General features: G+C 69.8%; 207 protein-coding genes, 4 tRNA genes, 3 rRNA genes and 2 pseudogenes (2 of these 216 only partly in view). 62 read left to right on the top strand and 154 right to left on the bottom strand.

What is annotated here, in order from left to right; genetic code table 11:
* A protein-coding gene (locus ACWA15_RS04280; protein ID WP_464058201.1) for a nucleoside/nucleotide kinase family protein crosses the window boundary here: on the bottom strand, positions 1–118 show its 5' portion. Its footprint begins 536 nt before the window's first position; the window shows 118 of its 654 coding nt (coding positions 1–118); the start codon lies at positions 116–118; its stop codon lies beyond the left edge, outside the window.
* Positions 115–1836, bottom strand: coding sequence for a bifunctional ADP-dependent NAD(P)H-hydrate dehydratase/NAD(P)H-hydrate epimerase (locus ACWA15_RS04275; RefSeq protein ID WP_464058200.1), 1722 nt, complete (start codon positions 1834–1836; stop codon positions 115–117). Before ACWA15_RS04275 ends, ACWA15_RS04280 begins: the two co-directional genes overlap by 4 nt.
* A gap of 111 nt (positions 1837–1947) precedes the next feature.
* Here ACWA15_RS04275 and ACWA15_RS04270 point away from each other — a divergent pair, with 111 nt between their 5' ends.
* Positions 1948–2934, top strand: coding sequence for an LLM class F420-dependent oxidoreductase (locus ACWA15_RS04270; protein WP_464058199.1), 987 nt, complete (start codon positions 1948–1950; stop codon positions 2932–2934).
* Positions 2935–2980: 46 nt separating this feature from the next.
* Here the strand turns inward: ACWA15_RS04270 and ACWA15_RS04265 are convergent, their stop codons facing one another.
* From ACWA15_RS04265 to glmS, 3 genes are read right to left on the bottom strand one after another with little or no spacing between them, the layout of a single operon-like run.
* Positions 2981–3826: a M15 family metallopeptidase gene (locus ACWA15_RS04265; RefSeq protein WP_464058198.1), complete on the bottom strand. Its 846-nt coding sequence runs from the start codon at positions 3824–3826 to the stop codon at positions 2981–2983.
* A complete protein-coding gene (locus ACWA15_RS04260; RefSeq protein WP_464058197.1) occupies positions 3823–4185 on the bottom strand; it encodes a holo-ACP synthase in 363 nt (120 codons plus the stop codon). Before ACWA15_RS04260 ends, ACWA15_RS04265 begins: the two co-directional genes overlap by 4 nt.
* A complete protein-coding gene (gene glmS / locus ACWA15_RS04255; RefSeq protein ID WP_464058196.1) occupies positions 4182–6044 on the bottom strand; it encodes a glutamine--fructose-6-phosphate transaminase (isomerizing) in 1863 nt (620 codons plus the stop codon). Before glmS ends, ACWA15_RS04260 begins: the two co-directional genes overlap by 4 nt.
* A 53-nt stretch (positions 6045–6097) precedes the next feature.
* Here glmS and coaA point away from each other — a divergent pair, with 53 nt between their 5' ends.
* Positions 6098–7048 carry a type I pantothenate kinase gene (gene coaA / locus ACWA15_RS04250; protein WP_464058195.1) on the top strand — a complete coding sequence of 317 codons (951 nt, stop codon included), beginning with the start codon at positions 6098–6100 and terminating at the stop codon, positions 7046–7048.
* Here coaA and ACWA15_RS04245 read toward each other — a convergent pair.
* The 7 genes from ACWA15_RS04245 to ACWA15_RS04215 form a co-directional block, all read right to left on the bottom strand.
* Entirely contained in the window at positions 6996–7673 is a 678-nt protein-coding gene (locus tag ACWA15_RS04245) for a DedA family protein (protein WP_464058194.1), read from the bottom strand. The two genes, coaA and ACWA15_RS04245, sit on opposite strands and share 53 nt — an antisense overlap.
* Positions 7674–7875: 202 nt before the next feature.
* Positions 7876–8517, bottom strand: a complete 642-nt coding sequence (locus tag ACWA15_RS04240) for a peptide deformylase (protein WP_464058193.1) — start codon at positions 8515–8517, stop codon at positions 7876–7878.
* 1 nt (position 8518) lies between these two features.
* Positions 8519–9865, bottom strand: a complete 1347-nt coding sequence (gene glmM / locus ACWA15_RS04235) for a phosphoglucosamine mutase (RefSeq protein WP_464058192.1) — start codon at positions 9863–9865, stop codon at positions 8519–8521.
* A gap of 96 nt (positions 9866–9961) precedes the next feature.
* On the bottom strand, positions 9962–10450 hold the full coding sequence (gene rpsI / locus ACWA15_RS04230) for a 30S ribosomal protein S9 (protein ID WP_464058191.1): 489 nt from the start codon (positions 10448–10450) through the stop codon (positions 9962–9964).
* A 44-nt stretch (positions 10451–10494) separates the two neighbouring features.
* Positions 10495–10938: a 50S ribosomal protein L13 gene (gene rplM / locus ACWA15_RS04225; RefSeq protein WP_464058190.1), complete on the bottom strand. Its 444-nt coding sequence runs from the start codon at positions 10936–10938 to the stop codon at positions 10495–10497.
* Between the two features lie 300 nt (positions 10939–11238).
* Positions 11239–12129, bottom strand: coding sequence for an oxygen-dependent tRNA uridine(34) hydroxylase TrhO (trhO, locus tag ACWA15_RS04220; protein WP_464058189.1), 891 nt, complete (start codon positions 12127–12129; stop codon positions 11239–11241).
* A 9-nt stretch (positions 12130–12138) separates the two neighbouring features.
* A complete protein-coding gene (locus ACWA15_RS04215) occupies positions 12139–13179 on the bottom strand; it encodes a LacI family DNA-binding transcriptional regulator (RefSeq protein ID WP_464059409.1) in 1041 nt (346 codons plus the stop codon).
* Positions 13180–13370: 191 nt separating this feature from the next.
* Between ACWA15_RS04215 and ACWA15_RS04210 the strand changes: the two genes are divergently transcribed.
* The 3 genes from ACWA15_RS04210 to ACWA15_RS04200 all read left to right on the top strand — a co-directional run bounded on the left by ACWA15_RS04210 (position 13371) and on the right by ACWA15_RS04200 (position 17957).
* Positions 13371–14900: an alpha-N-arabinofuranosidase gene (locus ACWA15_RS04210; protein WP_464058188.1), complete on the top strand. Its 1530-nt coding sequence runs from the start codon at positions 13371–13373 to the stop codon at positions 14898–14900.
* Positions 14897–17212 (top strand): alpha-L-arabinofuranosidase C-terminal domain-containing protein, encoded by a 2316-nt coding sequence (locus tag ACWA15_RS04205; RefSeq protein ID WP_464058187.1) that lies wholly within the window; start codon positions 14897–14899, stop codon positions 17210–17212. Before ACWA15_RS04210 ends, ACWA15_RS04205 begins: the two co-directional genes overlap by 4 nt.
* An 88-nt stretch (positions 17213–17300) precedes the next feature.
* Positions 17301–17957: a histidine phosphatase family protein gene (locus ACWA15_RS04200; RefSeq protein ID WP_464058186.1), complete on the top strand. Its 657-nt coding sequence runs from the start codon at positions 17301–17303 to the stop codon at positions 17955–17957.
* Positions 17958–17961: 4 nt separating this feature from the next.
* On the opposite strand, the gene ACWA15_RS04195 is transcribed toward ACWA15_RS04200, so the two are convergent.
* Positions 17962–19662, bottom strand: a complete 1701-nt coding sequence (locus tag ACWA15_RS04195; RefSeq protein WP_464058185.1) for an ABC-F family ATP-binding cassette domain-containing protein — start codon at positions 19660–19662, stop codon at positions 17962–17964.
* Between the two features lie 101 nt (positions 19663–19763).
* Here ACWA15_RS04195 and ACWA15_RS04190 point away from each other — a divergent pair, with 101 nt between their 5' ends.
* Positions 19764–20165 (top strand): DUF5709 domain-containing protein, encoded by a 402-nt coding sequence (locus ACWA15_RS04190; RefSeq protein ID WP_464058184.1) that lies wholly within the window; start codon positions 19764–19766, stop codon positions 20163–20165.
* 33 nt (positions 20166–20198) lie between these two features.
* Here the strand turns inward: ACWA15_RS04190 and ACWA15_RS04185 are convergent, their stop codons facing one another.
* A complete protein-coding gene (locus tag ACWA15_RS04185) occupies positions 20199–21086 on the bottom strand; it encodes a tRNA pseudouridine synthase A (RefSeq protein WP_464059408.1) in 888 nt (295 codons plus the stop codon).
* A 41-nt stretch (positions 21087–21127) separates the two neighbouring features.
* On the opposite strand from ACWA15_RS04185, the gene ACWA15_RS04180 reads away from it, so the two are divergent.
* Entirely contained in the window at positions 21128–21892 is a 765-nt protein-coding gene (locus ACWA15_RS04180) for an ROK family protein (RefSeq protein ID WP_464058183.1), read from the top strand.
* Here ACWA15_RS04180 and ACWA15_RS04175 read toward each other — a convergent pair.
* From ACWA15_RS04175 to ACWA15_RS03950, 46 genes are all read right to left on the bottom strand, one after another.
* A complete protein-coding gene (locus tag ACWA15_RS04175; RefSeq protein WP_464058182.1) occupies positions 21845–22639 on the bottom strand; it encodes an alpha/beta fold hydrolase in 795 nt (264 codons plus the stop codon). The two genes, ACWA15_RS04180 and ACWA15_RS04175, sit on opposite strands and share 48 nt — an antisense overlap.
* 44 nt (positions 22640–22683) lie before the next feature.
* Entirely contained in the window at positions 22684–24705 is a 2022-nt protein-coding gene (locus ACWA15_RS04170) for a DUF6541 family protein (protein WP_464058181.1), read from the bottom strand.
* Between the two features lie 136 nt (positions 24706–24841).
* A complete protein-coding gene (rplQ, locus tag ACWA15_RS04165) occupies positions 24842–25399 on the bottom strand; it encodes a 50S ribosomal protein L17 (RefSeq protein WP_464058180.1) in 558 nt (185 codons plus the stop codon).
* Between the two features lie 56 nt (positions 25400–25455).
* Positions 25456–26460: a DNA-directed RNA polymerase subunit alpha gene (locus tag ACWA15_RS04160; protein ID WP_464058179.1), complete on the bottom strand. Its 1005-nt coding sequence runs from the start codon at positions 26458–26460 to the stop codon at positions 25456–25458.
* A 165-nt stretch (positions 26461–26625) separates the two neighbouring features.
* The gene (rpsK, locus tag ACWA15_RS04155) at positions 26626–27033 is read right to left on the bottom strand and encodes a 30S ribosomal protein S11 (protein ID WP_066464631.1); all 408 of its coding nucleotides are present in this window, start codon (positions 27031–27033) and stop codon (positions 26626–26628) included.
* Between the two features lie 96 nt (positions 27034–27129).
* Positions 27130–27504 carry a 30S ribosomal protein S13 gene (gene rpsM / locus ACWA15_RS04150; RefSeq protein ID WP_464058178.1) on the bottom strand — a complete coding sequence of 125 codons (375 nt, stop codon included), beginning with the start codon at positions 27502–27504 and terminating at the stop codon, positions 27130–27132.
* Positions 27505–27701: 197 nt separating this feature from the next.
* Complete coding sequence (gene rpmJ, locus ACWA15_RS04145) at positions 27702–27815, bottom strand: 50S ribosomal protein L36 (protein WP_018682809.1); 114 nt, start codon at positions 27813–27815, stop codon at positions 27702–27704.
* 80 nt (positions 27816–27895) lie between these two features.
* Positions 27896–28117 (bottom strand): translation initiation factor IF-1, encoded by a 222-nt coding sequence (gene infA, locus ACWA15_RS04140; protein WP_024286981.1) that lies wholly within the window; start codon positions 28115–28117, stop codon positions 27896–27898.
* Positions 28118–28293: 176 nt separating this feature from the next.
* Positions 28294–30936, bottom strand: coding sequence for a helix-turn-helix transcriptional regulator (locus tag ACWA15_RS04135; protein WP_464058177.1), 2643 nt, complete (start codon positions 30934–30936; stop codon positions 28294–28296).
* 137 nt (positions 30937–31073) lie between these two features.
* Complete coding sequence (gene map, locus ACWA15_RS04130; RefSeq protein WP_464058176.1) at positions 31074–31904, bottom strand: type I methionyl aminopeptidase; 831 nt, start codon at positions 31902–31904, stop codon at positions 31074–31076.
* An 8-nt stretch (positions 31905–31912) separates the two neighbouring features.
* A complete protein-coding gene (locus tag ACWA15_RS04125) occupies positions 31913–32497 on the bottom strand; it encodes an adenylate kinase (protein ID WP_464058175.1) in 585 nt (194 codons plus the stop codon).
* Positions 32494–33783, bottom strand: coding sequence for a preprotein translocase subunit SecY (secY, locus tag ACWA15_RS04120; RefSeq protein WP_464058174.1), 1290 nt, complete (start codon positions 33781–33783; stop codon positions 32494–32496). Before secY ends, ACWA15_RS04125 begins: the two co-directional genes overlap by 4 nt.
* Before the next feature lie 201 nt (positions 33784–33984).
* Positions 33985–34587 carry a 50S ribosomal protein L15 gene (gene rplO / locus ACWA15_RS04115; protein ID WP_464058173.1) on the bottom strand — a complete coding sequence of 201 codons (603 nt, stop codon included), beginning with the start codon at positions 34585–34587 and terminating at the stop codon, positions 33985–33987.
* Positions 34588–34589: 2 nt separating this feature from the next.
* A complete protein-coding gene (gene rpmD, locus ACWA15_RS04110) occupies positions 34590–34772 on the bottom strand; it encodes a 50S ribosomal protein L30 (protein ID WP_464059406.1) in 183 nt (60 codons plus the stop codon).
* Positions 34772–35431 carry a 30S ribosomal protein S5 gene (gene rpsE / locus ACWA15_RS04105; protein ID WP_093182146.1) on the bottom strand — a complete coding sequence of 220 codons (660 nt, stop codon included), beginning with the start codon at positions 35429–35431 and terminating at the stop codon, positions 34772–34774. The genes rpmD and rpsE overlap by 1 nt, the downstream gene beginning before the upstream one ends.
* A 37-nt stretch (positions 35432–35468) precedes the next feature.
* Entirely contained in the window at positions 35469–35840 is a 372-nt protein-coding gene (rplR, locus tag ACWA15_RS04100; protein ID WP_464058172.1) for a 50S ribosomal protein L18, read from the bottom strand.
* Positions 35841–35842: 2 nt separating this feature from the next.
* The gene (gene rplF, locus ACWA15_RS04095) at positions 35843–36382 is read right to left on the bottom strand and encodes a 50S ribosomal protein L6 (protein WP_464058171.1); all 540 of its coding nucleotides are present in this window, start codon (positions 36380–36382) and stop codon (positions 35843–35845) included.
* A gap of 24 nt (positions 36383–36406) precedes the next feature.
* Positions 36407–36805: a 30S ribosomal protein S8 gene (gene rpsH, locus ACWA15_RS04090; protein WP_464058170.1), complete on the bottom strand. Its 399-nt coding sequence runs from the start codon at positions 36803–36805 to the stop codon at positions 36407–36409.
* A gap of 76 nt (positions 36806–36881) precedes the next feature.
* On the bottom strand, positions 36882–37067 hold the full coding sequence (locus ACWA15_RS04085) for a type Z 30S ribosomal protein S14 (RefSeq protein WP_012867931.1): 186 nt from the start codon (positions 37065–37067) through the stop codon (positions 36882–36884).
* 1 nt (position 37068) lies between these two features.
* Entirely contained in the window at positions 37069–37638 is a 570-nt protein-coding gene (rplE, locus tag ACWA15_RS04080; RefSeq protein ID WP_464058169.1) for a 50S ribosomal protein L5, read from the bottom strand.
* Positions 37638–37988, bottom strand: coding sequence for a 50S ribosomal protein L24 (gene rplX / locus ACWA15_RS04075; RefSeq protein ID WP_464058168.1), 351 nt, complete (start codon positions 37986–37988; stop codon positions 37638–37640). Before rplX ends, rplE begins: the two co-directional genes overlap by 1 nt.
* Before the next feature lie 2 nt (positions 37989–37990).
* Complete coding sequence (rplN, locus tag ACWA15_RS04070) at positions 37991–38359, bottom strand: 50S ribosomal protein L14 (protein ID WP_066464661.1); 369 nt, start codon at positions 38357–38359, stop codon at positions 37991–37993.
* A 186-nt stretch (positions 38360–38545) separates the two neighbouring features.
* On the bottom strand, positions 38546–38848 hold the full coding sequence (rpsQ, locus tag ACWA15_RS04065; RefSeq protein WP_464058167.1) for a 30S ribosomal protein S17: 303 nt from the start codon (positions 38846–38848) through the stop codon (positions 38546–38548).
* Positions 38849–38855: 7 nt separating this feature from the next.
* Complete coding sequence (rpmC, locus tag ACWA15_RS04060; protein ID WP_464058166.1) at positions 38856–39095, bottom strand: 50S ribosomal protein L29; 240 nt, start codon at positions 39093–39095, stop codon at positions 38856–38858.
* On the bottom strand, positions 39095–39514 hold the full coding sequence (gene rplP, locus ACWA15_RS04055) for a 50S ribosomal protein L16 (protein ID WP_464058165.1): 420 nt from the start codon (positions 39512–39514) through the stop codon (positions 39095–39097). The genes rpmC and rplP overlap by 1 nt, the downstream gene beginning before the upstream one ends.
* A gap of 3 nt (positions 39515–39517) precedes the next feature.
* Positions 39518–40348: a 30S ribosomal protein S3 gene (rpsC, locus tag ACWA15_RS04050; protein WP_464058164.1), complete on the bottom strand. Its 831-nt coding sequence runs from the start codon at positions 40346–40348 to the stop codon at positions 39518–39520.
* On the bottom strand, positions 40348–40719 hold the full coding sequence (gene rplV, locus ACWA15_RS04045; RefSeq protein WP_093182129.1) for a 50S ribosomal protein L22: 372 nt from the start codon (positions 40717–40719) through the stop codon (positions 40348–40350). The genes rpsC and rplV overlap by 1 nt, the downstream gene beginning before the upstream one ends.
* Positions 40720–40781: 62 nt before the next feature.
* The gene (rpsS, locus tag ACWA15_RS04040; RefSeq protein ID WP_066464673.1) at positions 40782–41063 is read right to left on the bottom strand and encodes a 30S ribosomal protein S19; all 282 of its coding nucleotides are present in this window, start codon (positions 41061–41063) and stop codon (positions 40782–40784) included.
* Positions 41064–41075: 12 nt separating this feature from the next.
* Positions 41076–41915, bottom strand: coding sequence for a 50S ribosomal protein L2 (gene rplB, locus ACWA15_RS04035; RefSeq protein ID WP_464058163.1), 840 nt, complete (start codon positions 41913–41915; stop codon positions 41076–41078).
* A 32-nt stretch (positions 41916–41947) separates the two neighbouring features.
* A complete protein-coding gene (rplW, locus tag ACWA15_RS04030; protein ID WP_464058162.1) occupies positions 41948–42271 on the bottom strand; it encodes a 50S ribosomal protein L23 in 324 nt (107 codons plus the stop codon).
* Positions 42268–42972 carry a 50S ribosomal protein L4 gene (gene rplD / locus ACWA15_RS04025; RefSeq protein ID WP_464058161.1) on the bottom strand — a complete coding sequence of 235 codons (705 nt, stop codon included), beginning with the start codon at positions 42970–42972 and terminating at the stop codon, positions 42268–42270. Before rplD ends, rplW begins: the two co-directional genes overlap by 4 nt.
* Positions 42973–42976: 4 nt before the next feature.
* The gene (gene rplC, locus ACWA15_RS04020) at positions 42977–43636 is read right to left on the bottom strand and encodes a 50S ribosomal protein L3 (RefSeq protein ID WP_464058160.1); all 660 of its coding nucleotides are present in this window, start codon (positions 43634–43636) and stop codon (positions 42977–42979) included.
* A gap of 20 nt (positions 43637–43656) precedes the next feature.
* Positions 43657–43965, bottom strand: a complete 309-nt coding sequence (rpsJ, locus tag ACWA15_RS04015) for a 30S ribosomal protein S10 (protein WP_012867945.1) — start codon at positions 43963–43965, stop codon at positions 43657–43659.
* Between the two features lie 544 nt (positions 43966–44509).
* Positions 44510–45700, bottom strand: a complete 1191-nt coding sequence (gene tuf / locus ACWA15_RS04010) for an elongation factor Tu (protein WP_464058159.1) — start codon at positions 45698–45700, stop codon at positions 44510–44512.
* 132 nt (positions 45701–45832) lie between these two features.
* Positions 45833–47935, bottom strand: a complete 2103-nt coding sequence (gene fusA, locus ACWA15_RS04005; RefSeq protein ID WP_464058158.1) for an elongation factor G — start codon at positions 47933–47935, stop codon at positions 45833–45835.
* Positions 47936–48051: 116 nt separating this feature from the next.
* On the bottom strand, positions 48052–48522 hold the full coding sequence (gene rpsG / locus ACWA15_RS04000) for a 30S ribosomal protein S7 (RefSeq protein ID WP_464058157.1): 471 nt from the start codon (positions 48520–48522) through the stop codon (positions 48052–48054).
* Between the two features lies 1 nt (position 48523).
* On the bottom strand, positions 48524–48898 hold the full coding sequence (rpsL, locus tag ACWA15_RS03995) for a 30S ribosomal protein S12 (protein WP_012867951.1): 375 nt from the start codon (positions 48896–48898) through the stop codon (positions 48524–48526).
* Positions 48899–49427: 529 nt separating this feature from the next.
* Positions 49428–53309 carry a DNA-directed RNA polymerase subunit beta' gene (locus tag ACWA15_RS03990; RefSeq protein ID WP_464058156.1) on the bottom strand — a complete coding sequence of 1294 codons (3882 nt, stop codon included), beginning with the start codon at positions 53307–53309 and terminating at the stop codon, positions 49428–49430.
* A 129-nt stretch (positions 53310–53438) separates the two neighbouring features.
* Complete coding sequence (gene rpoB, locus ACWA15_RS03985) at positions 53439–56951, bottom strand: DNA-directed RNA polymerase subunit beta (protein ID WP_464058155.1); 3513 nt, start codon at positions 56949–56951, stop codon at positions 53439–53441.
* A 489-nt stretch (positions 56952–57440) separates the two neighbouring features.
* Complete coding sequence (rplL, locus tag ACWA15_RS03980; RefSeq protein WP_464058154.1) at positions 57441–57824, bottom strand: 50S ribosomal protein L7/L12; 384 nt, start codon at positions 57822–57824, stop codon at positions 57441–57443.
* 79 nt (positions 57825–57903) lie between these two features.
* Positions 57904–58434 carry a 50S ribosomal protein L10 gene (rplJ, locus tag ACWA15_RS03975; RefSeq protein WP_464058153.1) on the bottom strand — a complete coding sequence of 177 codons (531 nt, stop codon included), beginning with the start codon at positions 58432–58434 and terminating at the stop codon, positions 57904–57906.
* Between the two features lie 334 nt (positions 58435–58768).
* Positions 58769–59485, bottom strand: a complete 717-nt coding sequence (gene rplA / locus ACWA15_RS03970) for a 50S ribosomal protein L1 (protein WP_464058152.1) — start codon at positions 59483–59485, stop codon at positions 58769–58771.
* A gap of 105 nt (positions 59486–59590) precedes the next feature.
* Positions 59591–60025, bottom strand: coding sequence for a 50S ribosomal protein L11 (gene rplK / locus ACWA15_RS03965; protein ID WP_464058151.1), 435 nt, complete (start codon positions 60023–60025; stop codon positions 59591–59593).
* Between the two features lie 66 nt (positions 60026–60091).
* The gene (nusG, locus tag ACWA15_RS03960) at positions 60092–60868 is read right to left on the bottom strand and encodes a transcription termination/antitermination protein NusG (RefSeq protein WP_464058150.1); all 777 of its coding nucleotides are present in this window, start codon (positions 60866–60868) and stop codon (positions 60092–60094) included.
* A gap of 150 nt (positions 60869–61018) precedes the next feature.
* Positions 61019–61294, bottom strand: coding sequence for a preprotein translocase subunit SecE (secE, locus tag ACWA15_RS03955; protein ID WP_464058149.1), 276 nt, complete (start codon positions 61292–61294; stop codon positions 61019–61021).
* 115 nt (positions 61295–61409) lie between these two features.
* A tRNA-Trp gene (locus tag ACWA15_RS03950) sits at positions 61410–61482 on the bottom strand.
* A gap of 265 nt (positions 61483–61747) precedes the next feature.
* Here ACWA15_RS03950 and ACWA15_RS03945 point away from each other — a divergent pair.
* From ACWA15_RS03945 to ACWA15_RS03930, 4 genes are read left to right on the top strand one after another with little or no spacing between them, the layout of a single operon-like run.
* Complete coding sequence (locus ACWA15_RS03945) at positions 61748–62695, top strand: ABC transporter ATP-binding protein (RefSeq protein WP_464058148.1); 948 nt, start codon at positions 61748–61750, stop codon at positions 62693–62695.
* A complete protein-coding gene (locus ACWA15_RS03940) occupies positions 62692–63561 on the top strand; it encodes an ABC transporter permease (RefSeq protein ID WP_464058147.1) in 870 nt (289 codons plus the stop codon). The genes ACWA15_RS03945 and ACWA15_RS03940 overlap by 4 nt, the downstream gene beginning before the upstream one ends.
* Positions 63548–64807: a sensor histidine kinase gene (locus tag ACWA15_RS03935; protein WP_464058146.1), complete on the top strand. Its 1260-nt coding sequence runs from the start codon at positions 63548–63550 to the stop codon at positions 64805–64807. Before ACWA15_RS03940 ends, ACWA15_RS03935 begins: the two co-directional genes overlap by 14 nt.
* Positions 64804–65451 (top strand): response regulator, encoded by a 648-nt coding sequence (locus tag ACWA15_RS03930; protein WP_464058145.1) that lies wholly within the window; start codon positions 64804–64806, stop codon positions 65449–65451. Before ACWA15_RS03935 ends, ACWA15_RS03930 begins: the two co-directional genes overlap by 4 nt.
* 66 nt (positions 65452–65517) lie before the next feature.
* Here ACWA15_RS03930 and ACWA15_RS03925 read toward each other — a convergent pair whose 3' ends face one another.
* The gene (locus ACWA15_RS03925) at positions 65518–66024 is read right to left on the bottom strand and encodes a flavodoxin domain-containing protein (RefSeq protein ID WP_464058144.1); all 507 of its coding nucleotides are present in this window, start codon (positions 66022–66024) and stop codon (positions 65518–65520) included.
* Between the two features lie 139 nt (positions 66025–66163).
* Here ACWA15_RS03925 and ACWA15_RS03920 point away from each other — a divergent pair, with 139 nt between their 5' ends.
* The 3 genes from ACWA15_RS03920 (at position 66164) to ACWA15_RS03910 (ending at position 69327) form a co-directional block, all read left to right on the top strand.
* Positions 66164–67228 (top strand): adenosine deaminase, encoded by a 1065-nt coding sequence (locus ACWA15_RS03920; RefSeq protein ID WP_464058143.1) that lies wholly within the window; start codon positions 66164–66166, stop codon positions 67226–67228.
* Complete coding sequence (locus ACWA15_RS03915) at positions 67225–67995, top strand: uracil-DNA glycosylase (RefSeq protein WP_464058142.1); 771 nt, start codon at positions 67225–67227, stop codon at positions 67993–67995. Before ACWA15_RS03920 ends, ACWA15_RS03915 begins: the two co-directional genes overlap by 4 nt.
* 138 nt (positions 67996–68133) lie before the next feature.
* Positions 68134–69327 (top strand): TerC family protein, encoded by a 1194-nt coding sequence (locus tag ACWA15_RS03910; RefSeq protein WP_464058141.1) that lies wholly within the window; start codon positions 68134–68136, stop codon positions 69325–69327.
* Positions 69328–69407: 80 nt separating this feature from the next.
* Here ACWA15_RS03910 and ACWA15_RS03905 read toward each other — a convergent pair whose 3' ends face one another.
* Positions 69408–70277 (bottom strand): MYG1 family protein, encoded by an 870-nt coding sequence (locus ACWA15_RS03905; protein WP_464058140.1) that lies wholly within the window; start codon positions 70275–70277, stop codon positions 69408–69410.
* A 144-nt stretch (positions 70278–70421) separates the two neighbouring features.
* Between ACWA15_RS03905 and ACWA15_RS03900 the strand changes: the two genes are divergently transcribed.
* Positions 70422–73043, top strand: coding sequence for a phosphoenolpyruvate carboxylase (locus ACWA15_RS03900; protein ID WP_464059404.1), 2622 nt, complete (start codon positions 70422–70424; stop codon positions 73041–73043).
* On the opposite strand, the gene ACWA15_RS03895 is transcribed toward ACWA15_RS03900, so the two are convergent.
* Both ACWA15_RS03895 and ACWA15_RS03890 read right to left on the bottom strand, forming a co-directional pair.
* Positions 73006–73473, bottom strand: coding sequence for a ribosomal maturation YjgA family protein (locus ACWA15_RS03895; protein WP_464058139.1), 468 nt, complete (start codon positions 73471–73473; stop codon positions 73006–73008). The two genes, ACWA15_RS03900 and ACWA15_RS03895, sit on opposite strands and share 38 nt — an antisense overlap.
* Positions 73466–74596, bottom strand: coding sequence for a threonine aldolase family protein (locus tag ACWA15_RS03890; RefSeq protein ID WP_464058138.1), 1131 nt, complete (start codon positions 74594–74596; stop codon positions 73466–73468). The genes ACWA15_RS03895 and ACWA15_RS03890 overlap by 8 nt, the downstream gene beginning before the upstream one ends.
* Between ACWA15_RS03890 and ACWA15_RS03885 the strand changes: the two genes are divergently transcribed.
* Together ACWA15_RS03885 and ACWA15_RS03880 are read left to right on the top strand one after the other, a co-directional pair.
* A complete protein-coding gene (locus ACWA15_RS03885; protein WP_464058137.1) occupies positions 74595–74837 on the top strand; it encodes a hypothetical protein in 243 nt (80 codons plus the stop codon). The two genes, ACWA15_RS03890 and ACWA15_RS03885, sit on opposite strands and share 2 nt — an antisense overlap.
* Positions 74834–75754, top strand: a complete 921-nt coding sequence (locus ACWA15_RS03880; RefSeq protein WP_464058136.1) for an AEC family transporter — start codon at positions 74834–74836, stop codon at positions 75752–75754. Before ACWA15_RS03885 ends, ACWA15_RS03880 begins: the two co-directional genes overlap by 4 nt.
* A 3-nt stretch (positions 75755–75757) precedes the next feature.
* On the opposite strand, the gene mgtE is transcribed toward ACWA15_RS03880, so the two are convergent.
* The 5 genes from mgtE to ACWA15_RS03855 all read right to left on the bottom strand — a co-directional run bounded on the left by mgtE (position 75758) and on the right by ACWA15_RS03855 (position 85486).
* Complete coding sequence (gene mgtE, locus ACWA15_RS03875; RefSeq protein WP_464058135.1) at positions 75758–77125, bottom strand: magnesium transporter; 1368 nt, start codon at positions 77123–77125, stop codon at positions 75758–75760.
* Positions 77126–77211: 86 nt separating this feature from the next.
* Positions 77212–78876 (bottom strand): carbohydrate-binding domain-containing protein, encoded by a 1665-nt coding sequence (locus ACWA15_RS03870; protein WP_464058134.1) that lies wholly within the window; start codon positions 78874–78876, stop codon positions 77212–77214.
* Positions 78877–79635: 759 nt separating this feature from the next.
* On the bottom strand, positions 79636–81282 hold the full coding sequence (locus tag ACWA15_RS03865) for an HNH endonuclease signature motif containing protein (RefSeq protein WP_464058133.1): 1647 nt from the start codon (positions 81280–81282) through the stop codon (positions 79636–79638).
* A gap of 259 nt (positions 81283–81541) precedes the next feature.
* Positions 81542–85075, bottom strand: coding sequence for a DEAD/DEAH box helicase (locus ACWA15_RS03860; RefSeq protein WP_464058132.1), 3534 nt, complete (start codon positions 85073–85075; stop codon positions 81542–81544).
* 96 nt (positions 85076–85171) lie between these two features.
* The gene (locus tag ACWA15_RS03855) at positions 85172–85486 is read right to left on the bottom strand and encodes a hypothetical protein (RefSeq protein ID WP_464058131.1); all 315 of its coding nucleotides are present in this window, start codon (positions 85484–85486) and stop codon (positions 85172–85174) included.
* A gap of 242 nt (positions 85487–85728) precedes the next feature.
* Between ACWA15_RS03855 and ACWA15_RS03850 the strand changes: the two genes are divergently transcribed.
* Genes ACWA15_RS03850 through ACWA15_RS03840 form a run of 3 tightly spaced genes read left to right on the top strand, consistent with a single transcriptional unit; the run spans position 85729 to position 88429 of the window.
* Complete coding sequence (locus ACWA15_RS03850; RefSeq protein ID WP_464058130.1) at positions 85729–86637, top strand: ABC transporter substrate-binding protein; 909 nt, start codon at positions 85729–85731, stop codon at positions 86635–86637.
* An 8-nt stretch (positions 86638–86645) separates the two neighbouring features.
* The gene (locus tag ACWA15_RS03845; protein WP_464058129.1) at positions 86646–87656 is read left to right on the top strand and encodes an amino acid ABC transporter permease; all 1011 of its coding nucleotides are present in this window, start codon (positions 86646–86648) and stop codon (positions 87654–87656) included.
* An 8-nt stretch (positions 87657–87664) separates the two neighbouring features.
* Positions 87665–88429, top strand: coding sequence for an amino acid ABC transporter ATP-binding protein (locus ACWA15_RS03840; RefSeq protein ID WP_464059403.1), 765 nt, complete (start codon positions 87665–87667; stop codon positions 88427–88429).
* Here the strand turns inward: ACWA15_RS03840 and ACWA15_RS03835 are convergent.
* The 4 genes from ACWA15_RS03835 to ACWA15_RS03820 form a co-directional block, all read right to left on the bottom strand.
* Complete coding sequence (locus ACWA15_RS03835; protein WP_464058128.1) at positions 88382–90310, bottom strand: DNA/RNA helicase domain-containing protein; 1929 nt, start codon at positions 90308–90310, stop codon at positions 88382–88384. The genes ACWA15_RS03840 and ACWA15_RS03835 overlap by 48 nt on opposite strands.
* A gap of 210 nt (positions 90311–90520) precedes the next feature.
* Positions 90521–91399, bottom strand: a complete 879-nt coding sequence (locus tag ACWA15_RS03830; protein WP_464058127.1) for a PKD domain-containing protein — start codon at positions 91397–91399, stop codon at positions 90521–90523.
* Positions 91400–91422: 23 nt separating this feature from the next.
* Positions 91423–92064 carry a DUF6318 family protein gene (locus ACWA15_RS03825; protein ID WP_464058126.1) on the bottom strand — a complete coding sequence of 214 codons (642 nt, stop codon included), beginning with the start codon at positions 92062–92064 and terminating at the stop codon, positions 91423–91425.
* Positions 92065–92212: 148 nt separating this feature from the next.
* Complete coding sequence (locus ACWA15_RS03820) at positions 92213–92440, bottom strand: PLD nuclease N-terminal domain-containing protein (protein ID WP_464058125.1); 228 nt, start codon at positions 92438–92440, stop codon at positions 92213–92215.
* Positions 92441–92715: 275 nt separating this feature from the next.
* On the opposite strand from ACWA15_RS03820, the gene ACWA15_RS03815 reads away from it, so the two are divergent.
* A complete protein-coding gene (locus ACWA15_RS03815; RefSeq protein ID WP_464058124.1) occupies positions 92716–93597 on the top strand; it encodes an HNH endonuclease in 882 nt (293 codons plus the stop codon).
* Between the two features lie 381 nt (positions 93598–93978).
* On the opposite strand, the gene rrf is transcribed toward ACWA15_RS03815, so the two are convergent.
* The 4 genes from rrf to ACWA15_RS03795 form a co-directional block, all read right to left on the bottom strand.
* Positions 93979–94095: ribosomal RNA gene (rrf, locus tag ACWA15_RS03810) — 5S ribosomal RNA — on the bottom strand.
* A gap of 81 nt (positions 94096–94176) precedes the next feature.
* Positions 94177–97286 (bottom strand): 23S ribosomal RNA (locus ACWA15_RS03805).
* Positions 97287–97722: 436 nt separating this feature from the next.
* Positions 97723–99246 (bottom strand): 16S ribosomal RNA (locus tag ACWA15_RS03800).
* Together the 16S, 23S and 5S rRNA genes form the textbook arrangement of a ribosomal RNA operon.
* Before the next feature lie 515 nt (positions 99247–99761).
* Positions 99762–100427: a GOLPH3/VPS74 family protein gene (locus tag ACWA15_RS03795; protein WP_464058123.1), complete on the bottom strand. Its 666-nt coding sequence runs from the start codon at positions 100425–100427 to the stop codon at positions 99762–99764.
* A 189-nt stretch (positions 100428–100616) separates the two neighbouring features.
* Here ACWA15_RS03795 and ACWA15_RS03790 point away from each other — a divergent pair, with 189 nt between their 5' ends.
* From ACWA15_RS03790 to ACWA15_RS03770, 5 genes are read left to right on the top strand one after another with little or no spacing between them, the layout of a single operon-like run.
* Positions 100617–102068, top strand: coding sequence for a DUF3375 domain-containing protein (locus ACWA15_RS03790; protein ID WP_464058122.1), 1452 nt, complete (start codon positions 100617–100619; stop codon positions 102066–102068).
* On the top strand, positions 102065–102802 hold the full coding sequence (locus ACWA15_RS03785; RefSeq protein WP_464058121.1) for a DUF4194 domain-containing protein: 738 nt from the start codon (positions 102065–102067) through the stop codon (positions 102800–102802). Before ACWA15_RS03790 ends, ACWA15_RS03785 begins: the two co-directional genes overlap by 4 nt.
* The gene (locus ACWA15_RS03780) at positions 102799–106224 is read left to right on the top strand and encodes an ATP-binding protein (protein ID WP_464058120.1); all 3426 of its coding nucleotides are present in this window, start codon (positions 102799–102801) and stop codon (positions 106222–106224) included. The genes ACWA15_RS03785 and ACWA15_RS03780 overlap by 4 nt, the downstream gene beginning before the upstream one ends.
* A 3-nt stretch (positions 106225–106227) precedes the next feature.
* Positions 106228–107421 carry a Wadjet anti-phage system protein JetD domain-containing protein gene (locus tag ACWA15_RS03775; protein WP_464058119.1) on the top strand — a complete coding sequence of 398 codons (1194 nt, stop codon included), beginning with the start codon at positions 106228–106230 and terminating at the stop codon, positions 107419–107421.
* 4 nt (positions 107422–107425) lie between these two features.
* A complete protein-coding gene (locus ACWA15_RS03770; protein ID WP_464058118.1) occupies positions 107426–108337 on the top strand; it encodes an alpha/beta fold hydrolase in 912 nt (303 codons plus the stop codon).
* A gap of 75 nt (positions 108338–108412) precedes the next feature.
* Here ACWA15_RS03770 and ACWA15_RS03765 read toward each other — a convergent pair whose 3' ends face one another.
* Positions 108413–108700, bottom strand: coding sequence for a hypothetical protein (locus tag ACWA15_RS03765; protein WP_464058117.1), 288 nt, complete (start codon positions 108698–108700; stop codon positions 108413–108415).
* Between the two features lie 102 nt (positions 108701–108802).
* Here ACWA15_RS03765 and ACWA15_RS03760 point away from each other — a divergent pair, with 102 nt between their 5' ends.
* Positions 108803–109876 (top strand): helix-turn-helix transcriptional regulator, encoded by a 1074-nt coding sequence (locus ACWA15_RS03760; RefSeq protein WP_464058116.1) that lies wholly within the window; start codon positions 108803–108805, stop codon positions 109874–109876.
* A gap of 75 nt (positions 109877–109951) precedes the next feature.
* Here the strand turns inward: ACWA15_RS03760 and ACWA15_RS03755 are convergent, their stop codons facing one another.
* The 3 genes from ACWA15_RS03755 to recQ all read right to left on the bottom strand — a co-directional run bounded on the left by ACWA15_RS03755 (position 109952) and on the right by recQ (position 112860).
* Complete coding sequence (locus ACWA15_RS03755; RefSeq protein ID WP_464058115.1) at positions 109952–110215, bottom strand: GlsB/YeaQ/YmgE family stress response membrane protein; 264 nt, start codon at positions 110213–110215, stop codon at positions 109952–109954.
* Positions 110216–110317: 102 nt separating this feature from the next.
* On the bottom strand, positions 110318–110884 hold the full coding sequence (locus ACWA15_RS03750) for a hypothetical protein (RefSeq protein ID WP_464058114.1): 567 nt from the start codon (positions 110882–110884) through the stop codon (positions 110318–110320).
* Between the two features lie 104 nt (positions 110885–110988).
* Positions 110989–112860 carry a DNA helicase RecQ gene (gene recQ / locus ACWA15_RS03745; protein WP_464058113.1) on the bottom strand — a complete coding sequence of 624 codons (1872 nt, stop codon included), beginning with the start codon at positions 112858–112860 and terminating at the stop codon, positions 110989–110991.
* Between the two features lie 115 nt (positions 112861–112975).
* Here recQ and ACWA15_RS03740 point away from each other — a divergent pair, with 115 nt between their 5' ends.
* The 4 genes from ACWA15_RS03740 (at position 112976) to ACWA15_RS03725 (ending at position 116399) form a co-directional block, all read left to right on the top strand.
* Positions 112976–113665 (top strand): GntR family transcriptional regulator, encoded by a 690-nt coding sequence (locus tag ACWA15_RS03740; RefSeq protein ID WP_464058112.1) that lies wholly within the window; start codon positions 112976–112978, stop codon positions 113663–113665.
* Entirely contained in the window at positions 113662–114960 is a 1299-nt protein-coding gene (locus ACWA15_RS03735; protein WP_464058111.1) for an MFS transporter, read from the top strand. Before ACWA15_RS03740 ends, ACWA15_RS03735 begins: the two co-directional genes overlap by 4 nt.
* Positions 114961–115072: 112 nt before the next feature.
* Positions 115073–115648: an ECF RNA polymerase sigma factor SigK gene (sigK, locus tag ACWA15_RS03730; protein ID WP_464058110.1), complete on the top strand. Its 576-nt coding sequence runs from the start codon at positions 115073–115075 to the stop codon at positions 115646–115648.
* On the top strand, positions 115641–116399 hold the full coding sequence (locus tag ACWA15_RS03725; protein WP_464058109.1) for an anti-sigma factor: 759 nt from the start codon (positions 115641–115643) through the stop codon (positions 116397–116399). The genes sigK and ACWA15_RS03725 overlap by 8 nt, the downstream gene beginning before the upstream one ends.
* A 131-nt stretch (positions 116400–116530) precedes the next feature.
* Here the strand turns inward: ACWA15_RS03725 and ACWA15_RS03720 are convergent, their stop codons facing one another.
* Together ACWA15_RS03720 and ACWA15_RS03715 are read right to left on the bottom strand one after the other, a co-directional pair.
* The gene (locus tag ACWA15_RS03720; RefSeq protein WP_464058108.1) at positions 116531–117214 is read right to left on the bottom strand and encodes a fasciclin domain-containing protein; all 684 of its coding nucleotides are present in this window, start codon (positions 117212–117214) and stop codon (positions 116531–116533) included.
* Between the two features lie 105 nt (positions 117215–117319).
* On the bottom strand, positions 117320–118936 hold the full coding sequence (locus tag ACWA15_RS03715; RefSeq protein ID WP_464058107.1) for a methyl-accepting chemotaxis protein: 1617 nt from the start codon (positions 118934–118936) through the stop codon (positions 117320–117322).
* A 214-nt stretch (positions 118937–119150) separates the two neighbouring features.
* On the opposite strand from ACWA15_RS03715, the gene ACWA15_RS03710 reads away from it, so the two are divergent.
* The 5 genes from ACWA15_RS03710 to ACWA15_RS03690 all read left to right on the top strand — a co-directional run bounded on the left by ACWA15_RS03710 (position 119151) and on the right by ACWA15_RS03690 (position 124680).
* Entirely contained in the window at positions 119151–121076 is a 1926-nt protein-coding gene (locus ACWA15_RS03710; protein WP_464058106.1) for a cytochrome c biogenesis protein CcdA, read from the top strand.
* A 51-nt stretch (positions 121077–121127) separates the two neighbouring features.
* Positions 121128–122222: an S-(hydroxymethyl)mycothiol dehydrogenase gene (locus tag ACWA15_RS03705; RefSeq protein WP_464058105.1), complete on the top strand. Its 1095-nt coding sequence runs from the start codon at positions 121128–121130 to the stop codon at positions 122220–122222.
* Positions 122219–122848: an MBL fold metallo-hydrolase gene (locus ACWA15_RS03700; protein ID WP_464058104.1), complete on the top strand. Its 630-nt coding sequence runs from the start codon at positions 122219–122221 to the stop codon at positions 122846–122848. Before ACWA15_RS03705 ends, ACWA15_RS03700 begins: the two co-directional genes overlap by 4 nt.
* 126 nt (positions 122849–122974) lie before the next feature.
* Complete coding sequence (locus tag ACWA15_RS03695) at positions 122975–124009, top strand: NAD(P)H-dependent amine dehydrogenase family protein (RefSeq protein ID WP_464058103.1); 1035 nt, start codon at positions 122975–122977, stop codon at positions 124007–124009.
* Positions 124009–124680, top strand: coding sequence for a histidine phosphatase family protein (locus ACWA15_RS03690; RefSeq protein ID WP_464058102.1), 672 nt, complete (start codon positions 124009–124011; stop codon positions 124678–124680). The genes ACWA15_RS03695 and ACWA15_RS03690 overlap by 1 nt, the downstream gene beginning before the upstream one ends.
* A 4-nt stretch (positions 124681–124684) precedes the next feature.
* On the opposite strand, the gene ACWA15_RS03685 is transcribed toward ACWA15_RS03690, so the two are convergent.
* On the bottom strand, positions 124685–125617 hold the full coding sequence (locus ACWA15_RS03685; protein ID WP_464058101.1) for an alpha/beta fold hydrolase: 933 nt from the start codon (positions 125615–125617) through the stop codon (positions 124685–124687).
* A gap of 172 nt (positions 125618–125789) precedes the next feature.
* On the opposite strand from ACWA15_RS03685, the gene ACWA15_RS03680 reads away from it, so the two are divergent.
* Together ACWA15_RS03680 and ACWA15_RS03675 are read left to right on the top strand one after the other, a co-directional pair.
* On the top strand, positions 125790–126746 hold the full coding sequence (locus ACWA15_RS03680; RefSeq protein ID WP_464058100.1) for a hypothetical protein: 957 nt from the start codon (positions 125790–125792) through the stop codon (positions 126744–126746).
* Complete coding sequence (locus ACWA15_RS03675) at positions 126734–127123, top strand: GntR family transcriptional regulator (RefSeq protein ID WP_464058099.1); 390 nt, start codon at positions 126734–126736, stop codon at positions 127121–127123. Before ACWA15_RS03680 ends, ACWA15_RS03675 begins: the two co-directional genes overlap by 13 nt.
* Here ACWA15_RS03675 and ACWA15_RS03670 read toward each other — a convergent pair.
* Positions 127104–128165: an alpha/beta hydrolase gene (locus tag ACWA15_RS03670; RefSeq protein ID WP_464058098.1), complete on the bottom strand. Its 1062-nt coding sequence runs from the start codon at positions 128163–128165 to the stop codon at positions 127104–127106. The two genes, ACWA15_RS03675 and ACWA15_RS03670, sit on opposite strands and share 20 nt — an antisense overlap.
* 93 nt (positions 128166–128258) lie before the next feature.
* Between ACWA15_RS03670 and ACWA15_RS03665 the strand changes: the two are divergent.
* Positions 128259–128792, top strand: a pseudogene (locus ACWA15_RS03665) (dihydrofolate reductase family protein); the annotation flags it as partial.
* Between the two features lie 159 nt (positions 128793–128951).
* Here the strand turns inward: ACWA15_RS03665 and ACWA15_RS03660 are convergent.
* Genes ACWA15_RS03660 through ACWA15_RS03645 form a run of 4 tightly spaced genes read right to left on the bottom strand, consistent with a single transcriptional unit; the run spans position 128952 to position 134298 of the window.
* On the bottom strand, positions 128952–130391 hold the full coding sequence (locus tag ACWA15_RS03660; protein ID WP_464058097.1) for an MFS transporter: 1440 nt from the start codon (positions 130389–130391) through the stop codon (positions 128952–128954).
* Positions 130392–130430: 39 nt separating this feature from the next.
* Complete coding sequence (locus ACWA15_RS03655) at positions 130431–131615, bottom strand: UDP-N-acetylmuramate dehydrogenase (protein WP_464058096.1); 1185 nt, start codon at positions 131613–131615, stop codon at positions 130431–130433.
* Positions 131612–132898, bottom strand: coding sequence for an MFS transporter (locus tag ACWA15_RS03650; RefSeq protein ID WP_464058095.1), 1287 nt, complete (start codon positions 132896–132898; stop codon positions 131612–131614). The genes ACWA15_RS03655 and ACWA15_RS03650 overlap by 4 nt, the downstream gene beginning before the upstream one ends.
* Positions 132895–134298: an MFS transporter gene (locus ACWA15_RS03645; protein WP_464058094.1), complete on the bottom strand. Its 1404-nt coding sequence runs from the start codon at positions 134296–134298 to the stop codon at positions 132895–132897. The genes ACWA15_RS03650 and ACWA15_RS03645 overlap by 4 nt, the downstream gene beginning before the upstream one ends.
* A gap of 181 nt (positions 134299–134479) precedes the next feature.
* On the opposite strand from ACWA15_RS03645, the gene ACWA15_RS03640 reads away from it, so the two are divergent.
* On the top strand, positions 134480–135553 hold the full coding sequence (locus ACWA15_RS03640; RefSeq protein WP_464058093.1) for a LacI family DNA-binding transcriptional regulator: 1074 nt from the start codon (positions 134480–134482) through the stop codon (positions 135551–135553).
* 83 nt (positions 135554–135636) lie between these two features.
* On the opposite strand, the gene ACWA15_RS03635 is transcribed toward ACWA15_RS03640, so the two are convergent.
* From ACWA15_RS03635 to ACWA15_RS03610, 6 genes are all read right to left on the bottom strand, one after another.
* Positions 135637–136068: a MaoC family dehydratase gene (locus ACWA15_RS03635; RefSeq protein ID WP_464058092.1), complete on the bottom strand. Its 432-nt coding sequence runs from the start codon at positions 136066–136068 to the stop codon at positions 135637–135639.
* On the bottom strand, positions 136065–136559 hold the full coding sequence (locus ACWA15_RS03630) for an FAS1-like dehydratase domain-containing protein (RefSeq protein WP_464058091.1): 495 nt from the start codon (positions 136557–136559) through the stop codon (positions 136065–136067). Before ACWA15_RS03630 ends, ACWA15_RS03635 begins: the two co-directional genes overlap by 4 nt.
* Before the next feature lie 25 nt (positions 136560–136584).
* Complete coding sequence (gene rpmG, locus ACWA15_RS03625) at positions 136585–136752, bottom strand: 50S ribosomal protein L33 (protein WP_464058090.1); 168 nt, start codon at positions 136750–136752, stop codon at positions 136585–136587.
* An 84-nt stretch (positions 136753–136836) separates the two neighbouring features.
* Positions 136837–136913, bottom strand: a tRNA-Met gene (locus ACWA15_RS03620).
* Between the two features lie 64 nt (positions 136914–136977).
* Positions 136978–137049: transfer RNA gene (locus ACWA15_RS03615), tRNA-Thr, on the bottom strand.
* 412 nt (positions 137050–137461) lie between these two features.
* Positions 137462–137543, bottom strand: a tRNA-Tyr gene (locus tag ACWA15_RS03610).
* Between the two features lie 179 nt (positions 137544–137722).
* Here ACWA15_RS03610 and rarD point away from each other — a divergent pair.
* The 3 genes from rarD (at position 137723) to ACWA15_RS03595 (ending at position 140091) form a co-directional block, all read left to right on the top strand.
* A complete protein-coding gene (gene rarD, locus ACWA15_RS03605; protein WP_464059401.1) occupies positions 137723–138637 on the top strand; it encodes an EamA family transporter RarD in 915 nt (304 codons plus the stop codon).
* A 162-nt stretch (positions 138638–138799) separates the two neighbouring features.
* Positions 138800–139294 carry a YajQ family cyclic di-GMP-binding protein gene (locus ACWA15_RS03600; protein ID WP_464058089.1) on the top strand — a complete coding sequence of 165 codons (495 nt, stop codon included), beginning with the start codon at positions 138800–138802 and terminating at the stop codon, positions 139292–139294.
* A gap of 2 nt (positions 139295–139296) precedes the next feature.
* Entirely contained in the window at positions 139297–140091 is a 795-nt protein-coding gene (locus ACWA15_RS03595; RefSeq protein ID WP_464058088.1) for an HAD family hydrolase, read from the top strand.
* A gap of 42 nt (positions 140092–140133) precedes the next feature.
* Here ACWA15_RS03595 and ACWA15_RS03590 read toward each other — a convergent pair whose 3' ends face one another.
* The 25 genes from ACWA15_RS03590 to ACWA15_RS03470 form a co-directional block, all read right to left on the bottom strand.
* Positions 140134–142578: an ABC transporter permease gene (locus ACWA15_RS03590; protein ID WP_464058087.1), complete on the bottom strand. Its 2445-nt coding sequence runs from the start codon at positions 142576–142578 to the stop codon at positions 140134–140136.
* Between the two features lie 6 nt (positions 142579–142584).
* Entirely contained in the window at positions 142585–143349 is a 765-nt protein-coding gene (locus ACWA15_RS03585) for an ABC transporter ATP-binding protein (RefSeq protein WP_464058086.1), read from the bottom strand.
* An 81-nt stretch (positions 143350–143430) separates the two neighbouring features.
* The gene (gene htpX, locus ACWA15_RS03580) at positions 143431–144306 is read right to left on the bottom strand and encodes a zinc metalloprotease HtpX (RefSeq protein WP_464058085.1); all 876 of its coding nucleotides are present in this window, start codon (positions 144304–144306) and stop codon (positions 143431–143433) included.
* 102 nt (positions 144307–144408) lie between these two features.
* Positions 144409–145794 carry an FAD-dependent oxidoreductase gene (locus ACWA15_RS03575; protein ID WP_464058084.1) on the bottom strand — a complete coding sequence of 462 codons (1386 nt, stop codon included), beginning with the start codon at positions 145792–145794 and terminating at the stop codon, positions 144409–144411.
* A 163-nt stretch (positions 145795–145957) separates the two neighbouring features.
* Positions 145958–146434, bottom strand: coding sequence for a hypothetical protein (locus ACWA15_RS03570; RefSeq protein ID WP_464058083.1), 477 nt, complete (start codon positions 146432–146434; stop codon positions 145958–145960).
* Positions 146434–147129, bottom strand: a complete 696-nt coding sequence (locus tag ACWA15_RS03565) for a hypothetical protein (protein WP_464058082.1) — start codon at positions 147127–147129, stop codon at positions 146434–146436. The genes ACWA15_RS03570 and ACWA15_RS03565 overlap by 1 nt, the downstream gene beginning before the upstream one ends.
* A gap of 108 nt (positions 147130–147237) precedes the next feature.
* Positions 147238–148941: a serine/threonine-protein kinase gene (locus tag ACWA15_RS03560; protein ID WP_464058081.1), complete on the bottom strand. Its 1704-nt coding sequence runs from the start codon at positions 148939–148941 to the stop codon at positions 147238–147240.
* Positions 148938–150866 carry an FHA domain-containing protein gene (locus tag ACWA15_RS03555; protein ID WP_464058080.1) on the bottom strand — a complete coding sequence of 643 codons (1929 nt, stop codon included), beginning with the start codon at positions 150864–150866 and terminating at the stop codon, positions 148938–148940. Before ACWA15_RS03555 ends, ACWA15_RS03560 begins: the two co-directional genes overlap by 4 nt.
* Positions 150867–150921: 55 nt before the next feature.
* Complete coding sequence (locus tag ACWA15_RS03550) at positions 150922–151746, bottom strand: PP2C family protein-serine/threonine phosphatase (RefSeq protein WP_464058079.1); 825 nt, start codon at positions 151744–151746, stop codon at positions 150922–150924.
* A gap of 106 nt (positions 151747–151852) precedes the next feature.
* The gene (locus ACWA15_RS03545; RefSeq protein WP_464058078.1) at positions 151853–152866 is read right to left on the bottom strand and encodes a polyprenyl synthetase family protein; all 1014 of its coding nucleotides are present in this window, start codon (positions 152864–152866) and stop codon (positions 151853–151855) included.
* A gap of 44 nt (positions 152867–152910) precedes the next feature.
* Complete coding sequence (gene nuoN, locus ACWA15_RS03540; RefSeq protein WP_464058077.1) at positions 152911–154671, bottom strand: NADH-quinone oxidoreductase subunit NuoN; 1761 nt, start codon at positions 154669–154671, stop codon at positions 152911–152913.
* Positions 154668–156263 carry an NADH-quinone oxidoreductase subunit M gene (locus ACWA15_RS03535; protein ID WP_464058076.1) on the bottom strand — a complete coding sequence of 532 codons (1596 nt, stop codon included), beginning with the start codon at positions 156261–156263 and terminating at the stop codon, positions 154668–154670. The genes nuoN and ACWA15_RS03535 overlap by 4 nt, the downstream gene beginning before the upstream one ends.
* Positions 156264–156276: 13 nt before the next feature.
* Positions 156277–158196 carry an NADH-quinone oxidoreductase subunit L gene (nuoL, locus tag ACWA15_RS03530; RefSeq protein WP_464058075.1) on the bottom strand — a complete coding sequence of 640 codons (1920 nt, stop codon included), beginning with the start codon at positions 158194–158196 and terminating at the stop codon, positions 156277–156279.
* A 28-nt stretch (positions 158197–158224) separates the two neighbouring features.
* The gene (nuoK, locus tag ACWA15_RS03525; RefSeq protein ID WP_464058074.1) at positions 158225–158524 is read right to left on the bottom strand and encodes an NADH-quinone oxidoreductase subunit NuoK; all 300 of its coding nucleotides are present in this window, start codon (positions 158522–158524) and stop codon (positions 158225–158227) included.
* 1 nt (position 158525) lies between these two features.
* Positions 158526–159356, bottom strand: a complete 831-nt coding sequence (locus ACWA15_RS03520) for an NADH-quinone oxidoreductase subunit J (RefSeq protein WP_464058073.1) — start codon at positions 159354–159356, stop codon at positions 158526–158528.
* Entirely contained in the window at positions 159356–160060 is a 705-nt protein-coding gene (nuoI, locus tag ACWA15_RS03515; protein ID WP_464058072.1) for an NADH-quinone oxidoreductase subunit NuoI, read from the bottom strand. The genes ACWA15_RS03520 and nuoI overlap by 1 nt, the downstream gene beginning before the upstream one ends.
* Positions 160053–161396 carry an NADH-quinone oxidoreductase subunit NuoH gene (gene nuoH, locus ACWA15_RS03510; protein ID WP_464058071.1) on the bottom strand — a complete coding sequence of 448 codons (1344 nt, stop codon included), beginning with the start codon at positions 161394–161396 and terminating at the stop codon, positions 160053–160055. Before nuoH ends, nuoI begins: the two co-directional genes overlap by 8 nt.
* Complete coding sequence (locus ACWA15_RS03505) at positions 161396–164104, bottom strand: NADH-quinone oxidoreductase subunit G (protein WP_464058070.1); 2709 nt, start codon at positions 164102–164104, stop codon at positions 161396–161398. The genes nuoH and ACWA15_RS03505 overlap by 1 nt, the downstream gene beginning before the upstream one ends.
* The gene (nuoF, locus tag ACWA15_RS03500) at positions 164104–165492 is read right to left on the bottom strand and encodes an NADH-quinone oxidoreductase subunit NuoF (protein WP_464058069.1); all 1389 of its coding nucleotides are present in this window, start codon (positions 165490–165492) and stop codon (positions 164104–164106) included. Before nuoF ends, ACWA15_RS03505 begins: the two co-directional genes overlap by 1 nt.
* Positions 165489–166349: an NADH-quinone oxidoreductase subunit NuoE gene (gene nuoE / locus ACWA15_RS03495; protein ID WP_464058068.1), complete on the bottom strand. Its 861-nt coding sequence runs from the start codon at positions 166347–166349 to the stop codon at positions 165489–165491. Before nuoE ends, nuoF begins: the two co-directional genes overlap by 4 nt.
* Positions 166346–167695 (bottom strand): NADH-quinone oxidoreductase subunit D, encoded by a 1350-nt coding sequence (locus ACWA15_RS03490; protein ID WP_464058067.1) that lies wholly within the window; start codon positions 167693–167695, stop codon positions 166346–166348. Before ACWA15_RS03490 ends, nuoE begins: the two co-directional genes overlap by 4 nt.
* Complete coding sequence (locus ACWA15_RS03485; RefSeq protein WP_464058066.1) at positions 167692–168447, bottom strand: NADH-quinone oxidoreductase subunit C; 756 nt, start codon at positions 168445–168447, stop codon at positions 167692–167694. The genes ACWA15_RS03490 and ACWA15_RS03485 overlap by 4 nt, the downstream gene beginning before the upstream one ends.
* A complete protein-coding gene (locus tag ACWA15_RS03480) occupies positions 168444–168995 on the bottom strand; it encodes a NuoB/complex I 20 kDa subunit family protein (RefSeq protein WP_464058065.1) in 552 nt (183 codons plus the stop codon). The genes ACWA15_RS03485 and ACWA15_RS03480 overlap by 4 nt, the downstream gene beginning before the upstream one ends.
* A 47-nt stretch (positions 168996–169042) precedes the next feature.
* On the bottom strand, positions 169043–169405 hold the full coding sequence (locus ACWA15_RS03475) for an NADH-quinone oxidoreductase subunit A (protein ID WP_464058064.1): 363 nt from the start codon (positions 169403–169405) through the stop codon (positions 169043–169045).
* Positions 169402–170697 (bottom strand): geranylgeranyl reductase family protein, encoded by a 1296-nt coding sequence (locus ACWA15_RS03470; RefSeq protein ID WP_464058063.1) that lies wholly within the window; start codon positions 170695–170697, stop codon positions 169402–169404. The genes ACWA15_RS03475 and ACWA15_RS03470 overlap by 4 nt, the downstream gene beginning before the upstream one ends.
* Before the next feature lie 304 nt (positions 170698–171001).
* Between ACWA15_RS03470 and ACWA15_RS03465 the strand changes: the two genes are divergently transcribed.
* Together ACWA15_RS03465 and ACWA15_RS03460 are read left to right on the top strand one after the other, a co-directional pair.
* Positions 171002–172441 carry a glycoside hydrolase family 6 protein gene (locus ACWA15_RS03465; protein WP_464058062.1) on the top strand — a complete coding sequence of 480 codons (1440 nt, stop codon included), beginning with the start codon at positions 171002–171004 and terminating at the stop codon, positions 172439–172441.
* A gap of 110 nt (positions 172442–172551) precedes the next feature.
* On the top strand, positions 172552–173958 hold the full coding sequence (locus ACWA15_RS03460) for a glycoside hydrolase family 6 protein (protein WP_464058061.1): 1407 nt from the start codon (positions 172552–172554) through the stop codon (positions 173956–173958).
* A gap of 19 nt (positions 173959–173977) precedes the next feature.
* Here ACWA15_RS03460 and ACWA15_RS03455 read toward each other — a convergent pair whose 3' ends face one another.
* Positions 173978–174673: a demethylmenaquinone methyltransferase gene (locus tag ACWA15_RS03455; RefSeq protein ID WP_464058060.1), complete on the bottom strand. Its 696-nt coding sequence runs from the start codon at positions 174671–174673 to the stop codon at positions 173978–173980.
* 82 nt (positions 174674–174755) lie between these two features.
* Here ACWA15_RS03455 and ACWA15_RS03450 point away from each other — a divergent pair, with 82 nt between their 5' ends.
* The gene (locus tag ACWA15_RS03450; RefSeq protein WP_464058059.1) at positions 174756–176096 is read left to right on the top strand and encodes an isochorismate synthase; all 1341 of its coding nucleotides are present in this window, start codon (positions 174756–174758) and stop codon (positions 176094–176096) included.
* Positions 176097–176139: 43 nt separating this feature from the next.
* On the opposite strand, the gene ACWA15_RS03445 is transcribed toward ACWA15_RS03450, so the two are convergent.
* From ACWA15_RS03445 to ACWA15_RS03425, 5 genes are all read right to left on the bottom strand, one after another.
* Complete coding sequence (locus ACWA15_RS03445; protein ID WP_464058058.1) at positions 176140–177696, bottom strand: S1C family serine protease; 1557 nt, start codon at positions 177694–177696, stop codon at positions 176140–176142.
* 308 nt (positions 177697–178004) lie between these two features.
* Entirely contained in the window at positions 178005–179879 is a 1875-nt protein-coding gene (menD, locus tag ACWA15_RS03440; protein ID WP_464058057.1) for a 2-succinyl-5-enolpyruvyl-6-hydroxy-3-cyclohexene-1-carboxylic-acid synthase, read from the bottom strand.
* Entirely contained in the window at positions 179876–180862 is a 987-nt protein-coding gene (locus tag ACWA15_RS03435; protein ID WP_464058056.1) for an o-succinylbenzoate synthase, read from the bottom strand. The genes menD and ACWA15_RS03435 overlap by 4 nt, the downstream gene beginning before the upstream one ends.
* A 102-nt stretch (positions 180863–180964) precedes the next feature.
* The gene (locus ACWA15_RS03430; RefSeq protein ID WP_464058055.1) at positions 180965–182518 is read right to left on the bottom strand and encodes a hypothetical protein; all 1554 of its coding nucleotides are present in this window, start codon (positions 182516–182518) and stop codon (positions 180965–180967) included.
* A gap of 72 nt (positions 182519–182590) precedes the next feature.
* Entirely contained in the window at positions 182591–182992 is a 402-nt protein-coding gene (locus ACWA15_RS03425; protein WP_464058054.1) for a hypothetical protein, read from the bottom strand.
* Between the two features lie 211 nt (positions 182993–183203).
* On the opposite strand from ACWA15_RS03425, the gene ACWA15_RS03420 reads away from it, so the two are divergent.
* Together ACWA15_RS03420 and ACWA15_RS03415 are read left to right on the top strand one after the other, a co-directional pair.
* Positions 183204–183956: a hypothetical protein gene (locus tag ACWA15_RS03420; protein ID WP_464058053.1), complete on the top strand. Its 753-nt coding sequence runs from the start codon at positions 183204–183206 to the stop codon at positions 183954–183956.
* 94 nt (positions 183957–184050) lie between these two features.
* Positions 184051–184803, top strand: a complete 753-nt coding sequence (locus tag ACWA15_RS03415; RefSeq protein WP_464058052.1) for a hypothetical protein — start codon at positions 184051–184053, stop codon at positions 184801–184803.
* Positions 184804–184831: 28 nt separating this feature from the next.
* Here ACWA15_RS03415 and ACWA15_RS03410 read toward each other — a convergent pair whose 3' ends face one another.
* Positions 184832–185434 carry a TetR/AcrR family transcriptional regulator gene (locus ACWA15_RS03410; protein ID WP_464058051.1) on the bottom strand — a complete coding sequence of 201 codons (603 nt, stop codon included), beginning with the start codon at positions 185432–185434 and terminating at the stop codon, positions 184832–184834.
* Positions 185435–185903: 469 nt separating this feature from the next.
* Here ACWA15_RS03410 and ACWA15_RS03405 point away from each other — a divergent pair, with 469 nt between their 5' ends.
* Together ACWA15_RS03405 and ACWA15_RS03400 are read left to right on the top strand one after the other, a co-directional pair.
* The gene (locus ACWA15_RS03405) at positions 185904–186299 is read left to right on the top strand and encodes an LppA family lipoprotein (RefSeq protein ID WP_464058050.1); all 396 of its coding nucleotides are present in this window, start codon (positions 185904–185906) and stop codon (positions 186297–186299) included.
* Between the two features lie 9 nt (positions 186300–186308).
* The gene (locus ACWA15_RS03400) at positions 186309–187274 is read left to right on the top strand and encodes a 1,4-dihydroxy-2-naphthoyl-CoA synthase (protein WP_464058049.1); all 966 of its coding nucleotides are present in this window, start codon (positions 186309–186311) and stop codon (positions 187272–187274) included.
* Positions 187275–187290: 16 nt separating this feature from the next.
* On the opposite strand, the gene ACWA15_RS03395 is transcribed toward ACWA15_RS03400, so the two are convergent.
* The gene (locus ACWA15_RS03395; RefSeq protein WP_464058048.1) at positions 187291–187464 is read right to left on the bottom strand and encodes a hypothetical protein; all 174 of its coding nucleotides are present in this window, start codon (positions 187462–187464) and stop codon (positions 187291–187293) included.
* A 151-nt stretch (positions 187465–187615) separates the two neighbouring features.
* On the bottom strand, positions 187616–188725 hold the full coding sequence (locus ACWA15_RS03390) for a DUF3048 domain-containing protein (RefSeq protein ID WP_464058047.1): 1110 nt from the start codon (positions 188723–188725) through the stop codon (positions 187616–187618).
* Positions 188726–188827: 102 nt separating this feature from the next.
* On the opposite strand from ACWA15_RS03390, the gene ACWA15_RS03385 reads away from it, so the two are divergent.
* Both ACWA15_RS03385 and ACWA15_RS03380 read left to right on the top strand, forming a co-directional pair.
* The gene (locus ACWA15_RS03385) at positions 188828–190021 is read left to right on the top strand and encodes an AMP-binding protein (protein ID WP_464058046.1); all 1194 of its coding nucleotides are present in this window, start codon (positions 188828–188830) and stop codon (positions 190019–190021) included.
* Between the two features lie 10 nt (positions 190022–190031).
* Positions 190032–190901, top strand: a complete 870-nt coding sequence (locus ACWA15_RS03380; protein ID WP_464058045.1) for a 1,4-dihydroxy-2-naphthoate polyprenyltransferase — start codon at positions 190032–190034, stop codon at positions 190899–190901.
* A gap of 33 nt (positions 190902–190934) precedes the next feature.
* On the opposite strand, the gene ACWA15_RS03375 is transcribed toward ACWA15_RS03380, so the two are convergent.
* A complete protein-coding gene (locus tag ACWA15_RS03375; RefSeq protein WP_464058044.1) occupies positions 190935–191282 on the bottom strand; it encodes a DUF4229 domain-containing protein in 348 nt (115 codons plus the stop codon).
* Between the two features lie 30 nt (positions 191283–191312).
* On the opposite strand from ACWA15_RS03375, the gene ACWA15_RS03370 reads away from it, so the two are divergent.
* Complete coding sequence (locus ACWA15_RS03370; RefSeq protein ID WP_464058043.1) at positions 191313–191825, top strand: PLD nuclease N-terminal domain-containing protein; 513 nt, start codon at positions 191313–191315, stop codon at positions 191823–191825.
* Between the two features lie 183 nt (positions 191826–192008).
* Here ACWA15_RS03370 and ccsB read toward each other — a convergent pair whose 3' ends face one another.
* The 6 genes from ccsB to ACWA15_RS03340 all read right to left on the bottom strand — a co-directional run bounded on the left by ccsB (position 192009) and on the right by ACWA15_RS03340 (position 197607).
* Entirely contained in the window at positions 192009–193067 is a 1059-nt protein-coding gene (gene ccsB, locus ACWA15_RS03365) for a c-type cytochrome biogenesis protein CcsB (RefSeq protein WP_464058042.1), read from the bottom strand.
* On the bottom strand, positions 193054–194856 hold the full coding sequence (gene resB / locus ACWA15_RS03360) for a cytochrome c biogenesis protein ResB (RefSeq protein WP_464058041.1): 1803 nt from the start codon (positions 194854–194856) through the stop codon (positions 193054–193056). Before resB ends, ccsB begins: the two co-directional genes overlap by 14 nt.
* A complete protein-coding gene (locus ACWA15_RS03355; protein ID WP_464059399.1) occupies positions 194856–195611 on the bottom strand; it encodes a cytochrome c biogenesis CcdA family protein in 756 nt (251 codons plus the stop codon). Before ACWA15_RS03355 ends, resB begins: the two co-directional genes overlap by 1 nt.
* A 94-nt stretch (positions 195612–195705) precedes the next feature.
* On the bottom strand, positions 195706–196371 hold the full coding sequence (locus tag ACWA15_RS03350) for a TlpA family protein disulfide reductase (RefSeq protein WP_464058040.1): 666 nt from the start codon (positions 196369–196371) through the stop codon (positions 195706–195708).
* A gap of 80 nt (positions 196372–196451) precedes the next feature.
* A complete protein-coding gene (locus ACWA15_RS03345; protein ID WP_464058039.1) occupies positions 196452–197096 on the bottom strand; it encodes a histidine phosphatase family protein in 645 nt (214 codons plus the stop codon).
* A gap of 43 nt (positions 197097–197139) precedes the next feature.
* A complete protein-coding gene (locus ACWA15_RS03340; protein ID WP_464058038.1) occupies positions 197140–197607 on the bottom strand; it encodes a MarR family winged helix-turn-helix transcriptional regulator in 468 nt (155 codons plus the stop codon).
* Positions 197608–197853: 246 nt separating this feature from the next.
* Between ACWA15_RS03340 and ACWA15_RS03335 the strand changes: the two genes are divergently transcribed.
* Positions 197854–198414: a YceI family protein gene (locus tag ACWA15_RS03335; RefSeq protein ID WP_464058037.1), complete on the top strand. Its 561-nt coding sequence runs from the start codon at positions 197854–197856 to the stop codon at positions 198412–198414.
* A 127-nt stretch (positions 198415–198541) separates the two neighbouring features.
* On the opposite strand, the gene ACWA15_RS03330 is transcribed toward ACWA15_RS03335, so the two are convergent.
* Positions 198542–199213, bottom strand: coding sequence for a redox-sensing transcriptional repressor Rex (locus tag ACWA15_RS03330; RefSeq protein WP_464058036.1), 672 nt, complete (start codon positions 199211–199213; stop codon positions 198542–198544).
* The gene (locus ACWA15_RS03325; RefSeq protein ID WP_464058035.1) at positions 199210–199467 is read right to left on the bottom strand and encodes a glutaredoxin family protein; all 258 of its coding nucleotides are present in this window, start codon (positions 199465–199467) and stop codon (positions 199210–199212) included. The genes ACWA15_RS03330 and ACWA15_RS03325 overlap by 4 nt, the downstream gene beginning before the upstream one ends.
* 35 nt (positions 199468–199502) lie before the next feature.
* Between ACWA15_RS03325 and ACWA15_RS03320 the strand changes: the two genes are divergently transcribed.
* Positions 199503–200393 carry an HAD family hydrolase gene (locus ACWA15_RS03320; protein ID WP_464058034.1) on the top strand — a complete coding sequence of 297 codons (891 nt, stop codon included), beginning with the start codon at positions 199503–199505 and terminating at the stop codon, positions 200391–200393.
* 33 nt (positions 200394–200426) lie between these two features.
* Here the strand turns inward: ACWA15_RS03320 and ACWA15_RS03315 are convergent, their stop codons facing one another.
* The 3 genes from ACWA15_RS03315 to arfA form a co-directional block, all read right to left on the bottom strand.
* Positions 200427–201119 (bottom strand): MIP/aquaporin family protein, encoded by a 693-nt coding sequence (locus tag ACWA15_RS03315; RefSeq protein WP_464059397.1) that lies wholly within the window; start codon positions 201117–201119, stop codon positions 200427–200429.
* Positions 201120–201295: 176 nt separating this feature from the next.
* A complete protein-coding gene (locus tag ACWA15_RS03310; RefSeq protein WP_464058033.1) occupies positions 201296–202414 on the bottom strand; it encodes an arabinan endo-1,5-alpha-L-arabinosidase in 1119 nt (372 codons plus the stop codon).
* A 79-nt stretch (positions 202415–202493) separates the two neighbouring features.
* Complete coding sequence (arfA, locus tag ACWA15_RS03305; protein ID WP_464058032.1) at positions 202494–204014, bottom strand: arabinosylfuranosidase ArfA; 1521 nt, start codon at positions 204012–204014, stop codon at positions 202494–202496.
* A 373-nt stretch (positions 204015–204387) separates the two neighbouring features.
* Here arfA and ACWA15_RS03300 point away from each other — a divergent pair, with 373 nt between their 5' ends.
* The 5 genes from ACWA15_RS03300 (at position 204388) to ACWA15_RS03280 (ending at position 209964) form a co-directional block, all read left to right on the top strand.
* Complete coding sequence (locus ACWA15_RS03300; protein ID WP_464058031.1) at positions 204388–205737, top strand: ABC transporter substrate-binding protein; 1350 nt, start codon at positions 204388–204390, stop codon at positions 205735–205737.
* Between the two features lie 107 nt (positions 205738–205844).
* Entirely contained in the window at positions 205845–206867 is a 1023-nt protein-coding gene (locus tag ACWA15_RS03295; RefSeq protein WP_464058030.1) for a carbohydrate ABC transporter permease, read from the top strand.
* 18 nt (positions 206868–206885) lie between these two features.
* A complete protein-coding gene (locus tag ACWA15_RS03290) occupies positions 206886–207830 on the top strand; it encodes a carbohydrate ABC transporter permease (protein WP_464058029.1) in 945 nt (314 codons plus the stop codon).
* Positions 207831–207832: 2 nt separating this feature from the next.
* The gene (locus tag ACWA15_RS03285) at positions 207833–209263 is read left to right on the top strand and encodes an arabinan endo-1,5-alpha-L-arabinosidase (RefSeq protein WP_464058028.1); all 1431 of its coding nucleotides are present in this window, start codon (positions 207833–207835) and stop codon (positions 209261–209263) included.
* A 14-nt stretch (positions 209264–209277) separates the two neighbouring features.
* Entirely contained in the window at positions 209278–209964 is a 687-nt protein-coding gene (locus ACWA15_RS03280; protein WP_464058027.1) for a YesL family protein, read from the top strand.
* Positions 209965–210000: 36 nt separating this feature from the next.
* Here ACWA15_RS03280 and ACWA15_RS03275 read toward each other — a convergent pair whose 3' ends face one another.
* From ACWA15_RS03275 to ACWA15_RS03220, 12 genes and pseudogenes are all read right to left on the bottom strand, one after another.
* Complete coding sequence (locus ACWA15_RS03275; RefSeq protein ID WP_464058026.1) at positions 210001–210264, bottom strand: hypothetical protein; 264 nt, start codon at positions 210262–210264, stop codon at positions 210001–210003.
* A pseudogene (locus ACWA15_RS03270) lies at positions 210224–210494 on the bottom strand (hypothetical protein); the annotation flags it as partial. The gene ACWA15_RS03275 and the pseudogene ACWA15_RS03270, both read right to left, overlap by 41 nt.
* Positions 210469–212448, bottom strand: a complete 1980-nt coding sequence (locus ACWA15_RS03265; protein ID WP_464058025.1) for an HNH endonuclease signature motif containing protein — start codon at positions 212446–212448, stop codon at positions 210469–210471. The pseudogene ACWA15_RS03270 and the gene ACWA15_RS03265, both read right to left, overlap by 26 nt.
* A 223-nt stretch (positions 212449–212671) precedes the next feature.
* The gene (locus tag ACWA15_RS03260) at positions 212672–213697 is read right to left on the bottom strand and encodes a LacI family DNA-binding transcriptional regulator (RefSeq protein WP_464058024.1); all 1026 of its coding nucleotides are present in this window, start codon (positions 213695–213697) and stop codon (positions 212672–212674) included.
* A gap of 136 nt (positions 213698–213833) precedes the next feature.
* Positions 213834–213932, bottom strand: coding sequence for a 30S ribosomal protein bS22 (locus ACWA15_RS03255; protein ID WP_003792170.1), 99 nt, complete (start codon positions 213930–213932; stop codon positions 213834–213836).
* A gap of 166 nt (positions 213933–214098) precedes the next feature.
* Positions 214099–214305 carry a helix-turn-helix domain-containing protein gene (locus ACWA15_RS03250; RefSeq protein ID WP_464058023.1) on the bottom strand — a complete coding sequence of 69 codons (207 nt, stop codon included), beginning with the start codon at positions 214303–214305 and terminating at the stop codon, positions 214099–214101.
* Between the two features lie 111 nt (positions 214306–214416).
* Positions 214417–215604 carry an acetoin utilization protein AcuC gene (locus ACWA15_RS03245; protein WP_464058022.1) on the bottom strand — a complete coding sequence of 396 codons (1188 nt, stop codon included), beginning with the start codon at positions 215602–215604 and terminating at the stop codon, positions 214417–214419.
* A 64-nt stretch (positions 215605–215668) separates the two neighbouring features.
* Positions 215669–216448 (bottom strand): carbohydrate ABC transporter permease, encoded by a 780-nt coding sequence (locus ACWA15_RS03240; protein ID WP_464058021.1) that lies wholly within the window; start codon positions 216446–216448, stop codon positions 215669–215671.
* A gap of 131 nt (positions 216449–216579) precedes the next feature.
* Complete coding sequence (locus ACWA15_RS03235) at positions 216580–217452, bottom strand: carbohydrate ABC transporter permease (protein WP_464058020.1); 873 nt, start codon at positions 217450–217452, stop codon at positions 216580–216582.
* Positions 217453–217562: 110 nt separating this feature from the next.
* Positions 217563–218876 carry an ABC transporter substrate-binding protein gene (locus tag ACWA15_RS03230; protein WP_464058019.1) on the bottom strand — a complete coding sequence of 438 codons (1314 nt, stop codon included), beginning with the start codon at positions 218874–218876 and terminating at the stop codon, positions 217563–217565.
* A 78-nt stretch (positions 218877–218954) separates the two neighbouring features.
* Complete coding sequence (locus ACWA15_RS03225; RefSeq protein WP_464058018.1) at positions 218955–221339, bottom strand: alpha-galactosidase; 2385 nt, start codon at positions 221337–221339, stop codon at positions 218955–218957.
* Positions 221340–221983: 644 nt separating this feature from the next.
* The gene (locus ACWA15_RS03220; protein ID WP_464058017.1) at positions 221984–223003 is read right to left on the bottom strand and encodes a LacI family DNA-binding transcriptional regulator; all 1020 of its coding nucleotides are present in this window, start codon (positions 223001–223003) and stop codon (positions 221984–221986) included.
* Between the two features lie 122 nt (positions 223004–223125).
* Here ACWA15_RS03220 and ACWA15_RS03215 point away from each other — a divergent pair, with 122 nt between their 5' ends.
* Together ACWA15_RS03215 and ACWA15_RS03210 are read left to right on the top strand one after the other, a co-directional pair.
* The gene (locus ACWA15_RS03215; RefSeq protein ID WP_464058016.1) at positions 223126–224502 is read left to right on the top strand and encodes a TrkH family potassium uptake protein; all 1377 of its coding nucleotides are present in this window, start codon (positions 223126–223128) and stop codon (positions 224500–224502) included.
* Positions 224495–225196 (top strand): potassium channel family protein, encoded by a 702-nt coding sequence (locus tag ACWA15_RS03210; protein ID WP_464058015.1) that lies wholly within the window; start codon positions 224495–224497, stop codon positions 225194–225196. Before ACWA15_RS03215 ends, ACWA15_RS03210 begins: the two co-directional genes overlap by 8 nt.
* Before the next feature lie 307 nt (positions 225197–225503).
* On the opposite strand, the gene ACWA15_RS03205 is transcribed toward ACWA15_RS03210, so the two are convergent.
* Positions 225504–228432 carry the 3' portion of an alpha-L-arabinofuranosidase C-terminal domain-containing protein gene (locus ACWA15_RS03205; protein ID WP_464058014.1) on the bottom strand. It continues 911 nt past the right edge of the window, so the window shows 2929 of its 3840 coding nt (coding positions 912–3840); the start codon falls outside the window, past its right edge — the gene reads right to left on this strand; its stop codon occupies positions 225504–225506.

Raw genomic sequence — 228432 nt, 5'->3', positions numbered from 1 at the left:
CGGGTGGGCCGGTGATGCCCACGAGGACCCGCGCTGCGGGCTGGGACCGGCGGGCCGCGGCCAGCAGCGCCCGGACCCGGCGCGGGAGGTCGTCCGGGGCGTAGACGGGAGCGGTCATGGACGCCCGTCACCTCCGGCGAGCCCGTCACCTCCGGCGAGCCCGTCCCCTCCGGCCAGCCCGTCCCCTCCGGCCAGCACCGCGGCGATCGTCGCGGGGAGCGCGCCGGCGACGTCGAGGGCCGCGACCGGCCCGCCCGGGTTCGCGCGACGGGCCGCGAGCCCGTGCAGCAGCGCGGCCGACGCCGCGAGCAGGGCGGGCATCCCCGGGTCCCGGACCGCAGGGGCGCTGTGAGCGGCGAGCAGCGAGCCGAGCAGCCCGGTGAGCACGTCACCGGCGCCCGCGGTCGCCAGCCACGGCGGACCGTCGGCCTGGGCGTAGGTCACCCCCGGCCCGACCACGACGGTCGTGGCCCCTTTGAGCAGGACGGTCGCGCCGGTGAGGTCGCGCGCCCGGCGGGCCCAGGCCAGCGGGCTGGCCTCGACCTCGGACCGTTCCACCCGCATCCCTCGGGACCGCAGCAGCTCGGCGAGCTCACCGGCGTGCGGGGTGATGACGAGCCACGGCGGGCACTCCAGGGGCAGCAGCGCGATCGCGCCGGCGTCGACCACCGCCGGGACCTGGTCCCCGGTGACGTCCGAGGCGAGCAACCCTGTGACCTGCGCGAGCGCGTGGCGGATACGTCCCTGCTGGGCGCGGGCCGCCTCGTCGGTGGCCGGAGGGGCGGCGGACACCCCCGGCCCCAGGGCCCAGGCCTGCACCCGCCCGCCCGCCGGGACGGCCTCGGGGCGGGCCGCGAGCACCGCGGCGGTGACCTCCCGCGCGCCGAGGTAGCGCACCATTCCGACGCCGGCCCGGATCGCCCCGCTCACCGTGAGCACCGCTGCCCCGGGGAACTGCTGGGTGCCGGCCACGACGCCGAGCACCCCGCGGGTGTACTTGTGCGCGCCGGTGGCCGGCGGGGCGAGGACGCCGCGGGCGAGCAGGTCGGCGGCGGTGAGCCGGCGCACGGTCGAGGCGGCTCGCCCGGGCAGGTCGAGCCCGAGGTCCACGACCTCGATCCGGCCGGCGAGCTCCGAAGCCGGCGGGAGCAGCAGCCCGGGCTTGATCGCCCCGAAGGTGACGGTCAGGTCCGCGGTGAGGACGGGGGCGCCCACGTCGCGGCTGCCGTCGTCGACCCCGATCCCGCTCGGCACGTCGACGGCCACGACCACCGGTCGCGACCCGGGCGGGCGCATGCTCAGGGCGGCATCCACCGCGCGGACGACGTCGCCTGCCGCGCCGCGCAGCCCGCCCCGGGCGCCGATCCCCAGCAGGCCGTCGAGGACGATGTCGGCGTCGGCCACGAGGGCGACGACCTCGTCGGTCGCGGCGGTCGCAGCGGTCACAGCGGTCACGGCGGAAGTCGCAGCGTCACCCGCGCGCACGACCGTCCCGCCGGCCGCTCGCAGAGCCGCGAGCGCGGCGTCGTGCACGTGGTCGCCGGTCAGCACGGCGCAGATGCGGACCCCGCGCGCGGCGAGGTTCGCGCCGGCGAAGAGGGTGTCCCCGCCGTTGTTCCCCGGCCCCACGAGCAGCACCGCTCGGGTGCTGCTCAGCCCGCGGCGCCCGGTCCGGCTCACCCCGCGGTGGGGTGCCCGGACCCGCGGGTGGGCGCGCAGCTCGCGGACCGCCGCGGCCGCGAGCGCGAACGCCGCCCGGTCCATGAGCGGGACGCCCACCGCGAGGAGCGGAGCCTCAGCGGCACGGACGGCGGACGACTCGTAGGCCTCGATCATCTGGCCATCATGCCGCGAACAGGGACAATGCGCAGGGAGGGCACCTCACGAGCACCACAGGGGCGTGGGAAAACGTGATCCGGAGCACCCTCGGGTGCGTAGTGTGGGCTCATGCGATTCGGACTCTTCATCCCACAGGGCTGGCGCCAAGACCTCACAGGCATCGCGCCGGCCGACCACTGGACCACCATGAACGGCCTCGCCCAGCACGCGGACGCCGGCACCGTCTTCGACTCGGTCTGGGTCTACGACCACTTCCACACCGTGCCCGAGCCGACCACGGAGGCCACCCACGAGGCGTGGTCGCTCATGGCCGCCTTCGCCGCGTCGACCTCCCGGGTCAAGCTCGGCCAGATGTGCACCTGCATGGCCTACCGCAACCCCGCCTACCTCGCCAAGGCCGCCACCACGGTCGACGTGATCAGCGGTGGTCGCGCGCAGATGGGTATCGGCGCCGGGTGGTACGAGCACGAGTGGCGTGCCTACGGCTACGGCTTCCCGGGCGCAGGGAAGCGCCTGGACGCCCTCGACGAGGGCGTGCAGATCATGAAGCAGATGTGGACACAGGGGTCCGCGACCTTCACCGGCAAGCACTTCCAGGTCGACGGCGCGCTCAACTACCCGCTGCCGCTCCAGGACGGCGGGCTGCCGCTGTGGATCGCGGGCGGCGGGGAGAAGAAGACCCTGCGGATCGCGGCCCAGCACGCGGACTACACGAACTTCGACGGGACGCTCGAGGGCTTCGCCCACAAGTCGGCCGTCCTCGCCAAGCACTGCGCCGAGCAGGGGCGCGACTTCGCCGACATCACGCGGTCGGCGAACTACAACGTCGTCATCGGGGAGACCGAGAAGGACGTCGTGGACCGCCTCGCCTGGATCGGGGAGCACTACGCCAAGACCGTTCCGACGAAGGCCGCCAGCACGGTCGAGGACTTCCGGTCCGGTCCGCTCGTGGGAACCCCCGAGCAGATCGCCGAGACCCTCACCGGCCTCAAGGCGCTGGGCATGACGTACGCGATCACGTACTTCGCCGAGGCCGCCTACGACCGGTCCGGCATCGAGCTCTTCGAGTCCCAGGTCGCCCCGGCCCTCGCCTGAGCCCCCGAGACCACCACCGAGTCCACCTCGGCGGGCGAGCGAGCGGCTACGGCTGGCTCTCGCTCGTCCGCCACAGGTGCTCACGCAGGGTGATCCCGCTCGCGTGCATCTGCCCGGCCGACTCCCGGCCCACGTAGCGGAAGTGCCACGACTCGTACTCGTAGCAGGTGAACGCGCTCTGCCCGGCCGGGTAGCTGAGCACGAACCCGTACCGCCAGGAGTTCTCCCGCAGCCACGCCCCGGCCGCGGTCAGTCCCCAGTCCGGGTAGTCCCACGCCGGCACCACGGAGTCCGCGCTGCGCAGGTCGAGGGCGGTGCCGAGCTGGTGCTCGGAGTGCCCGGGGCGCGCGCTCTCCCCGAGCGCGCCCGCCTCGCCGAGCCTGGCCACCCACTGCGCGAAGCTGTCCTGCTGGGTCGCGTAGTCACGGAAGGCGGAGCGGACCGCGAAGGCGGCCCCGGCCGCCCGGGAGTCGGCGTCCATCGCGCGCAGGTCCTCGATGACGAGGCCGCGGACCTCACCCCACCCCTCCACGCCGGCCGTGGCGACGGGCACGAGGTCGTCGGGACGATAGTCCGCGGGGAGCACGAGGTTGGTGTCCAGCATCGTCCGTGCCCAGTCCTGCACCTGCCCGTACCGGGTGGGTTCGTCGACGTAGGCGCAGGCCGGGAGCGGCGCCACGACGGGCGCGGCGGGCACGGGCACGGGCTCCGGCTCCGGCTCCGGCTCGACCGGCGTCGGCTCCGCCGAGGGAGCCTCGACCTCCGCTGCGGGCGGGGACGAGTCGCCGGACCCGCCAGCCGGAGCGCACGCCGCGAGGACCCCCGCGACGACGCCCGCCAGCAGCCCCACGACCACCGGACCGGCGACCGGGGCCGCCGGACGGGGTGTCACGGTCGGCCCGGACCCTCGACGACCACCATCGCGGTCGCGATCCCGCCGTCGTGCGACAGCGACAGATGCAGGCTCGTCACGCCGAGGTCGGCCGCGCGGGCGGCGACGGTCCCCCGCATCTCGAGCACCGGTGGCCCACCCGGCACGCGCGGGACCGTCGCGTCGTGCCAGTGCAGGTTGCCGGGGGCACCCAGGGCCTTGGCCAGGGCCTCCTTCGCCGCGAAGCGGGCGGCCAACGAGGACGGGGCGAGGTCACGCTCGACCGGAGTGAAGAGCCGCTCCCGCAGCCTCGGCGCGCGCGCCAGCGCGTCCATGAAGCGCGCGATGTCGACGACGTCGACCCCGACCCCGAGGATCACTCGACCGTGACGGACTTTGCGAGGTTGCGCGGCTGGTCCACGTCCAGGCCACGGGCGGTCGCCAGCTCGCAGGCGAAGATCTGCAGCGGCACGACGGTGAGCAGCGGGGCGAGCAGCGTGGGGCACTGCGGAACCCAGAACACCTCGTCGGCGAAGGGCAGCACCGCGTCGTCGCCGTCCTCGGCGATGACGAGCGTGCGGGCGCCGCGGGCCCGGATCTCCTGGATGTTGGAGATCACCTTGGAGTGCAAGGAGTCACGCCCGCGCGGGGACGGCACCACGACGAACACCGGCTGACCAGGCTCGATGAGCGCGATCGGGCCGTGCTTGAGCTCGCCGGCTGCGAAGCCCTCGGCGTGGATGTAGGCGAGCTCCTTGAGCTTGAGCGCCCCTTCCATCGCGACCGGGAAGCCGACGTGGCGTCCCAGGAACAGGACCGAGGAGGTGTCGGCCATCCAGCGCGCGATCTCCCGGACCCGGCCACCGCGGTCGATGACCTCCTGGATCTTGGCGGGCATGGCCTTGAGGTCCTCGAGGATCTCGGCGATCTCGTCGGGGAACTTGTTGCCGCGCAGCTGGGCGAGGTACAGCCCGAGCAGGTACGCCGCGGTGATCTGGGACAGGAACGCCTTGGTCGAGGCGACCGCGATCTCCGGGCCGGCGTGGGTGTACAGGACGGCGTCGGACTCGCGCGGGATCGTCGAGCCGTGGGTGTTGACGATGGAGATGACCTTGGCGCCCTGCTCGCGGGCGTGCCGGACGGCCATGAGGGTGTCCATGGTCTCCCCGGACTGGGTCACCGCGACCACGAGGGTCTTCTCGTTGACGACCGGGTCCCGGTAGCGGAACTCGTGGGCGAGCTCGACCTCGACCGGGATGCGGCACCAGTGCTCGATCGCGTACTTGGCGACGTGACCGGCGTAGGCCGCGGTCCCGCAGGCGATGACGACGATCTTGTCGATGCTGCGTAGCACGGCCTCGTCGATGCGCAGGTCGTCCAGGGTCAGCCGGCCGTTGATGTCGGTGCGGCCCAGCAGGGTGTCGCCGACCGCCTGCGGCTGGTCGTGGATCTCCTTGTCCATGAAGGACGCGAAGCCGCCCTTCTCTGCGGCGGCCGCGTCCCAGTCGACCGTGAAGCGGCGCGGCTCGACGGCCAGGCCGGCGAAGTCGATCACGGCGACGGCGTCGGGGGTGATCGTGACGATCTGGTCCTGGCCGAGCTCGAGCGCCTCGCGGGTGTAGGCGATGAAGGCGGCGACGTCGGAGCCGAGGAAGTTCTCGCCGTCCCCCAGACCGACGACGAGCGGGGAGTCGTGGCGGGCGCCGACGACCGTGTCGGGGAAGTCGGCGTGCACGGCGAGCAGGGTGAAGGTGCCGTCCAGGCGGAGGGCGACCCGGCGCATGGCCTCGGTGAGGTCACCGGCGGCCGCCAGCTCCTTCGCGAGCAGGTGCGCGGCCACCTCGGTGTCGGTCTCGGAGAGGAACGTCACCCCGTCGGCGAGCAGCTCCTGCTTGAGCACCGCGAAGTTCTCGACGATCCCGTTGTGGATCAGCGCGAGCTTGCCGTCGGCGGACAGGTGCGGGTGGGCGTTGAGGTCGTTGGGGGCGCCGTGGGTGGCCCACCGGGTGTGCCCGATCGCCGCGGTCGCCGCGGCGAGCGGTCGTTCTTCGAGCTCAGCGACGAGATTGGCGAGCTTCCCGGCCTTCTTCATCGACGTGAGCGCCTCTCCGGGTGCGACCAGCGCCACACCCGCAGAGTCGTAGCCGCGGTACTCCAAGCGCCGCAGGCCGCTGATCACGACCTCCTGCGCACGGTCGGAAGCGGTCTGCGAGCCTACATAACCAACGATTCCACACATGGGTGCGAGTGTAATCGACGCGCCCACCCTCTTCGATCAGGCAGAATCATCAGGTGGTAGCCCCCAACCTCGTCCCAGCGACGCCGTACGTCGATCTTGATCGCGCGGCCTGGTACCGACTCTCGGAGTCGACCCCGCTCCCGCTGACCGACGACGACGTCGCCCGGCTGCGCGGCCTGGGCGACCCGATCGACCTGGCCGAGGTGGACACGGTCTACCGGCCGCTCTCCCGGTTGCTCAACCTCTACGTCGGGACGGCAGCGAGCCTGACCCGCGCGACGTCGACGTTCCTGCGCGAAGAGTCCGGAGGCACTCCCTACGTCATCGGCGTGGCCGGGTCCGTCGCGGTGGGCAAGTCGACGACGTCCCGGGTGCTGCGCGAGATGATGGCCCGCTGGCCGGACACCCCGCGGGTCGAGCTCATCACGACCGACGGCTTCCTCTATCCCAACGCCGAGCTCGAGCGGCGCGGGCTGATGGACCGCAAGGGATTCCCCGAGTCCTACGACCGGCGCGCCCTGCTGCGTTTCCTCACCAAGGTCAAGGCCGGACGCCCGGAGGTCCGTGCCCCGGTCTACGACCACCTGACCTACGACATCGTGCCGGGCAAGGAGGTCGTCATCCGCCGACCCGACGTGCTCATCGTGGAGGGCCTCAACGTCCTCCAGCCGGGCCGGACCACCGAGAGCGGATCCACCCTCGCGGTGAGCGACTTCTTCGACTTCTCGATCTACGTCGACGCCCGCACCTCCGACGTGCGCCAGTGGTACGTCGACCGCTTCCTCTCGCTGCGCGGCACCGCTTTCGCCCGCCCCGAGTCCTACTTCCACCGCTACGCGACGCTGTCCGACGACGAGGCGGTCGCCAAGGCGGAGGGGATCTGGGACTCGATCAACGAGCCGAACCTCGTGGCGAACATCCAGCCGACCCGGTCCCGGGCCACCCTGGTGCTCACCAAGGGCCCGGACCACTCCGTCCAGCGGGTGCGGCTGCGCAAGATCTGAGGTCGGCGTCGGTCACGGCCGGCTCGGGGCGCACCCGGAGCGCCCGGCCCAGCACCCAGTCGATGCCGAAGCCGATCGTGATCCCGCCCGCCACACCGGCCACGACCGCCAGCACGGGGTTGCCGTGCAGCCACGCCCCGGCGCCCACCCCGATGAGGGTCGAGTACCCCGCCCAGGTGATCGCCGCGATCGCCGACAGCGGCAGGAACCGGCGCAGCGGGTACCGCAGGGTCCCGGCCGTCATGTTCACCGCCACCCGGCCCACCGGGATGTAGCGTGCCGCGATGATCAGCGGGGCGGGGCGGTGCGTGAGGGCACGGTCCGCCCAGGCGAAGGCGGACTGCATCCGGTGGGAGCGCATGAGCGGCAGCCGCTGGATCGGCAGCCGCGCACCGATCCAGTACGCGATGAGGTCACCGGTGAAGGCGCCCACCGCAGCGGCCGCGACGAGCAGCCCGGTGTCGGGTCCGCCCGCGGCAGACCCGATCGCGGCCACCGCGATGATCAGCGACTCGCTCGGGACCGGTGGGAAGAACGCGTCGATGATGACGAAGGCGACCACCACCGCCAGGACCCACGGCGACGCCGCGAGGTTCGCGGCCCAGAGTTCAAGTCCGTCGAGCATGGCAGGCCTTCCGTCGACGAGCGGGTCCCTGCCAGCCTAGGCAGCACGGGATCGAAGGGCATCAGGGGTCTCCCCCATCTCTCCCCTGAGATCCCATCATGGGACGACCCGCCGCGGCATCAGCCGATCGGAGGACATGCCCGGCAGAACGGCCAGGGTCCGCCTCCTCCTCCCGGAGGAGGTCAGGTCAGGTCAGGTCAGCTCAGCTCAGCGGGAAGCCCAGCACCCGCGCCGCCTCGGCCGGGTCCGGGGTGTCCGCCCAGAACCGCGAGAGGTTCTCGTTGGTGCACAGCGACCGCAGCTCGGCGTGATCGAGGTAGAGCTGGCCGCGCAGGTGGTCGGTCTCGTGCTGGATGATCCGTGCCGGCCATCCGGTGAGGACCTCGTCGAGCTCACGCCCGGTCTCGTCCTGGCCGGTGAGGCGGACGGAGCGGTGCCGGGACACGACAGCCTGGTAGCCGTCGACGCTCAGGCATCCCTCGAAGAACGCCCGGCGCTCGACTCCCACCCCGGCGTAGGACGGGTTGACGAGCGTGCGGTGCTCGACGGGTGTGCGTTCCCGAGGGTCGCTCGCGGCGACCTCGCCGACTCCTGGGTCCCACACGACCGCGATCGCGAGCCCGACGCCGATCTGCGGCGCGGCGAGCCCCACGCCTGGGGCGTCGAGCATCGTCAGCCGCATCGCGTGCAGGAAGTCCTCGAACAGGTCGCCGAGCTGACCGTCGTAGACGGCCGCCGGTGCGCGCAGCACCGGGTGGCCGGCCTGGACGATCGGCAGGACCCCGCGGTCGTGGGCGTCGAGGAAGCCCTCGACGGCCGCCCGGAACCCAGGATCGGTCGCCATCTCAGAGGGAGAGCCGCGCGCGCACGACGTCGGCCAGGGAGTGGGCGATCTCGTCGGCCTGCCCCTGGGTCTCGGCCTCGACCATGACCCGCACGAGCGCTTCCGTCCCGGAGGGGCGCAGCAGCACCCGGCCGGTCTCGCCCAGGACGGCCTCGGCGGCGGCCACGGCGCTGAGCACCTCCGCGTCCGTGCGCGCGGCGGCCTTGTCCACCCCCGTGACGTTCACCATCGTCTGCGGCAGGCGCCCGATGACCGCGGCGAGCTCGGACATGGTGCCCTTGGACTCTGCGAGCCGGGACAGCAGGTGCAGCGCGGTCAGGGTGCCGTCGCCGGTGGTCGCGTAGTCGGTGAGCAGCACGTGCCCGGACTGCTCGCCGCCGACCGAGAACCCGCCTCGGCGCATCTCCTCGAGGACGTAGCGGTCTCCGACGTTCGTCTCGACCGTGCGGATGCCCGCCCGTGCCATCGCGATCTTCAGGCCGAGGTTGGACATGACCGTGGTGACCAGGGTGCCGTTGGTCAGGGTGCCGCGCTCGGCGTGCGCCTGGGCGAGGATGCCCATGATCTGGTCGCCGTCGACGATGTTGCCGTCCTCGTCCGCGGCGATGCAGCGGTCGGCGTCGCCGTCGAAGGAGACGCCCGCGTGCGCCCAGTGCCCGACGGTGGCGGCCGCCATGCGGCGCGGGTGCGTCGCCCCGTAGCCGCTGTTGATGTTCTCCCCGTCGGGGTAGGAGCCGATGACGACGACCTCGGCGCCCGCGCGGCGCAGCGCCTCGGGACCGACCTCGCTCGCGGAACCGTTGGCGCTGTCGACGACGACCTTGAGGCCGTCGAGGCGGTACGGCACGGTCCCCACGATGTAGTCGACGTAGCGCCACACCGCCGCGAAGTCCTGGGTCATCCGGCCGACGGCGGGGCCGATCGGGCGCTCCCAGTGCTCACCGAGGCGGGTCTCGATCTGGTCCTCGACCTCGTCGGCGAGCTTGTAGCCCGAGCGGTCGAAGAACTTGATCCCGTTGTCCTCCATCGAGTTGTGCGAGGCGGAGATCATCACACCGAGGTCGTAGTCCATGTTCCCGGCCAGGTAGGCCACGGCGGGGGTGGGCACCACGCCGACGTCGACGACGTCGATCCCGGCGCTGGCCAGGCCGGCGCAGACGGCTGCGGAGAGGAACTCCCCCGAGGCCCGCGGGTCGCGCCCGACGACGGCCTTGGGTCGGTGCCCGGAGAACACTCCGCGCTGACCGAGCACGTGCGCCGCGGCCACCGCGAGGTCCAGGGCCAGCTCCGCAGTGACGTCACGGTTCGCCAAGCCCCGCACGCCGTCTGTTCCGAAAAGTCGACCCATGTCCGCCACGCCCTGCCTTGAGAGAAAGTCTTGCCTGGTTGCCAGAAAGCGACGGCCCCGATGGAGAACCATCGGGGCCGCCGCGAGAGCGCAGGATCAGCGCTTGGAGTACTGAGGTGCCTTACGGGCCTTCTTGAGTCCGGCCTTCTTGCGCTCGACGACGCGGGCGTCGCGAGTGAGGAAGCCGGCCTTCTTCAGCGCGGGGCGGTTGTTCTCTTCATCGACCTCGTTGAGTGCACGGGAGATGCCGAGACGCAGCGCGCCGGCCTGGCCGGAGGTGCCACCACCGTTGATGCGTGCGACGACGTCGAAACGTCCCTCGACGTCGACGAGCTTGAACGGTGAGTTCACGAGCTGCTGGTGGACCTTGTTCGGGAAGTAACCCTCGAGCGTGCGCCCGTTGATCTTCCACTGTCCGGTGCCGGGGACGATGCGCACGCGGGCGATCGCCTCCTTGCGACGTCCCAGAGCCTGGGCCGGCGCGGTGTTGCTCTGGCCACGGCCCGCGGGGGCTGCAGTCTCAGAGGTGTAGGTGCTGGGAGCTTCTTCGTCCAGCGTGTCGGTGTCAACGGTGGTTTCAGCCACAGCGGTGTCCTCGTGTCCTTGTATGTCGGCTCAGCAGGCGGGGCCTACTGGGCGACCTGGGTGATCTCGAAGGGCTTCGGCTGCTGTGCAGCGTGGGGGTGCTCAGCGTCGCGGTAGACCTTGAGCTTGCCCAGCTGGTTGCGGCCGAGGGTGGTCTTGGGGAGCATGCCGCGGACGGCCTTCTCCACTGCGCGCTCGGGGTGCTTCTCCAGAAGATCGGAGTACACAACTGCACGCAGACCACCCGGGTAACCGGAGTGGGTGTATGCAAGCTTCTGCTCGCGCTTCTTGCCGGTCAGGGCAACCTTGCCGGCGTTGATGACGATGACGAAGTCACCGCCGTCGGCGTGCGGAGCGAAGGTGGCTTTGTGCTTGCCTCGGAGCAAGGTAGCAACGTGGGTAGCGAGGCGGCCCAGGACGACATCGGTCGCGTCGATGACGTACCAGTCACTCTGGACATCGCCGGGCTTCGGGGTGTACGTGCGCACGGTCGTAGCCTTCGTTTCATGTTCGTGTGTCTTCTCCGACGCAGGATTCTGCGGCCGGCGAGGTCGGTGAGCGCTTCGGTGGTAGACCTCGCGAGTGGGCGCACCGGTCACGTATGGAAGCACAACGACTAGTCACGATATCCGCTCTAGGGGCAGCCGGTCAAAACCGGATGCGTCACAGTGGTGAACCCCGCCAGGAGCTGGTGAGGAACAGGCCACCGTTCTTAGAAGCAAGAGCAGAAATGACAAGTCGATTCCACATACTACCCGAGCGTCGGCGGTGGCACAGCCGCGCCCGTCTCAGACGGCGACGGGAGTGCACGCGGGGCACACCTGCGCGGTCGCCGCAGGGACGCAGTCCGCGCACACCACCTGCAGCGTCGTGCACGACGCCGACGCGCAGTTCTCGTAGTTCGACGTGGTGGCCCGGCAGAGGACGCACCGCCCGAGGGAGCGGGTCTGGTCGTCGAACTCGAGGTGCATCCGCTGGTCGAAGACGTAGAGGGAGCCTTCCCACAGACTCTGGGAGCCGAAGGTCTCCCCGTACCGGACGATGCCGCCGTCGAGCTGGTAGACCTCACCGAAGCCCCGGGCCGTCATGAGCGAGGAGAGCACCTCGCAGCGCACCCCGCCCGTGCAGTACGTCACCACCGGGCGTCCTTTGAGGTCGTCGTACTTCCCCGAGTCGAGCTCGGCCACGAAGTCGTGCGTGGTGCGCACGTCGGGGACGATCGCACCCTTGAACCGGCCGATCTCCGCCTCGAAGGCGTTGCGTCCGTCGAAGAACACGACCTCCTCCCCCCGGGCGGCCACGAGGTCGTCGACCTCCTGGGGGCTGAGGTGCACCCCTCCCCCCACGACGCCACCGGCATCGACCGTGAGCTCCTGGGGGGCGCCGAAGCTCACGAGCTCGGGGCGCACCCGCACGCTCAGCCGCGGGAAGTCCGTGCCGGTCCCCGCCGACCACTTGACGTCCATGTCCGCGAACCCGGGGTACTGACGGGTCGTGCGGACGTAGCGCTTGAGGTTCTCCACCGTGCCTCCGAGGGTGGCGTTGATCCCGTGCTCGGAGATGATCACCCGACCGGTGAGGTCCCACTGCTGCGCGAGGGCCCTCTGCCAGAGCTTGACCGCGAGCGGGTCGGCGAGCGGGGTGAAGGCGTAGAAGAGGACGATCTTGTGGACAGCCATGCCCCAAGCCTAGGTGTCATCGCCGAGGGGTCGCTGCCGGGTGGACTCCCGCAGCACGAGACGCACAGGTCCCACGACGTGCTCGGGGACCACCGGCTCCGGGCCCGCGGCGATCCTGCGGTCGAGGAGGCGCAGCGCCTCGCTCACCATGGCGTCGTGGCCAGGGTCGATCGTGGACAGGGCCGGCACCATGACCTCCGCGAGGCTGACGTTGTCGAAGCCGATCACCTGGACGTCTCCGGGGACGTCCAGCCCGGCTGCCGCGAGACCTGCCAGCACCCCCATCGCGGCGGAGTCGGTCACCGCGAACACCCCGTCGAAGGGCAGCCCGGAGGCCACGAGCTCACCGATCGCGCGCCGCGCCTGCGCGCCCGTCTGCTGGGCGAGCTCGACGATCAGGCGCGGGTCCCCCTCGCGGCCCAGCTCGTGGTGGGCCGCGCGCCAACCGGAGGTACGCATCTGGGACATGCCGCTCTCCACCCGATCGCGATCCGACACCGCCGAGCGCGATCCGCCGACGATGGCGACGGATCGCGATCCGGTGGAGAGCAGGTGGGCGGTGGCCAGGCGCGCACCCTCGACGTTGCCCATGGCCACGTGGTCGAAGCGCGCGGGGAGCGTGCGTTCGCCCAGCAGGACGATCGGGGTCGCGGCCCGCAGGCGGTCGACGTCGGCGCTGTCGAGCCCGATCACGCTGAGCAGCACGCCGTCGTACATCCTCAGCCGGGCGAGCGAGAGGGCGGCGAGCTCGCCCTCGCGGCTCGCCCCTCCCTGCTCGACGACGAGGTGGCGCCCGCTCGCCTCGAGCGAGCGCGCCAGGCGCGCGGCAAGGTCGCCGAAGTACACGTGGTCGAAGCCGGGCACGATGAGAGCGATGGTGTCGGTGCGGCCGGCGCGCAGGCGTCGCGCGTTGAGGTTGACCTCGTAGCCGAGGTCCGCGATGACGTCGAGGACCCGCAGCCGTGTCTCGGCGCTCACCCGGGGCCGTCCGTTGACGACGTTGGACACCGTCATCACCGAGACGCCGGCCAGGCGAGCCACGTCGCTCATGGTGGTCACGGTCGTTCCTCTCACGCGCTGGTCGCGCCCTGCTCACGCACTGCTCACGCGAGGTTGACGTCCTCGGTGGGAGATGCCAGAGTCGTCATCACCACCTGAGTGTATCGATATACCTCCTCGACGACGAGCAGCAGTCGGCAGTGCAGCCGACCCATCCCGCACACACCCTCTGGAGCATCCCCATGTCTGCCACCACGACCGCCGTCATCAACCTCGACGTCCCCGGCGCCACCATCTCGCGCCACATCTACGGCCACTTCGCCGAGCACCTGGGCCGCTGCATCTATGGCGGGTTCTGGGTGGGTGAGGACTCCGACATCCCGAACGAGGCCGGGATCCGCCTCGACGTGGTCGAGGCGCTCCGGGCGCTGAGCATCCCGAACCTGCGCTGGCCCGGCGGGTGCTTCGCCGACGACTACCACTGGCGCGACGGCGTCGGCCCCCGGGACGACCGCCCGCGCATGGTCAACTCCCACTGGGGCGACGTCGTGGAGGACAACTCCTTCGGCACGCACGAGTTCATGAAGCTGTGCGAGCTGCTCGGCGCCCAGCCCTACGTCAACGGCAACGTCGGCTCCGGGACGGTGCGGGAGATGAGCGAGTGGGTCGAGTACCTCACCCGCGGCGACGACTCCCCGATGGCGAGCCTGCGCCGCGAGCACGGGCAGGACGAGCCGTGGTCGGTGCCGTTCTTCGGGATCGGCAACGAGGCCTGGGGGTGCGGGGGGAACATGGACGCCCAGCACTACGCGAGCCTCGCGCGCCAGTACGGCACCTACGTCCGCAACCACGGCGACAACCAGGTCTACAAGATCGCCGCCGGAGCGAACGTCGACGACTACACCTGGACCGAGACCCTCATGAAGGCGCTCTCCTGCCTGGGCTGCACGCGGTCGCCCAACAACTTCTTCCAGGGCCTCTCCCTGCACTACTACACCCACACCGGTCCGTGGGAGGACAAGGGCGACGCCACCTCCTTCACCCAGGACGAGTACTACCTGACGATGAAGCGGGCACGCCGCATCGAGGAGCTCGTGCGCGGGCACGCCGCGATCATGGACTGCTACGACCCGGAGCGCACCGTCGGCCTGATCGTCGACGAGTGGGGCACCTGGTGGAACGTCGAGGAGGGCACCAACCCCGGGTTCCTGTACCAGCAGAACACCCTGCGCGACGCGCTCGTGGCGACCGTGCACTTCGACGTCTTCCACGCCTTCGCCGACCGCGTGGCGATGGCGAACATCGCTCAGACCGTCAACGTGCTGCAAGCCATGATCCTCACCGACCCGGACTCCGGCGCCCTCGTCCTCACCCCGACGTACCACGTCTTCGAGATGAACACCGGGCACCACGACGCCCGCCAGCTCACCGTGCACCTCAAGGGCGACCAGCCCACCCGCGAGGTGGAGGGGACCGAGCTCGACCTGCTCTCCACCTCGGCGTCCATCAAGGGCGACACCGCCCTGATCTCCTTGTCCAACCTGGACGCGGAGGCCTCCCGCACGGTCGTGCTGGACCTGCGCGGGCGCGCGGTGAGCGGGTTCTCGGCGCGCCTGCTCGGCGCGAGCAACCTCCAGGCGCACAACACCCCCGAGGCGCCCGACGCCGTCGCACCGGTCCCGCACGCGGGTGTGCGCACGCACGCCCTCGGCCTCGAGGTGGACCTGCCGGCCCACTCCTACGTCACCGTCTCCCTCGAGCTGGCCCCGTGACCTCCGCGAGCGCACCGCTGCTCATCGAGGTCGGCGACCCGACCGGGGTCCAGATCTCCCCCGACCTGTGGGGACTGTTCATCGAGGACCTCAACGACGCCCTCGACGGCGGGCTGAACGCCGAGCTCGTCCGCAACGGCGACTTCGAGTTCTCCCCCGCCGACCACGACGGCTGGGGCCCGCTCACCGGCTGGCGCAGCGCGGGCGCGGGCTCCGTCGAGATCCGCACCGAGGACCCGGTCCACCCCAACAACGGCACCTACGTCCGGCTCACCGGGCCCCTCACCCTGACCAACGAGGGCTTCGACGGCGTCGGTGTCGCCGTGGGCGACCGCCTGCGGCTGACCTTCGCGTCGTGGGTCGTGAGCGGCTGCAGCGACGTGCGCTGCGAGGTGCGAGGCGCCGACGCGGTGCTCGCCTCCGCCGTCGTGCGCCCGGTCTCCGGGGGCTGGGCGTGGAACGAGGTCGACCTCGTGGCGCACACCGCCGGGCGCGGCGCGCTGGTCCTGGAGGTGCCGGACGGCCTCACCCTCGAGGTCGACGTCGTGTCCCTGCGGCCGGTCGGGCCGGACGGCGCGGCGCTCACCTTCCGCCCCGACCTGCTCGCGGCCCTGCAGGACCTGCACCCCTCCTTCATCCGTTTCCCCGGCGGGTGCGTCGCGCACGGGCTGGGCCTGGGGAACATGTATCACTGGAAGCCGAGCATCGGCCCGCGGCACACCCGCGAGCAGACCTTCAACCTGTGGGGCTACCACCAGTCGCGCCAGATCGGGTACCTGGAGTACTTCGAGCTGTGCGAGGCGACGGGCGCCACGCCGCTGCCCGTCGTGGCTGCGGGCGTCTGCTGCCAGAACCTGCGGGGGCGGGCCGCGGCGATCCCCGAGGCGGACCTGCCCGCCTACATCGCCGATGTGTGCGACCTCGTCGAGTTCGCCAACGGGGGCCCCGAGACCACCTGGGGCGCCCGTCGGATCGAGCTGGGCCATCCGGAGCCGTTCGGCCTGCGGTACCTCGGCCTGGGCAACGAGGACGAGATCACCGACGACTTCCGCACGCGCTACGCGGCGATCTCGGACGCGGTGGCTGCCGCCCACCCCGAGATCGTCATCATCGGGACGGTCGGTCCGCAGCCCTTCGGCGAGGACTTCGAGCAGGGCTGGGACTTCGCCCGCGAGCGCGGCATCGCGATGGTCGACGAGCACGCCTACCGCACCCCGCGCTGGTTCCACCAGAACCTCGGGCGCTACGACGACTACGCCCGGGAGGAGTCCGGGGTGTACTTCGGGGAGTACGCCGCGCGCACCAACCGGGTGCGGTCGGCGCTCGCCGAGGCCGCGTTCATGATCTCGATGGAACGCAACGCCGACGTCGTGCGGCTCGCGTCCTACGCGCCGCTGCTCGCGCGCGTGGGGCACACCCAGTGGACACCCGACCTCATCTACTTCGACGCCGAGCGGGTGCTGCCGAGCGCGTCGTACTACGTCCAGCAGGCCTTCGGGGCCCACCGCGGGGTGGACGTGCGCCACGTCGCCGTCACCGGCGCGGACCCCGTGCCCGTCACGCTGCCCGAGACGGGATCGGTCCGCCTGCGCTCCCCCGGCGCCGCGGTGACCTTCACCCAGGTCGTGCTGGACGGTGTCGCCCTGCCCGGGACGGGTACCTCGGTCGAGGGCGACGCGGTGACCGTCGGGGAGATCTGCCCGTCGGCGGCGGAGCTGTCGTTCACGGCGCTGCGCACGGGCGGGACCGAGGGGTTCGTCGTCGAGCTCGGCCCGCCCGCCGGCTCGGGGAGCTCCCTCGAGGCGGTCCTGGGCGGGTGGCAGAACAAGGCCACCGTGGTGCTCCGGTGGGACGACGGGATCAGCAACGACGTCCACGGACCCACCGGGTGGTCCGGCGTGGTGACCGGTGAGCCGGTCGAGGTCCGGATCGTGCTCGACGGGCCGCGGGCCCAGGTCTGGGTCGACGACGAGCTGCGCCACGACTACGTCCAGGACCTGCGTCCCGAGCACCGCGTCGTGGCAGGAGCGGCCTCCCGCCAGGTCACGGACGCCGTCTCCGGGGCCGCGACGACCGAGCACGTGGTCCGGGTCGTCAACGCCACCGCCACCGGGCGGGTCACCCGGATCACCCTGCCCGCCGAGGTCGGTGCGGCGAGCGGGACCCTGACACTGCTCGCCGGGGCGGGACCGGACGAGGGCGAGGCCTTCGAGGCCTCGCCGGTGACCCCGGTCGTCAGCGCGGTGTCCGGGAACGGTGGCATCGACGTCGTCCTGCCGCCGTGGTCCTTCGCCGTGGCCGTGCTGCGCTGACAGGGGCGCGTGGCGCCCCGGTGAGAGTTCACCCGGGCGCCATGCCGGCGTCACCCGAGACGGGGTCCTGTTGCCTAGCGTGGGTCTCATGGACACCGCACAGGTCGCATCGACGACGACCCTCACCCTGGTCCGCCACGGGCAGACCCACCTCAACGCGCTCCGCATGCTGCAGGGCAGCTGCGACTCCCCGCTCACCCCCGCCGGTCACGCCGGCGTGCGGGTGACCGCTCAGCACCTGTCTACCGCAACCTTCCACGCCGCCTACACCTCACCCCAGGGCCGCGCGGTCACCACGGCGCAGGAACTCCTGCGCCACCACCCCCACCTCGCCGTGCGCCCCGACGCCGACCTGCGCGAGTTCACCTTCGGCAGCTACGAACGCCGCCCCGAGCACGAGCTCGACGCCGTGCAGCCCTGGCCCCAGCTCATCGCCGCGGTGCTCGGCGGGACACATCCCGGGCTGCCCGGCGGGGAGTCCGGGGCCCACTTCATGGGCCGGGTCCGGTCCGTCTTCGACCGGATCCTGGCCGCCCACGAGGGCCACCACGTGCTCGTCGTCGGGCACGGGCTCACCCTCGGGGCCTACCTCGCCCTCATCGACCCTGCCGGGCTGGTCGCCCTGCCGAACGCCTCCGTCTCGACGGTCCAGGTCCGCGGTGGCGCGGCGCGGATCGTGGCCGCCGGGGTGGACGTGGCCGGGCACGGGTCGGTGGCCGCACGCCCGGCCCCCGTCCCCGCCTGAGGCCTCAGCGCTCGCGCCGGACCCGCTCCACGTCCCACACCGGCTCGTCGGTCAGCTGCACCCGGCCGTCGCTGCCGAAGACGAGGAACCGGTCGAAGCCGCGCGCGAACCACCGGTCATGGGTGACGGCCACGACCGTGCCCTCGAACTGCGCCAACCCGGCCTCGAGCGCCTCGGCCGAGTGCAGGTCGAGGTTGTCGGTCGGTTCGTCGAGCAGCAGCAGGGTCGCGCCCCCGAGCTCGAGCAGCAGGATCTGGAAACGGGCTTGCTGCCCGCCGGAGAGCGTCTCGAAGCGCTGCTCGGCCTGCCCGGCGAGCTCGTAACGGTCCAGGGCCTTGCTCGCGGGCTCCCGGCTCATCCCGTCCCGCGCGCCCTCCCCGCGGTGCAGGATGTCCAGCAGCGTCGTGCCGTCGAACTCGGGGTGGGCGTGGTTCTGCGCGAACCAGCCCGGGCGCACCCGTGAGCCGAGGGCGACCGACCCGGTGTGCGCGACCGGCCCGCCGTGCACCGGGACACCGCCCGAGACGGGGGCGTGGTCGGCGTCGGCCGGGTCCGGGTTGGACCCGCCCGCGGCGAGCAGCCGCATGAAGTGCGACTTGCCCGACCCGTTCGAGCCCAGCACCGCGACCCGGTCACCGAACCAGATCTCGGCGTCGAAGGGCTCCATGAGGCCGGTCAGCTCGAGGGCCTCGGCGACGACGGCGCGCTTGGCGGTGCGCCCACCGGTCAGACGGACCCGGACGTTCTGCTCGCGGACGACGACCTCGGGCGGGCCGGCGTCCTCGAAGCGACGCAGCCGGCTCTGGGCGGCCTGGTACCGGCTGGCCAGCCCGTCGTTGAAGGCCGACTTGTTCTTGAGCGCGTTCACCAGGTCCTTGAGCTTGGCGTGCTCCTCGTCCCAGCGTCGGCGCATCTCCTCCAGCCGGTTCATCCGGTCGTCCCGGGCGGCGCCGTAGGTGGCGAAGCCGCCACCGTGGACCCAGATCGACCCGCCGGACGGGTTCGGCTCGAGCGAGGCGACCTGGGTCGCGGTCCGTGACAGCAGCTCCCGGTCGTGGCTGATGAACAGGACGGTCTTGGCGGTCGCGGCGAGCTGGCTCTCCAACCAGCGCTTGGTGGGCACGTCGAGGTAGTTGTCCGGCTCGTCGAGGAGCAGCACCTCGTCCGGGCCGCGCAGCAGCGAGGTCAGGACCAGGCGCTTCTGCTCCCCGCCGGAGAGGGTGCGCACCTCGCGCCACTGGGCCCGCTCGAAGGGCAGGGACAGGACCTCGTCGGTGACGTGGTCCCAGTCGTTCTCGGCCTCGTAGCCGCGGGCGTCGGCCCAGTCCGCGATCGCCTGCGCGTAGCGCATCTGCGTGGGCTCGTCCTCGGCCGTCATCATCGCCAGTTCGGCGGCGGCCAGCTCGGTCCCGGCCTCCCGCACCGCGGACGGGGCGAGGTCGGTGAGCAGGTCCCGGATGGTGCGGTCGTCGTCGATCCGGCCGACGAACTGGCGCATGATCCCGAGCCCGCCGCTGCGGGTCACCCGGCCGCCGTGCGGGGTGAGGTCGTCGGCGACGATCCGCATGAGCGTCGTCTTGCCGGCCCCGTTGGGGCCGACCAGGGCGACCTTGGCGCCGTCGCCGACCCGGAGGTTCACCCCGGAGAGCAGCGGCCGCCCGTCGGGGAGGAAGTAGCTGATGTCGTTGATGTCGATATGGCCCACGGACCAAGTGTGCGGCCTGCGGGCCGCGAGGGACGAACCCTTTTCCTCCCCAGACACCAGCCCGACATGCATTCCGCCTGGCCCGGTGCGAGTGTGGGGGGATGAGCAACGACACACCGCAGACCCGCCCGGACCCCGAGCTCGGCTCCGAGGGCGACTCCGACCAGCTGTCCAAGGAGGACACCCTCCTCGACCGCGGCGTCGAGGACCTGCTCGACGAGGGCTACTCCCCTCCCGAGCGCGACCGCACCAACCACTTCGGTGAGACCGCGCTGGAAGAGAGCACCGGGGAGTCGCTCGAGCAGCGCCTCGCCGAGGAGGAGCCTGATGTCTGGGACCGCCCCGACATCGGCGGCCGGGAGCCCGACCGCGCGGGCCGGCTGGTGGCCGACGCCGACGCCCTGGACGGGCGGGAGAACGACACCTACGCCCTCGAGACGGGTGTGGCCGGTGGGGCTGCGAGCGCCGAGGAGGCGGCCGTGCACGTCATCGAGGAGCCCTGACGCGCCCCTGACCCTCTCCTGCCCCCACGCGCCCTACGGCTCGCCCGGCACCCAGAGATGCTCGTCCATCCGACGCGCCCGGTTCTGCTCGGCGCGCACCGCCAGCTCGGCGTCCGGGGGGTAGAGCACCTCCTCGAGCACCAGCCCGTGGGCGGCCACGACGCCAGCCCGCGGGTCGCGCTCCCCGGCGGCGAGGACCTGGGCGGGCCAGTCGACCTCCTGGCGCCCCTCCCCCACCGCGAGGGAGGCCCCCACGAGCGCCCGCACCATGTTGTGGCAGAACGCGTCGGCCTGGATCCGCCCGACGACCAGTCCGGCGTCGGGGCCGTGCGCGGGGCGTTCCCAGGTGAACTCCTGCAGGTGCCGGATCGTCGTGGCGCCCGGACGGGGGCGGCAGAAGGCGGCGAAGTCCCGCACGCCCAGGAGCGGCTGGAGGGCGGCGTGCATGGCCTCCACGTCGAGGCCGCGCTTGGTCCACATCACCCAGTCACGGGTCAGCGGGTCGTGCAGCTCGGGGGCGTCGGCGATCCGGAAGGTGTAGCGGCGCAGCAAGGCCCCGAACCGCGCCTCGAAGCCGGGCGGAGCCTCGCGCACCGCGTGCACCCGCAGGTCGCCGGGCAGCACGCCGTTGAGCCGGGACAGCAGGGCCTGCGCCGGTGTGCGGCGGGCCTCCCCCGGTCGTCCGGCGACCCGGTCCCACACCGCCGGGGCGAGGTCGAGGTGGGCCACCTGCCCGCGGGAGTGGACTCCGGCGTCCGTGCGCCCGGCGACGGTGACCCGGGGTGCGGGCACCCGCAGGACCATGGTCAGCGCGGCGTCGAGGGTGCCCTCCACGGTCCGCAGGCCGGGCTGGGTGGCCCACCCGGCGAAATCGGTGCCACGGTAGGAGAAGTCGAGCCGGATGCGGATCACGCCGTACATCATCGCCTACCGCCACCTCCGCGTGCCACTACTGTGAACCCATGCCGCACTCACCTGGGATCCTCACGCTGTCGGTGGACTGCGGAGGCGGCGGGATCAAGGCGGCTGTCCTCGACTCTGCCGGGACCGCGCACGCTCCCCCCTCCCGTGTCCCCACCCCGTACCCGCTCCCCCCGTCGCTGCTGGTCGAGACGATCGCCGCGCTGGCCGCCGACCTCCCCCGCGCGCACCGGCTCAGCGTCGGCATGCCGGGGATGATCAGGCACGGCGTGGTCATCCATACCCCGCACTACATCACCCGGTCCGGTCCCCGGTCCCGGGTCGACCCCGACCTGCACGCGCAGTGGACCGGGTTCGACATCTGCGCCGCCCTCACCGAGCGGCTCGCGATGCCGACCCTCGTGCTCAACGACGCCGAGCTGCACGGCGCCGGGGTGATCGCCGGGACCGGCCTCGAGCTCGTGCTCACCCTGGGCACCGGTCTCGGGTCGGCGCACTTCGACGGCGGAGTCATCGCACCCCACCTGGAGCTCTCGCGCGCCCCCGTGCGCCGCGGGACCACCTACGACGAGTACATCGGGGAGATCGAGCGGCGGCGCCTCGGCGACGGCCTGTGGTCGCGCCGGGTCGCGCGGATGGTCGCCGGGCTGCGCCCGGTCTTCTGGTGGGACCGGCTCTACCTCGGGGGCGGCAACTCCCGCCGGCTCACCCAGCCGGTCCTGGACCAGCTCGGCGACGACGTCGTCGTCGTGACGAACTCAGCCGCGCTGGTCGGCGGGTCGAGGGCCTGGGACCTGCTGACCTGAGACCTCGTCGAGTGCCTCGAGGATGATCCGGGTGAAGGCGACCGGGGCGTCGAGGCTCACCAGGTGCCGTGCGTGCGGGACGACGACGTGGTGGACCGGCTGCCCGCTGCTGCGGGCGGCTCGCAGCATGCGCGCCTCCTGGGTCCGGAAGTGGTCGAACCGGCCGTTGACCACCCACACCGGGCAGCCCAGTGCGGCGAGGTCCACCTCCGGGTCGAGCTCGGCGACCTCGCGGAGCGCCTGCGACATGACCGACAGCGCGAAGCCTCCCGCACCGATGTCGAGCGCGGCCTGGGGCGAGAGGAAGGTCCGCACGACGAGGGAGTTGAGCTGGGCCCCCGAGCCGGGGGTCCGCTCGATCCAGCGTGCCATCTCGGCCCACCCGGCCCGCAGCCGCACCTGTGGGCTGGTGCTGCACGCGGCAGCGACGAGCCCGCCGACCTGGTCCGGGTGACGGGCCGCGTAGTCGACGGCCAAGAGCCCCCCGAGGGACAGCCCGACCAGGAGCACCCTGCCTCCCAGGCGGTCGATGCCGTCCGCGATCACCTCGCGTGCGGCCGCGACGGTGAACGGTTCACCCAGTCGCGTCCCGTGGCCCGGCAGGTCCACGGCGAGCGTCGTCACCCCGTCCGCGGTCAACGCCTCGACCTGCGCCCTCCACATGGTCGACGACGTCCGGATGCCGTGCACGAGCAGGACCGGGAGCACCGGGGGCTGGTCGTCGACGGTCGCAGCGGAGATACCCATGTGCGGATCGTCTCCGATCTGGGGACGCGGGGCAACCGCCGGCGTCACCCGCATCCGGTGATCCGGTAGAGCCGGGCTGCCCCTTCGGTCGCGAGGAGCTCAAAGCCGGAGGAGGTGTCCACCTCGCGCAGCGGACGGGTGGCGAGGTTGCTCGTCGGCCACGTCCGGTCGCCGCGGTCGGAGCTGAGGTAGAAGTACTCCACACCGAGCCGCCCCAGCGCCTCGCAGATCGCCGGGTCGGCGGCGATGTCGTCGAAGTGCAGGGCGAGGAGAAGCTGGTCGGGGCTGAGCCAGTCCGCGCCGATCCGGTAGTACACCGGTGTGCGGGACCCGTAGGAGAAGGCCAGCACCGACCCGGCGTTGGGGTCCCCGAGGACGACTGCGTCGGCGGGCAGGAGGTCGGGCATGCGGTCGAGCAGCGTCCGGTCGTCGGCCGAGACGAGCAGCCGCGCGCCCAGCTCGTCGGGGTCGTACACCCCGGCCGACCGGGCGGCCATGGCGGGGACCCCGAGGAGGACGGTCGAGGCCAGGGCCGCGGCGACGACGGTGGCGCCCGCCCGGCCCGGTGTGCTCACGAGCCGGCCCGCCCCGCGCGGCGCCCGGTCGACCGCTCGCACCGACCAGCGCGCGTGCAGCCGGTTCGCCCACCACGAGGCCCCGACCACTGCGAGCAGCACCGCGGTCACCGGGTAGAGCGCCTCGAGCCGGAACACGTGCTTGTACCAGACCCCGGTGAGCCCGCGCAGCCCGTTCTCGGGCCCGCCGGCCAGCACCGCGAGCAGGATCGTCAGGGCCCAGGCGCACACCACCCAGCGCAGCCGTCTCCCCCGGACCAGGACCACCACACCGGTCAGCACGAGCACGGAGAGCACCACGTTGCCCGGGATCGAGGTCAGGGTCGTGTCCGCGAGCAGGCGGGAGGCCGTGAAGGGGTAGGACCGCTCGGGCAGGATCTGCTGGTAGCTCATGACGTCGCGCAGGACCTGGTCGAGACCGCTGACCCGGGCCGCCACGACGACCAGCGCGGTGCCGGTGGCGGCCGCGGCGACGACCGCGCCCACCGTCCGGGCAGACCGCGGGCGAGCCCGCCACGCCCGCCAGGCGACGGCCAGCAGGAACGGGCCGGCGAACACGAGATAGGAGAACACCGTGTTGGGGTGGACCAGCGTCATCCCGGCCACCACGCCCGCGAGCACGGCGGCTCCGCTGAGTGCGCGGCGCCGGCGCACCGCCCGCGTGAGAGCGCCGTCGTGCCAGCTGCGCGCCCACAGCACGGTCGCGGCGAGGACCGCCGGGATCATGGCTGTCCCCAGGCCGTTCGGCCACTGCGCCGAGAGCACGAGCTGGGAGTAGGGGAAGAAGGAGAAGGACGTGCTGAGCGCCGCGGCCGCGACGACGGCCCACGGCTGGGCGGGGAGCACCGCACGGGTGAAGGCGACCACGGACAGCGGCCACAGCACGGACCCGACGGCGAGCATCGCGGCGGTCGAGACCACCCCGGGGGACCCGAAGGGCACGAGGGCGAGCGCTGCGTGCCACAGGGTCGGGTAGAAGGCCCCCGACCCGGCGCTGCTGACCACCAGGTCCAGGGCCCCGAACATCGAGGCGCTCCGCTCCTGGCGCACCATCTCGAGACCGTTGAGGTGCACGACGGCGTCGCGCACCTGGAGCGGGGCGTCGAGGTCGGGCATCCCGGCGAGGACCCCGACGAGGAGCAGCACCCCGGCGAGCACACCCGCGCCCCAGGCGGCGCGCACCACCACGGAGGGCAGCGGCGCGGTCGCCAGCACTGGATCGTGGCGCCTCCACCGGCCCAGCAGCGCGGCGACCAGCACGGCTGGCACGGCGGCCAGCAGCAGCGCCGGTACACCCCAGGGCAGCCCCACCTGGTCGAGCGCGACCGCCGCGCCGGCGTAGAGCAGCGCGGACAGGGCGGGGCCCAACGCCCAGGCCAGCAGCCCGCGGACCCGGGCGAGCCAGAGCAGCCCAGCCCCGGGGAGCACGTAGAGCGCCACCACGCAGACGAAGGCGCCCACGAAGGCTGGCGCCTGCTCGGTCCACGTCACCTGGATCTGCCTTCGTCGTCTGCCACCTGATCAGGGATGACGGTAGTGCATGTGGAGCTCGGGATGCACGAGGGCCCGGACCGAGTGAACGGTCCGGGCCCTCGTGGTGCGGGCGTCGGCCTGGGCCGACTGCTCGTCAGTCCTTCGTGGCGGACTCCTCGGCTGCGACCTCGGTCGCGGCCTCGGTCGCGGCCTCGTCGGCGGGTGCCTCGACGGGCGCCTCGACAGCAGCGGCCTTCTTCGGCGCGCTCTTCTTCGCGGCCTTCTCGGCCTCGCGCACGACAGCCTGCTTGGGGCTGACCGGCTCGAGCACGAGCTCGATGACAGCCATGGGGGCGTTGTCGCCCTTGCGGTTGCCGACCTTGGTGATGCGCGTGTAGCCACCCTGGCGGTCAGCCATGGCAGGTGCGATCTCCGTGATCAGACGGTGCAGGATGGTGTTTGCGTCACCCGGCTCGTCGGGACGGCGAGGCGTCTTGTTGTGCACCGTCTTGGCGATCTGACGGATGTTGTGCAGGTCTCCGCGCTTGGCCTTGGAGATCAGGCGCTCGGCCACGGGCTGCAGGCGCTTGGCCCGAGTCTGGGTGGTCGTGATGCGTCCGTGCTCGAAGAGGCTCGTCGCGAGGTTCTTGAGGATGAGGCTCTCGTGCGCCGGGCTACCACCGAGCCGTGCACCCTTGGTGGGGGTAGGCATGTTCTTGCTCCTTCAATGATTGGTCGAGCTGTCCGGCGTGCCGGTCAACCCTGAAGTCAGGTGTACTGCTCGTCTTCCGACTCTTCGCCGTCGTAGTAGTCGGCGGTCGAGGGATCGAAGTCCAGAGGCGAGTCCTTGAGGGACAGACCGAGCTCAGCGAGCTTGTCCTTGACCTCGTTGATCGACTTCGCACCGAAGTTGCGGATGTCGAGCAGATCCGCCTCGCTGCGTGCGACGAGCTCGCCCACGGCGTGGATGCCCTCACGCTTGAGGCAGTTGTACGAACGGATCGTCAGCTGCAGGTCCTCGATCGGCAGAGCGAGGTCAGCAGCCAGTGCGGCATCGGTCGGCGACGGGCCGATCTCGATACCCTCAGCCTCGACGTTGAGCTCACGAGCCAGACCGAACAGCTCAACCAGCGTCTTGCCCGCTGATGCGAGGGCGTCACGCGGGCTGATGGCCTGCTTGGTCTCGACGTCGACGATGAGCTTGTCGAAGTCGGTGCGCTGCTCGACTCGGGTCGCCTCGACCTTGTAGGTCACCTTGAGGACCGGAGAGTAGATCGAGTCGACCGGAACGCGACCGATCTCAGCATCGAACGACTTGTTCTGCTGGGCGGAGACGTAGCCACGTCCACGCTCGACAGTGAGCTCGATCTCCAGCTTGCCCTTGTCGTTCAGGGTGGCGATGTGCAGGTCAGGGTTGTGCACCTCGACGCCGGCCGGGGGAACGATGTCCGCGGCCGTGACCACTCCGGAACCCTGCTTGCGCAGGTACATCACGACGGGCTCGTCGTTCTCCGAGGAGACGACGAGGTTCTTGACGTTGAGGATGATCTCCGTGACGTCTTCCTTGACACCCGGCACGGTGGTGAACTCGTGGAGCACACCGTCGATGCGGATGGACGTGACTGCGGCGCCGGGGATCGAGGAGAGCAGGGTGCGACGCATCGAGTTGCCGAGCGTGTAGCCGAAGCCGGGCTCGAGGGGCTCGATGGAGAAGCGTGAGCGGCTCTCCGAGATGACCTCTTCGGTCAGAGTGGGGCGCTGTGCGATGAGCACTGGTGATGTCCTTTCAGCGTGCGTCCGCTATATGACGCATCGTATGACCGGCACGATGAACCCTCGTGCCGGGACCTGCAGCAGCACACCCGCTGAGCGGGGCCGTGCCCACCCCGCGCGGGCGCGGGGTGGGCAGTACCCGGTCGAGCAGGCGTTGCGTGGATGTCAGACGCGGCGGCGCTTGGGCTGGCGGCAGCCGTTGTGCGCCTGAGGGGTGACGTCCTGGATCGAACCGACCTCGAGGCCAGCGGCCTGGAGGGAGCGGATCGCGGTCTCGCGGCCGGAGCCGGGGCCCTTGACGAAGACGTCGACCTTCTTCATGCCGTGCTCCTGGGCGCGGCGAGCGGCGGCCTCAGCGGCGAGCTGCGCCGCGAACGGGGTCGACTTGCGCGAACCCTTGAAGCCGACCTGGCCGGAGGAGGCCCAGGAGATCACGGCGCCGGACGGATCCGTGATCGAGACGATGGTGTTGTTGAACGTGCTCTTGATGTGCGCCTGGCCGACGGCAATGTTCTTCTTGTCTTTGCGGCGAGGCTTGCGTGCGCCTTGCGCGCCGCGAGTCTTGGGAGGCATGTGCTGTTTTTCTCCTGGTGTGAGGTCTTCGGATCGCGGGATGCCCGCTCTGTCGCGCCGTGGGCGCTGGGGAGGGTTCCCGGCGAACTACTGCTGCTAGCGGGCCTTCTTCTTGCCGGCCACTGTGCGCTTCGGGCCCTTGCGGGTGCGAGCGTTGGTCTTGGTGCGCTGTCCGCGGACGGGGAGGCCCTTGCGGTGGCGCAGACCCTCGTAGCAGCCGATCTCAACCTTGCGGCGGATGTCAGCAGCAACCTCACGGCGAAGGTCACCCTCGAGCTTGTAGTTGCCCTCGAGGTAGTCACGCAGCGCGACGAGCTCGGTGTCACCGAGGTCCTTCACGCGAACGTCCGGGCTGATCCCGGTGGCGTCCAGAGTCTTCTGGGCGCGGGTACGGCCAACGCCGTAGATGTAGGTGAGTGCAACCTCAAGCCGCTTGTCGCGGGGGAGGTCGACACCGATAAGACGTGCCATGTGGCGTCCGGCTCCTGTAGTGCCTTCGGAGGTCTGCCGCATCATCTCTCGCTGTCTGCGAGCCCCGGCCTCCGAGCCGAGGGTTCACACGCCGACTTTCGTCACCGTGGTGATGGTGCGCTGGTCGTGCTCACCGAGACCGTGGTCTCAGCGGGCACTGATCATGCTGGTCGAGCTGCGCAGAGCGCTGGGGCAGTTCAGCCCTGGCGCTGCTTGTGACGCAGGTTCTCGCAGATGACCATGACGCGACCGTGCCGGCGAATCACCTTGCACTTGTCGCAGATCTTCTTGACGCTGGGGTTGACCTTCATCGTGGTTCCTCCGCCGCCGCATGACGGGACCCCGGACGGTTCTGTCCGGAGCGCGCTAGGCAGCGTTGATCGAGTGGTGGTTACTTGTAGCGGTAGACAATCCGGCCACGGGACAAGTCGTACGGGCTCAGCTCAACAACCACCCGGTCCTCTGGGAGGATTCGGATGTAGTGCTGACGCATCTTGCCCGAGATGTGAGCGAGCACCCGGTGACCGTTGGCCAGCTCCACGCGAAACATCGCGTTCGGCAGTGCCTCGACCACGCTGCCCTCGATCTCGATGACACCGTCCTTCTTCGCCATATCCTCCGCTAACTCTCGTGACGAACGACTGCCCACGGGCACTCAGAACTGCCTCGGCCGGAGCCTGCAGATCTGAGCTTTCCGTGGATGGGTGGTGACAGTGCGTGAGCACTAGACACCCAACGAAGCATCTTACGGCATCCAGGAGCGAAGAGAAACCCAGCGCCGCGGCGCCCTCACTCCGGGCGGGAGATGAGACCCAGCTCCCAGGCCCGCTCGACCGTCTCCACGCTCGAGTGCGTGCCCAGCTTCCGGTAGATGCTCCGCAGATGGGTCTTGACGGTGTTCGAGGAGAGGTAGAGCGACCGCGCCACCCCGGCCAGCGAGGAGTTCGCAGCGAGGCTCTCGAGCACCTCCCGTTCACGCTCGCTCAGCTGGGCGCTGGCAGTCGGCGCAGGGAAGAGCTCGGCCGTCCTGACGAGACTCTCCCGGTCGAGGATCCCTGTGATCCGCGGGACCTCGGTCGACAGGTCCCGCAGCGTCGCCCGCGGGACCTTGAGGAAGGCCCGGAGCAGGCCGGTCGCCAACGAGATCGCGACGGCCTCCTCGAGCGCGACCGCCGCCTCGTAGCGCCTCCCCCGGGCGTGCTCGGCACCGGCCAGGATGAGCAGGAGGTCCAGGCGGTGGGCCGGGGAGTAGATCCGTGTCCTGAGCCACCTGGTGGCGACGTCGACGGCACGGGCGAACTCTCCGGAGAAGTACTCCGTGCGGGCCCGGGCGAGCCCGGTGATGACGTAGTTCTGGGGCAGCCCAGCGACCGCCGCGCGGGCCCGGGAGAAGTGCCCGATCGCGAGGTTGAGGTCGACCAGCGCTGCGACGAGCAGCGCCTCGCGCACCCCCTCCACCCTCCCCTCGACGCGGACGGCCTCGATCTCCCCCAGCATCCGGAAGTGGGAGCCGTCGAACAGCGCCACCTGCGCCCTGATCATCGCGGCGAGCGCCCAGAACTCCCCGGTCTCCTCCGGCACGTCGAATCCGGCCGCGCCGGCCATCGACCCGACGTCGATCCGCTCGAGCGCGACGATCCCGCGCACGGTGGCGACGATCTTGTCGGCGGTCGGGTCCTGGTCAAAGCCCACCGGGGCCTGGTCTGCCGCGGCGAGCCAGGCCTCAGCAGGTTCGAGGTAGCCGAGCATGGCGCAGGCCAGCGCCGCACCCACGGACGCCTCGCGGACGATCGCCGGGTGGTGGTGCTCGCCTGCCAGCTCGGCGGCCTCCCGAAAGGCGGTCAGGGCTCCGGGCATGTCCGCGGCCAGGAGCCGGGTGACCGCCCATTCGTGCAGGACCGGCGCCAGCTCGTCGCGGACCTCGTTGCGCATGTCGTCGACCTGGACGAGCACGGCGTCGTGGGCGTGGCCGTGGTGCTCGCGCTCCGCGGCCTCCCGGGCCGCCACGGAGTCGCCGGTCATCCTCAGGATCGCGATCTGGGCCAGGCTCTGCTCCATCGCCTCGGCGACCCCGGGCAGCGCGAAGAGCTCCGCACGACCTCCGCTGCCGGGCCCCACGGCCGCGGTGTCCAGCATGTTGCCGGGTGCGGGCTCGGCGACCTCCCGCGCCGGGTGATGACGCGGCAGCAGGTGGTCACGAGCGATCACCAGACGCGCGTGCCGCTGCAGGACGTCGTTGGGCATGGCCGCGACCGCCGCCGCGATCTCGTCGGGTGACTCCGCGACGAGATCGACCCAGTACGCGTCGACGAGCTGAGCGACGTCCTCCCACAGGGCTGCGCGGGTCAGGAGTGTCAGCGCCGCGGCGCTGCTGCCGGCGGCTGTCCGGGTCTGCGCGGCACGGCGTGAGGCGACGCGGAACTGGCGAGGGTCATGGCGCTGCAGAGCCTGCAGGCAGGCCTGGCGGACCGCCGGGGCGTAGCGGTAGACGACCGAGTCCTGGGTCCGCTCCCCCAAGAGCATGCCGGACCCGAGGAGAACCTGGAGCGCGGCGCCGACGTCGCGCAGCCCAGAGCAGTACTGGGCGGACGCGGCGGTGAACTCGTCGAGGAACGCTGTCCGCACGATGAGGCGCTTCACGCGCCAGTCGGTCAGCTCCGACCAGACCGACTGCAGGAAGGGTCCACCGGCCTGCAGATCGATGGCCATCCCGCTGCGACCGGGGTGGGGCCCTGTGCCGTTGGTGAGGATCGCCCGGACCAGCGCCGGCCATCCGGCGGTCTCCATGTGGAGTGCGCGCGCGTCGTCCTCGGACAGGGGAACACCGAGCCGCCCGGCGAGCTCACGGGTCTCCCCGACGTCCAGCAGCAGGTCCACCGGGCGGATCACGACCGAGTCGATGGTCGCCGCCAGCACCGTCTCCACGCTCCCCACCTCCCGCATGCAGAGCACGATCGAGAGCCCCGGGGACCGTCGGAGGAGACCGAAGAGGTCCGACTCGGCGCGCGGGTCGCCGACCCGGTCGAAGTCGTCGATCACGAGGCAGATCTCCTGTTGGGAGGCGCCGAGGACGCGGAGGACGTCGGCGCGTCCTGCGGGCCCGTGCGCGGGAGGATCCAGAAGGCCTGCGGCCACCATGGCCTCACCGACGAGCTCCCACAAGGGCGGCCCCGGGCTCCCGTCGTCGTCGTGGGCGGCGCGACCGGCGACCCACACCACGCTCACCGTCTCGGGGAGGGTGCGCACCCAGTGACTCACCAGGCTCGAGGTCCCGTAGCCCCGCGGCCCCCGCACGATCGTCAGCGGCTCGCGCTGGTCGAGCTGGGCGATCAGATCGGCCTTGACCACGAAGACGGACGAGGTACGCGGCCAGCGGGACGCACGCGTGCGCTGGAGCGTCACCAGCCCCTCACCGGTCGAATCCTGTGCCATCGCGTCAGCCCCGCCCAACGTCTGTACGTCCCCCGTCGATCGCGCCTCACGGGCGAACGATCCCAAGAATTGGTACGTTACGCGAGATTGAGTAGTTCCGTAGGGTGAAAACTGGCTGCTTGTCAAGTACCTGCCAGCTAGGCCGGCGCAATCGGGACACCCAGCGCCGCCAACCGAGCCGCTCCGCCGTCCGACGCGGTGAGCACCCAGATGCCGGACTCGCTGATCGCCACGGTGTGCTCCCAGTGCGCAGCGCGTGACCCGTCGCTCGTCACGACCGTCCAGTCGTCCTCGCACACCTGGGTGATCTGCTCCCCGCGGGTGATCATCGGCTCGACGGCCAGGCACATGCCCGGTCGCAGCCGCGCACCCCGCTCACGGGTGCGGTAGTTCAGCACGTCGGGTGGCTGGTGCATCTGGGATCCGATGCCGTGACCCACATAGTCTTCAACGATCCCGTACTGCGTCCCGTGGGCGGCTCCTGACGCCGCGATGGACTCCTCGACGGCCTCCGCGACGGCCGAGACCCGGGAACCGGTCGCCAGCGCCGCGATCCCGGCCCAGAGGGCGTCCTCGGTCGCCCGGACCAGGTCGGCGTCCTGCGGGGAGCCACCCGCCAGGACGAAGGAGAGCGCGGCGTCCCCGTGCCAGCCGTCGACGATCGCGCCGCAGTCGATCGAGACGACGTCCCCCTCCCCCAGCTCCCGGTCTCCCGGGATGCCGTGGATCACCTCGTCGTTGACGGAGATGCAGACGGTGGCCGGGAAGCCCTCATAGCCCAGGAAGGAGGGGGCGGCCCCCGCATCGGCGATCACCTGCGCCGCGAGACGGTCCAGGGCGGCGGTCGTGACCCCGGGGCGCGCGGCCTCCTCGAGGGAGGACAGCGCCTGAGCCACCACGAGCCCCGCCCGGCGCATGAGCAGCACCTGCTCCGCCGTCTTGTACTCGATCCGCTCGCGTCCGAACATCGCGGAGGTCAGGCGGTCAGGGAGGCCAGTGCCGCGACGAGACGAGCGGTGACGTCGGCGACCTCACCGATCCCGTCGACCTCGACCAGGGTCCCGCGAGCGGCGTAGAGGCCGGAGATCGGGGCGGTCTGCTCGGCGTAGACGGAGAGGCGGTGGCGGATGACCGGCTCCGTGTCGTCGACGCGACCCTCGATCTCGGCCCGCTTGAGCAGTCGCTCGGTCACGATGTCGGCGTCCGCAGTGATCTCCAGGGCGCCGTCCAGGGCCAGCCCCAGGTCGGCGAGGATCGCGTCGAGCTCAGCGACCTGGGCGACGTTGCGCGGGTACCCGTCGAGGATGAACCCGACCTCACCGGCGGCGGACTTGGCCGTCAGCTTGTCCCGCACCATGGCGTTGGTGACCTCGTCGGGCACGAGCTCGCCCTTGGCGGTGTACTCCTGGGCGAGCTTGCCCAGCTCGGTCTCACCCTTGATGTTCGCGCGGAAGATGTCGCCGGTCGAGATGGCCTCGACGCCGAGGGTCTCGGCCAGGCGCGAGGCCTGCGTGCCTTTGCCGGCCCCGGGGGGGCCCAGGAGGACCAGACGCATGCTCATCGGAGGAACCCTTCGTAGTGGCGCTGCTGCAGCTGAGAGTCGATCTGCTTCACCGTCTCGAGACCGACACCGACGATGATGAGGATCGAGGTCCCACCGAACGGGATGTTCTGACCGACGTCCATGGCGATGAAGGTGATCGTGGGGATCAGCGCGACGAGCGCGAGGTAGACAGAACCGGCCGACGTGATCCGGGTGATCACGTAGTCGAGGTACTCGGCCGTGGGGCGGCCGGCCCGGATGCCGGGCACGAATCCGCCGTACTTCTTCATGTTGTCGGCGACCTCGTCCGGGTTGAACGTGATGGCGGTGTAGAAGAAGCAGAAGAAGAGGATGAGCAGGACGTAGATGACCAGGTGCAGGGGTGCGCTCGTGGTCACGAGGTTGCGCTGGACCCAGGCCACCCACGCGGACTCGGGGCTGGCGAACTGGGCGATCAGTCCCGGGACGGCGAGCAGGGAGGAGGCGAAGATCACCGGGATCACGCCGGCCATGTTGATCTTGATCGGGATGTACGTGGTCGAGCCGCCATACATCTTGCGGCCGACCATGCGCTTGGCGTACTGGACCGGGATCCGACGCTGGGACTGCTCGACGAAGACGACGAGGGCCACCACGAGCAGCGTCACGAGGACGACGATGGTGAACTTCTGCGGGCCGCCGGCGCCGCCGGCGATCGACCACAGGGCGGGCGGGAAGCTCGCCGCGATCGAGGTGAAGATGAGCAGGGACATACCGTTGCCGATGCCGCGCTCGCTGATGAGCTCACCGAGCCACATGATGAGGCCGGATCCCGCGGTCATCGTGATGACGATGATCAGCGAGGTCATGATGCTCGAGTTCGGGATGACGTCGCACCCGGGCAGCAGCTGTCCGCTGCGCGCCATGGTCACGTACGTCGTCGCCTGCAGCACGGCCAGACCGATCGTCAGGTACCGGGTGTACTGCGTGAGCTTGGCGGTTCCGGACTGGCCTTCCTTGTGCAGCGCCTCGAAGTGCGGGATGACCACGCGCAGGAGCTGGACGATGATGGAGGCCGTGATGTACGGCATGATGCCGAGCGCGAAGATCGACAGCTGAAGCAGCGCACCGCCGCTGAACAGGTTGACCAGGCCGAGGATGTCGCTCTGGCTCCCGTTGGTCAGGCACTGCTGCACGTTTCCGTAGTCCACACCTGGTGACGGCACGAAGGACCCGACGCGGAAGATCGCCATGATCGAGATCGTGAACAGCAGCTTTCGCCGCAGGTCGGGCGTACGGAACGCCCTTGCGAATGCGCTGAGCACCTAGTCCTCCTGGTCCGCCGGAGCGGGATGTTGATACCGGTTCACCGGCCGCTGAAGATGGTGTCGGTTCACCGACGCCCACCGAACCCTATCTGCTGTGGTCCAGTTCACGATAATCCGAACGAAAGCCGGTTCACAAACGTGTCCACAGACGCCGACAGGGCCGGTCGCGCGATGCGCGACCGGCCCTGCGGTGGTGTGTCAGTCCTGCGAGACGGAACCACCAGCAGCAAGGATCTTGTCCTTGGCGCTGCTGGAGACCTTGTCCACGGTCACGTCGAGCTTGACCGTGATCTCGCCGGTGCCGAGCACCTTGACGAGCTCGCCCTTGCGGACGGCGCCCTTCGCGACGAGACCGTCGACCGTGACCGATCCACCCTCGGGGAACAGGGCGGACAGCTTCTCCAGGTTGACGACCTGGTACTCGGTGCGGAACGGGTTCTTGAACCCACGGAGCTTCGGAAGCCGCATGTGCATCGGCGTCTGTCCACCCTCGAAGCGCTCAGGAACCTGGTACCGGGCCTTCTGGCCCTTGGTTCCACGTCCGGCGGTCTTACCCTTGGATGCCTCACCACGACCCACACGGGTCTTGGCGGTCTTGGCACCCGGGGCGGGACGCAGGTGGTGGACCTTGACGAGTCCACCGGCTCCGACGTCAGCAGGCTGAGCCTTTGCCGTCTTCACCTTCGGTGCTGCCTCGGCAGCCGGAGCTGCCTTCTTGGCCGGAGCCTTCTTGGCAGCAACCTTCTTCACGGGAGCGTCCACCTTGGCGGCGACGTCCTTCTTCTCTGACTTCTCAGCCATGATCACTCGACCTCCTCAACGGTAACGAGGTGTGTCACCGTTGCGACCATCCCGCGGATCTCCGGGCGGTCTTCCTTCACGGCGGTGTCGCCGATCCGCTTGAGGCCAAGAGTGCGCAGGGTGTCGCGCTGGTTCTGCTTGCCGCCGATGCCGGACTTGATCTGGGTCACCTTGAGACGGGCCATCATGCACCTGCCCCTGCTGCTGCGGCCCGACCGGCGGCCTGTGCACGGAGCAGCGCCGCCGGAGCGACGTGCTCGAGCGGCAGGCCACGACGAGCTGCAACTGCCTCAGGCAGCTCCAGTCCGCGCAGTGCTGCCACCGTGGCGTGCACGATGTTGATCGCGTTGGTGGAACCAAGCGACTTCGACAGGACGTCGTGGATACCTGCGCACTCGAGCACTGCGCGAACCGGACCACCGGCGATGACGCCGGTACCGGGTGCCGCAGGGCGCAGGAACACGACGCCGGCTGCTGCTTCACCAGTGATGGGGTGCGGGATGGTGCCCTGGATGCGAGGAACCTTGAAGAAGCTCTTCTTGGCCTCCTCGACACCCTTGGCGATCGCCGCAGGAACTTCCTTCGCCTTGCCGTAGCCGACGCCGACAGTTCCGTCGCCGTCTCCGACCACGACGAGCGCGGTGAAGCTGAAGCGACGGCCGCCCTTGACGACCTTGGACACACGGTTGATCGTCACGACACGCTCGACGAAGGCACTCTTCTCAGGTGCCTCGCGTCGACCGTCTCCGCGGCCTCCGCCGCGACGGTCGTTACGACGATCGTTCTGCTCGGTGGTGGCGCCGCCCGTAGGGGCGCCGGTGGTGCTGCGCTGCCCTGCAGCCATCAGAGAGTCCTTTGCTTCGATGCGGAAGTGGTTCGCGTCACAGGGAAAGACCGCCTTCGCGGGCTCCGTCAGCGACTGCTGCCACTCGGCCGTGGTACTTGTTGCCCCCGCGGTCGAACACGACTGCCGAGACGCCGACTGCCTTCGCACGTTCTGCAACGAGCTCGCCAATCTTGCGGGCCTTGGCAGACTTGTCACCGTCGAATGCACGCAGGTCGGCCTCGAGGGTCGACGCTGATGCGATGGTCTGGCCGATGGTGTCATCGACGACCTGTGCGGTCATGTGGCGAGCGGAACGCGTAACCACCAGGCGCGGCTGGACAGGCGTGCCTGAGACCTTCTTGCGCAGGCGAAGGTGACGACGCTTGCGCGCGACAGCCTTTCCCTTGCCCATGATCTTGAGAGCCATGGTTACTTACCAGCCTTTCCGGCCTTGCGGCGGACGATCTCGCCGGCGTAACGCACGCCCTTGCCCTTGTAAGGCTCAGGCTTGCGGATCTTGCGGATGTTCGCAGCAACCTCGCCCACCTGCTGCTTGTCGATGCCACTGACCGAGAACTTGGTCGGTGCTTCGACAGCAAAGGTGATGCCCTCGGGTGCCGGGATGACAACCGGGTGGCTGAAGCCGAGCGCGAACTCCAGCTGGGAGCCCTTCGCCGTGACGCGGTAACCGGTACCGACGATCTCGAGCTTCTTCTCGTAGCCGTCGACAACACCGATGATCATGTTGGCGAGCAGCGTCCGAGTGAGGCCGTGCAGGGCGCGTGAGGTGCGCTCATCGTTGGGGCGGGTGACTACAAGAGCACCATCCTCAGCGCGAGCAACCTCGATAGGGGCGGGGATGACGTGCTCGAGAGACCCCTTGGGGCCCTTGACCGTCACCAACGCTCCGCTGATGGTGATGTCCACTCCGGAGGGAACCGGGACGGGGACTTTGCCGATACGGGACATGGCTATCTCCTCTCCGTCTTCCGATTACCAGACGTAGGCGAGGACTTCCCCACCTACGCCCTTCTTTGCGGCCTGCCGGTCGGTCAGGAGGCCTGAGGACGTGGACAAGATGGCCACTCCCAGTCCGCCGAGAACCTTGGGCAAGTTCGTGGACTTTGCGTATACACGCAGGCCAGGCTTGGAGATACGGCGGATGCCGGCGAGCGAACGCTCGCGGTCCTGGCCGAACTTCAGCTGGAGGGTGAGGTACTGGCCCACGGGGGCGTCCTCAACGGTCCAGCCGGAGATGTATCCCTCAGCCTGCAAAATCTCAGCAATGTGCGACTTCAGCTTCGAGAACGGCATGGTCACCGTCTCGTGGTAAGCCGAGTTCGCGTTACGCAGACGCGTAAGCATGTCTGCGATCGGGTCGGTCATCGTCATTGGGCTTTTGCCCTTCCTCGACGGGGTATCCAGCTCGTGTCGTCAGACGACACGGTCGGGACCTTCGACGTAGTTGTTACCAGCTGCTCTTGGTGACGCCGGGAAGCTCGCCGCGGTGTGCCATCTCGCGCACACAGATACGGCAGAGTCCGAACTTGCGGTACACAGAGTGCGGGCGACCGCACTTCTGGCACCGGGTGTAGGCACGGACCGCGAACTTGGGCTTCGCGGCTGCCTTGTTGACCAGGGCCTTCTTCGCCATGTCAGTTCTCCTTGAAGGGGAAGCCGAGACGCTTCAGAAGCGAACGGCCCTCAGCGTCGGTGGTAGCGGAAGTCACAACAGTGATGTCCATACCACGAACGCGGTCAACCTTGTCGGGGTCGATCTCGTGGAACATCGCCTGCTCGGTCAGACCGAACGTGTAGTTGCCGTGTCCATCGAACTGCTTGGGCGAGAGCCCGCGGAAGTCACGGATACGCGGCAGAGCGATCGACAGGAGCCGGTCCGCGAACTCCCACATGCGGTCGCCACGCAGCGTGACGTGGGCGCCGATGGGCATACCCTCACGCAGCTTGAACTGGGCGATCGACTTGCGGGCCTTCGTGACCTGCGGCTTCTGACCGGTGATCGCGGTGAGGTCGCGGATGGCGCCCTCGATCAGCTTGGAGTCCTTGGCTGCATCACCAACACCCATGTTGACCACGATCTTGGTCAGGCCGGCCACCTGGTTGATGTTCTCGTGAGAGAACTCTTCGCGCAGGCCGGGGAGGATCTCCTCGGCGTAGCGGGCCTTGAGGCGAGGCTGTGCCTTCGCGTACGTCTCAGTGCTCATCAGATGTCCTTCTCGGCGTCGCCGTGTCCACGGGTCACGCGCACGCGAACCGCACGGGTGCGGCCGTCACGCTCGACCTGCTCGGTGCGGACACCGAGACGCTTCGCGCGCTTGGACTCAGCGTCGTAGAACGCCACGTTGCTGACGTGGATCGCGGCCTCAACGGTCTCGATCCCGCCCGTGGTGGTCCCCCGCTGGGTCTGACCGACCTTGACGTGCTTGGTGACGCGCTGGACGCCCTCGACGATGACACGGTCAGAGTCCGTGAGCACCGACAGGACGCGGCCCGTCTTTCCCTTGTCGCGACCGGCGATCACAATCACCGTGTCGCCCTTCTTGATCTTCGCCATGGTCAGAGCACCTCCATCGCCAACGAGATGATCTTCATGAACTTCTTGTCGCGCAGCTCGCGGCCAACCGGGCCGAAGATGCGGGTTCCACGAGGCTCGCCGTCATTCTTGAGAATGACCGCTGCGTTCTCGTCGAACTTGATGTAGGAACCGTCGGGACGACGGCGCTCCTTGGTTGTCCGGACGATGACGGCCTTGACCACATCGCCCTTCTTCACGTTACCGCCGGGGATCGCGTCCTTGACTGTTGCGACAATGACGTCGCCGATTCCGGCGTAGCGACGGCCCGACCCACCGAGAACGCGGATGCAGAGAATTTCCTTGGCACCCGTGTTGTCGGCGACCCGAAGTCGCGACTCCTGCTGGATCATGTAATGAACTCCTGTCGTCGAGCCGGTTCTCGCCTGTGCGAGCCTTGCCGAACGGATGGCTGTCAAGCACTGTAGTAGCTGCCCTCACCCCTGTGGGGCGGGCCGTGTCACCACGGTCCGCCCCTCAAGGTCGTGCGGGCTCTACTTCCAAGTGCAGTGCTGCTTGGATGGTGCGGCCTTCGTGAACTACTTGGCCTTCTCGAGGATCTCGACCAGTCGCCACCGCTTGGTGGCGGACAGCGGCCGAGTCTCCATGATGAGGACGAGGTCGCCGATACCAGCAGAGTTCTGCTCGTCGTGCGCCTTGACCTTGCTCGTACGTCGGATCACCTTACCGTAGAGCGGGTGCTTGACCCGATCTTCGACCTCGATGACGATCGTCTTGTTCATCTTGTCACTGACAACATAGCCGCGCCGCGTCTTGCGGTTCGCCCGGTTGGCGGTGACGTCCTGCTCTGCAGCTGCCTCAGCAGTTGTCTTGTCGCTCATGTCAGCCTCACTCACTCACGCTCGGTGCGGTACGGATGCCGAGCTCGCGCTCACGCAGGATCGTGTAGATCCGCGCGATGTCACGACGAACAGCCTTGAGCCGACCGTGGCTCTCCAGCTGGCCGGTGGCCGACTGGAAGCGGAGGTTGAAGAGCTCCTTCTTCGCCTTCTCGAGTTCCGCAACGAGCTTCTCGTTGTCGAACCCGTCCAACTCGCTAGGAGCCAGATCCTTGGTTCCGAAAGCCATCAGCTGCCACCACCCTCGCGCACCACGAAACGGCACTTCATCGGGAGCTTGTGGATTGCGCGACGCATAGCCTCCCGAGCCAGGGGCTCCGGGACACCGGCGAGCTCGAAGACGATTCGACCGGGCTTGACGTTGGCGATCCACCACTCGGGGGAACCCTTACCTGAACCCATTCGGGTCTCCGCCGGCTTCTTGGTCAGCGGACGGTCGGGGTAGATGTTGATCCAGACCTTGCCACCACGCTTGATGTGGCGGGTCATGGCGATACGAGCAGCCTCGATCTGACGGTTCGTCACGTATGCAGGCTCAAGAGCCTGGATACCGAACTCACCGAACGCGATCGTTGTACCACCCGTTGCAGCGCCGGAGCGCCCGGGGTGGTGCTGCTTGCGGTGCTTGAGCCTGCGCGGGATAAGCATCGCTCAGGCCTCCGTTCCGGACTCAGCGGCCGGTGCGGCTTCTGCAGCTGCAGGAGCCTGCTCGGCCTGGGCGGGCGCCTCGGCGGAAGCCGGACGCTCGTTGCGACGACCACCGCGAGCCGGACGCTCGCCACCACGCGGGGCTCCGCGGGGCGCACGGGGCGCCTGCGTCGCCTGCTGAGCAGCGAACTCCTTCTCGGTCATGTCGCCCTTGTAGATCCACACCTTGACGCCGATACGGCCGAACGAGGTGCGGGCCTCGAAGAACCCATAGTCGATGTTCGCGCGGAGCGTGTGCAGTGGCACACGGCCTTCGCGGTAGAACTCGCTACGGCTCATCTCAGCGCCGCCGAGACGACCGGAGCACTGGACACGGATGCCCTTGGCTCCGGCGCGCTGAGCGGACTGCATGCCCTTGCGCATGGCGCGTCGGAAGGACACGCGGCTGGCAAGCTGCTCGGCGATCCCCTGGGCCACGAGCTGAGCATCGATCTCAGCGTTCTTGACCTCGAGGATGTTGAGCTGAACCTGCTTGCCGGTGAGCTTCTCCAGCTCGCCGCGGATGCGGTCTGCCTCGGCGCCACGACGACCGATCACGATGCCCGGACGGGCCGTGTGGATGTCGACGCGGACGCGGTCGCGGGTGCGCTCGATCTCAACCTTCGAGATTCCAGCGCGCTCGAGGCCTGTGCCCATGAGCTTGCGGATCTGGACGTCCTCGCGGACGTAGTCACGGTAGCGCTGACCGGGCTTGGTGCTGTCGGCGAACCAACGTGACCGGTGGTCGGTGGTGATCCCGAGACGGTACCCGTGCGGGTGAACCTTCTGTCCCACTATCGGGCCCTTCCCTTCGTGTCTTCGCGCGGAGCGACGACCACAGTGATGTGGCTCGTCCGCTTGAGGATCTGGCTGGCTCGCCCCTGCGCACGGGGACGGAACCTCTTGAGGGTTGGTCCCTCGTCGATGAACGCCTCAGAGATGAAGAGCTGGTGCTCGTCAAATGCGACACTCGCGCGGTCTGCCTTGACCCGTGCGTTCGCGATCGCGCTCTGCACGACCTTGAGGATCGGCTCACTGGCCGTTTGCGGTGCGAACTTCAGCACCGCGACAGCCTCAGTAGCCTGCTTGCCACGGATAAGATCCACGACGCGCCGGGCCTTCTGAGGCGTGACACGGACGAACCGTGCCTGCGCCTTGGCTTCCATTGCTGTCCTGCCTTCTTGTCTGGTCATGACCAAGAGGTCCTGTCGCTACTGACCCGCGGGGGTCAGCGGCGACGACCCTTCTTGTCGTCTTTCACGTGGCCACGGAAGGTGCGCGTCGGCGAGAACTCGCCGAGCTTGTGTCCGACCATCGATTCGGTGACGAACACCGGGGTGTGCTTGCGACCGTCGTGCACGGCGAAAGTGTGACCGAGGAAGTCGGGCGTGATGACCGACCGGCGGGACCATGTCTTGATGACGTTCTTGGTCCCCTTCTCGTTCTGGACGTCCACCTTCTTCTGGAGGTGTCCATCGACGAAGGGGCCCTTCTTCAGGCTGCGTGGCATGTCAGGCTCCTATCAACGCTTCTTGTTGCCGGTACGACGGCGACGGACGATCAGCTTGTCGCTCGCCTTGTTGGGACGACGGGTACGGCCTTCGGCCTGTCCCCACGGGCTGACGGGGTGACGTCCACCGGACGTCTTACCCTCACCACCACCGTGCGGGTGGTCGACCGGGTTCATGGCGACACCACGGACGGTCGGGCGCTTGCCCTTCCACCTCATGCGGCCGGCCTTGCCCCAGTTGATGTTGGACTGCTCGGCGTTGCCCACCTCGCCGACCGTGGCGCGGCAGCGCAGGTCGACGTTGCGGATCTCACCGGACGGCATACGCAGCTGGGCGAATGTTCCGTCCTTGGCGACGAGCTGAACAGAGACACCGGCCGAACGTGCGATCTTCGCGCCGCCACCGGGCTTGAGCTCGATGGCGTGGATGACCGTACCGGTCGGGATGTTCCGAAGAGGCAGGTTGTTGCCGGGCTTGATGTCAGCACCGGCACCGTTCTCGATCGGGTCACCCTGGCGCAGCTTGTTCGGGGCGATGATGTAGCGCTTCTCGCCGTCTGCATAGTGCAGCAGCGCGATGCGGGCGGTCCGGTTCGGGTCGTACTCGATGTGAGCGACCTTGGCGGGCACGCCGTCCTTGTCGTGGCGACGGAAGTCGATGACGCGGTACGCACGCTTGTGGCCACCACCCTTGTGACGGGTGGTGATCCGACCGGAGCTGTTACGGCCACCGGTCTTGTGGAGCGGGCGGATCAGCGACTTCTCCGGCTCCGAGCGCGTGATCTCGACGAAGTCGGCCACGCTGGCGCCGCGGCGTCCGGGCGTAGTCGGCTTGTACTTACGGATTCCCATGGGGATCTGTCCTCAATCTGCTCTCGGCCGGCTCAGCCGACTGGTCCACCGAACATGTCAATCGAACCCTCACGGAGGGAGACGATTGCACGCTTGGTGTCCTTGCGCTTGCCGATACCGAAACGGGTCCGCCTGGTCTTACCCTTGCGGTTGATCGTGTTGACGGAGGCGACCTTGACGTCGAAGATCTTCTCGACCGCGATCTTGATCTCTGTCTTGTTCGCCCGCGGGTCGACGAGGAAGGTGTACTTTCCCTCGTCGAGCAGGCCGTAGCTCTTCTCAGAGAGAACCGGTGCGATCACGATGTCGCGAGGGTTCTTCTGAACAGTTGGCGTCGAAGTCACTGGAGCAGTCACTTGGCGTCCTCCTTCACGAGCTCAGCCGACTCGGACTCGGTCGCCACGGCCTTGGCCGATGCACCCTTGGGGGGGCCCGCGAGGAATGCAGCAAGTGCACCCTGCGTGAAGACCACGTCGTCGGAGACGAGCACGTCGTAGGTGTTGAGCTGGTCGGCAACCAGAAGGTGAACCTGCTCAGCGTTCTGCAGGGACTTCACCGTCACGTCGTCGCCGCGCTCGAGGATGACGAGCACGTGCTTGCGCGGTGACAGGTTCGCGAGCGAGTTGATCGCCTGCTTGGTCGACGGCGAACCGTCGATCCCGAATCCCGTCACGACGTGGATGCGGCCGGCGCGTGCCCGGTCAGAGAGGGCACCGCGCAGGGCGGCAACCTTCATCTTCTTGGGGGTGCGCTGGCTGTAGTCACGCGGCTTGGGGCCGTGGACGACGCCACCACCGGCGAACTGAGGTGCACGGATCGAGCCCTGACGAGCCCGGCCGGTGCCCTTCTGCTTGTACGGCTTGCGTCCACCACCGCGGACTTCACCGCGGGTCTTGGTGCTGTGCGTACCCTGACGGGCTGCAGCGAGCTGCGCGACAACGACCTGGTGGATCAATGGAATGTTCGTCTGGACGTCGAACACCTCGGCGGGAAGCTCGGCGGTGCCGGCCTTCTTGCCTGTGGCGTCGATGACGTCGACGGTCAGCGTTTCAGACATGCTGTCACGCACCCTTCGCGGCACTACGCACGAGGACGACGCCACCCCTGGGGCCAGGAACGGCGCCCTTGACGAGCAGCAGTCCCTTCGCGGCGTCGACCGCGTAAACGGTTAGGTTCTGGGTGGTCTGACGGTCAACGCCCATCCGACCGGCCATCCGCATGCCCTTGAACACGCGCGACGGGGTTGAAGCCCCACCGATCGAGCCAGGCTTGCGGTGGTTCTTGTGCGCACCGTGGGAAGCTCCGACGCCGTGGAAGCCGTGACGCTTCATCACACCGGCGAAACCCTTACCCTTGGTCGTTCCGATGACGTCCACGACACTGCCGGCCTCGAAGGCGTCGGCGGTGATCTCCTGGCCGAGCGCGAACTCGCCAGCGTTGGACGTACGGATTTCGGTCACGTGACGGCGCGGGGTGACCCCGGCCTTCTCGAAGTGACCCTTCAGAGGCTGCGTCACCTTGCGCGGGTCGATCTGGCCGTACGCGAGCTGGACGGCTGCGTAGCCGTCGACCTCTGCGGAACGGACCTGGGTCACCACGTTGGTGCCGACCTCGACCACGGTCACGGGAACGAGAAGTCCTGCTTCGTTCCAGACCTGAGTCATACCGAGCTTGGTTCCGAGTACGGCCGTGACGGGCCGCTCGTTCTGCTGGGTAGCCATGTGTATGTCCTCCCCCAGTCTCAGAGCTTGATCTCGATGTTCACGTCCGCGGGCAGGTCGAGACGCATGAGCGAATCGACCGCCTTCGGCGTGGGATCGATGATGTCGATGAGCCGCTTGTGCGTGCGCATTTCAAAGTGCTCGCGGCTGTCCTTGTACTTGTGAGGCGACCGGATAACGCAGAATACGTTCTTCTCCGTCGGCAACGGCACCGGGCCCACGACCGTCGCACCAGCGCGTGTCACCGTGTCGACGATCTTGCGCGCCGAGCTGTCGATGACCTCGTGGTCGTAGGACTTGAGCCGGATGCGGATCTTCTGTCCCGCCATGGCGTCGTCTGACTCTTTCTCTCGAACTGTCCGACCCCCGCGCTCGGGCGTGTCGCTATGCGTGACACGCCGTTGCGCAGCACCACTCTGTGGTGCGGGCCGTTGGATATGTGATGCGAACCGCGTTCGTGGGCCTAAGTGCCCGACGACGCAGTACAACACCACAACGTCTTCTCGCCTGTGCTGAACCGATGGTTCCGCGGTGCCTCGATCTGATCTCACCCAGAGAGCTCAACACACGGAACAACCCCCCTCGAGGGGCCCGATGTTCAACACACTGTTCGAGATGAGAAGGAGCGCGCCTGCAACAGGCAACCTGGATAGTCTGCCACGCGTCGGTGAGAAAAGCCAGCCGCACGTGGATGAGGTCTCCGGTGACCTAGGTTACCGCATCCTGGCCGGATGGTGAACAACCGGGTGGCGACCACGGGGCTGCTCCGGCCGGCGCGGGGCGGCCCGGAACGACGCAGGACGCACGAAGGCCCGGTGACCGTGAGGTCACCGGGCCGACGCGTTGCCAGCTGGATCAGCTAGTCAGAGAAGATCACTTGACGATCTTCGTGACCTGACCCGATCCGACGGTGCGGCCACCCTCGCGGATGGCGAAGCCGAGGCCCTCTTCCATGGCGATCGGCTGGATGAGCTCGACCGACATCTCGGTGTTGTCGCCAGGCATGACCATCTCGGTGCCCTCAGGCAGCGTGATGACGCCGGTGACGTCCGTGGTGCGGAAGTAGAACTGCGGGCGGTAGTTGGAGTAGAACGGGTTGTGACGCCCGCCCTCGTCCTTGCCCAGGATGTAGACGCGAGCCTCGAAGTTCGTGTGAGGCGTGATCGAGCCGGGCTTGACGACAACCTGGCCGCGCTCGACGTCTTCGCGCTTGATGCCACGAAGAAGAAGTCCGGTGTTGTCGCCGGCCTGCGCCTCGTCCATGGACTTGTGAAAGGTCTCGATGCCGGTGACGGTCGTCTTCTGCGCGGGGCGGATTCCGACGATCTCGACCTCGGAGTTGATCGCGAGACGTCCACGGTCGACCTTGCCGGTGACGACGGTTCCACGACCGGTGATCGTGAAGACGTCCTCGATCGGCATGAGGAAGGGCTTGTCGAGGTCACGGACGGGGTCCGGGACGTGCTCGTCGACAGCGTCCATGAGGTCGGCGACGGACTGGGTCCAGGCCGGGTCGCCCTCAAGAGCCTTGAGGCCGGAGACACGCATGACGGGAGCGTTGTCGCCGTCGAAGCCCTGTGCGGAGAGAAGCTCGCGCACCTCCATCTCGACGAGCTCGAGGATCTCCTCGTCGTCGACCATGTCGGCCTTGTTCAGCGCGACCATCAGGTAGGGGACACCAACCTGGCGGGCGAGCAGGACGTGCTCACGGGTCTGAGCCATCGGACCATCGGTCGCGGCGACGACGAGGATGGCGCCGTCCATCTGCGCTGCACCGGTGATCATGTTCTTGATGTAGTCAGCGTGGCCGGGAGCGTCGACGTGCGCGTAGTGGCGCTTCTCGGTCTCGTACTCGATGTGCGCGATGTTGATGGTGATACCGCGCTGCTTCTCTTCGGGCGCCTTGTCGATCTCGTCGAACTTGAACTCAGGGTTCACGTCCGGGTACTTGTCGTGCAGCACCTTCGAGATCGCCGCGGTCAGCGTCGTCTTGCCGTGGTCAACGTGACCGATGGTGCCGATGTTGACGTGGGGCTTGTTCCGCTCAAACTTGGCCTTAGCCACTGGGGTCCTCCTGGGACTTTGGGTAGTTGTGCCGAACGATGCAGCTCCTCCCTCTCGCGAGAGAGGAGCTGCGGGGCGTGCGGGTCGCTACAGGTTGATGGTCTTGATACTACAGTTCGACCTGTTGGGGACTCACTCGCCCCGGGTCTTCTTGATGATCTCTTCGGCAACGTTCCGAGGAACCTCGGAGTAGCTGTCGAACTGCATCGAGTACACAGCACGGCCCTGGGTCTTGGACCGCAGGTCGCCGATGTACCCGAACATCTCGGAAAGAGGCACGAGTGCCTGGATGACCTTCACGCCGGTCGCGTCTTCCATCGCCTGGATCATGCCACGGCGTGAGTTGATGTCGCCGATGACGTCGCCCATGTATTCCTCAGGGGTACGCACCTCGACGGCCATGACCGGCTCGAGCAGAACCGGGTCCGCCTGCCTGACGCCCTCTTTGAGGATCATCGAGCCGGCAATCTTGAACGCCATCTCCGAGGAGTCGACGTCGTGGTACGCGCCGTCGAGGAGGATGGCCTTGATCCCGACCAGCGGGTAGCCGGCGAGGACACCGAGCTGCATCGCGGACTGGATACCGGCGTCGACGCTCGGGATGTACTCGCGAGGGATACGTCCACCCGAGACCTTGTTCTCGAAGATGTAGAGCTCTGAACCCGAGGGGTCGAGAGGCTCGAACGACATCTGCACCTTGGCGAACTGGCCGGATCCACCGGTCTGCTTCTTGTGCGTGTAGTCGATCTTCGGGACGATGCGGCGGATCGTCTCACGGTAGGCGACCTGGGGCTTGCCCACGTTCGCCTCGACGTGGAACTCACGACGCATGCGGTCGACAAGGATGTCGAGGTGCAGCTCGCCCATGCCGGCGATGACCGTCTGGCCGGTGTCCTCGTTGAGGGAGACCTGGAAGGTCGGGTCCTCGTCGGAGAGCTTCTGGATGGCCGTGGAGAGCTTCTCCTGGTCACCCTTCGTCTTCGGCTCGATGGCGACCGAGATGACGGGCTCGGGGAAGGTCATCGATTCCAGGACCAGCGGGTTCTGGAGGTCGCAGAGGGTGTCACCGGTCGTGACGTCCTTGAGACCGATGAAGGCGTAGATGTGGCCCGCGGTAGCGCTCTCGACCGGGTTCTCCTTGTTGGAGTGCATCTGGAAGAGCTTTCCGATGCGCTCCTTCTTGCCCTTCGTCGCGTTGAGCACCTGGGCGCCCTGGGTGACGCGGCCGGAGTACACGCGGACGTAGGTCAGGCGACCGAAGAACGGGTGCGTGGCGACCTTGAACGCCAGAGCGGAGAAGGGCTCGTCAGCGCTGGGGTGGCGGATGATGATCTTCTCTTCGTCGCGAACGTCGTGGCCCTCCATGGCGGGCACGTCGAGCGGCGTCGGCAGGTAGTCGATGACGGCGTCGAGCATGGGCTGGACGCCCTTGTTCTTGAACGCCGAGCCGCACAGGACCGGGTAGGCCTCGGAACGGATCGTCAGCTCGCGGATGCCGGCCTTGAGCTCGGCGACCGTGAGCTCCTCGCCGGAGAGGTACTTCTCCATGAGCTCGTCGTTCGCCTCGGCGACGGCCTCGATGAGGTCCGCGCGGTACTGCGCGGCCTTCTCGGCGAGGTCCTCAGGGATCTCCTCGGTCGCGTAGGCCTCGCCCAGCGCGGTCTCCCCACGCCAGAAGAGAGCCTTCTGCTCGACGAGGTCGATGACACCGATGAAGTCGCTCTCGGAGCCGATGGGCAGCTGGATGACGAGCGGCTTGGCCTTGAGGCGGTTGACGATCGTCGAGACGGTGAAGTAGAAGTCCGCGCCGAGCTTGTCCATCTTGTTGACGAAGCAGATGCGGGGGACGTCGTACTTGTCGGCCTGGCGCCAGACGGTCTCGGACTGAGGCTCGACACCTTCCTTGCCGTCGAAGACGGCGACAGCGCCGTCGAGGACGCGCAGGGAACGCTCGACCTCGACCGTGAAGTCCACGTGGCCGGGGGTGTCGATGATGTTGATCTGGTTGTCGTGCCAGTAACAGGTCGTCGCAGCCGACGTGATCGTGATGCCGCGCTCCTGCTCCTGCTCCATCCAGTCCATCGTTGACGCGCCGTCGTGCGTCTCACCGATCTTGTAGTTGACCCCGGTGTAGAACAGGATCCGCTCGGTGGTGGTCGTCTTGCCGGCATCGATGTGGGCCATGATGCCGATGTTGCGGACCTTGTTCAGGTCGGTCAGCACGTCAAGTGCCACGGTGGTTTACCTCTTACTGATGGGGGATGGAGCACGAAGAACAGCAGTGACGCAAGCCGTGCGTCGGGAGATGGGGAGGTGCCCCGGGGACAGGTCCCCGGGGCACGCTGCCTTCACTACCAGCGGTAGTGAGCGAATGCCTTGTTCGACTCGGCCATCTTGTGGATGTCCTCGCGACGCTTGACCGCGGCACCGAGGCCGTTGCTCGCGTCGAGGATCTCGTTCATGAGGCGCTCGGTCATCGTCTTCTCGCGACGTGCGCGCGAGTAGTCGGTGAGCCAGCGCAGCGCGAGCGTCGTGGAACGCGTGGGGCGAACCTCGACGGGCACCTGGTAGGTCGCTCCACCAACACGGCGTGAACGGACCTCGAGGGCGGGGCGGACGTTCTCCAGCGCGCGCTTGAGGACGACGACGGGGTCACCGGCGGTCTTCTCGCGAACGCCTTCGAGGGCACCGTAGACGATCGCTTCCGCGGTCGACTTCTTGCCGTCGAGGAGAACCTTGTTGATCAGTTGCGTGACGACCGGCGATCCGTAGACCGGGTCGATGATAAGTGGCCGCTTCGGGGCCGGACCCTTACGAGGCATCTCAGCTCTTCTCCTTCTTCGCGCCATAACGGCTGCGAGCCTGCTTGCGGTTCTTGACACCCTGGGTGTCGAGAGCGCCGCGGATGACCTTGTAACGCACACCGGGGAGGTCCTTCACACGACCGCCGCGAACGAGCACGATGGAGTGCTCCTGGAGGTTGTGGCCGACGCCGGGAATGTACGCCGTGACCTCAACGCCGCTGGAGAGCTTGACGCGGGCGACCTTGCGGAGCGCGGAGTTCGGCTTCTTCGGGGTGGTGGTGTAAACGCGGGTGCACACACCGCGACGCTGAGGGGAGCCCTTGAGGGCCGGCGTCTTGGACTTCGAGACCTTTGATGTCCGCCCCTTGCGGACGAGCTGCTGAATCGTGGGCACTGCGTCTCCGTGTCTACTCGAGCCGACCGAAAATCGGTCGTGGCTGTTGGTCTGTATTGCTTGTCTGTGTCCGGGCTGGGTGCACGAAGGCACCGCAGCTTCGCTGCAATACGCCACGTACCACCGGCTCGATGGTCCAGCTCGCGCTTCGAGGCGTCGAACCAGAGAAGCCCGCCAGCATGCGGGGCCCTCGTCTGGCGACCGGAGCGATCCGGTCCCTGTCCGTGCACCCACCACCATCGAGCCAGAGCGACATGCACTCGGCGACCGGTGGCCGGCAGCTGGTAAGACAGACGAAAGCCCGACAGCACGGGCACGGTTGCCAACCCTACTCGGATTCGGCGTCGAGGTCAAAGTTGCTGCCCACCGAGGTGGGCTGGGTACCGACGCGTCACCCCACACCGGTACCGACGACTGCGGGGCGGTCCCCGGAAGGGAACCGCCCCGCAGTCGTCGCGCTGATCCAACGTCAAGCGTCAAGCATCAAGCATCAAGCCCTGTCAGGCTCGTCGCCTCCGGTGGACTCCGCTCAGCGGAAGTCCGGACCGAAGTCGATGTCCTCGAGCGGGATCGCTTCGCCGGAGCCCATACCGAGCGGCGGGAAGTCGATCTCGTCGTACCCGAAGCTCGGGTACAGCTCGGCCTTGGCCTCTTCGGTCGGCTCCACCGTGACGTTGCCGTAGCGGGGAAGACCGGTTCCGGCCGGGATGAGCTTACCGAGGATGACGTTCTCCTTGAGGCCCAGCAGCGGGTCCCGGCGACCGCTCATGGCGGCCTCCGTGAGCACGCGGGTGGTCTCCTGGAACGACGCCGCGGACAGCCACGAGTCGGTCGCGAGCGACGCCTTCGTGATACCCATGAGCTCGGGACGGCCGGAGGCCGGCTGGCCACCTTCCGCCACGGCCCGACGGTTGGCGTCCTCGAATCGGCCACGCGCAGCCAGCTCACCGGGGAGCAGGATGGAGTCACCCGAGTCGAGCACGGTCACGCGACGCAGCATCTGCCGCACGATGACCTCGATGTGCTTGTCGTGGATGTCCACACCCTGGGAGCGGTAGACGTCCTGGACCTCGTCCACCAGGTGCTTCTGGGTGGCGCGGGGGCCGAGGATGCGCAGGACCTTCTTGGGGTCGACCGCACCCTGGACGAGCTGGGTGCCGACGACGACCTCCTGGCCGTCCTCGACGAGCAGTCGCGACCGCTTGGTGACCGGGTACGCGATCTCCTCGGAGCCGTCCTCAGGGGTGAGGACGATCCGACGGGTGCGCTCGGAGTCGTCGATCGTGATGCGTCCGGTGTACTCCGCGATGGGCGCCTCACCCTTGGGGGTGCGGGCCTCGAAGAGCTCGGTCACACGGGGCAGACCCTGCGTGATGTCGTCAGCCGAGGCCACACCACCGGTGTGGAAGGTACGCATGGTCAGCTGCGTGCCGGGCTCACCGATCGACTGGGCCGCGATGATGCCGACGGCCTCACCGATGTCGACGAGCTTGCCGGTGGCCAGCGAACGGCCGTAGCACTTGGCACAGGTGCCGACGTGCGACTCGCAGGTGAGCACGGAACGCACCTTGAGCTGGGTGACCCCGGCCGCGAGCAGGGCGTCGATGAGCACGTCGCCGACGTCGTCACCAGCCGCACCGAGCACCTTGCCGTCGACCTCGACCGAGGAGGCGAGGGTACGGGTGTAGATGCTCTGCTCCACCTTGTCGTGGCGGACGAGACGCCCGTCTCCGAGGTCCTCCCCCACCGGCAGGGTCAGGCCGCGCTCGGTCCCGCAGTCGTCCTCGCGGACGATGACGTCCTGCGACACGTCCACCAGACGACGGGTCAGGTACCCCGAGTCGGCGGTGCGCAGCGCGGTGTCGGCCAGTCCCTTACGGGCACCGTGGGTCGCGATGAAGTACTCGAGGACCGAGAGGCCCTCGCGGTAGTTCGACTTGATCGGACGCGGGATGATCTCACCCTTGGGGTTTGCCACCAGCCCACGCATACCGGCGATCTGGCGGACCTGCATCCAGTTACCACGAGCACCCGAGCCGACCATGCGGAAGACCGTGTTGCGGGCCGGGAAGTTCTCCTGCATCGCCTTGGCGACCTTGTCCGTGGCCTGCGTCCAGATCTCGATGAGCTCCTGGCGGCGCTCGTCGTCGGTGATCAGACCCTTCTCGTACTGCTGCTGGACCTTGAGCGCCCGGGCCTCGTGAGCCTCGAGGATCTCAGCCTTCTCGTGCGCCGGCGTCGCGACGTCGGAGATCGCGATCGTGATGCCGGAGCGGGTCGCCCAGCGGAAGCCGGCGGCCTTGAGCGCGTCGAGCGACTCGGCGACCTCGACCTTGGGGTAGGTCTCGGCCAGCTCGTTGACGATCTGGGAGAGGACCTTCTTGTCCACGACCTTGTTCACGTACGGGTAGTCCACGGGCAGCAGCTCGTTGAACAGCGCCCGCCCGAGGGTCGTCGGGAAGAGGATCGGCTGACCCGCCGCCCAGTCCTCGGGTGCGGTGAAGTCGGTCGTCGGAGGAACGAGGTCCTCCATGCGGATGACCACTTCGGCGTTGAGGTCGAGGACCCCAGCGTCGAAGGCCATGATCGCCTCGGACACGGAGCTGAACTTGCGTCCGGCCCCGATCGGGTCGTCCTTCTCGCTCGTCAGGTGGAACAGGCCGATGATCATGTCCTGTGAGGGCATGGTGACCGGACGTCCGTCGGACGGCTTGAGGATGTTGTTGCTGGAGAGCATGAGGATGCGGGCCTCGGCCTGCGCCTCGGCCGACAGCGGCAGGTGCACAGCCATCTGGTCACCGTCGAAGTCGGCGTTGAACGCCGCACAGACGAGCGGGTGCAGGTGGATGGCCTTGCCCTCGACGAGCATCGGCTCGAAGGCCTGGATGCCGAGACGGTGCAGCGTGGGTGCGCGGTTGAGCAGCACCGGGTGCTCGGTGATGACCTCTTCGAGGACGTCCCACACAGCCGGCTTCGCCCGCTCCACCATCCGCTTGGCGCTCTTGATGTTCTGGGCGTGGTTGAGGTCGACCAGACGCTTCATGACGAAGGGCTTGAAGAGCTCGAGCGCCATCTGCTTGGGCAGGCCGCACTGGTGCAGCTTGAGCTGCGGGCCGACGACGATGACCGAACGGCCCGAGTAGTCGACGCGCTTTCCGAGCAGGTTCTGACGGAAACGCCCCTGCTTGCCCTTGAGCATGTCGGAGATCGACTTGAGCGGGCGGTTGCCCGGTCCGGTGACCGGACGGCCACGACGACCGTTGTCGAAGAGGGAGTCGACAGCTTCTTGAAGCATGCGCTTCTCGTTGTTGACGATGATCTCCGGAGCGCCCAGGTCGAGCAGGCGCTTGAGACGGTTGTTGCGGTTGATCACGCGGCGGTACAGGTCGTTGAGGTCGGACGTCGCGAAACGTCCACCGTCGAGCTGGACCATCGGACGCAGGTCCGGCGGGATGACCGGGACGGCGTCCAGGACCATGCCCGTGGGCGAGTTGGTCGTGGTGAGGAAGGCGTTGACGACCTTGAGGCGCTTGAGCGCCCGGGTCTTGCGCTGTCCCTTGCCGGTCTTGATGATCTCGCGCAGGCTGGTCGCTTCGCCCTCGAGGTCGTAGTCCTGGAGGCGCTTCTGGATCGCCGCAGCGCCCATCGAGCCCTCGAAGTAGTTGCCGTACCGGTCCTGGAGGGCGCGGTAGAGCATCTCGTCGCCCTCGAGGTCAGCGACCTTGAGGCTCTTGAACTTGTCCCAGACCTGGTCCAGGCGCTCGAGCTCGGCGTCGCTGCGCTTGCGGATCTGCGCCATCTCGCGCTCGGCGGAGTCGCGCACCTTGCGGCGGGCGTCGGCGCGAGCGCCCTCGGCCTCGAGCTCGGCGAGGTCGGCTTCCAGGCGCTGTGCCCGGTTCTCGATCTCGTTGTCGCGGCGGTCCGTGATCTCCTTCTTCTCCAGGTCGATCTCGTTCTGGAGGTTGGGGAGGTCTTCCTGGCGACCGTCCACGTCGACCGACGTGATCATGTACGCGGCGAAGTAGATGACCTTCTCGAGGTCCTTCGGCGCGAGGTCGAGCAGGTAGCCCAGGCGTGAGGGCACACCCTTGAAGAACCAGATGTGGGTGACGGGTGCGGCGAGCTCGATGTGGCCCATCCGTTCGCGGCGCACCTTGGAACGGGTGACCTCGACGCCACACCGCTCACAGATGATGCCCTTGAAGCGGACGCGCTTGTACTTGCCGCAGTAGCACTCCCAGTCCCGGGTCGGGCCGAAGATCTTCTCGCAGAAGAGTCCGTCCTTCTCAGGCTTGAGCGTGCGGTAGTTGATGGTCTCAGGCTTCTTGACCTCGCCATGCGACCAGGTGCGGATGTCGTCAGCCGTGGCCAGTCCGATGCGCAGCTCGTCGAAGACATTGACGTCGAGCAAGGTGGTCCTACTTCCTTCGTCTGCCGGCCTGTCCGGGAGTCTTCCCGGCCGGCGCGGTGGAGGTGCTACAGGGTGTCGGAGGGTGAGGGGGCGCCGCGCTCGCGCGGGGCGCCCCCGTCACTTCCGAGATCAGATCTCGTCGATGCTGGATGCTGCGTTGGGGCGACGTGAGAGGTCGATCCCGAGCTCTTCGGCGGCGCGGTACACGTCGTCGTCGGACTCGCGCATCTCGATGGAGACACCGTCGCTGGAGAGCACCTCGACGTTCAGGCACAGCGACTGCATCTCCTTGAGGAGCACCTTGAAGGACTCCGGGATGCCCGAGTCGGGGATGTTCTCGCCCTTGACGATCGCCTCGTAGACCTTCACACGTCCGGGGACGTCGTCGGACTTGATCGTCAGCAGCTCCTGGAGGGTGTAGGCGGCTCCGTATGCCTCGAGCGCCCACACCTCCATCTCGCCGAAGCGCTGTCCACCGAACTGCGCCTTACCACCGAGCGGCTGCTGCGTGATCATCGAGTACGGACCCGTGGAACGAGCGTGGATCTTGTCGTCGACCAGGTGGTGGAGCTTGAGGATGTACATGTAGCCCACCGCGACGGCCTCGGGGAACGGCTCGCCGGAGCGCCCGTCGAAGAGACGCGCCTTGCCGTCGGGCTGGACCATGCGCTGGCCGTCCCGGTTCGGCAGGGTGGACTGCAGCAGACCGCTCAGCGCGTTCTCCTGGAGACCGTCGAAGACCGGTGTCGCCACCGGGTTGCCGGGCTGGGAGGTCGCCGCGATCGCGGGGACGTTCTCCTTCCAGGAGAGGTCGCCCTCGGTCGCCAGCTCGATGTTCCAGCCCTGTGCGGCGATCCACCCGAGGTGGACCTCGAGCACCTGACCGACGTTCATACGACCCGGGACACCCATCGGGTTGAGGATGATGTCGACGGGCGTGCCGTCCTCGAGGAACGGCATGTCCTCGATCGGAAGGATCGTGGAGATGACACCCTTGTTGCCGTGACGACCGGCGAGCTTGTCACCCGCGGTGATCTTGCGTCGCTGGGCGATGTACACCCGGACCAGCTCGTTCACGCCGGCGGGCAGCTCGTCGCCGTCCTCACGGTTGAAGGTGCGGACCTCGATGACCGTGCCGGACTCCCCGTGGGGAACCTTGAGAGACGTGTCGCGGACCTCGCGGGCCTTCTCGCCGAAGATGGCGCGGAGCAGACGCTCCTCCGGGGTGAGCTCGGTCTCGCCCTTGGGCGTGACCTTGCCGACCAGCACGTCGCCCGAGGAGACCTCGGCGCCGATCCGGATGATGCCACGCTCGTCGAGGTCGGCCAGGACGTCCTCGGAGACGTTCGGGATGTCCCGGGTGATCTCCTCAGGGCCGAGCTTGGTGTCGCGGGCGTCGACCTCGTGCTCCTCGATGTGGATCGAGGAGAGGACGTCGTCCTGCACCAGACGCTGGCTGAGGATGATCGCGTCCTCGTAGTTGTGGCCTTCCCATGACATGAATGCCACGAGCAGGTTGCGGCCGAGGGCAAGCTCTCCCTCGTCCGTGGCGGGACCGTCGGCCAGGACCGAGCCGACCTCGACCCGGGCGCCCTCGTCGACCAGCACGCGCTGGTTGTAGGAGGTGCCCTGGTTCGAGCGGCGGAACTTGGCTGCGCGGTAGCTCGTGGTGGTCGCGTCGTCGTTGGCGACGACGATGAGGTCTGCGGAGACCTCGGTGACCACACCGGGCTTGGTGGCGACGATGACGTCACCGGCGTCGATCGCGGCACGACGCTCCATGCCGGTTCCCACGTACGGAGCCTCGGAACGAACCAGCGGCACCGCCTGACGCTGCATGTTGGCACCCATGAGTGCGCGGTTCGCGTCGTCGTGCTCGAGGAACGGGATGAGCGCCGTCGCGACGGAGACCATCTGGCGCGGGGAGACGTCCATGTAGTCGACTGCCGTGCCCAGCACGTCGTCGGTCTCGCCACCCTTGAGGCGGACGAGGACACGCTCCTGCTGGAACGAGCCGTCGACGTTGAGCTCGGTATTGGCCTGGGCGATGACGAAGCGGTCCTCGTCGTCGGCCGTGAGGTAGACGACCTCGTCGGAGACGGTGCCGTTCTCGACCTTGCGGTACGGCGTCTCGATGAACCCGAAGGGGTTGATCCGGCCGAAGGAGGCCAGCGAGCCGATCAGACCGATGTTCGGGCCTTCAGGGGTCTCGATGGGGCACATGCGTCCGTAGTGCGAGGGGTGGACGTCACGGACCTCCATGCCGGCGCGGTCGCGGGACAGACCACCCGGGCCCAGCGCGGACAGACGACGCTTGTGCGTCAGGCCGGCGAGCGGGTTGTTCTGGTCCATGAACTGCGAGAGCTGGGACGTTCCGAAGAACTCCTTGATCGACGCCACGACGGGGCGGATGTTGATCAGGGTCTGCGGGGCGATGGCCTCGACGTCCTGGGTGGTCATGCGCTCACGCACGACACGCTCCATGCGGGACAGGCCCGTGCGGACCTGGTTCTGGATGAGCTCACCCACGGCGCGGATGCGACGGTTGCCGAAGTGGTCGATGTCGTCGGTCTCGACGCGGACCTCGATGGCCTCACCGTTCTTCTTGCCCGGGATGGTCGGGGCGTCGCCGTGCAGCGCGGCGAGGTACTTGATCGTCGCGACGATGTCGGAGACGGTCAGGACCGAGTCGGCCAGCGGCGCGTCGATACCGAGCTTCTTGTTGACCTTGTAGCGGCCGACCTTCGCGAGGTCGTAGCGCTTGGGGTTGAAGTAGAAGTTCTCCAGGAGCGAGCGTCCCGCCTCGACCGTGGGCGGCTCGCCCGGACGGATCTTGCGGTAGAGGTCGACGAGCGCCTCTTCCTCGGTGGTGACGTGGTCCTTCTCGAGGGTGTCCAGGATCGAGGGGAAGTCCGCGAACTCCTCGCGGATCTCCGACTCGGTCACGCCGAGCGCCTTGAGGAGCACGGTCACCGACTGCTTGCGCTTGCGGTCGACGCGCACGCCGACGGCGTCGCGCTTGTCGATCTCGAACTCGAGCCAGGCTCCACGAGAGGGGATGATCTTCGCGGAGAAGATGTCCTTGTCGCTCGTCTTGTCGGCGGTCCGCTCGAAGTAGACGCCCGGGGAACGGACGAGCTGCGACACGACGACGCGCTCAGTGCCGTTGATGATGAAGGTGCCACGCTCGGTCATGAGCGGGAAGTCGCCCATGAAGACCGTCTGGCTCTTGATCTCACCGGTGTTGTAGTTGAAGAACTCCGCTGTGACGAACAGCGGTGCTGCGAAGGTGAAGTCCTTCTCCTTGCACTCTTCAGCCGTGTGCTTCGGTGGTTCGAAGCGGTGGTTGGAGAACGAGAGGGACATCGAGGAGCCGAAGTCTTCAATCGGCGAAATCTCTTCGAAGATCTCTTCCAGACCGGACGTCTCGGGGACGTCCTGACGGCCGAACTCCTTGGCAGCTGCGACGCGAGCGCGCCACTTGTCGTTGCCCAGGAGCCAGTCGAAGCTGTCAGTCTGGAGGCCAAGGAGGTCGGGGACCTCGAGTGGCTCAAAGATCTTGGCGAAGGAGACGCGCCGAGAAGCGGTGCGGTTCGCGATTGCGTCGGCGGACGGAGCAGAAGGGGTGCGCGAGGCAGCCAAGAGGGGTCCTTCCCTGCGGATCGAGTGCACGCTGTTGCGCTTTGTGGCTAGCTCGGCCACCCTTGTGGTGTCATCGACACCCCGGGACCTCGGATCCGCCGTCAGAGACGGACTTCACTTCGGTCACGACGTCGTCAGGCCGCTGGTCTCAACCTGCTCGGAGGTCGCCCCGAGAGTTCAGACCATCAAGCCGCACGACACCATGGATGGGTTTTGCAGGCACACGCCAGCGCAAAGCGATAGCATATCCGACCGAGTCAAGAAAGCGCAACCCCGGTCGTCGTGCATGTGCGGGCCGCACCCAGGCGAGGTCGCCGGGCGGGCATTCCGCCGGAGGGCTCCGCACGGCTGGCCGGCGGAGCTGCTCAGAGGGGAGACGATGAGGCCCGCACCCCTGTGACAGGGTGCGGGCCTCATCGCACTGATGTGGACCGTCGGTCTCGATCGCGGGCGATCGATGCCGGACGGACCGAGCCCAGAGGGCTCAGATCACTTGACGGTGACGGTCGCGCCGGCGCCTTCGAGGGCAGCCTTGGCCTTCTCGGCCGTCTCCTTGTTTGCAGCCTCGAGGACCGCCTTCGGAGCGGCGTCAACGAGGTCCTTGGCCTCCTTCAGGCCGAGGCTCGTGAGGGCACGCACCTCCTTGATGACCTGGATCTTCTTCTCGCCAGCCGACTCGAGAATGACGTCGAACTCGTCCTTCTCTTCCTCGACCTCAGCGGCAGCGGCTGCCGGACCGGCAACTGCGACAGCGGCGGGGGCGGCCGCGGTGACCTCGAAGGTCTCCTCGAATGCCTTGACGAACTCGGAGAGCTCGATGAGGGTCAGGTCCTTGAAAGCTGCAATGAGCTCTTCGGTGCTGAGCTTCGCCATGGTCGGCGTTCCTTCCTATAGTCCTGCGTGAAGCAGAGAGTGGTGTGAGTGCAGTGCCCGTGTCTTCCCGGAGGAAGACTCAGGCAGCGTCTTCCTGCGATGCCTGCTTCTCGCGCAGGGCCTCGATGGTGCGCACAGCCTTGGATGCGGGGGCCGTGAACAGGTACGCCGCCTGGTAGAGCGACGCCTTGAAAACGCCAGCTGCCTGGGCCAGCAGAACCTCGCGGGACTCGAGGTCCGCGAGCTTCGTGATGTCCTCGGCCGTCAGCGGGCGTCCGTCGAGGACACCAGCCTTGATGACGAGCTGGGGGTTCGCCTTGGCGAAGTCACGCAGACCCTTGGCAGCCTCAACCGGGTCCCCGGTGATGAAGGCAATTGCCGACGGCCCAGAGAGCGCGTCGTCAAGTCCCTCGACGCCGGCCTCCTTGGCCGCGATTGCGGTCAGCGTGTTCTTCACCACTGCGAAGGTTGCGTTGCCGCTGAGCGACCGACGCAGCTGCTTGAGCTGCGCAACGGTGAGCCCGCGGTACTCGGTCAGCACGGCAGCGTTGGACTCGCGGAACAGGTCCGAGAGCTCTGCGACTGCGGCTGCCTTGTCCGGCCTCGCCATGGCAATCCTTCCGATGGTGGTACCGCTCGTCATTCCCGAGAGAGCCGAGCCAGCACAAAGAAAAAGAGCCCCGCACAGGTGCGGAGCTCAAGTCGCTGCGGGCTGGGCCCGCATGTCATTTCACTCACCTGCGCTGGTCCCCGTCGATGCGGAGCTTCGGCTGACCGACCACCCGAGGGCAGCGGCCAACGACCTGCGGTCTTTGGTAACAACGGTTACTGTACGCCATGTTCGCCGTGCGGCCAACTCGCACCCGTCCCGGAGACGACTCGAGCCGGACCCCTGACGGGATCCGGCTCGACTCATGCGGTGCGCTGTGCGGGACGAGCGACGATCAGGACTCGTCTTCGCCGAGCAGCTTCGTCGTCTTGGACGGGTCCACGGGAACGCCGGGGCCCATCGTGGTCGCGACGGTCGCCTTGCTGATGTAGCGCCCCTTGGAAGCGGACGGCTTCAGGCGGAGGACCTCTTCGATCGCAGCGGCGTAGTTCTCCACGAGCGAGGTCTCGGTGAAGGACGTCTTGCCGATGATGAAGTGGAGGTTGGAGTGCTTGTCCACGCGGAACTCGATCTTTCCGCCCTTGATCTCGGACACGGCCTTGGCCACGTCCATGGTCACGGTTCCGGTCTTCGGGTTCGGCATGAGGCCACGGGGACCGAGGACCTTACCGAGGCGACCGACCTTGCCCATGAGGTCAGGGGTTGCGACGGCGGAGTCGAAGTCGGTGAAGCCAGCGGCCACCTTCTCGATGAGCTCGTCGCCACCGACGATGTCGGCGCCGGCCGCGCGGGCCTGCTCGGCACGCTCACCGGTCGCGAACACGAGGACGCGGGCGGTCTTGCCGGTTCCGTGCGGGAGGATCACCGTTCCGCGGACCATCTGGTCCGCCTTGCGGGGGTCGACGCCCAGACGGAAGGCGACCTCGACGGTCGCGTCCCACTTGGTGACCGAGGTCTCCTTGGCGAGGCGGACGGCCTCGAGCGGGGTGTACAGGTTGTCGCGGTCGATCTTCTCGGCCGCCGTGCGATATGCCTTGCTGCGCGTTGCCATCTGCTTGTTCTCCTTAGAGCAGTCGTGGTCTACGGGTCCGCGCGGACCCTGCCACTGCCTGACAGGGCGGACCTGTCAGCGAAATGATGAACGGATGGAGCTGGATCAGCCCTTGACCGTGATGCCCATGGAACGAGCGGTGCCCGCGATGATCTTCGACGCTGCGTCGAGGTCGTTCGCGTTGAGGTCTTCGAGCTTCGCCTGGGCGATGGTCCGGACCTGGTCGGCGGTCAGCGTAGCGACCTTGACCGTGTGCGGGGTGGGCGAACCCTTGTCCACGCCTGCAGCCTGCTTGATCATCTCTGCTGCCGGCGGGGTCTTGGTGATGAAGGTGAAGGAACGGTCTTCGTAGACCGTGATCTCCACCGGGACGACACTGCCACGCTGCGACTCGGTCGCCGCGTTGTAGGCCTTGCAGAACTCCATGATGTTGACGCCGTGCTGACCGAGCGCGGGGCCGATCGGGGGTGCCGGCGTGGCAGCGCCGGCCTTGATCTGGAGCTTGATAAGCCCAGATACCTTCTTCTTCTTGGGAGGCATATCGGGTCCTTCGTGTTCTGACTCAGTGACTGACGACGCCCTCTGACGCCGTCGGCTCGCTCAGGATCAGATCTTGGCGACCTGGCTGAACGACAACTCAACCGGGGTCTCCCGGCCGAAGATTGATACGAGCACCTTGAGCTTCTGGCTCTCGGCGTTGATCTCGGAGATCGTGGCGGGCAACGTGTCGAACGGCCCGTCGGTCACCGTGACCGACTCGCCGATCTGGTAGTCGACCTCGATGACGGGCGCCGCGGCGCCGCCCTTCGCGCCGGCTTCTGCCTTGGGGGCGATCAGCGGCGCGAGCATTCCGAAGACCTCGTTCTGCGTGAGCGGAACGGGCTGGTGGGTGTGGCCGACGAAGCCGGTGACACCAGGGGTGTGGCGGACCGCACCCCAGGACTCGTCGGTCAGGTCCATGCGGACGAGGACGTACCCGGGGATCCGGACGCGGCGCACGATCTTGCGCTGCGCGTTCTTGATCTCGGTGACCTCTTCCATCGGGACCTCGATCTGGAAGATGAAGTCCTCCATGTTCAGGCTCTGGATGCGGTTCTCGAGGTTCGCCTTGACGCGGTTCTCGTAGCCGGCGTAGGAGTGGATCACGAACCAGTCGCCGGGCTTGCTGCGCAGCTCACGCTTGAACGCCTCGACGGGGTCCTCGTCCTCCTCTTCGGAGTCGGTCTCCTCGGAGTCGTCGGTCGCCCCGTCCACCTCGTCGGCTTCCACCTCAGCCTCGGCGTCGGCCGGCAGGTTCTCTGCTGCGGTCGGCGCTTCCGTCTCGGCGTCGCCTTCGACGGCGTCGACGATCTCCTCCGTCGGTTCGAACGACTCCTGAGACACGGGCCAACCTGCTTTCTCCTGGCTTTCCGGGCGAGCCCGGGCTACTACTTGAATGGATGCTCGATCCCAGGCCTGCGGCCGGTGCCGAGCTGTTGCGCATGGGGCCTACGGCACGTACCGAAGCGGTGATCCGGCTCCGGCGACCAGGCGTCAGCCGAAGAGCGCGCCTACGCCCTTGCCGATGAAGAAGTCGAGCACGAGCACGAACGCCATGGCGACGAGGACGAAGACGATGACGACCACGACGTAGTTGATGAGCTCAGGACGGGTCGGGACGACGACCTTCTTCAGCTCAGAGACGACCTGACGCACGAACAGAGCAACCCGGGCGAAGAAGTTGGCCTTCTTCTCGGCCTTCTTCCCGCTCTTCCCGCCACTGACGCTGACGCCCTCGGCGCTGGCGGCACCTGATGCGGAATCGCTCACTGTTCGTCCCTACGTCGTGGCTGGCCTTCTCGTGTGCCTATGACCGATCACCTGACTGATCACCCTCGTGACCGAGGAAACACCTTCGTCGACTCGCGTCGACGCCGGCGCCTTGCAGGGCAGACAGGACTCGAACCTGCAACCTGCGGTTTTGGAGACCGCTGCGCTACCAATTGCGCCACTACCCTTCGGAGCCAAGCCTCCCTGACCGGTCCGCATCCTGCTGGCGCGATCCGATCCGGGTGGACGTCAACCACCGAATGAGTACTCTACGCGACGTGAGTCGCTGGGTCTAACCGGCATGTCCTGGGCACACGAAGGGCAGACGCAGGGCCGACGCGGGGCCGGTGCTGGACCCCCGTCGGCCGACCGCCGGTGTCCACCGATCGGTGGACACGCCGTCCGACCGGTCCACCAGTTACCAGAACCTCCCATTCGCGCCATGCTTGACCCATGAGCTCACCCCTCGCCGGCTCCCCCGGCGCCCCGCCAGCGATCTCCGTCACCGGCCTGCGCAAGACCTACGCGGGCCGCGCCGCCGTGGACTCCCTCGACCTGCAGGTCGAGACCGGCGAGATCTTCGCGATCCTCGGACCCAACGGCGCCGGGAAGACCACGACCGTGGAGATCCTCGAAGGCTTCCGCACCCCCGACTCCGGGTCGGTCCGGGTGCTGGGTGAGGACCCGGCCGCGGCCGGGCGCGACTGGCGCAGCCGGATCGGCGTCGTCATGCAGGACTCCCGCGATCAGCCGGAGCTGAGCGTCACCGAGCTGGTGCACCACCACGCCACCTTCTACCCCGGCTCGCGCGACGCGGACGAGGTGATCGACGTCGTCGGGCTGCGGGAGAAGGCGAACACGCGGGGCCGCCAGCTCTCCGGTGGGCAACGGCGCCGCCTCGACGTGGCCCTGGGCATCGTGGGGAACCCCGAGCTGCTCTTCCTCGACGAGCCGACGACCGGGTTCGACCCGCAGGCCCGGCGCAGCTTCTGGGAGCTCGTGCTGTCGCTGCGGGAGGGCGGCACGACGATCCTGCTCACCACCCACTACCTCGACGAGGCCGCCTACCTGGCCGACCGGGTCGCCGTCGTGCAGGACGGCCGGGTGGTCGCCCAGGGCGCGCCGGGCACGCTCGGCGGGACCCAGGCGCGCCTGCCGGTCGTGCACTGGGAGGTCGAGGGACAACGGTTCAGCGAGCGGACCGCGCACCCGACCGCCCTGGTCGCCCGGCTCGCCGGCGAGGTGTCGCCGGCCGGCGGGGAGGTGCCGGGGCTGCGGGTGGAGCGCCCCAGCCTGGAGGACGTCTACCTCTCGCTCATCGCCGGGGCCGGCCACACCGATCACAGCGATCACAGCGATCACAGCGCCCAGACTCAGCCGACGCAGGAGACGAACCGATGAGCGCACAGATCACCCGGGCCACGCGGCCGGCTCCCGGCGGGCCGCTGCCCGGCGCCCTGCGCCTCGGCGTCGAGCGCGCCGGGGTCGAGCTGAAGATGTTCTTCCGCGAGCGGGACGCGGTGATCTTCATCTTCGCCTACCCGATCATCATGCTCGCGATCTTCGCGACCGTGTTCGGCCAGGACGGGGCGACCGTGGGCGGGGACGCCAACGGGGACGGCGGCATCCCGTTCGCGCAGTACTTCCTGCCCGGGATGCTCGCCACCGGGATCATGCTCACGAGCTTCCAGTCGCTGGCGATCACGATCGCCGTGGAGCGCGACGAGGGCTCGCTCAAGCGCCTGCGTGCCACGCCGCTGCCCTCGGTGAGCTACTTCGCCGGGAAGATCTTCCAGACGCTCCTGGTGTCCATCGTGCAGATCGCGCTGCTGCTCGTCGTCGCCGCGCTGCTCTTCGACATCGACATGCCGACCACCTCCGCGGCCTGGCTCACCTTCACCTGGGTGTTCCTGCTGGGGACGGCGACCGGGACGGTCTGCGGCATCGGCTTCTCCTCGCTGCCGCGCACCGGGAAGTCGGCCAGCGCCGTGGTGACCCCGGTCGTGCTGGTGCTGCAGTTCATCTCCGGGGTGTTCTTCGTCTTCACCGAGCTGCCCACATGGATGCAGCGGGTGGCCGAGGTCTTCCCGCTGAAGTGGATGGCCCAGGGCATGCGGTCGGTGTTCCTGCCGCCCGAGGCCGCCGCCTGGGAGGCGTCGGGGTCCTGGCAGCACGGCGCTACGGTGGCCATCCTCGGCGCCTGGTTCATCGTGGGTCTGTTCATCGGGGTCAAGACCTTCCGGTGGCGTCGTCGTGACGACGGCTGACCACGACGAGATCGCCCGGGACCAGGTGTCCTGGGAGCGCATCCTGCGGGTCTGGCACCTGGCGTTCTACCTGCTGGTGGCGATCACCGCGGGGGCCCTCGTGGCGGAACGGACCGAGCTGGTCGCCGACGGTGACCCCGCCGCGGTCGCCGCGCTGGGCGCCCTCGCCGCCCTCGCCCTCGCGTACACGGTGCTCGGACGGCGGGCGGCGGCGCGCCACACCGAGGGCCTCGGCGTCGCCGGGATCGTGTACCTGACGATCCTGTTCCTGGCCACGGCGTTCGTCACGGCCATCGACCCGCTCGGCACCATGCTGCTCTTCGTCGCGTTCTCCCAGATCTGGTTGCTCGCGCCGGACCGACGGACGGGGGTCTGGCAGTCCGTCCTGCTCACCGTCGTGGTGACCGCGGCACTGCTCTTCCAGCTCCGGGGCACCGGGGTGAACCCCCTGGTCATCTCCTTCCAGCTAGCTCTGGGCCTGGTCTTCAGCCTGCTCATGGGCCTGTGGCTGCGCACGATCATCGAGCAGGGGACGGAGCGGGTGCGTCTGCTGAGCGACCTCCAGGCCGCTCAGCAGGCGCTAGGACGCACCCAGCACGCGGCCGGCGTCGTCGCCGAGCGGGAACGGGTGGCCCGCGAGATCCACGACACCCTGGCCCAGGGCTTCACGAGCGTGGTCATGCTCGCCCAGACCGCGAGCGCCGACCTGGAACGCGGCAGGACCCAGGCGCTGGCCTCCCGGCTCGCGCTGATCGAGACCACCGCACGGGACAACCTCGCGGAGGCGCGAGCGCTCGTGGCTGCCTTCTCCCCCGCCCCCCTGCACGACTCCACCCTCCCGCAGGCGCTCGAGCGCCTCGCGTCCTCGTTCACCGCCGAGACCGGCGTGCTGCTCACCACCGAGATCGACTCGGCCGCGCTCGACGACGACGCGCTCGAGTCGGCCGCCGAGGTCGTCCTGCTCCGCGCGGCGCAGGAGGCCCTGTCCAACGTGCGCCGGCACTCCCGGGCCACCACGGCGCGCCTCAGCCTCGCGCTGAGCGCCACCGCGGCGAGCCTCACCGTCCGCGACGACGGCGTCGGGCTGGGCGCGGGCCCGGTGGAGGGCTTCGGGCTGCGGGGCATGCGCGAACGGGTGACCGCCTACGGTGGGACCGTGACGCTCGCAGACCATGACCACACTGACCCCGGCACCACCCTCACCGTCGTCGTGCCGGTGCGCGAACCGCTCGCGGGGCAGGCATGAGCGACCCGGAGCGGAGGGTGATCGTCCGGGTGGTCATCGCCGACGACCACCCGGTGGTCCGGGCCGGGATCGCCGGGATGCTCGGGGTCGAGGACGACATCGAGGTGGTCGGGGAGGCCGAGAACGGCCAGCAGGCCGTCGACCTGGCGCGCGACCTGTCCCCCGACGTCGTGCTGACCGATCTGCGGATGCCGGTCATGGACGGGGTGGAGGCCACACGAGCCATCACCCGGCTGCCCGGGACGACCCGCGTCGTCGTGCTGACCACCTACGAGACCGACGGGGAGATCCTCCGGGCGGTCGAGGCCGGCGCGACCGGATACCTGCTCAAGGACACCCCGCGCGCCGAGCTCGTCGCGGGGATCCGCGCCGCTGCGCGGGGCCAGACGGTGCTGACGCCGTCGGTGGCGACCCGGCTGGTCACCCAGATGAGCTCGGGGGCCGAGCGGCTCACCGCGCGCGAGCTGGAGGTCCTGGCCGCGGTCGGGCGGGGGCTGAGCAACCCGGCGATCGGGCGGGAGCTCTTCATCTCCGAGGCGACCGTGAAGACCCATCTGCTGCGGGTCTTCGTCAAGCTCGACGTCGATGACCGCACCCGAGCGGTGACGGTCGCGATGGCGCGAGGGATCCTGCAGGCGCCGTAGCTCCCAGGCACCGTGACACCCGGGGTCGCCGGGTGTCACGGCACCAGGAGGGTGGAGCCGAGCACCTCAGACGGTGCGCGCCGGCTCCTGCGCCAGGGCCGCAGCGATCTGCTCGGCCCATGCCTTGACCGCGTCCATGTCGCGGCTGTCGCCGTACTTGCCGCGCGCGGCAAGGATCGCGGCACGCTCGGCGAGGTTGAGCTGGAGGACGTCGAGCTTGCCGGAGAAGTGCCGGTGCCCCTTGGCCTGCAGCGCGGCCATCCGCGCGGCCGTGGCCGGGGTGGCGTTGGCGTCCTTGCTGGGAGCCTCGGCCAGGCCGGAGGAGAACAACCACACGGGGACGTCCTGGATCTGGGAGGAGATCCGCTCGACGAGGTCGCGGGCCTCGGGGAGCCACTGCCCCAGGTACACGGCCGACCCGATCACCACGGCGTCGTAGTGGCCGGCGTTGGCGATGTCGGCGGGCTCGATGTGGTCGCAGTCGATGCCGGCGTGGCTGAGCGTCGCCGCGATCAGCGCCGCGATCTCTCTCGTTGCTCCGTGCTTGGACGCGGCACTCACTAAGACGCGCATCTGGCCGCCCTCCTCGATGTTGTCACAGCAGTTCGACGTCGGAGCATGAATGTCCGACTTCTCCATCCTCGCCTGCAACTCCGCGGAACCCGTAGGTCAGAGGTCCCTCGGCGGACGTGGTCCCTGGCACAATCAGGCGATGCATGACGAGAGAGGCAGGGACCTCAGCCTGCTCCCCAAAGCCCACCTGCACCTGCACTTCACCGGGTCGATGCGGCAGGAGACCCTGGCTGACCTCGCCGCCGAGCACGGTGTCCGGCTGCCCGGCGCCCTGCTCGACGCCGACCCGCTGCGGGTGCCCGCCGACGAGCGCGGGTGGTTCCGGTTCCAGCGCCTCTACGACGCCGCGCGGGCGTGCGTGCGGAGCGAGGACGACATGCGCCGGATCGTCCGCGAGGCCGCCGAGGACGACGCCGCGGAGGGGTCCGGGCGGCTGGAGATCCAGGTCGACCCGACGTCCTACGCCCCCTTCGTCGGCGGCATCACCCCGGCGCTGGAGATCGTGCTCGACGAGGCCAGGGCCGCGAGCGCAGCGACCGGGACGGAGGTCGCCGTGGTCGTCGCGTCCTCCCGGATCCGCCACCCCCTCGAGGCACGCACCCTCGCCCGGCTCGCCGCTCAGCACGCCGGGGACGGCGCGGGCCAGGTCGTGGGCTTCGGCCTGAGCAACGACGAACGCCGCGGTGACACCCCGACCTTCGCGGCGGCCTTCGCGATCGCCCGCAAGGCCGGCCTGGCGTCCCTCCCCCACGGCGGGGAGCTGCTCGGGCCCGCTCACATCCGCGACGTCCTCGAGGCCCTGCACCCGGACCGGCTCGGCCACGGCGTGCGTGCCAGCGAGGACCCGCGCCTGCTCGACCACCTGGTCGCCCAGGACGTCGCCCTCGAGGTGTGCCCCGCCTCGAACGTCTCCCTCGGGGTGTATGCCGAGGACGCCCACGTCCCGCTGCGCACCCTGGTCGAGGCCGGCGCGCGGGTCGCGCTCGGCGCCGACGACCCGCTGCTCTTCCGGTCCCGCCTCGTCGCCCAGTACACGAGCGCCCGGCAGGTGCACGGCTTCAGCGACACCGAGCTGGCCGACCTCGCCCGCGGGTCGATCCGGGCGAGCCTGGCGCCCCCGAGCACCAAGGCCCGGCTGCTCGCCGGGGTCGACCGGTGGCTCGAGCAGCCCGTCCCGGCCGAGCCGGTGGACGCCGGACGGTGACCCACCCCGGCAGCGACCCCTGCAGCGATCCCCGCAGCGACCCCCGGTGGCCCCTGGGTGTCGCGTCCGCCGCGACCCTGGTCGAGGTCGACGCCCGCGTCGTCGGGTGCTTCGCGTGCCCGCGTCTGGTCGCCTGGCGGGAGGAGGTCGGCCGGGGCCGCCGCGCGGCCTTCGCCGACGAGACGTACTGGGCGCGCGCGGTCCCCAGCTTCGGCGACGAGAGCGCCCGCGTGCTCGTCGTCGGGCTCGCCCCGGCCGCGCACGGCGGCAACCGCACGGGACGGATGTTCACGGGCGACCCCAGCGGAGACTTCCTCGTCGCGGCGCTGCACCGGGCCGGGTTCGCCTCGCAGCCGGTGTCGGTGCGGGCCGGCGACGGTCTGGTCCTGCGGGACGTGCGCATGCTGGCCCCGGTGCACTGCGCTCCCCCGGACAACAAGCCGACCCCCGCGGAACGTCACCGGTGCGCTCCGTTCCTGGGCCGGGAGCTCGAGCTGCTGGCTCCGACCGCTCGGGTCGCGGTCGTGCTGGGGGGCTTCGGCTGGCTCGCCCTGCTCGGGACCCTCGCCGACCAGGGCTGGGCGATCCCCCGCCCTCGGCCGCGGTTCGCCCACGGCGGCGAGCTGGAGCTGACCCATCCCGACGGTCGGCACCTCACCCTGCTCGGGTGCTTCCACGTGAGCCACCGCAACACGAACACCGGCCGGCTGACGTCCACCATGCTCGACGCCGTGCTCGCGCGGGCGGGTGAGCTCGCCCGGGTGTGACGTGGTCGATCCGTTCTCCGGGAACCACAGGGGCCCGCCCGACGTTGACCCGACATACACCCTGCTTCCGATGATCATCGGCAGCACCGCCACCGGCCCCGGGCATCCCGCGCGGCCGGCGACAGCTGGAGGACATGCATGGAGGTCTCAGGATTCGTCTGGGCACTGACGATCGTGGGGATCGGGGCGCTGCTGGCGTTCGACTTCTTCTTCCACGTCCGCAAGGCCCACACCCCCACGTTGCGCGAGGCCGCGATCTGGTCGTCGATCTACGTCGGCCTGGCGCTCGTCTTCGGCGTCGGCGTGCTCGTCTTCGGCGGCACGACGATGGGCTCGGAGTACTTCGCCGGGTACATCACGGAGAAGGCGTTGTCCGTGGACAACCTCTTCGTCTTCCTCATCATCATGGCGAGCTTCAAGGTCCCGCGCGCGGACCAGCAGAAGGTGCTGCTCTTCGGCATCGTCTTCTCGCTGATCGCCCGCACGGCGTTCATCTTCGTCGGCGTCGCGCTGATCAACCAGTTCTCCGCGCTGTTCTACGTCTTCGGGCTGATCCTGCTGATCACCGCGGGGAACATGCTCAAGCCGGAGAGCGAGGAAGAGCACACCGCCGACAACTTCATCATCCGGATCGCGAAGCGGTTCCTGCACACCACCGACCACTACGACGGTGACAAGCTCTTCACGATCCAGAACGGCAAGCGGGCGCTGACCCCCATGCTGCTGGTCATGGTCGCCATCGGTGGCACCGACATCCTCTTCGCCCTCGACTCGATCCCGGCGATCTTCGGCCTCACGCAGAACGTGTACATCGTCTTCACGGCGACGGCGTTCTCGCTCATGGGGCTGCGCCAGCTGTACTTCCTCGTCGACGGCCTGCTCGACCGCCTCATCTACCTCTCCTACGGCCTGGCCACCATCCTCGCCTTCATCGGCGTCAAGCTCGTGCTGCACGCCCTGCACGAGAACAACCTGCCGTTCATCAACGGCGGCGACGCCGTTCCGGTCGTGGAGATCAGCACCACCCTCTCCCTCTCGGTGATCGTCGGGGTGCTCGCGGTGACGGTCATCGCGTCGCTGGTCAGCCCGCGCGGCAAGGCCCAGAACGTCATCTCGGAGGCCCGCCACAGCGCGGCCCACTACCTCGACACCGACTACACCGACGACCCGTCCGAGCGGCACCGTCTGTACGCCCACATGCTCATCAACGAGAAGGCCCTGCACGGGCTGGAGCCCAAGTTCACCACCTCGGTCGACGACGAGCTCGCCGAGCTCCTGCAGCGCGCGCACGCCGAGCACGCCGAGCACGGCGACCGCGTCGAGCGCACATAGGCAGCGCACCGCCGGACGACGAACGCACCGGACGCCCTTGGGCGTCCGGTGCGTTCGTGTGTGCGGGGGTGGGTGTGCGGCTACGCGCTGGCCAGGGCCTGCTTGAGCATCTCCAGGGCGCCGTCGCGGGACTCCGCGGCGGCGATGAAGCCCGCCTTGTGGCAGAACACCGCGTCCGGCACGCCGGTCACCTCGGCCAGCTCGGCTCCGTTCAGGCCGCGCCACGCCTCGGGGAAGGGCTTGCGTGAGCCGAACTGTGAGCTCTCGGGGCGGACGGTCTGCAGCGTCCAGTGACCCGTCGCCCCGGGGAACACTGTGAACAGCAGCTTGGACTGCTTGGTGGCGATGCCGCCGTGCGGGATGAACTTCTCGAGCACGACGTAGGTCTTGCTCGGGCTGGCCTTGTAGGCCGCGAGGAAGTCGCGCTCGGCGGCGAGGGACGTCTGGTACTTGCGCCGCAGCCGGGCCAGCAGCTGCCCGGCCAGGGCGACCGCGACACCGAACTGGGAGTCGAAGTCCTCGTCGTCGCCGATCGGGTTGAACAGCCCCAGCACCTCGGAGATGTCGAAGGGCACGGCGCCCAGCGCGGTGAGGCTGTAGAGGTCCTGCCCGTTGTCGACGGCGTCGATCGCCTGCACCAGGCGGGAGTCGATGCGCTGCCAGACGGCGTCGTCGCCCTCGCAGTAGTCCTTGCCGTAGTGCTGCCACAGCAGGCCGAAGGCGGAGTAGAGGATCCCGTTGTCGCGGGCGCCCGAGCTCAGCTGGTGGTGGTCGAAGCGCTTGGCCGGGGCGTCGTAGACGCCACCGACGTCGAGCACGATGTCCGCGCCGGCGAGCCGCTCAGGATCCCGGGTCCGGATCACCTCGGCGTCGGGGAACAGGTGGGTCAGGAGGGCCACGCCGAAGACGTCGTCGGCGTGGAACTTGCCGTTGTGGGTTGCGATGATCACCGGCCAACCCTACGTGGCTCCAGAACGTGAGCACGAAACACGCGGGCTACATCCGCCGGATAACCTGGACGCGTGACTGAACACGTGAACACACCGGAGCAGCCCACCGCGCCCGATCGTCTGCGGGACGGCGCCCGCGAGGAGATGCCCGAGCAGCTGCGCGCCGACGTCCGACTCCTGGGGGATCTGCTCGGCCAGATCCTCAGCGAGGCCGGCGGCGCCGACCTGCTCGAGGACGTCGAGTGCCTGCGCGCGCTCGTCATCCACGCGGCCACCTCCCCCGAGTCCACCGCCCTGGAGGAGGCCGAGACCCTCGTCGACTCCTTCACCCCCCAGCGTGCCGAGGACGTGGCCCGCGCCTTCAGCAGCTATTTCCACCTCGTCAACCTTGCCGAGGAGCACCACCGGGTGCGGGTGCTGCGCCAGCGCGAGTCAGCGCTCACGCCCACCCAGTCCCACCCCGAGGACTCTCTGCCGAGCGCGCTGCGCGTGCTCGAGGACGAGGTCGGCGCCGACGACGCCCGCGCCCGCCTGGCCGGTCTGGAGTTCCGCCCCGTCCTCACCGCGCACCCCACCGAGGCCCGACGCCGGGCGATCGCCTCCGCGATCCGCCGGATCACCGTGCTGCTCGCCGCCCGCGGTGACCAGCACCTGGGCGGCGTCTCGCTGCGGGAGAACACCGAGCAGCTGCTCGCCGAGATCGAAGGACTGTGGCGCACCTCCCCGCTGCGGACGACCAAGCCGTCGCCCCTCGACGAGGTCCGCACCGCCATGGGTGTCTTCGACGAGACCCTCTTCACCGTGCTCCCGGACGTCTACCGGCGGCTGGAGAACTGGGTCAACGTCGACGGCGCCGGCCTGACCGCGCCCCTCGCACCCGCCTTCGTGCGGCTCGGGACGTGGATCGGCGGGGACCGTGACGGCAACCCGAATGTCACCCCCGCGATCACCCGTCAGGCTGCTGCGATCGCGAACGAGCACGTGCTGCGTGCGCTGGAGAACGTGGCCCTGCGGGTCGGGCGGACGATGACCCTGGACGCCTCGACCACTCCGGCCTCCCCCGCCCTGGACCAGCTCTGGCTGAGCCAGCGCCAGCTCGCCCCCGAGCTCACCGCGGAGATCGCCACCCGATCCCCCAACGAACCGCACCGCCGGTCGCTGCTCGTCGTCGCCAAGCGCATCGAGGCGACCCGCCTGCGCGACGCCGACCTCGCCTACCCGGGGGCCGACGAGCTGTTCGGAGACCTCACGGTCATCCAGGACTCCCTCATCGCCGCCGGGGCCAAGCGCGTCGCCTACGCCGACCTGCAGCAGTTCCTCTGGCAGGTGCAGACCTTCGGCTTCCACCTCGCCGAGATGGAGATGCGCCAGCACTCCCAGGTGCACCGCGAGGCCCTCGCCGAGATCGCCGAGCACGGCGCCGACAGCCCAGCGCTGAGCGAGCGCACCGTAGAGGTCCTCGACACCTTCCGGGCGATGGCCGCGATCCAGCAGCGCTACGGGACACCCGCGGCACGCCGGTTCATCGTCTCCTTCACCCAGTGCGCGGACGACCTCGCCAACGTCTACACCCTGGCCGAGCACGCCCTCGGTGCCGAGAGCCTCCTCGTGCTCGACGTCGTCCCGCTCTTCGAGACCTTCGCCGACCTGCAGGCCGCGACGGCGATCCTCACCGAGATCGTCGACCACCCGCGGGTCGTCGCCCGTCTGGCCGAGACCGACCGGCGGATGGAGGTCATGCTCGGTTACTCCGACTCCTCCAAGGACGTCGGTCCGGTCTCGGCGACGCTGGCCCTGTACGACGCCCAGAGCCGGATCGCCCAGTGGGCGCAGGACCACGACATCACGCTGACCCTGTTCCACGGCCGCGGCGGTGCGCTCGGACGCGGCGGCGGCCCCGCCAACCGCGCGGTGCTCGCCCAACCGCCGGGCTCGGTCGACGGCCGGTTCAAGCTCACGGAGCAGGGCGAGGTCATCGCGGCCCGCTACGGCGACCCGGTGATCGCCACCCGGCACATCGAGCAGGTCGCCGCGGCGACCCTGCTGCAGTCGTTGCCCTCGGTCGGGAAGCACAACGCCGAGGCGGCCGAGCGCTTCTCCGGGGTGGCCGCGACGCTGGACGCCGTCTCCCGGGAACGCTTCTTCGAGCTCGTGCACGCCGAGGGCTTCCCCAAGTGGTTCGCCCAGGTGACCCCGCAGGAGGAGATCGGGCTGCTGCCCCTGGGCTCCCGCCCGGCCAAGCGGGGCCTGTCCGTCAACTCCCTCGACGACCTGCGCGCCATCCCCTGGGTGTTCGCGTGGACCCAGGCCCGGATCAACCTCACCGGCTGGTTCGGCCTCGGCACAGCCCTGGCCGCCGTGGGCGACATCGACGAGCTGCAGACGGCCTACCGCGGCTGGCCGCTGTTCTCCACGATGATCGACAACGTCGAGATGTCGCTGGCCAAGACGGACGAACGGATCGCCGAGCGGTACCTCGCCCTCGGTGACCGGGACGACCTCGCCGCTCTCGTGCTCGCCGAGATGGCCCTCACCAAGGAGTGGGTGCTCAAGGTGACCGGCAAGACGCGGATGCTCGCGGACCTGCGCGTGCTCGGCCGGGCCGTGCAGCTGCGCAGCCCCTACGTCGACGCGTTGTCCCTCATCCAGCTGCGGGCGCTGCGCGCGCTGCGCCGCGGGGCTCCCGCCGAGGAGATCCCCGAGCTGCAGCGCCTGCTGCTGCTCTCCGTCAACGGGGTGGCGGCCGGCCTGCAGAACACGGGGTGATCTCGGGCGGGGTGATCTCGGGCGGGGTGATCTCGGGCGCGGTGACCTCAGGGGTCAGCGCCGTGTGGAGGGCGGCGCCGGCCGCGGCGCCGCCCGCGTAGGCCACCAGGTCGACGGCATTGAACGTGGTGCCGAGCAGGTAGCGCGCCGGGCCCCACAGCTCGACGAGCGCAGCCGGACCGCCGGTCAGCTGGGCCAGCTCGATGAGCGCGCAGACCCCGAACGCGACGGCGGCCAGCACCGCCCGGCGCTGGCCGGGCGCCCAGAACACCAGCACCAGGTAGACGAGGACGGCGTAGAGCGCGTCGCCGGCCGCGTCGGCGATCGCGCCGCTGCCGAGGGCCGCCACGGTGAGGCCGGCGGCCGTCACGACCGCGGCCGCCAGCGCGATGGGCGTCCGCCCGGCCCGTGGCCGGGCGGCGTCAGGCACCGCGCGGGTCCAGCTCGTCGCCGACCGCGGCGACGAAGGCGTCGACGTCACGCTCGGTCGTGTCGAAGGAGCACATCCAGCGGACCTCCCCGCGGGAGGCGTTCCAGTCGTAGAAGCTGAACCGGTCACGCAGGGGTTCCACCGCGGCGCGCGGCAGGACCGCGAAGACGCCGTTCGCCTGGGTCTCCTGGGTGAAGGCGAGGCCCGGGGCCCGGCCGGCGGCGATGAGCTCCTCGAGCCCGGACCGCAGCCGCGAGGCCATGGCGTTGGCATGCGAGGCGGACCGCAGCCACAGATCGTCGTCGAGCAGCGCGAGGAGCTGGGCGGAGACGAACCGCATCTTCGAGGACAGCTGCATGGTCATCTTGCGGACGTAGTCGATGCCCTCGACCGCGGCGGGGTCCAGGGCGATCACCGCCTCCCCGAACACGAGGCCGTTCTTGGTGCCGCCGAAGGACAGCACGTCGACGCCGACGTCGGTGGTGATCGCGGCCAGGGGCACCCCGAGGTAGGCGGCCGCGTTGGCCAGCCGGGCGCCGTCCATGTGCACACGCATGCCCAGGGCGTGCGCGTGGTCGGTGATCGCCCGCACCTCCGCGGGTGAGTACACGGTGCCGAGCTCGGTCGACTGGGTGATCGAGACGACGAGCGGCTGCGCCCGGTGCTGGTCGCCCCAGCCCCAGGCGTGCTCGTCGATCGCCGCCGGGGTGAGCTTGCCGTCGGGGGCGTCCACGGTGAGCAGCTTCATGCCGCCGACCCGCTCCGGCGCACCGTTCTCGTCGTTGTGGATGTGGGCGTAGCGGCTCGTGATCACCGCTCCCCAGCGCGGCAGCATGGACGTCAGCGCGACGACGTTCGCGCCGGTCCCGTTGAACACCGGGGTCGCGGTCGCCTGGTCGCCGAAGTGCGTCTTGATCACGTCCTGCAGGCGGTGGGTCCACTGGTCGGCACCGTAGGCGCGGGCGTGTCCGGTGTTCGCCGCCGCGAGGGCCACGAGGACCTCGGGGTGGGCACCGGCGTAGTTGTCTGAGGCAAAGGAGTGGTGAGACACAAGAATGAGCCTAGTCCGACGGCGTCGTGCCTGGCGCGAGGTGCCGGTCGGCTCGTGTTGGATGGGGTCCATGCCCGCCTACCGTGCCCACATCACCGTCCGCGACGACCTCGACGACGACCAGGTCACCGGGATGGCCGACGCCCTCGGCGCGATCGGGGAACCGCAGGTCCACGCGGGCGCGATCGTCTTCGTGGTACCCGGTGAGGCACCGGACGCAGGGACCGCGGAGATCGCCGCGTCCCAGCACGCCGCGGAGCTGCTCGACGGGTACATGTACGACGTGGAGGTCACCGAGGTCCACTCGTCGTGACCGGGGTCCTCACCGGGTTCGCGATCATCGCGACCATCATCGGGGTCGGGTACGTCGTCGGCCGGGTGAACCTGCTGGGCCCCGACGCACGCCAGGTCATCGCTCGCCTGGTCTTCTTCGTCCTGGCGCCCAGCCTCCTGTTCACGATCCTCGCCGACGCCGAGGTCGCCCTGCTCTTCTCCCCGCTCATGGTCGTCTCCTTGATCGCGGCGTCGGTGACCTTCGCCGTCTACCTCCTCGTGGCGCGGGTGCTGTGGCACCGGGACGCCTCCGAGGCGGTGATCGGCGCGCTGTCCGCGGGGTACGTCAACGCGAACAACATCGGCATCCCGGTCGCGGTCTACGTGCTCGGCGACGCCGCGTACTCCGCCCCGGTGATCCTCGTCCAGCTGCTGCTCTTCGCCCCGCTCGGCCTCGCCGTGCTCGACGTCCAGCAGCAGGGCCACGCGTCGCTGGGTCGCCTGATCAGCCAGCCGCTGCGCAACCCCATCATCATCGGCTCCGCCCTCGGCCTCGTGGTCGCGCTCACCGGGGTGGCCGTGCCGGACGCGGTGATGGAGCCGTTCCGGATCGTCGGCGCCGCCGCGGTGCCGCTCATGCTCATCGCCTACGGCATCTCCCTGCACGGCCAGAAGGTCCTCGAGCCCGGCCTGGAGCGGCGCGACGCGCTCGTCGCCTCGGCGCTCAAGCTGTGGTTCATGCCGCTCGTGGCATGGCTGTGCGGGCGGTTCGTCTTCGGTCTCACCGGCCATGACCTGTTCGTCGTCGTCGCCCTCGCCGCCCTGCCCACCGCCCAGAACGTCTTCAACTACGCCCAGCGCTACCGGCGCGGGGAGACGCTGGCCCGGGACGCGATCTTCGTCACGACCATCGGGGCGATCCCGGTGCTCGTCGTCGTCGCGGCGCTGCTGCGGTAGCGGCTACCCGAGCTGGGTGATGACCAGGCGCGCGACGGTGAAGTAGATGATCAGCCCGGTCCCGTCGACCAGGGTCGTGATCATCGGTGCGGAGACCACCGCCGGGTCGACGCCGAAGCGCTTGAGCAGCAGCGGCAGCGCCGAGGCGATGAGGGAGGTCCACACCACGATCACGACGATCGAGATGGCGACCGTGAGGGCCACCTCCGTCCCCACCCCGAGGGTCACGGCGCGCACCCACGCGAGGCCCGCGATCGTCGCGGCGATGAGCAGCCCGGTCGCGACCTCCTTGCGCACCACCCGCAGGATGCTGCGCAGGCCGACCTGGCCCATCGCCATGGCGCGGACCAGCGTCGTGGTGATCTGCGTGCCGGTGTTGCCGCCGGTGCCGATGAGCAGCGGGATGAAGAAGGTCAGCGCGACGACGGTGGTCAGGTCCTCCTCGAACATCCGCAGCACGGTTCCGGTGTACATCTCGGCGATGAAGAGGACGAGCAGCCAGATGATCCGCTTGCGCCACAGCAGGAACGGGGACGCACGCAGGTACGGGATCTCGAGCGGCTCCGACCCTCCCTGGCGTTCGGCGTCCTCGGTGTTCTCGGCCTCGAGGATGTCGAGGACGTCGTCGGCGGAGATGATGCCCAGCAGCGCGCCGTCGTGCACGACGGGGACGGCGGAGAGGTCGTGGTCGGCGAGCAGGCGGGCCGCGACCTCCTGGTCCTCGAGGGCACTGACGCTCACGACGTCCGGGTCCATGATCGTGGCGATGAGGGTGTGCGGCTGGGACAGGACGAGGTCGAGGTAGGAGACGACGCCGACCAGGCGGTGGTCGGGCGCGGCGGTGACCAGGACGTCGCCTTCGTCGAGCGTCGTGGTGGCGGCCCGGGCGCGGATCGTGTCGATCGCCTCGGAGACCGTCATCGCCCCGCTGACCGACGCGACGTCGGGGTTCATCCGGGACCCGGCGCTGTCCTGGGGCCAGGACAGCAGCCCGCGCAGCGTCGCCGAGCGCACCGCGCCGGTTCCCTCGAGCACCCGCTGGCGGTGGTCGTCGTCGAGCCCGCGCAGGATCTCCGCGGAGCGGTCGTCGTCGAGGGCGTCGAGCAGCCCCGCGGCGACGGCGGGCGGCAGCACCTCCAGGACGCCGACGACGGCCGCGGTGTCGATCGAGTCGAAGAGCTCGCGGGCGGTCTGCGGGGTGAGCAGCGCCACCAGCCGGCGGATCTCGGCGTCGGTGAGGTCGTCGACCTGTTCCGAACGCCGCCACGAGCCGGGGACCTCACGCAGCCAGCGCTCGACGGCGGTGAGGGTCCCGGCCGCGATGACGTCGCGCAGGTCGAGCTTGGGGTTGGTGGGCAGGTTCTGGCGCATGGCGCTCCCTCGGGTGGGGACGGATCAGGCGCCGGTGCCGGGCAGGGTGCCCTGCACGAGCAGGGCTCCACTGCCCAACTATAGGCTCACGCGGTCACCGAGCCGGCCTCGCGGCTGCCGGTCGAGTCCCCGTTGACGGAAAGACCGCCGACGACGTCACCGGTGACGGCTCCGTCCACGGTGATGGTGTAGGTCTGGCCGCTGACGACCAGCGGGGTGGACACGACGATCGTCTGGAAGGCCTTGGACGACTCGACGGACGCGACCGTGGTGCCGTCCGCGGTGACCAGGTGGACGATCGTCCCCGCGCTCTGCACGGAGTCGAAGCTCACCAGGACCGAGGCCTGCGGCGAGGTGGCGGCCGGTGAGACGGCCATCCCGGCGCTGCCCGCGGCCACGAGCACCCCACCGGACATGAGCACACCGCCGTCGGAGTCGATCGCGCCGTTCCCGTTGTCGGTGGGGCCCGCGACGACGACGGTGCCGCCGGCGATCTCGATCGACCCGTTCGCGTCGAGGCCGTCACCTGCCGCGTCGACGACGATCGTGCCGCCGGTGATGATGAGGAAGTAGTCGGCGTCGGCGGTGAAGGTGTCGTCGCCGCTCATGCCACCGGGGGCGCCTCCGCCGCCACCCTGCCCACCGGCGGCCGGGCCGCCCATCCCGGAGGCGTCGGTCCCGCCGGCGACGTTGATGCCGTCGTCGGAAGCGGTCACCGTGATGTTGCCGGCGTCGATGGTGATCTGCGCAGCCTCGAGACCTTCGTAGGACTCGGTGACGTCGATCGTCCCGCCGGTGATGGTCAGGGCGGCGTCGGCGTGCACGCCGTCGTCGCCCGCCGCGAGGGACAGCGTCCCGCCGGAGATGGTCACGTCGGTCTGGGCCTGGATCCCGTCGTCGCCCGAGGTGACGGTCACCTCGCCGGCACCGATGAAGACGTAGCCCTTGGTGGTGTCCTCCTCGTTGTCGGACTTGAGGCCGTCGCCGGTGGCGGTCACGGTGATCTGGGGGGCGGACTCGCGCTCCGTGATGACGAGGTAGTCCTTGCCGCGGATGCCGTCGTCGGCTGCCGTGACGGTGATCGCCCCACCGGAGATGACCAGGCCGTCCTTGCTCGCGATGGCGTCGTTGGCGTTGCCGGCGACCGTGAGCGCACCGGGGCCGGTGATCGTGAGGTCGGCAGCGGAGAAGATCGCGGCGTTCGGCTCGTCCGTCTCGGCGTCGGGGTAGACATAGGTGCTCGCGTCCGAGACGGTGTTCGTCGTGCCGTCAGCCAGGACGATCATCGCCTTCTCGGCGTTGGTCACCACGACCGGGGCGGTGGTCGAGCTGGACAGGTCGACGCCGTCGAAGATCAGCCGGACGATGCCGTCGCCAGCGGAGTCGACGACGACCTGACCGTCGGTGAGCGTGCCGGAGACGCGGTACGTGCCGGCCGCGGTGATCGTCACGGTCGAGCCGTCGATCGTCACGGAGCCGGAGTCAGCGCCGGCGCCGGAGGTGGCGGAGTCGCCGGTCAGGGTGATGGCCACCTCCTCAGAGGCGTCCCAGACGTAGTCGGCGTCCTCGTCGTGGGAGGCAGCGTTGTCGGAGCTCGCGTCGGTGGCGGTGACGGTCTCGGCCGTCTCGCTCGTCTCGCCCGTCTGGGTCGTAGACGGGGTGCTGGTTCCGGTCTCCTGGGAGGCGCAGCCTGCCAGGAGAGCGAGAGCGAGGACCGGGGCCAGGAAGGCGGTGCGGGTGGGACGACGCATGGTGTGCTCCAGAGGTCGGTGACTGTATGGGTCAGGTCTACGTGGGGCGGCTATGCGTGAGATCGCCGTTGCTTGTGCGTCACCTGTGAGGCGGGGACGGTCGGCGCCGTGATGACGAGCGTGCGCTGGAGGCGGCGGCTCGCGACGACGAGGAGACCCGAGTGACCTCCCTCCCAGCTGATGTGCACCGACAGGTCAGGCGGTCACCGAGCCGTCCCCGGCGGGCGTCGGTCGAGTCCCCGGTGGGGTCCTTCGCCGCTGCGCCCCCAGGTTCGGTGAGAACATCGATGTGAAGCCAAGCTGCTGCGGTGACGGAGGGTGGACATGAAGCCTCAGGACTACTCCGCCCGCACGGCCTACCGTCCGCCAGCTGCCTGGTATCGCCGCCTCAACTGGCTCGGTGTGCTGCTGACATCGCTCGGCCTGGCTCCGCGAGACGCCGTCGCAGAGCCCAACACGTCAACCTTGAGGAACTCGCGTCGACCGAGCGCGCAGAGATCATCGCGGAGTACCTGCGGGCTGGCAGACAACGCAGCGGCGAGAAGGCCAATTCCGACCAAGCTCGCTTCTACTTCGGACTCGACCCTGAGCCGTCCATCGACGACATCCAGGCAATCGCCGAGAACTACCCGGTGTTTCGCATCTTCTACGAGGGGGATGGCTCGCGGTAAGGCAGAAGGGTGAAGGACGGCGCAATCCCTTGACGGCCGTCTCCGTGGCGCAAGCGCGCGCGAAGCCCTTGGTTGCGAAACCTGGAGCTCAGGCTCGGTAGGTGCCTGGGACGTCGATGTGCCAGGTGCCACCGGTGTGGGTCATGGCGATGTGCTCGCCGTCGACGCGGTGGTGGTGGTGCCTGCAGAGCAGGGCCCCGTTGGAGGGTGTGGTGTCGCCGCCATCGGCCCAGTGGCGTAGGGCGTGGTGGATCTCGCAGATGCGGGGTGGCGCGTCGCAGCCCGGCCAGACGCAGGTGGTGTCGCGGGCGATGATGGCGCGGCGATGCTCTTTGGTGAAGGTGCGTCTGGTGCGGGAGATGTTGAGGATCTGGGAGTCGGGTCCGAAGATGATCCGGGTCATCTCCCCGTCGCACGCGATGCGTCTCAGGACCGCGTCGGGGATGGGGCCGGTGCCGTCCTCCCAGGTCGCGTACCCGGCCTTGAGGCGGGCCTCGAAGGTTCTCGGGGACCAGGATCGGGAACCGGTGCCGTCTGAGGCAGTGCTGCTCGCTCCGCCGGCCAGTTCACCAGCCGCGCCGGTGCCATCTGACTCACCGTCAGTGCTGTCAGCGTCGTCATCACCGTCACTGTGGGTGGCTTCGAAGACCCGGGTGAACTCCTCCCAGGACACGTGCACCGACAGGTGCGGGCGCACGTTCGCCCCCTTGCCCGCGATCCCGGCGTCCAGGTACTGCTCGCACAGGTCCACCAGGGCGTCGACCTTGCGCAGGTCCGCCGGGTGCAGGGTCTCTTCGGCGGAGGGCACACCGGCCACCGCCCGCAACGCTGTGGTGATGAGCTGGGCGTGCTCGGTGGTGACGAACCCGCTGATCTGGGATCCGCCCAGGGTCGGGGACACCTGCAAGAACTCCCGCTCGGCGGCGTCCTTGAACGCCTTCTCCTGCGCCACAGGGTCGGCGGAGAGCGTGAAGGTCTTGACGACCTGGTTGAACTTCTCCAACCGCCACATCGCGCACCCCAGGAGGTTCTCCTCCCACGTGCACACCGGGGTGCCGTCGGTCGCCGGGCTGTCCTCGATCACGGGGCTGGCCAGGGCCTCGCACAACTCCTGCGTCTTGGTCGCCTTGACCATGATCGCCACGTGCTCACCGGTGATCGTCCCAGCCCGCGCCGCAGCACCCGTGGCCGGCAGGTGCTGGCTCACTGCCCGGGCTGCCGCGACGGTGCGTTGGGCCAATCCCTTCGAGAGGTTCTCCGCCTTCTCCAACCACGACGTGAAGGAGTGCATCGTCTCCTGGTGCCACGACCCCTCGGTCTCGGTGCGGGCGATGCACCCCAACCGCTGCGCCTCCAGGCGCCCGACCGCAGCGTTGATCCGCTGGGACACCTCAGCAGCCACCGCACCCGGGAGCGACGCCGGGTCGATCGCCGTGATCGTCTCGACCAACGACTCCATCTGGTCCAGCAGCGCCAACACGCTCACCGGCACGTCCGCCGGATCCATGAGCACACCGTCGTCGGCGGCGACTGCCTGCACGCAGGTTTCCCCACGCGCCGCCCGCCCGCTTGGCGCAGGAGCCTCTGACTCCGGTGCCGGCTCCACCAAGACCACCTCGTCGCCCGCCGCCGGCCAGCCCGCGCGGATCAGCTCCTCGAACGCCGACTCGATGCAGTCCTCGACCATCGAGGGCGCCGGTCCGGCCACCACGTCGACCCACACACCGGGGGTCAATTCGCGACGTTCGGGGGCAGGTGTCAGATCGCGGCGGAATGAATTCATCGACCCCACGAGACACCTCCCGCATTCACGAATGCTGCGCGACTACCTATTCCTTATTCTATCGACCGACACCCTATTGCGCAACAGTTATGAGCCGTCGACGAAGCAATCCGACGGCTGATTCGCTGAGTGCGGGATTGCGCTCGCCACGCGCATTGTGGATAGTCCACAATTCCACAACCCACAACCCACAACCCACAGATCCAAAGATCTACGTCAGCAATTCCCGAACATCGGTCGCCGTCAGCCCGGCGCCGCCGGCCGCGCCGCCGTCGAGCACGCTCGCGAAGAGCTTGGACTTGGACGCCTTGAGCGCCATGACCTTCTCCTCGATCGTGTCGGTCGAGACCATGCGGTAGACCATGACGTTGCGCTTCTGACCGATGCGGTGCGCGCGGTCCACGGCTTGCGCCTCGGCAGCGGGGTTCCACCACGGGTCGAGGAGGATGCAGTAGTCCGCCGCGGTGAGGTTGAGCCCGAACCCGCCCGCCTTGAGGCTGATGAGGAAGACGTTCGTCTCCCCCGACGTGAACCGCTCGATCGTCTCGGTGCGGCGACGGGTCGACCCGTCGAGGTAGGAGTAGTCGACGGCCAGCTTGTCCAGGTGCGTGCGCACCCGGCCGAGGAACTGGGTGAACTGGCTGAAGATCAGCACGCTGTGCCCCTCAGCGAGGATGTCCTCGAGCATCTCGTAGAGGACCTCGAGCTTGGAGGAGGGCACGCCCGCGTGCTCGTCGTCGACCAGGCTCACGTCGAGGCTCGCCTGGCGCAGCACGGTCAGCGACCGGAACACCTCGAAACGGTGCTCGCCGAACTCCTCCACCAGCCCGAGCACCTTGGTGCGCTCACGCTGGAGGTACTTGTCGTAGAGCTTGCGGTGGCGGGAGTTGAGGACCACGTCGACGACCTGCTCCTGCTTGGCCGGCAGGTCCTTGGCCACGACCTCCTTGGTGCGGCGCAGCATGAACGGCGCGACCCGGCGGCGCAGCTTGTCGAGACGCTCCTCGGCGTGGTCGTTCTCGATCGGGCGGGCGTAGTACTCCTTGAACCGGGTCGGGCTCGGGAACAGCCCCGGGCTGACCACGGAGAGGATGGACCACAGCTCCATGAGGTTGTTCTCGAGCGGCGTCCCGGTCAGCGCCAGCTTGACCGGCGCGACGAGCCGACGGGCGCACTGGTAGGCGACCGACTGGTGGTTCTTGATGAACTGCGCCTCGTCGAGGATGAGCCCGTCCCAGGTCAGTGCGTCGTACTCCTCGAAGTCGAGGCGGAAGAGCGCGTAGGAGGTGACGACGATGTCCGCCCCGGCGACCACCTCAGCCAGCGGGACGCGGCGTCGGGCATGGGTCTCGTGGATGGTGACCGTCGTCAGGCCCGGGGTGAAGTGGCGCGTCTCCGCGGCCCAGTTGCCCACCACGGAGGTGGGCGCGACGACGAGGAACGGTCGCCGCGGGGCGTCGCTGGCCACGCGGGAGTTGCGGTCGTGCTGGATGAGCGCGAGCGCCTGGAGGGTCTTGCCGAGCCCCATGTCGTCGGCGAGCACACCACCCAGGCCGTGCTGGCGCAGGAACGCGAGCCACTCGAAGCCCTCCTGCTGGTAGCTGCGCATGTGCGCGACGAGGCCCTCGGGCGGCTCGACGTGCTCGGGCTTCGCGCCGCCGGCGAGCGCGCCGAGCGAGGCGCGCCAGCTCTCCGCCTGCGCGCCGACCAGCCCGTACCGCTCGAGCTCCTCGAACAGCCCCGCCTGGAACCGGTTGATCCGCAACGGTCCGCCCATCGTGTCCTGGAGCGCGCGGGCCTCGGCGATGAGGTCGCGCAGCGCGAGGAATCGGTCGTCGTCGAGGGTGAAGTGCAGCCCGTCCACGAGCAGGATGTGCGACTTGCCCTCGGCGAGCGCCTTGAACACGTCGGCGAAGGGCACGAACTGCTGACCTGCGCGGATGATGACGCCGAGGTCGAACCAGTCCCGCTGGTCGGGCAGCTGGGAGGTGGTGACGGTGACGTCGATGTCGTCGGTCAGGCGGTAGTCGACGCCTGCGGCGTCGGAGTGGATCTGGACGCTGAAGTCCGGCTCGGCGTCGGCCAGGTCGTACAGCGCCGGCAGCTCCTCGGTGAAGAACAGCGCGGTGTCCATCCCCCGCAGCTCCACCTGCCCGACGCCGGCCCGCGCGCCATGGGCGTCGGCCTGCGGATCTGCGAGGGGCAGCCGCGGGGCGCGCCCCGCGAGCCGCTCGAGGATCGCCGTCTCGGCGGCGAGGTCGCGCACCACCGGGTCGGGGACCGCGCCGAGCGGGACGGTGACCACGGTCGGAGCGCCGGTGTCGTCCTGGGTCGCGTAGCGCCACTGCCAGGCGAGGTCCGCGCCGTGGTCGGGGCGGTGGGTGACGTCGAGCCACAGGGTCGGGCGGGCACGCTCGGGCAGGGTGATCTGCGGATCGAGGTGGACACCGTCGAAGCGGTCCTGCAGGGCCGGGAACACCCGGGTGAGGAACCGGCGCTCGTCGGCCTGCGGGACGGCGAGCGGCTCGGGGCGGCGCACGAGCGCGACCGTCGTCGCGTCGAGCGGGGACTCGAACCGCGCCAGCAGGATCCGGCTCTCCTTGCCCAGCGCGCCGCGCGCAGGCCAGGTGAACAGTCCGGCGGGCGGGCTGCCCAGCAGCGTGACGTTGCGCGGTCCGCGGGTGACCAGGACCGGCTCGGGGGCGGCGTCGGGCAGCGGGGCGGACTGGGGGGCCTCGTCCGGCAGCAAGGCCGGGGCCTGAGCGGGCTCGGCGACCGGACCCGTGAGGTCGAGCGCCTGCTGGGCCGGGGGGTCGTAGACGACGACCTCGGCGCGGAGCGCGAGGCCTTTCTCGGTGCGGGTCACCGTGAGGTCCGTGGTCGCCGGGCGCGGGGAGAACGGCAGCGGGGACTGTGCTTTGTCCGACTGCAGCAGCGGCAGCCCGGCGCGGCGGGCGGCGTCGAGCATCGCCCAGAGGCCCGAGCTGGGCAGCGCATCGGCGTAGAGCCAGGACGGGGCGGCGAAGTAGCCGACCTCGGAGACCGACTTGGACAGGCCGTACAGCGACCGCAGGATGTCCACGTGCCCCTCGGGGAAACCGCCGTCGCGGGCGTCGATGAGCCGCAGCTCGCTCCACGAGATGCCGGTGCGGGTCCAGCGTCCACCGTCGCGGCGGATGACCGGGCGCATGCCCAGCCGCGGCTCCGGGGAGGCCGCGCGGGAGGACGCGCCGTAGCGCAGCGGCTTGGACGGCGCGTCGACGATGAGCTCGAGCTGCAGGCCGATCTCGGCCGCGGCGCTGCGGTCCCACGGCTTGAGGCGACGCGCCGAGGCGGCGGTGGTCTCGGCCGCGCCGACCGGGGCGAGCAGCTCGGCGAAGGTCCGTTCCCACTCGGTCGTCTTGCGGGGGTGCGCACCCGAGAACGCCGCGCTCTGGGTGACCGGCGGCGGGGCGGTGGGGTTCTGCTTGTCGAGGAAGGCCAGCAGCACCGCGGCGGTGTGCTTGCAGTTGAGCTTGACCGGGCAGGAGCACTTCCCGTACCGCGGGGTCGCCTGGTCGCCGGCGCTCGAGAGCTCCACGACCGTCACGTACTGCTTGTTCGCCGAACCGCGCACCTGCCCGACGATCGTGTCCCCCGCGCCGCTGCGGGCCACCGCGATGACGTGTCCGGTCTGGAAGTACTGCTCACCGCGAGACATCGCGTCGGTACCGACGAGCCGGGAGATGTCTGCAGGTGTGAACACGGAGGCCATTCTCTCACCTGAGGCTGACAGCAGGTGCCTCGGTGGGCATGGGGGTGGTCACATGACCGGCGATCGGGACAGTCGGCGTCGGGCGGGTCAGGCGTCCTCGTCCACGTCGGCGGCGGCTTCGACGGTGCGTTCGGCGACGTAGTCGGCGAGGTAGGCGAGCATGTCCGGGGACGGGTCCGGGCCGAGCTTGAACTCGGCGATGAGCTGCTCCCGCGACGGGCCGGCGGTCTCGTCCGGCTCCGGGGTCGCCTCGCCCGGGGTGCCCTCATCCGCGGTGGCGACCTTGAGCGCGTGCAGCAACCATGCGACGTCGGCCGGGTCGACCGGGGTGCCCGCGGCGAGCTTGGCCTCGATGGAGGCGACGGAGATGGGTCCGCCCGCGTGGTCTGTGGTGTCTGCCATGACGATGGTCCCCCTGTGGTGCTCGCGCCGAGACTCGTGCCCGGTCCGGTGACCGGCTCGTGCGTGGCGAGCCTAGCCGAGCGGGCTCAGCCGCCCTATCCTGGTGCGTGGCTTACCCGCCGGACACACACTGGAAACACTGCACCCCTAGGGTGCGGTACAACTGACACCCTCGCGGACCCGGCAGACCCCGGTGACCGCCAGGGACCAGCACCAGCCGTTTGCAGTCCTTGGAGGACACGATGCGCAGATTCCCCCTCATCGCGGTAGCCGCGACCGTGACGCTCCTGCTCGCCGGGTGCGGCGGCGACGACACCCCCGACGCGGACTCCACCGGCGACGGAGCTGCCTCCTTCGACGCGGCGTCGATCGCTGAGGACACGACCCTCTCCGCCCTCGTGCCGGAGTCCGTGGCCAGCACCGGCAAGCTCGTCGTCGGGTCGGACACGACCTACGCGCCGGCGGAGTACATCGGTGAGGACGGGCAGACCCCGGAGGGCTACGACGTCGACCTCGCCAAGGCGATCGGTGCGGTGCTCGGGCTCGAGACCGACGTGCAGACGGCCAGCTTCACCGGGATCATCCCCGCGATCGGCTCGAAGTACGACATCGGCATCTCCTCGTTCACCATCACCCCCGAGCGCCAGGCCGAGGTGAACATGATCCAGTACTTCACGGCCGGTGAGGCGTACGCGGTCGCCAAGGGCAACCCGAAGAACGTCGACAGCGCGGACCTGTGCGGGCTGACCGTGGGTGTGCAGACCGGGACGGTCGAGGACGAGGCGCTCGACGGCCTCATCGCTCAGTGCGAAGCCGACGGCAAGGACCCGATCACCCCGCTCAAGTACGACAAGCAGACCGACGTGACCACCGCCGTCGTCGGCGGCAAGGCGGACATCATGTACGCCGACTCCCCGATCGTCGCCTACGCCGTGACCCAGACCGACGGCCAGGTCGAACAGCTCGGCGAGGTCTTCGCGACCTCCCCCCAGGGGATCGTCGTCTCCAAGGACGACGCCGAGCTCACCGAGGCCGTCCAGAAGGCCCTGCAGAAGCTCATCGACTCCGGCGACTACGACAAGATCCTCGCCGCCTGGGGCAACGAGACCGGCGCTGTGACCACCGCCGAGCTCAACCCGAGCGTCAGCTGAGGTCGACGGTGTCCACGCCCGACGCCGGCCGGGCGACCCCGCCCGACCAGGTCCCCGACCGCATCCACGCCGTCCCGGTGCGCTACCCCGGCCGGTGGATCTCAGGCGGGGTCGTGGTGGTCGTCGCGGCCATGGCGCTGCACGGCCTGGTGACCAACGAGAAGTTCGCGTGGGGCACGGTCGCGGAGTACCTGTTCAGCACCCCGGTGCTGCGCGGAGTGGCGTGGACGCTGTGGCTCACCGTCGCCGCGATGCTCATCGCGATCATCCTGTCGGTCCTGCTCGCGACGATGCGCGGTTCGGCGAACCCGGTCATGCGCTGGGTCGCGTGGACCTACATCTGGATCTTCCGCGGCACCCCGATCTACACCCAGCTGATCTTCTGGGGCCTCATCTCGGTGCTCTACCCGCGGCTGAGCCTGGGCATCCCCTTCGGCCCCGAGTTCGTCGACTTCAGCACGACCGACCTCATCACCGCCTCCCGCGCGGCGATCATCGGGCTGGCCCTCAACGAGGCGGCCTACCTCGCCGAGATCGTGCGGGCCGGGCTGCAGAGCGTCGACCCCGGCCAGTCCGAGGCCGCCCGGGCGCTGGGGATGAAGAACACCCGGATCATGACCCGCATCGTCCTCCCCCAGGCCATGCGCGTCATCGTCCCGCCGACCGGCAACGAGACGATCTCCATGCTCAAGACCACGTCGCTGGTGCTCGCGGTGCCGTTCACCCTCGACCTCCAGTTCGCCACGAACGCCGTCGCCAACCGGATCTTCCAGCCGATCCCGATGCTCATGGTCGCGGCCATCTGGTACCTGGCGATCACCAGCGTGCTCATGGTCGGCCAGCACTTCCTCGAGAAGTACTACGGAAAGGGCTTCGACGTGCACCACGCTCCAGGCGGCGGCGGGGGCGGCGGCGGCGGTGGCCGACGGCGTGCCTCGCAGCGGCGGTCACGTCAGGCCGCGATCAACGCGGCTGGGACCACCGCTGAACCGGGTCCGCTGACGGAGGTCACCCCGTGACCGCGCCCATGGTCGAGGTCGTCGACCTGCACAAGGAGTTCGGCGACGCGCACGTGCTGCGCGGGGTGAACCTCACGGTCCCCACCGGGTCGGTGTGCGTGGTCCTCGGCCCCTCCGGGTCCGGGAAGTCCACCGCGCTGCGGTGCATCAACCAGCTCGAGACCATCACCGCCGGACGCATCTACGTCGACGGCGAGCTCGTGGGTTTCCGCGAGGGGACCCACCGCGGCCACCCGGCGCTGTTCGCGCTGCACCCCAAGGAGATCGCCCGCCAGCGCGCGCGGATCGGCATGGTGTTCCAGCGCTTCAACCTCTTCCCGCACATGACCGCCCTGGGAAACGTCGTCGAGGCGCAGGTCCAGGTGCTCGGTCGGAGCAAGACCCAGGCCCGCGCGCGTGCCACCGAGCTGCTCGAGCAGGTCGGGCTGACCGACCACCGCGACCACTACCCCGCCCAGCTCTCCGGCGGTCAGCAGCAGCGTGTCGCGATCGCCCGCGCCCTGGCGATGGACCCCGAGATCATGCTCTTCGACGAGCCGACGTCGGCCCTCGACCCCGAGCTCGTCGGTGAGGTCCTCACGGTCATGCGGTCCCTCGCCGAGTCTGGCATGACGATGATCGTCGTCACCCACGAGATCGGCTTCGCCCGGGAGGTCGCCGACCAGGTGGTCTTCATGGCCGACGGGGTCGTGGTGGAGCAGGGGACGCCAGAGCAGGTGCTCACGTCACCGCGGGAGGCTCGGACGCAGGACTTCTTGGCTCGGGTGCTGTGACGGGGCTGGGCGCTGTGACGGGGCAGCGCCGACTGCAGACCTGAGCATCGCCTGGGTCTCTGGGTCGGTCGAGTACAGCAGCGTCCCGACCATCCCGCGGGTGAGCAGCACCTTGTACACGTGGCGGACCAGGCGGTCGAAGGTCGCGTCGTCGACCTTGGTCCGCGACCGGAAGTCGGGGTCCTTGTTGTGCTCGCGGCGCGCGACCCAGCCGCCCGCTCCCCCGCGCGCCTGGGCGCGCCAGACGAGGTCCGGGCCGAAGATCACGCCGTTCCACGCGTACTCGAACCCCTGCGCGGTGTAGACGCAGCCGACCTGCTCGAACCCGCCTGGCTCGCTCGCCCACAGCGCCGACGGCGGTGCGTCACCGATCCGCCGCTCGCCGTAGACGTTCCACGGCTTGGCCCAGTCCCCGATCCTCACGTCGTCGACGAGCTGGGCGTCCGGGGCGGACTTCGACCAGGGCCAGCAGTACCCGGCCGTCATCCTCGCGTTCGAGCCGGCGTCGCGGTAGGCGCGCAGCCGCGCCTCCATCTCCCGGGGGGAGTCGACGACGTCGACCGCGAAGGTGGCCTCGTCCCGCCAGGGTTCCAGCGCGCCGTCGCGCAGACCCAGCAGGGTCTGCACCCAGGTGAGGTACGTGTCGGAGCCGCCCGAGCGGTACTGCGCCTGGAGGTCGACCTGGTCGACGGGGAGGCCGCGCAGGGCGGCGTGCGCGCGGATGTCGGCGACCGTGCCCATCTCCCCGGGGCGGACCACCTGGTGCTCGTCGAGGAGGAAGACGGGCACGCGCGCGGCGTCGAGCAGCTCGGTGATCTGCGGGCGGGCGCGCTCCCGGACCGCCTTGACCGTGTAGCGGTTGACGGACTGCTCGCGGATCCGGTGCGCCTCGTCGAGGATGACGACGTCGAGGCCGTTCGGCTCAGCGTCGATGAAGGAGTTGAAGTACTTGAACAGCGACTTCGTGCGGGTTGAGCCCTTCCCCGCGACGTGCCGCATGGTCGTGGTGAAGCTCTTGGACCCGGTCGCGTGCAGCACGGTCCGCCCCTGCCGCGCGAGCTCGCCGAGGAGGGACAGCGCGATGACGGACTTGCCCGATCCGGGCCCACCGGTGACGATGACCGCGGTCTTGGTGTCGGCCTTGCGGGCCTTCTCCACGGCGCGCAGGACCAGCTCGTAGGCCACGCGCTGCTCGTCGAGGAGCACGAACTGCTCGCGCTCCTGGATCTCCTTCGCCGCGACGGTGAGCAGCTGCTTGGACGGCGCGATCGCCGACCCGAGGAAGTGGTCGGCGGCGTGCACGCCGGGCTCCCCCGGTGCGAGCCGGGTGCGCAGGAAGTCGTGGAGTTTGCCGCGGGTCTGCCCGGTGAACATCGGGGCCTGGGTGAGCGCCGGGTTGTCCCAGAGGTCGGCGACCATCCCGTCGGAGGCATTGTGGAGGTAGGCCGTGGCTGCCATCGCCTCGGGGGCCTCGGCGAAGATGCGGACGAAGTCACGCAGGTACTCTGCGTAGCCGGCGACCTGGATGCTGGGGTGCAGCACCGGGCGGTAGGGCGCGCCGTCGACATCGACGAGCGTCGCGGAGTCCTCCCAGCGCCGGGCGTGGCTCCACTGCTTGAGCTCGACGACCACGTACGACGGCGCCCCGGTGCGCGGGTGGGTCCCGGCGAGGATGACGTCGGCCCGCTTGGAGGACAGCGGCAGCCGGTGCTCGAGGATGACCTCGACCTTGTCCAGCCCGGCGTCGCACAGGTCGCGGGCGAGGGTGGGGATGGAGCTGCGCCACGAGCGCACCTCGCTCTCCCCGGCGCGCCCGAGCCCCTGGGCTGCGAGCTGGGACGCGAGATGACGCTCGACGGTCGAGGAATCCTGAGCAGTCATGGTCACCAACGAGCCGGCACTGAAACGGACAGCAGACAACGGAACACTTCCCCCGGGCAGCACGAATAGTCGTGCGGAGGGGGCATGTCCGGCGCGGTCGGGCCAGGCGTGGAGCGTTGGGCCTGGCGCGAGAGCGGGGGAAGTCCGTCGGTACCGCTGGGAGGAGGGTATCGCGTGGTGCGGGGCGGGGGCGGGAGGCGGGGCTGGGTGTCAGCCGAGGGGGTCTTCGACGAGGTGGGAGCGGAGCTCGGTGACGGTCAGGGGTGGGGCGGTGCTGGTGGTGGTGGCGGTGCCGGTGATCGGGGTGTAGGTGGTGCCGCCGTCGAGGGAGTACTCCCCGGTCCAGGTGGTGGTCATGGTGACGGTGTAGTCCCCGGTGCGGGGGTAGGTGTAGGCGACGGTGTGGTCGGGCCAGGGGGCGCCGGGGTCGGTCGTGGTGGTGGGGGTGGAGCCGTCGGCCCAGTCCCAGGCGTAGTCGCGGGGGGTGGCGCGGACGGTGACGGGCTGGCCGAGCAGGGTCGTGGTGAGGACCTGGGGTTGGGGGTCGGTGTAGACGACGGTGATCATGTTCACCGGGACCCAGCCCTGAGAGGGGCCGACCACGATGGCTGAGGGGGTCAGGGGCAGGTTGCGGAAGTCGGCCTGGGTGACGACGAGGGGCGCCGCCGCCGGCGCCTGGTTGCAGACCAGGACCGAGTTCAGTCGCGGTTCGGAGTAGGTACCGTCGGGTTGCAGGGTCTGGATGCTGGTGGGGCTGACGTCGAAGCCGAGGTCGGGATCGCAGTTCTGCAGGTCAAGGCCCGCCTGCCCGACGCAGGCAGCCGCGATGCCAGAAGTCCCGTAGATCGTCGTCGGTACGCATGCGTCGGTGCTTGTGATGAGGGTCTGCGGCGGTCCGGCGGAAGAGTCCCCCTTGCCCTGGGAACGGCAGCCGGTGCTTGTCTGGATCGTGGACGTCTGTATTTCTAGGAAATCGCCGCTCGCCTTCGCTGAGTTGTCACGGTGCGATTCCGGACCGCAGGGGACGCCGGGAGTCGCTGCGTGCGGGGTCCCTGTGGCCGCCCAAAGGGGCAGGGAAAGGATGGTCACAGCCGTGACGACGAGTCTATGCGTCATGATGGCCGCACGACCCCAGCTTCGGCACCTCTAACGATCCACTGGCCACCTGTCATGTGCTGGATTGCCACCGCAAAGTCCAGGTCATCGTCACCTTGGGACGCAAATATCTCCTTGCCGCCCGAGTCGAACGCAACGAATGATGTCCTGTCGAGGTTGCCCCACACGACATAGAAGGGGTGCTCACCGGGTGAATCCACCGTGGCAGTCGTGAACGTGGAGGCCCCACCGATCGTGTAGTTGCCAACAGCGATGTCCGTCTGGACTTCGTCGATCACCGCTGAGCAGTAGATGCTCTCAGGGTCACAGAGGTTGGTGAAGTCCGTAAGGTCTTGGCTCCTCACGGCGTACCCGGAGAGTTCCACGAAGTACTCCGCCGCCGCCTGCGCCCCGGCCTCGTCGTCGTTGTCCATCGCCGCCGGCCGCTCGGGCGGCACGAGGGGCTCCCCCGCCCGGTCCGTTGCCACCGGCGTCGGCTCGACCGTCGGGTCCGGCGTGGGCTCAACAGTCGGCGCCGGAGACGTGGTGGCCGGCGTCGTCGGCGCGGCCGACGACCCCTCCCCGCAGGCCCCCAGCACCAGGACACCGCACACCACGACCACGGCCCAGCACCGGCGTCGCATCCGCTCAGGAGTCATGCCCCCGACACTACGTCCGACCCGAGCACTTCAGCACGTTATGCGCCGCCCTGTGGACAACCACCCGCCACCCCCGCTGAGTGCAGCCGAACGGCTGCCTCGTGTCCGGTTTGGGCAGCCGGATGGCCGCACTCAGCGGGAGACGGGGTTAGGCCTTGCGGCCCTTGGCGAAGTAGGTGAGCGGGCCGATCCAGTTGACCAGGAGGGCAATGCCCCAGGCGAGCTTGGTGCCCTCGATCTCGTCCGCGGGGCGCTTGGCGAGGTCTCGGTAGGCGGCTGCGGTGAGCGCCACCTGCGCGAGGCCGACGATGACCATCCCGGTCTTGCGCTTGCCGCTGAGGTCTTTCCAGTGCGTCTTGTGAGACATGTGAGTCATGGTGATCTCCCGTCGTGTGGGCCGGTTTGTCGACCCTGGTTCCGACGCTACTCGCTCAGGACCCGAGCCCGCATGGGCTGGATGGGATCGGCCTGCCGTCTGACCGGATCCGCCGGCGCCCAAGTAGCCCCGGATCCATCCGATCCCAAGGCTGTTTGCGCTGCTCACCTCACATACGGGATCCTGATCACCACACAACAGAAGAGCACCGCGGAACGACAGGCTTCCACCTCTGGGACATGCCTCCACCCGCCCCGAATGGGACGAGGCATGTCATGACGAGTTGGGTACTGTCTATCGACGCGGAACACCCCCACCACTGGGACTTCGCCAAGCGTGAGCTGATCTGGGACCTCCGTACCCGACGGAAGATCGAGCGCGGAGACACCGTCTACTTCTGGGTGGCGCAACGCGGGCTCGCGGGGCGTGGAGTAGTCACTGCCGACGTCGCGGACTCTCCATCGACTGGGCTTCCGTGGGATGACGCTCACGAGACCCGGTACAGGGGACGCATCAACTTCTCCAGTCTCGAGGACTACGACGGAGAGAATCTGACGTGGACGGAGCTTCGCGCTGCAACAGGCCTCTCCGGCGGAGCGAACTTTGCACCGAGAACCTCTGACAGTGTCGTCGAGGCGAACCTTGCGGCCCTTTTCGTGAACGAGTCACAAGGCGTGAACAGCAGCAGCCAGACGGTGGAAGAGGCTCTCGCGGTTCTCAACCATCCCGACGCCGAATCGCTCAGCGAGGATCGACGTGAGCTGGCATTGGCCCAGATCCGTCTACGACAAGGACAACCAGCCTTCCGCAACAAGCTGCTCAAGGCATATCGCCAGTCATGCGCAGTCACCGGAACCACCACGGACGCCGTCCTGGAGGCGGCGCACATCTTGCCCTACCGCGGCGCGCACACCAACACCTTGTCGAACGGTCTCCTGCTCCGCGCCGACGTCCACACCCTGTTCGACAGGCTGCTGCTGACGATCACTCCGCGGTGGAACGGGACCCTGGTTACCCGGACCTCGCCCGCACTCGGAGGGCCCTACGCCAGCTTGAACAACCAGACGCTAGCCGTCGTGCCGTTGCTCAGAGCAGACCTACCCTCGCATGCCTACCTCGACGCGCACGCCACGCAATGTGCATGGCTGGAACGCTGACGGACCTGAGCCAAGCTAGAAGAGCCGGTCGATCCAGGTGACTTGCTCGCGCTGGTCCCATGCGCTCCTCGGGCGGTACACACCGCTGCGCCAATAGATGCGGCGGGTCAGCGTTTCGACCGCGAGCCACCGCACTGACCACAGGCGTCTCACGGTTCTCACTCGGCGGCAGCGGTACAGCCGCTGGTGAAGCGTTTGTGTCAAGCAGGTCACTCAGCCTCTTGCGCTTCCCGCTGAGTGCTGGGTTGTGCACGGAAGACGTCACCGGAAGCGTGGAGGAACCAGCACTCAGCGAAGGACGGCGGGTGGGGCCAGCGGAGTGAGCGTTTCCGGGGACGACGAAAGCCCACCCCCGAAGGGGTGGGCTTTCGTTGAAAGGTTGTCCGGCAGCGACCTACTCTCCCACACAGTCACCCGTGCAGTACCATCGGCGCAGTGAGGCTTAGCTTCCGGGTTCGGAATGGGACCGGGCGTTTCCCTCACGCTATGACTGCCGTAACTCTATTAGGTTATCAGCCGGGAACTCACGGCCGTACCCTAAGAACTGCACAGTGGACGCGTAGCACACAAAATTTGAGTGTTATCAAGTTATCGGCTTATTAGTACCGGTCAGCTCCGAAGGTCTTTCGTCCCTTCTTCCACATCCGGCCTATCTACCCAGTGGTCTTCTGGGAGCCTCTCGGGACGAATCCCGTGGAAACCTCATCTTGAAGCAAGCTTCCCGCTTAGATGCTTTCAGCGGTTATCTCTTCCGAACGTAGCCAACCAGCCGTGCTCCTGGCGGAACAACTGGCACACCAGAGGTTCGTCCGTCCCGGTCCTCTCGTACTAGGGACAGCCCTTCTCAAGTTTCCTGCGCGCGCAGCGGATAGGGACCGAACTGTCTCACGACGTTCTAAACCCAGCTCGCGTACCGCTTTAATGGGCGAACAGCCCAACCCTTGGGACCTACTCCAGCCCCAGGATGCGACGAGCCGACATCGAGGTGCCAAACCATGCCGTCGATATGGACTCTTGGGCAAGATCAGCCTGTTATCCCCGGGGTACCTTTTATCCGTTGAGCGACGGCGCTTCCACAAGCCACCGCCGGATCACTAGTTCCGACTTTCGTCCCTGCTCGACTTGTCAGTCTCACAGTCAAGCTCCCTTGTGCACTTGCACTCGACACCTGATTGCCAACCAGGCTGAGGGAACCTTTGAGCGCCTCCGTTACATTTTAGGAGGCAACCGCCCCAGTTAAACTACCCATCAGGCACTGTCCCTGATCCGGATTACGGACCGAGGTTAGATATCCAGAGCGACCAGAGTGGTATTTCAACGTTGACTCCACACACACTGGCGTGCATGCTTCATAGTCTCCCACCTATCCTACACAAGCCGCACCGAACACCAATACCAAACTATAGTAAAGGTCCCGGGGTCTTTCCGTCCTGCTGCGCGTAACGAGCATCTTTACTCGTAGTGCAATTTCGCCGAGTTCACGGTTGAGACAGCGGAGAAGTCGTTACGCCATTCGTGCAGGTCGGAACTTACCCGACAAGGAATTTCGCTACCTTAGGATGGTTATAGTTACCACCGCCGTTTACTGGGGCTTAAATTCTGAGCTTCGCACAAGTGCTAACCCGTCCTCTTAACCTTCCAGCACCGGGCAGGCGTCAGTCCGTATACATCGTCTTGCGACTTCGCACGGACCTGTGTTTTTAGTAAACAGTCGCTTCTCCCTGGTCTCTGCGGCCCTTGCACGCTTCCCCAGCAAGTGGGTACACGCTCCGGGCCCCCCTTCTCCCGAAGTTACGGGGGCATTTTGCCGAGTTCCTTAACCATGATTCTCTCGATCGCCTTAGTATTCTCTACCTGATCACCTGAGTCGGTTTAGGGTACGGGCGGCTAGAACCTCGCGCCGAGGCTTTTCTTGGCAGCATAGGATCACCCAATCATCGTCCATACGGACTCACCATCAGTTCTCAGGATATGTGAACAGCGGATTTGCCTACTGTTCTCCCTACAACCTTGGACGTGGACAACCATCGCCACGCTGGGCTACCTTCCTGCGTCACCCCTGTTAATGCGCTTACCTACTACCAGCTCGGGTCGTGCGCTCCCCTGAGTCCTCGGCCCCGAAGGGCGTGCGGACCAGGCTTGGGCACTTAGCATCACCAGATTCGGTATGGGCGGTTCTTCGCCGGTAGGAGAATATCAACTCCTTGTCCATCGACTACGCCTGTCGGCCTCGCCTTAGGTCCCGACTTACCCAGGGCGGATTAGCCTGGCCCTGGAACCCTTGATCATTCGGCGGACGGGTTTCTCACCCGTCATTCGCTACTCATGCCTGCATTCTCACTCGTGTAGCCTCCACCGCTGGGTTCCCCCGCGACTTCACTGGCCACACGACGCTCCCCTACCCATCCACACACCTGGACCACGAAGGCCTGGTTATTATGTGAATGCCACAGCTTCGGCGGTATACTTGAGCCCCGCTACATTGTCGGCGCGGAATCACTTGACCAGTGAGCTATTACGCACTCTTTCAAGGGTGGCTGCTTCTAAGCCAACCTCCTGGTTGTCTGTGCAACTCCACATCCTTTCCCACTTAGCATACGCTTAGGGGCCTTAGCTGGTGGTCTGGGCTGTTTCCCTCTCGACTATGGAGCTTATCCCCCACAGTCTCACTGCCACGCTCTCACTTACCGGCATTCGGAGTTTGGCTGGCGTCAGTAACCTTTTGGGGCCCATCGGCCATCCAGTAGCTCTACCTCCGGCAAGAAACACGTGACGCTGCACCTAAATGCATTTCGGGGAGAACCAGCTATCACGAAGTTTGATTGGCCTTTCACCCCTACCCACAGGTCATCCCCCCAGTTTTCAACCTAGGTGGGTTCGGTCCTCCACGCGGTCTTACCCGCGCTTCAACCTGCCCATGGGTAGATCACTTCGCTTCGGGTCTAGACCCAGCGACTCATTCGCCCTATTAAGACTCGCTTTCGCTACGGCTTCCCCACACGGGTTAACCTCGCCACTGAGCACTAACTCGCAGGCTCATTCTTCAAAAGGCACGCTGTCACCCCTGCTAGGGAGGCTCCAACGGATTGTAGGCACACGGTTTCAGGTACTATTTCACTCCCCTCCCGGGGTACTTTTCACCTTTCCCTCACGGTACTTGTCCGCTATCGGTCACTAGGTAGTATTTAGGCTTATGAAGTGGTCTTCACGGATTCACACGGGATTTCTCGGGCCCCGTGCTACTTGGGATCCCCTTCGGGAGGCCACGTCATTTCGTCTACGGGGGTCACACCCTCTACGCCGGGCCTTTCAATGCCCTTCGACTATAACGCGGCTTTCTGACTCCCTGAAAGTTCGGCAGAACAATCTGAAAGGTCCCACAACCCCGCCCATGCAACCCCTGCCGGGTATCACACATGAACGGTTTGGCCTCATCCGCTTTCGCTCGCCACTACTCACGGAATATCTCTTCCTGTCGGTACTGAGATGTTTCACTTCCCGACGTTCCCTCCACACACCCTATATATTCAGATGCGGGTAACTGGACATAACTCCAGCTGGGTTTCCCCATTCGGAAATCCTCGGATCACGGTTCGTTTGCCAACTCCCCGAGGCTTATCGCAGGCTACTACGTCCTTCATCGGCTCCTAGTGCCAAGGCATCCACCCTGTGCCCTTAAAAACTTAATATCACTAAATTGCAGAACAAAGACTCGTAAGTCCTTGATCGCAAAGATGCTCGCGTCCACTGTGCAGTTCTCAAGCTACGGACGATCCCACCGAACACCACCGCCTACACACCCCAGGGGCATGCGGTTCGGATGGATCACGGTGACCCGCGTGCAGCAACCCCGGTCGATGAGACCAGGGCTGCCTGAAGTTCGTTCGCCTTTCGGCGCCCGTACCTTCAGGACCCAACAGTGTGCTTGCGTCCACCCACCTCACTGGCCACAGGTTCCACCCGCTCCCCGAAGGGGGCGACGTACTTCCATGACCGGCGCTGCCGGCATCCATAGTCAATGTTCCACCCGTGAGCAACCACCCACCCCCTCATTCGGAGAGTGGACGTGGCCACCTGACCACTTTCGGGGTAGTCCCCGAACAGCGCCAGCATGTAGCTCCTTAGAAAGGAGGTGATCCAGCCGCACCTTCCGGTACGGCTACCTTGTTACGACTTAGTCCCAATCGCCAATCCCACCTTCGACGGCTCCATCCCACAAGGGGTTAGGCCACCGGCTTCGGGTGTTACCGACTTTCGTGACTTGACGGGCGGTGTGTACAAGGCCCGGGAACGTATTCACCGCAGCGTTGCTGATCTGCGATTACTAGCGACTCCGACTTCATGGGGTCGAGTTGCAGACCCCAATCCGAACTGAGACCGGCTTTTTGGGATTCGCTCCACCTCGCGGTATCGCAGCCCTTTGTACCGGCCATTGTAGCATGCGTGAAGCCCAAGACATAAGGGGCATGATGATTTGACGTCATCCCCACCTTCCTCCGAGTTGACCCCGGCAGTCTCCTATGAGTCCCCACCATAACGTGCTGGCAACATAGGACGAGGGTTGCGCTCGTTGCGGGACTTAACCCAACATCTCACGACACGAGCTGACGACAACCATGCACCACCTGTACACCAGTCCGAAGACGCACACATCTCTGCATGATTCCGGTGTATGTCAAGCCTTGGTAAGGTTCTTCGCGTTGCATCGAATTAATCCGCATGCTCCGCCGCTTGTGCGGGCCCCCGTCAATTCCTTTGAGTTTTAGCCTTGCGGCCGTACTCCCCAGGCGGGGCACTTAATGCGTTAGCTGCGGCGCGGAACTCGTGGAATGAGCCCCACACCTAGTGCCCAACGTTTACGGCATGGACTACCAGGGTATCTAATCCTGTTCGCTCCCCATGCTTTCGCTCCTCAGCGTCAGTAGTGGCCCAGTGACCTGCCTTCGCCATCGGTGTTCCTCCTGATATCTGCGCATTCCACCGCTACACCAGGAATTCCAGTCACCCCTACCACACTCTAGTCTGCCCGTACCCGATGCAAGCTCAAGGTTGAGCCTTGAGTTTTCACACCAGACGCGACAAACCGCCTACGAGCTCTTTACGCCCAATAATTCCGGACAACGCTTGCACCCTACGTATTACCGCGGCTGCTGGCACGTAGTTAGCCGGTGCTTCTTCTGCAGGTACCGTCACTTTCGCTTCTTCCCTACTGAAAGAGGTTTACAACCCGAAGGCCTTCATCCCTCACGCGGCGTCGCTGCATCAGGCTTTCGCCCATTGTGCAATATTCCCCACTGCTGCCTCCCGTAGGAGTCTGGGCCGTGTCTCAGTCCCAGTGTGGCCGGTCGCCCTCTCAGGCCGGCTACCCGTCGACGCCTTGGTGAGCCATTACCTCACCAACAAGCTGATAGGCCGCGAGTCCATCCTTGACCGAAAAACTTTCCAGACACAGACCATGCGGTCGCATCTCATATCCGGTATTAGACGTCGTTTCCAACGCTTATCCCAGAGTCAAGGGCAGGTTACTCACGTGTTACTCACCCGTTCGCCACTGATCAAGAAGAGCAAGCTCCCCCATCACCGTTCGACTTGCATGTGTTAAGCACGCCGCCAGCGTTCGTCCTGAGCCAGGATCAAACTCTCCGTAAATGTTTGATATCAACCCCTCCGAAGAGAAGTTAACAACCATACGAAGCAAGCACCCCTGCAAAGAGGCACCTGATTAATCAAGGCTACAAACCGAAAACTTGCGTTTTCAATTCATACCAAATAAACCTTGCTGCGAATCAGCCACCAGATCGAAGACCCGGCAACCAACACCAGACAAGGGGTCTTGGCATTGACTATTTAAGCACACTGTTGAGTTCTCAAGGAGCGGACGCGCACCACTTCCAGACCATTCGGTCTTTCTCTTGGGGCAACCGTTCAAACTTACCCGACTCCGCTCGCCCTGTCCAATCCGCCGTTCCCGGCGCACCACAACAACACAAACTGAAAAGCTAGGATTTTCAACCCTCGGGACCAGCCACTTCGCGGCGGCTCTCACGAGCTTCGCAGTGGTGTCTGTGTCTCCCTGTCGGGCTGACTTCGTAGACACTACGTTACGCAGAGGTGTCTTGACCAATCGCTCCCCCGTGACCGCCGTCACGGGGGAGCGTCTGCCCTCAGCTGCCCGCGCTGGTCGCGGTCATCGTCACGAGCATCGCCGTGTTCATCGCCTCGACCGCTCGCCGGACGGCCTCGTCGGCGATCCCGCCAGACAGTGCTTTCGCCCGGCGTCGCAGTTCTCGCGCCGTCACCTCAGCGGTACCGAGCACCTTGGGTACCTGGTCGATGGCGTGCAGCATGGAGATGATCGCGACCTCTCGCTCGACCGGGGTGCGGCCGAGGACGAGCACCTCGCGCAGGCTGGTCCTGATCTGCGCCTCGTACCTGGAGTCGACGGCCGTCCACCGCTGGGAGGAGAAGAGGCCCAGGGTCCTCACCTCCTCGCGCCGGAGGATCCCGCGTTCGACGAGGCGCCCGTAGAGCGCAAGCCGGAGGCCCTTCCTCAGCTTCGGCAGGACGACGTCGGGCTTCGTGGGACCGGCTGCGGCGATCAGGGTGAGGGCGTGGTCAAGGAAGGGATCGCCGGCCGGCCGCGGGTCCCGAACCACGAGGCGCCCGGCCTTGACTGGTTCGCCGGGTGCCGTGACGCCGACCCGCGCGAGCACGGCCAGGTCCAGCAGGAGCGACCCGGCCAGGACCAGGTCGAGCCGCGTAGTGTCCACCAGCGGCTTTCCCAGGCCATCGTCGGTCAGGAGCAGGAGGATCTCTTCGGCGAGGATCATGGCGCCAACGGTAGCCCCAAAGATGTCTCGACGGAGGGGACCGCGATCCCGTGGTCGCACCCACGGAGAGCGGAGCTGACCTGCTGGAACGGTGCTTTCCGGGGATCGACGGCCTCAGAGTCACACTGCCCCGAGCCGTCCGTGGTCGACGCACCGGTCCTGTCAGTCCCCTTCGCTAGGGTTCCATCCGTGAGCACCCTCCGAACGGCACTTGCGGCGCGGCGCCTGGCCACCGGCAGCCCGGCCTGGGCGTTGCTGCGCGCCCGCAACGCCGCCGCCGCCGTCGCCGTCCTGGGCGCGCACCTGGGCGGGGAGGAGAAACGCCTCACCGCACCGGTGCTCTTCGAGCGGATCGAGGAGGACCTCGTCGTGCTGCGCGAGCACAACTTCGACCTGCCGCAGACCGCCCAGGCCTACTGCACCTCGTGGCGCGAGGACGGCATCCTCATCCGGCGGGTCTCCGAGGGCTCGCGAGAAGAGACCTTCGAGCTCTCCGAGGGCGCGCTCGTCGCGATCCGCTTCGTCGACCAGCTGGCAGATCCGCGTCAGTCCGTTACCGAGTCCCGCCTGACCACCATCCTCGAGCAGGTCCGCCTGCTCGCTCTCGAGACCGACCCCGACGCGACGTCGCGCCTCGCGGCCCTGCACAACGAGCGCGACCGCATCGACGCCGAGATCGCCCGCGTCGACACCGGAGACTTCACTGTCCTGTCCGCGGACCGCGCCATGGAGCGCGCCGTCGACATCCTCGGACTGTCGAGCGAGATCCCGGCGGACTTCGCCCGGGTCCGCGCGGAGATGGAGAACATCAACCGGGCGCTGCGGGAGCGCCTCGTGGAGCAGGACGGCTCGCGCGGCACGGTCCTGGACGAGGTGTTCCGCGGCGTCGACCACTTGGCCGAGTCCGACGCCGGACGGAGCTTCTCGGGGTTCTATGCGCTCATCCTGGATCCCGAGCGCAGCGCCGAGTTCGAGGACAACGTCACCGACCTGCTCGGCCGAACCTTTGCCACCGGCCTCCCACCGGCCCGGTCCCGGACCCTGCGCCGGCTGCTCCCCTCCCTCCAGGACGCCAGCTCGGAGATCCACGAGGCGACGACACGGTTCAGCCGGAGCCTGCGGCGGTTCGTGCAGAGTCAAGAGCTCCAGTCCGAGCGCGTGATCAGCGCGCTGCTGCGCCAGACCCTGCAGGACGCCCTCGCGGTCGGCGCGAAGGTCGCCCCGTTCCACAAGACGGACCTGGAGCTGGCGCTCACCTCCGTCCCCCTGGACTCCGTCGCCACCTTGCGTCTGCACAACCCGGCCGACTCCGAGACCGTGCGCGACGTCGTCACCCACGACGCTCCTCCCGTCGACGTCTCGGCGCTGCGGGAGCTGTCCCGGGCCAGCGAGATCGACCTCCGCGAGCTCACCGCCAACATCAACGCCGTGCTGGCGGCCACCGGATCCGCAACCATCGGGGAGGTCCTCGATGCCCACCCGGCCACCCAGGGTGTCGCCTCTGTCGTCGGACTGCTGCTCCTCGCCGAGCAGCACGCTTCCCCGCTCGACGACGCCGAGACGGTCCGCTGGACCTCCACCACCGCGGTCCCCCGGCACGGCACTGTTCCTCGCTACCTGTTCAAGGAGACGATCCGATGACCGACCTCACCCCGGGGATCCCGTTCAGCAGCGGTGCGGTTGCCGACGAGGGCACCGATCCCACTGCGTCCGGTCAGGCACTGTGGCCCTCGGACACCGGGACCCTGCGCGAGTCCTCGCGGCGCGCGCTGGTCCAGCTGCTACGCGGGCCGTACCTGTCGGCGGCGCGGCACGGCAAGCTGTGGAACGCGCTGCTCAACGACGAGCAGGAGATCCGCTCCCGGCTCGCGGACATGTTCCTTGAGCTCGTGACCGACCAGGCAGGGCAGGTCGCCTTCGTCCGCAACGCCGAGTCCTCCCGCGTCGACGTCCCCAAGGTCATGCGAACAGCGACCCTGACGTTCTTGGACACCGCCCTGCTGCTGCACCTGCGCCAGCTGCTGCTCCGCGCGGACGTCGGCGAAGTGACGATCGTCGGACAGGACGAGATCGCCGACCAGCTGCAGGTCTACAGCGGCCGTGACGGCGGGGACGCCGCAGGGTTCGCCCGCCGCGTCAACGCGTCCTGGGTCAAGCTCACCCGGTACGGCCTCCTCGCCTCCACCTCGACCGAGGGGCGCTCGGTCATCTCCCCGGTGCTCCGGCTCGTCTTCGACGCGCAGGAGATCACCGCGGTCCAGGCCGAGTACGCGCGCCTGGCCGCCGGAGCGACCGAGCCCGACGACGGCCAGCCTGGCACCGAGCACCCCGGCACCGACGGCACCATCGACGACTTCTCCCAGGAGGACGCATGACCGCCGCGACGCTCTTCGACGACGGCACGGACTGGGCCGGCGATGCTGGTGAGGTGAGCGGTTCTTCCACGCCGCCAGCCGTACCCCACCCGGGACAGTGGCGCCTTGCCCGGATCGAGGTCGTCAACTGGGGAACCTTCCAGGGTCACCACCTCATCGACGTCGCCCGGCAGGGGTTTCTGCTCACCGGACACTCCGGATCCGGCAAGTCCTCCCTCGTCGACGCCGTCGCCGCGGTGCTCACCCCGCGCGGGAAGCTCCGGTTCAACGCAGCAGCGGCCGACGCCACGACCCGTGGAGAGGACCGCACCACCGCGAGCTACATCCGCGGTGCGTGGCGCCGCCACGCCGACGCCACAACTGGTGAGGTGGTCAGCGACTACCTGCGTCCCGGCGCGACGTGGAGCGGGATCTTGCTGCGCTACAGCGACGGGACCGGCACAGAGCCCATCACGCTGGTGAAGCTGTTCCACCTCAACCGCGGCGCCACCAAGGCGGCCGACGCGTCCGAGCTGCACATCATCGCCCAGGAACCGGTGGGCCTTCTCGACTTCCAGGAGTACGCCCGCAGCGGCATCGAGACCCGCCGGATCAAGGCTCGCTGGCCGGCGGCGACGGTCACCGACAAGCACTCGGCCTTCTCGGCCCGGTTCACCCGGATGCTCGGGATCTCCGGGGAGAACGCCCTGCTGCTCCTCCACAAGACCCAGTCCGCCAAGAGCCTGGGCAACCTCGACGACCTCTTCCGCACGTTCATGCTCGACGAGCCGCGCACCTACGCCCAGGCCGAGACCGCGATCACCCAGTTCGGGGACCTGGCCGCGGCGCACGCGCTGGTCATCGAGGCCCGGAACCAGGTGGAGCACCTGCGCACCCTCGTCCCGCACGGGGACCACCACCAGGTGCACAGCACGCTCGCCGAGCACGCCCTCGAGCTGCGCGCCGCGCTGGGTCCTTTCAAGGACACCTGGAAGCACACCCTCGCGGTCCAGGAACGCGGCGCCGCCGAGGCTGCTCTGCGCACAGCCGAGAACGACCTCGAGCTCGCGACAGAGCGGGCACTGGAGGCCGCGAGCGCCCTGGGCCTAGCGAAGGCGCAGGTCGAGGAGCGCGGTGGAGCCGCGATCAGCGCCCAGGAGGAGTGGGTTGCCCTCTCCGAGGCGACCGCACACGAGCGACGGGCCCGGCGGGCCCGGGTCGCGGCCGAGCTGGCCGCCGTCGACGTCGTCTTCCCGGCCTCCTTCGAGGAGTTCGAGGAGCTTCAGGCCACCGCGCGCCGCGACCGTGACGCCCTGGAGGTGGCCCACGCCCAGGAGCGCGAGCGCCTGCTCACCGCCCATGAGCGCCGGTCGGAGATCGCCGGGCGGCTGCGCACGATCCAGGAGGACCTCACCGCGCTCAAGGGCCAGCGGTCAAACCTGGACCGGGGGCTGCTCGAGGCCCGCGCACTCGTGTGCCGTCAGACGGGCATCCCGGCGGCCTCGCTCCCTTTCGCCGGAGAGCTGCTCCAGGTCAGGGGTGAGTTCGCGGAGTGGACCGGCGCGATCGAACGGGTGCTGCGCCCGCTCTCGACCCTCCTGCTCGTCCCGGCCGCCCACCTCGATGCGGTGTCCCAGGCCGTCGAGGCGACGTTCCTGGGGACCCGGCTGGTCTTCGAGGCGGTTCCGGTGCGGGTCGACCCGCCCCGGTCGTTGCGCAGCGACCGCTCGCTCGCCGCGCGCGTGGACATCAAGCCCGGCGCCATGGAGGAGTGGCTGGGCTGGACACTGTCGCGCCTCTACGACTACGACTGCGTCGACCACCCGCGCGAGCTGCACGCCAGCGAGCAGGCGGTGACCGTGGCCGGCCAGGTCAAGCGCGGGGCCGTCCGGTTCGAGAAGGACGACCGCGCCGAGGTCACCGACCGCCGGCGCTGGGTGCTGGGGTTCGACAACGCCGAGAAGGTGGAGCACCTGCTCACCCTCCAGCGCGCCACCACCGCGGAGCTCGCGACAGCCGACGGCGCCCTCGAACGCGCCGACGCGGCCCGGGAACAGTCCCGGCAGCGGATGAACGTGCTCGCGACGCTCGCCACCCGGGAGTGGAAGGACCTCGACGTCGAGGCCGCCGAGCAGACCGTGGTCCGGCACAGGCGCACGCTCAACACCCTCCTCGCCGGCAACCGGGACCTGCGCCTGGCCCAGCAGCAAGAACGCGAGGCGGCCGGCATCGAGCAGGAGGCCCGCGAGGGTGTCTCGCAGGCGATGCAGGCCCAGGCCGGTGCCCGGAGCCTGCTGGAGACCCTGCGCGCAGTGGTCGCGGAGCTGGAGAGCGTCGTGGCCGGCTACGGGCCAATCCCCTTCCAGGGTGAGCTCGAGGAACGCTTCCTGCGGGTGCGCCGCTCGATCACCGGGTCGGTGATCGACGCCGTGACCGTCACGGTCATCAACGCCCTCGACGCCGAGAAGGACGCAGCCCAGCGGGCGGCGGCGGCCGCCGAACGGGCCTACGCCTCGATCGCCGTGGAGCTCCGACGGCGCTGGCCTGCGATCGCGGGAGACCTCGCCGCCGACGTCGCCGACCACGGCGGGTACCTGGAGATCCTCGGGCGCCTGACCGCGGACCGGCTGCCCGACTTCGAGGAGAAGTTCTTCGACCTGCTCGAGAGCCAGTCCCGGCGCAACGTCGGCCAGCTCGCGGTGGAGATCCGCCGGGCCCGGTCGCAGATCGAGGAGCGGATCGACCCGGTCAACCGGTCCTTGGGCCGGTCGAACTTCGACGCCGGGCGCTTCCTGCAGATCCGGGTGGACGACAACCGGTCCACGGCCGCCCGCGAGTTCCTCGCCGACCTCCAGACGATCTCCACCGACACCTGGAACGGGCAGGACCGGACCGAGGCAGAGACACGGTTCGCTGTGATGGACCGGCTGATGAAGCGACTGACCTCCTCCGAGGCCGGTGACAGGGCCTGGCGCGAGCTGTGCCTGGACACCCGCAAGCACGTGCGGTTCACCGGGGTGGAGCAGGACGGTGCCGGGGTCACGCTCAACATCCACGACTCCAGCGCCGGGCTCTCCGGCGGGCAGCGCCAGAAGCTGGTCATCTTCTGCCTCGCCGCGGCCCTGCGCTACCAGCTCGCCACGGACGACGCCGACGTCCCCACCTTCGGCACCGTCATCCTCGACGAGGCCTTCGACAAGGCCGACTCCGCCTTCACCCAGATGGCGATGGACATCTTCCTCGAGTTCGGCTTCCACATGATCCTGGCCACCCCGCTCAAGCTGTTGCAGACCCTCGAGGAGTACGTGGGGGCCATCGCGCTGGCCGACTGCCGGGACTTCCGCGACTCGACGGTGGCGGTCGTGCCGATCACCGACGACCTGCTCGTCGGTGCGCTCGCCAGCGACGCCGCACACGGCTCCGTGACCCCTGTGGAGGGATGACCGATGCTCAGCGTCAGCGCGGCACGCGAGATGATCCGCAAGAAGTACGACGCGAACTTCGCGCGGTGGGCACTCGCGCAGGCGGGCGCGGCACCGACCGCCCCGCCCTCAGCAACGTCAGAGCCTCCAGTGCCCGATGCCGCGAGCGCTCACCTGGAGCTCCCGCTCCACCTGCCCACCGAGCGCGAGGTGATCGCCGACCGACAGCGCGCACTGGCTTGGAACGACGACTGGCGCAGCGCCGCAGTCCCCCACCTCGTCCGGGTCCGACGCCAGTGGGCGAGCGAGGGGTCCCAGGAGGTACCCGAACGCCTCCGCTTCGAGACGGCGGCCGACGTCGCGCAGTTCGCCAGCAAGTCGCAGCACTGGCGGCTAGTCTCCACGCGGGTGGCCGCCCTGCTCGGAGAGTGGGGATCCTCCGAGCCGATGCTCGCCGCGGTCCGCCGCCACGCCCGGGCGCTCGCCGAGCTGGATCCCATTGACGCCGCCCGCCTCGACGGCGTGCTGCGCTGGCTCGCCGCGCATCCCGACTCCGGGCTGTACATCCGTCAGCTGCCCATCCGCGGGGTGGACACCAAGTGGGTCAAGGCGCACCGGGGGCTCGTCGCCGGTCTGTTCACCGCGATCTCCGGACGCGAGGCCCTGGGCCTGATCGAGCCACCCGAGCTGGTCCGGATGCGGGTCCTTGACCCGACGCTGCTCCCAACGACCCTCACCGACTTCTCCGCTCCGGTGGCCGAGCTGGCGGAACTGACCATCCACCCTCGGACCGTCTTCGTCTTCGAGAACCTCGAATCGGTCCTGGCGATGGAAGCGGTGCCGGGGGCCATCGTCGTGCACGGGTCGGGGTATGCAGTGAAGAAGCTGGGTGACATCCCCTGGATCCGCGACGCCCGCATCGTGTACTGGGGCGACCTGGACAGCCACGGGTTCTTGATCCTGCATCGGATCCGCAGCTACTGCCCGGACGTGACGTCGGTGCTCATGGACACCGTGACCCTGGAGATGTACCGGGATCTGTGGGTCACCGAACCGACGCCGTTCACCGGCGCTATCAGCTCCCTGACGGCGGGCGAGCTCGCTGCGCTCGAGGCGGTGCGGTCCCTCGGGAACGTGCGGATGGAGCAGGAGCGCATCGTGTGGTCGGCCGCGATGGCGGCGCTGCGAGAGGCTGCGGGACCGGCAGGTCTAGCCTGAAACCATGACGGATCCTGGCCTCCGGACCAATCCCTTCGCCAGCGATGGCGCAGAACCACCACGCACCGGCTGGCACGACGTCAACGGCTGCCGGCTCTATGCGGAGGTCCGGGGACACGGCCCGGGGCTCCTCCTCATCGGCGCCTCCAGCGACGACGCGGAGATGTTCCGTCCGATCGCCGAACGGCTGACCGGTGCCACGGTCGTCACCTACGACCGTCGGGGAACCCTGCGCAGCTCTCGCGACAGCTGGCCCTGCGATGCAGCACAGCATGCAGACGACGCGGCGGGCCTGCTCAGCGTGCTCGGCTTGACCGGTGCCGATGTGTTCGGGGCGTCCGCGGGCGGGATCGTGGCGGTCCAGCTCGCTCTGCGCCATCCGACCCTCGTGCGGCGGGTGCTCGTCTTCGAGCCTGGGTACTTCGCCCACTCCGCGTCCGGCCGTGCGCTGCGCACACTGGCCACAGAGGCGGTCGAGGGGCACCTGGGCAAACATCCCGGCGACTGGGTAGGTGCGATGGCCGCCGCATCCGCATCCGCGGCCACGACCGCGACCACGACCACCGGCTCACGGGAAGACCTGGCTCCGCCCGGGTTGCTGGAACCTCCCGTCGGGCTCCAGTGGTACGCCGCGAGGGCTGACGCTCTCGCCGAGAACTTCGTCCGGGACGACATCCCGGCCACCGAGGAGACAGTCGACCTCGACGCCCTCGCAGCCTCGGGCGTCGACCTGCGCTTCTCCTATGGCGCCGAGTCCCATCCCGCCTTCCGGGAGATCGTGGACGAGTTGGCGCGGGGCGCCGCCGTCAATCGCACCGGGGGATCGGCGGGTCCCGACCGGATCCAGGGCGCCGGCCACGTCGCCTGCTACGCGCCGGACGTCATCGCGGCCTACATCCGCCGCCAGACCGGCTGAGCGCGAGAACACCGGGGCAGAACACAACACGACCACCGAGATGAGCCAGCGCATCCAGTCGATTCCACCTGCCCCTCACGGACCCACCTCGACCGACTCCGTCACGCGCACCTGCGGCGCGCCGGCGAGCACGGTCGCCGCGGTCGAGGTCCCCCACACCCCGCGCATCGTGACGAGGAAGGCTTCGGCGTCGGCGCGGGAGTCGAAGTCGAGCCCGACGAGGACGTAGCGCGGATCATCCGTGGGGCGCGAGACGTCGTACCGGCGGACCCGGTGACGCGTGCGCAGGTCGGTGAAGCCGTCGAAGACGACCTTCCATCGGTCGAAGTCCTGGACGGGATGCTCGATGTGGACGGTGAACATGGTGACCTCCTTGCTCGATGTCTCCACGCTAGGAGGATGCAGCGCTCCCGCCCATCCCAGGTTCCTGGGATCTTCCCCGATGCCCGGGCGTAGCCTCAGAGCATGGTCACCGCGACCGCCAGGACGAGGGCCCGCGAGCACATCGCGGCTCTGTGCCGTGCAGCGGCGGACGTACCGACGGAGCCAGCGGCCCTGCGCGTCGCGATCCTCGACGACCTGCGCGATGCGATCGGCTTCGACGCCCACGTATGGGTCATGACCGACCCGGTCACCTGCGTCGGCTCCGCACCGGTCGCACAGATCCCGACGCTGCGCGACCTGCCCCGCACCATCCGGGCGAAGTACCTGACGACGATCAACCGCTGGACGGCCTTGGTCTCTGCATCGTCGTTGGGTGAGCAGCGCGCCCGGAGCCCGCTGTGGACCGAGGTGCTGTCCGGCGCCGACGTCGGCGATGTCGCCTCGAGCGTGTTTGCGGACCGGTTCGGCTGCTGGGCTTTACTCGACCTGTGGCGGCTGGAACCCTCTGGGCGGTTCGACGCCACGGACTGTACGTTCCTCGACTCCATCGCCGAACCCGTGACGACCGCGTTGCGGCGCTGCGTCTCGGCCACCTTCCTCGCCCCCGCTGTCGCTCGTCCCAGAACCCTCGGACCGCTCGTGCTGATCCTGGACAACGCGCTCACCGTGGTGAGCCAGACCGTGGCGAGCGAGGAATGGCTCACCGCTCTGCTCCCTGCGGCACCGGGCCGGTCTCCCATCCCGGCGATCGCCTACAACGTCGCAGGGCAGCTGCTCGCCCAGGAGACGGGCGTCGACGGGCATCGACCGATGGCGCGCGTGCACCTGGGCGAAGGGTTCTGGGTCACCGTGCGGGCCGCGCGGATCAGCGGGTCGTCCATCGCCGTGACGCTCGAAGAGTCGTCTCCGGCGGACCGGCTCGATCTGTACGCACGGTCGTGCGGGCTCAGCGCCAGGGAGACCGAGCTGCTCAACCATCTCGCCTGCGGGCGCGACACCCGCCAGATCGCCGAGCGCATGTCGGTCTCGGTCAACACCGTGCAAGACCACCTCAAGTCCGTGTTCTCCAAGACGGGGACCCGGAGCCGGACGATGCTGCTGGGCACGGCGGTGGGATTCGCCGACGCGGCGCAGCGCAGCGTGCACGACGGCTGACGGACACCGAAAACACAAGACGTGCAGCGCCACCAGGGCGCTGCACGTCTCAAGGTCACACGGTCAAGCAGTCGATCAGCGCCTCTTGTTGCCAGCGGCCCCGACGTAGATCGAGATGAAGACGACCGCCACGACGATCGAGATGAGCCAGCGGATCCAGTCGATCCCGTCGGTCTCGTTGACGCCGAGCAGGCCGGAGAGCCAGTAGCCGACGAGGGCTCCGAGTGCGCCGAGGATGATCGTCCACAGCACCCCGATGGGCTGCGAGCCCTTCATGAACAGGCGCGCCAGCGCTCCGATCACACCGCCAAAGATCACCAGGCCAATGATTTCACCCATGTCGCTACCTCCAAGTTTGCGGTCGCACAGCTGCGACGTCGCGCGTGACGATCTTGGCAGCGGTCATCGTTGCGCGCATGTCGAGAGCTCGTGGTCTTGATCTCACTCACCCTGGGCTTCTCGCCGGGGCCGGGCCTCCTCGGGCGCGGGGACGAGGAGCACCGGCTTGCCGCGGGCGAAGGCCTCGGCCGCCGCAGCGATCGAGCGCTGGCCCACCAGGATGGCCCGCTCGGCGTGAGAGTCCTCGGCCAGTCTCATCACCCGGGCGATGAGGTCAGGGGTGATCGACACCGCGGTCCCGACGAGCGTCACGAGGTACCGGCCGCCGATGACGGGCCGCGGGTCGAGGAAGATCCAGTACCGGATCCGGTTCGGTCCCGAGGGGCCCACCGCCACCGGGCCGCTGACCAGCGTCAACCCGGCCTCGGACGTCACGGTTGCCAGCGCCGGCGGCAGCCCGGCCTTGGCGGGCGAGCCGGTGCTGGTCGTCCCCCGGCCGCCGGAGTCGGCGGCTGGCACGGCGACCGGGGCGGTGCGTCCACGCGCCAGGGCCTGATCGCTCACGTAGGCCCCGTCGACGAGCCGCACGCCGGGAAGGTCTGCGAGGAACTGTCGGAACTCGTCCTCCGTGCGCTCACGAGCCCATGGCGCGGATTCGACGGCAGCCATCAGCGCAGGAAGGGTGTGTGGCCCTCTCCCGAGCGCAGCGGTCAGAAGGTATCGAGAATATGCCGGAAGCGTCACATTAGTAGACACTACCGCCTTTGGGCGGTCTATGCGCCGCTTCCTACCCCCACCGCATCAAGCACACCCGCACCGAACTTCTCCAGCTTCGCCGTACCGACCCCGCTGACCGTCCCAAGCTCGTCGAGGGTGGACGGTCGCAGCACGGCGATGTCCCGCAGCGTCGCATCGTGGAAGACGACGTAGGCGGGCACTCCGGACTCCTTCGCGGTCGCGCCACGCCAGGTGCGCAGACGCTCGAAGACCGCGGCGGCGGTGCCGTCCAGGTCGACGGCCACCTTCGCCCCGCGGCCGCTCGACCGCGGCGTGCGTGCGGCCTTCGCCGCTTTGGGCGCCTCTCGGCGCAGCATGACCGGCCGGTCCCCGGCAAGCACCTCGGCGCTGGCCGGCGTGAGCTCGAGGGTGCCGTACCCCTCGCTGTCCACCCCGAGCAGCCCGCGGGCCAGCAGCTGGCGGACGACGCCGCGCCACTCGCCGTCAGACAGGTCGGACCCGATGCCGAAGGTGCTCAGGGTCGTGTGGCCGAGCTGGGTGACCCGCGGGGTCTCCTTGCCGAGCAGGATGTCGACCAGGTGGCCGGCGCCGTAGCGCTGCCCGCGGTCCCGCTCCAGGCGCACGACCGTGGACAGGAACTTCTGCGCGGCGACCGTCCCGTCCCAGGTCTCGGGCGGGGCCAGGCAGGTGTCGCAGTTGCCGCAGGGCCCGCTGGTCTGACCGAAGTAGGCGAGGAGCTGCACCCGGCGGCACTCGACCGTCTCGCAGAGCCCGAGCATGGCGTCCAGGTGCGCGGAGAGCTTGCGCCGGTGCGCGGCGTCGCCCTCGGAGGTGTCGATCATGCGGCGCTGCTGGACGACGTCGGCCAGGCCGTAGGCGAGCCACGCGGTCGACGGCGCGCCGTCGCGGCCGGCGCGGCCGGTCTCCTGGTAGTACCCCTCGACCGACTTGGGCAGGTCGAGGTGGGCCACGAAGCGCACGTCGGGCTTGTCGATCCCCATCCCGAAGGCGATGGTCGCGACCATGACGAGGCCGTCCTCGCGCAGGAAGCGGGACTGGTTGGCCGCGCGCACCTGCGCGCCGAGGCCCGCGTGGTAGGGCAGTGCCGGGATCCCCTGGGCGACGAGGTACTCCGCGGTCTGCTCCACGGACTTGCGGGAGAGGCAGTACACGATCCCGGCGTCGCCGGGGTGCTCGGTGCGCAGCAGGTCCAGCAGCTGCGCCTTGGGGTTGTTCTTGGCCGCGATGCGGTACTGGATGTTGGGACGGTCGAAGCTCGCCACGAAGTGGCGCGCCTCCTCGAGCTGGAGCCGGCGGGCGATCTCGGCGTGCGTGGTCCCGGTGGCCGTCGCGGTGAGCGCGACGCGGGGAACCTGCGGCCAGCGCTCGTGCAGCACGGACAGCTGGAGGTAGTCCGGTCGAAAGTCGTGGCCCCACTGGGAGACGCAGTGCGCCTCGTCGATCGCGAAGAGGGAGACCTGCCCGCGGTCGAGCAGTGCGAGGGTCTCGGGCACACGCAGCCGCTCGGGCGCGAGGTAGAGCAGGTCGAGGGTCCCGCTCGTGAAGGCCTCCTCGACGGCGCGGCGCTCGTGCGGCATCTGGGTGGAGTTGAGGAAGCCGGCGCGCACCCCGAGCGCGGAGAGCGCGTCGACCTGGTCCTGCATGAGCGCGATGAGCGGGGAGACGACGACGCCGACGCCGGGCCGCACGAGAGCCGGCACCTGGTAGCACAGGGACTTCCCACCACCGGTGGGCATGAGCACGAGGGCGTCCCCGCCGTCGATCACGGTGGAGATGATCTCCGCCTGGTCGCCGCGGAAGGCGTCGTAGCCGAAGACCGAGCGCAGCACCTCGAGGGCGCGGACGTGGGTGTCGGTGGGCGGCGGGGTCAGATCGAGCGAAGTCACCCGCCCACTGTAGGCGGCGCCACTGACGCCCCACCGCGATCCACAGCGACCCACCGCCAGCAAGGCCTAAGATACAACTTGTATCTATGATGCGACCGGAAGAAGCCTCCCGTATGTGCCCGGACAGACCGCTGTGACCAGCGACCCCACGACCACCCCCGCGCCGCCGACCCCCCGGTCCGCCGCGGACCGCGCCCACGCGGTCCTGCACGAGCGGATCCTCGACGGGACCCTCCCGGGAGGCACCCTCATCAGCGAGGGGCAGATCGCCGACGAGCTCGGCGTCAGCCGCACGCCCGTCCGGGAGGCCTTCCTCCGGCTGCAGGCCGAGGGGTGGATGGAGCTCTTCCCCAAGCGCGGCGCCCTCGTGCGCCCCGTCCAGCCCGGTGAGATCGCCGAGGTCATCGAGGCCCGCCAGGTGATCGAGTCCGCCGCCGTCCACAAGGCCACCCGCGACGCCCGCTCGGCCGGGCTGCTCGCCGCGCGGCTCGGGGAGGTCGTCGCGCGCCAGGTCGCCGCCGCGGCGGCCGGCGACCTCACCGCCTTCGCCCAGGCCGACGTCGACTTCCACCAGGAGATCGTCGAGGCCGAGGAGAACTCGATCCTGTGCGACTTCTATCGGACCCTGCGGGACCGCCAGCAGCGGATGACCGCCCGGTCGGTGCGGGCGCGCGCCGGGGCGCTCGAGGCGATCGTCGCCCAGCACACCGAGCTCGCCCGGCTCATCGCCGACCAGGACGCCGACGGTTTCGCCCGGGCGCTGGGAGACCACATGCACACCATCCACCAGGACCTCCTGCGATGACCGGGCCCACCGCGCCGCGGGCGGCTCAGGCGAGCCGGACGGGTCGCCCCTGGCTGCGCGCCTGCGGGGCACTGTTCGCGGTCGCCTGGGGCGGCAACGAGTTCACCCCGCTGCTCGTCATGTACCGCCATGAGGGCCTCGGCGCGGTGGCCGTGAACCTCCTGCTCGGGGCGTACGTGTTCGGGATCGTCCCGGCGCTGCTCATCGGCGGTCCGCTCTCCGACCGGTACGGGCGCCGCCCGCTCATGCTGCCCGCTCCCCTGCTCTGCGTCGTCGGCAGCGCCCTGCTGGCGATGGGCACCCACGCGGAGGCCCTCCTCTATGCCGGGCGGGTGCTGTCCGGCATGGCCCTCGGCCTCGTCATGGCCGTGGGGACCAGCTGGGTCAAGGAGCTCTCCCAACCGCCCTTCGAGGCCTCCGCCGACGAGGGCCTCGGTGCCCGCCGCGCCTCCCTGGCCCTGACCGCCGGTTTTGGGCTCGGTGCCGCCGTCGCGGCCGCCCTCGCCCAGTTCGCCCCCGCCCCCACGGTCCTGCCCTACGCGGTCAACATCGCCGTCACCCTCGGCCTGTCGGTCCTCGTGCTCACCATCCCCGAGACCCACCACCGCCCGGTGAGCCCCGGCCGGCTGCGCGACGACCTGCGGGTCCCGGCCGCCCGGCACCGTCGCTTCCTCTTCGTCGTGCTGCCCTCCGCACCGTGGGTGTTCGGCGTGGCTGCGAGCGCCTACGCGATCCTCCCCGTGCTGGTCGCAGACCAGGTCCCCGGGTACGAGACCGGCTTCTCCGGGCTGCTCTGCTTCATCGGCCTGGGCAGCGGGTTCCTCACCCAGCAGCTCGCCAAGACGGTGGACACACCGCGCAACGCCCGGGCGGTCGCCGTCGGGCTCGCGGTCACCGTGGTCGGGATGGTGCTCGCCGTGTGGGCCTCCTCCGCGCTGACCGTCGTCTCCGCGATGGTCGCCGCCGCGGTGCTCGGGTCGGCCTATGGGCTGCTGCTCGTCTCCGGGCTCCAGGAGGCCCAACGCATCGCCGGGCCGGACGGCCTCGCCGGGGTCATCGCCGTCTACTACTCCCTCGCCTACGTCGGCTTCTTCATCCCGGTGCTGCTCGCCTCTCTCGCCGGCACACTCACCTACCCGCAGATGTTCGCCGGGGGCGCGGTCATCGCGCTCGGGTGCTTCGCCGTCGTCGTCTCCTGCTGGCGCCGGCACCTGCCGGCGCACCTGCCCGACGCCGCCGGCGACGCCCTCGCCCGCACCGCACCGGGCGTTCTGGTGGACGCGGCCGCCCGGTGACCCACCGCCGGGACCCATCCGTGGGCGCCGCGGCGCCGAACCACTGATGTCCCCCGGCACCCGCCGGGGGTGCAGACCGCACCCGGCTCCGACCTGAGGCAGACTTGTCCGCGTGCCAACCGCCAGGACCAGCGAACCCGACGCCCTCGACGCAGCGCTCGTCGCCTGCGCCGCCGGTGGCACGGACACGTTTGCTCACGTCTACGACGCGTTGTCACCCGCCGCCTACGGCACCGCCCTGGGCGTGCTGCGCGACCCGGACCACGCGGCGGAGGTGACCCAGGAAGTGATGATCGAGCTCTGGCAGACCGCCGCGCGCTTCGACCCCGCCCGCGGCTCCGCGCGCACCTGGGTCGTCACCCTCGCCCGACGGCGCGCCGTCGACCGGGTGCGCTCGGAGCAGGCCCGCCGCCACCGCGACCAGCGGGACGTGGACCAGGCCGGCGCCGCGGCGGAGTACGACGTCGTCGTCGAGCACGTCGAGCAGCGGCTCGAGGCCGCCGTCGTGCGGCGGTGCCTGGGATCCTTGACGGACACCCAGCGCGAGGCGGTGCTGCGCGCGTACTACGGCGACCGCACCTACCGCGAGGTCGCCGACGACCTCGGGGCGTCCCTGCCCACCGTCAAGAGCCGCATCCGCGACGGGCTCATCCGGCTTCGCAACTGTCTGGGGGTTGACCATGGCTGACCACCACGACACACCGCGTGCGCAGGCCTACGAGCTGCTCGCCGCCTACGCGATGGACGCCGTCGACGACCTCGAACGACGCGCCGTCGAACGTCTCCTCGCCACCGACCCTGACGCGCGCCGCGAGCTCGACGAGTACCGGGAGGTCGTCGCGGCCTTCACGGTCGACGAGCGACCACCGGCCGCGCTGCGTGACCAGGTGCTCGCCCGGGTCGCGGGTGAGCCGTCCGCGCCGTCGTCCGCGCCGTCGTCCGCACAGTCGTCGTCCGTACCGGTCCGCACCGCCCACCGCCCGGCCGCACGCCCGCTCCGGCGGCGCCTGGCCGCGCTCGGTGTGGCCGCGGCCGTGGTGGCCGCCGTCGCGGTGCCCACCACGATCGCGATCCAGTCCCACACCGCCCAGCGCGAGCTCCAGGCGGAGTCCGACATGATGGCCGAGATGCTCGCCGACCCCGACGCCCGCATCCTCACCGCCGACATGAGCGGCGGGGGTGAGGTGAGCGCTCTGGTCTCCGCCGGGCACGTCATGCTCTCCGCCTCCGGGATGAGCGACCCGGGCCAGGACCAGGACTACCAGCTGTGGGCCATCAGCGGGGACACCATCACCTCCGCCGGCCTCATCCGGCCGCAGGACGGCTCGGCGTCGGCCCTCGTCGAGGCCACCCCGGGCACGATGCTCGCGGTGACCCTCGAGCCGGCCGGCGGCTCCGACCAGCCCACGACCGACCCGCTGGTCGCGGTGCAGACCTGACCTGGTCCTGAGTCTGGTCCTGCCACACCGGTGTGCCACACCTGTCTGACCGCTCTGCCCTCGCGGCTGCCTCCGGGCACAACTCAGGCCCGCTCCCCGAAGGGAGCGGGCCTGTGCCCGGGGGGTCTCTGTCACATCATCGGCATGAGAACCGTGTCGATGAGGTAAACGGTCGCGTTGGCCGTCACGACGCCGCCGCAGACGACCATGGAGTCGTTGACCATGAGCTCGTCACCGGAGCCGGCGACCGTGACGGTCCCGCCCTGGACGGTCGTGTGCTCGCCGACGATCTGGTCAGGGGTGAGCTGACCGGGGACCACGTGGTACGTGAGGATCGAGGACAGCGTGTCCGTGTCCGTCTTGAGCCCCTCGATGGTCGCGGCGTCGATCTTCGCGAACGCGTCGTCAACCGGCGCGAACACCGTGAACTCGGCGCCGTTGAGGGTGTCGACGAGGTTGACGTCGGGGTTGAGCTCGCCGCTCACGGCCGCGGTCAGGGTGGTGAGCATGGGGTTGTTCGAGGCAGCGACGGCGACGGGGTCGGTCGACATGCCGGTGATCGAGCCTGCGCCGTCGGGAACGGCGGCCGCGTAGGCGGCGCAGTCAGGACCGACGAGGTTCGCGGCCGGGTCGGCCATCATCGCGTCGTCCGTGGGATCCATCGTCGAGTCCTCGGTCATCGCGGGCGCCTCGGTGGTGCTCCCGGCTGCGGGCGTCTCGCTCGCGGTGTCGTCGGTGCTGCAGGCCGACAGCCCGAGCAGGGTGAGGACGGCGGCGCTGGTGATCATGTACGTGGTGCGGTTGCGAACGTTCATCGGAGACTCCTCGGCTTGTCGCCCCACGGCCTGCGGGGCGTCTCACACCAAGGTTCGGAGACGGGGTGGGGGGTGGATGGGTCCGGATGGGAAGGAGTTCTCTTCCTAGTACGTGAATGCCGAGATGCGCTTCCGCAGGTCGGCGGACATCCGGGCGAGCTCATTGACGGAGCCGCCCATCTGGGCCAAGACCTCGCTCGACGTGGCGGCGCCGGACGCGACCCCGGCGATGTTGTCCGCAATCTCCCCGGACCCGGTGGCTGCCTCGGTGACCGACCGGGACATCTCGTTGGTGGTGGCGGTCTGCTCCTCGACGGCGCTGGCGATGGTGAGCTGGTAGTCGTTGATGGAGGCGATGATCGCGCTGATCTCGCCGATCGCGACGATGGCACCGGTGGTGTCCGCCTGGATGGCTTCGACGCGGCGGGTGATCTCCTCGGTGGCGCGGGCGGTCTCGCTGGCGAGCTCCTTCACCTCACCGGCCACGACGGCGAAGCCCTTGCCTGCCTCCCCTGCCCGAGCAGCCTCGATGGTGGCGTTCAGAGCGAGCAGATTGGTCTGCTCGGCGATGGACGTGATCGCCTTGACGACGTTGCCGATCTCCCCGGTGGACACTCCGAGCTGGGTGACCATGTCGTTCGTGGAGGCGGCCACCCCGGTGGCGTGGGTGGCGACCTTGGCGGCCTCGTTGGCGTTCTGGGCGATCTCCCGGATCGAGGCGCCCATCTGCTCGGCGCCCGCTGCGACGGTCTGCACGTTGCGGGAGACTTCCTCGGCGGCAGCCGCAACGACCGCGGCGCGTGCGCTGGTCTCCTCCGACCCGGCGGTCACCTGCGTGTTCGCGGCCGAGAGCTCCTCGGCTGCGGCGGCCACCGTCTGAGCTGTCTCCCCGACCCCGGCCAGGGTGGCGCACAGCGACGCCTGCGCTCGGGCGAGCGAACGAGCCATGTCACCCACCTCGTCGCGGTTCGGGATGTCGGTGGTGACCGTGAGGTCGCCGTCGGCCATCGCGGTGAGCGCGGTGTTGCACTGCCGGAGCGGGCGCACGATCGACCGCGTGATGCCGGTGCCGAGGCCGACGGCGATCAGGACCGCGAGCGCACCGGCGAGGATCACCTGCAGGCGCGAGCCGGACGCGGCGGCGACGGCCTCGGCGTCCAAGGCGGAGATTCGGGAGTCAACGCTCACTTGAAGGTCGGTGGTGGTGGTGAGCAGGTCGCTCCAGGAGGTGTCGAGGCCCCCGACCAGGATCCCGTGGGCGGCGTCGAGAGACTGCTCGGTGCCCTCGGAGATCAGGTCCAGCATCGAGTCGGTGAGGGCGAAGTAGTCAGCCCACTGGGTCGCCAGGGAACCCACGAAGGCTTGCTCGGAGTCGGTCAGGGGATGGGCCGCGAGCGCTGTCAGGAGTGCGTCGCCCGCCACCCGCGACTCGTTCAGTCCCAGGATGGTCGAGTTGTCGGCTGCGACCGCCGCGGCAGGTCCCTCGACGAGCGCATCGACGAACAGGTAGCCCTGCCACCCGCTCACGTCGGCGTCGAGGTAGCGCAGCTCCAGCACATCGGTCCGCAGCGCATGCAGCGCGGTGGTCTGCTGTGCCACCTCACGCTGGCGGATCGAGCCGTTGAGCCCCGCGGCGGCGACGACGACGAGGAGCACGCACAGCACGGTGAACGCCGCGGCGAGCCTGCGGCCGAGGGACAGGTAGGTCAGTGGATTGCGCACGCGAAGCTCATTTCGTCGACCTCGGCACAGCGCCGTTGGTGATGGCCGGACCATTCGGTCCGGACTCGAGGGTGGCCTTGCGGCGGCCCTGTCACAGGCCCTATCGACCGACCGGCGTCCCTTCGTACCCAGACGGGCCGCCGAGATGATGTGACCTTGGCTGCTCGCGGTCACCCGGACCCATCCGACCAGGCCACCGCCCCGAACCTGTGCCATGGAAACCCTCATTCTCATCGGGCTCATCGGTGGCCTCATCACCGGTATCTCACCGTGCATCCTGCCGATGCTCCCGGTGATCTTCTTCGCCGGCGGGGTCGAGGGCGCTCGCCCCTCCACGGCAGCCTCCGGAACGGCGCCGGCCTCTGCTCCGACCTCGGCGCTGTTCGCGGGCCTGCCCACGGCAGTGCGCGTGGACGCCAAGGGCAAGGTCGCCGTGGCCGAGCGCCCCGCACCCACGGACCGCCCGGCGACCCGGAGAGGCAACCGCGCACCGGCTGCCGACAACCAGGCCACCTCCCAGCGCGCCCGTTCCTGGCGTCCCTACCTCGTCATCTCCGGGCTCGTCGTGAGCTTCAGCTTCTTCACGCTGCTCGGCTCGCTCATCCTCGGTGCGCTCGGCCTCCCCCAGGACCTGCTGCGCTGGGTGGGACTTGTGCTGCTCGCCCTCATCGGCCTCGGCATGATCATCCCCCAGCTCGAGGAGATCATCGAGAAGCCCTTCCAGCGGATCGCCGCGATCGGTGCCCGCCGCAGCTCGGGCAGCAAGGACCGCGGTGCCTTCATCCTCGGCCTGGGCCTGGGAGTCCTCTACGTCCCGTGCGCCGGCCCCGTCCTCGCCGCGATCACCGTCGCCGGGGCCACCGGGAACATCGGCCCCGGGACGGTGGCCCTCACCGTGTCCTTCGCGATCGGTGCAGCCATCCCGCTGCTCGTCTTCGCCCTCGCCGGGCGCCGGGTCGCCGAGCGGGTCGGCGCCTTCCAGAAGCACACCCGTGGCATCCGGATCGCGGGCGGGGTGGTCATGATCGCCCTCGCCGTCGCTCTCGCCTTCAACCTCCCCGCCTACCTCCAGCGAGCGCTGCCCGACTACACCGGCGCCCTCCAGGAGCAGGTCGACGCCTCCGGCACGGTCCGGGAGGCCCTCGACCTGGGCGGGATCGTCACCGACGAGAACCGTCAGCTGTCCAACTGCTCCAACGGCGCGGACGTGCTCGAGAGCTGCGGCCCGGCCCCCGCCCTGTCCGGCATCACCACCTGGCTCAACACCGAGGAGAACGCCCCGCTCACCCTCGAGGAGCTCCAAGGCGACGGCAAGGTCGTGCTCATCGACTTCTGGACCTACTCCTGCATCAACTGCCAGCGCGCCATCCCGCACGTCAACGCCTGGTACGACACGTACAAGGACGTCGGCAAGGGCTTCGAGGTCATCGGTGTGCACACCCCCGAGTTCGCCTTCGAGCGGGAGACCCGCAACGTCATCGCCGGCGCCGAGAGCCTCGGCGTGACCTACCCGATCGCCCAGGACAACAGCTACTCGACCTGGACCACATACCGCAACCGCTACTGGCCGGCGCAGTACCTCGTCGACTCCGACGGCACCGTGCGGCACATCCGCTTCGGCGAGGGTGGCTACGAGACCACCGAGGCGCTCGTGCGTGAGCTCCTCACCGCCGCCAACCCCGGCGTGACCCTGCCCGAGCCGACCACCGTCATCGACTCCACCCCGCAGGCCACGACGACTCCGGAGACGTACTTCTCCGTCAACAAGATCGTCAACTACTCCGGCGCGCCGTCGTACGCCGCCGGCGAGGGCGTCTACACCGCGAGCGCCGACCAGCCCGCGGACACCTTCTCCCTCGACGGCACCTGGACCGTCGACTTCCAGGGCGCCACAGCAGTGTCCGACGACGCCCGCATCCAGCTCGCGTACAGCGGCACCGACGTCTTCGCCGTCCTGGGCGGGGAAGGCACGGTGACGGCGACCGTGCGCGGGGCCGACGGCACGACCGAGACTCGCGAGATCGAGGTGACCGGCAACCCCACCCTCTACCCGATCCTCGAGGGAGAGTCAGCAACCACGGGCATCATCGACCTCGAGCTGCCCCCGGGCGTGCAGGCCTTCACCTTCACCTTCGGGTGAGCGCGGATCCGACGTAGCCTGGGACCAGCCCCCCACCACCCGAGGAGAACCATGCCCTGGACCGTCAACGCCGTCGTCGCGCTCGCCAAGGGCGAGCCCGTCTCGACCGTGCAGATCATCGTCCCCGACCCCGGGGCCGGCGAGGTCGTCGTCGACATCGCCGCCTGCGGCGTCTGCCACACCGACCTGCACTACCGCGAGGGCGGGATCACCGACGACTACCCGTTCCTGCTCGGCCACGAGGCCGCCGGGACGGTCGCGGCGATCGGGGAGGGCGTCGAGAACGTCGTCGTCGGGGACACGGTCGTGCTCAACTGGCGCGCGGTGTGCGGGCAGTGCCGGGCCTGCCGTCGCGGCCGCCCGCAGTACTGCTTCGACACGCACAACGCGACCCAGAAGATGACGCTGCTCGACGGCACGCCGCTGAGCCCCGCGCTGGGCATCGGGGCTTTCGCCGAGAAGACCCTCGTGGCCGCCGGCCAGGCGACCAAGGTCGACCCGGGCGTCGACCCCGCGGTCGCCGGGCTGCTCGGCTGCGGCGTGATGGCCGGGCTGGGGGCTGCGGTCAACACCGCGCCCGTCCAGCGCGGGGACACGGTCGCGGTGATCGGCTGCGGCGGCGTCGGCTGCGCGGCCGTGGCCGGAGCGGACCTCGCCGGGGCCCGCCGGATCATCGCGATCGACCTCGACGACTCCAAGCTCGAGTGGGCCCGGACCCTCGGGGCGACCCACACGATCAACTCTTCCGGCCTCGACACCGACGGGGTCGTCGCGGCGATCGCCGAGCTCACCGACGGCTTCGGCGCAGACGTGGTGATCGACGCCGTCGGGCGCCCCGAGACGTGGAAGCAGGCCTTCTACGGCCGCGACCTCGCCGGGACGGTCGTCCTCGTGGGTGTCCCCACGCCCGAGATGATGCTCGAGATCCCGCTCGCCGACGTGTTCGGTCGCGGCGGCGCGCTCAAGTCCTCCTGGTACGGGGACTGCCTGCCCGAGCGGGACTTCCCGGCGCTGCTGGAGATGTACTCCCAGGGCCGGCTCCCGCTCGACGCCTTCGTCTCCGAGCGGATCGGGCTGGGCGACGTCGAGCAGGCCTTCGCCACGATGACGTCCGGCACCGTGCTGCGCTCGGTCGTGGTCCTTTGACCGCGCGCGTGGAGCACCTGGTCACCTCGGGGACCTTCTCCCTCGACGGGCAGACCTTCGACGTCGACAACAACGTGTGGATCCTCGGGGACGACTCCGAGGTCGTCGTCATCGACGCCCCGCACGACGTCGAGGCGATCGTCGCCGCGGTCGCCGGGCGCACAGTGGTCGCGGTCCTGGCCACCCACGCCCACGACGACCACGTCCGCCAGGCCCCCGAGCTCGCGGAACGGCTGGGCGCGCCGATCTGGCTGCACCCGGCCGACCGGGAGCTGTGGGCCCTCACCCACCCGGGCGAGGCACCCACCCACGACCTCGCCGACGGCCAGGTGATCACCGTCGCCGGGACACCCGTGCACGTCCTGCACACCCCCGGTCACAGTCCCGGGTCCGTGTCCTTCTCCGTGCCCGACCTCGCCGTCGTGTTCACCGGCGACACGCTCTTCGCCGGCGGGCCGGGGGCGACCGGACGCAGCTTCAGCGACTTCCCCACGATCGTCGAGTCGATCCGGACCCGGCTGCTCACCCTGCCGGCCGAGACGGTCGTGCACACCGGGCACGGCGACTCCACGACGATCGGGGCCGAGGCCCCGCACCTGGCGGAGTGGATCGCCCGCGGGCACTGACCTCGAGCCTGCACGAGGACCGGTCACGCCTGCGTGTGCGACCGGTCCTCCCCGGCAGGACCGCGCTGCCGTGCCTATGCTCGAGTCAACGGTCACCGTCGACGCGTGCCCGGTCAGGAGGCAATGATGTCTGCTCGTCCAGTGCGAGTCGTGGTGTACGGCTGCGGGAACATGGCCCGGGTGATCGTGGGATACCTGGTGGAGAAGGGTGCGGAGGTGGTCGGGGCGATCGACACCGACCCCGCGCTCGTGGGGCGGGACCTCGGTGAGGTCGCCGGGCTCCCGGAGCCCCTCGGGGTGACGATCTCCGACAACGCCGACGGCGTGCTCGACGCGACCATGCCCGACATCGTGGTGCTCACCCTGCTCTCCCTCATGGGCGACATGGAGCTGCCTTTCGAGGCGTGCGCCTCGCGCGGCATCAACGCGGTGTCCACCTGCGAGGAGGCGTTCTTCCCGTGGAACACCTCCCCCGAGATCACCGCCCGGCTCGACGAGCTCGCCCGGCGCAACGACTGCACCCTGCTGGGCACCGGCTACCAGGACGTCTTCTGGGGCAGCCTGGTCACCGCGGCGGCCGGCGCGACCCACCGCATCGACGCGATCCGCGGGTACTCGACCTACAACGTGGACGACTACGGCATCGCCCTCGCCCAGGTGCACGGGGTCGGGCTGGACCCTGCCGCCTTCGAGGAGCAGATCCGCGCCGCAAACGTGCCCTCCTTCGCCCTCAACGTCCCACCCTGGCTGGCCGGCGCGCTGGGCCTGGACGTCACCGGGATCGTCCAGGAGCTCGAGCCGATCCTGTCCAGCACCCCTCTCACCTCCGCCACCCTGGGCCGGGAGATCCCGGCGGGCGAGGTGATCGGCATGCTGGCGCGGGCCACCGCGACGACCGAGCAGGGCGCGACCCTGGTCATGGAGGTCGTCGGGAAGGTCTACGGCCCGCGCGACGTCGACCACAACGACTGGATCATCGAGGGTGAGCCGCGGATCGATCTCGTGGTCACCGAGCCGCGGACGGTCGAGCTCACCTGCGCGACGACGGTCAACCGGATCCCGCAGGTGATCGACGCCCCGGCCGGCTTCGCGACCGGCGACCAGCTCGGACCGGTCGCCTACGTCCCGGGGCTGCTCACCACGACCCTCGGCATCGACTGATGCCGCTCGAGCCAGACCCGACCCCACGGCTGGTGCTGCTGCGCCACGGGGAGACCCAGTGGAGCCGCGACGGTCGCCACACCGGGCGCACCGACCTGCCGCTGACCAGCGACGGCGAGGCGCAGGCGGTGGCCGCCGGCTACTTCCTCGCCCTGACCTCCGCGGCGCGCAAGCGGCACTTCGGGCAGGTGCGCACGAGCCCGCTGCTGCGGGCCTCGCACACGACCGAGCTGGCCGGGTTCCCCGACGCCGTCGTCGACCCCAACCTCATGGAGTGGGACTACGGCCAGGTCGAGGGGCGCACCTCCGACGAGGTGAGCGACGACGTCGGGCACCGGTGGGACATCTTCCAGGACGGGGTGCACGACGGCGCGGCCCCGCGGTCGGGCGCCTCGCCACCGCCCGGGGTGTCCGAGGGGGAGACGCTCGCCGACGTGGCCCGGCGGGCCACCCGCGTCATCGAGGACGTCACCGGCGTCCTCGCCGCCGGCGAGGACGTGCTGCTCGTGGCGCACGGGCACCTGCTCCGGGTGCTCGGCGCCCTCTGGCTCGACCTCGACCCCACGCAGGGTGCTCGGTTCAAGCTGGGCACCGCCGCGACCTGCTTCCTCGGCCTCGAGCACGGCGTGCGCACCATCGAGTCCTGGAACCTCGTCTCCTGGGAGCAGTGAGGGGTCAGCGGCTCAGTCGCCGGTCCCAGAACTCGTGCAGCAGGTCCGCGGTCGCCGGCGGGTTCTCCTCAGCCGGGCAGTGCCCGGCGTCGGGGATGACCCGGTAGGGGGCAGCGAGCACGTCGGCCATCTCCTTCTGCCAGTCCTGGGGCCAGGCGTCGTCGGTCGCGCCGTGCGCGACGAGCACGGACAGCCCCGTGTCCCGCAGGTCGGCGGTCCGGTCGGCCGGGTCCCACAAGGCGTCGATGGTCCCGCGGAGGCTGTCCGGCGACGTCGCGGCGGCGCGCTCCTTGCGGAAGGCGTCGACCGGCTCGAGGGCGTCGGTGGGCAGCTCGGCGAGCTCAGGGTTCCCGTTCGCCCACAGCCCGAGCGACCCGCCCGCGTCGAGGACCGAGCGCAGGTCGCCCTGGCCCGAGCCGAAGCCGCGCGGCCCCGAGCACAGCAGCACCACGTCGAGGAAGGCCTGCGGCGCGCGCAGCGCGGCGGCCCGGGCGACCAGCCCACCGAAGCTGTGCCCGAGCAGGTGCACGGGCTCCCCGACCCCGACGATGTCGGCGACCTCGCAGACGTCGGCGGCGAAGTCGTCGAGGCGGTAGGAGTCCGGCCCGTCCGGCGCTGCGGAGTCGGCCTGGCCCCGCTGGCTGTAGGCCCAGGCGTCCCAGCCGTGCGCGGCGAGGAGGGGCAGCAGCACGGAGAAGTCCTCCTTGGACCCGGTGAACCCGGGCACGAGGAGGACGGTGCCGCGTGCGGGGGCGGCCGGCTCCGCGCGCAGACCGGTGAGCTCACCCACGGACGTCCTGATGGTGACCGGTGCGACGCCGTCGGGCAGCGGGATAGGTCCGAAGGCCGCGCCCGGGCGGACCAGCACGCCGGGGTCGGGGTTGACGGGAGGCGCTGCTGCGAGCGGCACGGGAGCTGGGGGGGCGTTCGTGGTCATGGTTGACGACCCTACGGTGTGCGGCACCGGCCCGTCCTGCCCAACGGTCCCGGATGGGGACCTCTCCACCTGTGATCATGCGCACGCGGGCGGTTGACACGGGCTCCCGATCCTGTCATTGTACTAATGTATTGATTCATTGTCCGTCGGTGTCGACGTCAGGAGCATCACCTTGCGCGCTTTCATCTGGATGTACGTGATGCTGGCTGTGATGATCGGCGGGCTCGTGCTCATCGTGGTCGCGATCACCGTCGCTTCCTCCTCCCGGCGCCTCCGCGCCGCCGATCCCGAGCGGCCCTCGCTGGCGGAGGCCGCCCGCAGCCACGCCCTCCGGATCCACGTCGCCGCCTGGTGCGCCCTCCTCGCAGCCGCCGTCGCCGTGCTGGCCGTCGGCTCCGCGGCGGACGGCCTGGAGGCCGGCCGGATCACCGGCCTGGTGCTGGCCGCCGGGGGCCTGGCCTTTCTCACCGTCTCCGCCCTGGGAGAGGTCACCTGGCCCCGGCCCAGCGGCGCGGTCCGCACCGCGACACTGACCCGCCGGTCCGTCACCGACGTGACGCCCCGTCCCGCCGCCCTGCTCCTGACCACCGCAACCACGCTCCTCGTCGCCGCCCTGCTGGTCGGCGGGCTCACCGCGAGCGCCGACGGGCGCAGCTACGGCCGGTCGCAGACCGCGTCCGACGGCGCCGTGACGACGTGGTCCTCCGGCCCCTACCCGGGCTGGTTCTACGCCGTGCCCTTGCTCCTGGCCGCCGGCGCGATCCTCGTCGCGGGCATCGGCTGCCTGGTCCTCATCGCCCGGCGCCCGGCGATCTCGGACGCGTCACCGGCCTGGGACCTGGCCCTTCGTCGCCTGAGCGCGCAGCGTGCGCTCCGCGGTGCGACGCTCGTCCTCGGCGGGACCGCCGCCCCGGTCTACGGCCTCCTGGCGCTGGCGTTCTTCCGGGAGGGGCCGATGGTCGTGGCGGTCGTCTTCCTCCTCGGGGTCCTCGCCTCGATCGGTGTCGCGGCGACGGCGATCGCCCTGCCCGGGGCGTTGGTGCCCGCCGCGGCCGCGCGCCCGGACACGACGCCGGGCACCGCCGGCTCCGCGACCACCGTCGCGCGCAGCACCCGGTGGACCACGTGACGGGCGACCTGCAGATCACGATCGACCTCGAGTCCGGCGTGCCACCCTACGAGCAGATCCGCGCCCAGATCATGGGGCACGTCTCGGCGGAGAACCTCCGTGCCGGCGACCGGCTGCCACCGATCCGTGCGCTCGCGACCGACCTGGGCCTCGCCGCGGGCACCGTCGCCCGCGCCTACCGCGAGCTGGAGCTCGCCGGGGTGGTGACCACGCGGCGTCGGGCCGGGACGGTCATCGCCGACGGCGCCGTGGCCGCGGACGTGCTGGTCCAGCAGGCCGCGCGGGCCTTCGTCGACCAGGTGCGCGCCACCGGGCTGCCCGACGACGCGATCCTCGACGCCGTGCGCGGCGCGCTGCTCAGCCCGCCGCCGCCCTGACGTCGGATTCGCCCTGGCCCAGGGCCGGCTCGAGCCACCCGAAGACCGCGCCGAAGAACGCGCTGCGGGCCGGCTCCGCGGACAGGGCCAGGTCGTGGATGCCTCCGTCGACCTGGACGACCGTGACCTGGTCGCCCAGCGCGGGGGCGCGGGCGAGGATCTGGGCGACGTCGAGGACCGCGTCGACCCGGTGCAGGTCGGGGTTGTCGGCGCGGTTGTGCCCGCTGCGCAGGGAGGTGCACACGAGCACCGGGCAGTCGAGGTCGAGCCCGCGGGCCAGCCGCGCCTGCCCCGCGCGGATCGCCCGGAGCCAGCCGGCGAGCACCGCGAAACCCTCCGGCGGCTTAAGCCGGCGGTCGTACTCCCACTCCCCGCCCGTCTCCCGGTGCAAGGACCGCGAGTACTCCGACGGTCCGTGCTGCACGACGACGTACCGCGCCCGGCCCCCGACCATGTCGAGCAGCGCCGTGCCGATCACCCGGTCGAACCACGGCCGGTTGAGGTCGAACCAGGGGCTGTTGAGGACGAGCGCGTCGACGGTCGCCCGCCCGGTCGCGCTGTGCGCCCACAGCGCCGCGAGCAGCCCACCGGTCGAGTGCCCCATGAGCACGAGCCGGTCGTAGCCGAGCTCACCGCGGATGACCTGCGTCGCCGCGGCCAGCTCCTCGCCGTACTCCCGCAGGTCCGTGCAGAAGTTCGGGGTCTGGTGGGGCAGCAGCGAGCGCCCGTAGCCGCGCAGGTCGATCGCGAAGAAGTCGATCCCGTGGTCGGCGAACTGGCCGGCCAGATGGGTCTGGAAGAAGTAGTCGACGAAGCCGTGGACGTAGAGCACCGCGGTGCGCGGGGTCTCGGGCGCGGTCTGGGGCGCGGTTCGGGGCGCGGTTCGGGGCGCGGTCTCCGGGCCGTCGAGGGTCGCCTGCCGGGTGATGAGCGTCGCGACGACCTCACCCTCGGCGTTGGACCGCAGCGGCAGACTCCGCGCCAGCCAGTCCCCACCGAGTGCGTCCGGGTGCCACAGGACCGGCGGGTGCGTGTTCGTCATGGGCATCAGTCAACCACCGCCGCGCGGTGGCGTCCCGCCACCACGGTGCCACGATGGGAGGACCATGACCATCGCGATCGCCAGGTGACCGACATGTCGCAGCTCCGCGCGCACAACCTCTCGATGTCCCTCGACGGCTTCCTGGCTGGTCCCGACCAGAGCCTCGACGACCCGCTCGGGGTCGGTGGCCTGCGCCTGCACGAGTGGGCTCTCGCCACGCGCGTCCTCCGTGAGGGGCAGGGACTCACCGGTGGGTCGACCGGCCTCGACAACACCATCGCCGCCCGCGGGGAGACCGGCATCGGCGCGACGATCATGGGGCGGAACATGTTCGGCCCGGTCCGCGGTGAGTGGCAGTCGTGGACGGACACGCACGGCGGTGAGGCGTGGACCGGCTGGTGGGGCGAGCACCCCCCGTTCCACCACCCGGTGTTCGTGCTCACCCATCACCCGCGCCCACCGCTGGTCATGGCCGGCGGCACGACCTTCCACTTCGTCGACGGCGTCGGCGACGCCTACGCCCGGGCCATCGACGCCGCCGGGGACCTCGACGTGCGCCTGGGCGGCGGGGCGTCCACGATCCAACAGTTCCTGGCCGCGGGCCTGGTCGACGAGATCCACGTGGCCCTCGTCCCGATCCTGCTCGGCTCGGGCGAGCGGCTCTTCGGCGATCTCGGCCCGGAGGCCGGTGACTTCGCCTGCGTCGAGATGGTGTCCTCCCCCGCGGTCACCCACATCCTCCTCGTCCGCCGCCGGGTGACCCGCCTGGGGCCCACCGATGACGACTCATCCTCGCAGGTCGCCGAGCTTGACCGGGAGCAGCAGCGCCAGGCCCGCAGCGAGCACCACGAGCAGTCCGAGGATGCCCCAGTGCTGGCCGTCGAAGACCGTGATGGCGACCGCGAAGGCGGCGGGGGCGAGGAAGCTCGCCGCCCGGCCGGTGGTGGCGTAGAGCCCGAACATCTCGCCCTCGCGACCGGGCGGGGTGAGCCGGGCGAGGAGCGCCCGGCTCGCGGACTGCGCCGGTCCGACGAAGACGCACAGCGCGAGGCCGAAGGTCCAGAACACGGTGGCACCGCCGTCATGCGCGGCGAGCACGACTGAGCCGGCCACGAGCATGCCGACGAGGGCAGCGACGATGACAGCCTTGGCACCGACCCGGTCCTCGGCGTACCCGGCGGCGATCGTGGCGAGGCCGGCCACGACGTTGGCAGCGATCGCGAACATGATGACGTCGCTCGCGGTAAAGCCGAAGCTCACCGAAGCGATGATGCCGCCGAAGGTGAACACCCCGGCCAGCCCGTCGCGGAACACCGCGCTCGCGAGCAGGAACCACACGGTGCGACGGTCCGCCCGCCACAGCGCCGCGACGTCGGCCGCGAGCCTGCGGTAGGACGCCGCGATGCTCAGCCTCGTGCGGGGTCCCTCGGCGGGCACCTCGGGGACGGCCCGCAGCACGGGGATGGCGAAGGCACCGAACCAGAGCGCGGAGAGCAGGACCGCGACGCGGATGTTCATTCCGCCCTCCCCGGTCACCCCGAACCAGCCGACGTCGGGGTTGATGAAGCCCGTGAACAGCACGAGCAGGAGCACGATGCCGCCGAGGTAGCCAGCACCCCACCCCAGGCCGCTGACCTTGCCCACGGTCGCCGGGGTGGACACCTGGCTGAGCATCGCGTTGTAGCTGACCGAGGCCAGCTCGAAGAAAATGTTGCCGAGGGCGAGCAGCACGATGCCGAGCACGATGTTCTGCTCGAGCGCGGCGGGGTCGGGGGTGATGAGGAACATCGCGGCCATGAGGACCACCACGACGGCAGTGTTGATGCCGAGCCAGAGCTTGCGCCGCCCTGAGCGGTCCGACCGTGACCCCAGGACCGGGGCGAGCAGCGCGATGAACAGCCCCGCGGCGGCCACACCCCAGCCGAGCCACGTCGAGTGCTGGGCGAGCACGGAGTCGAGGACCGCCTGGGCGGGTGAGTTCTCTCCCCCGACCTCGGCGGCGCTGACCACGTCCGCGTCGACGAAGGCACTGCTGGTGATCCACCGGGTGAACACGAAGGTCGTGACGACGGCGTTGAAGGCGGCCGAGCCCCAGTCCCACAGCGACCACGCGACCACGGCCCTGCGGCCGAGCCGCTGGGCGGAGACTGGCTGGTGGGGCGGGAGGGCGGGGGCGAGGTCGGTCGCTCGGGTCGCGTCCGGAGCCGGGTCGGTGCCAAGAGTCATGGGCGCACCGTAGCGGATCCAGGTGACTGCCCAGCGCCGCTAGAGTGTCACGCCCACCAGCACGGGCTCGGCGTCCAGCTCGATCCCGAAGGTCGCCGCGACGCCGTCGCGCACCGTGCGGGCGAGGCGGACCACGTCCGCTGCGGTGGCCGACCCCCGGTTCGTGATCGCGAGGGTGTGCTTGGTGGAAAGGGTCGCCGGGCTGTTGGGCCCGTCCACCCCGTAGCCACGGCCGAAGCCCGCGTGCTCGATGAGCCACGCCGCGGACGTCTTGATCACCGAGGCGTCGATCTGGCCCAGGCTCGGGCCGGTCGTGGTGATCGGGGTCGCCGAGCGGACCGGGAAGACCGGCGCGCCCTCGGGCAGGTCGCCCGCGAGCTCGGCCGGCAGGATCGGGTTGGTGAAGAAGGATCCGGCGCTCCACCGGTCGTGGTCGACGGCGCTGCCTGCGTCGCTGCCGGCGTCGAGCAGCATGCCCTTGCTGCCGCGCAGCTCCAGGACGGCCTCGCGGACGGCGCTGCTCTCGGTGCGCTCGCCGACGGCGACGTCGAGGCGGCGGGCGAGCTCGGGGTAGGCGACCGGGGTCGAGAGGGAGCCGAGGCGGAGCTGGAAGGTCACGTCGAGGACGACGTACCGCGGGCTCGGGTACCACGGAGCGAGCGGGTCGGTAGGCTCCCCCGGCGCCAGCTGGGTCGAGCGCTTGAGCATGGACGTGCGGTAGCCGAAGCCGAGGTCCGTCAGGGCGAGGGTGCGCACCCGGCCCTGGCCGCGGTCCCAGACCCGCACGCTGGCCACCGTCCCGGAGACCTCCTGGCCGTAGGCGCCGATGTTCTGCACCGGCGCCGCGCCGACGGTCCCGGGGATGCCGGAGAGCGCCTCGACCCCCACCCACTCGTTCGCGACCGCCTCGGCGACGAGGGCGTCCCAGGTGTGGCCGGCCGGGACGGTGATGCTCGCCCCGCCGCACGTGTCGGAGCTGTCCACGGTGATGCCGCTGCGGGAGTCCCGCAGCACCACGCCGGAGAATCCTTCGTCCGCTACGAGCAGGTTGGACCCTCCGCCGATGACGAGCAGCGGCTCGCCGGCGTCGTCGGCCGCGCGGACCACGTCGATGAGCTCGGCCTCGGTGGAGGCGGTGACGTAGGCGTCGATGACTCCTCCCACGCGCAGCGTGGTGAGGTCGGCGAAGGTGGGCTCGGACAGGGTGGGGAGGTCGACGGTCACTTCACCAGACTAGTTCGGCCCGGCACCCGCCGTCGCTCCCGTTCCTCGGGCGTGGCCACGACCGAGGACACGAGCAGACCGAGCAGCACGGGGATCGCGATCGAGAGCAGGGAGTAGCGGAAACCGATGTGGTCGGCCAGCTCCCCGAGGATCGGCGGGCCGGCGAAGAACGCCGTGTAGCCGATCGTGGACACGACGCTCAGCCGGCCCGCCGCACGGGCGGGGTCGTCGCTCGCGGCGCTCATGCCGACCGGGAAGCCGAGCGCGGCGCCCATCCCCCAGGCGACGATGCCGACGAGGGCGAGCGGCAGCCACGGGGAGAGGCCGAAGATCGCGAGGCCGACCAGCGCCAGGACCGCGGACAGCCGCAGCACGTACACCCGGCCGCGGGAGTCGAGCAGGGCGGTGCCCAGCAGGCGCATCCCGGTCATCGCGGCGAGGAACACGAACAGCGCCATCGCCCCGACGGCGTGCCGGTCCTGGTACCCGTCGAAGCCGTCGACGACGGAGATGCTCAGCCAGTCGTTGGCGGCGCCCTCGGTGAGCGCGGCCGCGAGGACCACGAGACCGATCAACAGGGTGCGCCGCTCGAGCCACGCAGCGAAGGGGTTGTCCTTGGCCGGTGGAACGACTGGAACCACGGGGATGGCTGGGTCCACGCCGTCGAGGTCGGGCTGGGCGCCGACGGGAGCGACGGTCTCGGCGTCGGGCAGCAGGTGACGGACGCTGACCAGGACGAGCACGAGGGAGACCAGCACCGCGACGGTGATGTGGGTGAACAGCGGCAGGTCGAGCCAGGAGGCCAGCGCGCCCATCCCGGCGCCGGCCATCGTGCCGAAGGAGAAGCTCGCGTGGAACCGCGGCATGATCGCCCGTCCCATGCGCTGCTCGACGGCGGCGCCCTCGAGGTTCATCGCCGCGTCCCACACGCCCATCCCCACCCCGGACAGGAACAGTCCCGTCAGAGCCAGGAACAGCGCGCCGTGGCTCACGCCCCAGGCCGCGAGGACGAAGCCGGTGACGTTGATCGCAGCGAAGATCGCGATGGCCTGGCGGCCGCCGATCCGCTGGACGATCCAGCCTGCGAGCGGGAGCCCGAGGATCGACCCGACCGCCGCGACGAGGACCACCCGGCCCATCTGCGCCGGGTCGTAGCCGAGCAGGTCCCGCACGAGCGGGATCCGTGAGGCCCAGTTGGCGAAGTTGAAGCCGCTGAGGAAGAAGACCGCGTAGACCGCCTTCGCAGCCGTGCTCACGACGGTGGACTCGCGGATGCTGCTCATGCGTCGACTCGCTCCTGGGAGGTGTGGTGGATCTGCCCGACCGGACCATCATCGACCACGGGTGCGGGGGTCGGTGTCGTGGGCGCTGCCTCGGCGTCCGCGTCGGGCGCGGCCTTGGGCGCTTCCGGGGCGTGGATGGTCGCGTCCTCGGGGAGGATCTTGGCCACGTGCTTGGACAGCAGCAGGCTCGCGGTGAGGGCGACGACGATGAGGGTGAGGGCGTGCCGGGCGCCGATCGCCTCGGCGGCCAGGCCCAGCAGCGGGGGCGCGGCGAGGGAGGCCATGGAGGCGAAGGCGGAGACGACCGAGACGCGGGCGGCGGCCTTGAGCGGGTCGTCGGAGGCCGCAGCGATCCCGAGCGGGACGGCGAGGGCGGCGCCCATGCCCCACAGCACGACGCCGACACCCGCGACGATGAGGTTGGGTGCGAAGCCGAAGAGCAGCAGCCCGACGATCGCCACCACCCCGGACAGCCGCAGCGTGGTGACGCGGCCGTAGCGGTCGATGAGGCGAGCGCCGAACATCCGGATGAGAGTCATGGCGGTGACGAACGCACCGAAGACGAAGGCCCCGGTGGCCTCGGTCTCGGCGAACCCGTCGACGACGGCGATCGGCAGCCAGTTGTTCGCCGAGCCCTCCGAGAGCGCCGCGGCCATGACCACGACACCGACGAACAGCGTGCGCGGCTCGCGCCAGGCACCCAGGGCCGAGCCCAGGCTCGCCCGGCGGGCACCCATGGCGGCGCGGGCGCCGGTGGTGCCCGGGGCCGGGACGAGGACGCCGGCGCGGATCTCTGCCTTGCGGACCCGCGTCGAGCGCGCGCTGTCTGCGCGGTCCCAGCGGACGGCGTCGGGCAGGTGGGTGTCCAGGACGACGTGCGGGATCGCGATGAGACGCCAGATCAGCGTGAGGGTGGTGACCGTGAGGAACTGCGCGAGGACGGGCACGCCGAGCATCGAGCAGGCTGCCCCGATGAGGGAGCCGAGCACCGCGCCGATCGAGAAGGCGGCGTGGAACTGGGGCAGCACGGCGCGGCCCATGCGGCGCTCGACCGCGGCGGTCTCGACGTTCTGGGGGACGTTCATCAGCGCGATGCTCATGCCGTTGAGCACCAGACCGAAGGCCAGGATGGCCGTGGAGCCGACGGTCGGGCCGATGCCCTCCAGCGCGAGGGCGAAGAAGCTGCCGATCGCGGCGACCACCAGCACTCGGCGACCGCCGAAGCGCGCCACGATCGACCCGGCGAGGGTGACCGCCACGAGTGACCCCAGGGCGCCCGCGAGCAGCACCATGCCGAGCTCGGAGGTGCTCAGCCCGAGCATCTCGCGGATCGTGGGCAACCGGGCGAGCCAGCTGGACATGCTGATCCCCAGGAGCAGGAACAAACTCAGCAGGAACATCCGCGCGCGGTGGACCTGCTGTTCGGGAGTGGAGAGAGCCTTGATGCCGTGTTCCTCGTATTCGAATCGATTCGATAGCCTCCCACGATCGTATCGAATCGTTTCGAGGTTGAACATCAATTCTCGGGTACGCTGGCGTCGTCCGTCAATTGGGAACGTGGAACGAAAGTGTGAGGTTGACGTGTCGGCACACAAACCGACCCTTGCGAGCGTCGCGGAGGCCGCGGGAGTCTCGCTGTCCACCGCCTCGCTCGCCTTCGCCACGTCCGGACCCATCGCCGAGAAGACCCGCGCGAAGGTGCTCGCCGCCGCCGACCTCGGCTACCGCGGTCCCAGCCCGCTCGGTCGCCAGCTCCGCTCCGGGCGGTCGGGCATCGTCGGGGTGGTCATCGGCGACAAGCTGCGCCGCAGCTTCCGCGATCCCGTCTCGATCCAGGTGCTCGACGGCCTGGCCAGCACCCTCGGCGCCCTCGACCTCGGCGTGCTGCTCATCCCCGGCGCGCCCCCGGTCGACGGGCGCCGCGTCGTCGCCCCGCTCGTCGAGTCCGCGGGCATGGACGTGGCCGTCCTCATCTGGGGCGTGCACGCCGACGATCCCACCCTGGACGCGCTGCAGCGCCGCGGCGTCCCGGTCGTCGTGGGCGAGGGGCACCCGGTCGAGGGCGCCCCGCTGGTCGGCATCGCCGACCGCGCCGGGACCGCCGAGCTGGGCCGCTACCTGCTCGGCCTGGGTCACGAACGCTTCGGCGTCATCTCCCTGCCCTTCGGCTTCACCCGCCGCTCCGGCGAGGTCGACGCCTCCATCACGCCCGACTGGACGCCGACCAAGCATCGCCTCGAAGGCCTCGCCGACGCTGGGATCACCCCGACCATCTGCTGGGAGGCCGAGGCCTCCCTCGTCGAGCAGGGGCACGCCGCAGCCCTCGCGATCCTCTCCCCCGAGCGCTTCCCCGACCCCTCCCAGCGCCCGACGGCGATCGTCGCCCAGTCCGACCTGCTCGCCGCGGGCGCCATCCTCGGCGCCCGCGAGCTCGGGCTCCGGGTCCCGCAGGACGTCTCGATCGCCGGCTTCGACGGGCTCGACCTGCCATGGCTCGGGGCCGACGTGCTCACGACGGTCAGGCAGCCGCTCGCGGAGAAGGGCGAGGCCCTCGGCCGCGCCGTGGCGGACCTCCTCGCGGGCGAGGCCCCCGGGGTGACGATCCTCGACGTCGACCTCGTCATCGGCACGACGACGGCCGCCCCGAGCGCGTAGCGGCTCGAGGGCGCGAGCGGCTCGAGCCGGTCGCGCGCCTGGGAAGGTCTGCGGCGACCGCCGCGAGGGCCGGCCGGGGTGGGTCAGAGTGCGACGACAGCCTGGGACTTGCCGAGGACACGCGAGCCGTCGAAGGTGACGGTGAGGTCCACGCGGACCCTGGCGGCGTCGAGGTCGATCACGGCGACCACGCCGGACACCTCGATGACTGCCTCGCCCGGGTTGGGTACGGCGACCGGGCGGGTGAACCGGGTCTGATAGTCGACGACGGCTCCGGGATCCCCGGCCCAGTCCTCGACGAGGGCGACAGCGGCACCCATCGTGAACATGCCGTGGGCGATCACGCCGGGCAGGCCGACGCTGACGGCGAAGACGTCGTTCCAGTGGATCGGGTTGAAGTCACCGCTCGCCCCGGCGTAGCGGACCAGGCGGGCCCGGTCGACGACCACGCTGCGGGAGCCGATGACGTCACCGACGGTGAGCGTCGTGATGTCGGGACGGACCGAGGTGCTCACAGGCCCTCTCCTCGCACGGCGAGCGTCGACGTGACCGTCGAGACGAGCTCGGTGGGCGGCGCGGCGTCGGGCTGGGCGGCGTCGGGCTGGGACAGCGCGTGGATGTCGCAGCGGGTGGTGACCATGGCCAGACCGGCGCGCTCGGTGATCGAGACGACCGTGAGCATGGTGACCAGCTCGTCACCGGCCCGGATCGGGCGGTGGTGGACGAACCGCTCGTCGGCGTGCACCACCCGGGTGAAGTCGACTCCGGCGGCCGGGTCTTCGATGTACTGCGCCTCGGCCCGCTGGGCGACGATGACCGCGAAGGTCGGCGGGGCGATGAGGTCTGGATAGCCCAAACCCCGCGCAGAGTCCACAGAGTGGTGCGCGGGGTGGGTCGAACCTGTCGCAGCGGCGAACTCCCGAATCTTCTCCCGACCAACCGAGTACGGGGCGTTGGCCGGATACTCGCGCCCGACATAGTCGAGGTTGACGGAAGAAGTCGTCATCGCTGCAGGGTGCTGACCGAGAGGGTCAGCGGGTCTCGCGGTGGGCGTTGTGCTTGCCGCAGCGCGGGCAGAACTTCGCGAGCTCGAGACGGTCGGGGGTGTTCCGACGGTTCTTCTTCGTGATGTAGTTGCGCTCCTTGCACTCAACGCATGCAAGCGTGATCTTGGGGCGAACGTCAGAACTCTTAGCCACGGTCGTGCCACCTCTCGCGCCGCCGGGGCGCTACGTACTTCGTTGACGCGCGCCGCCGGCCGGCGCGCGCAGTGTTACCAGTGCTGGTAGCGGGGGCGGGGCTCGAACCCGCGACCTCACGATTATGAGCCGTGCGCTCTGACCAACTGAGCTACCCCGCCGCATCGATGTTCAGCGACCGGCGTGAGAGCAATGTTCCCACGCCGACCTACATCTCACCAACAGAGCCCCCGATGGGAATCGGACCCATGACCTCAGTCTTACCAAGACTGCGCTCTACCACTGAGCTACGGGGGCAGCGCGGAAAACGATACATGCATGTGGGCTGGTTCATGAAATCGGCCCTGGTGGGCTGATCTCGTCCCTTGCGATCCGCGACGCGCCAACGATACATGAGCGTGGGACCACCCCGCGCCACGCGCCCACCCCACCCGCTCCCCCGCGCCCGGCTCCGGCCTCCCGCCCCCGTCCCTCGCCCGCAATCCCGTGGCCTCCGCGCGCCCGAACTCGTGAACCACCCGCCGAGCTCGTGAGCCACGGCCGTTCATGCCGGGCCGCCGGACGTGGCTCACGAGCTCGGCGAGGCGCTCACGAGGTCGGCGGTCGGCTTGGGGGTTTGACGACGTCGGCAGCAACGTCCAGGAGTCGGGAACCCCTCGGCACGGGGACGCACAAAGGGCGCCATCCGCATGGATGGCGCCCCGGTGTGTGGCAGCTGAGGGATTCGAACCCACGTAGCATTACACGGCAGATTTACAGTCTGCTCCCTTTGGCCGCTCGGGCAAGCTGCCTAGCTTCTCCCTGGGATCTGGACCGACGGCGTGAGCCGCAGAACCGATCTGCAGGAGCGAGACAACGATACAAGACAGAGCGGGTGATCGGAAATCGACGCCTTGCCTCGTACCGTTGGCTCGTGACGACGACCACCCCCGCCCCACCCTCCGACGTCTCGACCGACCCGTCCAGCTCGATGCGGTGGGGCCTCACCCTGGGCATCGCCTGCTACACGATGTGGGGCGCGCTCCCCCTGTACTTTCCGCTGCTCGAGCCCGCCGGCGCGCTCGAGATCATCGCCCACCGGATCGTGTGGAGCCTGCTGTTCTGCCTGATCCTGCTGCTCCTCACCCGCCAGCTCGGCGGCTACCTGACCGTCCTGCGCTCGGGCCGGCTCATGGCGGCGCTGTCCGTGGCTGCGGTCCTGGTCGCGGCGAACTGGGTCATCTACGTCTACGCCGTGACGTCGGGGCAGGTCATCGACGCGTCGCTGGGCTACTTCATCAACCCCTTCGTCACGGTCCTGCTCGCCGTGGTCGTCCTCAAGGAGCGCCTGCGCCCCGCGCAGTGGGTGGCGCTGGGCTTCGGGATGGCGGCGGTCGTCGTCATCACCGCGGGCATGGGCACCGTGCCGTGGGTCTCGCTCGGGCTCGCCCTGAGCTTCGGGTTCTACGGCCTCATCAAGAACCGGGTCGGGCGGGACGTCACAGCCATCCCCGGGCTGGCCGTCGAGACGACGGTGCTCGCCCCGGTGGCGGCGGGCTACCTCGTGTGGCTCACCGTCCAGGGCACGAGCACCTTCCTGCACGACGGCGCGGGGCACGCCCTCCTGCTCGCGTCGTCGGGCATCGTGACGGCGCTGCCGCTGCTGAGCTTCGGCGCGGCCGCGCGGATCCTGCCGCTGCGCGTCGTCGGCATGCTGCAGTACATCGCGCCGGTGCTGCAGTTCCTCGTGGGGGTGCTGGTCTTCCACGAGCACATGCCGCCGCTGCGCTGGGTCGGCTTCGCCCTCGTCTGGGTCGCCCTGACCATCCTCACCCTCGACGCCCTCGCCTCCCTCCGAGCCACCCGCCTCCCCCGCCCGGCCCGCCCGGCTCGCCCGACCCGCTGAGTGCGTGATCTTGTACGCGACACGCCGGCGTTTTGCGGGACAATCACGCACTCAGCGGGGGGATGGGGAGTGGGGGGCAGGGGGCGGCTGGTGGGGGTGGTGGGGTGGGGATCGGATACGGTGGGATCAGCCCATTTCCAACAGTGCGACAGGAGACCTATCGTGGCTGACTCATCGATGGACATTGTGAGCAAGGTCGACCGCCAGGAGGTCGACAACGCTCTCAACCAGGCGGTCAAGGAAGTAGCCCAGCGCTACGACTTCAAGAACATCGGCGCCTCGATCGCGTGGAGCGGCGAGAAGATCCTCATGATCGCCAACTCCGAGGAGCGTGTCCGCGCGATCCTCGACGTGCTCGAGACCAAGCTCATCAAGCGGGGCGTGTCGCTCAAGCACCTCGACATCCCCGAGAACGGCCCCCAGATCTCGGGCAAGGAGTACCGCCTCGAGGTCAGCCTCAAGGAGGGCCTGGCCGGGGAGAACGCGAAGAAGGTCACGAAGATCATCCGCGAAGAAGGCCCCAAGGGCGTCAAGACGCAGATCACCGGCGACGAGGTGCGCGCGACGAGCAAGTCCCGCGACGACCTCCAGGAGGTCCAGGCCCTGCTCAAGGGCGCTGACCTCGACTTCGCCGTCCAGTTCACCAACTACCGCTGACGGTGACGGCCCCGCGGGTCGTCGCGACCGACCTGGACGGCACGCTGCTGCGCAGCGACGGCTCGCTCTCCAGGCGGACCCGCGGGGTGCTCGCCGGTCTCGACGCCCGCGGGGTCCAGGTCGTCTTCGTCACCGCCCGTCCCCCGCGCTGGCTCGACGCCGTCGCCGACGCGGTGGGCGGGCACGGCCTGGCGATCTGCCTCAACGGCTCGTGCGTGGTCGAGGTCGCGACCGGTGAGGTGTCCCAGATGCGCGGCTTCGACGCCGCCGTCCTCACCGCCGTGGTCGCCGACCTGCGCAGCGCGCTGCCCGGCATCGAGCTCGGTCTCGAGAGGCCCAGCGGCCCGATCTTCGACCCGCACTACGCGAGCGACCACCACGCGCCGCCCAGCGCCCCCCACGCGGCCGTCGAGGACCACCTCGACGAGCCTGTGGGCAAGCTCCTCGCCCGACTGGGCACGATGACCCCGGAGGCGTTCTTCGCCGCTGTCGAGCAGGTCATCGGTGCCCGCGCGCAGCTGGCCTACTCGGGCGCGGTCGGGCTCGCGGAGATGACGGCACCCGGGGTGAGCAAGGCCGCAGCCCTGGCGCGCTGGTGCGCCGCCCACGGTGTCGCCGCGGCCGACGTCTGGGCCTTCGGCGACATGCCGAACGACCTGCCGATGCTCTCCTGGGCAGGGACCTCCTTCGCCGTCGCCAACGCGCACGACGACGTGCTGGCCGCAGCCACGCACGTCACCTCCTCCAACGACGACGACGGCGTCGCCCTGGCACTGGAGGGGCTGCTCGCCCGATAGGAGGCGACTCGCGAGTCAGCGGCGCCGGCGAGCTCACGCTCCTCACTCCATGACGCGCAGCGCGGACGGGATGTCGGTGCGGCGCAGGCGGCGCAGGGTGAGCAGCGGGGCCACGGCGACCGTGAGCACGCCCAGCGCGAGCGCCTCGACCACGGTCGCCCCGGCCACGGTGGCGGTGACGCCGATCTCGGGCATCCCGTTCGCGATCGTCGTCGCTGCCATCCAGGTGAGCATGCCGTAGCCACCGGCGATGCCGACGAGGGTGCCGACGAGGCCGACGAGCACGGTCTCCAGCGCGGTCAGGCCGAGCACGCTGCGCACAGGGAGCCCGAACGCCAGCATGGTCGCGTGCTCGCGGGAGCGCTCGTCGACCGCGATCGACGTCGTGTTGTAGGCGATCAGGAGCGCCAGCAGCAGTGTGACCAGCGCCGCGACGTTGAGGATGCCGACGAACTCGTCGAGCGTCGCGCGCATCCCTTCGGTCGCGGTCTGCGGCGTCTGGGCCGAGGCGACGTGGGGCACACCCATGAGTGCCCGCCGCACGTCCTCGGCACCCACACCGTCCGCTGGGGTGACGCTCAGCGTGTTGGCGGCACCGGCCAGCCCGAACGACCCGGCGAAGGCGGGATCGAGGTAGGCGAACATCCGCATCGGGCTCGGGTGGATGCCGACCACCGGCAGGTCGCTGCGGACGGTCTGCAGGCCGCCGGGTGTGACCTGGAGGTGGTGGACGCTCACCGTGTCTCCGATGGCTGCGCCGAGGTCCTGCGCCGCCTTCTCTGCCAGCACCAGCCCGCCGGCGGCAGACCCGTCCACCAGGGTGGGCTGCCATGCGGCACCTTCGGGGAGCATCTCGATGATGAGGTCGATGCGCTCGCCCCCGCCCTCCGCCTCACCCGGCAGCCGGAGTCCCGCCTCGACGGCCCCGGCCTCCGGCAGCTCCTCGACCGCTCGCACCACGTCCCCGTCCATGGGCTGGAAGGTGTCGAGGGCGACGGCGACCCTGTCCTGCGCGGTGTGGAGCATCTCGTCCTCGGCCCGGTCCAGAGTGGCTCCGAACGTGTCGAGGAGACCGACGATCGTCACCAGGGTGGTGATCGCGGTGGCGATGCCGAGTGCGGTGAGGGCGCTGCGACGCGGCGTGCGGAACACGTTGCGCACGGGGATCTGCCAGTACCCGCGCCCCGGAAGTCGCAGCCGGCGCAGCACCGGCGCCAGGCCGCTCCCCCGGGCCGCGAGATGGCCGACCCGGATCGCCTCGATGGGCTGCACCCGCAGCGCTCGCCAGACCGGCCAGGCGATCGCGATGAACGGCAGCACGAACCCCAGCACAGCCGCCTGGGCGAAGACGTCGACCTGCAGCGGGGTCCTCCAGACCGGCAGCGGGACCATCTCGACGAACACCCCACGCAGCGGGATCGCGATCGACCAGCCCACGACCAGCCCCAGCCCGACGCCCAGCAGGGCGACCTGGGCACCGAACAGCAGCGGGCGGACCGCGAGCAGGCGCGGCGGCACACCGAGGGCCATGCCGACGCCGATCTCGCGCCGCTGGGCCTCCACGATCCGGGTGGTGAGGTTCATGGCGGCGAAGGCCGCGCCGAGCAGCACGAGCAACGCGATCACCCGCCACAGCTGCTCGTCCCCGTCGATGTCGTCGTAGAGCACGCGGTAGGCGTCGATGTCGTCCCGGGTGGTGACGTCTGCCACGAGAGGCGGTTGGGCGGAGGCGAGCGCCTGGTCGAGCTCGTCGCGCAGGACGTCGCGGTCGGCACCCGGACGCAGGGTGAGGACCAGGTCGTTGACCTGGCCGGGGGTGCCGCTCGCCTCCTGCGCGGTGTGCAACGAGGTGAAGAGCACGCCGTACGACTTCTGGGTGAGGAAGGGCAGTCCCCCCTGCCCCCCGGTGAGGATGAAGTACTCCGGCGACTGGCCGCGTCCCACGATCTCGAGGCGGTCGCCGCCTGACACGGTGAGCTCGGAGCCGAGCGGGAGGCCGTTGCCGTCTGCGAACGCCAGGTCGGCGACGACCACCGGCCGCCCGTCGTCGGCCGGCGTGAGAGCGCGCCCGGCGCTGACGTGCACGCCGTCGACCAGGGGACCGGTGCGGGTGTCGGTGCCGACGAGCTCTCCGGGCACCAGGAGCCCGCCTGGGCCGGCGACCTGGGTGGGCACCACCAGCCGCTCGCGCGCCCCGGCCACGTCCCCGGCGTGCGGCAGGCCGGCCACGAGCTCGAGCAGGCGTCCCTCGTCGGCGGTGCTGCCGCTCGGCAGCGCCGCGCGCAGGTCGTGCACGTCGAGGAGGGCGAAGCTCTCGTCGTTGGACTGGGTGCGCCACGCGGAGGTGCCCAGCAGCCCGGCGTAGGTGCCGGTGCCGAGGGCGATCACCGCAGCGATCGCGGCCACGGCCGTCCAGCGGCGCCGCAGGTCGCGCCACGACCAGCGCACCCACAGCCCGGCGTTGCTCCTCGCCGACTTCGTGGCCATGGCCGGCTACCAGCGCAGGTCGGAGATGGCAGCGCGACCTCCAGAGGGTGGGCCGTCGGAGACGATGTGACCGCTCGAGAGCTCGATGACCCGGTCAGCCACCCGCGAGATCTCCCGGTTGTGGGTGACCACGATGACCGTCTTCCCGAGCTCGGCCTGGGCTCGGAGCAGCTCGAGGATCTGCACGCCGGTGCGGAAGTCCAGCTCCCCGGTCGGCTCGTCGGCCAGCAGGATCGGGTTGCCCGTGGCCAGCGCGCGGGCGATCGCCACCCGCTGCTGCTCCCCGCCCGAGAGCTGATGGGCGAAGTGCTCGGCCCGCTCACCCAGGCCGACCTGGCCCAGCACGTCGACGGCGACCCGCGCGGCGTCCGGTCGGCCGGCAACATCCGCGCCGAACTGGACGTTCTCCAGCGCCGTCAGACCCGGGAAGAGGTTGAAGCTCTGGAAGATGAAGCTGACCGTCCCGCGCCGGATCCTGGTCCGCTCGGCCCGGGAGGCGGTGGTGAGCTCCTTCCCGGCCAGGCGCACCGTCCCCGTCGTCGGGGCGTCCAGCGCCCCGATGAGGTTGAGCAACGTCGTCTTGCCGGACCCGGACGCACCCAGCACCACGACGAACGCGCTGTCATCGACGTGGAGGTTCACGTCGTCGAGGGCCTTGACCACGGTGTCCCCCACGGGGAACCAGCGACAGACGTCGTCGAGGTCGATCCGGGTGCCGTCCGAGCCCGCGCGAGCGTCGATGACCGGCCGCGCTTCGGTGACGTCTTCCATACCTCCAACGTGGTCGCCTGGCGGCCACCGCGGTAGGGCGGAAGGTCCCCGCCAGACGGGGACCAGCGGCCCTCAGCCGCGTCAGCTCAGCGGCGACCCGGGCAGCCCGGCCATCCGCTCGAGGCGGTTGATCCGCTCGCCCATCGGGGGGTGCGTGGCGAAGAGCTTGCCCATGCCGCCCCCGCGGAACGGGTTGGCGATCATCATGTGCGAGACGTCGACGATGTCCCGGTTCTGGGGCAGCGGGGTCCGCTGCGTGCCGGCCTCGAGCTTGCGCAGGGCCGACGCCAGTGCCAGCGGGTCACCGGTGAGCTTGGCGCCGTCCTCGTCCGCGTCGTACTCGCGGGTCCGGGAGATCGCCAGCTGGATCACGGTCGCGGCGACCGGCGCCAGGAAGGCCATGAACAGCACCGCCAGGGGGTTGCCGCCCCGGTCGCGGCTGCCGCCGAAGAACATGAGGAACTGCGCGAGCGCGGTGATGATCCCGGCGAAGGCCGCCGCGACCGAGGACGTGAGGATGTCCCGGTTGTAGACGTGCATGAGCTCGTGGCCGAGCACCCCGCGCAGCTCCCGCTCGTCGAGGATCGCCAGGATCCCCTCCGTGCAGCACACAGCCGCGTTCTGGGGGTTGCGTCCGGTCGCGAAGGCGTTGGGCGCCGGGGTCGGTGACACGTAGAGGCGGGGCATCGGCTGGCGGGCGGCGGTCGAGAGGTCACGGACGATCCGGTACATGACCGGCTGCTCGATCTCGCTCACCGGTCGTGCCTGCATGGCCCGGATCGCGAGCTTGTCGGAGTTCCAGTAGCCGTAGGCGGTACCGACCAGACCGATCCCGCAGAACAGCACGAGCATCGAGGAGCTCCCACCGCCCACGACCGCCCACAGGCCCAGCAGGAAGGCCCACATCGCCCCGAACAGGACCGCGGTCTTGAGCCCGTTGAAATGCTTGTGCCCCACGGATGCCACCCTTCTCACGTCTGCCCAGTTCAACGCACGAACCCCGGCGAGCGTTCCCGATCCAGGAAACTCACAGGGGTTCGTCAGCGTGCGTCGGAGCAGCTACTGCCGCGCGGTTCCCCGGGCGATGGCGATCATCTCGTCGCGGGCGATGACCTTGACCCGCTCACGTCCCTGCGCCTCGCCGAGGGCACGCTCGTGGGCGTCGAGCAGCTCCCACCCGGACCACTCGATGACCTCGACGCCGCGGTCGGCGAGGAAGGTGGTGATGGCGCTCGGGTCGGGCTGCCCCGCCGAGGCGAAGTCGGCCTGGCTCTGTGCGTCCTCGACGAGGTTGCGGATCGTCTCGGACGCGTCGGACTTGGTGTGGCCGATGAGCCCGACCGGCCCACGCTTGATCCAGCCGGTGCAGTACACCCCGGACACCTGCGCGCCGTCGATGTCGATGACCCGGCCCTCGAGGTTCGGGATGACGCCCTTGCGGTCGTCGAAGGGCAGCTCGGGCAGCGGAGAACCGAAGTAGCCCACCGCGCGGTAGACGGCCTGGACGGGCCAGTCGTGGAACTCTCCCGTACCCGAGACGGTGCCGTCGCCGTTGAGCTGGGTGCGCTCGGTGCGCAGGGCGTCGACCCGGCCGTCGCCGTCGGCGTCGACGATCGCGGCGGGTGCGTGCAGGAAGTGCAGGTGCAGCCGGCGCGAGGCGGAGAAGGTCGACGGGTCGTTGAGCGTCCAGTCGGTGAGGGTCTTGACGATCTGCTTCGTCTGGTTGGACGAGCCGATCGCGGCGATCGAGCCTTCGTCGAACTCGAAGTCCTCGGGGTAGACGATCACGTCGACGTCGGCGATGTGCCCGAGCTCGCGCAGCTCGAGCGGGGAGAACTTCGCCTGGGCGGGACCGCGACGGGCGAAGACGTGCACGTCGGTCACGGCCGAGTCCTTCAGGCCCGCGTAGACGTTGTCGGGGATCTCGGTGACGAGGAGGTTGTCGGCGTGCTTGGACAGCACCCGGGCGACGTCGAGCGCGACGTTGCCGGCGCCGATGACGGCGACCTGCTGGGCGTGCAGCGGCCAGGTCGTCGGCACGTAGGGGTGCCCGTCGTACCAGGAGACGAAGTCGGCCGCGCCGTAGGACCCGTCGAGGTCGGCCCCGGGGATCTGCAGGGCCGCGTCGGTGAACGCTCCGGTCGAGAAGATCACCGCGTCGTAGAACTCACGCAGGTCGTCGAGCTTGAGGTCGATGCCGTAGTCCACGTTGGAGAGCAGACGGATGTCGCCGCGCTCGAGGATCTTGTGCAGCGCGGTGATGATCTGCTTGATCCGCGGGTGGTCGGGGGCCACGCCGTAGCGGACGAGTCCGAACGGGGCCGGCAGACGCTCGAAGAGATCGATGGAGACGTCGAGATCCGTCTTGGACAGGATGTCGGCGGCGTAGATGCCGGCCGGGCCGGCCCCCACGATGGCCACGCGGAGTTGACGGTCAGTGCTCACGGAATTTCAAGCCTTCCGGTTGGAGTCGGCGGTGCATCTGAGGGCGAATCTCAAGACTTCTCAAAGTCTAGGCGCATGTGCAAGAGGCCAACGCTCCCAGACATCTCGCCCTGTGGATCCCCCGTCTTGCTCTGCGGACGATTGTTTCCCCCAGTAAATCGCATCAAACCCGGATGAGCGAGTCCTGAATCTCTCGGATCTGGGCAAAGGCGGAGTCCACCTGAGTGCCTGCGCACGTCCCAGTGATCTGCACCACATCGAAGACCGGGCCCGCCGCCAGCACACACATCCGCAGGGCCTGCACGAGAGTTCCACCCTTCCCGTCCGAGAAGTAGCCCTCGATCCGCAGCGCCGACGCGCCGAGCATCTCGGCGGAGCCTTCCCGCAGGGTCTCGGTGAACCGCGGCAGCTCCTTGAGACGGCGGGTCACGTCCTTGCGCGCGGCGGCGACCGTGTGGTCCGCACCGAAACGGGTGACCGTGACGAGGACGTTCGGGCGGAACTGCCCCTTAGGCACCTCCCGGGCGAGCGCGAGCGGCAGCCCGACCCCCGCGAGCGTCACCCACCCCTCCGGCTGGACCACCTGCAGGCTGGGGTAGGCCGGGAACGCGTCGGAGGGGAAGGTCAGGACGGTGCTCATCAGTCGTCGGAGTCCACGTCGAGCAGGGGGAGGTCGGCCGAGGTGACCAGACGAGAGGTGACGGCGTACTCCACGAGCCGCGACCGGCGGTTCGTGGCCAGCTGCTTGGGTCCCCCGCGCAGCCCCTTGACGCCCATCCGGTCGAGCTTGTCGCAGACGTTGTCGAGCTTGCGGTTGAACCGCGTGGTGGCCCAGCCCAGGCGCTTGGCGGCCTCGGCAGTCGACGGGATCTCGCTCAGCCCGGCCCCGTCACGCTTGAGCATCGGCTCGCACAGAGCGACGATGAGCTGCTTCTGGCTCGTGGTGAAGGAGATGACGCCGATCGTCGTCTCGCCGACGAGCGGTCCGTCGGTGACGACCTCCTCGTAGGGAGAGCCCTCCAGGTGCACGAGCAGCTCGTAGGTCGTGGGACCGGCGGTGAAGACGATCGTGGTCTTCTTGAAGACGATGGGCAGGCGGTTGCCCGGCGAGAGCCAGGACTGCACCCCGCCGCTCGCGTCGCACACGGTCACCGAGATGAGCGAGCCGATGTTGGACAGCCACCAGATCCCGTCCGTGAAGGACACCCGCAGGAACCGGCGGTGCAGGTAGGGGTTGTCGTCGACGGACAGGTCCGCCTCACGACCGATGTCGAAGGGCTCGTCCAGGCTCGGACGGAACCACTCGCCGCAGTAGTCGATCGCGAGTTCAGTCATGGCTTCACAGCTCCTTCGTCCCCGCCGCACGCTGCGGCACGGCACACCCTCGACGCACCAGCGCAGTCCACCGCGTGCCCGCCCGGAAACTGTATCGAACGAACCGCGTCATCCGAGGCAGGCCCGGGTGGTTTCTCCGGAGATCCTGCCGTCGCGGACCACGACCACCTCGATGCAGGGGTCCTTGTCGTTGAAGGTGTTGACCGACACGTTGAGCAGGCTGGTCTTGCGGAACGGGCCCTCCCCGGCGTCCTCGCTCGCCTCCACGGCCCGGTAGGCGTAGACGTCGCCGTCGCGGGGGTCGGGATTGACCCAGGAGAACGTCGCGGCGCTCCCGTCGGCGGTCGGCGTCGCGGTGACGTCGACGGCCTGGGGCACCTGCGAGGCGCTCAGCTCCGTGGTCGTCACGACCAGCCGGTCGTAGATGACGACCGCCCCGGTCACCCCGAGGGCCAGCGCGAGCGTGACGACCACGGCGAGCGGGCGCCGTCGGCTCCGGCTCGTCGTGCCCGACGCCGCAGCGGGCCTGGTCGCCGGGGTCACGTGGGTCACGTGGGGGACAGTGCCGGTCGGCGCAGCCGGTAGCGGGGCCGGCGGCACCGGACGGACCGTCGCCAGCGGCTCAGACGGCGCAGTCGGCGCAGGTGGCACGGGCCCTGCGCGCGGGGGCACGTACGGTGCACCGCGGAGCGAGCCGTAGCTCATCGACGTCGAGTCGGAACCGATCCCCGAGACCGAGTCGGCAGGCGCCGTGAGGACCGGCAGCCCACGGCGGGGCGCCGATGCGTGGGCGACGCCGTACCCGGGGTGGAACCGGTCGCTCGCGATCCGGATCCTCGTCCCACCGTCGACCTCGTCATCGTCGGCGTGGCCTGCGGAGTCGGTGCCGGTCTCGGTGCCGGTCTCGGCGTCGTCGGACGTCTCGGCGGTCGCCTGGGAGTCGTTGATGATGTCGATCGGGGTCACTGCGAGGTTGAGGACCATCTGCACCTTCTGCAGGGCCCGGCCCAGGTCGAGCATGCTCGGGTAGCGCTGGTGGGGGTCCTTGGCCATCGCCCCGGCGAGCACCTGCTCGAAGGAGGCCGGCACGTCGCTGCGATCGAGCGGGGGCAGCGGCTCGCTCATGATGCGTTCGATCAGCGCGCGCTGGGAGTTCACCCCGCCCGCCACCTCGAAGGGCGAGCGTCCCGACAGCAGCGTGTACATCGTGGCCGCGAGGGACCAGACGTCGCTGGTCACGCCGCTGCGCGGGGTCGCCGTCAGGTTCTCCGGAGGTGACCAGGGCACGGACATGCCGTCGGCCCCGGCCTCGCTCTGCTCGATGGTCGCCGAGATGCCGAAGTCGGTCAGGGCCGGGTGCCCGTAGTCGGTGACGAGGATGTTGGCGGGCTTGATGTCGCGGTGCACGATCCCGCTGCGGTGCGCGGTCTCCACCGCCCCGGCGATCTGGATGCCGATCCGCAGCGTCTCGGCGACGCCCAGGCGTTCCTTCTTGTACCGCGTGGACAGGTTGGGCCGCGAGCAGTACTCCATCGTGAGGAAGAGCCGGCCGTCCTCGGTGACGTCGGAGTCGAAGATGGTCACGATCGAGGGGTGGCTGGAGACCGTGGCCATCAGGTCCGCCTCGGCCGCGAAGGCCTCCCGGCTCGCACCCTCGGACCACTGCGGGAGCAGCACCTTGATGGCGACCTGGCGGCGGGGTCGGAACTCCTGGTAGAGGAAGACGTCGGCGAAGCCGCCCGAGCCGATCAGGCGCAGGTAGGAGTACCCGCTGATCTCGGGGGGGAGCGAGGGAGGTCGTCGGCTGCTCATGCCAGCCCGTGGAAGGCCAGCTGGATGCCGTCGCCGAGGTCGACGACGTCACCCTCGGCCACAAGGGTGGGTTCCAGGGGGTGCAGACGGCGCGGTGCCTGCCCGGCGCGCAGCAGGGTGGTGCCGTTGACGGTCTCCAGGTCGACGAGCAGCACGTGCCACCCCTCGAGGCGGATCTCCAGGTGGGACCGAGAGATGTCCTGGCTCGGGCTGGGGACGGAGACGAGGCGCTGGGAGACCGGCGAGCCCGTCGTCTGGGCCTGCGGGAACCTGCCGACGACGATCGGCACGCTGAGCTCGACCCGCTCCCCCGTCGAGACGTCGACCCAGCCCAGCGAAGGGCGTTCGACGAGCTGGGCGTTGGGGCTCAGACCGCCCCCGCACTGCGCGCAGGTCATCCGCACCGGGGGGTTGGGGTGCCCGAAGAAGCAGGACCGCGCGAGGATCTCGGTCCCGCGCGGGTCCCGGAACTGCTCCGTGGCCGGCTGCGCCGGCTCGGGTGCGACGGGCTGCGGGGTGGGCTGCGGCGTGGGCTGCGGCGTGGGCTGCGGCGTGACGGGCTGAGGCGCTGCGTGCTGCGGGGTGGCGGGTGCCTCGTCGACGGGCGGCGGAGGCGGCACCGGAGGCAGGGCTCCGAATCCGCTCGTCGTGGGTGCGGAGGGAGGCGGCGGCGGGGGTGGCGGGATCGAGCTCTTGACCCGGGCGACGGCGGCTGCGAACAGCGTGCTGTCGTCGAAGTCGTCGAAGTCGTCGTCGGCCTCACCCTCGGCGGCCGCTGGGGTCGCTGCGGCCTCGGCCGCTGCGTCGGCTTCTGCGTCGACCACTCCCCTGTCCCCTGCCGCACCGTGCCCGGTGAGCCCGTGGACCACGGTGAAGTCGTTCTCGTCGTCGTCGACCTCGGGGACATCAGCCTCGGCGTCGTCGACCACCAGGACACCCGCCGAGGCGACCTGAGCCGCTCCGACGGTGACAGCTGCGAGCTGTGCCACGGCGCCGGCCGGGATGCCTGCGGCCACGGGCTCCGAGATGACTGCGGGGGTCGGCTCGTCCGTGGTGGTCCCGGCGCGCTCCGCCTCCCACTCCTCGGGGACCCCGGCAAGGGTTCTGGAGAACTCAGACTCGGTCTGCTGGGCGAGGCTGAGCTGGTGCTCCGAGGGCTTGTCGTCGGTGTCCGCAGCCAGGTCGTCAACAGCAAGGTCGTCAACAGCGAGGTCGTCAGCTGCCAGATCGTCGACCGCAAGGTCGTCCGCGAGCAGGTCGTCCGTGCGTGGGCCGTCCGTGCGTGGGTCGTCCGCGCCGACGGCGCCGACGAGCGCATCCTCGGCACCCGGTCCAGGTTCGTCGGCCATCTCGTCGATCTCGTCGAGCTCCGCGACGATCGCGTCCGCGACCACGCTCTCGTCAACCACGTCGACCACGTCGAGCGCGTCGACTCCGACGGCGTCCTGCACCGTCCACCGCAGCCGGTCCACCTGCACGACTCCGTCGGTGATACTCAGCAGCGGAACGTCGGCCTCGACCGCGGTCGAGGCGATCAGCTCGAGGCGCGTGACGTCGTCGACGTGCTTGTCGACCCAGGTGGTCACCTGGGGGCCGCTCACCAGCTCGGTCACCTCCGGGGTGGTCACGATGGCACTGAAGGCGCCGCGCACCGCGACCTGGGCCGAGCAGGTCTCCCGCCGGCCGTCCGCCTCGCCACCGCCGTCGACCAGCGCGATGACGAAGGAGGGCAGCGCGCGCCAGGTGGGGTCGAGGACCCCGGTCACCGTGTCGAGGAGCGTGGCGAGATCGCGACCGCTGCCGCCCGACTCGATCGCGGTCCACAGCGCTGCGACGGCCTCGGTGCCCACAGACTCGTCGACCATGACGACAAGACCGGGCCGCACCAGGGCGAATGCCGGTCCAGGCGCATAGTGAATCGACATCTCTACCTCAATCTGCTGGGGGCGGTCGTCGCACTCTCGCACCGGACACTACCGACTATGCGGTGCGAGCGGAACTGTCCTCACGCCCGTGGACCATCTTCCCAGCAGCCGCACGCATCCCGGTCGCGCTCCCCGCGACGCCGGGCGGGCGCGCCACGTCGACGACGAGCACGGTGATGTTGTCCCGCCCCCCGGCCAGCAGCGCGCTGTTGACCAGCTGGTCGGCGGCCAGCTGGGGATGGGGCTGGTCCCGCAGGACGTGCGCGATCACCTCGGAGGAGACCTCCTCGGTGAGCCCGTCGGAGCAGATCAGCAGGCGCTCCCCGGGGACGATCGGCAGGTACCAGCAGTCAGGCTCAGGCTCGACCAGCCCACCCAGCGCCCGGGTGATGACATGCCGGCGCGCGTAGGTCCGCGCCTCCTCCGGGGAGACCTCGCCGGCGGTGAGCAGCTCCTGCACGAGGGAGTGGTCCGTGGTGACCTGGGCCAGCTCACCCTCGAAGTATCGGTACGTGCGGGAGTCGCCGACGTTCGCGATGAGCCAGCTCAGCTCGCCGCCGCGCCGGACGACGACCGCGCCCGACATGGTCGTGCCGGCGTTCCGCCCGGGCTGGGTCGTGATCCGCGACACCGCGCGGTGGGCGTCGCTGACCACTGCATGAAGATCGTCCTCGGAGGCGTTCTCGGCCTCGCCGATGGAGCACAGGACGGCGACCGCGGTCGCGCTGGCCCGGGCACCGGCGTCGTGGCCGCCCATCCCGTCGGCGACGAAGTAGACCCCACGCTCGGCGTGGAAGGCGTCCTCGTTGACGCTGCGTCGGCGTCCGGCGTGCGTCGTGGCGCCCCAGCGGAGGGTGGGGAGGGGAAGTCGCTGGTCCACGCGCCCGTCCACCTGCCTCTTCTGCCGAGTAGTTGCACTCAGACGCTAGCCGCCTGACGGCGCGGCTGCGATGGGGACAAGTCCCCAGCGCGAGGAGCGGGACCTCTCAGGAGGTCCGGTCGACGAGGGACTCGGCGAAGGAGACGAGCGCATCCTTGACCGCACCCTCGGGCAGCGGGGCGAGCTCCGCGATGGCGCCCTTGGCCCACGCGACCGACTGGGCGCGGGTCTCGGCGACCACGTCGTGGGAGCGCAGAGCACCGACAGCGGCCTCGAGGGCTGCGTCCGAGGCCAGGTCACCGTCGAGGAGGGCGAGGATCGCCAGGTCGCCCGGGAGGGGGTTGGTCGCCTCAGCCACGCGTCCGCGAAGCAGGAGGACGGGCATCGTGGGGACCTTCTCGCGGAGGTCCGTGCCGGGGGTCTTCCCGGTGAGCAAACCGTCGGAGGTGAGGTCGATGACGTCGTCGGCCAGCTGGAAGGCGACACCGAGCTTCTCGCCGTAGCTCGCGACGATGTCCACCACCTCGGGGCGGCAGCCGGCGAACTTCGCGCCGAACCGGGCCGAGGTCGCGATGAGCGAGGCGGTCTTGTCCGAGAGCACCTGGATGTAGTGCTGGATCGGGTCGTCCTGCGGCGTGGGACCGACGGTCTCGTGGAGCTGGCCCAGGCACAGCCGCTCGAAGGTCTCGGCCTGCCAGCGCACCGCCTCCGGCCCCAGCCCGGCCACGGTGCGCGAGGCCCGGGCGAAGAGCAGGTCGCCGGTGAGGATGGCGACGGAGTTGCCCCACACCTCGTGGGCCGACGGCGCCCCGCGGCGCAGCGGGGCGGAGTCCATGACGTCGTCGTGGTAGAGCGTCGCCAGGTGCGTCAGCTCGACCACCACCGCCGCGTCGATGACCTCCGGGCGGTTCCCCTCACCCAGCTCGGCGGCGAGCAGGGTGAGCATCGGACGCAACCGCTTGCCTCCCGCGTTGACGAGGTGGCGCGAGGCCGTGTCCGCCAGCTGGTCGGTGTGGGTCACGGAGTCGCGCAGACGCTCCTCGACCAGCGCCAGCCGGGCGGTGAGCCTCTCGGCGAGGGCGGGGTCGGGGAGCGGCAGCCCGATCGAAGCAGTAGTCACAGGTAGAACTTAGCCGGTGCGCGGACCACATCGTGCACTGACACTCAGCTGATGCCCGTCATCCGGGCGATGAGGTCGAGCACAGGCGACGGGAAGATCCCGAGTGCGAGGACCGCCACGGCCATCACCGTGATGGTCACGGCGCTCGGCCCCTCGGACCGGACCACGACGACCGCCGGTGCCCCGGTGGCCACGACCACCGACGTGTGCGCCGGGTTGGCGCCGACCTGCTCCGCGCCGACCAGGACCGGCTCGGGAACCACGACGTCGGCGGACTCGCCGCCCACCGGCTCGGCCGGGGACGTGAAGAACATGATGACGATGACGCGGATGTAGAAGAACACCGCGACCGCCGAGCCGAGCACACCGACCACGGCGAGCACCGTGGCGGTCCCGAGCACCTCGTTACCCTCGACCGCGGCGCTGAAGGCGGTGAACTTCGCGATGAACCCGGCCGTGAGCGGGATCCCCGCGAAGGAGAGCAGGAAGATCGAGAAGCACCCGGCGAGCCACGGGCTGCGCTTGCCGAGGCCGGCCCACTGGCCCAGGTGGGTGGCCTCGCCGAGCACCTCGCCGCCGGGTCCGGTCTCCCGGACCAGGGTGATCACCGCGAAGGCCCCGACGGTCGCCACGCCGTAGGCGAGCAGGTAGAAGATGATGGCCTTGATGCCCGCGCCGTTGAAGGACAAGATGCCCACCAGCACGAAGCCGGCGTGGGCGATCGAGGAGTACCCGAGCATGCGCTTGATGTCCGTCTGGGTGGCACCGACGACGGTTCCCACGACCATGGTGGCGATCGCCACGACCCACAGGGTGACCTTGACCGCCTCGAGCATGTCGATCGTGCCCGTGAAGCCGCCGGTGTAGATGAGGCGCAGCAGCGCCCCGAAGGCAGCAATCTTGGTGCAGGCGGCCATGAACCCGGTGATCGGGGTGGGCGCGCCCTGGTAGACGTCCGGGGTCCAGGCCTGGAAGGGCACGGCACCGACCTTGAACAGCAAGCCCGCGATGACCATGAGGATTCCCACGAGCCAGAGCAGCTCCCAGTTCTCCGGGGTCCCTCCCCCGACCACCGTCTCGGACATCGTCCCGATCGCGGAGATCTTGACCGACCCGGAGTACCCGTAGAGCAGGGCGGCACCGAAGAGGAACACGGCCGAGGCGAACGCACCGAGCACGAAGTACTTGAACGAGGCCTCCTGCGAGAGCAGCCGCCGGCGCCGCGCCATCCCGGACAGGACGTACAGCGGCAGAGAGAGCACCTCCAGGGCGATGAACATCGTCAGCAGGTCGCCGGCGGCGGGGAAGATCATCATCCCGCCGATCGCGAACATGAGCAGCGGGTAAACCTCGGTCTGGACCAGCCCGAGACGCCGGGCCAGCTCCTCGTACTCCGAGCCGGGGATGGAGGCCGCGCTCGGGGAGAACGCGTCCTGCTTCGCCGAGGTGCGGTCGACGACCACGGCCAGGGCGAAGAACGCCATCAGGACGATCGTGCCCTGGAAGAGCAGCGCCACGCCGTCGAGCTGGAGCACCCCGCCGAAGACCATCACCCCGCCCGTGCCGCTCTCGCTGAACCAGCTCACGCCCTGCCAGACGATCACGGCGAAGGCCGCGGCCAGCGCGAGCATGGACATGGCGACCTGGACCGTGCGGCGGCGGGCCGCGGGCACGAAGGACTCCACGAGCACGCCGAGCACGCCCGCGCTGATGACGATGATGAGCGGGGTGAGCGCGAACCACGCCACCTCGGGAGCGACGAACGCTCCCGGTGCCGCGGCCGTCAGTGATGCCTGGGCGATCATGAGTCGCTCCCGTCGGTTGACTCGTCAGAGGTGTGTGCGGCGCTGTCGCCGCCGGCGACGCCGACCACCGTGACCGCTGCGGGGTCCCGGACCAGGTCCAGGGCGGGCGCGGGGTAGAAGCCGAAGATCAGCAGCACGGCGATGAGCGGGGCGACGACCCACTTCTCCCGTCCGGACAGGTCCGGCGTCGTCGCGAGCTCTCCTGGCACGGGGCCGGTGAAGATCCGCTGGTAGGTGACCAGGATGTAGAGCGCAGCGAGGATGACGACGACGGCGGAGACGATCGCCGCCACCGGGTTGGTCTGGAAGGTCCCGATGAAGACCATGATCTCGGAGATGAACGGGGACAGCCCGGGCAGGGACAGCGCGGACAGACCCGCCACGAGGAAGGTGCCGGCCAGGATCGGGGTGACCTTGGCCAGTCCCCCGAAGTCGGCGATGGTCCGGGACCGGCGCGACGGGGACCGGACGATGATGAACCCGGCGAGCAGGAACAGCAGCCCGGTGGAGATCCCGTGGTTGAACATGTAGAACGACGACCCGGCCACGCTCACCTCGGTGAAGGCGAAGATGCCGAGGATGATCACGCCGAAGTGGGACACCGACGTGTACGCGATGAGTCGCATGAGGTCCTGCTGACCGAGCGCGAGCAGCGCCCCGTAGAGGATCGAGACGACCGCGAGCACGATGACGACCGGCGCCGCCCAGCGCGAGGCGCTCGGGAACAGCGGCAGGCACAGGGTGAGCATCCCGAAGGTGCCGACCTTGTCGAGGACCCCCACGAGCAGCACGGACGTCCCCGCCGGGGCGTGCTCGGCGGCGTCGGGCAGCCAGGAGTGCACCGGGAACATCGGGGCCTTGATCGCGAAGGCGAGGAAGAAGCCCAGGAACAGCAGGCGCTCGGTGGCCGGGGCCATGGCCAGGCCGGTGAGGTTCTCGGTGAGGAAGCCGTCCACCCCGCCCGGGCCCTGCACGTACAGCGCGATGACCGCGACGAGCATGACGAGGCCACCGGCGAGGGAGAAGATGAGGAACTTGATCGCCGCGTACCGGCGGCGGGCACCCTCGCCGAATCCGCCGATCATGAAGTAGACCGGGATGAGCATGGCCTCGAAGACGACGTAGAACAGGAAGACGTCGCGGGCGGCGAAGATGAGCACCATGAACACCTCGAGCAGCAGCACGAGCGCGAGGTAGTGCCGCAGCCGGCGCGCGCCGGCCAGTGCCGCGGCCGAGCCGGGCTCGGCGTCGGCCCCGCCCTGCTCGCGCCAGGCAGCGCCGACGACGAGGGGGACGAGGAGCACCGAGAGCGCGACGAGCAGCAGGCCCACGCCGTCGACGCCGAGCGCGTAGCTCGCCCCGATCTGCGGGATCCACTCGTACAGCTCGGTGAGCTGGTGGGTACCGGAGTCGGCGACGTCGAAGGCGCCGATCGTCACCGCGAGCAGCACGAGCTCGACGAGGGAGACGCCGAGCGCCACCGGACGGGCCAGGGTGAGCCGGCTGCTGGGCAGGGCCCAGAGCACGAGCGCACCGATCAGCGGCACGACGACGAGGACAGTGAGCCATGGGATGTTCGGATCGATAGTCATCAGGGCGCCCCTCTCAGTTCCACACGAAAAGGACGACGACAACCAGCACAAGGAACCCCGCAAGCATCATGGCGGCATAGGACCGCACGAATCCGTTCTGCATCCGCTTCACACCCGAGCCGATCACGGCCAGCGCACCGGCCAGGCCCATGAACCCGCCGTCGACCACCTTCTTGTCGGTGTAGACCAGCGACCGGGTGAGGTACTGCCCCGGGCGCATGAGGAGGTTCTCGTTGACCGCGTCCTGGTAGAGGTCCACGCGCGCCGCCCGGGTGAGGGCGGAGCCGACCGGAGCCACGACGGGGACCGCCGAGGCCGCGTACTGACGCCAGGCGAGGAACGCCCCGACCAGCACGAGCACGATCGTGGAGACCATGATCACCGGGATGGGCAGGACCGGTTCGTGGTGGGCGACCGGGCCGGTGACCGGCTCGAGCCAGGTGGTGAACCCGCCACCGATCGCGAGCACCCCGCCGAGGCCGGCGGAGCCGACCGCGAGGATGATCATCGGCCAGGTCATCAGGGCCGGTGACTCGTGGGGGTGGCGCACCGGCAGCTCGGAGCCGTCGGAGAGCTCGCTCGCCCACCGCTTGTCGCCGTGGAAGGTCATGAAGAACAGCCGTGACATGTAGAAGGCGGTGATCCCGGCTCCCACGAGGGCCACGGTGCCGAAGACCCAGGGCTGCCAGCCGTGGCCGCCGTCGGCGGCGAAGGCGGACTCGATGATCTTGTCCTTGCTCCAGAAGCCCGAGAACGGCGGGATGCCGAGGATCGCGAGCCAGCCGAAGCCGAAGGTGATCCAGGTGACCTTCATGAACTTCGACAGCGCACCGAAGCCGCGCATGTTCACGGTGTCGTCCATGCCGTGCATGACCGAGCCGGCGCCGAGGAACATGCCGGCCTTGAAGAAGCCGTGGGTGAGCAGGTGGAAGATCGCGAAGGCGTAGCCGATCGGGCCCAGGCCCGCGGCGAGCATCATGTAGCCGATCTGGGACATCGTGGAGGCCGCGAGGGCCTTCTTGATGTCGTCCTTGGCGCAACCGACGATCGCCCCGAAGAGCAGCGTGATCGCACCGACGATCGCCGTCACGAGCAGCGCGTCCGGCGCCTGGGTGAAGATCGGGCCGGAGCGGACCACGAGGTAGACACCCGCGGTGACCATGGTCGCGGCGTGGATGAGCGCGGAGACCGGCGTGGGGCCGGCCATCGCGTCCCCGAGCCAGGACTGCAGCGGGAACTGGGCGCTCTTGCCGCAGGCCGCCACGAGGAGCATGAGGGCGATCGCGGTGAGCTTGCCCTCGTCGTCGAGGGTGCCCGCGCCGCTCAGGACGGTCGCGAAGTCGAGCGCCCCAAAGGTGTCGAACATGAGCATGAGCGCGACGATCATGCCCACGTCGGCCACGCGGTTGACGATGAACGCCTTCTTCGCGGCGGTCGCGTTCGCCGGCACGTGGTTCCAGAACCCGATGAGCAGGTAGGACGCCAGGCCCACACCTTCCCAGCCGACGAACAGCAGCAGGTAGGAGTCCGCGAGGACGAGCAGCAGCATGGCTGCGACGAAGAGGTTGAGGTAGCCGAAGAACCGGCGCCGGTCGGCGTCGTGCTCCATGTAGGCGACCGAGTAGACGTGGATGAGGGTGCCCACGAAGGTCACGAGCAGCACGAAGGTCAGGCTCAGCGGGTCGATCCGCAGACCGGCCTCGACGTTGAGCGGGCCGGCGTCGAGCCAGTCGAAGAGGTGGACGTCGACCACACGGTCGCTCGCCTCACGTCCCAGGAGCGCGACGAGGATGAGCGCGGCGACGACGAAGCTCGCCGCGGAGGCGGCGACGCCGACCCAGTGGCCCCAGGAGTTGGCGCGGCGACCGGCGAGCAAGAGCACCGCGGCCCCCACGAGCGGGATGGCGATGAGCAACCAGGCAGCATCGATCATTGAGGTGTCCAATCTGACCGTTCCCCCGTCAGTTCTTCAGCAGGTTGGCGTCGTCGACCGACGCGGACCTGCGGCTTCGGAAGATGGACACGATGATGGCGAGCCCGACGACGACCTCGGCGGCGGCCACGACCATCACGAAGAAGGCGATGACCTGACCGGTGAGGTCCCCGTGCATCCGGGCGAAGGTCACGAAGGTGAGGTTCGCGGCGTTGAGCATGAGCTCGATGCCCATGAACACGATGATCGCGTTCCGCCTCAGCAGGACGGTCGCGGCGCCGATCGAGAAGAGGATCGCCGACAGGACCAGGTAGTTGGTGAGCTCCATCTCAGTGCTCCTCCTCGGTCTCGGCGGGTGCCCCGGCATCAGGTTCTACCGCGGCCCGTTCGGGGCCGGTGGGGGTCTGCGAGCTCTTCTTGAGCTCGGTGAGGATGTTCAGCTCGTTCGCCAGCGGGGCGTCACGTTCCTGACCGCGCACCCGCAGCACCCGCGAGACCGAGGCCTCGATGGGACGTCCGTGCGGGTCGAGGGCCGGGACGTCCATCGCGTTGCGCTGGGCGTAGACACCCGGCGCCGGGAGCGGGACGAGCGACTTGCCGCCCGCGACACGGGCGTCGGCCATCTCCTTCTGCCCCACGCGCGGGGTGAGGCGCGCCTTGTGGGTCAGGGTGAGCGCCGCGATCGCCGCGGTGACCAGCAGGATGCCGACGATCTCGAGGTCGAAGACGAAGTCGGAGAAGAGGATCCGGGCCAGGCCGACGGGGTTGGTCTCCTCGTTGGCCGCCACGAGCCCGACTCCGTCGGGGAAGGTGACCCGGGTGATGACGCCCACCAGGATCGCTCCCAGCCCCAGGCCGCAGAGCCAGCCCGCGAGGCGCTGGCCCTTGATCGTCTCCACGAGGGAGTCCGAGGAGTCCACGCCCACGAGCATGATGACGAAGAGGAAGAGCATCATGACCGCACCGGTGTACACGACGATCTGCACGATCCCCAGGAACGGGGCCTCCTGCGCGACGTAGAGCACTGCCAGGGAGATCATGACGAAGACGACGCACAAGGTCGCGTGGACGGCCTTGCGGGCGAAGATCAGACCCAGGGCTGCGAGCACCATGAGGGGGGCGATGCACCAGAAGAGGATCGCCTCGCTGCCGCTCGCCATCAGCGCACCGTCCCGGTCGACGGCGTCGCGGAGGATGCCGACGCCGAACGCGTCACGGCGGCCTGCGCCGAGGCGAGGGTCGGGTCGTCGGGGCGGTGCTCGGCGACCCAGGCGACCTGCTCGGCGACCGGACCGGTCACCTCACCGCGGTAGTACTGGGTGTCCTGGGTGCCGGGGACCATCGGGTGCGGGGCGGCGAGCATGCCCTCACGCAGCGGGGCCAAGAGGTCCTCCTTCTCCCAGATGAGCCCGGCCCGGGTGGGACCGGCGAGCTCGTACTCGTTCGTCATGGTCAGCGCGCGGGTCGGGCACGCCTCGATGCACAGCCCGCAGAAGATGCAGCGCAGGTAGTTGATCTGGTAGACGCTGCCGTAGCGCTCCCCCGGCGAGCGGTGCGCGCCGTCGGGCAGGTCGGCGTTGCTGGCGCCCTCGACGTAGATGGCGTCCGCGGGGCAGGCCCAGGCGCACAGCTCGCAGCCGATGCACTTCTCGAGCCCGTCGGCGTACCGGTTGAGCTGGTGGCGCCCGTGGTAGCGGGGCTTGGTCGGCACCTTCTCGAAGGGGTACTGCTCGGTCACGGTGGGCCGGAACATCGAGGAGAAGGTCACCCCGAAGCCCGCGATGGGCGCGAGGATCTCGCCGATCCCGGTCGGCTGCGCGATGAGCGACTCGTACGGCTCGTCCGGGCTGAGGTGGTCACTCATCGTCGTCGTCCTTCCCGGTGGGCGCGGTGGTGGTCGTGGTGGTCGAGCGGGTGGGTGCGCCGATCGCGGCGCGGGCCCGGCGTTCGGCCCGCGGTGAGGCGGGGAGCTTCTGTCCGGGCAGCGGCGGCACGGGGTACCCGCCGGCGAAGGCGTCGAACTCGCCGGCCGCAGCCCCGCCCGGCCCGGAGGCGTCCCCGGCGACCGGGGCTCTCTCGGGCATGAACTGGAGCACCACGATGACCACGAGAGCCACCGCGAAGATGACCACCCCGACCGTCTGCAGGTTGATGTCGTGGAACTCGCGCAGGCCGCGGATCACGGACACGCAGACGATCCACCCGAGGGCGAAGGGGATGAGGACCTTCCAGCCGAAGCGCATGAACTGGTCGTAGCGCAGACGCAGGACCGTCCCACGGATCCAGACGAAGAGGAACATGAACATCCACATCTTCACCAGGAACCAGGCGACGGGCCACCAGCCCTCGTTGAACATGCCGTCGTTGATCGCCGAGATCGGGAACGGTGCCCGCCAGCCGCCCAGGAACAGGGTCGTGGCGACCGCCGAGACGTTGATCATGTTGATGTACTCGGCGAGGAAGAACCACGCGAACTTCATCGAGGAGTACTCGGTCATGTAGCCCGAGACGAGCTCTCCCTCGGCCTCGGGGAGGTCGAAGGGCAGCCGGTTGGTCTCCCCGACCATGGAGATGACGTAGATGACGAAGGCCGGGAAGAGCGGCAGGATCAGCCAGTAGTCCGTCTGGCCGTCGACGATCGCACCCGTGGACATCGACCCGACCACGATGAACACGCTCACCAGGGACAGACCCATGGCGAGCTCGTAGCTGATCACCTGGGCGGTCGAGCGCACGGCGCCGAGCAGCGGGTACGTGGAGCCGGACGCCCAGCCGCCGAGGATGATGCCGTACACCCCGACCGAGGCGCAGGCCAGGATGTACAGGACCGCGACCGGGAAGTCGGTCAGCTGGGCCGGGGTGGTGATGTCGGTGAACGGGATCCGCACCTGCGGGCCGAAGGGGATCACCGCGAAGGTCAGCAGGGAGCAGAACACCGCGATCATCGGGGCGATGAGGTAGACGAACTTGTCCGCCGCCTTGACCGTGATGTCTTCCTTGAGCAGCAGCTTCATGGCGTCGGCGAGGGACTGCAGGAGCCCGAAGGGGCCGTGCACGTTGGGGCCGGGGCGCACCTGCATGCGGGCCACGACCTTGCGCTCGAACCAGATCGCCAGCAGCACGCTGGTGAGCAGGAAGACGATGATGAGCACGGCCTTGACGAGATACGTCCAGAAGGTGTCGTTGGAGAAGTCGACCATCACGCGTCCTGCCCTTCGGCGTTCAGAGATCCGGTGCGGCCGACGGCCGGGCGGGAGACCTCGACGATGGCACCTGGGCCCACTCCCAGGGTGCGGTGCACCTGCGAGCCGGGAGAGTTGAGGGGCAGCCAGACGACGTGGTCGGGCATGTCCGTGATCACCACAGGGAGCGTGATAGAGCCCTGCGGCGTGGTGACGGTGACGTCGCCGGCGGTGTCGCTCGCGCCGTCACCGGCGGTGCGCAGCGTCCGCGCCGTCCCCGCGGACATCCGCGCGGCCGGCCGCTTGGCCGTCCCGGCGAGGAAGAGCTCACCGTCCTGGGCGCGGCCGCAGTCGAGCAGCATCCGCCACCCGGCCAGGACAGCCTGCCCCGGCACGGGGCTCGGTGGTTCGTGCGCCGACACGTCCGGGGCGTCCACGCGGGCGCCGTCCCAGGCGCCGAGCTGCTCGATCTCGGAGCGGACCTCGTCGAGAGTGCCCAGGCCGAGCCGGTCGCCCATGACGTCGGCGATCGCGTCCAGGACACGGTGGTCGGCCATGGCCACGGACTCCAGGGCCTGGCCGAAGGGCCGCACGCGACCCTCCCAGTTCCAGTAGGCGCCGGCCTTCTCGGCCGGCGGTGCGACCGGGAACACGACGTCGGCGTGGGCGGTCACGTCGGATGCCCGGACCTCGAGGGAGACGACGAAGTCGGCCATCTCCAGCGCGGACCGTGCGGCCTGGGGGTCGGGCAGGTCGGCGAGCTCGACGCCGCCCACCACGACGGCGCGCAGCTCACCGGCGGACAGCGCCGCGAGGATCGCGGCGGCGTCCCGGCCCGGGGTCTGCGGGAGGGTCGGGGTTCCCCACGCGGCGGCCAGGTCGACGCGCGCGGCGGCGTCGGCCACCGGGCGTCCGCCCGGCAGCACGGAGGCGAGCGCGCCCATCTCGACGGCGCCGCGCTCCCCCGCCCGTCGCGGGATCCAGACCAGGCGGGCTCCGGTGCGCTCGGCGAGGCGCAGCGCGGCGGAGTAGCCGCCCGGGACCGCGGCGAGACGTTCGCCGACGACGATCACGGCGCCGCCGGCGCCGGTGCTTGCTGCATCTGCAGCACCTGCAGCGTTCTCAAGAGCGACGCGCACGTGGGCGAGGTCCTCCTCGGTACCGATCGCGTCGAGCACCTCAGCCTCGGTGCCCGGCGCGGCGCGCAGCAGCGTGCCGCCGTCGGCTCCGATGCGGGAGAGGCCGCGGGTGGCGAAGGGGGCGATCGAGTAGGCGCGGAGGCCGTGGGCGAGGGCGCCCTTGCGCAGGCGCAGGAACACCACGCCTGCTTCCTCCTCGGCCTCGATACCCACGAGCAGCACGACGGCGGCCCGCTCGAGGTCGGCGAAGGTGACACCGATGCCGGACGCGGCGACCGTGGAGGCGAGGAAGGCCTCCTCCTCGGCGGAGTGGTCGCGGGAGCGGTAGTCGACGTCGTTCGTGTCCAGGGTGACCCGGGCGAACTTCGCGTAGGCGTAGGCGTCCTCGATGGTCAGGCGGCCTCCGGGGAGCACACCCACGCCCCCGGCGGAGCGCTTGTCGGCGGTCTGGGCCGCGCGCAGGCCGGCGGCGGCCGCGTCGAGGGCCTCCATCCAGCTGGCGGGGCGCAGCTCGCCGCGGAACCCGCCCTCGTCGCGCTCACGGATCAACGGGGTGGTGAGGCGGTCCGGCGCGCTCTGCCAGGTGAAGGCGAAGCGGTCCTTGTCGGTGATCCACTCCTCGTTGACGGCCGGGTCGTCGCCGGCGAGGCGGCGCATGACCGTGCCGCGGCGGTGGTCCACCCGGATCGCCGACCCGGAGGAGTCGTGCTCGGAGACGCCCGGGGTGGAGACGAGGTCGAAGGGGCGGGACCGGAAGCGGTAGGCCGCACCGGTCAGCGCACCGACGGGGCAGATCTGGACGGTGTTGCCGGAGAAGTAGGACGCGAAGGGCAGCCCGGACTCGTCCGGCTCGGCGAAGCCCGCCGGGGTGTCCGCGCCGACCGTGCCGGCGTCGACGTCGTCCCACCGGTCGATCGAGGAGTCGGCGAAGCCGAGGACCGACGGGTCGAAGCGCCCGATCTGCTGCTGCGCGCCGCGCTTCTGCAGGTCGATGAAGGCGTCGCCGGCGATCTGCTTGGAGAAGCGGGTGCAGCGCTGGCACAGCACGCAGCGCTCACGATCCAGCAGGATCTCCGTGGAGATGGAGATCGGCTTGGGGAAGGTCCGCTTGACGTCGATGAAACGGCTGGTCGCCCGGCCGTTGCTCATCGCCTGGTTCTGCAGCGGGCACTCCCCGCCCTTGTCGCAGACCGGGCAGTCGAGGGGGTGGTTGATGAGCAGCATCTCCATGACCCCCTTCTGCGCCTTGTCGGCGACCGGGGAGGTGTGCTGGGTCTTGACGACCATGCCGGGTGAGGCCTCAAGGGTGCAGGAGGCCTGCGGCTTGGGCATCGCACGGAGGTTGCCCTCGCGGTCGGGCATCGCGACGTCGACCAGGCACTGGCGGCAGGCGCCGGCCGGCTCGAGCAGCGGGTGGTCGCAGAACCGCGGGATCTGGATGCCGACCTGCTCGGCGGCGCGGATGACGAGCGTGCCCTTGGGCACGGCCGTCTCCACCCCGTCGATCGTGAAGGTCACGAGGTCCGACGGCGCGGGGACCGCGGCGGGTGCCTTCTCGACAGCGCCCTTGTTGTCGGTGACGGTCATCAGTGGCCTCCTGCGCCGGATCCCGCGAGCACTGCGCGCGGCTTGGGCGTGTAGTCGAACAGCGCGGACCGCTCCGGGGGGAACAGCTCGCTGGCGGGGGTGTGCATGCCGGCCTCGAACTCAGCGCGGAAGTACTGGATCGCGGAGGTGATGCAGCTCGTCGCGCCGTCGCCCAGCGCGCAGAACGCGCGGCCGAGGATGTTGTCGCACGTGTCGAGCAGCGTGTCGATGTCGGTCTGGGTGCCCTGACCGGCCTCGATCCGTCGCAGGATCTGCTTGAGCCAGTACGTGCCCTCGCGGCAGGGGGTGCACTTGCCGCAGGACTCGTGGGCGTAGAACTCCGTCCAGCGCGTCACCGCGCGGACCACCGAGGTGGTCTCGTCGAAGATCTGCAGGGCACGGGTGCCGAGCATCGAGCCGGCCTTGGCGACCGACTCGTAGTCGAGGGGGACGTCGAGGTGGGCGGCGGTGAAGATGGGCGTCGAGGACCCGCCGGGGGTCCAGAACTTCAGCTCCCGGCCACCGCGCACGCCTCCGGCCATGTCGAGCAGCTCGCGCAGCGTGATGCCGAGCGGCGCCTCGTACTGCCCGGGCCGGGTGACGTGCCCGGACAGGGAGAACAGACCGTGCCCGGCCGAGCGTTCGGTACCCATCGAGGTGAACCACTTCGCCCCGCGGGCCACGATCGCCGGCACGGAGGCCACCGACTCGACGTTGTTGACGACCGTCGGGCGGGCGTAGAGCCCGGCGACGGCGGGGAACGGCGGCTTGAGCCGCGGCTGACCGCGCAGGCCCTCGAGGGAGTCCAGCAGCGCCGTCTCCTCACCGCAGATGTACGCGCCGGCGCCGGCGTGCACGGTGACGTCGAGGTCGAAGCCCGAACCCTGGATGTTCTTGCCGAGGTAGCCGGAGGCGTAGGCCTCCTCGACCGCCCGCAGCAGCCGGCGGTAGACGTGCAGCACCTCGCCGCGGACGTAGATGAAGGCGTGGTTGCAGCCGATGGCGTAGGAGGTGATGATCACGCCCTCGAGGAGCACCTGCGGGGTCGCGAGCATGAGGGGGATGTCCTTGCAGGTCCCCGGCTCGGACTCGTCGGCGTTGACGACAAGGTAGCGGGGTCCCCCGTCAGGGGCGGGCAGGAATCCCCACTTCATCCCGGTCGGGAAGCCTGCGCCGCCGCGACCGCGCAGGCCGGAGTCCTTGACGGTCTGGACGACGTCGGCCGGTGCCTGCGCGAGCGCCGCGCGCAGGCCCTCGTAGCCGCCGGTGGCCAGGTAGGTCTCCATCGTCCAGGAACGGTCCGCGTCCCAGAACGCTGACAGCACGGGGGCGAGCACGGTGGGGGAAGGTGCCGGTGCCGGGGCCGGGGTGGTCGGCTGGTCGCTCATCGCCCTGCCTCCGGCTTCGTGTCGGCGGGGCTGATCGGCGGGCGTTCCGCACTGGACTGCTCGGCGCCGGTGGCCGGCGTCGAGTCCGTGGGCGCGGTCGTGGGTTCAGCTGCGGGCTCGGCCGCAGCCGCAGCCGCAGCCGCGGCGGAGGTGGGGGCGGCCCACCCCTTCTCGCGGGCCAGGACGGTCCCGGCGACGGTCGGGGCGCCTGCGCCCACTCCCTCGTCGGCGCGGCCGTCGGTGAAGCCGGCGAGCACCCGGGACATGGCCTTGAAGGAGCAGACCGACTGGGCGCCGCGGCTCGGGGCGACGTCCTTGCCGAGGCGCAGGTCGTCGACCATGGTCGTCGCGGTGGCCGGGGTCTGGTTGTCGAAGAACTCCCAGTTGACCATCACGACGGGTGCGTAGTCGCAGGCCGCGTTGCACTCGACGCGCTCGAGGGTGATCGCGCCGTCGTCGGTCGTCTCGTCGTTGCCGATGCCCAGGTGGTCGGAGAGCTCGTCGAAGATCTCGTCGCCGCCCATGATGGCGCACAGCGTGTTGGTGCAGACACCCACCGTGTACGTGCCGTTGGGCCGGCGCTTGTACTGGGTGTAGAACGTCGCGACGGCGGAGACCTCCGCGGGCGTGATGGACAGGACCTGCGCGCAGAACCCGATGCCATTCCGAGAGACGAACCCGTCCTCAGACTGCACGAGGTGCAGCATCGGCAGCAGGGCGGACCGCGGCTCGGGGTAGCGGGCGATGATCGCCTGGGCGTCGGCCTCGAGCCGGGCGAAGGTGGCCGCGTCATAGCCGGAGCCGGAGCCCGGACGGGCCCCCGGCTGGCCGCCGGTCGACTGGGTGTCGATGCTCATCGGTCCACGCCTCCAAGAACTGGGTCCAGTGATGCCACGGCCACGACGACGTCGGCCACCTGGCCGCCCTCGCACATCAGCGCCACGGCCTGCAGGTTGTTGAACGAGGGGTCCCGGAAGTGCGCCCGGTAGGGGCGCGTGCCGCCGTCGGACACGATGTGCGCGCCGAGCTCGCCGCGGGGGTGCTCCACGGTCTGGAACACCTGGCCGGTGGGGACCCGGAAGCCCTCGGTGACCAGCTTGAAGTGGTGGATCAGGGCTTCCATCGACTCGCCCATGATCTCCCTGATGTGGTCGAGGGAGTTGCCCATCCCGTCGGTCCCGATGGCCAGCTGCGCCGGCCAGGCGATCTTTTTGTCCGCGACCATGACCGGGTCACCGGTCGACTTCTCGAGCCGCTCGATGCACTGCGCGGCGATCTTCAGGGACTGGTAGCACTCCTCCAGTCGCAGCACGACGCGGGAGTACGCGTCGGCGTCGGTCGAGGTGGGCACATCGAAGTCGTAGGTCTCGTACCCGCAGTACGGGTTGGCCTTGCGCACGTCGTAGGGCAGCCCCGCCGAGCGCAGCACGGGTCCGGTGACGCCGAGGGCCATGGCTCCGGCCAGGCTGAGGTGCCCGGTGCCCTTGAGCCGCGAGGTGAAGATCGGGTTGGCGAGCATGAGGTCGGAGAGCTGCTTGAGGTACTTGCGGACCTCGACCTCGACCCGCGCGAACTCCTGCGACAGGCCGGCCGGGACGTCCTGCGCGACGCCGCCGGGGCGGACGAAGGCGTGGTTCATCCGCAGCCCGGTGATCATCTCGAAGATCCGCAGGATCTCTTCGCGGGCGGTGAAGGAGATGGTCATGACGGTCGTCGCGCCCATCTCGTTGCCACCGGTGCCCAGGCACACGAGGTGGCTGGCGATCCGGTTGAGCTCCATGAGGAAGACGCGGATGACCTGCGCACGCTCGGGGACGTCGTCGGCCACGCCGAGCAGCCGCTCGACGGCCAGGCAGTAGGCCGTCTCCTGAAAGAAGGGGGCGAGGTAGTCCATCCGGGTGCAGAAGGTCACGCCCTGGGTCCAGGTGCGGAACTCCATGTTCTTCTCGATGCCGGTGTGCAGGTAGCCGATGCCGCAGCGGGCCTCGGTGACCGTCTCGCCGTCGATCTCGAGCATGAGCCGCAGCACGCCGTGGGTGGACGGGTGCTGGGGGCCCATGTTGACGACGATGCGCTCCTCGCCGAGCTCGGCGATCTCCGCGGCGATCTGGTCCCAGTCGCCGCCGGACGCCTCGAAGGTCGGCAGGCCGGAGTCGTCGAGCGGTGCCTTGGTCGCGTGCGGGCGACCCTGCGCTGGCGTCATGAGTACGACCTCCTCTGGTCCGGCGGGGGCACCGTGGCGCCCTTGTACTCCACGGGGATGCCGCCGAGCGGGTAGTCCTTGCGCTGGGGGTGCCCAGGCCAGTCGTCGGGCATCTCGATCCGCGCGAGCGCCGGGTGACCGTCGAAGATGATGCCGAAGAAGTCCCAGGTCTCGCGCTCGTGCCAGTCGTTCGTCGGGTAGACGGTCGTGGTCGAGGGGACGTGCGGGTCGGCGTCGGGCACCGAGACCTCGAGCCGCAGGCTGCGGCTGTGGGTGATGGAGGTGAGGTGGTAGACGGCGTGCAGCTCTCGGTCCACGTCGCCCGGGTAGTGCACCCCGGAGACGCCCAGGCTCAGCTCGAAGCGCAGGTCCTGGTCGTCGCGCAGCGCCTGGCACACGGCCACCAGGTGCTCGGGAACCACGTGCAGGGTCAGCTCGGAGTGCTTGCTGGTGGCGAACGGCGGGTCGACGAGCACGCTGGCGATCGCGGCGTCGAAGCTCACGCCGGCCTCGGCGAGCACCTCGGCGAGGACGTCGACGACCTCGTCGTACCAGCCGCCGTAGGGACGCGGGCTCGAGTAGGGCATGGTGACCGGGCGGACCAGGCCGCCGAACCCGGAGGTGTCCCCCGAGCCCTGCACGCCGAACATCCCGGTGCGGACCCCGACGACCTCGAGAGGCTGGCGGTGACCGGGGCCGGGCACCTGCACGTCGCCGCCGGGAGTGACGTCGTCGCGGTCGAGGTCGCTCATCGCAGCAGCCCCTTCATCTGGTGGGTGGGCGTGGCCTCCAGCGCCGCCGCCTCGGCCGCGCGGGCGGCAGCCTTGCGGTTGGCGCCGAGCGGCTCGTCCTGGATCTGCTTGTGCAGCTCGAGGATCGCGTTGATGAGCATCTCCGGGCGCGGAGGGCAGCCGGGGAGGTAGATGTCCACGGGCACGATGTGGTCGACGCCCTGGACGATCGCGTAGTTGTTGAACATCCCGCCGCTCGAGGCGCACACACCCATGGACAGGACCCACTTGGGCTCGGCCATCTGGTCGTAGACCTGACGCACGACCGGTGCCATCTTCTGGCTGACCCGGCCGGCGACGATCATGAGGTCGGCCTGGCGCGGGGAGGCGCGGAACACCTCCATGCCGAACCGGGACAGGTCGAAGCGGCTCGCGCCGGCGGCCATCATCTCGATCGCGCAGCAGGCGAGCCCGAACGTCACCGGCCACAACGAACCCTTGCGGAAGTACCCGGCAAGGTCCTCGATCGTGGTCAGGAGGAACCCCGAGGGAGCCTCTTCGATCCCCATGTCTCAAGCCCTTTCGTCGAGCACAGTGTCAAGCAGGGTGGCGGAGGTCAGACCCATTCGAATCCACCTCGACGCCACTCGTAGATGAACGGCACCGTGATGAGCGCCAGGAAGGCGAGCATCGCGACCAGCCCGAAGGTGGCCAGCGTGGTGAAGTCCACCGCCCACGGGTAGAGGAACACCACCTCGATGTCGAAGATGATGAAGGTCATCGCCACGAGGTAGTACTTGATCGGGAACCGTCCGCCGCCGGCCGCGAGCGGAGTCGGTTCGATCCCGCACTCGTAGGCGTCGAGCTTGGCGCGGTTGTAGCGCTTGGGCCCGATGATCGCGCTCGCGCCCACCCCACCGAGGGCGAGCACCAAGGCGATCCCCATGAGGACCAGAAGAGGAACATACGGATTGTTCATGCGGAGCGCACCACCCTGGTAAGACCCGCGATGACTCGGTCGACGACGTCGCCACCGTGGGGTTCGTAGCAGTCGGACAGGAGCTTGACGACGAACTTCATGATCAACGGTCGGGGCAGCCCGTACGTGGTGCACAGGTGCATGACCTGCGGGTGCTCGATGAGCTTCACGAAGTACCGGCCGAGCGTGTAGTACCCGCCGAGATCCCTGCGCATGATCTCGGGGTAGGTGGACAGCGCGCGCTCGCGCGCCGCGTCCGTGCCGCGGACCCGGGCCTGCGCGACGGCGTCGGCCGCCGTGCGCCCGGCCTGCATGGCGTAGGCGATGCCCTCACCGTTGAACGGGCTGACCATGCCGCCGGCGTCGCCGACGAGCATGAGGCCCCGGGTGTAGAGCGGCTTGCGGTTGAAGCCCATCGGCAGCGCGGCGCCGCGCACCGGACCGATCTGGTTCTCGGGCGTGAAGCCCCACTCCGGCGGGGTGTTCTCCATCCAGCGGGCGAAGAGGGTCTTGTAGTCGATCTTGGTGGCCGCCGCGGTCGAGGAGACCGACCCGAGGCCCACGTTGACGGTCCCGTCGCCGAGGGCGAAGATCCAGCCGTAGCCGGGCAGCAGGTTGGACTTGCCGGGCACGCCGTCCCACAGCTCGAGCTGGGACTCCATCCACGGGTCGTCGTGGCGGGGGCTGGCGAAGTACGTGCGGACGGCGACGCCCATGGGGCGGTTCTTCGCCTTCTCGATGCCCAGGGCCGTGGCCATCCGGGCCGAGACGCCGTCAGCGGCGATGACGACGGGGGCGCGGTAGGTGCGTTCCTCCCCGGCGCGGCGGCCGGCGTCGTCCACGGGGCGGGCGGTGACGCCCACGACGCGGCCGGTGCGCTCGTCCAGGACCGGTCCGGTGACGTTCGTGCGCTCCATGAGCTTGGCGCCGGTGCTGCGGGCGTGCTCGGCCAGGGTCTGGTCGAAGTTCATCCGCGAGCGCGCGAGCCCGTAGGCGGGGTAGCTCTTGAGCTCGGGCCAGGGGAACTCGTAGGAGCGTCCGCCGGCGACCGCGCGCAGCCCGATGTTGCGGATCCAGCCGTCTTCTTCGCGGGTGGGGACGCCCATCCGGACGAGCTCGCTGACCGCGCGGGGGGTGAGCCCGTCGCCGCAGATCTTGTCGCGCGGGAAGCTCGACTTCTCCATGAGGAGCACGTCGAGGCCCGCGGCGGCACAGTAGTGGGCGGCGGCAGAACCGGCCGGCCCTGCGCCCACGACGATGACGTCTGCGTCATCGCTGCCGGTGAGTCTCATGTCTGACGCCTCTTCACGAACTGCGAGTCGAGCCTGGGTGTATCCGGTGCTGAGCGGTCTGCGCGCGCTGACGAACCGTGACTTGTGAAGCGAGTCACAAACCATGGGCCACTCTAGTCACGGGTTCTGCGGATGTCTGCTTAGGCTCGCCTTCCTCGACCCGCGTGGGGGTGCCCCTTGACCGCCCCGTGCCCGCGCCGTGCCCGCGCCGGCCCGCGTCCGCGAGGGGACCGCTCCCTTCGACTATGTTCTGCGGGAACGCTCCCACACCTGCGGGGCGCCGTCCGAGAGACTGGAGCCCCGCATGGCGACGTACCACCGGACGCCCGAGCCGTCGACGAGCCCGACGGCGGCCGGCGCGGTCCGCGCGGCCGGCGCGGTCCGCGCGGCCGGCGCGGTCTGGGCGGCCGTCATGGCGGCCGTCCTGCTCGGGTGCTCCGGGCCTGCGGCCGACGCCGGGTCGCCGCCGCTCCCGGCTGCGTCCGGATCCGCGTCCGTGCCCGCACCGGCTCCGGCCCCCGCCTGCACCGTCGAGTACACGGTGACCAGCGAGTGGGCCGGACAGTTCCAGGCGGACCTCGTCGTCACCGTCACCGCGCCGGTCGCGTCGTGGACGCTGAGCTGGTCCTTCGCGGACGGGCAGGTCGTGGACCAGATCTGGAACGGTGTGCTGGCCCAGGACGGCGCAGCGGTCTCGGTCACCTCCGTCGAGCACAACGGTGCCCTCGCGGAGGGCGAGAGTGCGACCTTCGGGTTCATCGCCTCGTGGCAGAACGCCAACACCTCACCCACGGACTTCGCCCTGGGCGGCCTGCCGTGCGCGGGCCCGGCCGCCCCGGGGGCGGGTGGCCCGGGGGCGGTGGACCCGACCACTGGCGCCCCCGCGCCCGGCGACCCGGCGACCACGACCTTCTACACCAGCCCCACCAGCCAGGCTGCGGCCGCGGCGCAGACCGCCACGGGCGAGACCCGGACGCTGCTCGACAAGATCGCACAGACCCCGCAGGCCCTGTGGATCGGCAGCTGGACCGACGCGACACAGGCGAGCGCCGCTCTCGCCGCGCACACCACGGCCGCGGTCGCCGCGGGGCAGATCCCGCTCGTCGTCGTCTACGCCATCCCCGGGCGCGACTGCGGGAACCACTCCGCCGGCGGCGTCGCCACGAGCGAGTACGCCGCCTGGATCGACACGGTCGCCGCAGGGATCACCGGTGAGCCTTGGATCGTCCTGGAACCTGACGCGCTCGCCCAGCTCGGGGACTGCGACGGGCAGGGCGACCGGGTGGGCGATCTCCGCCTCGCCGCCCAGCAGCTCGCCGAGGCCGGGGCGCACGTGTACATCGACGCCGGTCACGCGGCGTGGCTCGCCCCGGCCGAGGCGGCGCGGCGCCTCGCGCTCGTCGGGTTCGACCACGCCGAAGGCTTCGCGCTCAACACCTCCAACTACCAGACCACCGACGCCTCCCGCGCGTACGGCGAGGAGGTCTCGGCGCTCGTGGGCGGCAAGCCGTTCGTCGTCGACACCTCGCGCAACGGGGCCGGGCCGCTCGACTCACAGTGGTGCAACCCCACCGGCCGCGGGCTCGGCGAGCGCCCCCGGGTGGTCGACGACGGCACCCACCTGGCCGCGCTCGTGTGGGTCAAGGCGCCCGGCGAGAGCGACGGTGCCTGCAACGGCGGTCCCGCTGCGGGCCAGTGGTGGCAGGACGGCGCCCTGGACCTGGCTGCGACGGCGACCTGGTGAGACGAATCGTTTAGGGCTCTTCTCCCCGGCCAGGTGATCGCCTAGCGTCGGGGCGGACACCGGCGTCCGCCCCGGCTGGCGCCCCCACCTCGCCCGAACCGGAGCCCCCCATGCACTCACGCACCAGAGAAGGTGTCCGGCTGTCGACAGTCGCCGCCATCACGGCCGCCGCCGCCGTCGCGCTGTCCACGATCGGCGCGGTCGCGGTGTCGACGTCCGCGCGCGCTGCGAGCGGGTGCACCGTGACCTACGCGGTCGCCAGCCAGTGGGGTGGGCAGTATCAGGGCAACGTCACGGTGACCAACCACGGGGCCCCGGTGACGTCGTGGGAGGTGGGCTGGTCGTTCGCCGACGGCCAACGGGTCAGCCAGCTGTGGAACGGGACGGTGGGGCGGACCGGCCCTGCGGTGACCGTGACCGACGCCGGCTACAACGGATACCTCGCGACCGACGCGAGCACCGCCTTCGGCTTCATCGGCAGCTGGGCGGGCACCAACTCGTCTCCGACGAGCTTCACCCTCAACGGCGCACCGTGCACCGGTGCGGTCACCGGCCCGACGGCCCCGCCGACCGTGGCACCCACCCCGGTCCCGACCCCCACCCCGACCCCGACCCCGACCCCGACCCCGACCCCGACCCCGACAGCCAACCCGACACCCACGCCCGCGCCGGTCACCCCCAGCACCTTCTACGTCGACCCGACGACGCAGGCGGCGCGTGCCGCCGCGAGCGCATCCGGGGAGGCCCGGCGCCTGCTCGACAAGATCGCGCTCACCCCGCAGGCCTACTGGGTCGGCAACTGGGCCGACGCCGCCCATGCCAAGGCGGAGGTCGTCGACTACACCGCCCGCGCCGTGGCCGCCGGGCAGACACCCACCCTCGTCGTGTACGCGATCCCGGGACGGGACTGCGGAAGCCATTCCGGCGGAGGCGTCGCCACGAGCGAGTACGCGGCGTGGATCGACACGGTCGCTTCCGGAATCACCGGTGAGCCGTGGATCGTGCTCGAGCCCGACGCCCTCGCCCAGCTCGGCGACTGCTCAGGTCAAGGCGACCGGGTCGGGTACCTCAAGTACGCGGCCCAGAAGCTCAGCCAGGCGGGTGGGCACGTCTACATCGATGCCGGGCACTCCGCCTGGCTCACCCCCGCACAGGCCGCCAACCGCCTCAACCAGATCGGCTTCGAGTACGCCGAAGGGTTTGCGCTGAACACCTCGAACTACCAGACGACCGCCGCCTCACGGGCCTACGGGGAGTCGGTGTCCAGCCTCGTCGGCGGGAAGCCGTTCGTCATCGACACCTCCCGCAACGGCAACGGGTCCAACGGTGAGTGGTGCAACCCTCGCGGTCGGGCCCTCGGGGACCCCCCGCGCAGGGTTGCTGACGGCTCCCACCTGGCTGCGCTGCTGTGGGTGAAGCTGCCCGGTGAGAGCGACGGTGCGTGCAACGGCGGCCCCGGAGCCGGTCAGTGGTGGCAGGCAGTGGCACTGGAGATGGCCCAGAACGCCTCCTGGTAGGTGCGCTCAGGCGGTGCTCTCAGGCGGTACGGGCACCGCGGTGCAGGGCGACGATGCCGCCGGTGAGGTTCCGGTAGCCGACCCGGCCCCACCCGGCGGCCAGCATGAGCCGGCCCAGGTCCTCCTGGGCCGGCCAGGCCCGGATGGACTCGGCGAGGTACTCGTACGACCCAGCGTCCTTGGTCACCATGCCGGCCACCTTGGGCAGGGCGCGCATGAGGTACTCGCTGTATGCCGTGCGCAGCGGGGCCCAGGTCGGTGCGGAGAACTCGCAGATGACGATGCGTCCCCCCGGACGCACGATCCGGCGCATCTCGGTCAGCGCGCCCATGGTGTCCACGACGTTGCGCAGCCCGAAGGAGATGGTCACCGCGTCGAAGGACTCGTCCGCGAACGGGAGTCTGGTCGCATCACCGGCGGTGAACGGAAGGTCGGGGCGGCGCTCCTTGCCCACGGCGAGCATCCCGAAGGAGAAGTCGCAGGGCACCACGAGCGCCCCGGCGGCCGCGAAGGGCTCGCTCGAGGTCCCGGTCCCGGCGGCGAGGTCGAGGACCCGCTCGCCGCGGCTCGCCCCGACCGCCTTGACGGTCGCCCGACGCCACGAGCGGTCCTGCCCGAGCGAGATGAGGTCGTTGGTGAGGTCGTAGTGACGGGCAATGCCGTCGAACATCGAGGCGACCTCGGAGGGCTTCTTCTCCAGACTGGCACGTGACATTGCCCCATCGTCTCACCTGGGCGGGCGCCCCCGGTTCGCCCACGTCCCCCGGTCAGCGCGATGAGTCGTACGCTTGGAGGCGATGAGTTCCCAGCCGGCCGCCCCGAGCGCTTCCCCCCAGCCCCACCCCACAGCCCTCGTGGTCCGCACCACCGCGCTGGAGGAGGGCACCCTCGACCCCGACGCCGCCGCGCTGCTGCGCCTGCTGCCCCTCACCGGACCGCTGGCCTGGGTGCGTCGCGGCGACGGGCTCGTCGCGTGGGGCGAGGTGGCCCGGATCGAGACCGGTGGCACCTCCCGGTTCGCCGAGGCCGAGGCCGCGTGGGCGACCATGCGGGCCCACGCGATCGTGCGCGACGACGTCGGGCTGCCGGGCACCGGGCCGGTCGCCTTCGGGTCCTTCGCCTTCGACGAGTCCTCCGCGGCCGGCGGCGTGCTCATCGTCCCGCGCGTCGTCGTGGGTCGTCGCGGGAAGAAGGCCTGGCTCACCACCATCACCACGTCCGACGCCGTCCCCACCCTGCGCCCCGTACCGTCCCTCGCGGACGTGGTCGCCCAGTCCGGCGCGGCCGCGCCGATCACCTCCCCCGGCCCTGTCACGTACTCCCCCGGGGCGGTCGCCGACGCGGACTGGACGGCCGCCGTCGACGAGGCGGTCGACCGGATCCGGGCGGGACTGCTCGAGAAGGTCGTCATGGCGCGCGACGTCTACGCCGACGCGGCCGAGCCGATCGACCCGCGGTGGCTGCTCACCCGGCTCGCGGACTCCTACACGGGCTGCTGGACCTTCAGCGTCGACGGCTCCGTCGGCGCCACCCCCGAGCTGCTCGTGCGCAGCGAGAAAGGGCTGGTCACCTCACGGGTGCTGGCCGGGACGATCCGCCGCACCGGTGGGGAGGAGGCCGACCTGGCCCGCGCGGCCGTCCTGGCACACTCCTCCAAGGACCTCGAGGAGCACGAGTACGCCGTGACCTCGGTGGCTCAGGCGCTCGAACCGTTCTGCCAGTCGCTCAACGTCCCCGAGACCCCCTTCGTGCTGCACCTGCCCAATGTGCTGCACCTGGCCAGTGACGTCACCGGGGTGCTGTGCAGCACGGACGGCGCCGCGCCGTCGAGCCTGGCCCTGGCCGCCGCGCTGCATCCGACCGCCGCGGTGTGCGGGACCCCGACCCCGGTGGCCAACGAGCTCATCCGGGAGATCGAGGGCATGGACCGCGCGCGGTACGCCGGACCGGTCGGCTGGATGGGCGCGGACGGCGACGGCGAGTGGGGCATCGCGCTGCGCTCGGCGTCCCTCGACCCGACCGACCCCCGCCGCATCCGGCTGTTCGCCGGCTGCGGCGTCGTCGCGGCCTCGGACCCGGGCGCCGAGCTCGCCGAGACCGAGGCCAAGCTCGAGCCGATGCGGCACGCGCTCGGCTGAGCGCTACCCCTGCTGTCCGGGGAAGAGCTGACCCAGGTCAGCGCTACCCCTGCTGTCCGGGGAAGAGCTGACCCAGGTCCGGGATCCCGCTGGGGCTGTCCGAGCCGGGGCGGGATCCGTTCTCGTCGGAGCCGCTCTGGCCGGAGTCGCTCTGACCGGAGTCGTCGGAGCCGGAGTTCGACGTCGTGTCCTCGGCCTTGGCGATGAGGGTCGCAGTGACGTCCAGCGCCTCGCCGTCGCGCACCACGGTCAAGGTGACCTCGGTGTCGGCGGGCAACGCCCGGACGAACCCGGTGAGGGACTCCGCGCCGGTCACCGCATCACCGTCGATCGCCACGACGACGTCGTCGACCTGCAGCCCGGCCTTCTCCGCCGGCGACCCGGTCGAGACGGACTTCACGGCGGCTCCCTGACGGGTCGTGTCGTCGGCCGTCCCGGTGCCGTCGGCGAGGCTGACGCCCAGGAAGGCGTGCTCGGCGGTCCCGGACGAGATGAGCTGGGAGCCGATGTTCTGGGCGAGGCTGGCCGGGATGGCGAAGCCCAGCCCGATCGATCCGGTCTGCCCCGACCCGGAGGACAACGACGCGATCGAGGACGTGATACCGATGACCTCGCCCGTCGCGTTGAACAGCGGACCACCGCTGTTCCCCGGGTTGATCGCAGCGTCGATCTGGATCGCGTTGGTCACCACGGCCGTCTGGTCCGCGGTGGTCGTCGCGGTGCTGACCGGCCGGTCGATCGCGGACACGATGCCCGTGGTGGCCGTGTTGGACAGCCCGAGCGGGTTGCCCATGGCCATCACCGGCTCGCCCACCACGACCTCGGTCGAGTCGGCGAAGACGGCCGACTTCAGGTCGCTCGGCGGGTCGACGAGCTTGACGACGGCGAGGTCGGTGGCCGGGTCGAGCCCCGTGATCGTGGCCTCGTAGATCCGCCCGTCGGACAGGGTCACCTGGACCGTGTCGTCGACGGCGCCGGTGACCACGTGGTCGTTGGTGAGGATGTGGCCCTCGGCGTCGATGATCACCCCGGATCCTTCGCCTGCTCCCTCTGCCGTGGTCACCGCGATGGCCACGACCGACGGGGCGACGGCCGAGGACACGGCCTGCCAGTCCGGGTTGGTCACGGTGGAGGAGGCCACCGGGACCGCGACGGAAGAGTCACCCTGCTGCCCGATCGACCCGAAGCTCGACGAGCTCGTGCTCGAGGAGCCGTCCGAGCCGAACTGCCCGGTCACCGCCGCGGTACCGAGGCTGGCGAGGACGGCCGCAGCGACCGCCGTGACGGCGATCGGGGCCATCGTCCGGCGCTTGGCCCGGGCCGGAGCCAGGAGCCCGCCGGAGTGTGCCGGCTGGCCGGACTGGGTGGAGCCGGCGTTGGCGTAGGAGTGCTCGGCCGAGGAGTTCAGGTACGGCGGGTGCTGGGGCGCCTGCTGGTGCCGCTGGAACTGCTGGTCCTGCTGGTACTGCTGGTACTGCTGCGCTGACTGCCGGGCCGGCTGCGGGGCGGGCGGGACCGGCGGCATCTCGATCCGCTGCGTCGGTTCACCGGAGCTCTGGGGGGTGAAGCTGTCACCGCTGGGGGTGTTGTTGGTGCTCATGAGGTTCAACCTTCCTTCGACTGCACCCCACTCAACCGTGTCGATCTGTGCTGCACCTTGACCTTCCCTGAGGATTCCCTGCGAGTTGCCGGCCCTGCCCAGCTCGACCACCCCCGCCACCTGACCGTGGGTGCACGGTTCCCGCCCGATTCTGGGCCAGAACGGGGCGGAATGTGTACACCCGCGCGCCTGGCGACGGGGAACGGTTCGGAGGTGCCCGCACAGCGGGCCCGTCCGGGCCCGGGTCGTTCGGGCCCGGGTCGTTCGGGCCTGGGTCGTTCGGGCCTGGGTCGTTCGGGCCTGGTGCGTCAGAGCGCGGCTCGGAGGGCCGCCAGCAGGTCGGCCTCCTGGGTAGCTCGGCCGGCGCGGCTGACCTGGACCTCCACGACGCTGATGCCCGGTCGCGGCTGAGCGAGCAGCCCGGCGAGCACCTGCGCGTCGTCGACCCGGTCGTGGTGCACGCCGTACCCCGCGCAGAGCAACCCCAGGTCAGCCCCGTGCGGGGTGGCGAAGACCCGCTCGAACAGGTCCGCGTCCCCGGCCCGCCCGTGCTCGAGCCCGGCGAAGATCGCCCCGCCGTCGTCGTTGACCACGACGATCTGCAGCGTCACGGCCGGCTCGAAGGGGCCGCGCAGCAGCCCGCCGACGTCGTGCAGGAAGGTCAGGTCGCCGAGCAGTGCCCGCACCGGACCGCCGCCCCGGGCGCCTGGCCCGTGCGGGGCGACCTGCAGCCCGAGCGCGACGCCGATCGCCGTCGAGACAGTGCCGTCGATTCCGGCCAGGCCACGGTTGGCGACGACGGCCGGTGGCTCGGGCCACCGGGCCACGAGGTCGAGGTCACGGACGGGGCTCGAGGAGCCGATCACCAGGGTGTCCCCCGGTCCGCTCGCCGCGGCCACCGCTGCGGCGACGGCCAGCGCCGTGAGCCCTGCTGACAGGTCACCGGCCACCTGCCCGACGACGGCCGTCACGGCCCCCGACGCACCGCGCCAGCTCTCGAGGATGCGCTCGCTGCGCGGGTCGGGCGCGTCGGTGAGCCAGCCGGACGGGACGTGGTCGAGGACGAAGGAGGCGTTGCGGGCGGCGTCGGGCCACTGCTCGGCAGTCGCGGCGACGACGACGACCCGCACGTCGGGGCAGGCCAGCAGCTGCTGGACTGGCCGGGACAGGGTCGGGCGCCCGAGCAGGATCACCTGACGCACCTGGCCGGTGAGCGCGCTGGCCCCGAGCACGAGCCGGTGGGCACGGACGAGGTTCGGGCCCCCCGCGGCCCCCGAGGAGGCCTCGGCCAGCAGCGGCCAGCCGCGCGCCTCGGCCAGCGCCCGGGCCACCGGACCGGCGCCGTCCCCCGCCACGACCACGGTCGCCGGCTCGGCGTCCAGGCGGAGCTCGTCGATGAGCGGGTCGGTGGCCGCCCGGGTGCGCGCGAGCACCGTCCCCAGCCCCTGCCCGAGGCCCGTGGGCCCGTCGTCGTCGACGGGGTGCGCGGCTCCCTGACGGCTGGTCTGCGCGTCGGGGTCGACCGCGGCGGCCCGGTCCTGGGGACCGGGTGCCAGCGGCTCCCGGTAGGCGAGGTTGAGGTGCACCGGCCCCGGGTGCAGGGTGCGCGTGCCCGACGCCGCGGCGACCGCGCGGGTGAGGACCGCACGCAGGTCCCGCAGCTCCTCGGGCCGTCCGGTGGGCGCGGGGACGTCGACGGCCAGCCGGGTGGCCGGGCCGAAGATGCCCACCTGGTCCCCGGTCTGGTTGGCGCCGGTCCCGCGCATCTCGTGCGGGCGGTCGGCCGTGAGCAGGAGCAGCGGGACCCCGCTGTGATGGGCCTCGAGCACCGCGGGCAGCAGGTTGGCCACCGCCGTGCCGGAGGTGGTGACCACGGCGACCGGGGTCGCGAGCGCGCTGCCCGGGACGGCGCTGCCGGTGAGGGCGTCGCTCCGGCCGGCGCGCAGCTGCCCGGCCCGGGCCAGGCCGAGCGCGAGGAACCCGGCGTCGCGCTCGTCGATGCGCACGTGCAGGCGGATGAGCGGGGAGCTCCCGCCCGGCACCGTGTGACCGGCGGCCGCGGCGAAGGCGTAGGCGAGCGGCGCGCTGCGCGAGCCGGGCGCCAGCACGACGTCGCGCACGCCGAGCCGGGCGAGGGAGCGTACGAGGTCGCGGGCTGCCGCGACGGACGGGGCGGTGGTCACAGGGTGGGTTCTCCTGACGGGGTCCGGCGCGCCTGGGCCAGGACGGCGACGCGGGCGGCGCGCTGCTCCCAGCGCTGGGCGACGAGCGGATCGAGCCGGTGGGCGTCGGTCGCGGCGAGGCTCGCGGCGTCCGGGACGGGGCGGCGGACCTCGATCATCCCGTCGACCGGCAGCAGGGGGTCGGGGACGGTGTCGCGGACGAGCAGCTGGGAGGTCGCCAGACCGCAGGCGTGGTCGAGGCGGGGCAGCGCCGCCGCGAGCGCCAGCCCCGCGGCCAGCCCGACCGAGCTCTCCAGCGCGGAGGAGACGACGACGGGCAGGTTGACCTGCTCGGCGAGGTCCAGGCATGCCTGGACCCCGCCGAGCGGCTGGACCTTGAGCACGATGATGTCGGCCGCCTGCGCCCGGACCACCGCGAAGGGGTCTTCAACGCGCCGGATGGACTCGTCCGCCGCGACCAGCACCGATGCCCGACGCCGGACCTCGGCGAGCTCGGGGACGGAGGCGCAGGGCTGCTCGACGTACTCGAGCCCGCCGGCCGCCCGGTCGAGCAGCCGCAGGCGGGCGACCGCGGTCTCCACGTCCCAGGCGCCGTTGGCGTCGATCCGGATCGTCCCGGTCGGGCCGAGCGCATCGCGCACCGCCTCGAGCCGGGCGATCTCCTCGCTGGCCCCTTGGCCGCGCTCGGCGACCTTGACCTTGGCGGTGCGGCACCCCCCGGAGGCCAGGACGATCTGGTGGGCGCGCTCTGGGTCAGTCGCCGGGACGGTCACGTTGACCGGGATGTGGGTGCGCACCGCCGGGGGCCATCCCACGTGGGCGGCCTCCCACGCCGCGAGCCACCAGGAGACCGACTCGGCGTCGTCGTAGTCCCAGAAGGGGGAGAACTCACCCCAGCCGGCGGGGCCGGCGAGCAGCACGCCGTCGCGGACCTCGATGCCGCGAAAACGCGTGGTCAGGGGCGTGGAGTAGACGTTCACCACCCCAGGTTAGGCGGTCGGGGTGCCCGGCGCGGGAAGGGACGGCGTGGAAGGACCGGTGCGCCGGATGGAACCGGGTGGGCCCGGCTGCATCCGGCGTTCCGGCTACCAGGTGTCGGAGTCGTCCTCTTCCACGACCGCGGGAGCCACCACCTGCGACCGGGAACCGGCCCGGGCGGACGCGCCGAGCGCAGCGGTCTCCTCCTCGTCCTCGAGACCGGGGACGATGAACCCGCCGGAGGAACGCTGGCGACCAGACCTGCCCGCACCGCCAGCGCCACCGCCCATGCCGCCGCCGCCCATGACGGCGTTGGTGCCACCGGTCCCGGCGCCCGAGACACCCGGGACCCCCGCGCCACCGGCCGTGCGAGCACCGCCAGCGCCACCGCCGGCAGTGCCGCCGGCTCCTGCCGTGCCCGGTGCGCCCGCCGCTGATCCGCTGAGACCTCCGGAGAGCCCCCGAGCCCCGCCTGAGGACGCGGTCGAGCTGCGTCCACCGGCCACCCCTGCTCCTCCGGTCGTGGCTCCACCCGTCGTTCCGGGCAGTACCCCCGTGAGCCCGCCGGCCCCGGCGCGCCCGGCCACCATGCCTGCGCCTCCGGCCAGCGCGCTCCCGCCGAGGGCGCCCACCCCGGCAATCCCTCCCGCTAGTCCCGTCTGCCCTCCGGCGTGGGCACTGCCGGAGCCGGATCCCAGTCCGCCGCCGCTCCCGGTTCCAGTCCCGGGCCAGCCGCCACCGATCGGGCCACCGCTGCCGTTGACGCCCGGAATGGTTCCGGTCGATCCGCCATCGACAGACACCTGGCCGCTGCCGGTGGAGCCACCGCCGGACCCCGTGCCTCCCCAGCCGGGTCCGACGCCGCTGCCACCGGTACCGCCTCCCGAGCCGGTGGACCCGAAGACCGAACCGGAGCCGGATCCGCTCGAGTTCGTGCCGGACCCGCTCGGGGTGCCGGAGGAACCGGCGGAGCCGGTCCCCCCGGATACCTGACCGGACGGGGAGGTGCCCTCGAGGGTCGGGTGTGACCACTGGTAGGGCTCGACGCCGTCGTTGTAGGACCGCGGGACGCGCCCGACGGGCGGCTGGGCACCGGGGGCGGTCCCCGCCGGATCGACGATGGGATCGGCGGTGAGACGTTCCTGGATGCTCGCCGCGGACTCGATCGCCGTCGTCATGGCGGCGTTGAGCGTGGACAGCGCGGTGGCCGCCGCGGTATCCCGTGCCGGGTTGGTGACCATCGTCGTTCTGGGGAAGAGCGGTTCCGGCTTTTCCCACGGCAGCGGTTGCGTCACGAACGGGCTCGGTTTCTCCCAGGGCAGCGGGTCTGCCTTCACCGTGATGAGCTCGGGCGGGAGAGCCTCATAGGCGGTGCGCGCGGTGGACACCGAGGTCTTGACCGTCTCGAGCACGGTCTTCACCTCGAGGATCGTCGGCTCGTGCTCGGCAAGCTTCTTCGCGGTCGCTGTCAGCGCCTCGCTCGCTGCCGTTGCCGACTCCCCCTCCCAGCCGGGCTCGGCCGCGATCTTGTTGAGGACGTCCACGAGAGCACCGATCTGCTGTGAGGCCTGCAAGAAGCCTCCCTCGTCCCAGTAGATCTCACCAGTTCCCCTGGACTCGACGTTCTGCAGGACACTCTCGTTGCTTCCCGGTGACACCATGGCCGCGGGTCCTCTCTCTCGTTCGGGGGTGCTGGGACTGGCCGACCAGACACGGGTCTCGCGGTCCTACCGTCAGGCGATGGTCTGGCCACGGACGCCCATGAGCGTGGGAGGCGGGGTGGGAGTCACCCGCTGCTCCTTGTTGAGCTGGAGGTTGTCGATGGCCGCGAAGTCCTCGGCGATGGACGTGTTCGAGGCATAGAGGGTCGTGGCCGTGTCCCGGAAGACGCCGATCACCAGGTCGAGGTTGTCCTGGGCGTCCTTGAACAATCCGGCGACCGTGGAGGCGGTCGCCACGTATTTCTGGTTGAAGACCGTACAAGAAGGGACAGCTGTGAAATAGTCCGACTGGGCGCCCGCGGTACGCACGATGTCGTCCAAGCTCTCCTTGACGCGAACAAGGTCGTCATAGACGTCTCGGATCTGCCGGATCCGGTCAGCGACCAACTCCTCGCTGAAGACCACCTGTTCCATGTTGGTTCCTTAGTCCGAGGCCCGGATTCCCCCGAGCAAAGCGGGCAATGCGCCATGTGACACCTTAGAGCGCCGCCGGCACCCAGTCATCCATCTCGGGTGGGGAGTTGTACCCACCCACTTCACCCAAATGCACCCGACCCATAGGATCGTCTCCGGCGACCAGGATGCTGGGACCCATTCACCTCTGGCGTTCTTGGAAGGACCTCCCGTGCACGCACCCCGGTCACACATCCGCTCCACCGCGACGACCGCCGTCGTCTTGGCCTTGGCCGGCGCCCTGACGCTCACCGCGTGCACCACCGAGGCATCACCGAAGGTGAGCTCCTCCGCAGCGACCACGACCGCGCCCGCCGAGCCCTCACCCACCACAGAACCCACGACTGAGCCCACCCCCGACGGCCCACCGGTCTTCGAAGCCGGGACCGCGACACCCACCGAGGCCAAGACCGTCACCGGCACCGGCCCGGCCACCATCAACTTCAGCATCGAACCGATGTTCCCGGTCTGGCAGTTCACCTGCGCCGACTGCACCGGGGAGGTCGCTGTCGACCTCCTGGCCGCAGAACCTCACGTACCTATGTGGCGCACCACCGGGCCCGTCGACGGCGCCTGGCTGTCCGCCCCGGGCGGAGGCATCACCAAACCCAACAGCATCGGCGTCGAGGCCAACGGCACCTGGACCTTGACCATCGCCGACGTCTCCACCCTGCCCACCACCAGCGGACCACACAGCGGACACGGCCCAGCAGTCCTCAAGTTCGACCAGACCGCCACCCAGCTCGACTACACCTTCACCCCCTACGACGAGTGGGACTTCGCCGTCATCCACACCTACGACGACCTCTCCCGTGGGATGGACAGAGAAGCCATCCATGGCACCACCTCCGGCACCCTCGACATCCCCCTCCCCGCCACCGTCTTCATCGCCGCAGCTGGGGACTGGACCATCACCCCGCGGTAGCCGGTTGAGGATGGCCGACCGCGCGACCTGTGCGATCCAGCCCGCCGCACGACCACCCCCGCTGCTCAGCCTCAACCTCAGATTGGGTCCACCCGTGCATGCACCCCGGTCACACTCCCGCTCCACCGCGACAGCCGTAGTCGCGCTGCTCCTGGCCGGCGCTCTGACGCTCACCGCGTGCACCACCGAGGCATCACCGAAGGTGAGCTCCTCCGCAGCGACCACGACCGCGCCCGCCGAGCCCTCACCCACCACAGAACCCACGACTGAGCCCACCCCCGACGGCCCACCGGTCTTCGAAGCCGGGACCGCGACACCCACCGAGGCCAAGACCGTCACCGGCACCGGCCCGGCCACCATCAACTTCAGCATCGAACCGATGTTCCCGGTCTGGCAGTTCACCTGCGCCGACTGCACCGGGGAGGTCGCTGTCGACCTCTTGGGCGCAGAACCTCACGTACCTATGTGGCGCACCACCGGGCCCGTCGACGGCGCCTGGCTGTCCGCCCCGGGCGGAGGCATCACCAAACCCAACAGCATCGGCGTCGAGGCCAACGGCACCTGGACCTTGACCATCGCCGACGTCTCCACCCTGCCCACCACCAGCGGACCACACAGCGGACACGGCCCAGCAGTCCTCAAGTTCGACCAGACCGCCACCCAGCTCGACTACACCTTCACCCCCTACGACGAGTGGGATATCGCCATCATTTTCGCCTACAACGACCTAGGCCACTCGATTGCCCTGGAGCCGATCCACGGCACCACCTCCGGCACCGTCGACATCCCCCTCCCCGCCATGGTCTTCGTCGACGCCGACGGCGACTGGACCATCACCCCGCGATAGCCGGTCAAGGACGTGCGGCGCACGAGTCTCAACCCCGCAGCGCCGGTGTGCTCAGTGTTGCGCGGAGCAGGTCGATCGCCGTCGACCGCACGTCGAGTCCTTCGCTCAGCGCGGTGATCGCTGCGCCGTCGACCATGGCGATGGCCACCGACGGGGAGATCCGCAGTCCGCACCGCTCGATGATCGAGCTGACCGCAGCGGTCAGAGCGGACCGACCAGAACCGCCGCCGATCGCCCCCAGACTGCGCCCCGAGCCGGCCAGGTGCTCGTAGTGCCCGCGGATGGCCATTTCGTTCCCCTCCGGGAGGATCGCGTCCACGAGGAGGCTGGCTCGCTCGTCGGGCGTCAACGGTCCGTTCGCCCGCGCTCCCACCGCCACCGCGTGGGCGGCCCACCGGTCCACGAGCACCCGACCTGCCTCAGCGACAAGGGCGCCGAGAGAGTCGAAGTAGTACGTCGTCGCCGCGAGCGGGACGCCCGCCCGCACGGCGATACGTCGATGCGTGAGCTCTGCGGGACCGCCCTCCAGCAGGAGGTCCACCGCAGCCTCGACGATGGCAGCCCGGCGCACGGTTCCGCGCGCACGCAGGCCCGGGCGGCTGGCGGTGCGGACGACGGGTGCTTCGATCATGCCCGGACGCTATCGACCTCATGTGACGGGCAAGAGGCGCCGATGTGTTCGGCATGTTTCGTGCTACGGCGTGTCGAGGACGTCCCCGTCGCGGATGCGCCCGATCGCGGTGGGGGGCCGAGCCCTAGCCTCAGGTGGGGAGGCCATCAAGGAAGAGTCTCTTCCGACTGCTGCCATCGTGACTCCGTCCCAAAGAGGGACAACTTACGCGGAAAGTCAACTAGCCTCCAGGCAGCAGGACCGAGCATCGTCGAGCACAACAACGAGCAGGAACTCCATGAGTAGCACCGTCACTCCCGGAAAGCTCACGACGTGCGCCGACCGGCTCACAGAGGCAGCCGACGCCACCAGCACCTTGACTGATGGACCCAGGCTCCCCACCGTGCCACGACGACTCGCTCTCACGGGGTCCGTGATCGTCGCCGTGATGCTTCTGACCCACTGCTCACTCACTCAGGAGACTTCATCCATGCTCAAGGACCGCCCCTCCCTAGAGGAGGTCCTCGTCCAGTACGAGGCGATGCACGAGGACATCTACACCAGCCTGGAAGCAGAGCTGGGCCCTCGAGAGTGGGCACCGGTCTCGCTGCGCAACCGGGCTTTCTGCGAAGAGGACGAGCCCGGAGAGAGGGCCTTCATGCGCAGTCAGGGCTTTGACGGTGTCTACGACGCCGCGGACTGGCAGCGCTCGGTCGAGATCGTGACCGAAGTGGGCAGGCGACACGGGTTCACCGAGGTCCGCACGGTCATCGACCGACCGGGTGACATCGAGATCACCGGTCAGGACCAGTACGGCGGCACCTTCCTCTACGGCATGGCCGTCAACACGCTGTTCTCGATGAACACCGGCTGCCACCTCCCCTAAGGTGGTCGGATGAGCGCACTCCCCCCCATGGTGTCCCTGACCTTCGAGCCCGAGCGGTGGCGCGTCGTCGCCGGCTTCGAGGGTCTCACCGACATCACGTACCACCGCGGCGTCGACCGGACCGGCCACGTCGAGCGGGACCTGCCGGTCGTCCGGATCGCCTTCCACCGCCCCGAGGTGCGCAACGCCTTCCGCCCGCACTCCGTCGACGAGCTCTACCGGGTGATGGACCACGCCCGGATGACCTCCGACGTCGCCGCGGTCATCCTCACCGGCAACGGCCCTAGTGCCAAGGACGGCGGCTGGGCTTTCTGCTCGGGCGGTGACCAGCGGATCCGCGGGCGGGACGGCTACCGGTACACCACGGACGACGCCTCCGGCCAGGCCGCGCAGACGGCGGACCACATCGACCCCGCCCAGGCCGGGCGGCTGCACATCCTCGAGGTGCAGCGCCTCATGCGCACCATGCCGAAGGTGGTCATCGCCGTCGTCAACGGCTGGGCGGCGGGCGGCGGGCACTCCCTGCACGTGGTCGCGGACCTGTCGATCGCGAGCCGCGAGCACGCCCGGTTCAAGCAGACCGACGCGAACGTCGGGTCCTTCGACGCCGGCTACGGCTCGGCGCTGTTCGCCCGCCAGGTCGGCCAGAAGCGCGCCCGGGAGGTGTTCTTCCTGGCCCGGGAGTACTCCGCGCAGGACGCCTACGAGTGGGGTGCGGTCAACGAGGTGGCCGACCACGCCGACGTCGAGAACCTCGCCCTCGAGTACGCGCGGATCATCGCGACGAAGTCGCCGCAGGCGATCCGGATGCTCAAGTTCGCCTTCAACCTGGCCGACGACGGGCTGGCCGGCCAGCAGGTCTTCGCCGGGGAGGCGACCCGGCTCGCGTACATGACCGACGAGGCCGTCGAAGGACGCGACGCCTTCCTCGAACGCCGCGATCCCGACTGGTCGGGCTTCCCGTACTACTTCTGAGGCGCCGACCAGCAGGTCAGCTCGCCCCGAGGAGCGTCCCGACGACGTCGATCACCGCACGGCCGAAGTAGGCCGCGGCGAAGGTCGCCACGAGGAGCGCTCCGAAGGCCAGCAGGACAGGGACGACCGAGGCGGCCTTGCTCGGCTCGTCCGGGTGGTGGATGTCTGGGTGGTGGGTGAAGGTTGCCATACCTCAAGGATGCGCGAGCACGCCGCCTTCGCACGTCGGGCCCGAGGTGGGTTCCCCGCCGCGGCGGGTCATCCGGTGGGCTGACCGGCCCGGGACGGTCTCCCCCCACCGGATGAGCCGGCTACGCGCAGGAGCCCGTCCGGCGCAGCGGTCAGCTCGTGGTGACCGAGCCGCTGCTCACCGGCATGAGCTCGACCCAGGTGTTGCCCGGGGCCAGGGTGATCGGCGTGCCGTCCGCGGCGGTCAGGGAGAACGGCGTCGCGGCGTCGGGCTTGGTCCAGGTCGCGGCGACGGACTTGCCTCCCGAGGCGACGACGGCCTCACCCGAGCCGGTCACCTCGGTCTCGGGGACCGGCGACCCGGCCGGGTCGGTGTACGGGGTGTTGAACAGGCTCACCTTGAGCACCACGACGTTCTTCGCAGACAGCTGCGCACCGGTGGAGGACACCGCCGGGGTGGTGCCCTCCGAGCGCAGGAAGGTGCCCGAGGCTGCGTCCCAGGCCCAGGTGGGCCGGCTCGAGGCAGACATGACGACGGCGATCGTCGAGGTCGGTGCGCCCGTGGCGGCCGCGGTCGCGGCGGCGGCGTCGGTCGCGAAGAGGAACTCCCCCTTCGGGGAGTCCTGGTGCGTCGCGTCGGCCTGCTCGAGGAAGGTCGCTGGAGTCCCGAAGACGTTGTGCGGGGCCTTGCGGTCCTTGGTCCGGTAGAAACCGGCACTCCCGGCGTCGTGGCTGATCACCTGGAGGCCCACGTCACGCACCGACTGGACGAAGGGCGGCTGCCCGCCCGAGAAGACCATCAGGCCGGCGAGCGGGGCGATGATGTTGGAGTCCATCGGACGCACGGACCGGATCGGGCCCACCGCCTCGGGGACCTGGGAGTGGTAGACCGCGATGTAACGGGTGATGCCACCCTCGACGATCTCCTCCCACACCACGTCGGAGAACTCCAGACCGGTCTGGGGCCGCGCCTCGCGGGAGTTCTCGATCTTGATCGCGAGCGCCGGACGGTTGACGAGCTCGGCCGAGGGGACCCCGGTCAGCGCCCAGGTGGTCGGCAGAACCGGCTCGGGCGCCGCGGACTTGTCCGCGGTCGCGTCCGTGGTGACGTCCACGGTCGCCGCGGGTCCGGGCGGCTCAGGGTCGGACGAGCACCCCGCGACGAGCAGGCTCGCCGCGACCACGGACGCCGCGAGCGCACCCCAGGACGTGCGGGGGCGCACGGGCGATCCAGCAGTCGGCACGCTGTGGGTTCGCAGCACGGGGGTACTCCTCAGGTCGGGACGTTCGGTCGGGCTGTGGCGCGGGCCGGCCAGGATCTGGACAGGTCGAGACCACCCTAGAGGCCGATCTACGCTCATCTGGTGACCGGCACACCCCAGAGCGTACAGATTCCCGCCCCCGGCCCCGCCCCGCGGTCCGTCGATGAGGTCCGCGCCCAGGTCGCGGCCGCGCTCGCGGCACCGGACGGGTCCCCGCTGGCGCAGCTGCGTGTCCCCACCTCCGGATCGACCGGTCAGCCCCGTCTGGTGGTCCTGTCCGCACGGGCCGTACGGGCCTCGGGGGAGGCGACCGCGACGCGGCTGGGCGGGCACGGCCAGTGGCTGCTGGCCCTGCCGACGACGCACGTCGCCGGGCTCCAGGTGGTCGCCCGATCGGTCCTGGCGGGGACCACCCCCGCGGTCATGGACCTGCGGGACGGCTTCAGGTCGCAGGCCTTCGCCGCCGCGTCGGCCCGGCTCACCGGCCCCCGCCGGTTCACCTCGCTCGTCCCCACCCAGGCGCACCGCCTCGTCGAGGACGCCCGCACCGGCTCCCCCGCCGGTCTGACGGCCCTGGCCGGCCTCGACGCCGTCCTGCTCGGGGGCGCGGCGCCCGCCCCGGCGCTGCTCGCCGCACTCGCCGGCGCCGGCGTCCGGGTCGTGACCACCTACGGCATGAGCGAGACGGCCGGCGGCTGCGTGTACGACGGCGTCCCGCTCGACGGCGTCCGGGTGGCGGTCCGCGAAGGACGCATCGAGATCGCCGGGCCCGTCCTCGCCGACGGCTACGCCGACGGCTACGCCGACGACGACGCGGCGACCGCACAGGCCTTCGTCATGGACACCGCAGGAGTGCGGTGGCTGCGCACCAACGACGTCGGCGTCGTGGAGACCGTCGACGGCGTGGACCGCCTCACGGTCCTGGGTCGCGGCGACGACGTGCTCATCACCGGTGGGGTGAACGTCGCCCCCGCTGCCGTCGAGGCGCTGCTGACCGGCGCCCACGGGATCGCCCAGGCGTGCGTCGTCGGGCTCGCAGACCCGGAGTGGGGCACGACCGTGGTCGCGGTGGTGACCCTGGCGGCAGGATCGGCAGGAGCGGAGCCCGACCCGGAGCGCCTGCTCGCGCAGATCCGCCCGCACGTCACCGATATCCTGGGGGCACCAGCCGCGCCGCGTCACCTCGTCATCGTCGCCGAGCTCCCCCAGCGCGGACCGGGGAAGATTGATCGTCACCGTGTCGCGACCGTCGCGGCGCAGCAGCTCGGGGTGACCGGGCCTGTGACCACCAACTGATCGGAGCTCCATGGCAACGCCTTCTGAGTGGCTCGCGGGCGCCCGCCCGCGGACCCTGCCCGCTGCCGCATCGCCGATCCTCGTGGGTTCGGGTGCGGCCGCACAGGTCGACGGCTTCGCCGTGGTGCCGGCCGTCCTGGCTCTGCTCGTGGCGCTCGCGCTGCAGGTCGGGGTGAACTACGCGAACGACTACTCCGACGGGGTCCGGGGCACCGACCTCGACCGGGTCGGCCCGCTGCGGCTGACCGCCGCCGGCATCGCCCGACCCTCCCAGGTGAAGATGGCCGCGTTCGCGGCCTTCGGGGTGGGTGCCGTCGTCGGCCTGGCGCTCGTGGTCGTCTCGGGACACTGGTGGCTGCTCGCGGTCGGGGTCCTCTCGATCGCCGCCGGGTGGTTCTACACCGGCGGGTCCAAGCCCTACGGGTACCTCGGTCTCGGTGAGGTCGGGGTGTTCGTCTTCTTCGGCCTGGTGGCCGTGCTCGGCACGACGTACACGCAGATCGACCGGGTCACCACTCCAGCGGTGCTCGGCGCGGTCGCAGTGGGTCTGCTGGCCTGCGCGATCCTCATGGCGAACAACATCCGGGACATCCCGACCGACGCCGTGGTCGGCAAGCGCACCCTCGCGGTGCGCCTGGGTGACCATCGCGCCCGGCGGGCCTACGTCGCGCTGATCTGGCTGCCGCTCCTGCTCGGCGCGCTGTGCGCCTTCGCCAACGGGTGGGCGGTCATCGTGCTGCTCCTCACCTTCCCCGCGGTGCTGCTGAGCATCCCGGTGCTCGCAGGGGCGCGCGGGCGCCTGCTCATCCCGGTGCTCGCCGCGACCGGGATGTACGAGCTCGCCTTCGCGATGCTGCTCGGGCTCGGCCTGGCGATCTGAGGCGGTGCGGCGGTCTGGGGCGGCGCGGTCCCGCTAGGGCCGGGGCTCGGCGCCCGGCTCGGGCTCGGCGTCGGGCGCGGTCTTGGCTGGACCGGGGCGGGCGCCGTCGACGACCGAGTCGACCGCCGAGTCCTCGAGCGTGGCGTCGTCCTCGACCGCCCGGCTGAACCGTTCCCCGGTCACCTCGCGGTTCGTCTTGCGGCTCGCGAGATACACCGCCGCGGCCTCGCGCTGCTTGGCGAGCAGCAGGTAGGACACCATGAGCGCGAGCACGATCGCGACGACGGGAAGCAGCAGGTCACGCAACCCGAAGGCGTAGAGGATCACGCCGAGGACAAGGATGAGGGCCAGTCGGAGCACGGAATAGATGAGGAAGGGCACCGTCTCAGCGTAAGCGCATAGGGTGGAGAGATGCTCCGCGTACTCGCACTCGTCTCAGCCTTCGCTCTGCTCGTCTACGCCCTCGCCGACTTCGCCAACAGCGACGAACGCGACCGTGGCGGGATCCCCGGCTGGCTGTGGGCCGTGATCATCATCCTGCTGCCGTACTTCGGACCGTTGTCCTGGATCGTGTTCAGCCGATCCCGTCGCCGCCAGTCCGCCGGGCCGGGCTACCCGTCGGCCGGTCGCACCCCTCGCGCCCGCCGTCGCCCCAGCGGTCCGACCGCGCCCGACGACGACCCGGAGTTCCTCTGGCGCCTCGCCCAGGAGCAGCGCAACCAGGCGCGCCCCGCCGCCTCCGGCCCCGTCACCGCTGACGGGACGCCGGACGACCAGGACCACCCGCACCCGGATTCTTCCCAGCAGGGTCAGACGGGCCAGACGAAGCCGGGTCAGACAAAGCCGGGCCAGACCGGCAACAACGGCCCGACGCACCACGACCAGCCCCACGAGGACCAGGGCCCGGACCCCGTCCTCCCCTGACCGTCACACCAGCAAAGCCCCCTCCCCACGCCCAACCCCAACCCCAACCCCAACGCAGCGTGAGACGGGGCGGAGCCGGGCGGGCCTCGCCGGGGCGGAGGCAGGCCGGAGCCCGGTCGGGACCGGTCGGGGCTGGCGGGACCGGCCGGGGCTGGTGGGACCGGCCGGGGCTGGTGGAGGTGACTACTTGGCGCTGGGGGCGTTCTCAACTCCGGAGTAGGAGTGCAGGCCGCTGAAGAGGATGTTCACGCCGGTGAAGTTGAACAGCACGCACGCGTAGCCCACGAGGACGAAGTACGCCGCGCGGCGCCCCGACCACCCACGGGTGGTGCGGGCGTGCAGGTAGGCCGCGTAGACCACCCAGACGATGAAGCTCCAGACCTCCTTGGGGTCCCAGCCCCACGGGCGGCCCCACGCGCTGTCGGCCCAGATGGCCCCACCGATGATGGTGAAGGTCCACAGCACGAAGCCGACAGCGTTGAGTCGGAAGCTCAGCGCCTCGAGGGCGACCGGGTTGGGGATGGCGTCGAGGAAGCGCCAGTTGAAGAACTTGCCCGCGGCGACGGTGCGGCCGCGGACCACGGTGCCCTCTCCGTGCAGCAGCGTCGAGCCGTTGTCGCGGGAGTCCCGCAGCAGCTGCAGCGCGCTGGCGGCGAAGGCGATGGTGAACACCGCTGTCGCGATCACCGCGACCCCCACGTGGATGACCAGCCAGTAGTGACGCAGCGCAGGCTGGACCTCGTCCGCCTCGGCGTGGAAGGCGGTCAAGGCGACCATGAGGAAGGTCACCACGAGGAAGGTGACGATCACGCCGAGGAACCGGACGTCGAGCTTGAGCTGGAGCAGCAGGAAGATCCCGACCGCCACGAAGGTCCCGGTGAGCCAGAACTCGTACATGTTGGCCCACGGCGCGTGACCGGCGGCGACGCCGCGGGTCACGACGGCGACCGCGTGGATGCCGAAGCCCAGCCACAGCGTCGACATCGCGATGCCCAGCGCCTTGCTCCGGCGCCGCCCGCCCTCGGGGTCGGCGGGGAAGGCCGCCGACCTGGCCGCGGTGGCCGGCGTGCCGGCTCCCGCCTCGGCGCCTACGGCTGCGGGGACGCGTGCGCGCTGGTCGGCCCTGCGCTGCCCGATCGCGTCCGAGACCTGCGAGAGGTCCATCGCGAACGCGATCATGGCGACGGTGTACGCCGTCGCGGCTCCCCAGGCTAGGAGATCGCTGATCTCAGAGAGGTTCATCGGACGGCCTTTCACGAGCGGGACTGGTGGGAGCTGAAGCTTCGGGTGGGTCGGTGTCGGTGCCGGTGTCGGGGGGCGCGGCCGCAGGCTGCGGGTCGAGGCGTCTGAGCGCCTCGACGAGCCCGTCCACCTCGCTCTGCAGGCCCATGTCGTCGCCCCGCGCCAGGGCGGCCACCTCGACCACTGTACGAGGGTTCTCCCCGCCCGGCTCCTCCGTGCGGGTCCGCAGCCAGACCCGTCGGCGCGGGGTGAACAGCGAGATCGAGACGCCGAGCAGCGCGGTCAGCGAGAACACCAGCACCCACACCAGGGAGGGGTCGTAGCGCAGGTCGAGGGCCACGAAGCGGGGCAGCTCGCTGAACTCGATGGTGCCGAGCCCGTCCGGGAGGTCGACCGTGGTCCCCTTCCCGACGACGAGCGTCACCGGGGTCCCGTCCTCTTCGACCGACTGGGTCATCTCGTCGGTCTGGAGCCGGTAGACGTTCTGCGGGATGCCGTCGTCGAGGCCGAGGTCGCCGTGGAAGACGGTGAGCACGAGCGCGGGGTTGATCGGGTCCGGGAAGATCGAGCGGGCGCCGTTGTCGGTGATCTCGGCCGTGGGCAGGAAGTACCCGACGAGGCCGATCTGGTCCCCGGTCGAGACGTCGGGCACCTTGATGACACCCTGGGAGGTGTACACGTCGTCCTCGGGCAGGAACGGGACGGGACCGGAGAACGCGATCTCGCCCGCGGCGTCGCGCACGGTGACGTGGGGGGCGTAGCCGTTGCCCTGGAGGTAGATCTTCGCGCCGGCCTGGCTCAACGGCTGGTTGACCTTGATGGTCTCTGCGCGGGTGGACCCGTCGGTCTCGCGGACGGTGACCGACGCCGTGAAGTCCTGCGCCTTGGCGTCGGTGATGCGGAACGTCGACTCGAAGGAGTCGAGCGTCATCGAGAACGGCTGCAGGGAGTCCTCGGTGAACAGCGCGCCCTTGTCGAAGGTGTCGTACTCCACGACGGAGTTCGCGAAGCCGCGTCCCTCGGTGATGATCACCTGACCGCGGTACTCGAGCAGCTGACCGGCCCCGAAGGAGACGAGCAGGCCGAGCAGGGAGATGTGGAAGAGCAGGTTCCCGCTCTCGCGCAGGTAGCCGCGCTCGGCGGCCAGCGTCCGCGCGCCGTCGGGCTCGGTGGCGGTCACGACGCGGAAGGTGGGCAGGCCGAGGAAGCGTCGGCGCAGGTGGGTGCGGGCCGCGGTGGTGACCGCGTCGGCGTCGGCAAGCGCGGCGTCGAGCTCGAGCCGGCCCGTGGCCGGGAACCTGTTGAAGCGGCGCGGGGTGCGCGGCGGGGCGCCGCGCAGGTTGTGCAGGTGCGCCTTGACGCGCGGCAGGATGCAGCCGATGAGGGAGACGAACAGCAGGATGTAGATCGCGGAGAACCACACCGAGGAGTACACGTCGAAGAAGCCCAGGCGGTGCAACCACTCGCCCAGGGTCGGGTTGTCGCGCAGGTACTGGGCCACCTCGGCCGGCTTCTGCGAGGTCTGCGGGAAGATGGATCCGGGCACGGCCGCCACGGCGAGCAGCATGAGCAGGAACAACGCCACGCGCATCGAGGTCAGCTGGCGCCAGACGAACCTCGCCAGGCCCTTCGCCCCGATCTGGGGGGCCGTCACGGTGGGGGCGTCGGTGCCCGCGAAGGAGTCGTCGATGCCCTCGGGGCGGTAGGACCTGTCCTCCGGGGTGGTGCGGGCCTTGCCTGCATCGGGACTACCAGGAGCGCCGGGAGCGCCGGGGTCGTTGCGGGCCACTAGATCACCGTCCCGGTTCCGCCGATGAACCCTTGCATGGCGCGGCTCCACTGTCCCCAGAGCCCGGTCACCAGGGCCAGGCCGATGAGCACGAGCATGGTGCCACCGATCCGCATGATCGCCAGCCGGTGACGCTTGAGGAAGGCCAGCCCGCGCTTGGTGCTCTGCGCGCCGAGCGCGATGAGCAGGAACGGCAGCCCGAGCCCGATGCAGTAGCAGACGGCGAGCAACCCACCGCGCAGCGCCGAGCCCTCGGTGAGGGCCAGGGCGTTGATCGCGGTGAGGGTCGGGCCCAGGCACGGGGTCCAGCCCAGCCCGAAGACGAAGCCGAGCAGCGGCGCGCCCCACAGCCCCGCCGTCGGGCTCACGTGCATGCGCCGTTCCCGCTGCAGGAACGGCATGGCGCCCAGGAAGGCCAGGCCCATGAGGATGACGACGACGCCGAGCACCCGCATGAGCATGTCCTCCCAGCGCACCAGGGCGGACCCGATGGTGCCCGCGAGCACGCCGATCGAGACGAAGACGAAGGTGAACCCGGCGATGAACAGGCTCACCCCCAGGACGACGCGGCCCCGGCCGGTCGCCGTCGTGGTGCCGGTGGCACCCCGCGGGCCGGCGGCGCGGCCTGGACCGCCGACGGACGCGGCCGAGAGTCCACCGACGAAGCCGAGGTAGCCGGGGACGAGCGGGAGCACGCACGGCGAGGCGAAGGAGATGAAGCCGGCGAGCAGCGCGACCGGGATGGCCAGCAGCATCGACCCGCTGAAGATGGTGGTGCCGACCGAACCGGCGATGCTCGCGACCACCTGTACAGGCTCGGTCAGCAGGAGGGATGCGGACACGACGGGGTCAGGCCCCCGGGGTCTCGGCGAGCACGTCCTCGACCAAACCGTCCAGGGTCGTCGCGTCGACCTCGCCGAGCACGCGGGCGGCGACCCGGCCCTGGCGGTCGAGGACCACGGTCGTGGGGACCGCCTGGACCGGGACGACCGTCTGCAGGGAGGCGATGACCGACCCGTCGGTGTCGGCGATGCTCGGCCAGGTGATGGCGTGCTCACGCTCGAAGGCCAGCGCTGTCCCGGCGTCGTCGGTCCCGTTGATGCCGATGAGCTGCACTCCGTCGACGGCGCGCGCGGTGGCGACCTCGAGCAGGGCGGGCGCCTCGGCACGGCACGGCGGGCAGGCCGCGTACCAGGTGTTGAGGACGACGACGTCGCCGGCGAACTGCGTCGAGTCGACCGGGGCGCCGGAGAAGTCGGTGCCGGTGAGCGCGACGGCCTCGCCGCGGTCGGAGGCGGGCCACGTCCGCAGGCTCCCGTCACCGGAGAGGTAGCCCTGGTCGGCGACGTCGCCGGGGTTGGTGTTCCCGGACTCCGAGGCGCACGAGGTCAGTGTCAGCGCGAGAGCCACGGCCGCCAGCAGGGTGCGCCGCAGCACCGGCCGGGAGGCCGGTCGGGGTGCACGGGCGGCAGGTGCGGCGGGCGCGGCGGGCGCCAGGTGGGATGCAGAGAACACCACGCCACTATCCCCTCTGCGACTGGGAGAACTCTGAGAAGTGCGGCCTTGCCACCTGTGACCTGCGCGACGTCGGCGACTCAGGCCCCGGCGCCCTTCTGGGCACCGGGGAGCAGGTCGGCGGCAGGCTCGGTGTAGTGCAGGCCGACCAGCCGGTCGCCGTCGAACCGCAGCGAGGTGACTGAGGCGAGGGCGCACTGGCGCTTGCGGGGGTCGTGCCACAGGCGCTTGTTCTCGAAGGCCTGACGCGCGATCCAGATCGGCAGCTGGTGGCTGATCAGCACGGCCTCGTGGCCTTCTGCCTGCTCACGGGCGGTGTCGACGGCCGCGTGCATCCGGGCGACCTGCTCCTTGTACGCCTCGCCCCAGGAGGGACGGAAGGGGTTGATCAGGTGCGGCCAGTGCTCGGGGTGGCGCAGCGAGCCGTCGCCGACGCCGAAGGTCTTGCCCTCGAAGTAGTTGCCTGCCTCGATCAGGCGCTCGTCGGTCCCGAGCTCGAGCCCGAAGGTCGCCGCGATCGGGGTTGCCGTCTCCTGTGCGCGCTGCAGCGGGGAGGCCGTCACCACGGTGACGTCGAAGTCTCCGGCGCCGAAGTGGTCCGCGACGCGCTGCGCCATCTGGTGGCCCAGCTCGGAGAGGTGGTACCCGGGGATGCGCCCGTAGAGGATCTTCTCGGGGTTGAAGACTTCGCCGTGACGGATGAGGTGGACTGTCGTGGTGGCCATGGCGAGAAGTCTCCCAAACTTCTGACCGGTTGAGCGCATCGGCTCAGTCCCGGCACGCCGCCGAGACTCGCACCATTGCCTCGCCGAGCACCGTGAGCTGCTCCGCGGAGAGGACGTCGACGAGGTACCGGCGCACCGAGCGCACGTGCTTCGGGGCGGCGTCGACCAGCACGGCGTACCCGGCGTCGGTGAGGACCGCGTTGATGCCCCGGCCGTCGACGGCACACGACTCCCGGGTCACCAGGCCGCGTTCCTCCAGGCGCCGCACGGCGTGGGTGACCCGGCTCCGGGAGTGGGAGAGGCTGTCCGCGAGGTGAGACATGCGCATCGTCCAGGCGGAGCTCTCTGAGAGCCGAACGAGGACCTCGTACTCGTTGAGGGAGAGGCTCGAGTCGCCTTCGAGGTCGCGGGTGAGCGCCTCGGTGAGGCGGGACGCACCTTCGAAGAACGCCCTCCAGCTGATCTGCTGGCCGTCCGAGAGCCACGGGATCTCGGGAGTTTCGGTTGCCATGGACGTATCTCCCCCTGCCTGGGTCGCCGCGCCGACACTGCGTAAGGCTACCTCCCGACCATATCCCCCTTGACCTCGCGATACCGCTGATTTCGGCGTTCGCCGCGAATCTCACGGGAAACTGATACGGCCAGACACTTGCGCGGACCCCCGTTTGTATGTTGAACTTTCAACTATTGAAGGTGATAGTTTTTCTTCGTCACCCGCAGACCGTCCGCACCGCACCGCACACCCCAGGAGCCCCTCATGACTGCAACCGCCTCGACCACCCTCCCCGCCGGCCTCGTCGCCGGTACCTACAACGTCGACGCCAGCCACTCGAGCGCATCGTTCACCGTGCGCCACGCCGGGATCTCCAAGGCACGCGGCACCCTGGCCATCACCGAGGCCGTCATCACCGTCGGAGACGACATCGAGAGCTCCACCGTCACCGCCGTGATCGACGCGGCCTCGGTCAACACCGGCAGCCCCGACCGCGACGCACACCTGCAGAGCGCCGACTTCTGGGACGCCGAGAAGAACCCCACCTGGACCTTCGTCTCGACCTCGGTCCAGGCTGACGGTGACGACTTCGCCGTCACCGGCGACCTCACCCTCAACGGAGTGACCCGCTCCGTCGTCCTGGACACCGAGTTCTCCGGCACCGCAGTGGACGCCTACGGCAACCCGCGCGCAGGCTTCGAGGCCAAGACCGAGATCTCCCGCAAGGACTTCGGCCTGACCTGGAACGTGGCCCTCGAGGCCGGCGGCGTCCTGGTCAGCGACAAGGTCAAGATCGCCCTCGACCTCTCGGCCATCAAGGCCTGACTCTCGACCCCGGTGCGGGGCCCCGCCCCGCACCGCCCCTGTTCCCCCGTCGACTGCATGAATCTGCACGCGCACCCCCGGGCGCGTCCGGATTCGAGCACTCGGCGGGGGTTCGTCGTGTGCGGGGTCAGGGCTGGCTGCGGGTGTGGGTGTGGAAGGCGAGGATCTGGAGCTCGCTGCCCAGGTCGACCGAGCGCAGCTCGACGCCGGGTGGGACCTGCAGCGCACGAGGAGCGAAGTTGAGGATCTCCCGCACACCGGCGGCCACCACGGCGTCGCACACGGCCTGGGCGCCCTCGCCCGGAACGGCGATGACCACGATCACCACCCCTCGCGCGGCGAGCTCGTCGGCGAGCCGTGCCGAGTCCTCGACCACCACCCCGGCCACGACCGTGCCGATGACCTCCGGTGCGCTGTCGAAGAGGGCCGCGACCGTGAACCCCCGTGGGGCGAAGCCGGAGTAGTTGGCCAGGGCGTGCCCCAGGTTCCCGACCCCCACGATCGCCACGGGCAGGTCCTGGGCGACTCCCAGCGCCGACCGCACGCGCTCGCGCAGTCGCCCCACGTCGTAGCCCACGCCGCGGGTGCCGTGCGACCCGAGGTGGCTGAGGTCCCGGCGCAGCTGGGCAGGCCCCACCCCGGCGAGCTCGGCGAGCTCCGCCGACGACGTCACGGTCACGCCGCGCGCGGCCAGGTCGCCGAGCACCTGCAGATACCCCGGGAGGCGTTCGATGCTCGCCTGCGGGACGGCGCGGGGACCGGTCCCGGGCCCCGCGTCAACGCCCCCCGGGGAGGTCATGGCGTGAGCAGCCGCGTCAGGCGCGCCTCGTCGATGCGCCAGAAGCCCTGCTGCACCCCGTCCACCACGACGACCGGGACGTGCTCGCCGTAGCGGGCCTGCAGCTCGGGTGAGGTGTCGACGTCGATCGCCGCCCACCCGGTCCCGGTCGCGGCGCAGACCCGGGCCACGACCTCCTCGGCGGTGGTGCACAGATGGCACCCGACCCGGGTGTAGACGAGCACCCGTTCACCTGCTCGCAGTTCGGCGTTCATGCTCCCAACCCTAGAGGTCTGACTACAGTGGGTGTGTGCCCACCGACAGGACTGACCTCGAGACCGGCGACGAGATGGCCGAGGCCGCGGGCGGAGCCGTCCTTCAGAGCGCACTCGCCCGGACCGAGCTCGCACCCGACGTCGCCCGCCCGATCGCCGCCTTCTTCGACGTCGACAACACGATCATCCGGGGCGCCAGCTCCTTCCACCTGGCCCGGGCGCTGTGGCAGCGGGGCTTCTTCCGCAAGCGGGACATCTTCAACTTCGCCTTTCAGCAGGCCCGCTACCAGCTGGTCGGGGAGACCAAGGCCCAGATCGACGAGGTCCGGTCCCGCGCACTGTTCCTCATGACCGGGCACTCCGTCGCCGAGGTCGTCGCGATCGGCGAGGAGGTCTACGACCAGGTGCTCGCGCTGCGCATCTTCCCCGGCACCCAGAAGCTTCTCGACGCCCACATCACTGCCGGTCACCAGGTCTGGTTGGTGACCGCGACCCCGGTGGAGATCGGCGACCTCATCGCCCGGCGGCTCGGCGCGAACGGCGCCCTGGGCACCATCGCCGAGCACGAGAGCGGGCACTACACCGGTCACCTGGTCGGCGACATGATGCACGGCCAGGCCAAGGCCGACGCCGTCCAGGCCTTGGCGGCCCGCCTCGACATCGACCTCGCGGCGTCCTCGGCGTACGGCGACTCGATGAACGACGTCCCGCTGCTCTCGACCGTGGGCCATCCCTGCGCGATCAACCCCGACCCGCGCCTGCGCAAGCACGCCAAGACCATCGGCTGGCCGGTCCGGGAGTTCCGGGGCCGACGCCGCGCGGCCAAGCGGGGTCTCAAGACGGCGAGCTGGGCCGGGCTCGCCTGGGCGGGTGGGCTGGCGCTGCGCTCGGCCACCCGGTCGGTGCGCCACCGCCTCGACGGCTAGCCTCGACGGCTAGCCTGGACGGCGCCTGGACGGTCAGCTCATGAGCTGGGCCGCGACGCCGCCGAGCACGCCGCCGACCACCGGTCCCACGACCGGGACCCAGGCGTAGGCCCAGTCGCTGCTCCCCTTGCCGCGGATCGGGAGCAGGGTGTGGGCGATCCGCCCGCCGAGGTCGCGCGCGGGGTTGATCGCCCAGCCGGTCACGCCGCCGAGCCCGAGGCCCACACCGAGCACCGTCAGCGCGACCCCGAGCGGCCCCAGCTCGGACGGCGTCAGCGCGAGCTGGAGCAGCACGAACACGAGGACGAAGGTGGCTACTCCCTCCCCGAAGGCGTTGCGCCCCAAGGACCGGATGGCCGGTCCGGTGGCCATGGCCGCGAGCTTGTCGTGGGCCACCGGGTGCGAGTCGAAGTGCGCCCGGTAGACCGACCAGGCCACGACGACCCCGCAGATCGCGCCGACCAGCTCACCCGCGACGTAGGCGACCGTGGTGACTGCCGTGATCGTGATGCCCGGTGCGTACTCGCCGGGCCCGCCCGGGACGAAGGACCGCGCGAGCATCCCGAGCGTCATCGCCGGGTTGAGGTGCGCGCCGGAGGCATGGGCGACGTGCACGCCCGCGAAGACCCCGAGCGCCCACCCGAGAGCCACCATGAGATAGCCGCCGCCCGTGCCGAAGGTCCGGGCCAGGGTGACGTTCGCCCCGACCCCGACACCCAGCGTCATGAGGACACCGGTCCCGGCGATCTCGGAGACCAAGATCTGGCCCACCTGGCCGATCTGACCGACGTCTCCCACGTGTGCTCCAAGGTTCGTTCCCGCACGTCAGACCAGCACCGGTGGCGGGAGCGCCCGGTCGTGGTCCCTGTCTACCAAACGATGAGGCGCCGAACGTAGGACGATTAGCCGACAGCTGCCACGAGCTCCTGCTCGGTCTGGGCGACCGGCCAGCCGTCCTCGGTCCAGGCGAGCTCACGGACCGCGAGCTGGAAGTCCCCGCCGAGGTCTGCGTCGTAGTAGTGGAAGGCCAGGTAGACCGACTCGCCCAGCTGGTAGACCGACTGACCGCCGGGGCCGACCATCGCGCCGTCGGTGGCCAGCAGCGCCGTCCCGCCATCGGTGAGCAGCGGCACGCCGTCGGCGTCCAGGTAGGGACCGGCCGGGTCCTGGGAGCGCCCCACGGCCATGTTGTAGGTGCTCGCGGTGCCCTGGCAGCAGGAGTCACGGGAGAAGAAGAGGTAGTACCACCCGTCCCGGGAGAGCACGTAGGGCGCCTCGATCGCGTTGGTCGCGGTGCCACGGTCAGCGAGGTGCACGGCCTCGGTGGTGCCGCGCGGCTGCTCGGGCGTCGCCCCGACAGGCTTGCCGGAGGGCCACTCGAGCTCGACCATGAACAACCCGTCCCAGAAGGACCCGAACGCCATCCACGGTGTGCCCTCGGCATCGGTGACGATCCCCGGATCGATGGCGTTGTAGGGGGTGCTGCCGTCCGAGCGCCACACCTCCCCCTGGTCGACCCAGCGGTATCCGGGGGCGTCGGGGTCGAGCGTGGTGTTCGTGTACAGGCCGATCAGCGACGTGTTGGAACCGAAGGTGGACGCCGAGTAGTAGGCGTAGTACGTCCCCTCGTGCTCGGTGACCTCCGGCGCCCAGAAGTTGTCGACGCCGGTGATGATCTCGCGCGACCAGTACGGCTCGTCGGCGGCGGTCCACAGCTCACCGACGTGCTCCCAGGTCGCTCCCGCGTCGGTCGACCGGCGGATCTGCGGTGCGCCCAGGGCCACCCGACCGTCGCCGGTGGAGAAGACGTACCAGACGTCGTCATCGGCGGCCTCGGTGCCGGCGTCGTCGACGATCAACGCCGGGTCGTGGGTGCGCAGGTCGCCGGAGACGGCCACCTCGGTGGCTGCGGGGCCGACGTCGGGCACGGCTGCGGCGTCGGGCGAGGTGGAGCACGCGGCGAGGGCGAGAGCGATGCAGGACGCGGCGAGCGCCGCGGTCGCGCGGGGACGGAGGGACACGGCGGCAACCTCTTTCGGATGTGCGTCCGGCCCGCCCTCCCCCGTGGGGTGGGCGGGCCGGACGCGGCGGGCGGACGGATCAGGCCAGGCGGAGCATGTTCCACGACACCGGCGGCACCTCGACGGTGAGCACACCGTCGACGACCTTGGCGGTGTCGTTGTCCCGCGGGAGGACCGACGTCGAGTCGTCCGCGGTCGCGGCCCAGGTGTGGTCCGGGTTCGACAGGCTCGTCGACTCCACGACCTCGAGGGTGCCAGTGCCAGAGGCGGTGAGCGCGCGCACGTCGACCGTGAGGACGGCCGTCTCGGTGAGGGAGCGGTTGACCGCGAAGATCGCGACTGCACCGGTGGCCGGGTCACGGGTGGCCACGGCGTCGGCCACCGGGACCTCACCGAAGCGGGCGGTGGCGTAGCTGGGGGACTCGATGCCGACCTGGAGCACGTCGCCGACGGCGTGCTGGGAGGCCTGGGCGAAGGGGTGGAAGATGGTCTGCTTCCAGGACCGCCCACCCGGCTCGGTCATGATCGGTGCGATGACGTTGACGAGCTGGGCCAGGGACGCGGCGTGCACGCGGTCGGTGTTGCGCAGCAACGAGATGAGCAGGTTGCCCACCACGACGGCGTCGGCCACGTTGTACTGGTCCTCGAGCAGGACGGGGGCGACGGGCCAGTCGTCACCCGTCGGCGGCTTGGACTCGGCACGCTTCTGGTACCAGACGTTCCACTCGTCGAAGGAGATGTTCACCCGCTTGGTGTGCTTGCCGGCGGCGCGCACGTAGTCGGCCGCGGCGGTCACGGACTCGATGAAGTGGTCCATGTCGACGGCGGAGGCGAGGAACGAGGCGAGGTCGCCGTCCTCCTCCCAGTAGTAGGCGTGGGCGGAGATGTAGTCGACGTGCTCGTAGGTCTCGGCGAGCACGGTCGCCTCCCAGGTGCCGAAGGTCGGCATGTCGGAGGAGGAGGACCCGCACACCACGAGCTCGATGGTCGGGTCGAGCAGGCGCATGGCGCGGGCGGTCTCGGCTGCCAGGCGGGCGTACTCCTCCGCCGTCTTGTGACCGATCTGCCACGGGCCGTCCATCTCGTTGCCCAGGCACCACATCGTGATGCGGTAGGGCTCCTCGTGGCCGTTCGCGCGACGCAGGTCGGAGAAGTGCGTGCCACCGGGGACGTTGCAGTACTCGAGCAGGTCGAGGGCTTCCTGGATCCCCCGGGTGCCGAGGTTGACGGCCATCATCGGCTCGACGCCGGTCTTGCGTGCCCAGTCCATGAACTCGTCCAGGCCCACGAGGTTCGGGTCGCTCGAGTGCCAGGCGAGGTCCAGCCGGGTGGGTCGGTCCTCGCGCGGGCCCACGCCGTCCTCCCACCGGTACCCGGAGACGAAGTTGCCGCCCGGGTAGCGCACGGTCGAGACGCCGAGCTCGCGGGTCATCTCGATGACGTCCTCACGGAAGCCGTTCTCGTCCGCGCTGGGGTGGGCGGGATCGTGGATGCCGGTGTAGACGCACCGACCCAGGTGCTCGACGAAGGACCCGAAGGTGCGACGGCGCACGGGTCCGACCGTGAACGCAGGGTCGAGGGTCAAGGTCACGGGAAGCATGGTTCTCCTAGGTGTGGCGCAGGTGCGGTCCTCAGGGACGGACCCGCCAATTTCTACATCGTTGTAGAGGAATCATGCACCAGTGCCCGCAGGGCCGTCAACATCCGCGCCCACATCTCCTGCTTACGATTCTGCATCGATGTAAAGTTGATCCCCGCTACGCCTTGACCGCGCAGCACATCGTGTGTCACCTTATCTTCAACGATGTAAATCGGAGAGGTCAACGATGACCCTGACACCGTATGGTTGTTCGACCGAACAGCCATGGATCTTCCCTCCGCACGCTGCACTCCGTGGTGCAGCCGACGGTGAGAAGTGGGTTCACAGGCACAGTCAGGCCTTACACACTCAGTGGGAATCGAGAGGATCCGTGATGAAGAAGTCACGTCTGCACGCCGCACTAGCCGGCACCATCATTGCTTCAACCTTGCTCGTGGCCGGCTGCGCCGGCGGCGCCAGCAGCGACGACGGCACCAAGCAGCTCACCTTCATGTTCCGCGGTGGCGAGGACGAGAAGGCCGCCTACGAGGGTGCCGTCAAGGCCTTCGAGGCAGCGAACGACGTCAAGGTCAAGATCATCGTCACGACCGCAGACGACTACAACACCAAGCTCAAGGCCGCCATCACCGGCCGCCAGGTTCCCGACGTCTTCTACATCGCCCCCGGCGACGTGCAGGGCTACGTCAACAACGGCGTGATCAAGGACATCACCTCCTACGTGGAGGCCTCCGAGACCACCGACCTCGACAACGTCTGGGCCTACGGCGTCGACTCCTACCGCTACGACGGGACCCTTCAGGGCCAGGGCGCGATCTACGCCCTCCCCAAGGACGTCGGACCGTTCTCCTTCGGCTACAACAAGACGATGTTCGAGGCCGCCGGCATCCCGCTGCCCGACGCCGACACGCCCTACACCTTCGACGAGTTCGTCGACGTGGCCAAGCAGCTCACCAAGGACAACAACGGCGACGGCGCACTCGACCAGTGGGGCACCGGCCTCAACGTCAACTGGAACCTCCAGCCCTTCGTGTGGAGCAACGGCGGCGACTGGATCAACGCGGACCGTACCGAGGTCACCGTCGACACGCCCGAGTTCGCCGAGGCGCTCCAGTGGTTCGCCGACCTGCAGAACGTCGAGCTCGTCACCCCCTCGATCGCCGAGGGCCAGACCCTGGACACGTACCAGCGCTGGATGAAGGGTGAGATCGGGTTCTTCCCGGTCGGCCCGTGGGACGTGAGCACCTACGAGAAGCTCGACTTCGAGTGGGACCTCATCCCCTACCCCGTCGGTGCGACCGGCGAGCCCGCCACGTGGACCGGAAGCCTGGGCATCGCGGTCTCCAACTCGACCAAGTACACCGACGAGGCCGTCAAGCTCGCCGAGTACCTCTCCACGAACGTCGAGGCCCAGCAGAAGCTGGTCGACGCCGGGATCCAGATCCCGAACCTCAAGGACATGGCACAGACCTGGGTCACCGACTCCACCACGCAGCCGGCGAACAAGCAGGAGTTCCTGCAGATCGTCGAGGAGTACGGACGCGCACTGCCCGCCAACAACACCTACAACGGCGAGTGGTACGACGAGTTCTTCACGAACATCCAGCCCGTGATCGACGGCACGCAGACCGCGTCCGACTACGTCAAGGAAGCCCAGCCGAAGATGCAGGCGTTCCTCGACAGCGCGAACGAGCAGGCGGCTCAGGCCGCCGAGATGAACAAGTGATCCACCGCGGGCGGCGCCAGCCTCCCGCATGAGTCACGACGGTGCGCCCGGCTCAACGCCGGGCGCACCGCACCACCTTTTGTTCGACGCACTCGAGGGAGACTGCGATGGCGCACTCACGCGCTAGCACGAGCGCTGACACCAGCGCTCCGGTCCGGAAGCGATCCGCCTCCGGCCAGACCACACGGCGGACGGCTGCCGGCACAGCCGGTCTGACCCACGGCACGTCCGCCGCGCCCACCCCGCGCAAGTCCAAGCTGCACCGGCGCGAGCACCGCGTGGCGTTCGCCTTCGTCGCGATCCCGATCGTCGGCTTCCTCGTCTTCACGCTGTACCCCCTGGGCTACAGCATCTACGCCTCGATGACCAACTGGAACGGTCTCGGCGTGATGAACTGGGTCGGCCTGGACAACTACACCAAGATGTTCAGCGACACGTACTTCCGCAAGGCGCTGTACAACACCTTCTTCATGATGATCGGCATCCCGATCGGGCTGACCATCTCGCTCCTGCTGGCCCTTGCCCTCAACCGCAAGATGCGCGGGACGACGTTCTTCCGCACCGTGTACTACCTCCCCGTCATCTCCTCGATCGCCGCCATCGCCATCCTGTGGCAGTGGGCCTTCAACGGTGACTTCGGCCTCATCAACCAGGCCCTCGCCCTCGTCGGGATCGACGGCCCCAACTGGCTCATGGACAAGAACACCGTGAAGCCCGGACTCATCCTGATGAGCGTGTGGAAGGGCTTGGGGTACTCGATGCTGCTGTACCTGGCCGCCATCCAGTCGGTGCCCCGCAGCCTCTACGAGGCCGCCTCCCTCGACGGTGCCAACGCCTTCCAGAAGTTCCGCCAGATCACCCTCCCGATGGTCCGCCCGGTGACGTTCTTCCTCGTCGTGACGTCGATCATCGGTGGCTCGCAGATCTTCATCGAGATCAACATCATGACGCCGACGGGTGGCCCCGAGTACAGCTCGGCGACCATCGTCTGGTACATCTGGCAGAAGGCCTTCGAGAACATGCAGATGGGCTACGCCTCGGCCATGTCGGTCGTGCTCGGCCTCATCGTGTTCACCATCACCGCCATCCAGTTCCGGGTCAACGCCCGCAACTCGTTCTCGGTCGACTGAGCGAGGGAACGGATCATCATGCCTTCAACTCTCACCTCCCCCACCAAGCCGGCGGGCACCCCGATCAAGAAGCTGCCCGCCGGGTTCGGCCGGGGCCGCTCCCGGGACGGGGCACCGCCCATGAAGTCGAAGACGAAGTACAAGATCGGCAACGTCTTTGCCACCCTCGTGCTCGCCATCGGCTCCGTCATCATGGTCGCCCCGCTGCTGTGGACCCTGTCCACGTCCTTGAAGACGAAGGAGGGCGTCTTCGCCCTGCCTCCCCAGTGGATCCCGGACCCCTTCGTCTTCGACGCCTACTCCCGCATCTGGACGGCCGGCCCGCTGCTCAGCGGCATCAAGAACAGCCTCATCGTCGCCTGCTCGGTGACGATCCTGGGCACCGTGGTGTCCGCGCTGGCGGCCTTCGCCTTCGCCAAGCTCCACCTGCCGTACAAGAACGTGCTGTTCCTGGCGCTGCTCGCGGGTCTCATGATCCCGTTCCCGACGCTCATGATCCCGCAGTTCATGATGTTCTCGAACCTCGGTTGGGTGGACACCCTGCTCCCCCTCATCATCCCGGGGTTGTTCGGCAACATCATGATGATCTTCTTCCTCCGCCAGTACCTGACCTCCATCCCGGACTCGATGATCGAGGCCGCGAAGATCGACGGCGCCGGCTACCTGCAGATCTTCGCCAAGATGATCCTGCCGCTCATCAAGCCGGCTCTCGCGGCGCAGTTCATCCTGTGGTTCATGTTCGTGTGGAACGACTACCTCGCACCGATCATCTACCTCAACTCCCCCGAGAAGCAGACGCTCCAGCTGGTCATCGCGAGCTTCAACGCCCAGTACGCGATCCAGACGGACTACCCGCTGATCATGGCCGCGTCCTTCGTGGCGCTGCTCCCGGTGCTGACGATCTTCCTGATCTTCCAGCGTCAGATCGTCGAGTCCATCGCCCTGACCGGCGCCAAGGGCTGATCATGACCACGGCGCCGACCCTGTCCGCGCCCGCTGTGCTCGGTGGCGACCTGACCCTCAGCGGTCGGGTCGCCACCCAGCTCATGAGCCTGGGCGCCCGTCACGCGCACGACCCCACGGTCGTCCGCGCCGATGACGGCACGTACTACATGTTCTGCACGGACGCCGTCGGTGGACCACGTCCCGACGACGCCGACCACCCCCCTGCCGGGGTCCACGTGCGCACCTCCCCTGACCTCGTCGACTGGACCTGGGCCGGGACCGCCTTGGACGGCGTGCCCGCCGAGGCCGCGGCCTGGACCGGCGCACCGGGCCTGTGGGCACCGGAGGTCGTGCGCTGGCCCTCCCCGCCCGACGCCGCGCGTCCCGGCACGGCCGGGCCGTCCCGCTTCCACATGTACTACTCGGCCTCGACCTTCGGCTCGAACACCTCCGCGATCGGTCTGGCCGTCGCCGACGACCTCGCCGGGCCGTGGCGCACGGGCGACCTCGTGGTCCGGACCCGAGCCGGGGAGCAGACCCAGAACGCGATCGACGCGGCCGTCACCTGGGACGCCTGCGGCGACCCGTGGCTGACCTACGGGTCCTTCTTCTCCGGGATCTTCACCCTGCGTCTGGATGCCACCACGGGACTGCCGCTGACGCCCGGCGACCTCGGCGTCTGCATCGCGCGCCGCGCCCACTCGGTCGAGGCCGCGGTCGAGGGCGTCTTCATCGTGCACCGCCCCGGTGGCCGCGCGGCCCGCTACGTCATGTTCGCGAGCTACGACTCCCTCTTCTCGACGTACAACGTCCGGGTCGCCGTCTCCGAACGCATCGACGGGCCCTACCGGGACCGCGCGGGCAACCTCATGACCGACACGGCTCTGGCGCCCGACGACGTCGGCACCCCGGTCCTGGTCGGCCACCAGCTGAACGACGGCCCGGCCTGGATCGGGCCCGGGCACAACTCCGTGCTCACCGTTCCCGCGAGGGACGCCACGTCGGGAGCCGGCACGGCCGGTGCCGCGGAGGACTTCATGGTCCACCACGTGCGTCTCGCGCAGGACCCGACCGAGCACACCGCGCAGCTGCGCCGGGTGGTATGGACGGCGTCGGGCTGGCCCGCGGTCTCACCCCAGCCCTACGCGGGTGAGAACCTCAAGCTGACCATCCGGGCGCACTTCTCCCCCCGCGGGCCCAACCCGCACCTGGCCGGGGTCTGGGACGTGCTCGACCTGCGCCACGCACCCGAGGCCGGTCCCACCGGCCCGGTCACCGGGAGCCGTCTGGTGGACATCGTCGACGGCAACCTGGCCAGCATCGGGGCGACCGACGTGGTCGTGCTCAACTCCTACGACTGGGTCGCCGGACGTGAGACCGTGTCCTTCACCGGCTACACCGAGGCCGGGACCGCGATCTCGGGCACCTTCAAGTCACCGTCACCGCGCTAGGACGAGGAGCACTCATGCAGGAGTTCGGGTGGGCTGGGCGGGTCATGGTCGTCCTGCGCTACGCGGCGCAGCTCGTGGCCATCAACGTCCTGTGGCTGCTGGGGACGGTGGGCGGGCTCGTCCTGCTCGGTGCCTTCCCCGCCACGCGCGCGGCGACCCGGGTGCTCGAGGCGCTGCGCCGCGGCACACCGTCCGAGCACCTGCTGCGCGACTTCTGGGACGGCTACCGCACCGACTTCTGGCGCACCAACCTGCTCGGCGTCCCGTTCTGGGTGCTCGGCGCCCTCGCTGTGGTCGACCTGCAGATCTTCCGCGTCGCCGCGGCCGCGGGTGAACGCTTCGCGAGCGTCCTGCTCGCGCCGTTCCTCGTGGTCGTGGTGGTCAGCGCGATCGCGCTGGCCTTCCTGTTCGCCACCGGCCTGCGCTTCCGTGATGGTGTGCCGGCGACCTGGCGCTTCGCCTTCGTGGCGCCGTTCCTGTCCATCGCCACGTCGCTGACCGTCCTGCTCACGGTCGGGGCGTTCCTCGTGCTGTCCTGGCAGTGGCTGATCCTCGTGCCCCTCGTCGGCTTCTCCGTGCCGATCCTCCTGGGCACCGCCTTCGCGGGGCGCCGCCTCGACCAGCTCTTCGACTCCGGCCTCCTCGAGGACCCGCTGCTCACCCCGCCGCCGGTCGAGGTGGACGTGGTCGACGCGGACTAGGGCGGACTACGGCGCACTAGGGAGCGCTAGGGCGGACTAGGGCGGACTAGGGCACAGCAGCGTGCCCACCCAGAGCGCGTCGTCGGGGATGGCTCGCGCCAGCGCCGCGATGGCTTCGGTGACGTAGGCGACCGCGATGTAGCCGTCATGGGCGTGGTCGTAGCCGAACCCTCCGCCGGTCCTGAAGGCGATGCCCTCGCGGTCGGCGACATCGGTCAGCTCATGGATCCGGTGAAATCCCGCCGATGGAGTTGACCTACTGGGCGAGGCTGAACCCGCTGCGCCCCGCAGAACTGGCACGCCCCCGCACGAGGGCCACCGGATCGACCTCGAGGAGCAGCGCAACCGTGCACCGCTCAGCCCGTCGCCTCGGGGTAGAAGACGTGCGCGGTGCCCACCGGCAGCTTGAAGGACTGCACCTTGGACGGATGCTTGTGCAGGAGGAATCCAAGGTCAGCGGCCTCGGGAGCGGTAGACGTCACTGTCAGGAGAACAGTGGTGAGCCTATCCCGCTTTGTCCTGACTGCCAGGACCAGGTTGCGCGTCTCCTTGTGGTTTGAGCGAGATGGTGGCCCTGCACACGATCACGCGGTGGTAGGTCGTCACGCACCCGTCAACCGGGTCTCGACTCCTCGCCACAGCACGAAGACCTGGAACCGCCGTGAGGTGGCCTTGATCGGGCAGTCGCTCCTTGACGGGGATGCGGCCCTCGTCGAGCGGCCGGCGTTCGCCAGGTGCTCGGACCTGCCTGAGTGCGCGGATCTTCGTGGAGGCTCGGTTCTGTCCGGTTGTCTGGGGTAGGCCAGAGGCCTGGGGTTGGCTGGATGGCACGGTCGGCCGAGGCGTGTCGGTCTCCACGACTTCCCGGTGGTCGCGGCTTTCGCGGTGGTCACGGCGGTCGACGAGGGGTGCCGGTGCGTCGGAGACTCGGCACTCGGCTGTTCCTGGGATCCGCGTGGTGCGGCCTTCGCTGTCGACTCCGCGGCGTGCGGCGCGGACCTCGTGCCCTCCGGCGGGTCGATGGTGGATGGTGAGGTTGAGGCGGTGGACTTCGTGGTGGTGGTGGCTGCAGAGGAGGATGGCGTTGTCGAGGGAGGTTTCTCCGCCGTTGGTCCACCAGTGGATGTGGTGGATTTCGCACCAGTGGACGGGTTGGGTGCAGGCGTGGAATTGGCATCCGCGGTCGCGGGCGATGATGGCTCGGCGTTGTTCGCGGGTGTAGAGGCGGGCGGTGCGGCCGAGGTTGATGGGGACGTTGTCGGCGGTGATGACGATGCGGGTGAGGTCGGCGTCGCACAGGATCCGGGCGAGTTCGCTGAGGGGGACGGGAGTCCCGTCCTCGAACGTCGCAGGCTCCACCGGCCCCGGTGCGCTGGACTCACTGGACTCGCCGCTGTTTGGACTGTGGCCCCCGGATGGGTTGTCCTGGCTCGATGCCGGGTCATCGCCCTCGGTACTGGCGGCTTGGGCAGCGGCAGCGGCTGCGCGGCGCCGGAGCTCGCGTTGGGACTGGACGAAGGTGTCTTCGGTCATGATGACGGACACGTGGGGGCGGACTGCTGCGCCGTTCTTGAAGGTCCCGCCGTTGATGGCGCGGTCGGCGACGTCCACGAGCGCGTCGGCCATGCGTTGGGGGTAGTCGCGGTCGTCGCCGTCCTCGGGTCGGTGCATCGCCGCCTCGATGGCCACGGCGACGCGGCGTCCGGCGACCACGTCGAGGAATCCTTTGAGGTGGGTGCCGGTGGGGGTGTGGCTGATCGTGAGGTACCGCTTGCGGCGGGTTTCTTCGTGGGTGGCGTCGTGGGCGAGGCAGTCCCGGCGGGCCCACCACCGGTCGGCGGTCTTGGCGAAGGCGTCGGCGTCTTCCTTCGTCGCCAGGTCCAGCAGCTCCTTGTTCTCGCTGGGGGTCAGTTCCGTGGTGCCGGGGCGCTCCGCCTTGGACCGGACCCGGCCCAGGATCTCCGCGTGGACCACGCTCACCTCGCCCGCGGTCACCGCCTCGGCAGTATCGGGGGACTCCTCCAGGACAGTCGCCACCATCAGCTGGGTGCGCGCGGTCCGCAGGCCTTCCCCCGACATCTGCCCGCGCCAGGCTTCGAACGAGGAGTATCCGGCCTTCTTCCATTCCCCGCAGTCGCGCTCGGCGACCAGCAGCGACGCCCGTTCGGCGGTCAACGCCGCGATCGACCTGTCCAGCTCCACGATCCGCCCACACCGGGCCCGCGACGCGGCAGCGACCGGCTGCACGCCCACGGCCGCGCCCGGAGCAGGGACCAGGTCCCAGGGGGCGACGGTCCCCGAAGGTGCAGCTGCGGTGTCCGGCGCAGGCAGCCGAGCGGGGGCCGATGCGCCACCTGGAACCAGACCGGCGTCCACGCCACCCGCGGCGCCGAACAGCGCCAACCCGGGCTGCACCACCGCCCTCGTAGGACCCGCCATGACCCACCACCCGACACCGTCGTCGACCGCTACAGAAACCGCCATGTCCCCGGAGAATGCGGGGCTCCCACCAGATGCTTCGACCCTAGACCCGACCACCGACACGCAGCCCGAGCCAGGAACAGACCGCCACGACCGACGCTCGCCGCCCTCCGACGAACTGCCCGTCACCAGGTAGACGCCTCCCGAGCGCCCGATGTGAGGTCGACACCGGGGGCAGACGAGCGAGCCAGGGCTTGCCTGAGCGACCCTGCTCCCTGCCCGCGCCTCACAGCGCCGTGCGCAGCCCTCCGTGCGACCCGACGGTCGACTCCCGCAGGATGAGCTCGAAGTCCGCCACGACCTCGACCGGGGGTCGGTGGTCCTGGGGGTTCGCGATCCGGTCGCTGAGTAGCCGCACGGCGGTCCGGGCGATCTCCTCGCGCCCCGGGGACACCGACGAGAGCGGCGGTGCGGCGTAGCGCGCCTCGTCGATGTCGTCGAAGCCGATCACCGCGACCTCCCCAGGCACCGAGATGCGGCGCACGTGCAGAGCGTGCAGGGCGCCGAGGGCGAGCGCGTCGTTGAGGCCGAAGACGGCATCGACCCTCGTCCCGGCGTCGAGCATGCGGTGCATGGCCTCCGCGCCGTTGGCACGGTGCCACGGGCCGGACTCCCCGATGAGGGCCGGGTCCGGGTCGATGCCGGCTTCCTGGAGCGCCTGGAGGTACCCCTCGGTGCGCAGCCGCGCTGAGCCCACCTGCTCGCCCTCGTGGGCGCCGATCAGGGCGATCCGGCGTCGTCCCTGGGCGATCAGGTGCGCGGTCGCGGCGCGTGCGGCCTCGACGTTGTGCATGGTGACGTGGTCGTGGGAGGAGCCGAAGATCCGCTCACCGAGCAGCACCACGGGGAAGTCGACGTCGAAGGCGTCCTTGTCCTCGGGGCCGAGCTCGAGCGGGGAGAAGATCAGCCCGTCGGTGAGGTGCTTGCGCTTGCCCGAGAGGATCTCGAGCTCACGCTTGCGGTCGGCGCCGGTCTGCTCGATGATCACCGTCAGGTCGGCGGCCTCGGCCGCCCGGATGACGGAGTCGGCGAGCTCGGCGAAGTACGGCAGGCTGAGCTCGGGGACAGCGAGGCAGATCATCCCGGTGCGCCCGGACCGCAGGTTCCGGGCCGAGACGTTCATCTGGTAGTCGAGGTCCTTGATCGCCGCCAGGACGCGGTCCCGGGTCGTGTCACGGATGTACGGGTAGCCGTTGACGACGTTCGACACGGTCTTGATCGAGACACCGGCCAGCTTCGCAACGTCGTGCATCGTTGTAGACACGTCTAGGCCTCCGCCTGAATCTTCGAGGACGCTCCCCTGAGAGCCATCTGAGGATATCCCTTATATCCGGCTGTTTCCGGATACGACTCGGGCCCGGTCGAAACCGGGCCCGGGCGGGAACTGCTTACTTCTTGTTACGACGCTGGTGGCGGGTCTTGCGAAGCAGCTTGCGGTGCTTCTTCTTTGCCATACGCTTGCGGCGCTTCTTGATGACGGAGCCCATGGGTCCTCGCAATGTTGATCGGGTCTGCTCGCGCAGCACGCCGCAGAACCGCTCAGAACCAAGCGACCGTGAAGCCGCAAGACTGCAAGTGGTGCACGTGACGCCCACGCTCGGGAAAGTCCGAACCTATCCTATCGCCTCTGAACGGGTCCACACGACGCGACGGTCAGGAGGAGAGCCGGTCACCCTCGATGTACGCCGCGGCCAGGTAGTGGGTGAGCGCTTCCTGGGGCACCCGGAAGGACTTGCCGACGCGCACCGCGGGGAGCTCACCGGCGTGCACCAGCCGGTAGACGGTCATCTTCGACACGCGCATGACACCGGCGACCTCGGACACGGTGAGGAACTGAACGCGTGGTGCATCCGCAGTCATGGCTGAACCTTCTTCTCGTGCGTCTCGTGCGTCCCATGCTTCTCATGGGGTGGTCGAGCTCGTGTGCACACCTTATGGCCTGTGGCGTCCCGGCGAGAAGCGGTCCGGCGCTCAGGCATCCCTGCTGACATCCACGCCGAGCAGCGGAAACGCTGCCTGGCGCGTTGCCCGGATAGCCCTGTCGACGGCGTCGTCCGGGTCATACCCAGTGTGCCACGGCACGAAGCCGACCTCACCTGCGGCGTCGGACATGAGAGTGGGGGGTTCGTGGTCGAGAACGTCGGTGACGTGATCGCGCCACGCCTGCGGGACCGGCGTGAGCGGACCGATCTCCCGGTGCTGGGCGATGGCCAGCACGTGGCACCAGACAAGCGGCACGACGTCGATCACGGCGTACCCTCCCCCGCCCAGGGCCACCCACCGACCCTCGCACACCTCGTGGGCGAGGTCGTGCACCCAGTGGGCCACCTGGCGCTGGGCGTCGACCGCGACGTCGAGGTCGCTGAGCATGTCCTTGCCGTGGGCGTCGCAGCCGTGCTGGGAGACGATGATCTGGGGCGCGAAGGCGCGCACCGCCTCCGGCAGGACGGCGTCGATCGCGCGCAGCCACCCCCGGGCGCTCGTGCGGGCGGGCAGGGCCACGTTGATGGCTGAGCCGTGGGCGAGCGGGCCCCCGGTGTCCGTCGCATGCCCCGTCCCGGGGAAGAGGGTCGCCCCGCTCTGGTGGACGGAGACGGTGAGCACCCGCGGATCGTCCCAGAAGGCCGCCTCGACGCCGTCGCCATGGTGGGCGTCGACGTCGACGTAGGCGACCCGGGTCGCCCCTGCCGCCAGGAGCCCGGCGATCGCGACCGCGGCGTCGTTGTAGACGCAGAAGCCCGCGGCCCCGCCCGGCATGGCATGGTGCATCCCACCGGCGACGTTGACGCCGTGACTGGCCCGCCCCTCCCACACCGCCTGCGCGACGCCGTCCGTCCCGGCGACGATGCGCGCGGCGGCGTCGTGCATGCCGGGGAAGACCGGGTCGTCCTCGGTCCCGAGCCCGCGGACCAGGTCCTCGGTGCCGTTCGTCGAGGCGTCGTGCACCGCCGCGACGTAGGCGACGTCGTGCACGGTGGTGAGCAGGTCGTCGGAGGCGACGCCGTGGTCGACGACGTGGACGTCGGGACTGGCGAGCAGGCCCAGCTCGGTGGCGAGGTGCACCGTGAGCTCGAGCCGCACGGGGGCCATGGGGTGCCCGGCACCGAAGTTGTACTTCATGAGCTCAGGACTCCAGGCCACATCCACGCTGAATGACATGGGGTTCACGGTAGCGCGAAGCCCACCGGCGCGCGGACTCACGAGCCGGTGGGCCGGGGGCGGTCTACTTGACCGCGCCGCTGGTGACACCCGAGATGATCTTGCGCTGGAAGACCATGAACACCACGAGCAGCGGCAGGCTCATGAGCACGACGTAGGCGAAGATCAGGTGCCAGTTGTTGAGGTACAGCCCGGCGCTGGCCACGTTGAAGAGGTTCAGCGGCAGGGTGTCCATCTGCCCGCCCAGCACGAAGAACGCGTAGAACACGTCGTTCCACACATAGAGGCAGATGAGGATGGTCGCGGTGGACAGCACCGGGACGAGCAGCGGCAGGATGATCCGGGAGAAGATCTTGACCGGTCCTGCCCCGTCCATCCGTGCGGCCTCCTCGAGCTCGAGAGGGATGTTGCGGACGAAGCCGGTGACGAAGAAGATCACCGTCGACAGGTAGATCCCCATGTACACGCAGATCATCCCGATCGCGGTGCCGGCGATCCCGAGCTGGCGCAGCAGCAGCACCACCGTGACCACGGCGGGCGGCAGGATGAGCCCCGAGATCGCCGCGGCGTACAGGACCGAGCTGAGCCGGCCCGCACGACGGGCGAGGATCCAGGCGGCCATCGACCCGAGGAGGAGGACCAGGAGCACCGACGGAAGCATGATGAGCAGCGACCCGAGGAAGCCGGCGGGCACGTCGCCCCGGGTCCAGATCTCGGAGAAGTTCTCCCACAGCCGCCACTGCGTCGGCAGGGCCATGGTCGGGGTCGCTGCCTCCGCCTGGCTCTTGCCCGCGGTGACCACGACGAGCCACAGCGGCACACCCATCGTCAGGATCGTCACCACGACGACGGCGTAGGGCTGGATCCTCGCCCACGGGCCCGTCCGTCCACCCTTCGGTGTGGGGCGGGGGGCTCGGGTCGGCTGGGGAGTCTGGGCTGGTTGGGTTGGCTGGGTTGGTTGGGTTGTCTGGGTGCTCACAGGACTTCCTCCCGACGACGCAGCATCGCGATCACGGGGAACGCGAGGACTGCGACGACGACGAAGAGCAGCAGGCTCATCGTCGTGGCCTGCGCGTAGAGCCCCTGACCGAAGGTGCGGAAGACGAAGATGTTGAAGATCTCGGTGCTGCGGGCGGGGCCGCCCCCGGTGGTCGCCTGCACGATGTCGAAGCCGTTCATGGATCCGAGCAGCGCGGTGGCCACGTTGAAGGTGACAGCCGGGCCGATGAGCGGGAAGCGGACCTTCCAGAACATCTGCCAGGAGCTCGCTCCGTCCAGGCGCGCAGCCTCCAGGACGTCGTCGCTGATCGTCTTCAGACCCGCCAGGTAGACGAGCATCGACAGTCCCATCCACTTCCACGCATGGATCATCGAGACGATCACCAGGGTCCAGGTGGTCGAGCCGAGCCAGGCGATCGTCACGTCCTGGCCGGTGACGACGGTGAGGATCTGGTTGAGCGCACCCTCAGGCTTGAGCAACGCCTGGAAGATGTACCCGACGGCCAGGGCGCTCATGACGACCGGGATGAAGAAGACGACACGGGCGGCGCGGTTGACCCCGGAGTCCTTTTCCAGGAACAGCGCGAGCAGCAGCCCGAAGAGGTTCTGGAAGAGGGCCACCATGACCGCATAGGCGAGCGTGATCCGCAGCGACGTCACCAGCGTGCCGTTCTCGAACAAGGACGAGAAGTTGTCGGTGCCGACGAAGGTGATCTGGGACTTGAAGCTCGACCAGTCGGTGAAGGCGTAGATGAAGTTGTAGACGGTCGGTACGAGGAAGAAGACGATGAGGACGGCGAACGCGGGTGCGAGGAACCACCACGGGTGGATCTTGCGTTCGGTGGCCATCTCCGGGCGTCTCTTCACCGTGCCGGGGGCTGGTGCGTAGCTGCTCGCCACGATCAGGCCTCTCTCTGGTTCTCGAAGTGGGTGCGCGGTGGGTGAGCGGTGAGGCCGGGTCAGAACCCGGCGACGCCCGCGGCCTTGGCCAGCTCGGCGAACTGGGACTGCGTGGCCTCGGCCACCTCGACCGGGGTCTTGACCTCGTTGATCATGTCGACCAGGTTGAGCCACAGGTCCGGGTTGGCGACCGCGGCCGCCTGCATGGACGGCGCGGTGTCAGCCAGCGAGGCGTGGATGTCGAGGACCAGCTGGGGGGCGTCGGGCGAGTTGTCCACACCGGTCATGATCGAGACCGCGTTGGTCGAGGCGACGAAGTCGGGGTAGCCCTCGCCCATCCAGAAGGACATGAACTGACGGGCCGCGGACTCGCGCTCGGCGTCGCCGGTCTTGAAGGCGACGATCGCGTTCGACTGGTCCGGGATGGACGTGGCGACCGTGCCGGCGCGCGAGACCGGGAAGAACCCGATCTTCTCGTCGAGCTCGTCGGTGGTGGCCAGCGACTGCAGCTGGGTGACGTAGGCGTTGTTCTGGACGACCATCGCGGCGTCCCCGGCCAGCAGCGCGGTGCCCTGGTCGTTGAAGGTCGCGGTCTTGATGTCCGCGTTGAACAGCCCCTCGGCGATGAGGTCGTCGTAGTCGGTGATCGAGTCGAGCATCTCCGGGGAGGAGAAGGTCTTCGTCCCGGCGTTCACGTCGTCCCAGAACCCGGCCTTGGCGTCGTCGGCGAGGAGCATCTGCGGGAACCACTGGGTGCCCCAGCCGTCTCCGGCCATCTCGAAGAACGCGTCGGTGCCGGCGGCGTCGATCGTGCGGGCGCCGGCGAGCACCTCGTCGAAGTTCTGCGGGAGGTCCGTGATGCCGTTCGCCGCGAAGACGTCCTTGTTGTAGTAGACGCCGATCACGGACGGGCTGGAGATGAGCGTGGCATACCGCGTGTCGTCGAGGATCCCGGTGAGGTCCTGCAGGCTCGGTTCCATCGTCTCGACCCACGGTGCACCGTCGAGGGGGAGCAGGTTGGCCTCGGCGTTGATCGCGGTGAGCATCGACGGCGTCGGCTGCCAGAAGGCCAGGTCCGGCGTGGCGCCGGTAGCGACCCGGGTCTGCACGTTCGACTCGTAGGAGTCGGGGATGACCTCGATGGTCACCTCGGCCCCGGTCGCCTTCTCGAAGGCGGCGGCGACCTCCTCGGGCACCGTCACCGTGGACTGGGCTGCCCAGACGGTCAGCTCGACCCCGGAGAGGTCGGCGGTCTGAGCCGCCCACTCCGCGGGTCCGGCGGAGTCTGTTCCGGATCCGCTGGGGTCGCTGCACCCGGCCAGGGTGAGGCCGAGGGCGGTGACGATCGCGGTGGTCGTTACGAGCTTCTTCATCGAAGAGTCCTTTCGGGTCTGCATGTCATCATCGACTGCTGGAGGGGTTGCGGTGTAACTGGTGCGGGTGAAGGACGGTCAGGACGCAGCACGGCGGGTCACCCGGAGCACGCGGGCCGAGGCCCGCGAGGTCGAGCCGGCGGGCACGGAGGTCCGCAGGACTCCCCGCGGGGAGTCCCAGCTGACCTGCCACGTCCCCAGGTCCGCCGGGAAGACCGGGGTGATGTCGACGTCGGCTCCGGCGAGCCCGACGAGCGCCAGCTCGACGACGTCCTGGGCGCCCGGGCGACGCCACAGCGTGAGGTAGGTCACGTCGTCGGCCACGAGGGCGAGCGCGACGGCCGGGTCCTGCCACGAGGGCAGGCCGAGCGGCCAGGACGGCAGGGACCCGGCGAGCTGGTGGCGGATCCCCTGGTGGGCGGCGACTGCGCTGGCCACGAGGGCGCGCTGGGCGTCGTCCATGCGGTTGAGGTGACCGGTGAGGTACATCCGGCCCAGCACCCCGGTGGCGAGGGTGAAGGTCATGTCTTCGGGCGTCATCTCCGGCTGCGGGTAGGCCCAGTTGGCAGCTTGCTCGGGCAGGATCGACGCGGGCGCGGCCGCCGCGATGGGCGGGTACCTCAGCAGGTCCTGCTGGTCGGAGGTGGACTGCAGCTGCAGCTCGGAGAGCATGGCGTAGTCCATCCGCATGGCCCCGGAGGCGCAGTTCTCGAGGATGAGGTCGGGGTGGCGGTCCAGCACGGAGCGCAGCCAGTCGAGGTACGCGCGGTTGTGCCGGAGCAGCCCCTCGCCCGGAGCGGACGGCGCGCTCGCCCCGTCGGCGGACCCGTCGGTGCCGGGGCCGGGGGTGACGTTGTAGTCGAGCTTGAAGTAGCGCACGCCGAGCTCGGAGACCAGGGCGTCCACCCGGGAGTCGAGGTAGTCGCGCACGGGCCGGCTGGAGAAGTCGAGGTGGTGACGCTCGTGCTCGGTGATCCGGTGGCCGGCGCGCTGCATGAAGGCCTCGTCCGGGTAGGTCTGCGCGAGCGGGCTGCGCACGCCGATGAGCTCGGGCTCGAGCCACAGACCCGGTTCCATGCCGTTGGCCCGGATGTGGTCGACGACGGCACGGAGCCCGCCGAGCCCGCTGGGGAAGCGCACCGTCGACGGCTGCCACTCCCCGACGCCGTCCCACCAGTCGCTGTCGTCCGCGTACCAGCCGGCATCGATGCAGAAGTACTCCGCGCCGACCGACCCGGCGGCCTCGATGAGCGGCCAGAGCTTCTCGGTGGACGGGTCCCCCATGAGGGTGTTCATGTAGTCGTTGAACACCACCGGGAGGGTGTCGACGTCGAGGTGGGGGCGGCGCAGGGCGCGACGCTGGAGGGTGAGCTCGGCGAAGGCGCCCTCGGCGCCCGCACCGGAGACCACCATCGAGGCGGGGACGGTGGTGAAGGTCTCCCCCGGCGCGAGGTCGCTCGTCCACTGGTGCTCGTCGTCGGTGGGCCCGGTCAGGGCGAGGTACAGGCCGTCGGCCCGCTCCCCGACCTGCCAGTGCCACGGCCCGTTGTGCTCGACCTGCCAGCCCCAGGAGACCCCGGAGGCCCGGTCGAGAAGCACACCGGTGGGCAGCGCCTGCCCCGTCGACCAGGCCCCCAGGCCGGTCACCCGGAAGGCGCCCCGGGGATCGTGCTCGTGGTCGCTGCGGGAGAGGTCGATGACCGCCTGGTTGCGCAGGGCGCTCGTGGTCCAGCGGCTCTCGCCGAGCCAGTCGGTCGAGGCCCAGAGGACGTCCACCGCAGAGAGGTCCGTCGATGGGAAGGAGCCGACGACGAGGCTCGTCACCGCACGCAGCCGCAGCACGGCGTCGCCCTCGTTGGTCACGGTGGTCCAGGCCTGCACGCCTGCCACGGACTCGTGGGAGCGCAGGGTGGTCACCACGCGCAGCCCGCTCACCGGGTCGGCCTGCTCGATCTCGAGGACGGACCACTCGCCTGCGGGGTGCGGGTGGGGGGCATCACCGTGGTGGGCGCGTCCCTGGTGGGTGCGCCCCTGGTGGGCGCGTCCCTGCTCGGTGCGCACGCGGTGGGTGACGTACCGCAGCCGCTCGCCGATGATCGTGTCCGTGTAGCGGGTCGAGGACCAGGCCCGTCCGTGACCGGAGGCGATGACCTCTACGAGCCGCTGCGCCGAGGTGGCGGGGTTGGTGAGGTGGGCCAGGGCGTCACGGTCGATCACCGCGCCGAAGGGCTCCCCTGTGCGGGCGGCGTCAGCCGGGCTGTTGGCGTCGGCCGGGCGGGCGGCGTCAGCCGGGCTGTTGGCGTCAGCCGGGCTGTTGGCGTCAGCCGGGCTGTTGGCGTCGGCCGGGCGGGCGGCGTCGGCCGGGCGCATGCTCTCGATGCTGACGGGTGCGTGCTGATCCGCTGACAGCTCGACGTGCAACCGTCGTGCGTCCCAGCTGATGGTGTGGCTCCGGTGCCCCATGAAAATCCGATCCTCGACGATGAGTGGACTGCTGCTGCCTCTATGAAAACGTTGATCATCGGAGAAAGCAAGCCGCGTGCGTCAAGGTTTGATAACGCTTTCACGTGTGGGCTCCTCCCCCACCCGCCCTCACCCCCATCGGCGTCCCGCCGAACTCGTCGGCGGCGCGGACCTCACGAGCGCCTCGCCGAACTCGTGAGCGGCCCGGCCAACTCGTGAGCGCCTCGCCGAACTCGTGAGCCACAGCCCGTACCGGTCGGGCGACCGCTGTCACTCACGAGTTCGGCGGCCGATTCACGAGTTCGGCGACCCGGGCGGCGCTCGGCAACCCGGTGCGAGGGCTGCGGGCAGACCCCGGGCGGGGCGCATGGGCGCGGCCGGGATCACCGTCACCCAGCGCGCCTCCCAGCCGACGCCGTCCTCACGATCGCCTCGCCGAACTCGTGAGCGCCTCGCCGAACTCATGAGCGCCTCGCCGAACTCGTGAGCCACGGGCCGTACCCGTCGGGCGACGGCTCTCGCTCACGAGTTCGGCGGCCGATTCACGAGTTCGGCGAGCGGGGTGCGCCGATGGCGCGAGCGGCGCGGCTGGCGGCGCGGCTGGCGGCGCGAGCGGGGCGGGTGGGGACAGGGACGCGGCGCCGTCAGCGGCGGGGGGCGCCCGTGCTCTCGCGGATGACCAGGCGTGGGGCGGCCGTGGACACCAGGGGCGCTTCGCCGGTCGTGATCATGAGGTGAAGCTGGGAGAACGCGCGGTGTCCCAGGTCGATGAAGTCCTGCGCAACGGTGGTCAGAGCGGGGATCGCGACCGCGGCGAGAGGGAAGTCGTCGAAGCCGACGACGCTCACGTCGTCGGGCACACGCTTGCCCGCCTCGTGGAGGCCACGGATCACGCCCATCGCGACCTCGTCGTTCCCGCAGATCACCGCGGTCACGTCCGGCCGGTGCGCCAGCTGCAGGCCCACCTCGCGCCCGGAGGCCGGGTCCCAGTCCGCGGCGATGATGTCCGGGATGTCCAGGCCCGCTGCGCGCAGCGCGTCCTCCCAGCCCAGTGTGCGTCCCATCCGCGGGATGGCCTGCGGGACGGAGACGTGGTGGACGGTCGCGTGCCCGAGGTCGAGCAGGTACTCGGTCGCCTCCTGGGAGGCCAGGCGGTCGTCGAGGAAGGCCTGCGGCCCGGTCGCGTCGACGTCCCCCACCGCGACGGCGGAGACCAGCGGGACCGTCCGGGGGAAGGCGGACTTGGCGAGGATGCCGGCCTCGTCGAACTCGAGCACCACCACCCCGGCCACGGGCTGGCCCAGGACGAGGTCGACCGTCGTGGCGATCGACGCCTCGTCGGGGGTGTCCACGACCGTGATGACCACGAGATAGCCGGCCGCACGAGCGGCCTCCTCGATCCCCTGGATGGTCATGGCGTAGCCGTAGCGGGTGGTGTTCCCCGAGACGATGCCGATCATCGACTGCCGTCCGCTGACCAGGGCCCGGGCCGCGGCGTTGGGGCGGTAGCCGAGCTCACGGATCGCGGCCATGATCCGCTCGCGCTTGTCCTCGCTGACCGGGGTCGACCCGGTGAGGACGCGCGAGACGGTCGGGACGGACACGCCGGCGAGGCGCGCGACGTCCGCGATGACGGGAACCTTAACCGCTGGAGGGTGGGCCACACCCCAGAGAGTAGCGGGATCGGCACCCGTTGGCGCCTGTTTTCGCCCGAGCCGGGTGTATCTCACCCGCCAAGTCGTGGCAGAGTTCAGAGGTACGCGTTGCGTGATCTTGAGGAGAGCGGATGGCATCGGGGCTCTCGGGGGGTCTGTGGGCGGGTCGAGAGCTTGTCGACCGGATGGCCAGGCAGTCGCCCGCACGCCTTGCGATCACCGTGTTCGCTGCCGTGATCGCCCTCTTCACGGCACTGTTGTCGACCCCGCTGGCCGCCGCGAACGGCACCCGGGCCCCCTTCGTCGACGCCTTCTTCACCGCGACCTCCGCAGTCTGCGTGACCGGCCTGGTCACGGTGCCGACCGGGACGTACTGGTCGAGCTTCGGCCAGGCCGTCATCCTCGTGGCGATCAAGGTGGGTGGCCTGGGGGTCATGACTCTCGCCTCGATCCTCGGGATGGCCGTCTCCCGGCGGATCGGTCTCACCCAGAAGCTGCTCACCGCCTCGGAGACCAAGACCACCAGCCTCGGCGAGGTCGGCTCGCTCATCCGAGTCGTCGTCATCACCTCCACGGCGCTCGAGGTGGCGATCGCAGCACTGCTCATCCCCCGGTTCCTGGTCCTCAACGAGAGCGCCGGTGAGGCCGTCTGGCACGGAGTGTTCTACGCCGTCTCCGCCTTCAACAACGCGGGGTTCGTCCCGACCGCCGCAGGTCTGGCCCCGCACGCGGGCGACTGGCTGCTGCTCATGCCGATCGTCATCGGGGTCTTCATCGGCGCGCTCGGCTTCCCGGTGATCCTCAACGTGGCCCGCAACCGCCGGCAGATCCGCCGGTGGAGCCTGCACGCCAAGCTCACGGTGGTGACCTCCAGCCTGCTCGTCCTCGTCGGATCTGCCCTGCTGGTGGCCCTGGAGTGGATGAACGCCGCCACGATCGGCGCCATGCCGGTCGGGGAGAAGATCCTCACTGGCCTGGTCATGGGCGTGATGCCGCGGTCGGGCGGCTTCTCGACCGTCGACGTCGGGCAGATGCGCGAGGCGTCCTGGCTGATCACCGACGCGCTGATGTTCGTCGGAGGCGGGAGCGCCTCGACTGCCGGTGGCATCAAGGTCACGACGCTGGCCGTGATGATGATCGCGATCCTCTCCGAGGCCCGCGGCGACCGGGACGTCGAGGTCTTCGGACGGCGCATCCCCCGCGAGACCCTGCGTCTCTCGGTCGCGGTCGTCTTCGTCGGCGCGACCGCGGTCCTGGTAGCCTCCCTCCTCCTGCTGGAGATCACCGGCTGGTCCCTCGACGTCGTCCTCTTCGAGGTGATCTCGGCCTTCGCGACCGTGGGCCTGTCGACCGGGATCACCCCGGACCTGCCCGAGGCAGGCAAGTACGTGCTCATCGCTTTGATGTTCATCGGCCGTACCGGCACGATGACCCTTGCAGCAGCGCTCGCGCTGCGCGACCGCCGTCGGGTCATCCGACTGCCTGAGGAAAGGCCGATCATTGGTTGACAGCACAGCGGCGAGAGTCGCACGCAGCGCAAAGGCCGCCGCCAAGGCGGACGCCGGCATCCTGGTCATCGGGCTGGGCCGGTTCGGGTCCTCCTTGGCCATGACCCTGGACCGGCTCGGTCAGGACGTGCTGGCGGTCGAGCGCTCCCCCTCCCTCGTGGCGCACTTCTCCGACCGGCTGCCGATCGTGGAGGCCGACGCCTCCAACCCCGAGGCGCTCGACCAGCTCGGCGCGCGGGACTTCTCCGTCGCGGTCGTGGGGGTGGGCACCTCTCTCGAGGCCAGCGTGCTCATCACCGGGAACCTGGTGGACCTCGGCACCCAGCAGATCTGGGCCAAGGCCGTCTCCGCCGAGCACGGTCGCATCCTGCAGCGCATCGGGGCCCACCACGTGGTGTTCCCCGAGTCCGACGCCGGCAACCGGGTGGCCCACCTCGTCTCGGGCAAGCTGCTCGACTACATCGAGGTCGAGGACGGCTTCACGATCGTCAAGATGCGCCCACCCAAGGAGACCCAGGGCTTCACCGTCGCTCAGTCCAAGGTCCGTGAGAGGTACGGCGTGACGATCATCGGCGTGAAGTCCCCCGGCCAGGACTTCGTCTACGCGGAGCCCACGACGCGGATCTCGGTCAACGACCTGCTTGTCGTCTCGGGCCACTCCGACCTGCTCGAGCGCTTTGCCTCACGGCCGTAGCGGCAGTAGCAGCGGCAGCAGTAGCAGCGGCAGCCGGCGCACCTGGCTCGTCCGACGCGCCCAGCGCCGCCTCGGTCCCCAGCTCGGCGACCTGCGCTACGTCGCCCAGGTCGATCGGGGTGAAGGGCCGCTTCGGCGTCCTCTTCTGCGGAGCCGACGCGCTCGTGCGGACGGGGTTGCCCCCGACCACGGTCGGGGCGCCGATCCTCGTCGGCTGACACCCGCCGAGCCGGCGCCGTGGGGGTGACCCCACGACGCCGGCTCGGCTGTCATGTCTCGGTCGTCGCCGGCGCCGGCCAGCGGGCCGTCAGCTCCGTGCCCGGCGGCGGACCAGGACCGTTCCTGCTGCCACCATGGCCGCGGCCAGCAGCGCGAACAGCGCGACCTCCGAGCCGGTCAGCGCGAGCGGCTTCGACCCGGTGACGGTCGGGCCTGCGCCCACCTGGCCAGCGGAACCGGCACCGCCAGCGCCCGGGGCCGGCGACCCGGTCGCCGGGTCCGTCGGGATGATCGGGAGCGTCGGGACGGTCGGTACCGTCGGGTCTGTCGGCACGACCACCACGGGCGGGTCGACGGGGACGGTCGGCAGGTCGGTCCCGAACCGCAGGAACGTGATCGAGCTCTCCGGGAACTCGTAGGTGAACGAGTTCCCCATCCCCGTGACCTGGCGTTCCACCGGGACGATCCGCCGTGGAGCGGACATCGTGTTCTCCGCGGCGAGGTCTCCGGTCATCTCGGTGACAGTCGCCTCGTCATCGATGGTCACGTCGCCGGTGATGGTCACCGGCGCCGTGATGGCCGACGTCGAGGAGTTGACCACCTTGAGGACGAGGTCGCCCGTCGCGTCGTCGCGCGTGACGACCTGGTAGAGGTCCTGCTCGACGGTGGTGTCCGTGTACTCGGTGATGAGCACGTCGTCGAGGTAGAGCTTCTGGGTCCGTCCCTCGACGACCACCTTGACCGTGTACTGCGACCCGGTGGTGATCGACGTCGCGGAGCCCGCGAGCTCGACCGACGCTCCGGAGCTCGTCTGCTGGATCGCGGAGCGGGTGTTGGCCCACCCGCCGAGGTTCCACCACGTGTACGTGCCGGCGTCCTGGGCGCCGTAGCCGACGAGGAAGCCCTCGTTGCCCGCAATCTTGCGGGCGTCGACCTCGAGGGTGTAGCTGTCCCACCCGCTGGCGTCGACGGTCGGGGTGCTGCGTGCGTCCTCCACGGTGGTGCTCGTCTGGCGGTATTCACCGTCGACGACCGCCCACGTGCCCGACGTCGGAGCCCAGTCGGCTGCGCCGTCGGAGAAGTCGTCCTCGAAGAGCACGTCACCGGTCTCGTTGGAGGTGACGCGCACGTTGTCGTACGCGGCCGCCGTGAGCCAGGTGGACAGGAAGACCCCGCCGGACAGCGCGTCCGCGGCCGTCGTGGGCTGGGTCACGGTGGAGGGCACCACCGCGTCCCCGACGTTCTGGGCGAACATCGTCTGCACGTAGTAGTTCGCCGAGCCGTAGGCGCCGGCGTTGTCGAACCAGATCGCGTCGGGGTCCCACTGGACGTAGTCCTCGTTGGCGAGGAGCGGGGCGTAGGACGCAAGGTCGATCACGTCGGCGTTGCGCTCGATCCCGGTCATGAACGCTGCCTCGGAGAGGGCGTTGTAGAACGTGTTGCCCTTCGAGGCGTACTCCCCGATGAAGACGTGCGGGCCCGAGCGGTCGTAGGAGTCGTAGCGGTTGGCGTTGGCGAAGAACCACTCGGGCGAGTTGTAGTAGTGCTCGTCGACGAGGTCGGCGCCCTGGTCGCGGGCGAAGTCCCACAGCTCGTCGAACCAGGCGCCCGCGGACGTCTGTCCCGAGTTGGAGATGATCTTGATGTCCGGGTAGGCGGCCTTGACCGCGTCGGAGAACAGCGGGTAGTTGTCGAGGAACTCGCGCTGGATCTCTTCGTTGCCCAGGCCGATGTACTCAAGACCGAAGGGCTCCGGGTGGCCCATCTCGGCGCGGACGGCGCCCCACGGTGTGGTGACGGCGCCGTTGGCGAACTCGATGAGGTCGAGGGTGTCCTGGACCCACTCGGCGAGCGCCTCGGTGTCGGTGAGGGGAGCCGGGCCGCCGCAGCCGTTGACGCCGACGCTCACGACGGGCAGCGGGGTGGCGCCGAGGTCCTCGGCGAGCAGGAAGTACTCGAAGTAGCCGAGCCCGTAGGACTGGTTGTAGCCCCAGAAGTTGTAGTTCGTGGGCCGCTCCTCGAGCGGGCCGACGGTCTCCTTCCAGCGGTAGGTGCGCTTGCGGTCGTAGTTCGGCGCACCGTAGGCGTCGAAGGTCCCGACGTTGGTCACGCACCCTCCCGGGAAGCGCAGGAACTGCGGGTCCATGGCCTCCATCATCTCGGCGAGGTCCTTGCGCATGCCGTTCTCACGGCCCTGGTACGTGTCGACCGGGAAGAGCGAGACCATGTCCAGGCGCACGTCGCCCGAGCCGGCGGCCAGCACCGCGAGGCGTGCGTCGGCCGTCGTCGTGGACGCGGTGAAGGTCGCCTCGTAGCGGGTCCACTCGTCGCCGACCACGTCGACGGTGGTGGAGCCATGGACGATCGCGCCCGTGACGTCCTCGACCTGGACGGTGAGCGGCGTGGTGCCCGCGTCCGTCCGGGCGAACACCGAGAAGCGGTACTCGGCGCCGGCGGTGAGCGCGATCCCGGAGTTGTAGCCCGTGTTCCGCACCCCGCCGAGGGAGTCAGCGGTGCCGGTCACCGGAAGGTGGAGGTAGAACCGGTTGTTGTCGTTGAGCCTCTCGGCGTCGGTCACCACGACCGGGGTCACGCTCGCGCCGCTGCGCTGCACGGTCTCCCAGGCGGTCAGGCCCGTGTAGGAGGAGTTGTCGGCCGTCGAGTACTCGAAGGAGCGGTTCTGCACGAGCTCGGCGTAGAGGCCGCCGTCGGCCGCACGGTTGATGTCCTCGTAGAAGATGCCGTAGAGGTCGTCGCTGATGTCGGTCGTGGCGCCGTCCGCGTCGATCGTGATCGCATGGCCGGCGGCCACCTGCGGGGCAGCGCCGAGCACAAAGCGGGTGGCAGTGGCCTCGTCGGTGAGGGCGAGCAGCCCGTCGACAAGGCCGACGGCCAGCTCACCGGACTCGGGGCGCAGGAGGAGCTTGCCACCGCCGGCGTCCTGCAGGCGCAGCGTCGTGGCGACGGCGCCGGCCTCGGCGAGGACGAGCCGGCCAGACGCGTCGAGCACGAGGGCG

The organism is Sanguibacter sp. TS_SC_8, from assembly GCF_055361235.1.
The sequence above is the reverse complement of the archived record's forward strand: the minus strand, read 5'-3'. Positions and strand labels throughout refer to the sequence as shown.

Excerpts from the sequence above, each read along its gene's own strand:
- ACWA15_RS04275 (WP_464058200.1), bottom strand. The coding sequence starts at position 1,836 with ATGATCGAGGCCTACGAGTCGTCCGCCGTCCGTGCCGCTGAGGCTCCG.
- ACWA15_RS04270 (WP_464058199.1), top strand. The coding sequence starts at position 1,948 with ATGCGATTCGGACTCTTCATCCCACAGGGCTGGCGCCAAGACCTCACA.
- glmS (WP_464058196.1), bottom strand. The coding sequence starts at position 6,044 with ATGTGTGGAATCGTTGGTTATGTAGGCTCGCAGACCGCTTCCGACCGT.
- ACWA15_RS04245 (WP_464058194.1), bottom strand. The coding sequence starts at position 7,673 with ATGCTCGACGGACTTGAACTCTGGGCCGCGAACCTCGCGGCGTCGCCG.
- ACWA15_RS04240 (WP_464058193.1), bottom strand. The coding sequence starts at position 8,517 with ATGGCGACCGATCCTGGGTTCCGGGCGGCCGTCGAGGGCTTCCTCGAC.
- glmM (WP_464058192.1), bottom strand. The coding sequence starts at position 9,865 with ATGGGTCGACTTTTCGGAACAGACGGCGTGCGGGGCTTGGCGAACCGT.
- trhO (WP_464058189.1), bottom strand. The coding sequence starts at position 12,129 with ATGGCTGTCCACAAGATCGTCCTCTTCTACGCCTTCACCCCGCTCGCC.
- ACWA15_RS04215 (WP_464059409.1), bottom strand. The coding sequence starts at position 13,179 with ATGAGCGACGTGGCTCGCCTGGCCGGCGTCTCGGTGATGACGGTGTCC.
- ACWA15_RS04210 (WP_464058188.1), top strand. The coding sequence starts at position 13,371 with ATGTCTGCCACCACGACCGCCGTCATCAACCTCGACGTCCCCGGCGCC.
- ACWA15_RS04200 (WP_464058186.1), top strand. The coding sequence starts at position 17,301 with ATGGACACCGCACAGGTCGCATCGACGACGACCCTCACCCTGGTCCGC.
- ACWA15_RS04190 (WP_464058184.1), top strand. The coding sequence starts at position 19,764 with ATGAGCAACGACACACCGCAGACCCGCCCGGACCCCGAGCTCGGCTCC.
- ACWA15_RS04185 (WP_464059408.1), bottom strand. The coding sequence starts at position 21,086 with ATGTACGGCGTGATCCGCATCCGGCTCGACTTCTCCTACCGTGGCACC.
- ACWA15_RS04180 (WP_464058183.1), top strand. The coding sequence starts at position 21,128 with ATGCCGCACTCACCTGGGATCCTCACGCTGTCGGTGGACTGCGGAGGC.
- ACWA15_RS04175 (WP_464058182.1), bottom strand. The coding sequence starts at position 22,639 with ATGGGTATCTCCGCTGCGACCGTCGACGACCAGCCCCCGGTGCTCCCG.
- rplQ (WP_464058180.1), bottom strand. The coding sequence starts at position 25,399 with ATGCCTACCCCCACCAAGGGTGCACGGCTCGGTGGTAGCCCGGCGCAC.
- rpsK (WP_066464631.1), bottom strand. The coding sequence starts at position 27,033 with ATGCCTCCCAAGACTCGCGGCGCGCAAGGCGCACGCAAGCCTCGCCGC.
- rpsM (WP_464058178.1), bottom strand. The coding sequence starts at position 27,504 with ATGGCACGTCTTATCGGTGTCGACCTCCCCCGCGACAAGCGGCTTGAG.
- rpmJ (WP_018682809.1), bottom strand. The coding sequence starts at position 27,815 with ATGAAGGTCAACCCCAGCGTCAAGAAGATCTGCGACAAGTGCAAGGTG.
- infA (WP_024286981.1), bottom strand. The coding sequence starts at position 28,117 with ATGGCGAAGAAGGACGGTGTCATCGAGATCGAGGGCAGCGTGGTCGAG.
- ACWA15_RS04135 (WP_464058177.1), bottom strand. The coding sequence starts at position 30,936 with ATGGCACAGGATTCGACCGGTGAGGGGCTGGTGACGCTCCAGCGCACG.
- map (WP_464058176.1), bottom strand. The coding sequence starts at position 31,904 with ATGTTCGGACGCGAGCGGATCGAGTACAAGACGGCGGAGCAGGTGCTG.
- ACWA15_RS04125 (WP_464058175.1), bottom strand. The coding sequence starts at position 32,497 with ATGAGCATGCGTCTGGTCCTCCTGGGCCCCCCCGGGGCCGGCAAAGGC.
- rplO (WP_464058173.1), bottom strand. The coding sequence starts at position 34,587 with ATGGCTGAGAAGTCAGAGAAGAAGGACGTCGCCGCCAAGGTGGACGCT.
- rpmD (WP_464059406.1), bottom strand. The coding sequence starts at position 34,772 with ATGGCCCGTCTCAAGGTGACCCAGATCAAGTCCGGCATCGGCGGCAAG.
- rpsE (WP_093182146.1), bottom strand. The coding sequence starts at position 35,431 with ATGGCTGCAGGGCAGCGCAGCACCACCGGCGCCCCTACGGGCGGCGCC.
- rplR (WP_464058172.1), bottom strand. The coding sequence starts at position 35,840 with ATGGCTCTCAAGATCATGGGCAAGGGAAAGGCTGTCGCGCGCAAGCGT.
- rplF (WP_464058171.1), bottom strand. The coding sequence starts at position 36,382 with ATGTCCCGTATCGGCAAAGTCCCCGTCCCGGTTCCCTCCGGAGTGGAC.
- rpsH (WP_464058170.1), bottom strand. The coding sequence starts at position 36,805 with ATGACGATGACCGACCCGATCGCAGACATGCTTACGCGTCTGCGTAAC.
- ACWA15_RS04085 (WP_012867931.1), bottom strand. The coding sequence starts at position 37,067 with ATGGCGAAGAAGGCCCTGGTCAACAAGGCAGCCGCGAAGCCCAAGTTC.
- rplE (WP_464058169.1), bottom strand. The coding sequence starts at position 37,638 with ATGAGCACTGAGACGTACGCGAAGGCACAGCCTCGCCTCAAGGCCCGC.
- rplX (WP_464058168.1), bottom strand. The coding sequence starts at position 37,988 with ATGGCGAAGATCAAGAAGGGCGACACGGTGATTGTGATCGCCGGTCGC.
- rplN (WP_066464661.1), bottom strand. The coding sequence starts at position 38,359 with ATGATCCAGCAGGAGTCGCGACTTCGGGTCGCCGACAACACGGGTGCC.
- rpsQ (WP_464058167.1), bottom strand. The coding sequence starts at position 38,848 with ATGAGCGACAAGACAACTGCTGAGGCAGCTGCAGAGCAGGACGTCACC.
- rpmC (WP_464058166.1), bottom strand. The coding sequence starts at position 39,095 with ATGGCTTTCGGAACCAAGGATCTGGCTCCTAGCGAGTTGGACGGGTTC.
- rplP (WP_464058165.1), bottom strand. The coding sequence starts at position 39,514 with ATGCTTATCCCGCGCAGGCTCAAGCACCGCAAGCAGCACCACCCCGGG.
- rplV (WP_093182129.1), bottom strand. The coding sequence starts at position 40,719 with ATGGAAGCCAAGGCGCAGGCACGGTTCGTCCGTGTCACGCCTCAGAAG.
- rpsS (WP_066464673.1), bottom strand. The coding sequence starts at position 41,063 with ATGCCACGCAGCCTGAAGAAGGGCCCCTTCGTCGATGGACACCTCCAG.
- rplB (WP_464058163.1), bottom strand. The coding sequence starts at position 41,915 with ATGGGAATCCGTAAGTACAAGCCGACTACGCCCGGACGCCGCGGCGCC.
- rplD (WP_464058161.1), bottom strand. The coding sequence starts at position 42,972 with ATGTCTGAAACGCTGACCGTCGACGTCATCGACGCCACAGGCAAGAAG.
- rplC (WP_464058160.1), bottom strand. The coding sequence starts at position 43,636 with ATGGCTACCCAGCAGAACGAGCGGCCCGTCACGGCCGTACTCGGAACC.
- rpsJ (WP_012867945.1), bottom strand. The coding sequence starts at position 43,965 with ATGGCGGGACAGAAGATCCGCATCCGGCTCAAGTCCTACGACCACGAG.
- rpsG (WP_464058157.1), bottom strand. The coding sequence starts at position 48,522 with ATGCCTCGTAAGGGTCCGGCCCCGAAGCGGCCACTTATCATCGACCCG.
- rplL (WP_464058154.1), bottom strand. The coding sequence starts at position 57,824 with ATGGCGAAGCTCAGCACCGAAGAGCTCATTGCAGCTTTCAAGGACCTG.
- rplJ (WP_464058153.1), bottom strand. The coding sequence starts at position 58,434 with ATGGCGAGGCCGGACAAGGCAGCCGCAGTCGCAGAGCTCTCGGACCTG.
- rplA (WP_464058152.1), bottom strand. The coding sequence starts at position 59,485 with ATGGCAACGCGCAGCAAGGCATATCGCACGGCGGCCGAGAAGATCGAC.
- rplK (WP_464058151.1), bottom strand. The coding sequence starts at position 60,025 with ATGCCTCCCAAGAAGAAGAAGGTATCTGGGCTTATCAAGCTCCAGATC.
- ACWA15_RS03945 (WP_464058148.1), top strand. The coding sequence starts at position 61,748 with ATGAGCTCACCCCTCGCCGGCTCCCCCGGCGCCCCGCCAGCGATCTCC.
- ACWA15_RS03940 (WP_464058147.1), top strand. The coding sequence starts at position 62,692 with ATGAGCGCACAGATCACCCGGGCCACGCGGCCGGCTCCCGGCGGGCCG.
- ACWA15_RS03930 (WP_464058145.1), top strand. The coding sequence starts at position 64,804 with ATGAGCGACCCGGAGCGGAGGGTGATCGTCCGGGTGGTCATCGCCGAC.
- ACWA15_RS03925 (WP_464058144.1), bottom strand. The coding sequence starts at position 66,024 with ATGCGCGTCTTAGTGAGTGCCGCGTCCAAGCACGGAGCAACGAGAGAG.
- ACWA15_RS03920 (WP_464058143.1), top strand. The coding sequence starts at position 66,164 with ATGCATGACGAGAGAGGCAGGGACCTCAGCCTGCTCCCCAAAGCCCAC.
- ACWA15_RS03910 (WP_464058141.1), top strand. The coding sequence starts at position 68,134 with ATGGAGGTCTCAGGATTCGTCTGGGCACTGACGATCGTGGGGATCGGG.
- ACWA15_RS03900 (WP_464059404.1), top strand. The coding sequence starts at position 70,422 with ATGCCCGAGCAGCTGCGCGCCGACGTCCGACTCCTGGGGGATCTGCTC.
- ACWA15_RS03885 (WP_464058137.1), top strand. The coding sequence starts at position 74,595 with ATGCCCGCCTACCGTGCCCACATCACCGTCCGCGACGACCTCGACGAC.
- ACWA15_RS03890 (WP_464058138.1), bottom strand. The coding sequence starts at position 74,596 with ATGGACCCCATCCAACACGAGCCGACCGGCACCTCGCGCCAGGCACGA.
- mgtE (WP_464058135.1), bottom strand. The coding sequence starts at position 77,125 with ATGCGCCAGAACCTGCCCACCAACCCCAAGCTCGACCTGCGCGACGTC.
- ACWA15_RS03870 (WP_464058134.1), bottom strand. The coding sequence starts at position 78,876 with ATGCGTCGTCCCACCCGCACCGCCTTCCTGGCCCCGGTCCTCGCTCTC.
- ACWA15_RS03855 (WP_464058131.1), bottom strand. The coding sequence starts at position 85,486 with ATGGCAGACACCACAGACCACGCGGGCGGACCCATCTCCGTCGCCTCC.
- ACWA15_RS03850 (WP_464058130.1), top strand. The coding sequence starts at position 85,729 with ATGCGCAGATTCCCCCTCATCGCGGTAGCCGCGACCGTGACGCTCCTG.
- ACWA15_RS03840 (WP_464059403.1), top strand. The coding sequence starts at position 87,665 with ATGGTCGAGGTCGTCGACCTGCACAAGGAGTTCGGCGACGCGCACGTG.
- ACWA15_RS03835 (WP_464058128.1), bottom strand. The coding sequence starts at position 90,310 with ATGACTGCTCAGGATTCCTCGACCGTCGAGCGTCATCTCGCGTCCCAG.
- ACWA15_RS03825 (WP_464058126.1), bottom strand. The coding sequence starts at position 92,064 with ATGACTCCTGAGCGGATGCGACGCCGGTGCTGGGCCGTGGTCGTGGTG.
- ACWA15_RS03820 (WP_464058125.1), bottom strand. The coding sequence starts at position 92,440 with ATGACTCACATGTCTCACAAGACGCACTGGAAAGACCTCAGCGGCAAG.
- ACWA15_RS03815 (WP_464058124.1), top strand. The coding sequence starts at position 92,716 with ATGACGAGTTGGGTACTGTCTATCGACGCGGAACACCCCCACCACTGG.
- ACWA15_RS03795 (WP_464058123.1), bottom strand. The coding sequence starts at position 100,427 with ATGATCCTCGCCGAAGAGATCCTCCTGCTCCTGACCGACGATGGCCTG.
- ACWA15_RS03785 (WP_464058121.1), top strand. The coding sequence starts at position 102,065 with ATGACCGACCTCACCCCGGGGATCCCGTTCAGCAGCGGTGCGGTTGCC.
- ACWA15_RS03780 (WP_464058120.1), top strand. The coding sequence starts at position 102,799 with ATGACCGCCGCGACGCTCTTCGACGACGGCACGGACTGGGCCGGCGAT.
- ACWA15_RS03775 (WP_464058119.1), top strand. The coding sequence starts at position 106,228 with ATGCTCAGCGTCAGCGCGGCACGCGAGATGATCCGCAAGAAGTACGAC.
- ACWA15_RS03770 (WP_464058118.1), top strand. The coding sequence starts at position 107,426 with ATGACGGATCCTGGCCTCCGGACCAATCCCTTCGCCAGCGATGGCGCA.
- ACWA15_RS03765 (WP_464058117.1), bottom strand. The coding sequence starts at position 108,700 with ATGTTCACCGTCCACATCGAGCATCCCGTCCAGGACTTCGACCGATGG.
- ACWA15_RS03760 (WP_464058116.1), top strand. The coding sequence starts at position 108,803 with ATGGTCACCGCGACCGCCAGGACGAGGGCCCGCGAGCACATCGCGGCT.
- ACWA15_RS03755 (WP_464058115.1), bottom strand. The coding sequence starts at position 110,215 with ATGGGTGAAATCATTGGCCTGGTGATCTTTGGCGGTGTGATCGGAGCG.
- ACWA15_RS03750 (WP_464058114.1), bottom strand. The coding sequence starts at position 110,884 with ATGGCTGCCGTCGAATCCGCGCCATGGGCTCGTGAGCGCACGGAGGAC.
- ACWA15_RS03735 (WP_464058111.1), top strand. The coding sequence starts at position 113,662 with ATGACCGGGCCCACCGCGCCGCGGGCGGCTCAGGCGAGCCGGACGGGT.
- ACWA15_RS03725 (WP_464058109.1), top strand. The coding sequence starts at position 115,641 with ATGGCTGACCACCACGACACACCGCGTGCGCAGGCCTACGAGCTGCTC.
- ACWA15_RS03720 (WP_464058108.1), bottom strand. The coding sequence starts at position 117,214 with ATGAACGTTCGCAACCGCACCACGTACATGATCACCAGCGCCGCCGTC.
- ACWA15_RS03710 (WP_464058106.1), top strand. The coding sequence starts at position 119,151 with ATGGAAACCCTCATTCTCATCGGGCTCATCGGTGGCCTCATCACCGGT.
- ACWA15_RS03705 (WP_464058105.1), top strand. The coding sequence starts at position 121,128 with ATGCCCTGGACCGTCAACGCCGTCGTCGCGCTCGCCAAGGGCGAGCCC.
- ACWA15_RS03695 (WP_464058103.1), top strand. The coding sequence starts at position 122,975 with ATGTCTGCTCGTCCAGTGCGAGTCGTGGTGTACGGCTGCGGGAACATG.
- ACWA15_RS03690 (WP_464058102.1), top strand. The coding sequence starts at position 124,009 with ATGCCGCTCGAGCCAGACCCGACCCCACGGCTGGTGCTGCTGCGCCAC.
- ACWA15_RS03685 (WP_464058101.1), bottom strand. The coding sequence starts at position 125,617 with ATGACCACGAACGCCCCCCCAGCTCCCGTGCCGCTCGCAGCAGCGCCT.
- ACWA15_RS03670 (WP_464058098.1), bottom strand. The coding sequence starts at position 128,165 with ATGACGAACACGCACCCGCCGGTCCTGTGGCACCCGGACGCACTCGGT.
- ACWA15_RS03660 (WP_464058097.1), bottom strand. The coding sequence starts at position 130,391 with ATGACTCTTGGCACCGACCCGGCTCCGGACGCGACCCGAGCGACCGAC.
- ACWA15_RS03650 (WP_464058095.1), bottom strand. The coding sequence starts at position 132,898 with ATGAGCAGCATCCGCGAGTCCACCGTCGTGAGCACGGCTGCGAAGGCG.
- ACWA15_RS03645 (WP_464058094.1), bottom strand. The coding sequence starts at position 134,298 with ATGTTCCTGCTGAGTTTGTTCCTGCTCCTGGGGATCAGCATGTCCAGC.
- ACWA15_RS03630 (WP_464058091.1), bottom strand. The coding sequence starts at position 136,559 with ATGACGACTTCTTCCGTCAACCTCGACTATGTCGGGCGCGAGTATCCG.
- rarD (WP_464059401.1), top strand. The coding sequence starts at position 137,723 with ATGCGGTGGGGCCTCACCCTGGGCATCGCCTGCTACACGATGTGGGGC.
- ACWA15_RS03590 (WP_464058087.1), bottom strand. The coding sequence starts at position 142,578 with ATGGCCACGAAGTCGGCGAGGAGCAACGCCGGGCTGTGGGTGCGCTGG.
- ACWA15_RS03585 (WP_464058086.1), bottom strand. The coding sequence starts at position 143,349 with ATGGAAGACGTCACCGAAGCGCGGCCGGTCATCGACGCTCGCGCGGGC.
- ACWA15_RS03570 (WP_464058083.1), bottom strand. The coding sequence starts at position 146,434 with ATGAGCACCGTCCTGACCTTCCCCTCCGACGCGTTCCCGGCCTACCCC.
- ACWA15_RS03565 (WP_464058082.1), bottom strand. The coding sequence starts at position 147,129 with ATGACTGAACTCGCGATCGACTACTGCGGCGAGTGGTTCCGTCCGAGC.
- ACWA15_RS03560 (WP_464058081.1), bottom strand. The coding sequence starts at position 148,941 with ATGAGCAGCCGACGACCTCCCTCGCTCCCCCCCGAGATCAGCGGGTAC.
- ACWA15_RS03555 (WP_464058080.1), bottom strand. The coding sequence starts at position 150,866 with ATGTCGATTCACTATGCGCCTGGACCGGCATTCGCCCTGGTGCGGCCC.
- nuoN (WP_464058077.1), bottom strand. The coding sequence starts at position 154,671 with ATGATCGCCCAGGCATCACTGACGGCCGCGGCACCGGGAGCGTTCGTC.
- ACWA15_RS03535 (WP_464058076.1), bottom strand. The coding sequence starts at position 156,263 with ATGACTATCGATCCGAACATCCCATGGCTCACTGTCCTCGTCGTCGTG.
- nuoL (WP_464058075.1), bottom strand. The coding sequence starts at position 158,196 with ATGATCGATGCTGCCTGGTTGCTCATCGCCATCCCGCTCGTGGGGGCC.
- nuoK (WP_464058074.1), bottom strand. The coding sequence starts at position 158,524 with ATGGAGCTCACCAACTACCTGGTCCTGTCGGCGATCCTCTTCTCGATC.
- ACWA15_RS03520 (WP_464058073.1), bottom strand. The coding sequence starts at position 159,356 with ATGGCGAGCGGCAGCGAGGCGATCCTCTTCTGGTGCATCGCCCCCCTC.
- nuoI (WP_464058072.1), bottom strand. The coding sequence starts at position 160,060 with ATGAGTGACCACCTCAGCCCGGACGAGCCGTACGAGTCGCTCATCGCG.
- nuoH (WP_464058071.1), bottom strand. The coding sequence starts at position 161,396 with ATGGTCGACTTCTCCAACGACACCTTCTGGACGTATCTCGTCAAGGCC.
- ACWA15_RS03505 (WP_464058070.1), bottom strand. The coding sequence starts at position 164,104 with ATGACCGTCACCGACAACAAGGGCGCTGTCGAGAAGGCACCCGCCGCG.
- nuoF (WP_464058069.1), bottom strand. The coding sequence starts at position 165,492 with ATGAGCGACCAGCCGACCACCCCGGCCCCGGCACCGGCACCTTCCCCC.
- nuoE (WP_464058068.1), bottom strand. The coding sequence starts at position 166,349 with ATGAGCATCGACACCCAGTCGACCGGCGGCCAGCCGGGGGCCCGTCCG.
- ACWA15_RS03490 (WP_464058067.1), bottom strand. The coding sequence starts at position 167,695 with ATGACGCCAGCGCAGGGTCGCCCGCACGCGACCAAGGCACCGCTCGAC.
- ACWA15_RS03485 (WP_464058066.1), bottom strand. The coding sequence starts at position 168,447 with ATGAGCGACCTCGACCGCGACGACGTCACTCCCGGCGGCGACGTGCAG.
- ACWA15_RS03480 (WP_464058065.1), bottom strand. The coding sequence starts at position 168,995 with ATGGGGATCGAAGAGGCTCCCTCGGGGTTCCTCCTGACCACGATCGAG.
- ACWA15_RS03475 (WP_464058064.1), bottom strand. The coding sequence starts at position 169,405 with ATGAACAATCCGTATGTTCCTCTTCTGGTCCTCATGGGGATCGCCTTG.
- ACWA15_RS03470 (WP_464058063.1), bottom strand. The coding sequence starts at position 170,697 with ATGAGACTCACCGGCAGCGATGACGCAGACGTCATCGTCGTGGGCGCA.
- ACWA15_RS03465 (WP_464058062.1), top strand. The coding sequence starts at position 171,002 with ATGGCGACGTACCACCGGACGCCCGAGCCGTCGACGAGCCCGACGGCG.
- ACWA15_RS03460 (WP_464058061.1), top strand. The coding sequence starts at position 172,552 with ATGCACTCACGCACCAGAGAAGGTGTCCGGCTGTCGACAGTCGCCGCC.
- ACWA15_RS03455 (WP_464058060.1), bottom strand. The coding sequence starts at position 174,673 with ATGTCACGTGCCAGTCTGGAGAAGAAGCCCTCCGAGGTCGCCTCGATG.
- ACWA15_RS03450 (WP_464058059.1), top strand. The coding sequence starts at position 174,756 with ATGAGTTCCCAGCCGGCCGCCCCGAGCGCTTCCCCCCAGCCCCACCCC.
- ACWA15_RS03445 (WP_464058058.1), bottom strand. The coding sequence starts at position 177,696 with ATGAGCACCAACAACACCCCCAGCGGTGACAGCTTCACCCCCCAGAGC.
- ACWA15_RS03430 (WP_464058055.1), bottom strand. The coding sequence starts at position 182,518 with ATGGTGTCACCGGGAAGCAACGAGAGTGTCCTGCAGAACGTCGAGTCC.
- ACWA15_RS03425 (WP_464058054.1), bottom strand. The coding sequence starts at position 182,992 with ATGGAACAGGTGGTCTTCAGCGAGGAGTTGGTCGCTGACCGGATCCGG.
- ACWA15_RS03410 (WP_464058051.1), bottom strand. The coding sequence starts at position 185,434 with ATGATCGAAGCACCCGTCGTCCGCACCGCCAGCCGCCCGGGCCTGCGT.
- ACWA15_RS03405 (WP_464058050.1), top strand. The coding sequence starts at position 185,904 with ATGCTCAAGGACCGCCCCTCCCTAGAGGAGGTCCTCGTCCAGTACGAG.
- ACWA15_RS03400 (WP_464058049.1), top strand. The coding sequence starts at position 186,309 with ATGAGCGCACTCCCCCCCATGGTGTCCCTGACCTTCGAGCCCGAGCGG.
- ACWA15_RS03395 (WP_464058048.1), bottom strand. The coding sequence starts at position 187,464 with ATGGCAACCTTCACCCACCACCCAGACATCCACCACCCGGACGAGCCG.
- ACWA15_RS03380 (WP_464058045.1), top strand. The coding sequence starts at position 190,032 with ATGGCAACGCCTTCTGAGTGGCTCGCGGGCGCCCGCCCGCGGACCCTG.
- ACWA15_RS03370 (WP_464058043.1), top strand. The coding sequence starts at position 191,313 with ATGCTCCGCGTACTCGCACTCGTCTCAGCCTTCGCTCTGCTCGTCTAC.
- ccsB (WP_464058042.1), bottom strand. The coding sequence starts at position 193,067 with ATGAACCTCTCTGAGATCAGCGATCTCCTAGCCTGGGGAGCCGCGACG.
- ACWA15_RS03355 (WP_464059399.1), bottom strand. The coding sequence starts at position 195,611 with ATGCTGCTGGCCATCCCGGTCGCGCTGCTCGCCGGCTTCATCTCCTTC.
- ACWA15_RS03345 (WP_464058039.1), bottom strand. The coding sequence starts at position 197,096 with ATGGCCACCACGACAGTCCACCTCATCCGTCACGGCGAAGTCTTCAAC.
- ACWA15_RS03340 (WP_464058038.1), bottom strand. The coding sequence starts at position 197,607 with ATGGCAACCGAAACTCCCGAGATCCCGTGGCTCTCGGACGGCCAGCAG.
- ACWA15_RS03335 (WP_464058037.1), top strand. The coding sequence starts at position 197,854 with ATGACTGCAACCGCCTCGACCACCCTCCCCGCCGGCCTCGTCGCCGGT.
- ACWA15_RS03330 (WP_464058036.1), bottom strand. The coding sequence starts at position 199,213 with ATGACCTCCCCGGGGGGCGTTGACGCGGGGCCCGGGACCGGTCCCCGC.
- ACWA15_RS03325 (WP_464058035.1), bottom strand. The coding sequence starts at position 199,467 with ATGAACGCCGAACTGCGAGCAGGTGAACGGGTGCTCGTCTACACCCGG.
- ACWA15_RS03315 (WP_464059397.1), bottom strand. The coding sequence starts at position 201,119 with ATGACGCTGGGTGTCGGGGTCGGGGCGAACGTCACCCTGGCCCGGACC.
- arfA (WP_464058032.1), bottom strand. The coding sequence starts at position 204,014 with ATGCTTCCCGTGACCTTGACCCTCGACCCTGCGTTCACGGTCGGACCC.
- ACWA15_RS03300 (WP_464058031.1), top strand. The coding sequence starts at position 204,388 with ATGAAGAAGTCACGTCTGCACGCCGCACTAGCCGGCACCATCATTGCT.
- ACWA15_RS03295 (WP_464058030.1), top strand. The coding sequence starts at position 205,845 with ATGGCGCACTCACGCGCTAGCACGAGCGCTGACACCAGCGCTCCGGTC.
- ACWA15_RS03290 (WP_464058029.1), top strand. The coding sequence starts at position 206,886 with ATGCCTTCAACTCTCACCTCCCCCACCAAGCCGGCGGGCACCCCGATC.
- ACWA15_RS03285 (WP_464058028.1), top strand. The coding sequence starts at position 207,833 with ATGACCACGGCGCCGACCCTGTCCGCGCCCGCTGTGCTCGGTGGCGAC.
- ACWA15_RS03280 (WP_464058027.1), top strand. The coding sequence starts at position 209,278 with ATGCAGGAGTTCGGGTGGGCTGGGCGGGTCATGGTCGTCCTGCGCTAC.
- ACWA15_RS03265 (WP_464058025.1), bottom strand. The coding sequence starts at position 212,448 with ATGGCGGTTTCTGTAGCGGTCGACGACGGTGTCGGGTGGTGGGTCATG.
- ACWA15_RS03260 (WP_464058024.1), bottom strand. The coding sequence starts at position 213,697 with ATGCACGACGTTGCGAAGCTGGCCGGTGTCTCGATCAAGACCGTGTCG.
- ACWA15_RS03255 (WP_003792170.1), bottom strand. The coding sequence starts at position 213,932 with ATGGGCTCCGTCATCAAGAAGCGCCGCAAGCGTATGGCAAAGAAGAAG.
- ACWA15_RS03250 (WP_464058023.1), bottom strand. The coding sequence starts at position 214,305 with ATGACTGCGGATGCACCACGCGTTCAGTTCCTCACCGTGTCCGAGGTC.
- ACWA15_RS03245 (WP_464058022.1), bottom strand. The coding sequence starts at position 215,604 with ATGTCATTCAGCGTGGATGTGGCCTGGAGTCCTGAGCTCATGAAGTAC.
- ACWA15_RS03235 (WP_464058020.1), bottom strand. The coding sequence starts at position 217,452 with ATGGCCACCGAACGCAAGATCCACCCGTGGTGGTTCCTCGCACCCGCG.
- ACWA15_RS03230 (WP_464058019.1), bottom strand. The coding sequence starts at position 218,876 with ATGAAGAAGCTCGTAACGACCACCGCGATCGTCACCGCCCTCGGCCTC.
- ACWA15_RS03225 (WP_464058018.1), bottom strand. The coding sequence starts at position 221,339 with ATGGGGCACCGGAGCCACACCATCAGCTGGGACGCACGACGGTTGCAC.
- ACWA15_RS03215 (WP_464058016.1), top strand. The coding sequence starts at position 223,126 with ATGGCATCGGGGCTCTCGGGGGGTCTGTGGGCGGGTCGAGAGCTTGTC.